Source organism: Streptomyces sp. NPDC031049, assembly GCF_055571015.1.
On record NZ_JBVIGC010000004.1, the window covers coordinates 162,006 to 362,361 of the forward strand.

The window sequence follows — 200,356 nt, forward strand, 5'->3', positions numbered from 1 at the left end:
GGTGGGGCTGTGCCCCGTGGTCGACGTCCTGGACCGGCTGCACGTCCGGCAGGGCAACGGCGACAAGCTCCCGCAGACCCCCGCCATCTCGCTGGGCTCGGTCGGCCTGTCCCCGCTGACGATGGCGAGCGCGTACGCCGCCTTCGCCTCCCGCGGTATGTACTGCACGCCGATCGCCATCGAGTCGATCACCCAGAAGGTCGGCAGCGAGCGGAAGTCGCTGGAGGTGCCCAAGTCGACCTGCTCGCGGGCCGTGTCCGAGCAGACCGCGGACAGCATCAACACGCTGCTGCGCGGTGTGGTCGACTCCGGTACGGGTCGGCAGGCCGGTCTGACCGACCGCGAGAGCGCCGGTAAGACGGGTACGACGGACGAGCGCAAGAACGCCTGGTTCGTCGGGTACACGCCGAACATGTCGGGCGCGGTCTGGGTCGGCAGCGCCACCCAGAAGGTCGAGATGAAGAACATCAGGATCGGCGGCCGGTACCACGACCTGGTCTTCGGCGGTGCGGTCCCGGGCCCGATCTGGAAGGACGCCATGACCGGCGCCCTGGCCGGCAAGGACTCCCCGTCCTTCAACCTCATCGACATCCCCGACGGGGACGGCGACGGTGACAGGGGCGACCGCGACGACGGCAGCAACGGCGACGACGGAGACAACGGCGACCGCGGGGACGGCGACGGCTTCATCGGCGGTCTGTTCGGCGGCGGCGACGGCAACGGGGGCAACGGCAACGGCGGAAACGGCAACGGCGGGCCGGGCAATGGCAACGGCGGACCGGGCAATGGCAACGGCGGCCCCGAGCCCGACCCGAGCTTCTCCGTCCCGGAGGGCTTCATCCAGGGGCAGGGGGACGGGGGTCCTGGGGGATGGCGTTGAGTTGAGTGGTTGAGCGGCTCAGCGACTGAGTGGTTGAGCGACTCAGCGACTGAGCGGTTGAGCGGCGGCTGAGGCGGGGTGAGTGCAGCGCCCGCCGCCCCGCCGCCCCGCCGCCGAAAGCAGAGGAACGGCCCCTTCACTTCGTAGGAAGTGAAGGGGCCGTTCCTCATGCGCCGGGTGTACCGGCGGCACCGGGCCCATGAGGTGCACTGGGGGCACCGGGAGCATGAGGTGCACCGGGAGCACCGGGAGCACCGGAGGCTTTGGGGGCCGACCCGGCGGTTCCCGGTGCCGGATCAGCCGGCCAGCAGCTTCTTCACCGCCGCGGCGACCCGGCCGCCCTCCGCCTGCCCGGCCACCTTCGGGTTCACGATCTTCATCACGGCGCCCATGGCCCGCGGGCCCTCGGCACCGGCCGCCCTGGCCTCCTCGACGGCCTGCGCGACGATCGCGTTCAGCTCCTCGTCGGACAGCTGCTTGGGCAGGTACGCGGCGAGCACCTCGCCCTCCGCCTTCTCCCGCTCGGCCTGCTCGGGACGACCGCCCTGTGCGAAGGCGTCGGCGGCCTCGCGGCGCTTCTTCGCCTCGCGGGTGATCACCTTCAGGACCTCGTCGTCGGAGAGCTCGCGCTTCTCCTTCCCCGAGACCTCCTCCTTGGTGATCGCTGCGAGCGTCAGCCGGAGCGTCGAGGAGCGGAGCTCGTCGCGCTCCTTGATCGCGGCGTTGAGGTCATCCTGCAGCTTCGACTTGAGCGTGGTCATGCAGTGATTGTCGCAGGTGCGCGGAGGGTACCGCCCGCCGATTTACCGGGCGGGGCGGATACCGCCGCCGCGCTCGCGCGGACGCCGCGCGAGCCGATGCCGTGGACCGGGCACTCAGTCTCTGCTCAGCGCACCCGGCACGCGCTCGGCACGACCCCAGCACGCGATCTGCGCACGCGCTCGGCGCGCGCTCCGCCCGGCACGCGCTCCACCCGGCCGGCCCTCGCCCGGCGCGCGCTCAGCATGCCGCCGATCCCCTGTCAGACGATCGTCTGACACGATGGAGATATGCGCGCGCGATACCGAGTGCCCCTGTCCATCGCGGCGGCTGGCGCCGCCGGTCTGGTCTACGCCGCGGGCTTCGAGGCCCGGTCCTTCCGCCTCCGACGGGTGACGGTCCCCGTCCTGCCGTCGGGCATGCGACCGCTGCGCGTGTTGCAGGTCTCCGACATCCACATGGTCGGCGGGCAGCGCAAGAAGCAGCGCTGGCTGCGCTCCCTGGCCGGTCTGCGCCCGGACTTCGTGATCAACACCGGCGACAACCTCTCCGACCCGGAGGGCGTCCCGGAGGTGCTGGACGCCCTGGGCCCGCTGATGGAGTTCCCCGGCGCGTACGTCTTCGGGTCGAACGACTACTACGGCCCCCGGCTGCGCAACCCCGCCCGGTACCTGATCGAGAAGGCCCAGGGCCGCCACGGCCTGAACGGCAACGCGCCCGCCGTGGGCGCGGTCCACAACCCCTGGGAGGACCTGCGCGACGGCTTCGACGCCGCGGGCTGGCTCAACCTGACCAACACGCGGGGCACCCTCAAGATCGAGGGCCTGTCGATCGAGCTGACCGGCCTGGACGACCCGCACATCAAGCGGGACCGGTACGCGGCGGTGTCCGGCGGACCGTCGTCGGCGGCCGACTTCTCGATGGGCGTGGTCCACGCGCCGTACCTGCGCGTACTCGACGCGTACACGGCGGACGCGTACCCCCTGGTCCTGGCCGGCCACACCCACGGCGGCCAGCTCTGCATCCCCTTCTACGGCGCCCTGGTCACCAACTGCGACCTGGACACGGACCGGGTCAAGGGCCTGTCGACGCACACGGCCGAGGGCCGCACGGCGTACCTCCACGTCTCGGCGGGCTGCGGAACCAACCGCTATACGCCGGTACGTTTCGCCTGCCCGCCGGAGGCGACGCTGCTGACGCTGGTGGGGCGGGAGTAGACGCGTCGGGGCGCAGGTCCCCTCGACCTCGCGCCCCGCCTCCTCGTAGGCCTCCTCCCCTTCCATCCCCCAAGCCCCAGCCGCAGCCCCAGCCGCAGCCGCATCCGCAGCCCTCAGTGCGGTGTCCCCCACACGGCCCACCCACATCGCCCCATTCGCCCCATATATCTAGCTTGAGGGCATGACCGCCCCGATACCCAGGGACATCCCGGACCTCCCCGCGGTCCCGGGTCCCCCCACGCTGCTGCCCTCCCCGGTCCCGGCCACGGCCGTGATACCGCCGGTCCGCCGTCCGGTGGCGGCCGTGTACCGCCTGCTGGTGGCCACGCTCGCCGTCGCGGGCGTGACGCTGGCCTTCCTCCTCGGCAGCCCGACCCGAGTGGCGAGCTACTTCACGATCCAGGCCGGCGTCCTGCTCGCCCTGGTCCTCCTCGCCTCGGCCCGCCGGGCCTGGAGCGCACGCCACCCCGTGCCGGGCGGACTGGCGGGAGCGGCCCTGCTGTACATGATCGTCGCGGCGCTGGTGCACCATCTGCTGCTGGCCAACCCGGCGAGCCCGTACTTCACGACCGACGGGGTGGCCGCGACCGGTGGCTGGCACTCGGTCGCCGGCCACCTCCTCCACACGGTGGTCCCGATCGCCGCCGTCCTGGACTGGCTGCTCCTGACCCCGCCGGCCCGCCTCCACCTGCGCCAGGCAGCGGCATGGCTCCTCTTCCCCCTGGCCTACCTGACCTTCTCCCTCGTCCGCGGCGAGCTGCTCCTCCCCAACAGCACGGGCCGCTACCTCTACCCCTTCCTCGACGTCGACCAGCACGGCTACCGCGGCGTCCTCGCCAACGCCCTCCTCCTGGGCCTGTCCGTCTACGCCCTGGCGGTCCTGCTGGTGGCGCTGGACCACGCCCGCCCGAACCCCCTGCGCCGCCGCTGGTAAAACCGGATTTCGTCTCCGGCCGACGGTGGGCTAAAGTAAACGACGTCGCCGCGACAGCGACGACACTCGGGGTGTGGCGCAGCTTGGCAGCGCGCTTCGTTCGGGACGAAGAGGTCGTGGGTTCAAATCCCGCCACCCCGACAGAGAAGCACCAGGTCAGGCCCGGTACTGAGAGATCAGCACCGGGCCTGATTTGCTTTGTGGCCCCGTTTTGGGAGCCGTTTGGGAGCCAACTTCCAGAAACCGGCTCCCGGTGGCTCCCAGCGAGCGGCCGTCCGCCGTCCAGCCCGCTCTTTGCCGCTCACGCTGAGACAGGGTCATCCCTACGGTTGTGCGACGCCGATCACAGGCGGTACGACGATCGCCATGCACCGATGGTCTCCGTTAAACGACCGGCAGCTCGCACTCCTCACCCGCATCGGGGACGGAGCCGACCCCGTCACGTCGGACAGCCCAGAGTTCGCCCTCACCGCCCGCGCACTCAAGGAGCGGCGCCTGATCACCATGCCCAAGCAGGATGGGAAGTGGCAGGCGGAGATCACTGACGCGGGGCGCTTCTACCTGGAACACGGCCATCACCCGGACCGGCCGGAACCGGCGCCGCGCAAGCAGCGGTCGGCGGGTTCCGAGCAACGGACACGGCCTGCCCCTCCTCCGCAGAAGCAAGACACAGCTCCGTCCACAACGAAGCCGGCGCCGCAACGCACCGCCAAGCCCCCGCAGGCGTCGCCGGCGGAAATCGGAGCCGCCTTGGTCGCGGAGGTACAGCAGGCTGGGCGGTTCCTTCGGATCCCGAACCCCAGCGACCAGGAGCGAGCCCGCTACCGCAGGGCCTTCGACGCAGCCCGGCAGTGTGCGCCCGAGGGGTACCACCTGAAGTACAGCGGCCGGGCGAAGGGGGACTTCTTCCTCGGTCTCCTCAGGGTGTCGGGTGAGGACGACACCGAGTGGAACCGGATCCGGCTGGCGCGCAGCCGGGTGATCAGCGATGTCGAGGACGTGATCGCCGCTGTCACTGCGGACCACAGCGCCTTCGAGATTTCGGAGGAGGTCCTGCCGCGAGTCCTCTCGCTTCTCCGGCTCCTCGCCGAGCAGGCACTCGCCCGCCACGGCGAGATCACGGTGTCCAAGAAGCGCAAGCAGCCCAGGCCCCTGCTCACCGTTCACGGCAGGACGTATGAGGTCGGCTTCCGCGAACGGCAGAAGCAGGTCCGGTACGTGCCCAAGCAGCCGGGCCGACGTACGTACGACTGGCAGCGGGTGACGCCGGCACACAGGTTCGAGCCATCCGGCGAGCTGGAACTGCTGATCAGTGAGCACTCGGGCTACGGCTACGGCCACAGCTATGGCTGGAAGAAGGAATGGGCCGACACTGCCAAGAAGCCGTTGGAGGAGCAGGTCGGTTCGGTGTTCCGGGCGCTGAAGGCGCGCGCGGAGGAGCAGGAGCGGGCTCGGCTGGAACGGGAGGCGGAGCAGCGGCGCCTGCGAGAGGAGCGGGAGCGGCAGGAGGCGGAGCGTCGGCGTCTGGAGGCGGAGCGGGAGGAGCGCGAGAGGCGGGAGTGGGAGTCCGCCGTCAGTGCCGCCTCGATCAAGGCGGTGCACGCCCTACGGGCGGAGCACTTCGGCGCAGCACTTGAACAGTGGAAGGTGGCTGGAGAGATCCGGGTGTTCTGCGTCGCTCTGGACGAAGCTGCCGCAACGTCGGACAACGCCGTCGAAGCCGAGAGGCTGCGAGAGTGGTCGGCTTGGGGGAAGGCGGAGGCCGACCGGCTGGACCCCACCATGAACGGCAAGGGCCTGGCCGCTATCGACTTCCACGCGGAACCGACCGGAGATCAGCTACGGCCTTTTCTCGGCGGCTGGAACCCGCACCGGCCGGAGAGGGAGCAGCCTGCGGCACGGCCCGAGCCGCCGAAGCCGACCCCGGAGCCGTGGCGCGGCTCTATCGACGCACGTCAGGATCAAGGCTGGCGATATGGACGCCAAGGTCGCGCTCAATGGTGGAGGCGATGACGCCGTGCCCACGGTCGCGTAGGGCCTTGACCGCCTTCTCCACCAGCTGGCCGAGCCGGATAACCTCTTCGCGCAGTGCGACCAGCTCGTCGTAGCGCTCAGCCTTGTCCTCGCCGCACCACACCCGGACGGTCCGCAGGACGGCCGCCTCCGCATCCAACTTGCGGTCGTCCCGACGGCGGTACGAGTACCAGGAGGGCTGTGCGCGCTCCTGCTCGATGTCCTGCTGCTTGCGGTCCACCTCCGGGAGGATCTCGTCGGCGAGGCGGCCCGCTACCTGACGGGCGACGCGTTCGGTGACCGGCCAGCCGGCCAGGCACATGCCGGCGCGGTCCTCGTGCACCATCGGGTCACTGCGGAGCGCGGTGGCGTCCATGCCGATGAGCGGCGCCGTCTCGTCGAGTCGGCTCAGTTCCAGAACTCCCGCGTCCGCCACCCCTCGGCGGAGGCGCAGCCTGTTCTTCGGCCGGTCGAAACCGAGGATCAAGCGCGCGGCCTCGAACTCCGTGCTGCCTCGTACGTGGCATGACGCCTCGGCCAGTCTGAGCTCTGCCTCGTCATCCGCGCGGAACGCGTCGACGTCTGACCACGGTGCTACGAGGCAGCCGGGGCTGACCCATTCCTGCAGGCCGGCATCATCCCCTTCCAAGAACCGGACATGGACCCAGCCAGACCTGCCACGACCGCCCACCCGCACGACCTCCACCCACCTGACAGGGCTGCCCAGCTCCTTCGGCCTCGCGCGGTATGCCCAGTGCTCGCCAGTCTCCATGTACCTATTGAGCCAGGTCCGTTGGCCCCGCTACTGGGCAATCGTCGTAACTGCTGGAAACGGCCGCGCGGAGTTGACGCGGCCTCGCGGAGGCATCACGGACATGGCTGTGCCCTCCGGGAGTGGTCGCCGAAGGGCACAGCACTTTTGCCTTGCTACGACTTGACGGGCACCCGTGACACCTCGCGTGCCCGCAGGAGATCACTCAGTACGCGCAATGGTGACGTGGCGCTCATGGCCAAACGCGCGTCGAGTGCTGCCTCCCACTGCTCGGTCAGCCCCAGCAAGAGGCGCTTGCGCATGCCTGGGGTGACGTGGGCGTAGCGCGCCGAGACCGAGCCGTCGATGTGGCCCATACGTTCGTCCATGAGCACCTTCTCGGTTCCCAGGTCCTCCATCATCGTCCGGTGGGTGTGGCGGAGGCCGTGGGGCGTGAGTCCCTTGGCTATCGGGAGCCAGCAGGCGTCGGCTCGTTCGCTGGCACCTCGCCCCCGAGCCGGGACGCCAGGCCACGGCTCGCCGAGCAGGGGCACCGGGCGTGGCTCCTGTGGTGCCTTTTTCGGGTACCAGCCGGAGACCGCCGGCGTGAACAGCCAGGTCGCGAAGCCGTTCCTGCGCCAGTGGGCGGCATGCTCTGGCACGACGCCGCCCCGGACGAACCGGAGGTCCGCGATGGCCTGCTCGACCTTCTCTCGCGTGGCCTCGGTGACGCGTTCTGGGTGGTTGAGGACGTTGGACACCGTGCCGGTCGAGACGCCGGCACGGCGGGCGACGTCGACGTGCTTCGCGCCCTGGTGGCCACCGGTACGGGCCGCGCCCTGTCCTCGGAAGACGTAGGTCTTGCCGTGGCAGGGGCATGGCTTGGGCTTCGTGCGGGCGATGTGATTGGCGACCAGCGCGGACACCCAGTCCATCGAGTCGATGGTGCGGTAGCTGTCGTCCTTGGGTGGGCAGCGCACCAGCTCGCCCGTGTCGAGTTCGTACAGCTGCCACTCGACCCGGACGGCTCCAGGGCGGACGAACGCGGTCTCCAGGCCGACGATCTCGCCCCAGCGCATGCCGGTGTACCCCTTGAGGACCACGGCGACGAACTCGTCGTCGCGGCCGGAGAGCAGGGCGGCGCGCTCGGCGGTCAGCAGGATGCCGAGCGCGTCGGTGACCACCTTCTCCGGGCCACGGTCTCTGGAGCGGCCGGCGCGTTTGCCCCGTCCGCGCCGCCGAGCGGCCGGGTTGGACGTGATCAGGCCCTCGTCGATCGCGTCCTCGAAGATCAGGTGGAGCGTCGAGCGCCAGGTCTTGACGCTGGACGCCGCGTAGAGGGCCTTCTCCTTCTTCTCCCACAGGTCGACGTCCGTGCGCAGGATGCCGCCGAGCGCCTTGTCCTCGAACTCGGGGAGGAGGTGCTCCTCGATGTGGCGCTTGTAGTTCTGCATGGTCGAGGCGGCCAGGTCCTGGGCCTCGTACCAGCGGTTCGCGTACTCGCCGAAGGTCTCCTGGCCGAGGGCCGGGTCGCGCCAGTCGCCGCGACGGTACTTGTTCTCGGCCTCGGCCGCTGCCCGTTGGGCCTCGCCCTTGGTGGCGAACCTGATCGCCTTGCCGTTCTCGTCGACGACCGTGTTGTGCTTGCCGGGCGCGACCTTGTACCGGCCGCGCCAGTAGTTTCCGCGCTTCTCCGCGAAACCCAAGTCCCGCTCTCCCCCTCTTCCTTGTCCTCGGCTACGGCAGATGCGATCGGGTCACGCGACAGTGCCGTACTGCTGCTGTCGACGCGGCGGGCGGGCCTGCAGACGGGTCGCCGGCGCAACGACAGGGCGGCGAGGTTGCCCGGAGCCGGTCTGCGCACCGGGCTCGGAGAGCGGCTCGGTCACCCGTGCGACTGCCTGCGCGGGCTGGGCCGGCCGCTGCTCGTAGAGGCGGATGATCTCGGCGAGGTGCTCGGCGGTGAAGCGGTAGGCGCGGCCGACCCGCGTGTGCGGTATTAGGCGCCGTCGCGCTCGGTCCTTGACCCACCAGGTCGAGCAACCGAGGGTGTCGGCGATCTCCTCAGGGCGGTAGAGGCGGGGCGGAGGGGCGTCGGACGGCCTGTGGGGCACGAGCGCGGGCGTGGATCGGTGCAAGGGGGCGGCTCCTGGTCGGGGTAGGGCTGCGTGGGCGGCTCAGGCCGCACCCAGCCCCTGGAGGAGGGCGGCGGGTGACACCTGCAGTGCTGCGGCGATGGCGACGAGGTCGTCGATATCGCATCGCCGCTTGGCGAGTTCGATGCGGGACAGCATCGTGTTGGACATAGGACGGCCCAAAGCGGTACACCGCGCGGCGAGTTGGCGCTGCCCAAGGCCGCGTTCCGTGCGAAGGATTTCGATGGTGCGAGCAGCCAGCATTCCTGCGGGCCCTATTTCCAGAGATCGTGCTGCCATGGCTCCAGTTGTAGCGTGCATTCGCCGGTTTGGTTAACCGGCGATCGTCGGCTATGTTGCGCCGCGCTCAATCGGTGAGCGAGGCGATCGGGGTGCTGCGCAAGGCCGGATCCCCGAACGGGCCCCGACACCAGAGAGCCTCTCTGACGTGGGGTGTTGTGTTGTAGCTTCGTCGCTCGCGGGACGTCAACGGCTTGCCGATGTGATCCTTCTGGCTCGGGATGCGGGGCAACTATTTGGTCAACCGCCGATCGTGCCCTACCTTTTTCGCACCGCCCTCGCCGACTCGATTTCCAGCGGCATTTCTGCTGTGAGAGATTGCGCCGGATAGGGCTGGACTTGCGCGACCTGGGTGTGGCTATGTTGACGACACCCCGGAAAGCGCGAGCGGCCATCAACGCTCCCGCGTCAACGGCCAGACATCCCCGCCCTTCACGCCCGACCCGCCCCGACCGACGGTGAACCGTGGGCACCCAGCCCACCGGCCACCGAGTGAGGACCGCCCCTCTTGGCACGAATCCGCACCATCAAACCGGAAGCCTTCGTCTCCGAGTCCCTGGCCGCCGTCTCCCTGACCGCCGAGCGCACCTTCTTCGGCCTGCTCACCCAGGCTGACGACCAGGGACGCCACCGCGACCACGCCGCGATCATCGCCGGGCAGCTGTGGGTCCTGCGCCCGGAACACCCGCCTGGCGCTGTCGAGCAGGACCTCGCCCAGCTCGCCGACGCCGGGCTGATATGCCGCTACAAGGGCCCGGGCGACAAGCGCTACCTGCACATCGTCACCTGGCGGCAGCATCAGAAGATCAATCGCCCCAGCGCTAGCCGCCTTCCCGCCTGCCCGCACCACGACACGCAGGCTCGCACCGCGCCCGGCGTCGAGGCGCCAACTGCGGGAGTGGGCGTCACGGAGCCCGCACCGCAGCCTCACGGAGCCCTCCGTGAGGGCTCCAGGCGAATACGCGAGCCTGCGGTGAATCCGGTCACCGATGACGAAACAGCAGGTCAGGGCGATTTCAGTGATCCCTCCGTGAGGCAGCGGGGAGGGCTCAGTGAGGGAGCGGTGACGCCTCAGCGTCCGGATCTAGGACCTAGGATCATGGATCTAGGAAATACCCCTTCGGGGGGCGCGAGCGCCCCCGCACCCCACGCCGTCTCGGCCAGCGAGCTCATCGCCGAGTACGCCGCCGCGTGCACACACCGTCCGCCCAAGGACGTCCTGGGCCATCTCGCTCGCGAGGTGCGCAAGCTGCTCGGCGAGGGCATCGCCCCCGCCCACATCCGGGCCGGCCTGGAGCGGCACCGCGCCAAGGGCCTGCATCCCAGCACTGTGCCGAGCCTCGTGCACGAGGCCATGAACGCGGCCCCCGCCGCGCCGGTTGTCCACAGGGCGTGGACAAACCCCGCCGATGTCGAAGCCGCCTACGGAGGTGACCTCTGACCGCCACCCTCACCCGCGAGCCCCACCGGGTCGGCCCGCTAGCCGACCGGCTCAACGGCATCCTTGCCGGTCGCGGCATCGACCTCGCCACCGCCGCCGTCGAGGACGGGCACGTCGAGCCCGTCACCGCGCTGGAACTCGCCGACGCCAGGATCCCCGCCCGCTACCGCCGAGCCCTGGCCGACCACCCGAAGGTCACCGCCTGGGCCGACGAGATCGCCCGCGCCGGACGCCCCGGCCCCGGCGGGCCGGGCATCGCCGAAGGCCCGTCGCTGCTGATCGCCGGCCCCACGGGCACGGGCAAGACGTACCAGGCGTACGGCGCCATCCGCAGCCTGCTCGCCCGAGGGGTCCGTCTGCGCTGGGAAGCGACCACCACCGCCGACTTCCACGCGCGCCTGCGCCCCCGCGCCGGCCACGACGCCGAACGGGAGCTGCAGCCCCTGGCGCGCTGCCCGCTGCTGTTCCTGGACGACCTCGGCGCGGCCAAGACCAGCGAATGGACCGAGGAGCTGACCTACCGGCTCATCAACCACCGGTACGAGCACATGCTCCCAACCCTCATCACCACCAACCTTCCGATGGAGCAGCTGCGCGTCACCCTCGGTGACCGCGTCGCCTCCCGCCTCGCCGAGATGACCGAGCGCGTCATCCTCGACGGCCCCGACCGACGACGCCGCACAGCGCCCGCCGCCTGACTGGCGCCTCAGCGCCCTCTCCTGGCCGGGCCCGCCGCATCACCCGCGCTCACACCAGCCCCGCCCGCGCCAGCCTCTCGCATAGGCGGTTGCTCAGCGCTCCGTCGATTCGCCCTTCGCCCTCAATCCTCGACGCCTTGGAGCCCTCTCCTGCCTCCTCACAGCCCCGTCCCCCTCGCCATACGGATCAGCGGCACGCCGCTCCTCCCTGACTGGGCCACCTCCCCGGTGATGACCGTGGCGCTCCTCATCCCGCCCGTGCTGCTCGTCCTGCTCGCCGGGTGGCTGATCCGCCAGCAGCGTCGCCTGCGGCATCACACCAACCGCTGGCGTGGAACCGCCGCGGTCCCGGTCGCGGCCGTGGCCGCCCTCAGCTGCACCGCGTACAGCGCGGACACCAGCTGGCGGTTCGCCGCCGACTACCTCGACATGGGTGGCACCGCCGAGCGCGTCGCGATGTTCGCCGCCGCCGAGCTGGCCCTGTTCGCCACCGCCCTGATGGCCCGGCAGAACCTCAACGGCCCGAAGCAGGCTCCCGGCCTGCCCGGCACCCTCACGTGGGTCATCACCGCAGTACAGGTTCTGCCCGCCTACGCCGAGTCCGGGCTGGTCGGTGGCACCGTGCGGGCCTTCGTCGGCCCGGTCATGGCCGCGATGCTGTGGCACCTGGCCATGGGCATCGAGCTGCGCCACCGCGCCCCCGACGCCGCCTCACGCGGCCTGGCCGCCGTCCTCGTCCGCCAGGCACGCGAACGCCTCCTGGCCCGGCTCGGCATCGCCGACCAGGACGCCGATGCCGCCCGGCTCATCCGCGAGCGCGCGCTGAGCGAAGCCGTCGCCCTGATCCTGCGCGCCGAGTCGATGACCGACCGACAGCGCGGAAAGCGGCGGGAGCGGCGTCTGACGGAACGCCTGCACGAGGCGCTGGAGCGGGCCGGCGTCGACGGGGATCCGCGCCAGGACGAGCTACTGCTGCGCAAGCTCGCCACCCGCAAGCAGGCTCTCGGCCTCGCCTCCATCACGCTGCCGCCGCGCTGGCAGATTCCGGCCTCGTCCCCCGCCCGTGAGTCCGGGCACAGCCGCCCGCGCTCCGGCCGCCCGGAAGCCCTGCCGCGGGCAGAGGACGCTGCCCGCCCGCACCCATCAGATCCGGGTGACGAGGAGGTGCCTCCGGCTGCCCGCCCGCAGCCTGCCCGCCCGGTGCCCGGGCTGCCCACACGGGCAGAAGCCGAAGACAGCCCGGCGCTCACGGGCACCAGCGCGGGCAGCGTGTCGGGCAAGCGTGATCGGAAGGCGGCTGCCCGGAAGAACGGCGACGCCGGCAAAGCCCGCGCCTCTGACGAGGTCATCCTCAAACACGCTCGCCGCATCTACGAGGAGACCGGCAGCGTCGGCCGCGACCGGGTCGAGGACGCCCTGCGCACCGTCGGCTACACCGTCTCCAGCGACGGCGTCGGACGAGTCGTCCGTGAGTTCAAGGCCCAGCTCAAAGCCGCAGCCGGTACTCCGTCCCGCTGATCGTCGCAGCACCAGCACTCCCAACCAGACCCCGACCCGAAGGGCCCCATGCACACCCCGCGCCACGATGACCCCACGTCCCGCGAGGATTCCCTGCCGATCACCCCCGCCCCGTCGGGAGCAAGTTGGAGGTCCGGACACTCCCCCGCGGGGGGAGCGCCCGAACCCGACCCCGCCCCGGAGGTGGCGGGGCCCGTCCAGCACCAGGGGGCGCTGGACGGGAAGGCTGCGACCGAGGGCGGACCGCAGCCAGGCAAGGCCAGCCGCAAGGGCAAGGCCAGGAAGGGAAAGTCGCGTCCGCGTGACAAGAAGCAGCGCCCCGCTCACAGCGTCCGCCTCAACGAGCTAGAACTCGCCATCATCCAGTCCGGCGCCGACCACGTCGGTATGAGCGTGGCCGGGTTCATGGCCCACTCCGCCCTGGCCACCGCCCGCGACCAGTCCCGCACCGCAGCGGCCATCGCCACCGAGCGAGACATCCTGACCGCGCTGTTCGGTGTGCGCCGTCAGCTCGGCTGGGCGGGCGGCAACGTCAACCAGATCGCCAAGGCCCTCAACTCGGGTGCCGACGTACCGCACTTCGCCGCTGCCCTCGCCGACCTGCAGCGTGCCGCACAGGCCGTCCAACGGGCAGCCGACAGGGTCGCCAACGGGCAGGAAGGCGAGGCGGCTTGATCCCCCGGATCCACCAGCAGGGCAGCAACACCCTCGGGCTCCTGCACTACCTGTACGGCAAGGGCACCCACGAGGAGCACATCGACCCGCACCTGGTCGCTTCCTTCGACGGCATGGCCCCCGACCCCGGCCGCGACCCCTCGGTCACAAAGAAAGACCTCCAGCACCTCATCGACCAGCCCCTCGCCCTCCTCGCCCCGGACCTGCATCCCGACAAGCACGTCTGGCACTGCTCGGTACGCGCCGCGCCCGACGACCCGATCCTGTCCGACGAACAGTGGGGCGACATCGCCCGCCGCATGGTCGCCGCCACCGGCATCGACCCCGGCGACGGCGCCGGCTGCCGCTGGGCCGCCGTCCGGCACGCCGACGACCACATCCACATCATCGCCGCCCTCGTCCGCGAGGACGGCCGCCGCCCCGACCACCACCGCTCCGGCAAACGCGCCCAGGCCGAGTGCCGACTGATCGAAAAGGAACTCGGCCTGCACCAGATCGCGCCCGGGGACGGCACCGCCGCCAAGCGGGCCACCAGCGCCGAGCGGCACAAGGCCGAACGGCAGGGCAGGGAGCGCCCGGCGCGCGAGGAACTGCGGGAGACCGTACGACGCGCGGTCGCCGGCGCCACCAGCGAGGAGGAGTTCTTCGACCGGCTGGCCGGAGCCGGCCTGCTGATCCGCAAGCGCATCGCGCTCTCCGGCGACCTGCTCGGCTACAAGGTCGCGCTGCCCGACGACCGAAACGGTGAGAACGAGCCGGTGTACTACGCGGGCTCCACGCTCGCACCCGATCTGTCCCTGCCCCGCATCCGCGAACGCTGGACCCTGCCCGCGGAGGCCGCAACCTCGGCGGACGGCTCACGGCCGGAGCAGCCGGTCCTGCCGGACGTGACAGGTCCCGCGTTCGCGCGGCGCCGGGCCACCGCCGCCACCTGGCAGGCGCTGCTGATCATCGATAACGGTGACGACGGCGCGGCAGCGGCGCAGATCGCCGCGGCGGGCGAGGTCCTGGACGCGCTGGCAAAGACCTCCGCCGCCCACACCCGCGCTGAGCTGCGCGAGGCGGCGTTCGTGTTCGAGCGTGCCAGCCGCTCCCACGTGAAGGCTGTACGCGGGCACGACCGCGCTCTGCACCAAGCCGCCCACGACCTCGTCCACAGCGGACCCGCTCTGGGCCGCGGGGAAGACGGCGCCACCACCGCCATGCTCATCGACATGGCCTTCTTCCTCGCCGCAGCCGCGGCGAACTGGCACTCGAAGAAGCACCACAGCCAGCAGGCCGCGGCAGCCCAGCAGGCGGCCGAACACCTCCGCGCCGCCTACCAAGCCGCCGCGGCCGAGTCCATGGCCGTCCTCCACCAGCGAGGCCAGCGCCTGGCCCCGCGTGCTCGGCAGCGGCAAGCCGACCTCCTGCATGAGGTGCTGCCGGATCTGGCCGCACGGGTCCAGGCCGAGCCCGGCTGGCCCGCCCTGGCCGCCACCCTCGACGACGCCCGGAAAGCCGGCCATGCCCCGGGCGCCCTGCTGACCGAAGCCGCCGGACGGCGCGAGCTCGACACCGCCACCTCCATCAGCGACGTCCTGGTATGGCGCCTGCGGCGCAGCGCACACCTGCCCGCCCTGCCCGAGCGCCCCCACGACACACCCGCGCGAGGCAGTCGGCGCCAAGGGTCCCCGGCGCACCGCACGCTGCCGACACAGGGCGGCCTGAACAACCCCAGCCGTCGGCGCTGACCAGCGAAAAGCCGGCGGAACATAGCCGACGATCGGCGGTTGGGCAAACCGCCGATTCTCCGGACCATTGATGCCTCCACCCACCCCCACTCCTGTGAGGAGCACCCGTATGCCCGAAACCCAAGCCCGGCCCGAGATCGTCGTCCTGCTCTGCGACGCGGACATCAAGCGCAAGCGTGAAACCAACACGTGGAAGCACCTCGACGGGCGCCCGTTCAGCAAGGAGGAACGGGCCCTGGTCCTCAGTGCCACCCGCGTCGAGTTCGAAGAGATACAGGAGCAGTTCAAGCGATACCGGGAGTACCAGCGCACGATGGACGAAGCGCCGAAGGCTCTGGAGGACTTCCTCGCCCCGTTCATGGAGCGGCTCACCAAGAAGACCCTCGGCAACGCCGTCGAGCTCATGAACGAGGACGAACGCACCGAGTTCGACAGACTGCTCGGCCTCGCATCGGAGCCGGTCCGTTCCTTCGCCCCGTACACCTTCTAACCGGGGCCCGCATGACCAGCGTGGCAGTGCCCCGCTCCCAAGATGGAGTCGGCCTCTGACACACAGAGACATGGGCATTCAGGCGGTAGCCGGTACAACGCGCCGCCGCGAATGAAGCACGAACCGCTTTCTGCAACCGCGGACCGTGACGCCACGCAGACGTTGGCCACGGCACAGCAGCACGAAGGCGGGCCTCCCCGAAGGGAGGCCCGCCTTCGATGCCTTGGATGGCCCTCAGCCGGCCGGAGCGCGCAGGAGCCGGTCGCGTGTGCTCTCTGGCAGCACCCGGCGCAGGACCGGTGCGCTGGAGCTGAGGGAGTCGGCGAACGCGGCGACGAGGTCGTGCGGCACGCTGGGGCCGAAGGACGCCGCCCACAGGTAGCCCGTGCCGAGCACCGGCTCGGCCCACGCCTGCCACCCGGCCAGGGCCGCCTCGTCCGCCTCAGCCACCAGCGCGAGTGGGTCGCCATCCTGGATGAGGGGCGGCACCTCGCCGAGACGGATGTGGGAGGCGAACGTCGGATCCACCGCGCCCGACCCGGACTGGTCGACGTCGCGCAGCCAGCCGTGTGCCGTTACCGCGTCGAGGACCAGCTCGGGGCCACCGCGCGGCAGGGCGGGCTGATCTCGGGCGTCGAGCGCTGCAAGGAAGCCGGCGAGGGTCTCTCCCGGGACCTCGGGGGTGAAGTAGGCCGACCAGTGGGCGAGCGGGCTGCTCGGGTCCGTACGAGCGGACACTTGCCAGGCGATCGGCAGATTCCCCAGGTGGAACGGTTCGTCCGGCAGGACCCACTGCGCCCACCGCAGTGAGTCGGGGCTGATGTGCAGGACGGTGCTGCGCAGGACCTGACGGTCCTCCGGCGCCTCGTCCGGCTCCTGGCGCCCGCGGACGATCGTCAGGCTCGTCCACCCCAGGCCGGCGAGGGTGTCGGCGACGGCGTCGTAGAGGCGTCCGTCGTCACCGGCCAGGTGCCGGGGCCCGACCCAATACGCGGACGGGGCGTAGGCCGGAGCGGGTGGATCGATCGGGAAATCGGGATGCAGGTGCGCCTCCAAGGAGCTGGGGGGCTGGGGCTTTATGCCGCCAGCGGTGCGTGCATTGGATGGGCGTGCCGGGCCGGCTTCGCGGCGGCCTCGGGTGACACATGGCCGGGCTACCCCGTCTCGCCCTCACCAGGTAGACGACAAGGCTTCCCCCAGGCCGCCGCATCGAGCCCCTGGCTGTCACACCGGGAGGTCTCCAGGACGCGAGCGACTGCGGCGGCGACGACGTCGGCCGGCGTCTCGGTGTCGAAGGACATCTGGTAGCCGCGCACCTTGGCCGTACCGGTGACGGCGATCTTCTACCCCTCGCCGTCGGTACCAGGACGGCCGGACGGAAACCATCCGAGATAGAAGCGACCATCCTTCGAGTTGACGTGTACGTCCGCGCGGTCGTCGACGACCAGGTGGAAGTCGTTGGCGGAGAACTGATCCATCACGAGCGTGGCCTGGCCCAGGCCGAGCAACCACTCACGCAGCCGCAGGGCCTCAACCGTGGTGGAGAATCCGGGGCCCTGGGGTACCGCAGTCACGGGCAATCATCTCTTTGACCTGGTGTTTTGCGAGAAGGTCGTCCAGGTTCACATGCCCTTGCGACGTTGGCCAGTCATTCGTGGATCTTTGCTGTCTGCCCCCGGCGAACTGACACGCAGAGCGCGAGACATCACGGTGCAACCGCGGAAAACGCGTGCGCGTGGTGGGGGCAGTGCTGATAGTTGCCGCATGGATGCGATCGAGGCCGCACGCGCCGTCGTAGACGAACAGCACCCCGACGCGCGCGCCGCGTTCCTGGGCGGCAGCGTCGTGACCGGCCGCCGAACGGCCACATCGGACCTCGACATCGTCGTCCTGCTCCACGGAACCCCAGCCCCGTACCGCGCAAGCCTCCGGTACGCCGACTGGCCGGTGGAGATGTTCGTGCACACCGAGGCGACGTGGCACGCCTACGTCGAACGGGAACTACGCAAGCGCAGATCACCGCTGCTGTGGATGTGTGCCGACGGGCTGTTGCTCTTCGACACCGACGGACTCGGAGCCCGCCTCGCCGCACAGGCCCGGAAGCTGACCGTCGCCGGACCACCCCCGGTGCCGGCGGAAGAGATCGACGACCGCCGCTACGCGATCACCGACCTCCTCGACGACCTCGCGGGAAGCGACGACCAGAACGAGCGCCTGTTCATCGCGACCGAACTGGTCCGACGCACCGGTGAGCTCGCGCTGGCCGTTGGCGGCTCGTGGAGCGGCGGTGGGAAGTGGCTGGCACGCCGCCTTGAGACGACCGTGCCAGGGCTCAGCACACGCCTCCACCACGGCCTACAGGAGGTACTGGGCGGAACAGTAGAGCCTCTCGTGGCCGTCGTGGACGAGGTGCTCGGGCAGGCCGGCGGCCGGTTGTGGGCTGGCTACAAGCGTGCCGGGGCGCCCTGAGCGGTCCTTCACCCGCACGCGGAGCACGCGCTCAAGGACTGCTGGTCTGGGAGAGGCTGTGGGCGAGCTGGCCCACGGCGTTGAGGATGCCCTGCCCGAAGCTGGTAGGTGCGATCAGCAGGCCGAACACCAGCACGATGACCACGGTGAGTGAGCTGCTCATCGAACCGGCTCCGGGCATGCGTGCGTCGGAACAAAGCACCGCAGCGCGAAGCCGGGCCTCGTAAACGGGAGGCCCGGCTTTGGCGCACGCCAAGCTGCTGCGCCACAACGTGCTCCAGGCAGCGATGGCAGCCGGCGGGCTGTGCTTGTCGGCGACGGGGGGATTGCCAAAACAGTCCCAACTCCAGGCGCTAACCTGGGCATTGCCACCTGGGCAGTCCCGATTCCCGCGGACCTTCATACAACGGAGGTGGTGGGTGGCAATGAGCGTTCCTCCCCAGCAAGGCCCGGCAGACGATCTCGTACCGTCGTGGGGGCGCAAGCTGACGGTGCCGTGTCCGGCCTGTGGTCTTCCCACGCACCGTCATCGGACTATGGACTACGACGGGGTCAACGTCTACCGGCCCCAGGCAGGGGCCGCCCCCGTCTCCGCGATTGAGGGCGAGGAGCCCGACAAGGAAGTGGCATGGATCGCCCTGATGCCGGGCGAGTACCCGGCCCGGCACTTCGCCGACCGCGAGGTCTACCATCTCGCCGGCGGGATCGCCTGGCCGGGGCCTCACCATCGTGACTATGGCACCGCCAAGGTGGCTCACGATGTCTGCTGCCCGGGCCTGCACCGTAGCCAGCCCAACAGCAGCCCGGGAGCGGTCGAGCTGTGGCGGGCAATGCGCCTTCGCCTTGCCCGAGGCACACGACCACGACGCTGACCCACAGGCCGGCTGGTCAGGGGCAGCGGCAGGACGGATGCCGATAGGTACCCGAGACGAAGGAGGGGCTCATCCATGAACCACGCTCAAGTAGCAGCGCTGGGGCGCGCCCTACGCGTCGCCGGTGAACACGAGCAGCGGCTCGCGGACGGCGAGGCTGTTCCGAATGTGGAGGAGATCCGTCAGGACCTGGAGCGCGCGCTGGCCCTGCTGGACGAGACGATCAGCAAGCCCAAACCGGTCACCCGATGCTCCGAGCATCCAACCGGGCCGGTCGACCCAGACGCCGCTGACCTGTGCCTGCTCTGCGAGACCCGCCGCCGGGCAGGTAGTCGTACACCGCCCCGGCCATGGTCGTCCGATCTGGACGACGATGCTCCCGCTGCACGGGTGCAGTCTCGGCACCGGCTGCGCGCCGAACAGCCCGAGCCGCAGAAGCGCTGGATCCCTGAGATGTGGAACGGACAAACTTGGCAGGTGTGCGGAACGCCTCGGCGCAGCGAATCGGAAGCGCAGCAGTACCTGGCCGAGCTGCGACACGGGCCGAACCCGGCACCCGCCTACCGGCTGGTGTACGCGTTCACCGACCATGACGTCGTACGCACCTGGGGCACGCCCACCGTCCGCCAGCAGGTTGATCCGTGACTAGCGCAGAGGCGGCCGGCACTGGGCAAAGCCTTGATCTTGCCCGGATCATGCTGCGCCGGGCCCGAGAAGACGCCCGGCTGCATCGCTTCGCCGGGCCATCGGCTTCCCCTGCCGTTCGTAGACAGCTGTGCGGGCGGACCCCGCCGGTGCCGCTCGGAAAGGCGCTGCTGGAGATGTTCTCCGAGCACGGGCTCTGGAGCGAGACCGAAGCGGCGCTTCTCAACTGCTGGAGTTCCGTGGCCGGACCAATCGCCGGGCACGTGGACCTGGCAGGCTTCGACCGGGAATCTGGAACCCTCACATTGTGCGGGTCCTCCACTGCCTGGATCACCCAGGTCAAGCTCCTCGCAGACGCCCTCATCCAACGGATCAACGTCGAACTCGGCTCCCAGACCGTACGCCGGATCCGTATGGTGAAAAGGGACGTGACCGGCCCTCTACCCTCCCTCGCACTGCCACCCTCTGCCGAACCGGATGGCACACACGCGCGGCGATGGCAGCCAGCACCTCCCTTGCCCGACCCGGCCATACAGGCTGCCGTGCAGCGCCAAGGGCAGTGCCTTCCGCGCGAATCCGCTCGCTGACGTGGACCGTCACGTTCTACGGCCGCCACGGCAACAGGACGTGAGCGCCTTCATCCGCACGAGGGCCGATAGAGACGATCAGCTCTTCCCGTCGGGACACCGCAGATACTCTCGCTGTGGCAATTCCCTTGGCTACGCAGGGGGAGATGGCACGAGGAGGGAGATCCCAAGGTGACGGTTGAGGACACCGATGCCGCACTGCACCACCCGCACGATCTGCACGCCGAGAAAGGCGTGCTGAAGGCGATGCTGCGGTCGAAGGACGCGATCGCCGACATCGTCGAAGTTCTCCACCCCCACGATTTCTATCGCCCTGCTCACGCCCTGCTCTACACCACGATCCTCGACCTGTACACGCGCAATCAGCCAACGGATCCCGCTGCGGTGATCGCTCACCTCAGCGAAAAGGACCAGCTGGACGAGGCTGGGGGCGCTGCTTACATCACCGCGCTGGTCGATGGTCCTTCGCCTTCGACGAAGTGGATCGCCGACGCCGAGCGTGTGGAGAACGCCGCCCTGCTGCGCCGCACCAAGGTCGCTGCCATCCACATCGAAGACATGGTTGCCGAGGCGGAGCCGGACTCCGCGGACCGGATCGCGGACGCCGCGCAGGCAGAGATCTTCGCGGCAACCACGCGGCGCCCCCTGCTGCCCCCAGCAAGTCCCCTCGGGGACGTCATGGAAGACACCCTCGACTGGATCGAGGCAGCCGGCAGCCGTGAGGCGACTCTGCCGGGCATCCCCACAGGCTTCACCGACCTGGACTCTCTAACCGGCGGACTCCACCCCGGCCAGCTCATCGTCATCGCATCCCGACCGGCCATGGGCAAGTCCACGCTCGCCCTGGACTTCCTGCGCAACGCCAGCATCAAACACGGCCTGCCCGCAGCCCTGTTCACGCTAGAAGCCGACCGCAAGGAAGTCGGCATGCGGATCCTGTCGGCCGAAGCCCGTGTCTCCCTCTTCCACATCCGCTCCGGGACGTGCACCGATGAGGACTGGACCCGGATGGCCCGCCGGATGCCCGAGGTCAGCGCCGCACCCATCTACATCCAGGACGGCTCCTACGCCAACCTGCACGACCTTCGAGCTCACTGCCGATACCTGCACAGCCGTATGGGCGTCCAGCTCATCGTGGTCGACGCCGTCCACATGCTCACCTTCGGCACAAGGCAGCTCAGCTCGCGCTACGAGGAAATCTCCGAGATCGCCCGCTGCCTGAAACTACTCGCCAAGGAACTCCGGCTGCCCATCGTCGCCATCTCCACCCTCAACCGAGGCCCGGAACAGCGCGCCGACAAGAAACCCATGATCAGTGACCTGCGAGACTCTGGGGCACTCGAAGATAACGCCGACATGGTCATCCTGCTCCATTGCGAGGATGCCTACGAGAAGGATTCACCGCGTGCAGGGGAAGCCGATTTCATCGTCGCGAAGCACCGACACGGCCCCACTGCCACCATCACGGTCGCCTTCCAGGGCCACTACTCCCGCTTCGTCGACATGGCACAGACGTAGCCGGGGACAGGCACTCACGTCAACTACGAGCAACAGATTCCGTACACCCGACGCCGTACTCAACGCCTTGACGGACCGATGCTTACATCCCAAGCGCTGACCGCCCAGGTCACCTGTCGCGGCCGTCAACGGCAATCAGTACGACCATGCCACGAATCACCCCCAGTAGCCGGAAATGTCAGTGGCAGCCCTTACGGTCCCGCGCCATGGCAAACGGAATCTGGCACACGGAATACGACATCCCGATCAACCTCACCCGCTCCGACCTCGGACTGAACGAGTACCAACATCGCCTGCCGGCGGACCTCACGGCGGACAAGGTCCTCGAAGACATCACCCGTCCTCTCCAGGAGCGAGAACGCGAACGCCTGCAATGCCTCCACCACCACGAGCGCGGAGTGTGCAGGGCGGAGCAGGAGGGCCAGTCACCATGGATGACCGTCCGGCGCTGCCGGCGGGGAGACGAACTCATCCTGGTCGCCGCCCACCTGCCGGCGCGCAGTAGGCCCACGAAGCCTGAGAGCCTGCGGCACCAAGCCCTCAAGGAACGCATCGTCCGAGCTGCCGAGCGCCGCGGCCTGACAGCCGACACCGAGACGACGGCACAGGGCAGCAAACGAAAAATCCGCAGCGACGTACGGGTGTCCGGTCCGGCTCGGACCGTCGGCTGGGAAGCCCAGTACTCGCCGATCACCGCGCCCACGGTCCGCAGGCGCTCCCAGGTTGCCGTGGAGGCAGGCGTCACCCCGCTGTGGGTCACCGACAGTGACAGGGCCGCGCTGATCAACAGGGCTCCGTGGGCGATGGTCGACGACCTGCCGTGGCAGGCGATCGCGTCACGGTCGCGGATGCTGGTCCGCGGTGGTGTCCGTCACCTGCAAGAGTGGAAGTGCGTGGCGGGTGCTGAACGCCAGTGCCCCGAGAAGACGGCAAGCATGTACGGCTGCGGCGCATTCCACACCATCTGGGAACTCCCCGCCCTTTGCTTGCCGATGAAGCGCCACACTGAGGTGGACGAACTCGTGGTGGCCAGCGCCGACGGGTCCTTCGTACCGCTCCAAGTGCCTGCATCCTCAGATCCCCGACAAGCATCTCGTATGTGGGTCCCGGCGCAGGACCGCGAGCGCTGGCTCAGCATCGTCGGCGACGAGCCTGCCCCCATCTGCGAAGAAGCACCACCCGACGAGGACCTCGCCTTCCACGAGGAGGAGTTGGACACGAAGTGCCGCTTCGGCGAGGAGAGCACCGTGCGGAACGACAGCCGCCTCGTTCGCGGTGGGGCCGACGATCGCGGCCTGAGAACCTTCGCCCAGCTGCCGCCGCGCATCCCCAGCCAGGCATCGGTGCGGTCCATCAGCGGTGCGGTGCGTAAGGAGGCAGCCGAACGGTATGGGTGCCCTGTATGGGAGATCGGCTCCTGCCCTGGGTGTGGCCAGCTGATGCGCCGCTACGGGAGCCGAGCCGCCCACGCCTGCCCGGCCTGCCGATCCCGCGTCGCCTCCCCGAAAACCTGACCATCGTGTCCTTGGCGACCGCCGCACCTAGGGCATCGGCAACGACAGTGCTACCCGAGACCACTACGACCGCGTCCCGGTGTGGACGGCCGTCTGCGTGGCAATGCTGCTGCGCCCGCCAGCGGCCAAGGTCAGCGGCTGGCGCTTGTTACTCATCGCCCAGCTGGGCGATGAGCACAACAGGCGTGGTGAACCGGTCTTCTGCCCCGGCTCCAGTCCTGGTCATCGGCCCGCACAGCCCGGCCAGGGCCCGGACCACGAGCCCCAAGCTGATGGATGACCACCCCAGGGCCGTTCGGCAGTTGGCCGGGCACAGACGAGACACCGGAAGACGATCAGGACGACGTGGGAGACCTCGTGAATGATCTCGCGACCGTGCGCGCCCAGGAGTACGCGAAGGTGTACGACGAACTCCTCCGCGCTGCTGCACGGCTCGACATGCTCCGGCGCCGAGAGGGCGGTGCCGTCGACGCCCACGCCACCTCGGCCATGCACGCGGTCCGCTTCGCCGTGACCATCTTGTGGCCTGCCGTCCCGCACACCCCACCGCCTGGCTTCCGTCATGGCAGCGAGTACCTGCTCCACCTGGCCGCGAATTGGCGCGAGGCAGCATTGGAAGTCGGCGGGTTCGCCCCGCCACGCACCGCCCTGCCGCTCGGTCTCGACCGAGATCAATCTTGCGGGTGACTGCTGCACCCGTACCAAGGCACTCGGCTTGCCACCTGCTGACGCGCGTCACTTCACGGGACGGCCCCCGATCGCGGGCTATGGGGCCGGAGGCCGTCGCACACGCGTGTCGGGGGACGTGCACGTGTCTTCCGGTGGAACGCGACCGCCGCACCGGAGGTCACCCACATCGTTGCCCGGACTCTCGTGCATCTCGGGTCAGTGCGCGCCGTTGACGCGCAGGGGAAGGTCGGGGCACTGGCGGCCGACCTGCCAGAGTTCGGCTTTGAGGTGCTGCCGGAGCTTGACCGGGGACTTGTACGCGCCGAGCAGGGCCAGGAAGTCCTTCAGTGGCCAGTCGATGAGGGCACCCTGCCGGGAGAGGTAGAAGCCGACCCTGGCGATGCCGAAGGCGTCCGCGTAGTCGAGCAGTGTGTACCCGGCGAGCTGGTAGATCTCCTCGCGGCCGATCCGGCGGGGGTAGAGGGTGGATTTGCAGTCCAGTAGCAGCCCGTCGAGAACAAAGTCACCGTCCGCTCCGCCGAGGTCTGCCGCCCCTTCAGGAACCGGAGCGCACTTGATCTTCTCGGGCGGCAGTTGCCAGAAGCGTTCGAAGACGGGCTCAGCCAGGCGCATCTGGGCTGCGGCGTCGTCCACGGCGTAAGCCGGCACACGCGCCAGCAAGCTGTCGAGGGTGACCTCGTGGCGTAGGCTGGCGAGCAGACTGGTGGCCTCGATGCCTCCTTCCCGGTAGACGCGTTCGAACTGGGCCGCGACATAGCACAGGCGGGTCAGCTCATCGTCGTCCGTGGCGTCGGGGTGACCGCGGTAGGCGGCGAGGCGTTCAAGAAGTTCTTGGCCGGCCGCGCCTAGGCTCTTGCGGGCCGCCCCGCGCGGGGCGGTGCCGCGCAGCGGCTCGTTCTCGTCCTGCACCAGCAACACCCCGTACGGCACCGCCCCACCCAGCGAGGACCCCAGGGACAGCCGCAGCCGGTAGTCGATCACATGCCCGAGGCTGGGCCAGTTCGGGGAGCGGGCGTCCAGCGGCTGCACCGCCGGGGGCAGGTCTGCGACCCGGCGCAGATAGTCGTCCCGTACGGCCTGGACGCTGGGCAGGTGACGGGCCATGAACCTGGAGACGGGCGCGCCCGGGTAGGCGAGTTGCTTGGTCAGCGGCAGCGCGATCAGGTGAGCGGTGAGCCTCCCGCTGTCGTCGGCGAGCGCGGCGAGCTGCTGCTCGTGCTCGTCCAGCCATGACAGCCCCTCCATGTCGAGAGTGTCACTGGCGCGGGTGACCGCCACATACGCCAGCCTCGCCTCGTCCAGGCGGATCGGCTGCGGCACATCGTTCTGGTCCGCCGCCGGCGGATGGAAGCCTGGCCCAATCCGCACCCGAGCCCACTCCCGGCCCTTCGCCTTGTGCACGGTGGAGACCACCACCTTGCCCTGCCCCTTGGGAGCGAGCCGGTCCACGGCCTGGATGATCGCCTCCGGTCCGTAAGTGTCCACCAGCTTCACCAGGGTGCGCAGGTCAGCCGCCGTACGGTCGTGCTCGACGTACTCCTGCACCTCCTCCCACGTCCGGAACAAGAACAGCTCCGCATGCGAGGTTCCCTTGCCCTCCTTGAGCTGCTGCGCGGCCTGCGCGATACGACGCAGGGCGTTACCCCCGCCACACAGCTCGACCGGCACCCCCAGCTGCTGATAGCCGATGATCTCCGCGACCGCGTCATTGTTACTGCGCACCAGCACCGCATCCGCCTCCGGCAGCTCCGCCACCCGGGAGGAACGCGCCTCGAACCCGGCCAGACGCAGGTCGGAACCGGCGTGCGCCAGCCACCGGTTGGCCTGCTCCGCGACCGCCGGCCCGAACCGGAACGACTTGGTCAGCCGCAGCTGCACCGCGGGGAAACCTGACATGACATCCTTGGCGAACCGCCACTCATAGATCTGCTGAGAGGGATCACCCACGCACACCCGCTGCGCCTGCTGGCCGAGGAAGATCTCCTCCAGCACCGGATTGGTGTCCTGCGCCTCGTCCAGCAGCACGAACTCCCCCGGCAGCACCGGCCGGGTCAGAGCCCACATCTTCAGGTAGTGGTCGTGCTCGAACCGCAGGCCCCCCAGGGGCGACTGGATGTCCTCCCACGCCCTCGTGGCGTACGGGTGCAGCACCGCTGCCACGTAGTCCTGCTCCTCGGGAGTCAAGCCGTTGACCGGCTCCAGATGTCTCGCCATCACCCTCTCGGCGGTGGTGTAGCAGAAGCGGCGCACCATGCCCATCACAAGCCGGGCCTGATGATTGACCTTGATCACACGCCCGTTGACGACGAGGTCGCGACGCAGGCCCAGGCGACGGGCTGTCTCCGCCGGTGGCAGGTGCGCGGACTTCTGGATGCGGTCGGCATACCTGCGCCCGACCGCCCGGTAGGCGAAGGAGTGCGCGGTACGGCACTCCACGTTCGGGCCGAACACCGTCTTCGCATGGTCAGCGATCTCCCGGTTGAAAGAGACGTACACCCCACGCCGCTTCCCCGCAGCGGACCCCATCAACACCAGGGTCGACGTCTTACCCGTACCGGCACCCGCAACGAGGGCGAGATCCCCGCCCGTGGTGAACGCATCACAGGCCGCTAACTGTTCTTCCGTCGGCTTGATAGCCACAGCATGTCCTCTCTGGGCAAAGCGGCTTCATTGACCGCCGCACAGAGCGTGATCGCCTGGCCTACTCACGGTCAACCGGCTTGGTGAATGGTTGACCCGGACCAGCGATCCAGAGGGCAGAGGCAGGAGTTCGGGGTCTCATCGAGCTGAAATCAGGTCGCCTGTTTCCTTGGCGCACCCCCACGACAGCGTGACTCCAGCGCCTCCGTGCCCGTAGTTGTGCACGACCACGGTGCCGGCCTCCCCCACCTCTTCCTCCACACGGACCGTGGCGCGGGTCGGTCGAGCGCCAACCCGGTGCTCCAGGACACGGGCCTCGGCGAGGCGGGGCTCGACCTCGGCACAGCGGGCGAGGATGCTGGCCGCCGCCTTGTCGTCGGGGGCCAGATCGCCTTCGCCGTCGATCGCTGTGCCGCCCAGGACCACGGTGTCGCCGTGGGGGTAGAAGCACAGGAGGTCCGGGGAGAGGCCGGTGTCCTCGGAGAAGAACTCGGTCAGCCCGGGGTTGGTGACGACGACGTGCTGACCGCGGATGGGCCGGAGGTCGGGGTCCGGAACCAGGTCGCGCGCCCCGATGCCCGCGCAGTTGACGATCGCCGAAGCCGGACCGGCGTCCGAGAGCGAAGTCAGCCGTCGCTGCTCGACCACACCGTCGGCATCGCGGAGTCGGCGCAGGAGGTAGTCGAGGTAGGTGGGCATGTCGATCAGTGGCACGGTGAACCGGTAGGCCGCCGTGAACCCGGCCGGGAGTTCGGCCCGCTCGCACGGTCGGAAACCAGGCAAAGTGGTGGCCCAGTCCGGCGCGGCTTCGGCCGTGCGGGATGCTTCGATGCCACTGGTGAGCCGGACGCCCGTCGCCGGATCTTGCGCCAGCTCCCGGAAGATCTCCAGGGACCGTTGTCCCCACTGGTCGACCTTGTCCTTCGGTTCGACCAGGTAAGGCCCCCACATCGCCCCGGCCGCCAGCGACGTGATCCCCGGCACCTGCTCGGCGATCACCTGCACCGAAGCCCCGGCCTCGGCGAGAACGACGGCCGTGGTGAGTCCAGCCACCCCAGCCCCGACAACGACAACGCGCTCCCCTGCGGTCATGAACCTGACCCTAACGGCCGGGTTGCGTCGATGGGGCGTGTTGGGCGAGGGCGGCCTCCAGGGCTGGCAGGAAGCCGCGCACGTGAGGGTTGCGCTGTCGGCGACGGAGGTCGGCGGCAAGTTGGTGGAGCAGTGCCACGCTGCGAGGCGAGCGGACGACATCGAGGCGGTCGGCGGCGATCTGGCCGATCTCGCAGGCTGCCTCCAGGTCTCCGTGCGCGCTGTGTCCCAGGGCCAGCCAGGCTCCCTCGAACATGGCTCGGCGCTGGCTTGGGTCGCCGCGCGGCACGTCGTACGCCCCGGACCTGAGCATCTCGGTTCCCTGGGCGAGGAAGCGACGGCTCTTCTTTCCGCTCTCCGCCTTCTGCTGTGCACGACCCATCTGGATGAGGCCGTAACCAGCCTGGCAGTCCAGGTGGTTGTCGGTGAGGAAGTACATCCAGCGGGGCTCTTCTTGGCGGCCGTCCCGGCTTGCGATCAGTTCGCGGGCAGCGCCACGAGTGTGGGCGAAGTCGTTGTCACGGTCGGCGGCGGCGTACGCGTAGGCGAGCCGGGACAGGACGGACGCCCGGACGGCCAGCGGGGCGGCGTCGCCCGCACGGCGGGCGGCCTCACCGAGGGCGATGGCGTCCGCGGGGTGTCCTCGACTCGCCGCCTGAAAGGAGAGGTCGCCCAGGATGTGGGCGCACAGGGGGAGATCATTGACCTGATGCGCGGCCCGGAGCGCCGTGACGAAGTAGCGCTGCGCCAGTCCGTGGTCGGCCGCGTCGAAGGCCATCCAGCCGGCCAGCTGGCCGATCTCCGCGAGCGCGCGGATCAGACGGCTCGCGACAGCCGGAGGGTGGCCGCCTTCGCGAATCAGCAGCCCGACAGCCCGGAACTGTGCTCCGACGTAAGGCAGATGACGCGCCCCTCCGTGCTCGTCGTCGAGCAACTGGAGCATGGGTAGGTGCTGCTCGACCTGGTCCACGAGCGGATCGGTGCCGAGCGACGACGTCATTCGAGGCGTGTACTGACCGCGTCCCGCGGTGCCGTCGAGGTACTGGGCGACGATCGCGAGGAGTCCCGCGCCCGAGATCGCGAGGAACCGGCGACGGTCGACAAGCCCTCCCATCACCCAGTCGTCCACAATCGCCTCCATGCCCTGCGCGGTCCAAGGCCGCGCGAGATCCGTGTCCGCCGGGACCAGCGCTGACGAGTCGCCCACACGGCCCTGCCACAGTTCGGCCACCGAGACATTCCTACCCAGCTCCTGGGAGAGCACGTAGGCGGCCATCATCGGCAACGGCGAACGCGGCAGGGAGCCGGCGTCCCGCCAGTGGTACGGCGCCGTCTCGGCCACCGTCCCCGCGCCGAACACTCGGTTGAGCTTGCGAGCGAGGGCCTTCGGGCTCCACCCGAGTTCGTCGAGGCACCCCGCCAGTACGACATTGGGCTCGCCTGTCTGCGGTGCCACGTGCGACCACCCTTCGCTCCAGTGGTTCGTCCATCACTTCGCGAGCCCCATGGTGATGCCCCTGGACGGACGATTCACCACCGCCGCATGGAAGTTGACCGAGTTGACCCACTGATCGGGTCGTGTCTGACCTTCCCTCTCCTGTGTTCTTGGATCCCGGCGGAGGCGCCCGTCTTCCGAGCCGACGGAGAAAGAGGTGGGCCTTGAGACAGCACACGAGCACCTCCCCAGGCCGACCGGGCGGTGTCCTGGACCGTGACGCCGGATTACCAACCTCCGCCCCCGGACGCGGGCTCGCCGCTGGCGACGGCACGACCTCCCTGATCACGGATCTGCCGTACGGACCGGAAGCGGCCGAGGTCGCCCGGGGCGCCGTGACGCTGGCGCTGCGTGGCACTGAGACGGACGTACTTGCTGACGCCCGCCTGATCGGGTCGGAGCTCGCGACGAACGCCTTCGTCTCGGGCAGTCCTCCGTTGGTTCTGTGCGTCGACCGCAGGAGTCTGGCCAGCGGCGGCCTCGAGATCGAGATCACCGTCACCGACGGCGGCTGTTCCCGCCCGGCACCCGCATCTCCTACCGCGCCCGACGAGCAGGCCGAATCAGGACGGGGACTGGTCATCGTCGATGCCTTGGCCGATGCCTGGTCGCTGACGACTGGCACCAGCGGCTCTCGTGCCTGGTGCCGACTCACCCACAGGCCGTGCTCCTCGTCCGCCGGCGCCTGATGTCCACGCCTGCAGAAATCCGTCCTCCAAGGAGGCACCACACAGTGCGCATCGACCATGCGACTTCCCCACCATCACTCATGGCTGCGCCGGAGGCCGCTCGTCAGCCCAGGGTCGTCGTCGCTCTCCACGAGGGCTTCTACGGCGCGGCGTCGGGCACAGGCTTCAGCAACCGCGCCTTCCTCACAGCACTGGCCCGGCTCCTACCGACAGGCCGCCTCTCAGTGATCACCCCGCACGTGCCCGAGACTGCGGGAGCGCACGATCAGCGGTGGGCCGGCGAGGTGCGGCAGATGCTGCGGCAGGCCGCGGCCGAGGTCATCACGATCCCGAAGGTCAACGCGCCGCCGGACTCGGTCCGCGGCTCGGTTCAGCTGTGCGACCTGGCGGGCGAGGCGGCCATACGCATCGCCGCGCGGGCGAGCCGGTGCCTCCTCGTCGGCCTCGACATCCCGTTCCTCGGGCTCGCGCCCTACACGTCGCCGACCACGGACCTGCTGCTCGTGCCCCGCTCCACCACCGCACTGACGCGGCCCAAGGACGTCTCCCGCGTCCGCTGGGAGCGGGACGCCCTGCGAGCGGCGACACTCCGAGGTGCGCGCGTCGGGGCCATCTCCTCCCACATGCGAGGCCACCTCGTCGTCAACTACGCCGTCCCTCGGTCGAGCATCGTGAGCATCCCGAACGGACTGATCCGTGAGGAGATGGTCAGGCCGGCCACGGCTCTGCCGCTGCCTTTCAAGGCCCGCGCCGGATTCCTTCTCGCCATGGGCCGCGCAGTCCCGACGAAAGGCTTCGAAGATCTCCTGGAGGCGTTGCGCCTGCTGAAGGAACGCGGTGTCCCCGTTCCTCACCTGCTGCTGGCCGCCGTGACCTCGGAGGAACACAAGCACCCCTCCTCGTACCAGCAGGACCTGGCGGCACACATCCGCGCGCACGATCTGGACGCGACTCTGATCACTCGCTTCACCCCCGCGATCCGTGCCTGGTTGCACAGCCCGGCCCTGCGCGTGGTCATCGTTCCCTCTCGCGAGGAGCCCTTCGGCCGGATACCCCTGGAGGCGTTTGCAGCCGGTGCGGGCCCGGTGGTCGCGACCACGGCCGGCGGCCTGGCTCAGACCGTCATCGACGGCGAGACCGGCTTCACGGCTGCACCGCAGGACCCCAGATCCCTGGCATCCGCCCTGCACCGGGCCCTGACCGTCCTGCCCCGAGAACGCGATCGGCTCCGGAGCGCCGGGGCGACCCTGGTGCGCTCCCGCCACGACTACGAGGCCAGCGTCGGTTCCGTCATGGACCGCATCGCCCCTTGGGCGCTGGCGCGGTCAGCCACCGTGGAGGGCCGCGCGCGATGAACCGGCCGGTGGTGCTGATCAGCCTGGAGTCCCCGCACTCCTTCTGGCGGCTGTCCTCCGAGCACGAGCGTGCGCTGTCCGCCGCCTTCACCGGCATCGCGTTCCGCAGGGCGACCGAGGAGGCCGTGCCGCACCAGCTGGCCGACGCACACGTCTACTTCGGGTGGCGATTCGCGCCCTCATGGCTGTTCGCCGCGCCACATCTGAAGTGGATCGCTTCCCCGGCCGCCGGCACCGACCATCTGCCCGTCGCCGAGGCGCACTCCGTCGGGGTGGCCCTGACCCGCTCGTACGGCTTCCACGGCAGGCCCATGGCCGAGCACGCCATGGGCCTGGTCCTGGGCTTCTCCCGCGGGCTGTTCACCAGCCAGCGCGTCCAGCGGAACCGTGCCTGGTGGAAGGACGACCTGGCCGAGGAGTTCTTCGACCTGGCGGGGGCGACGATGACCATCGTCGGCTGCGGCAGCGTCGGACGCCACCTCGCCCAGGCTGCTCGGGCCTTCGGCATGAACGTCATCGGAGTACGCCGGACACCACCTGCGGCTTCTGAAAGCGGGATCACGTGGGTGCACACGACGGCGGTGCACCAGGCGGTGTCCGTCGCCGACGTCGTGGTCAATCTGCTGCCCGCGACCCCTGACACGCACCGCTACTTCGACCACGACCTCTTCTCGGCGTGCAAGCCCCGCTCTCTCTTCCTCAACCTCGGCCGCGCGGCAACCGTCGACCAGTCGGCCCTCCTGGCCTCCCTCGACACTGGCCACCTGCGCGGCGCGGCCCTGGACGTTTTCGATCCGAAACCGCTACCCGCCCGCCATCCGCTGCGGCTCCACCCTCGGGTCGTACTCACCCCGAAAAGCTCGGTGTTCTGCCGCGCGTACATGGACGAGGCGGTGGCGTTCTTCGCCGACAACCTGCACCGCTACCTCTCGGGCCAGCCCCTCAACGGCCTGGCCGAGGCGCCCGCCACCCGCTCTCCGCTCGTAGGAGGCTGACCAATGCCCACCGCAGACCACGACGACCTGGCCGCCGCCTTCGCCGCCGCAGGCCGCAACCACCCCTACCTGGCCTTCACCCTGAACTCGCTGTGCAACCTGGACTGCGTTTTCTGCAAGCCCCGGTGCATGCCGGACTACGGGCACAAGGACCGGCCCCTGACCGCCTCCGACTACGCGGCCATCGCCACCGAGGCCGGGGCCTGGAAGATCAGGAAGGCGCACTGCTCCGGCGGTGAACCGACCCTCCGAGCCGACATCCTCGACGTCATCGCGGGCCTCGCCGACGGCCTCGGGCCCGACGCCGCGATCGGCATGACCAGCCACGGCAACCTGCGCCGGGGACTGAGCGTCGAACAGCTCCACGACGCCGGCCTGACCTACCTCAACCTCAGCCTCCACAGCCTCGACCCGGCGCGGTCCGCCACGATCATGGGCGGCGGCGACCCGCGCACCACCCGGAGCACCCTCGACACCGCCCTCTCCCTCGGCCTGCGAGTGAAGATCAACTGCGTTCTCCAGCGCACCTACCTGGACGACGCCTTCGCCGTGGCCGAACTCGCCCGCGACCTGCCCATCGCCGTCCGCCTGATCGAACTCCAGAACATCGGCCCCGCCCAGGCGCTCTTCGACACCGAGTTCACCACCGAGGCAGAGGTCCGCGACCGCCTCCACCAGTGGTTCACCAACGCCGGCGAAGTCCCCCGGGACCAGCTGGGCGTCCGCAGCCCCGGGCAGTACCTCCGCCCCGACGGCTGGGCGGGGTCGATCGGCTTCATCTCCAACTCCAGCTGCGCCACCTGCTCTGACGCCAACCGGATCAAAATCACGCCCACCGGAGTGGCGCGACCCTGCATCCTGCACAACCGCGACATCCCCCTGAAGCCCCACCTCGCCGACGGCACCCTCAGCGACGCCTTCGCCCACCTCTTCCAGGCCATGCTCAACCGCAACACCAACGACGCCTGGCAGGGCTTCCACTACGTCGACTACGACCTGCGCTGGGACCGGATGGAGCGCCCCGAAGGAACTCCGGTCCTGCCCCTGCTCCCCGTCCTCCCCACGGGAGCGGCCGGCCCCTCCTGCGCCCGCGCCTCCACCGGGGAGCGGTGATGATCGTGGTCGACGCGCCGCCTCTCTACCAGGAGCTCGGCGCTCTGTACGAAGGCGAGCTGGACGCTCACGGCGTCGGGGCCGTGATGCTCACCCATAAGTGGCAGCCGGCCGACCTGCTGGCTCCGCACTCCGACATCGACGTACGCGTCATTCTGCGCCAGGCGCCTGCGGACTGGGAAGAGTGGAACCACCGCCTAGCCGCCGCACACGCCGCCGCAGTCGACCGGGAAGTCTCCCATCGACGCCTCCTGGAGCACCCGCCCGGCTTCGCGTTCACCGTGACCGAGGCGGACGGGCGGCTCGTGTCCGCGCCCGAACTCGCGACCTGGTCACTGATCAGCGGCAGCGCGCGGGACTTCCAACACTGGAAGTCCCGGGCCCAGATGGCGCCCTGGTGCGCGGTGGACGAGCGCTTCTATCGGGTAATCCTCCAGGCCCGGATGGGCGGCCGATACCAGCTGGCTGCGGACAGCACGGACAACGTGGTCGAGGGCATCGCCGCGTACCGGCGCCACTGCGTGGCGTGGCACTACCTTGCACCGTGCTGGTTCGCTGCCGCCGCACTCGCGACCCGGACCCGCTGCCCCGGAAAGACGGCGGCCCTCACCCAGTGGCGGCCGGAGGGACTGGACGGATATGCCGAGCTGTTCCTTCGGCACTCGGAGAACCGCTCCGATGGCCGATCACGGAGTCCGCGCCACCTGCTGCGCGCGGCCCATGTAGCCCTGGAGGCGGCCATGCGCCGCGTTCCTGATGGGGACCGCCCCGACGGCCAGGGGCAGGAGCACGCTCGTACCGACTGGGTGATGACCGCGGGGATGCTCCGCGTACGCGTCGCTCGCTGGGTGTACTACCTCGATCCGCCGCCCGGCGTGGCGACCGAGTACCTGATCCGGCGGGAGGCGAAAGAACTCCGCTCCGCCGCACAAACGCTGACCGCGCTCGCGGCAGACGAGGCGACTGCCGCCCAGCGGCTGGCCGCCCGAATGGCGGCGCTGATCCCCACTGGGCCCACCACCGCCGACATCCTGCGCGCAGCGCTCGCGCGCTGGCACCAGCAGAAGACCACCGTCCAGGACTTCCTCAGCTTCACGCCCGACGACGTCCACCTCTGGCCCAAGGAGTCTCGCCAATGACCCCGCGTGCGCCGGTGCCCCGCACCCTCAAAACGGCCAAGGTCAAGATCACCACGAAGTGCAATCGGCACTGCGACTTCTGCATCTTCGCCGACGGCGCCCAGGGCGAGAACATGTCCCTGTCGCTGTTCTCCACCATCCTGACCCGGCTGGAGACCATCCCCTTCCAGCAGCTGCACATCAACGGCGGCGAACCCACCGTGCACCGGGACTTTCCGGCGCTCAGCGACGCCGCCCGCGCGCGGTTGCCGGACAAGGTCATGGTCCTGGGTACGAACGCCATCACCCTGGCCCGCAACAAGCCGATCATGGACGCGACCCTCCGCTCCTACGACCAGATCCTCATCGGCTGCGACGACGAACACGGGAATTACGACGAGGTGCACGCCGTCGTGCCCCGCCTCCGCGAAGTCGGCAAGACCGTGGTCGTCAACAGCGTCCTGGAAGGCATCAGTTCCACCCGGCTCACGCAGCTCGGGACGCTGTGCGAGAAGTACGGCGCCATCCACGTCACCAACCACGTGCACCACGTCGACGTCGGCCAGCCGGCGAACGAGCTGCGCGGCCTCTGCGACCGCTACCTCGACCAGCACCTGATGATCGAGATGGACGGGTCCTGCTACCGCTGCTTCAACGCCATGGCGAAGGACGACAGCGAGTTCAGCATCTGGGACGAGGACTTCGCGGCCAAGGTGTTCGCGCCCCGCGGGCACCACTTCCGGTTCTGCCTGCGCTGCCACGAGTACACCGACTCCGGCGCCGCACTCGTCCCCGCCCTCACCATCTGATCGGGAGGTACACCGCCATGCCCGCAGTCCTCGGACTGAACTTCCACCACGACACGGCCGCCGCGTTAGTCGTCGACGGCCGCATCTACGCGGCCGAAGAGGAGCGCTGGAGCGGCGTCAAACACAACCACCCCACCCGCAAGGCAACGCTCACCGCCCCGACCCGCGCGCTGCAATGGTGCCTGGAGGCCGCCGGCATCGAACCGGAGGATGTGGACGCCGTCTGGGCGGCCTCCATGCGTCCCAACCCCGCGGCCGGCTGGTGGCTGGCCGAGGAGCGGGAGGAACTCGCCGCCCTCCTGCCCGCCCCGCTCGGCGAACACCTCCGCCTCCTCTCCCACCACACGGCCCACGTGCTCTCCGGCTACCTGCTCTCCGGGCACGAGCACGCCGCGGGCCTCGTCATCGACGCCGGCGGCTCCTCGCTGGGATCCGACTTCGGCCCTGGCCGGGAGCGCATCACGGGGTACGACCTGTGGCCTGATCGCATCGACCGCCTCCACCAGGGCATGCCGGCCGTCGTGCCGGGCCCAGTCGGGCCTCGGCGCGTCCACTCCTCCCTCGGGCACTTCTACCGGAACCTCGCCCAGAGGGTGATCCCACCCGGCGACGAGCCTGAGGGCAGCATGATGGCGCTCGCCGCTTTCGGCGATCCCCAGCGCTACGGCGCACACGTCCGCGAACTGGTCCGGCTCGGAGACGAGGGCGAGGTCCGCATCGATCATCCGTGGGGTTCGGCGGACAGCAGCACACCGCTGCTGCTCGATGGCCGGGCCTGGACCGCCGACAACGTCGCGGAACAGCCGGAACACAAGCGTGCCGACCTGGCCGCCGCCGTCCAGGAGATCTTCGCCGAATCGGTCGTCCACATCGCCCGCCACCTGCAACGACTCACCCGGGCCTCAACGTTGGTGTTCTCCGGCGGATGCGCCCTGAACTCCCACCTCAACGGCCAGCTGGCCGCCGACAGCGGCTTCGACACCCTCTTCGTCGCACCCGCCCCGCACGACGCCGGCACAGCCGTTGGCGCCGCGCTCTACGGCTGGCACTACCAGCTCGGGCAGGAGCGCCTGACGGTGCCGACCGACGCGGCCTGGGGCCCGAACCCGGGCGCGCTGCCAACGACAACGGTGCCGCCCGGCTATCACGCCTTGCCCCACCTCGGGCTCGGACTGCCGGCCACAGTGGCGGCACTGCTCGCCGAGCACCACATCGTCGGCTGGGTGCAGGGGCAGCTTGAATTCGGGCCGCGTGCCCTCGGCCATCGCTCGATCCTCGCCCACCCCGGTCACGCCGCCACGAGGGACCGACTCAACGCGATCAAGAAGCGAGCCGCGTACCGCCCGTTCGCGCCGGCCGTCCTCGCCGAGCACGCCACGGAATGGTTCATGTCGGCGGGCGACCCGTTCATGAACCGTGTCGCCACCGTCCGACGGTGCCGAGCCGACCGCATCGCCGCCGTCACCCACCACGACGCCACCGCCCGCGTCCAGTCCGTCGCCGCCAACCACCAGGGCCTGCGCGACCTCCTTGAGCAGTTCCGCGACCTCACCAGACTGCCGCTGCTGCTGAACACATCCTTCAACCGCAAAGGCACCCCGATCCTGCGGACCGCTGAGCAAGCCGTGGCGGCGACGGTGGAGCTGCGCCTTGACGCCCTCGCCGTCGGGGACACCCTGCTGCTCGCCGACCACGTCCCCGATCCCCGTGCCGCGTCCCTTCGTACGAGGTGAGGCGGATGGATCCCGTCGATCTCGACCACGTCCTGACCGTGCTCGGTACCGCGGCGTGGAGCCTGAACGAGCAGTCCCGCGCCCGCGTGGCCGCCGGCCTCGCTCTCACGGTCTACGACGGCCACACCCGCGACCAGGGCACGCCTTACCTGGAGCACCCGCTGGCCGTCGTCAGGCTTCTGCGAACGGAGATCGGCGTCCGGCGCCCCGAGACCCTCCTCCTCGCTCTCCTCCATGACGCCTTGGAGGTGTCCCCTGAGTCGGAGGCACTGCTCATCCATCACCTCGGCGGCCCGTTCACCGCTCGCCTGCGTGCCATGACGGCCGACCACCGCCTCGAACAGCGCACGAAGTCCGTCGGCGACGAGACCCGCTGGCGCGCGAAGCAGGCCGCGCTCCCGCCCGAGGAGCTCCTCGTCCGGCTCGCCGACCGCCTGCACAACCTGCGCGACCTCGCCGCGTCCCCGAACCTCGACCGACGCCGACGGTTCCTCCAGACCCTGGGCGATTTCCACCTCCCCCTCGCCGACGCCGCCCGCGACCTCGGCCCCCATCTGGAGACCATGCACGCGCGCCTGCACGCCGAGTACGTCCACCACATACAGGAGGTACGTCCGTGAAACGGGTCGTCTACTCGATGGAGCCGGTCGGCCGGACCGGCGGCCGGGTCTACCTACGGATGCTCCACGAGGTGACGGCCGACGACGTGGAATGGCGCACGGTCCCGGACCACAAGCGGACCTACCGGGTCCGCCGCTGGCGCAAGCTCCGCCACCTCGCCCGCCTGGCACCTTCCATACGGGCGCTGCACGGCACCACCGGCACCTTCGTGTGGGACGACCTCAGCCTGCTGCTGTTCACGCCCGAGATGCGCGCCCGCACGGTGTTCCTCCTGCACCACTACGAGCCGCTCCAACAGGACTCCGCCCCTATCGAGGCCATGCTCTGGGAGCGGCTGTTCCGCGTTCTGCCGCAGTGCGCCGCCGTCGTGTGCGTCGCCCCGTACTGGGCCGACCAGCTTCGCGCCCGAGGCGTCCGCAACGTACGGGTGATCTACAACGCCTTCGACATGGCCGAAGTAGAGCAGGCACGCGGTTACGACCGGGCCGAGTGCCGCGCCGAGTTCGGCCTACAACCCGACGTGATCGGCGTCTACGCGGGCAAGGCCGTGCACTGGAAGGGGACCGAGGAGGTCTCCGCAGCACTGGCCGGCGTTCCCGGACTGCGGGTGATCACCAGCGGCAGCAACACCATCGGCCTCGACAGCGCGCACTACGACGTCGAACGCGAGCGGTACCTGCGTCTGCTGCGCGCCTGTGACGTCGGTGTCTTCCTCCCACGGATGCGAGAGGGCTGGAGCCGTTGCGCAGCCGAGGCTTTACTCCTCGGCCTGCCCTGCCTCATCCGCCCGGTGGCCGGCCTGGGCGACCTCGCCGCGCTGGCTGGCCAGCCTGCCCCGGACCTCCGCCGCCTCCCTGCACAGGTCCGGCAGCGTGCGGCGACACGGCACACCGAGGCCAAGGCGGGGTACGAGGCCCTGGCCCGGTTCGACCTGACCTACTTCGGCGACGCCTGGGGCAACCTCCTGGCGCAGGTCGCCTGAGCAGCGGCTAAGCCTGCGCGGCCAGCTTCTTGCTGGCGGCGTCCAGACGGGCCAGCACGCGGTCCCGGCCGAGCAGCTCCATGGACTCGAACAGCGGCAGTCCGATCGTCCGGCCGGTGACCGCGACCCGGATGGGCGCCTGGGCCTTGCCCAGCTTCAGCCCGTGCTTCTCGCCGACGGCGAGCAGGACGGCCTTCAGGTCGTCCGCCTTCCACTCCGCGACGCCGGCCAGCTCGGCGCGGGCGTCCGACAGGATGTCGCCAGCGCCTGCCTTCATCGCCTTGTTCCACGACGCCTCGTCCTCGACCGGCTCGTCGAGGAAGAGGAAGTCCACATAGCTGGTGATCTCGGAAAGCAACGCCAGCCGGGTCTGGGCCAGGGAAGCCGCCGCCTCGAAGACGTCCTTGTCGAACGCCTCCGGCCGCCACGGCGCGTACGGGGCGACGAGCCACGGCGCGCAGGCGGCGGCGAACTGCTCCGGCGACAGGGCGCGGATGTACTCGCCGTTGAACGCCGTCAACTTCTTCACGTCGAAGAAGGCCGGCGCGGTGTTGACGTCCTCGATCCGGAAGAGCTGCTCCAGCTCCTCGTACGGCCTGATCTCCCGGTCGTCACCCGGGCCCCAGCCGAGCAACATCAGGTAGTTCACCATCGCCTCGGGCAGGAACCCCTCGGCTAGGTAGTCCTCCAGCGCCACCTTGTCCCGGCGCTTTGACAACTTCTGCCGCTTCTCGTTCACGATCACCGGCAGGTGCGCCCACACGGGCGGCTTGGCACCGAGCGCCTCCCACAGCAGCTGCTGCTTCGGCGTGTTCGACAGGTGCTCCTCGCCGCGGATGACCTGCGTGATGCCCTCGTCCAGGTCGTCCACAACGTTGGCGATCAGAAAGACCGGGGACCCGTCACCACGGGCGATCACGAAGTCCTCGATCGCGCTGTTCGGGAACGCCGGCTCCCCACGGACCAGGTCGACCACGACGGTCTCCCCCTCGTCCGGCGTCCGGAACCGCAGCGCCCGCCCCTCCTCGAAGGCCAGCCCCCGGTCCCGGCAGAACCCGTCGTACCCGAGGTGCTCCGACCCCGTGCGCTCCTTCAGCTGCTCCCGGGCGCAGTCGCAGTAGTACGCCCGGCCGGCCGCGAAGAGCTGCTGAGCCGCTTCCCGGTGCCGCTCGGCATTGTGCGACTGGAAGTACGGCCCCTCGAAAGCCGCATCCTCGCCATGGATACCGATCGCCGCGAGCGCGCTGATGATGCCCTCGGTCCACTCCGGCTTGTTCCGGGCCGCGTCGGTGTCCTCGATCCGCAGCACGAACCTGCCGCCGGACTGTCGCGCCACCGCCCAGTTGTAGAGAGCGGACCGTGCACCACCGACATGGAACATGCCGGTCGGGGACGGGGCGAAACGAACGCGAACCGGGGCAGTAAACATGCGCTCCAGGGTACCGACGCCGGACCTGTACCCCGGACCACTCGCCCTACCCCCACACCGATGTTTTCGGCCTTACTCGCTACCGGACTGGGCCGTCGTTAGCCCAAGTGCTGCTGCTGGAGGATCACTCAGGTACGACTCCAGCGGCGGATACGGGGGCGCTTGACCGCGGATGCGCTCGTACCACGGAAGTACACCCCCGTTGCATCCCCAGCACAGCAATCCCCTGATGCATTGACCGCAGGACTCACCCTTGTCGGGGCAACACTCATGGTCGTGATCAAGATGCAGACCATCTCCGTCGCCGTGCACCACCGGGCAAATAGCGCACTTGTACCCCTGATACTCAAAAAGGAGATACACATCCAAGAACGATCGCTTGTGCTTACCGGCTCGGGTCACGATCCCCTGACACAGCTTGCAGTTACCCCGGGGCAGGCCACCTCGCCCGGCATCGGTTCCGAAGTGAGTAAGCGGAAGTTCCTGCTGACACGAAGTACACCAGTAGACGCCTCGATCTATGAGCTGTCGGCCCGCGTCGGGCGGAGTCCTAAGCACAAGGGGGGTGAGCGACTGACCGCGTCTCTTCATCAGTGCATGTGATCGACATAGCCCTTCCGCATCTTCACGCGCCCTTGCACACTCCGGACCCCGGCACTGGTATTCCCTTCGAACAGGGGGAGGAAGAACGGAGAACGGCACTCCGCGGCGCCGCTGATCACTGTGTGTCCTGCACAGGCCACCGCTGTACACGGCGTGCTCGCACCCTGTCATCGCCACGCACTTGGCCTCGGGCTTGATCACCCAGTCGTACAGGGGAGTGAGTACCGCCCCCTTCCTGAGCTGCTGATAGTGCGCAGTGCAGAGCCCCCGAGCCTGGTGCGACCTGTCGCAACCGGTGAACCCACAGGTTCCACTCATGCCCTTGTTCACCAGCGGACGCAGGTCGCGCCCTCTCCGAATCTGGTCGTAGTGCCCCTTGCAGTAGCCCTTCGCAAGGTGTGGACGCTCGCACCCCTCGAAGTTGCACCCCCTCCAAGCGTTGCGAGTTTGGAGAGGGGTCAGTTGCTTGCCCTGGCGCTTCTGGTTGTAGTGGCTCTGGCAGAGCACCCCGCGGTTTGCCTCCCGGCCGCATCCGGCAAACTCGCACTCCCTGCGCCTACTCATGCTCATGGCGGCGCATGCTATTGGGAGGGACTGACAACGCCCGGCTCAAGGGAACGGGATGCCCATGCGGCCTCCACGCCGCCACTGACAGGGACAACAGGGCTGTCCGTTCCATCCTTCGGCCGGGCGACGTCGTCCTTCTGAAGGCGTCCCGCGGAGGGCAGCTGGCAGATCGCCCAGGCACTCACGGGACAACCCATCGCAGGGCTGTGAGCTGCGTCTCGTGCTTCCCTCAAGGCCGACCCCTATGGCGGCCGACTTCGAGGCCGTCTGTCAGGCGACAGCCGCAGAGCGCGTCCGCCCCAGCCAGCACCTCCAGATACTGCTCCAGACCGTTCACCCGGTGCCGCACTCTGCACCAACGGATGACTGCCTATCCACACAACCGGGGAGTCGCCGTCACCGGCATGCTGACTGTCCCGTCAGATCTCCTTGAACGTCACCTTTATGCCGAGTTCTTCTAGGCGCTGCTGGATTTGTTCAGCCTCATCGGCCTGTATCACCAACTGGAGTGTTCCCTGCAGATAGCTGATCTGCCGTTCGTCCAGGGCCATGTAAAACGCCCGGAATAGTGCGGCGAAGCCGTCGGCGCTGTCACCGTTGGCCAGGAGGTTCTTGGTGAACGAGAAGGCGACCTGCCGGTCCTTAACCTGTTCCGTTTTCGGAGATTGGTCCGGACTCGGCCTGTCGGTCTCCCGCTGCCGGGGCACGCTTGGTGTGTCGACCCCTGAGCTGCCGGGCTTGCGCGGTGAGCCATTGTCGACGGTGTCGTCGGCGCTCACAAAGCATGAACCTTCGTGAACCGGCTGGTCGCAGTCGGCGCACGTCTTGGGTTGTGGCTTGGCGAGGCGCAGGCCCGTGCTCGCGAGGTTGACCTGCCCTGGTGCTGTGACCTCCACCTCGGTGCCCGCTCCGTCGACGATGCTCAGCAGGCCCTGGCTGACAGCATCGTAGATCGCCTGCTGAAGGTCGCGGTCACCGCCGTACAGCAGCGGCAATCGTGGGGCGCTGTAGAAGGCGGCTCGGATGTCGGAGAGGGTCTTGCCGTAGTCGTGGTCGCGAAGGTTGTGCAGGAGAGCCTTGGCGCTGAACTGGCCAGTGTCGAAAACCTTGTCCCGAGCGGCGAGGCCCTTCCAGACGAGCATGCCGTCGAGGGCGGTGATGTTGTCCTTGTCGAACGTGAGCTGGTCGAGGTACCGCTCCCCGTCCGGATCGGGCTGGGCGAGGTAGGCGACATGCTGGTACGCCCGCTTGAGTGCCCTCTCCAACTGAGTCTTGGCCTCGGCGAGCTCCTTGGCGCCGATGGTCTTGAGCTCGTCGTCGTTCTGAATCTCGGGAGCCTGTAGAGCCTTCTGCCTCGCTAGATACTCCACCGCCAGGTTGCGTGCCAGGGCTCGCTGCTGGGTGTTCACGACGGCGTATACCGCACTGCTGGCCCACTGGACGGGGAGCTGCTGGGCACCTTGCCCGAGCCCCATGGCGACGGTGAGAGCCTCAAGGGTCGGCTTCTCCATGCCGTTGCGCAGGCTGTACTGCGCGGGGTCCAGCACGATGAGCCGGGTGGTGTAGGCGGTGTCCAAGCCTGCGGTGGCAAGGACGTCGGCAGGACTGCGTTGCGGGTCCGCCGAGACGAACTGCACCTCGCGGAAGGGGCCGTTGCTGGCCAGTCGCTTCGAGATGGCGGCGATGACTTGATCACGCTCGGCGTCGGTGATGGTGCGCCGGATGTTCTTGACCAGCATGCGGTGGGTGAGCCGGGTGGAGAGGAAGTAACGGGCCGGCTTGTTGTTGCCCTGGCCGGGAGTGATGTCGAGAGCACTCATCCCTCGGTTGGGGTTGACCAGCTCATCGACGACACCGTCGGCGTCGGTGACGGTGTACGTGGTCTCCGGCACGCTGGTGGCCGCCTTGACCTCAGGAGCACTGGCTCCGCGGCCCCGCCCCGGGCGCAGGGTGCCGACAACACTCGCCAGGAAGATAAAGGTGGCCGCACGTTCAGCCGCGCGTGGATTGTTCGGGCCCCAAGTGGTGGATGGCCGTTCAAGGTCCTGGCGGCGCGCTGCGCCCGACGAGCCGTCGTGGTTGATAACTTCGATCTCGGCCAGGCTCCGGTAGTTCGCGATGGTGCGGTCGTCCTCCACCAGGCCGCTGCCCAGGAGCGCCTCCCGGACGGTGCTGTCCGACAGTGGCAGGTCTCCGGGCCCTATGAGTGCTGGCACCCACTCGCCTGCCTTGCCGCGCTGCTGCAGGGCATAGACCGTGGCGGCGAAGATGCGGATCGTGGACCGGACTCGCTGGAAACCGGCGACCTTGCTCCACTCTTCCTGCGCCAGGCTCATCAGCATGGGGTGGAACGGGTAGCAAGCTGCCATCTGCGTGGGCCAGTTGCGGCGCCACCCCGCTCCGATCGGGTCCCAGACCTGCTTGCTCCAGGTCTTGTCCGTCAGCACGTCCTCGTAGAGCGCGGCAGTCGCGGCGAGCACCTCACCGGCGGGTTCGGCGTCGAACAGCCGGCGGCGGAGGATGTCGGCGAAGTCACCCACGCCGGTCACGGTGGTCGGCAGGCCGTTGCGGTCGAGCTGACTGTTCAGGTCGTCGCGGCGGGCCTGAGCGGCTGGCGAGAGCGCAGTCTTGTCGATGTCGGAGGCGATCATCACGACCAGCATCGAGACGTGGGGGACATCGTTGACGGCATCGAGCAGTGCCCGCAGGAACGCCATGTCCTGGGCTGCCAGGTCGGTCTGGTTCGCGCCATCGAGCCCGTTGCCGATGTAGTCGAGCACCTCGTCGATGATGATCAGAACGGGTCGGTTCACCGCGCTGATGGCCTCAGCGATCTTGTGCTTGTCGCTCCAGAACCGCCGGTAGCGCTCGAAGAGCGTGTAGTCCTTGGAGAACAGACGCCACAGGAAACGCTCATAGAGGTTGACCGCAGGCCCGTCGAGCTCCTGTACCCCGGCCCCCGGGGTCATGTTGTCGCAGGGCAGCACGACGACATGCGGACGTCCGAGGTCGCCGGTAAGGGGGTGGCCGATCCTGGCCCTCGCGCGCTCGGTCACCTTCTGACCGAGCTCGGTTCGCAGTAGCGCCCCTGGGTTGGCGGACAGATGGTAGGCGCCGATGCACGCGTGCGACTTTCCGCCGCCCATGCCCTGGTCGAGTCGAGTGACTGCTCGGGCTTTCAAGTAATCGTTGCCACCACCGATGCGGACTGCAATTTCGCTGAGCAGGTCGATGAGTCGCTCGGTCGGATGCGTGATGTCACCGTAGTAGTCGGCGTCGGCATAGGGCGGCCGGTCCGCTCCCGTGGCGTGAACGGCCCGGAACAGCGACATCTGTACGTCATCGATTTGCCCGGAGGCACTGCGGATCTCTTGGCGGAGCTTGAGCGCCTTCCACCACGGCGTCACGCTGGTCGTCATGGCTGCTCTCCTGGGCTGGTGGATACGAGGTTCACGGGGATGAGGGTGGTGTTGGTCGTCATCACATGAGCCGCAATTGGACGTCGTCGGTCAGTTGGGGCTGGCCCTTTTCGTAGTCGCTCGCAGCAACGGCCTCAGCGGCACTGACCACGCCGGGCCGGTTGCGCAATACGCGGGTGAAGCGGACGGAGTCCGGGTCGTTGTCGGGAAGCCGGTCTGCGAGGAACTGGACGGCGGCCCACAGGAAGGTGTCGTCGGCCGCGTGCTCTGCGGCCGCCAGTACCTGCCCCATGGCCTGTAGGCCCTCCTCCGAGGCAGCTGCGAGCGCGAGGGCAATGTCGATCACGGTCGAATCTCCGTCGATCTTGCCCTTGTAGTCCCGGGAGGCGATGAACCGCACACCCTTGTCGGCATCAGGAACCAGGTCGCGTATCGCCGCCAGGTCGAGCGAGGAAGCCAGAGCCTGCCAGCGCAGTTCGGACTTCGCCCGGATCTGGCGGTTGTAGAGCGTGATCCACCACAACGCGAACCGCGTTCGAGCGTCAAAGGTCTCCAGCGGCTGGTGGTTGATCTCGACGGCCATGGCCTCCTGGACTGCAGCTCGCGCCAGCGGAAGAAACGTGTAGATGTCGACGGGTTCGCCCTTGGCGTCGAGGATCTCGCTGTAACGGCCGACGACCTCCATGGCGGGTCCGGCAGCGGCCATCAGCATGTCCGCCGGCGCCAAGCCCCACCGCTCCCAGTCCGGGTAGCGCCGCTTGATCTCGGCCTTGATCTCGGCCTCGACCGCGCCCTTTCGCCCGGGGGATCGTCCGGGCGCCATGGGGCGGCACGACATGGTCAGGGTGGTCTCGATGTTCGCCTTGCCCTGGTGGTTGCTCGCCTCAGTGTTCGCGGGCCAGGAGCCCGTCATCACCAGGCCAGCCTTCTCGATGGCCGTGAGCAGGCGCTGCCAGACCTCCGGGTCTCCGGAGCCGAAGACGATAGTCACCAGTCCGTCGTCGCGGACCACGCGACGCATCTCACTGAATGCCTCGGCGATCTTCGTGTCGTAATGCTCGCGAGTTCGGTGCTCGTTGGGTGCCTCCCCCCGGACCCGCTTGACGATGATCTCTTCCGACTTCTCCTGGCAGCCGTGTTCGTCGGAAGTGATGATGAGTTCGGGCCAAGTGTTGTGCAGGGCTCGCTTCAGCCATGCGTAGATCAGATCGGAGGAGTCGGCGTACGCGAGCATCTCGTCGTACGGCGGGTCGGTGACCACAGCAGTGATGCACGCGTCCCGCAGATTCATCGAGGTAGCCGACCCCCGAGTCACGCTGACCGACGTCCCCCGGATATCAGCCATCAGATTCGAAAGCGTCGACATGCTGCTCTTGCACAGAGACGCCCAAGAGCCCGGCCCAGTGCCGATTCCCACTTCGAAGAAGTCCTGAGAGAAGGTAATTGACCCTTGATTGGCGTATATGTCATGGACTCCTGCGCGACTGATGTCGATCGTGCACCCGCGGGTAGCACGTCGAAGCTTCCGCGCAACGACTGACCCCGCGTATCCGCTCAGCGCCCGTGCGTAGTCAGCGCTCACCCCCGCCTTGTACATGAGTTCGTCGGCCACCTCAGCAATGGTCTGGGTGAGCATGACGAAGGCCAGGGTCTGCCGACCACACATGAAGTCGCCGTAGGTGCGCGCCCCGTAGATGGACGGCCCGATGATGTTGTTGTTGCCCGGTGCGATCCGTTCGTCGGGTACGGCACTCAGAAAGGGGCTTGGGTCGGACAGCTCACGTAGTGCCGCCGGCGTTGCGGCGACAGCCTCGAGCTCCGCTTCGGTGGGCTCCCGATACTCCTTGCCGAAGTCGTCCGAGTGGTCGGCCACCACTAGGAGCATGTCCGTGGCACGCCTCTCGTCGGTGAGTCGGCGATGCACATCGAGCGGGTGTACATGGCTGCAGAACGGACAGATCGCCGACTTCCCCGGCAGCGTCCGACCCTCAGCCGTACGAGCGCGTGTCAGCGTTGGGGTACGCCTTGGAGGTCCCTCGTGCACCACCGGTGCGCAGGTACCAGCAGCCGGGTCGGCTTCGATGTAGAACGACTGGCCGGGATCATTGACAGGCGGGGCGCCCTTGCGGCCACGTTTTTGACTCGGCCGTCGCAGCTCGTACGAGCCGACCAGAGGGAACCGGTTGCCGCACTCCTGGCACGGTATGGCGATGGCCCACAGGTACCCCCACGGTCGCTTGCCGTTGACCTCGGGGTAGTAGTCCGCCATGGCTGCCGTCCACCGGCGTCCCACCTCATCGAGAGTGGCGCGAACGTCAACAAGCAGCCGCGGCCGGTCGTCGTAGAGAGCGTCGCTCTCCTCGGCGAATGGCAGGCTCGGCTCCTGAGACCAGTCCCGGAAGGGGAAGTCGGTGAGGAGCGAGCTGGCCAGCACCGCGACCGGGCTGTAGTCGACACCGTGGGCTTCAAGCCCAAGCCGCCCCGCCTCGAGCGGGATCATTCCGCGCCCACTGAACGGGTCCAGGACCGATGCGCCCTCAGGGTTCGCCTTGAGAATCTCGTCGTGGAGTACCTGCCAGGCGGCGTAGCGCCCAGACATGGCCGTGTGCACCAGCTCTTGAAGACGCTGTTGCTCGGCCTGATCCTCTGGCCAGGGCAGCAGCGAGCAGAGCACCGCTGCCTTGGCCTGTGCGACAGGACGCTTTGCGAACCACGGAAACAGCCCGATCTCGGTCGCACCGCTTCCCCACCCCGCTGAACTGTTCACCGAAACCTCGGCACAGGGGAACCAGCGTTCGATCATGCGGGTCATGCGTTGCTCCCGGGGGCGTTCTTGAGACTGCTGCCCGGGACGCGGAACACCGCGTTCCCGGTCATGACGTTCGCGAAGAGGGTGGCGGGGTCCTGATAGGCGCCGAAGAATCGGCCCTTGCCGTCGGCACACTGGTCGATGACGTACAGCCAGTACTCCTTGCGGTGCTGGGTAGCGATGAGGACTTCGTTGCCAGTCATCCGAATGCCGTCGCTGGCCGCGCTGCCGAGCACGCCCTTGACCTCGACATGGCGGACCTGGCTGTGGCGGCGGGCCTCCAGGTCGTAACCGCGGCCCTCGGTATGGACATCGGCCACTGTCCAGCCGTCATCCTCAAGGAGTTGCTGCACGCGTCGCATGGAGACCAGTTCGGCGTCGATCTCGGCCTGGACACTGATGTCGGCAGTGGCCAGGACCCGGATCCGACCCACCTGCTTCGGTTCGGTCAGCTGCACGTCTGCGAGCCGCTCGAGCTCTTCGAGGCGCTGAGCGGTCTGGGCCTGAAGCCGGTGCCTCAGCTCCAGCCGGGCAGCGCGATCATCGATGCGGTCGGTGAGGCTCAGTGGCAGGTTGGTCAGGTCACGGCGGGCTTGAGCGAACCAGTCGGCGCGCACCTTCCGGTGCTCTGTGACGGTCGCGGCGGCCACTCGGCGGGCAGCTGTGAGCGCGTGTCCTTCCCTGGCCGGATGCGGTGCACTGCCGTTCTGGTCGGTGGGCACGAGGTTGGCCAGGGACTCCCACCTCACCGGGCGGGCGGTGCCGCTGTCGTCAACCTTGATCAAGGTGGCCCATACGCTGGCGCGCTTGCCGTTGCTCTCGGTCATCGTGGCCTCGTACGCGTACAGGTCGTACGGGGTGAGGCTGGTGGGATCTGCCGCGGCGCCGGACTGGTAGAGGTCCTCGGCCAGAGTGTGCTCGGCTATGTCAATCAGGTCGCTGAAGCCGGGCTCACCGGGGCCGAGGGTCACGGTGTCGCCGACATCGATGCTCTCCGAGGCTTCGCGCACAACGTCCCCGCTGGTGGCGACGTGAACCTCGTTCTGTCCGCCCAACGTGGCCGGAAAGCTTGCCTTGCCGCTCCGGGAGAGCCGCCGGAAACCGGGCCCGGCCGCGGTGGGCGTGGACTTTAGTACACCGGCCGCTGCGAGCCGGTCGAGGTATGCCTCGACAATGGCCGGGTTGATGCGTGCGAATAAGTCACGCTGGAGTAGCGTCAGCGCGGCCACCGCGTCCACCTGGCTGGCGAGGCGTCGCTCGTTGTCCCGTACTTTCCGGGCCGCCCGAACGAGTTCCTGGGCCTGGACCGCCTGGACTGCGTCGATGGCCTGCTGCTTCTTCACCTCGTCGTTGCCGTAGAGGTCCGACAGCCACTTGTCGTAGTCAACGCCGGTCATTTCGGCGACCACCGACAGGCTATCGAACATCTGGCCGCGCAGTTCGTTCGCTGCCGTGACGAAGTTGTCCAGGAGGCGCAGCAAGGTCACGCCTTCTCGGGTGTCGGTGGCGACCAGGTTGTAGAGGTAGACGTCGCGCTGCTGACCCACGCGGTGGATGCGACCCATCCGCTGTTCGAGGCGGACCAAGGACCACGGGATGTCATAGTTCACGAGAACGTGCGCGGCCTGCAGGTCGATGCCCTCGTTGCCGGCATCGGTGGTGACGATGATCTGGAACTCGCCGCGCATGAATGCCTTGCGTGCCTCGTCACGTTCGGTCTTGCTCTGGCGGCCGGAGTAGAGCTGGGCGCTATATCCCTGGTCCTGGAGCTGCCGGGCGATCCACTCGGCAGAGTCGGCATACTCGGTGAAGACCACGGCCTGATCACCGCTTCCGGGGTGAATCCCGTGGGGTGCCAGGCAGTCGTCGGTGAGCCGCTTCCACTTAGACGGCTGCCAGCGGGAGTCGTTGAGCGTTGCCTCGATCTGCTGCACGAGGCTGTTGATCGCAGTTCGCTCCGCCCGCGTAGAAGCCGAGACCGTATGGATCACCTTGGCCTCGTCGACCTCGGTCTCGTCACCGTGGTCCTCACGGTCGGCGATGAGCGCCGCCTCAGCCTCGCTCATTGCCCCCATGTGCTCATGCCGCCGGCCCAGCGTCTGGGCCAGAGCGTAGAGGCTCGAGGCTGCTCGCTTGCCGTAGACCATGCGGGCAAGCGGCTGCGCCACCGGAGGGAAGAACCGGTCGACCATTTCCAGGGCGGCCTTGTAGAAGCCGTACTCGGTCTGCGACAGGGGGACGCTGTGGTTGTGCGCCGTGCGGCCCTTGAACAACCGGGTCGTGCCGTCGTAGTCGACCAAGTCCTCCTTCATCCGCCGCAAGAAGTGGATGGGGCCAGGGCGCAGGGCACTGAGCTCGACGTTAGGGTCGCTGCCCGGATCCGGGTAGATCTCCGGGTCGACCAGGTGCAGCAGGTGCCGGAAGAGCCACTCCTTGCCTCGGTGGGGCGTTGCCGTCATCAGCAACGCCCGCGGTGTGTTCTTGGCCAGCAGCCGTCCGACCTGGTGGAATCCGGCGGCAGTCGGAGTCAGCCGGTGCGCCTCGTCGAAGACGACCAAATCCCAGCCAGCTTTGTCCGGCCGGATGGCGTCCTGTACCGCGGGATTCACCGCTGCTAACTCGAGCGAAACCACCCACAGGTCGTTGGAGTTCAGGGCGTCCTCACGCACCGTGGCTGAGGTTAACTGGCGCAGACCGCCCCCCAGCAGCCGCTGGAAGTCGTCCACCCACTTCGTGGCGAGGTTTGCCGGGCACACGATGATCGCCCGCTTGATCAGGCCGAGTCTCTGCATCTCACGCAGGTACAGACCGGCCATGATCGTTTTTCCGGTACCCGGCTCGTCGGCTAGGAGGAAACGCAGCAGGGGCTGGGGAAGCATCGCTCCGTAGACGGCCGTCGTCTGGTGCGCGTACGGCTTCAGCGGTGTGGCTGCCATCGCGCTGGACTCGGCGTTGGTCGCCGCGGCGTTCATCCACCGTGTCCACATGGCCGCCAGCACACGTGCGGAGTCAGCCTTCCCGTCGCTGACGAGAGGCCGCACGGTCTCCGTGTCTCCAGCTGCCAGATTCACTTCGTGACGACGGTCTTCGTCGTCGACCAGGATGAGGTCCCATGACCCCGGTTGATCTCCGGGCAGGGCGAACCTGACCGTGGCGAACTCCGGTACGCCAGCGGCCTGGACCCTTACTCTCTGACCACGCTCAAACGTGCCTTGGGACTGCATGCTTATGCATCAGCCTCAAGACTTGCCGGAACCCAGCTGAGACTGGCCAGAAGCCAACCCACTGGACGCGGACAAGCCATGACCTGGTCCTCCCCCTCGGCCAGCCGCGGTCCCCCAACCTGCGACTTACTAACGGAGCGTCAAATTACCGTATCTAGTTGCTACTTCCAATATGACGAGCACGAAGGGGGTGCAGGAGCCGCCACCGGCTCGGGTCGAAGAACCTCGCGGGACCTGGCCAAGAAGCTCAGCGGCCCCCGCAAGGACTGGACGAGCCTCCACACCCTGCTGGGTGCCTCCCATTCGGATGGTGGACGACGCACAGCGACGTGACGACCGTTATAGGCAGCCACGCCGTTCCGGTCGGCACCCGCCTGGCCACCTTCAGCCGAGGCCCCAACACCTGGCGGGCCCTCACCGCTACGGGGGCGTCAGTGCCGGCTTCCGATGGACCAACCCGACACGCACGGGCATACCCGTGGATGTCCTCGTGGCCGAAGGCGTCCGATTCGAGGGCGAGGCCGCCGTTCGGGAAGCTCGCCTGCCGCTGAGGGCACTCCGGGGCCTACTCGACTGCTGACCGCTTCCTTCAAACATGGCCCCGGAGTGGATCTGGAGGAAAACCTGCCCCGCTGGCCAGCACTCGGATCGCTGCAGAGAGAATGGAGGCCGGTGGCGGTATTCACGGGGTGACAACGGCATGGACTCTTTCGAGTTGGGGCGATTGACGGACCATGACTTCGAGGTGGTCTGCCGTGACCTGTTCAGCGATGTCCTCGGTAATCCCGCTGGAGATCTTTCCTCGCGGCCGGGACCGTGGCATCGACCTGCGGCACACCGGTCCCTCGGGGACGACCATTGTCCAGTGCAAACACTGGCCGCACGCGACCCAGGTAACGCTGATCAGGCGCCTGATCAAGGATGAACTGCCTAAGGTCCGCGCGCTGGCACCCGACCGTTACATCGTCGCCACAACGGTCGGGTTAACCGTCGGCGGCAAAGAAGAGCTCTGCGGTGCCTTCGCCCCATACGTGCGCGACACCGGCGACCTGTACGGCGTGGATGAGATCGTCGCCGAGCTGCTGCGCCGACCGGACCTGGTCCGGCGGCACTTTCGGCTCTGGCTGAGCAGCACCGCAGTCCTCCAGACCGTGCTGAACCACGGCAAGTACCTGCGGTCGTCGTGGCTTCAGAAGCGGTTGCAGAGCATCGCCGACACCTTCGTCCCGCACGAGGGCTTCGAAAGAGCCAAGCAGCTTCTGGACACTCAGCAGGTCTGTGTCACCGCCGGCATCCCCGGGGTGGGCAAGACGACGGTGGCACTGATGCTCGTGGCCTGGCTGATGAGCAACGGCTACGAGGTGCACGAGATCTCCCAGGACGTCGAAGAAATCGGCACTGTGTGGCGCGACGGCACCCAGCAGGTGTTCCTGTATGACGACTTCCTGGGGCGTACAACTCTGGATGCGTCGTTGAATAAGAACGAGGACAATCGCCTGCTGTCGGTGATCCGGGAGATCCAGGAGACGCCCGGCAAGGCCCTGGTAATGACGACCCGCGACTACCTGCTGGAGCACGCCCGTCTCCGACACGACCGGCTCTCGGCGCCGGACGTGTCGGAGGCGGTCAGTGTGATCCGGCTGACCGACCTGGATGTACGGGTACGGGGCCAGATCCTCTACAACCACGTCCACCACTCGTCTCTGCCGCCGGACGACAAACGCCGGTTTGCCAATCCGGAAGTGTGGCGTCCGGTGGTCCGACACAAGAATTTCAACCCTCGCCTTATCGAGGAGACCCTCCGGCTGTCCGCGCGCCGGGGCCAGGACATCGCCGCGGCGATGCTCGAGAACCTGGACGACCCGCGCCGCGTATGGGAACGCATCGTTGAAAACGAGCTGACGGACGAGGCTGTCCACTTGCTGGAGGTGCTGTTCACCTTCGGGTCCGCCGGTCTAGAGGACCTGGAGGAGTCCTGGGGCTGGTACCGCAAGGAGATGGGTCGGGCGGCGGACGGCCGGACGTTTCGCAGGGCCCTGGCGCCCTTCCCATGGGAGGACACTCATGCCACCGAGAGAAAAGGAGATCCTTTCCTAGTCCAAGCTTCACGTCAGCTCCTCGACGTCCAGCACCGAGTCTCCGCGCAACTCAACTACATTTCCTGCACGAACCAGCCTTCCTCTGACCGTGACGGCAATGTTCCTTCGGTGAGCCTCGATGGCGTACGCGTACTCGTGTTCATTCAGTCGCACATGAACTGTTCCCTCACTCCCTCCAAGGCCAATCGACATCACCATGACTCCGCCAGCGTGAACGTTTGAAATGTCGCCGAAATCGCGAAATACTCCCAGAACGGGACCGTTAAGAGTAAGCTCTTCCGTTTCTTCCGGCATTTCGATTTCAAGCGACCGCAAGTTCGCTGCCACCAGGTTGGCGGACTGCCATCGCCTCCGGGCAGTTGAGAGCACTTGCTCTAGGTCGGGGATGCGCTCTAGATCACCCCGCTGGAAAGTGAGCGTGACGTCGCGATCTCCGACATCTTCATAACCGGCAGCCAACTGGAACGAGAAGTCGATAGACCGGAGTTCCAGCGAATCAATCATGCTCGCCAGGCTCTTCGCCAAAGCCGCACCTACGGTTGCCCCACGGAGACCCGAAGAAACGGGCAACCCGCTCTGAAGGTTCCCGGTCATAGTCTGCATGGAAGCAAGATCACGCATCAGCGTTCTGACCACTTGCCGAGCGTACGGGACACCTTCGGTGTCGCCAGATACCACCTTGAGCCGGTCAACGTTCAGCTGCGACATAACCATGAGCGAAATCGACTCTTCCGAGGTGAATCGCGAAAAATTAACACTATCGCTCAGATAGCGAGTTACCTGCTTCGCTCGACGACCGCCACCGGAACTATTCGGATTTCGGGCACGGATAGCAGCGTTTTCCAGCAGTCCATGGAAGCCATCTATAACAGATTTCGCCTGAATGAAGGTGACATCCGAATCTCCGTCCCCCTTGTTCAACTGAACGGAGATAAGGTCAAAACCTGGAGTTTCAATACTCTCTAGGAGGCCCCAGGGATCAAGGTCATAAATTCGCCCCAGCGCGATCAGCGTGTCCCCGAAGCGCTCTTCATAGTCTTCGTAGTCCTCGGCCAGAGGCAGCATGACTCGGTATCGATATCCGGGACTCTCATCCGACGGATAGCGCCAGATCTCCCTTACGCCCTCCCGCCGCTTCTCGAGTTCCCAACCTTGTCCGGCCATGAACCGTGCAACCGCAGGAGGGGTGACGGCCGGAACAAGGGCACGGAAGCGGTCACGCGTCGATCCGTTCACCAGTCACCTCCATCTCCGAATGTCTTCATGAGGTCCTGCAGCCTGGCAGGGCTGAGCAAGTCCATCGGCCGAAGTGTCACCGTCCCAGACTTCTGCCCCGGCGGCAGGGGCCGCCACCCACTCGGGTCGGAGAACAGAAGCGGACCGGGCGAGGTCAGCCCGTCCTCCGTCTGTTGGACATACTCCGCCGGATCGGATGCCTGGGGAAGAATCAGCACCACGAGCAAGGTCGGCGTGTGACGCTTGGGGTTGCTCAGCTTCGTGTAGGAGGCCCGGTCAAGCGAGAACGAGATCGTCCCGTTCCGCAGCAGCCGAGTAACGTTGCGGCTGGCGCTGCACTTCAGCTGTACCTTGATCGAGGGCGCGTACCACTCCTCGTACTCCTGGGACGAGGCGATGATGGTGTCGATCGCGTCATAGTCGAGCGTGGGGTTACACAGGTGGAATTTGGCGCCTGCTACGACCATTCCCAGGCGGTGCCGGCTGATCTCCTCGAGGGATGCGCTCATGGGCAACCCCGTGAGCAGGGAGTCATCCCCCGCGCTGTTGTGGATCACCTCAGGCGACACCACATGCGCCAGCGGCCTCGCGCTCCATCAAGCCGCACCGTGCCCTCCCAGCCCCCTTCGGGGTCCAACTCGCCGAACGGGCTTACAACTCACTGGGCCGAGAGCGGCTCGCCTAAGGATCGGTTCCAAGCCCAACGGCTGGACACCACACGCTACATGCCCGGCCCGGTCTTCCCATCGAGGTGATCGCAAGTGATCAAAACTGCCGCTGCCCGATCAGACGTGCGAGCGACAAGAGGATGTCCATAACCTTAAGGCCGGCGAGTCGGCGTCAGCAGCCCTCGTATGCGCCCCTGGGGTAGCGGGCCCCTCACTACCGCTCACGCCTGAAGCCGAAGGACTCGTTCACGGGGGCCTGGCACACGTCCGTGACATTTTCGGCCACTCACCGGCGACGCCCGGCTGCGCCGCGTAACCTCACAGACATGGAGGCATCAGCATCCGGTGCAGGTCAGGACGCCGATGAGGAGGCACGGCGACGGCTGGACGCCTACACCTACCTCAGCGCCCCCGAGCGGCTGGAGCACCTGGCGATCATGCGGGTCTTCTGCGGGACTCTGCTGGCGGACCTGGCCGTCCCGGACGTCCTGGCGAAGCTGCGCCAAGCCGGGGGCCCTTCCGCCGGGCTCGACGCCGGCACCCTCACCGTCCGGCTCGAACAGCTGGTGAAGTGGGGCAACCTACTGCGCAGCAGCCACACCGTGAAAGCGTCCAGCATCAGCGAGTACCAGCGGTCCCGTGCTCGCTACCAGTTGTCGAAGTTGGGCGAACGCATCCAGCGGGACGCCGACGGTGTCCTGGCCGAGGCGGACGCCGCCCGCGAGGTGAGCAACGAGCTGCTCGCCCTGGTCGAGCACGGGCTCAAGGAGCTGGCCGAGCTCGTGACCGCGCCCGGCGGCATCCAACCGCAGGACGGGCTGGAGCGGGTCAGCACGCTGTTCGTGCAGTTCACCGAGTTCGCGGATTCCATCCGGGACTTCTATGCCTACCTCGGCCAGGTCCTGGCCCGGTACGACCTGGACAGCGCCGAGTACCAGGGCTTCAAGGAGCTGCTCCTGGACTACGTCGAGGCGATCACTGAAGACGTGGCGTTCCGCGCGCCTCGGATCTCGGCAGCACTGGACACGCTGTGGCCGTACGTCCCGGGTCTGCTCGCCCGGCTGGACGCCCATGCGCAGGGCCTCACCGGGCTGTCCGCGCAGGGCGACGGCCGACTGGAGACGCGGGTGCAGCGCAGCCGTGGGCGCGAGCTCACGGACTGGGAGGGCCTGCGCGGCTGGTTCAACGACACCGACGGGCAGGGCAGCCAGGTCGATCAACTGCGGGATGCCACGCTGCGTGCGTTGCAGTCGCTGCTCGCCAACGCCAAGCGGATGCTGCGGTCGGCCACCGGGGAGATGTCCCGGCGCAAGGACCTGCTGCGGCTGGCCCGGTGGTTCGAGGAAGCGGCGCCGCAGGACGCGCACGACATCGCCGTCGCCGCCTTCGGGCTGTACGGCGCGCGTCATCTGGGCATACCCCCGGCCACCGACGAGGTGGTGCCTGCCTACACGAGCTGGTGGACCGGGCCGGTGGTCGAGGTGCCGGTGGCCCTGCGGGAAAGGGGCAGCCGCGCCCAGCGGGGCCGGACGTCCGCGGTGGAGGACCACTCCGCGCAGAAGCGGCGGCTGCGGGATGAAGCCCGTGAGCGGGCGGCCGCCAGGGCAGCGGCGGCGGACGAACTGCGTAGCGCATCAGGCCGGTTCGCCGAGGTGCGCCTCACCTCGGCTGCGCTCGGTCTGCTCCTGGAGCTGCTGGCCACCGCACTCGGGAACGTGCAGCTGAGGCGTCGCGCCGGCACGGAAGGGGCGGGCGCGACGGAATTCGACCTCGACCAGGCCCACAGCGAGGACGCCGAGCTGGGCGTTCGGCTCACCGTGCGACGCACGGCGGGCGCCCGGTGCGTCCTGCACTCGGTCGACGGCGACCTGCTGCTGGACGACCTTGAGCTGGACGTCGGCCGCACCTCCTCCGACACGGCCGACGGCGATGCGGAGGTGAGCGTGTCATGAGCCTCCCTTCGACACACGACGTGGCCCTGGCCGCCGAGCGCCGCAGCGCCGCCCGGCTGCTGCTCGCACATCCGCTGGTCACCTCGGACGGCCCGCACGCCGACCTCTTCCCGCTGATCCGTAGGCACGCCGACTGGCTGGGCAAACGGTTCCAGCAGGTGCTCGGCTACCGCCTGCTGGTCGACAGCTCCTACGCCCGGCTCTTCAAGGCGGGGCTGGGAGCAGGCGCGGGACACCGACTGGAACGCTCCACCGGCACCCCCTTCACCCCGCACACGTACGCCTGCCTCGCGCTGACCCTGTCCGTGCTGGTGACCGCACCCGAACAACTGCTGCTGTCACAGCTGGTCGCCGACATCAGGGCCGCCGCAGCCGACGCCGAGATCGAGCTGGACGAGACAGGCAGGGCGGCCGGGAAACGGACCTTGGTAGCAGCTCTGCGCCTGCTGGTCGAGTGGGGCGTCCTCATCGAGACCGAGGGCCATGTGGCCGCTCTCGCACAGGATGCGGGCGGAGAGGCTCTGATCACAGTGGACCGCGAGCTGGCCCGAGTCGTCGTAGCCGGCCCGCTCGCCCAGGCCCGTGATGGCGCCGACCTGGTCCGGCGGGCAGCGGACCCGGGGTTCGGCGGTCCTCGCACCTATGTGCGCCGGATGCTCGTCGAGACACCCGTCGTCTACCTGGACGAGCTGACCGACGCCGAACGCGACTGGTTGCGCACCCGGCAGCGCCGCGAAGCGCAGGCGTTCTCCGAACTTCTGGGCCTGGAGATGGAGATCCGCGCCGAGGGAGTGGCGCTGGTGGATCCAGAGGACGAGCTGACGGATCTGCACCTGCCCGGCACCGGGACGGTCGCGCAGGCCGCGCTCCTGCTGGTGGAACGGCTCGTGGAGCGCCTTCGGCCGCAGGAACCCGGGCACCCGGCGACCGGAGGGATGCTCGTCATCGGCGTGGCTGTTCCGGACGGCCTGGTGGACGAGTTGCTGGCCGAACTGGTCGCCGAGTACGGACAGCGCAGCAACTGGCAGCGTGACTACCTGGAAGACATCCGCGCCCTGCGGGAGGCCGTACTGGACCTGCTTGCCCGCATGCGGCTGATGGCCCGGACCGGCCATCTGCGTGCCGAGGGCTATGGCCTGCCGGAGGGGTACGCCGATGAGGCACCGGAGGGGCGCACCGTGACCGATGTCCGCGGGGTACGTCCCGGCGGTGACGGCTGGGTACTGCTGGCCGCGGCGGCGCGCTACGCCACCCACGTGACCGTGCGCCCGGCCACCGCAGCCGGCAAGGGCACGGATGTTCAAGAGGAGTTGCCGTTGTGACCACCGATGCGCGTGGCCTCGTCCCGCTGCCGCGTTCCGGCCCCACGACGACCGCCGGCACCCGCTTCCGGCTGCACCGGGCAGGCATTCAGAACGTGTGGCAGTACGACGAGCAGGAGTTCGCCTTCGGCGACGGACGGCTGCTCCTGCGCGGCAAGAACGGCGCGGGCAAGTCCAAGGCCCTGGAAATGCTGCTCCCATATCTGCTGGACGGCGACTCACGGGCGCTGGACGCGACGGGCACCGGCCGGACCACTCTCGCCTGGCTGATGCTGGACGGGTTCGAGCAGACCAACCGTCTCGGCTACCTGTGGGTGGAGTTCCGGGGCACGACCGACGGCGGCGACCATCGCCACCTCACCCTCGGCGCCGCCATCCGCGCCTCGAAGTCGACGCAGAAGGCGCTGCCGACGTTCTTCGTCACGCCGCTGCGCGTCGGTGAGGACCTGCACCTGGTCGAGAGCGGAAGGCCCCTGCCGGTCGACCGGCTCAAGGAGATCGTCGGCTCCGACAACGTCACCGACCGCGCGGTCGTCCACCGCTCGCGGGTGGCTCGGGAACTGTTCGGCATCACCGACGCGACCCGCTACCGCAACCTCACCCAGCTCCTCCACCGGCTGCGGCGGCCCACTGTCGGGGACCGCATCGAGCACGGAGGACTCGCCTCCCTGCTGAGCGAGACCCTGCCGGGGCTCGACGAGGACGTGGTCGAGAAGGTCGCGCGCAACCTCCACGACCTCGACGCCGTACGCGACGAACTCGGCCGCCTGGAGCGCACCGATACGGCGCTGCGTACCTTCCTCATCAGTTACCGCGGATACCTGTCCGGAGTCCTGCGCTCCCGCGCGCAGGCGGTGAGTGGGGAGCTGGAGGTCCTCGCGCAGCGACGCCGGGCGGCCGGAGACGCCGCACAACGGACCAGCGAGCTGAGGACGCAGGAGGAGGAGGCGGAAGCCCGGCTGGAGACCCTGCGCGACGAGGAAGAAGCCGCCCGGACCGACCTCGCCGCCCTGCACGCCGGCCACGCCTACCGCAGCCTGCGCGAACTGTCGGAACGCCGCACCACGGTCGAGGCACTGCACACCGCCGCAGTGGCCGCCTTCACCGCCCTCGGCAACGCACACAGCGCAGAGGACGGCGCGGCCGAGCGGCTGGCCGACGGTGCCGCACACCTCGGCGGCCGACTCGCCGAACTGAGCACCGAACGCAAGGAACTGCTGACGCAGGCGGAGAAGGCAGGGCTTCCCACCGGCCATCTCGGCGAGGCAGTCGCCCTGCCCCGCACGGTCTGCTCCCAGGCCGGCGAGACGGAGCTGACCGCTCCGGACGGGGAGAGGCACATCGTGCAGCACCGGTCGGTCGTCCGTGTGGACACGGCGGCGGTGCAGGACGGACTGCTGTCCTGGCAGGGGCAGCTGGAGGACGCCGAGACAGTCGTGAAGAACCGGACGCGGATGGTCCAGGAGGTGACGCACCTCACCGCGCAGGCCGAGAAGGCCCGAAGCCGGGCGGAGCAGGCCGACACCGAGCGGGAACGGCTGGAGAGCGAGGCGGAAGAGGCCGCGGGCCGTCTCGACGCCGGCCGCGAGAAGGTCGCCGAGGAGAGCGGTGCCTATGCCCGCCGGGTCGCCGAGTGGGTCACTCGCACGCGGGCCGCCCTCGGGTCCAGCTGCCCGCCGCTGGACGCCGTCCACGCAGTGGTCACCTGCGAGAGCACCGCCGATGCCCCGTTCGCGGACCGGACGCTCCCGCCCGACATCGACGGCCAGGCGTGGCAGGCCGCCCATGCCGCACTGGAGCCGTACGGCGAGGAACTCACCGGACGCCGCGATGCCCTGGCCCTCACCGTCGGCCGGCTCGACGAGGAACTCGGTCGTCTGGCGAGTCAGAAGCGTGACTGGGAGCGACGTACTGATCCCGAGCCGCCGGTCCCCCACCACCGCGTTGCCGAAAGGACACCGGGCACCGGGGCGCCGTTCTACCGGCTGGTGGACTTCGTGGACGGGCTGAGCCCCGCGTACCGGGCGGGTCTGGAAGCAGCGCTGGAAGCCGGCGGAATCCTGGACGCGTGGGTCGGCGCGGACGGCGCCCTTGTCAATTCCGGCACCCGTGACACTCTGCTGCGTCCCGGTTCCGCGGCGCCGGACGGGCCGACCCTCGCCTCGGCCCTGCGCCCGGCACCACAACCGGGGTGCGGGGTCACGTCCGAGCAGGTGGAACACCTGCTGGCCACCATCGCGCTCGCACCGGCCGAGGAAACGACCGCTCATGATGCGGTGCACTATGACGGAAGCTGGCGTCTGGGCATCCTCAGCGGCCGGCACCACAAGAGCGACGCCGAGTACGTGGGAGCCGCCGTACGCGCCGAGACCCGGCGGCGCATCCTGGCCGAGCTGGAGGAGCAGCTCACGCAGACGGAGCAGCGGCTGACCGACGCCCGTCACGAACTCACTGAGGCCGACGCCCGGCGCCGGGCTCTCAGGTTCGCGGAACAGGACTTCCCCCGGGCACGCGGTCTCGCCGACGCCTGGAGCAGAGCCGAGTCGGACGAGAGGACGCTGCGTGACCTGACCGCCAAGGCCACCAGCGCGGCGCGGCTGGCCGAGGAGGCCCGCACCCTCGCCGTAGCCGCACGCACCGAGGCGGACGCCACCGCCACCGCTTATGACCTGCGCAGCGACCCCGCCGAGCTGGAACGCGTACGCACCGCGCTGGCCGCCCTTCTCACCGGCATCGGGCATCTTCGCCGAGCGATCGGCAGCACGGGCGAGCGGCTCGGCACCCATCACACCGATGCCGAGCGATACGAACACGCCCGTGAAGAACGCCTGGCCGCGGAGGAGAACTACCGGCTCCGCCTCACCGGGCTGCGTACCGCACAACAGGACCTGCGCACCCGCGAGGAGGCCATCGGGGCGACCGAAGAAGAGATCCTCGCCCGCGAGCAGGAAACGAGACAGCGCATCGCGCACGCCGCCCAGGCCGTCCCGGCGGCACAACGTTTCCGGAACGATCTGCACGACCGGCGCGTGCGCGCGGAAGAGGAGGAGAAGCGCCTGCGCGAGGCCCTGACCGCGCAGGAGACGGCGGTCATCGCGACCGGCGGCGCCCTTCGCGGCGCACTCGGCCGGCCGGAGGTGGTGCACGGCGCCGGGCTGGACCGGTCCGCACTGCCCGAGGACGTGGCGGACGACCCCGGCTCGGACGTCCGCAGCCGTCTGCGTGCGCTACAGGCGCTGGCCGACGCGGTACAGCAGGCCCTCGGCCGCCCGAAGGCCGAGGTGTCGGACAACACCCTGCTTAACCGGCACACCGACCTGCGCGACCAGCTGGCCGGCGGTTACGACGCGCAACTGGACGAACGCGACGGCATCAAGGTATGCCGCCTGATCGACGACCACGGCTCCCACGACGTCGCGGCCGTGGGCGAGCGGATCGCCGTCCAGGCAGCGGAGGCCCGGGGACGGCTCACCGAACGCGAACGCGAGGTGTTCCAGCGGTTCCTGACCGGCGAGCTCGGCGACCATCTCTCGGCCCAGGTCATCACCGCGGCCAACCTGGTCGCGGCACTCAACGACACCCTGCGCACCGTACGCACCTCACACGGTCTCGGCGTGGAACTGCTGTGGAAGCTGGACGAGGACGTCGACGCGGACGTGCGGGCGGCCGTGGACCTGCTGCGCAGTCCGTCGAGCCTGCGCACGCGTGAGCAGACCGAGCAGCTCCGCGAGGTGCTGCAACGCCGGATCGAGGACGCCCGGCGGGCCGATCCCTCAGCCGGTTACGCCACCCACCTGCGGACCGCTCTCGACTACCGCAGCTGGTTCCGCTTCCACACCTTCGTGGTCGAGGACGCCGCTCCGGGACGGCGGCGGAAACTGACCGGCCGCACCGGGCTCAGCCAGGGCGAGCAGCGCGTGCTCTCCTACCTCGTGCTCTTCGCCGCAGCCGCCGCCCACTTCACCAGCCTCGCCGAGTCGGCACCCCACGCCCCGCGGCTGATCCTCCTGGACGACGCCTTCGCCAAGGTCGACGAACCCACCCACGGGAGGCTGGGACGCATCCTCGTCGATCTCGATCTCGACTTCGTCCTCACCAGCGAACGGCTCATGGGCAACTGGCCGGAGGTGCCGTCCCTCCACATCTACGAGTGCCTCCGCGATCCCCATGTGCGCGGGGTGGCCACCCTGCACTACACCTGGAACGGCCGGCACCGGCGTCTGGTGTCCGTATGAGCAAGCTGCCCGCGGCGACACGGGACTGGCTGGCCGGTCCCGGGCTGACCAGGTTCTGGCAAGCCGTACGCAAACGCCTGGAAAGCAACGGCGTGCAGGCCACCGGCTCCCTCCGGCTGACCTCGGTGAGCACCCAGGAACGCAACGACCTGTCGCTCCTGCTGGGCAAACCCGTCACGGGTACTGCCGTGACTGTGCGCCTCGATGCGCTCGACACGCGGCTGCGCGCCTCGGCTGCCGGACTCGGGCTCAGGAACGTCTTGGAGGCGCTCGGCCCTCCACTCACCGACCGCCGTGCCGTCCGCGCGGGTATCGCGGCACGGCGCGAGCACGTCTGGTCGTCGCTCGCCTCGGCGCTGGACGCCTCTCCGCTCGCCGGACAGAACTGGACCGGGCAGTGGTACGACCTGCTGCGCCGCACTGGCGTACCGAGAGGAGTGACACCCGAAACGGCGGTACGCACGCTTCAGCAGGCCGTGCAGGTCCTCACCGTACTGCTCGGCCCGGAACGGGGTGGCACCCGAGGCCGAGGAGAACTCGCCGCCCTGGCGACCGGGTCCGCACACGGCCTGGACGACGGCACCTGGCTCGCACGCCTCGTCCAACGCGGCATCGCCCTTGCCCACGGCACCGAGTTCCCCGGCGACGCGGCCGGCCGACGCGCACTGTGGCGTCTGGTTTCCGTCACACCGGACGAGGTCTCCAGCACAGTGCTGACGTACGGGCTGCGGCCTGTCGGCGGGGGCTGGCGAGAGCGGGCCCTGCGGGAGCGGACCGACCACCACGCCGAAGCCCACCTTACGCCGCGCGATCTGCACGGCCTGCAGCTGCAACTGTGTGCCGGAACAGTGATCCACATCTGTGAGAACCCGCGCGTGGTGGAGGCTGCGGCGGACGCTGCCTGCGTCCGACCCTTGGTGTGTACGTCCGGCAGCGCGGCCACCGTGGTCCTCACACTCCTCGACGCTCTCGCCGCCACCGGCTGCAGCTTCGCGTACCACGGCGATTTCGACTGGCCGGGCATCGCCCTCGCGAACCGGATCATCCGCCGCTACGGGGCCCGGCCATGGCGCATGGGCGCCGAGGACTACGAGCACCTGGCCGCTCGAAGCCAGGCGGAGGGGATCCCTCAGTTGCCGCTCGACGGCCAGCCCGTCAACGCGGTCTGGGACCCGGACCTCGCCCCTGCCATGACCGCTCTCGGGGTCGCGCTCCATGAGGAGGTCACGCTCGATCTCTTGGTGGACGACCTGTCGCGCCAGGCATAGAGACGACATCCCCGACCGATCCACCCGGAGGGTTCTTAGGAGTTCTGTCGCGGCAGCGTGTCCGTAACCGCCCACGCTGTCAGTCCCTTTCGGCATGATTGACGTTCACACCTGGTACACCACCGTGCCCGGATGGGTCCGACCGAAGGTGAGGGCACGGTGTTTGAGAATGGAGCCCGATGGCCGAGGCGGAACCATCTACATCACTCCCTTTCGATTTCCTGCGTACCGTCGTCGCGCAGGCATCCGGTGACTCCCCGCCCACGCGCATGGCTGTCGAGGCGATACGTACGGCCCCGGATGGCCAGGTCCGGGACAGCCTGCTCATGGCACTGCTCACGGGACCACTCGCACCATCCGCACCCGAGTGGCTGTTGACCATGGCGGTTGACAGCGATCTGAAGCGCGAACCGCGACCGTATACGACGACCGATCACATGCAGTTGACCCGTGTCGCCCTGTCCCACGCGGCCTGCTCGGACGAGCACCGGGCGCAGTACTTGCAGGAGTGCACTGATGCGCAACTCGCTGTGCTCGGCAGGAAAGCGGGGGGTGCAGCGCTCATCCGCGCCGTAGTTGCCGAGCTCCACCGCCGCTCGCCAACAGGTGTGACCATCGGCCCCGAGCTGCTGAAGGCTCCGACGCCCGCCCAGGTCGTTCTCGGTGAGAGCGACCTGCACGAGGACGTGTTCGTCGCAGCTCTCGACTGCCTACCCTGCGGGCCTGCCGCGCATGACGGCGAGGAGGACGTCGAGGTGTGGTTGGAGCGCCACCGTGCCGCATCCGACGCTTGGGACAGCTTGTGGACCGGTGTCCTCCGTGCGCAGGCTAGGCATCACCGACGCCTGCTGACCTGGTCCGCGCAGCGCCCCGCCGCCGATCGCGTGGTGCGAGAGCACCTTCTCGGCTCCTTGCCGTGGCTCGTGGAACCCGCCTTGTTGGAGGAAGTCGCCACGCGCGACCTGGACTCCTTCGCGCGCGCGGTCCTCGTGACTCGGATTTCCCGGTCCTGCCGGGACGGGCTGACACCTGTGCAGGCGCGGGAGCGCTACGCCGACGAACTGTCGGCTTCGTCGCAGGAGGAACGGGATTACGTAGAGCGATTCCTCGACGAGGAAATGCAGTCGGGGTACCTCCAGTCCATGGCCTGCCGCTCCGCTGTCGCCTGGGTGGAGCGGGCAGGCAAGCAAACCTGGCGGTTTCTCCTCAACCCCGGCGAGGCTCAGCATTTCGGCCGCCCCCGGGAATGGCTGGCGCCCCAAGACCTCCTCGCCGCCCTTGGCACCCGGTTCGCCGCCATCTCCCTCACTGCCCTGCGCCTCTGGGAACCCGACACCGATTCGCGCTACCCGACCGTGCGCGACCTCTGCTGGCTGCAGGCAATGCTCCTGCACCTCCCCGAAATCCCTGATGAGGCGCGGCAGAAAGCACGTCTCGTGGTGCAGGAGAGCAGGCGGGCCCTGTCGGCCTGGTCCCGCACGCACGGCTATTCCCCCAGCCATTCCGCATGGGAGCAGAGTCAGCGGACCAAGGAACAGATCAACACCATTATGCCGCTCGTCACCGATCCCGCCCCCGCCCTGCCTGGTCGACGCACGGCTTCCCTCGGCGCCCCGCAAGACGTCGGATTCAAGAAACTCGCAGACGCCGACGAGGACGTTCTCGTCGCCTACCTGGACCGGCACACGGGCAACGACACGCTCGTCGAGGAGGCCCTGCTTTCCTTCGCCGCCCGCTCCTATCGAAAGTCCCTCACCTTCGACGACGTACTGACTCGCCACTCCGCCCCGCAGCAGGCACTGCTTGACCTCACGCTGCACCTGCGCAGGCGCCTTGGCGGAGGACCCGACCTGCGCCGAAGCTGGGTCGAGATCATGCTGGCCCGGCCAGAGTGCCCTACGGGGCTGCTCCGGCTGCTGCCCGCCTGGTCGGCACTAAAGGCCCGCGGCCAGCGCTACGACACCACTCATCCCGCAGTCGCCGCCTACGTAACCGAGATGCTCGGAGATAGCGACGCGGCGTGGCAACAGTTCGCAGCGAGCCCCATGTCCCACGCCGGCCCGGGCGCCTGGCATCGGCTCGGCGACCTCCTGGACGCGGCAGTGGAAGGGACCGCATGGCCGACGCCTCCGCCGGTACGATGACGGCAGCCATGTCGATCAGTCTCAGCCTCGTAGAGATGAATCCCGAGCGCCCCACCAAGTGGTGGGCATCAATGGTGGGGTCCGGGTGACTAACTCCTCGGGAGCCATCTGGGAGCCAACCCGCTCCCCAACCCCCTTCGAGGCCACCCGAGACCACCCCACCCCAACGCTCTGACCAGGCCAAACAGCAATCCGGCCGGTGGCAGCCCCCACCGAACCTCGTTCGGGACGAAGAGGTCGTGGGTTCAAATCCCGCCACCCCGACAGTGCAGCAACAGGTGAGGCACCTACGGATTTCCGTAGGTGCCTCACCTGTTGTGTTGTGCGTATCCACCTGCGTCACTGTCGCCATGGCGCCCGCTTAAAGATGCCGTCCAGACCACCGCACCGGTCTGGATCACGGGCCGACGACCTCTGCCGGCACAGTGGTCCTCGCCGGTACGGTCCCGCCAGGACACTGTAAGGGGCAACGGGGGTTCGGGATGTTCGTCAGCGTTGTGCGCCACGTAGGACGGAAGCCCCTGCACCAGCACCTGGTCGCTGGCCGGCCTGGAGCTGACCGCTCCGGTGATTGGCTGGGGGGCGGTTCTGATCGCCTTGAATGTCATTGCTCAGCACAATGCGCCACAGCCGTGGTCCGGGGTGATCAGCGCAGCTGTCCCGCCGTGTTGGATCATCCCAGCCGCTGCCAGCTATCGGCGCAGCCGCGCGGAGAGCGAGGGCGCAGACCAGTGATGCCCGTTCGGTACAGCGGCGAGGGCTACTCGATGCTGTCGACGACCAGCCCGTACTTGCGCTCAAGGTCGAGATCACTTCGTCGCGTCGCACCGGCGTCGTTCGGGTCACGCTCGGGGTGGTGCAGCGTGATCGTCAAGTAGCGGCGGTTCGCGTTCGGAGGACGCGACCAGGTTCCCAGGGCGTCCCGGCGTTGCAGCACTTCTTGAACCACCTCGCCGGCGTTGCGGCTGAACCCGCCCGGGTTCAGCGCGACGCGGTGGCAGGCCAGGTCGCTGTTGTCCTGGGAGTACCCCTGCCATCTTCCGTCGTCGTAACGCTTCTCAGGTCGCAGCACGTCGAGCAGCTGGAAGGCGTCGAGCTGCTGATGAGTCTCGTAGGCCTCCCGCCCCAGCCCGTAGGCCCCCTGACGCACCGCGCTCGTGACCCTCGTGACGGACAGCGACGGGTCGGACGTGCTCATGTGGTCGTGCTTCAGGGCGTCGAGCCACATCAGCAGGGCTGCGATCTCGCTGTTCGTCAGGACATGCACCCATCCCTCGGTGAAGAACTCCCGTGGAACGCCCACGAAGGCCTCGGCGTCGGCCGGCACCGTGTAGAGCACGCCGGCCGCCGGTGTGCTCTTCCCGTTTTCGTGCAACAGGTCGAAGCCCTGCCGTCCCCGGCCAGGGCCCTTGGTAGGGCGTACGAGGTTGAGCCCTTCCAGTTTCTTGAGCCCCTGGGTTACTTGTCGCCGTTTGTTCGTGGCGACCGAAGCGCCCTGGATGCCAGGACCGCGGTATCTGGCGACGGTGGCGATCAGGCCCACCCATGACTGGTCGCTCTGTGGCGTCGGCTCCACCGGGTACGGGTTCTTCCACGCCCTGCCGGGCTTGGCGGAGCACTGGGCGGCGAACAACATCATCAGGTGCAGCTTGAGGGCGACCCCCTTGGGCGTGATCATGCGCGCCGCGAGTGGGCGCTCCTCCATCGGCAGAGGCTTCCGCTCGTCCTCCACCGGCTTGATCTTGGTGTTCCGGAGGTAAGAACGCCTCACGCGGATCTCGGCCGGCTGAAGGCCTTCCTGCCAGAGGCGGCGAGCCGCGGTCATGACGGCCGCCAGCTCACGGCCGCGCCGCAGCTCACGCAGCCGCGCCAGCCGAACCTCGACCTTCCCGTCCCTCGGTGGCAACTTCCCTCTCCTCAATGAACGCTACGGATTGATCCTCGTGTCTGCCTAGCTGCATCTGCTTCTTCAATGTCAACTTGACGCTCATGAGGATCAATCCGTCCCCAACTTTACCCGTTGCAGCGCAAGTTGGAGGCGAACCTGGAGGAGAACACAGGAGGCGAAGCCCAACCCGTCTCCTGCCGTGGATGGTTACGCCGACGCCAGGGCAGCCGGGCCTGGCAGCGAGGGGGCCCTGGTGTCGGCGGTTCTCAGAAGAGGAGCTTCTCCATTGAGCACTGTCGAACGTACCCCAGCACAGGGTCAACGGCACGACCGCCCGGTTGCGGAGGCCGCAGCAAGCGGCGGTAGCGCGCTTGCCTGGGTGCAGATCGGGTTCTCCACTCTGTGTGTCGCCGCAGGCGCGGTGATCGGCCTGACGGTCAGCGTGCCGCTCGGCATCGCGATCGCCACCGCCTCCGCTGGATGGCAGGTCACGGTGCACATCCGTAGGTGACCTCGCCGAGCCGCGGCATCACGGGGCCCGCCGGGCGCGAGGGACCGGCGGGTTCCGCCTGCCCCGGGCTCGGCGGGTGGTGGTTCCGTGAGGGGCGGGGACGGTGGGAGCGAGGGGCGAGCGGTGGGCGGCGGTCGCTCGGGGAACGTCGGCGGGTCGGGGTCGTGCGGTGGGTGGGGTTCAGTCGCCGACCGTTCCCGCGTTCACGTGGCGGCCGTGGGTGGTGTCCACCACGATGGGGATGCCGTCGGGGACGCGGCCCTCGAGGCGGGTGAGGAGGGACTTCAGCGGAGGGAGGTCTCCGGGGATCAGGACGTGGATGTGCAGCGTCCGGGATCGGGCGTCGACGCCGGTGACGGAGGCGCCCGGGGAGTCGGCGAGCCATTGCTCCTCCGCGTCCTTGGTCCGGCCGCTCCACGCGTTGAGCAGCAGCGTGGCCGCGGTGTCGGCCGTCAGCCAGGTCCTCGGTCAGTTCGTCCAGCGAGCGGCGCTGCGAGGCCGGCAGCACACGGGCCAGAACCTTGCTGGTCATGCCGTCCAACCAACAACGCTGTGCGGGGGTTGCGGTGGTAGGACACGGGCGGGGGTCCACGGGGCCCACCCCACGGGGCCCACGGGTCCCGGAGCCCGTCCCCGTCCCGTCCCCGTCCCGTCCCCGTCCTCATCCGTCCCCTTCCTCGTCCCGTCCCCGTCTACGCCGCCCCCCTCACCACGCCCCCTGGCTACCCTTCACGCGTGACCACCGAGTTGACTCTGCTGTCCCGTGTCGCCTGTCGTGGGCGGGAGATCACCGCGCCCCGGTTGCGGGGGCTGCTGGCGTTGTTGGCCGGGGATCTGCGCGGTGGGTGCAGTACCGGGCGGCTGGTGGAGGGGCTGTGGGCGGAGGAGGAGTTGCCGGAGCGGCCGGGGAAGGCCGTGCAGGTGCTCGTGTCGCGGTTGCGGGCGCAGGTGGGGGCCGGGGTGGTCGTCAGCACGCCGACCGGGTACCGGCTGGCGTTGGGTGAGGAGCAGGTCGACAGTTCCGCGCTGCTGCTGTTCGAGGCCGCGTGCCGGGAGCGGGCGCGGGCCGGGGACCACCCGGGTGCGCTGGCGCGGGCCGAGGCGGGGCTGGCGCTGTGGGACGGGAGCCTGGGGGCCGCGGCGGGAGAGGAACTGCACGATCCGGTCGTCGCGCTGCGCGCCGACCGGGTGAAGGCGTTCCGGTCGCTGGTGCGGTTGCGGGCGCTCGCGCTCGCGCGGACGGGCCGGCGGGAGGAGGCCCTGGCGCCGCTGGTGGAGCTGGCCCGGGCACTGCCGCGGGACGAGGAGGTGCTGGCGGAGCTGCTGCGCTGCGAGGCCGGCACCGCCGGGCGGGCCGCCGCGCTGATCCGGTACGACGGTTACCGCCGCCGGCTGCGGGAGGAGCTGGGGAGCGACCCGGGGCCCGGCCTGCGGTCGCTGCACCAGGAGTTGCTCGCGGCGGACGCGCCGCCGGTGCGGCACGGCGTGCCCTACGAGCCGAACCCGCTGCTGGGGCGGGACGCCGACATCGACGCCGTCGCGGGGCTGCTGCGCGACGCCCGGGTGGTGACCGTCATGGGACCCGGCGGACTGGGCAAGACCCGGCTGTCCCACGCGGTGAGCCGGGCGGCCGAACAGCCCGTGGTCCACTTCGTCACCCTGACCGGTGTCACCGCCGACGCCGACGTGGCCGGCGAGGTCGCCTCGGCCGTCGGTGCCGGGGACGGACGGCAGTTCGCCGGCGGCGCCGATCCGGTGAGCGGCGTCGTCGCCGCGCTGGGGGCGGGGCCGGCGCTGCTGGTGCTGGACAACTGCGAGCATGTGATCGCCGGCGCGGCCGATCTCGTACGGGAGCTGGTGTCGCGGTCGAAGGAGCTGCGGGTGCTGGCCACCAGCCGGGCGCCGCTGGGGCTGTCCTCGGAGTCCGTGTACGCCCTGCCCGAGCTGTCGCTTCAGACCTCGGTGGAGCTGTTCGAGCAGCGGGCGCGGGCCGCCAGACCCGGCGTGGAGCTGCCCGCCGCGCAGGTCGCCGAGATCTGCCGCCATCTGGACGGGCTGCCGCTGGCCGTGGAACTGGCCGCGGCCCGGGTGCGCGCGCTCTCCGTGGCCGACATCGCGCGCCGGTTGCAGGACCGTTTCGCGCTGCTGCGCGGTGGTGCCCGCGACGCGCCCGAACGGCACCGGACCCTCAAGGCCGTGGTCGAGTGGAGCTGGAACCTGCTGGAGAGCGACGGCAGGGCGGCGCTGCGCGCGCTGTCGGTGTTCCCCGGGGGCTTCTGCGAGGACGCGGCGGAGCGGGTGCTCGGCGGGAGCGGGGACACGCTGGGGCTGCTGGAGCAGTTGGCCGACCAGTCCCTGATCAAGGTCGGGGACGGTCCCGCCGGGGTGCGCTTCCACATGCTGGAGACGCTGCGGGAGTTCAGCGCCGCCCGCCGGGCCGAGGCCGGCGAGGACGAGGGGGTGACCGACCGGTTCCTCGCCTGGGCGCGGGACTTCGGCCGGGCCCACCACGACGTGCTGTTCCGCGGCGAACCGCTGCCCTCCTGGAACCGGGTCCGCGCCGAACAGGACAACCTCGTCCTCGCGCTGCGGTACGCCCTGGCCCGCGACGACGGGCCCACCACCGCGGCCGTCACCGCCGTGCTGGCCTGCCTGTGGGCCACCGACTCCCACTACGCCCGGCTCGCCTCGCTGGCCGCCGAGACCGGCGGGCCGCTGTCCCACTTCCGCCCCGGGCCCGAGGACGTGGAGGCCGCCCGGAGCGCGGCCACGGTGTGCGCGGCCAGCCTCTTCATGGGCCACGGCCTGCACGCCGTACGCCAGCTCGTGACGCTGCGCCGGCTGCCGCCCGCCCCGCCGGACACCGTGGTCCGGGCCGTGGCCGTCGTCCTGAGTGCCGTGCCGGAGATACGCCCGCCGCGGTTCACGCGGCTGACGGAGCTGTGCGACTCCGACGAGCCCGTGCTCGCGGGCGTCGCGTCGGGCGTCGCCAGCTACGTGTGGCACTCCCGGCACGAGACGGAACGCGCCCTGGAGTGCGCCCGCCGCATGCTCGACGCCCTGGAACCGCTGGGCAACCCGGCCATGCGGCTGCTCGCGCACGGGCGGATCAGCGATCTGTGCCTCCAGGCCGAGCGCGGCGACGAGGCCTACACGCATCTGCGCGCGTCGCTGGACGCCCTCGCCGCCGGCGGGGACTCGGCGGACCTCATCGGCGTCCGCTGGGGGCTGGTGCTCGCCTGTCTGCAACGCGGGGAGCTGGAGGAGGCCGAGTACTGGCTGGGACTGGCCGTCCTGGACCAGCAGCCCGAGGCCTACACCCCCGAGCTGCCGGCCCGCGCGGAGATCGCGCTGGCCCGGGGCCTGACCGAGATCGGGCTCGGGCTGTGGCGCCGGGCGGTGGAACGGATCCGGGCCGACAGCGCGCCGCGCGCCGGTGATCCGTTCGTGGACATGTGGGCGCTCCAGGTGCAGTCGGCCGCCCTGGCGGCGCACGCCCAGCACGGCCGGCCGGAGCCGGTCGCGGGCCTGGCCGGGCAGTTGCGGGAACGGCTGCTCGGGATGCTGTCCGCCGTACCGGGCGAGGGTTCGTCGCCGGTGGAACTGCCCGCGTACGGCACGGTCGTGCTCGCGCTGGGGCTCGCCGGTCTGGCCGCGGGCGACCGGTCGGCCGTACGGCTCGTGGCGCTGTCCTCGCGCATGCCCGTGGTACGGGAGTACCCGACCCTGTCCGCGGCGCGTTGCCGGCGGTACGCGGAGAACGCCGACCGGGCGGCGTACGCCGAGGCGCTGTCGGCGTACGCCGCCCTGGGGCGGGAGGCGCTGTGGGCCACGGCCCTGCGTGAGGTCACCGCCCTGCGGGAGGTCACCGGCGCGGCTCGCGGGTGAACCGGGCCCTGGACCAGAGGTAGCCCAGCAGGGTCAGGCCGGCGGGCCAGGCGAGGGCCAGCACGGCGTTCGCGGTGCCGATGCCGCTGCCCGTCAGCAGCCCGCGCAGGGTCTCGATAGCCGGGGAGAACGGCTGGTACTCGGCGAACCAGCGGAACCAGCCCGGCATCAGGTCCACCGGCACGAACGCGCTGCCCAGCAGGGGCAGCACCATCAGCGGCATGCCCAGGTTGCTGGCCCCCTCGGCGTTGGGGCTCACCAGGCCGATGCCGACGGCGATCCACACCAGTCCGAGGCTGAACAGCGCCAGCAGCCCGGCCGCCGCGATCCACTCCACGAGCGTCGCGTCGGGACGGAAGCCGATCGCCACGCCGATGCCGAGGACCAGCGCCAGCGCCATCAGCGTCTGGATCACGCTGCCGATCACATGGCCGATCAGCACGGAGGCCCGGGAGATCGCCATGGTGCGGAACCGGGCGATGATGCCCTCGGTCATGTCGGTGGCCACGGACACCGCCGTGCCGAGCGCGGTGCCGCCGATCGTCATGAGCAGGATGCCGGGCACGAGGTAGGCGATGTAGTCGCCGCGGTCGGCGGGGCCGCCGCTGATGCCGGCGCTCATCACGTCACCGAAGACGTAGACGAAGAGCAGCAGCAGGATGACCGGGGTGAGCAGGAGGTTCAGGGTCAGGGAGGGGTATCGGCGGGCGTGCAGGAGGTTGCGCCGCAGCATGGTGAGGTTGTCGCGGAGGGGGTGGGCCTGCCGGGTCCCGGCGGTACGGGGCCGAAGGTGGGTGGCGCTCATCGGAGGGTCTCCTTGCCGGTGGGGGCGGATGCGGGCGCGGTGCGCGGGGCGGGGATGGAGCCGGGGGCAGGGGTGGTGCCGGGGTCGGGGACAGGGCCGGGGTCGGGGGCGGGGTTGCCGGTCAGGGCGAAGAACACGTCGTCCAGGTCCGGGGTGTGCACGGACAGCTCGTCGGCCTCGATGCCGGCGGAGTCGAGCCAGTCGAGGATGGCGCGCAGCTCGCGCTGGCTTCCGTCGCTGGGGATCTGGAGGACCAGCGCCTCGTCGTCGCGGGTGGTCTCGCGCAGTGCGGTCGCCGCCCGTTCGTAGGCGACCGGGTCGGCGAAGCGCAGCCGCACATGGCCGCCGGGGACGAGCCGCTTGAGTTCCCCGGCGCTGCCCTCGGCGACGAACCGGCCGCCGTGGAGCACCGCGATGCGGTCGGCGAGCTGGTCGGCCTCCTCCAGGTACTGGGTGGTGAGGAAGACGGTGGTGCCGCCGGAGACCAGTTCGCGGATGATCTGCCACATGGTGTGGCGGGAGCGCGGGTCGAGGCCGGTGGTCGGTTCGTCGAGGAAGATGATCCGCGGGTCGCCGACCAGGGTCATGGCGATGTCGAGGCGGCGCTTCATGCCGCCGGAGTACGTGGACGCGGGCCGCTTCGCGGCGTCGACCAGGTCGAAGCGTTCCAGCAGTTCGGCGGTCACCCGCCGGCCCTCGGCACGGGTGAGGTGGTTGAGGTCGGCCATCAGGAGCATGTTCTCCTCGCCGGTGATCAGTCCGTCCACGGCGGAGAACTGGCCGGTGACCCCGATGGCGGCCCGTACCCGCTGGGCCTCGGCGGTGAGGTCGTGCCCGGCGATCCTCGCCTGCCCGGCGTCGGCGGAGATCAGGGTGGACAGGATGTTGACCACCGTGGTCTTGCCCGCGCCGTTCGGTCCGAGCAGGGAGAAGATCGTGCCGGCGGGGACGTGGAGGTCGATGCCGTCGAGGACGGTCTTGTCCCCGTAGGACTTGCGCAGCCCGGTGGCCGCGATCGCGAGTTCGTGTTCCGTCGTCGTCATGCCCCGAAGCTTGCGGCCCGGGGGGTTCAGTACGGCTTCAAGGCGGTTTCAGTCCGCCCGGCGGGGCTCCGGCCGCTGAAACCGGGGCTTCGGGCCGCGGGAGGCTCCGGACCGCCGGGAGGCTCCGGACCGCCGGGAGGCTCCGGACCGCCGGGAGGCTCCGGACCGCCGGGAGGCTCCGGACCGCCGGGAGGCTCCGGACCGCCGGGGGGGCTCCGGGCCGCGGGGCAAGGCCGGGGCTCCGGGTCGCTGGGACCGGCGGGCAAACTCGGTGGCGGTGCAGGGGGCCGGGGGCCGACCATGTGACCCATGACCGAGCGACCAGCACGATGGACCGAGGCGACCGTCTACCCCGACATGTGGACCGACCCGGACAAGGACCCCCGGAACTCCGAAGGGCCGGGTCCCGACGGTGAGCCGGCGACGTTGCAGGACTTCCTGACCGGCTACCGCATGACGCTGCGGATGAAGTGCGAGGGCCTGACCCCTGAGCAGCTGGCGCGGCGGTCCGTACCGCCGTCGACCATGTCCCTGCTCGGCCTGATACGGCATCTCGCCGAGGTGGAGCGGGACTGGCGCGGCTGGCTGGGGGACGGTGATCCGCTGCCCAAGCTGTACGGCGAACCGGACGGCGACTTCCACGGCGCGGTCGGTGAACAGGCCGTGGTCGACGCCGCGTACGCCGATCTGGAGCGGGAGCAGGCGGCCACCGACGCGGCGCTGGCCGAGTACCGGGATCTGGGTGAGCGCCTGCCGAAGGACGGAACCTCGGTGCGGGAGCTGCTGGTGCACCGGATCGAGGAGTACGCCCGTCACTGCGGGCACGCCGATCTGCTGCGGGAGTGTGTGGACGGGCGCGTCGGGCAGTGAGCGGAGCACGGGGCCGGGCGCGGGGCGGGCCGCAGGCCGAAGGCCTCCGCGACGGGTGTGTCGCGGAGGCCTTGGCTACGGCGGACGGCCAGGGTTCGGGCCCGGTCGTGATGTCCGTCGTGCGCCGTGCATCGTGCGTCGTGAAGGGACGCTGCCCGGTCGTCAGTCCGTGATCGGGACCTTGCCGTTGGGCCGGGCCTCCTCGGTCACGGACGCGGGCGACCGATCGGTGACCTTGCGCAGCAGCTCGGCGAGGTCCATGCCCGTCGTGGAGTTGAGCAGTTCCATGCCCTGGGCCACGTTGTCCGCCACCGCGCGCGGCAGACGGCCCGCGCCGTCCGTGGAGATCACCGTCATCTTGTCCACGGACGCCAGCGGTTCCGAGGCCTTGGCCACCACCTGCGGCAGCACCTCGACCAGCATCTGGAGCACCGCCGCCTCGCCGTACCGGTCGAAGGCGTCGGCCTTCTTCTCCATCGCCTCGGCCTCGGCCGCACCCTTGGCGCCGATCGCCGCGGCCTCCGCCTCGCCCTCCAGCCGTACCGCCTCGGCGATCGCCGCACGCCGGGAGCGCTCGGCCTCACCCTGCTTCAGGCCCTCGATGGCCTGCGCCTCGGCCAGCGCGCTGCGGCGCTGCTTCTCGCCCTCACCGGTGAGGCGGGAGCGCTCGGCCTCGGCCTGGGCGGCGGCGATCTCGGCCGCCCGCTCGGCCTCCGCCTGCTTCACCCGGGCCACCCGACGGGCCTCGGCCTCCTGCTCGGCCGCGTACCGCTGGGCGTCGGCCGGCTTGCGGACCTCGGTGTCCAGCTGGCGGTCCTTCAGGGCGGCCTGGCGCTCGGCGACCTTCTCCTGCTCGGCGAGGATGTCCTGCTGGCGGGCCGCCTCCGCGAGCGGTCCGGCGGCGTTGGCGCGGGCCGCGGCCTGGTCGGTCTCCGCCTTGATCTCGGCCTGCTTCAGGTAGAGGGTCCGCTGCGCGACCGCGATCTCCTCCTCGGCCTTCAGCCGGGCCTGCTCGGCGGCGCGCCGGGCCACGGCCTCGGCGATGTCGGCCTCCTGCTTGGCCCGCGCCGCCTCCGGGCGGCCCAGGTCCTCCAGGTAGGAGCCCTCGGTGGTGATGTCCTGGATCTGGAAGGCGTCCAGCACCAGGCCCTGCCCGGACAGGCTGGCCTCGGCCTCCTCGGCGACCTGCCCGGCGAAGGCCGCGCGGTCACGGATGACGTCCTCCACGGACATCCGGCCGACGATCGCGCGCAGCGCGCCGGACAGCACCTCCTGCGTGAAGCCGACGATGCCGTCCTGCTGCATCAGGAAGCGCTGGGCCGCCGCCCTGATCGCGTCCTCGGTGCCGCCGACCTTGACGATCGCGACACCCTCCAGGTTCGCCTTGACGCCGCGCAGCGTGACCGCTCCGCGCACGGCCACCGGGATGTGGCGCGAGGACAGGTCGAGGCTGAACCGCTGCTGCACGAACGGCACGACGAACACGCCGCCGCCGACCACGACCTTCTGCCCGCTGTTGTCGGTGACCACCCGGCCGGTCTCCGGGTCGGTGGACTTCTTGCCGCGCCGGCCGGTGACGATGAACGCCTCGCTCGGACCGGCCACCTTGTACCGGCTGACGACCACCAGCGCGAGCAGCACCAGGAAGACGACCACGCCGATGACGGCGATGACGACAGGACTCATGCACGTGCCCCCGAATCGGGATCAGGAAGAAGGAACAGCAGAGGGGGGACCGTCTCAGCGGTCGACCGGGCGCACCACGACCGACGTCGGCGTCGGCGCCGCCTCCACCCACACCTCGGCGCCCCGCGGCACCGGTCGCTCGCTGCGCGCCGCGCACTTCAGGGGCTGACCGGCGAGCCGGAGCAGCACCTCGCCGAAGCCGTCGGCGGGGATGGCGGTCACGACCTTGCCGGGCGTGCCCAGGAGGTCGTCCCTGGTGGGGGTGACACTGGTCTGGTCCCGCATCAGCACCCGGCTGAGGCGGTACGTCAGCCAGGCCGCCCCCACCCCGGACAGCGCGCCGGCTCCGGCCGCCCCCGCAGGCCCGGCCCAGCCGCTCCCCAGGACGATGGCTCCCCCGAATCCGGTCATCGTCAGGAAACCGGCGATGACCGGCAATGACAGCCATCCGTCGAGGACGCCGTCCAGCGCGCCGTCGAGCACGCCGTCCAGCAGTCCGTCGAAGATCAGCGACAGGGCGAGCAGCACGACCCCCGTGATGCCGAGCCCGAGAAACCAGGCCATGCGTGCTGTCCCCCTCTCGCCCGTCGCCGAGCTCCGATGTTCTGGATACTGACACCGGCGGGAGAGGAGCGTCATTGCCGTGTTCCGGCAATCTTTACGGGACTTTGATGCCGCTCCTCGACCGAACCGGTCAGCCGCCGCCCTCGTCGTACGGGTCGCGCGGCGCCGGGACGGGGCTGGCCCCGGTCACGTCCAGGAAGGGGATCGGGGCGCCGTTGACCGGGTCACGGGTCCGGTGCGGGGTGTAGGTGCCGGTGACGTCGAGCCAGGTGTCCTGGCGCAGGACCGGGGGGACACGGCCGGTCAGGCCGATCTTGACGGGCTGGGCGTCGGCCGCACAGCAGTTGAGGGTCATGCGGACCAGGTAGGGCCTGCCGGAACCGTCCACCGCGAGGAAGCCGGTCAGGGTGACGCGTCGGCCGTCGAGGCCGCGGCCGTCGTCGTACGCCGCCCGCTGCGCGTAGTCGGCAAGGGTGAGGCGGAGCGGGTCCCCGTCGGCCGGGCCCGGCCGCCCGTCCGGGTCGTGGTCCGGCAACGGCGGGAAACCGAGGGGCTTTTGCAGGGCCGAGCCGGCGTGCATCGCGCTGTACGAGCCGAGGGCCGGCGGTGCGACGAGGATCAGGGCGAGGACCGGCAGAAGCAGCAGCCAGGAGACGCCGGGTTCGTGCGGTCGCACGCACGGGGCCGGGGACCGCGGGGCCGGCCGGTGATGGTGCTTCGGGGTGCGGGGGCGGCGGGCGCGGGTCCCCCGGTGCTCGTACCAGGCCGTCGCCAGGGCCGTCGCGATCAGTACGGCACCGGCCGTCACGACCAGCGGGCGCAGCCCCGACTTCACGTACCGCAGGGACAGGTCCGTGCCGCCCGCGTGCAGCAGGGCCGCACCGAGGACGAACAGGACTGCCGCCTGTGCCTGCCGGTTCACAGCAGCACCGTCCCCGTCAGCACCGCGGCCGCGACCGCCACGGCGAACGTCGCCGGTGCGAACCGCAGCGCGAAGGACCGGCCGAAGGTGCCCGCCTGCATCGCGCACAGCTTCAGGTCCACCACCGGGCCCACCACCAGGAAGGCCAGCCGCGCCGTCAGCGAGAACTGCGTCAGCGACGCCGCCACGAACGCGTCCGCCTCCGAGCAGATCGACAACAGCACGGCCAGCACCGCCAGGGCCAGCACGGACAGCACCGGATCACCGGCCGCGGCGGCCAGCCACCGCGCGGGGACTACGGCCTTGAGGGTCGCCGCGGCCAGCGCGCCGACGACGAGGAAACCGCCCGCGTGCACCACGTCGTGCCGCACCGACCCCCAGAACGCCGCTCCCCTGCCCTGGTCGTCGTACGACGCCCGGGCCGGCGGGCGCAGCCAGTCGGTGCGGCCCGCGCGCTGCCACAGCCAGCCCATCGCGCACGCCACCAGCAGGCCCGCCAGGAACCGGGCCAGGACCATCGCGGGCTCCCCGGGGAAGGCCACGGCGGTCGCCGTCAGCACGATCGGATTGATCGCCGGGGCGGACAGCAGGAAGGCGAGCGCCGCGGCGGGCGTGACGCCCCGCCGGACCAGTGCTCCCGCCACCGGCACGGACGCGCACTCGCAGCCGGGCAGCACCGCGCCCGCCGCGCCTGCGACCGGTACCGCGAGGCCGGCCCGCCGGGGCAGCGCCCGGACGAAGAAGGACGGCGGCACGAACACCGCGATGGCCGCCGACAGCAGCACACCGAGCACCAGGAACGGCAACGCCTGGACGACGACCGCGACGAACACCGTCGTCCAGCTCTGCATCACCGGTGCCGACAGCGCCGTGCGCAGCGGTTCCTGGAGCATCACCGCCGACACCAGCAGCAGGACCACCAGCAGCGGGGAGTCCCCGCGGAGCCGGTCCCGTACGCCGCCCCCCGCGGCTTCGTCGACGGCCACCTGCGACCCGCCTCCCTGTACGCCGTGCCGTGCCGGTGGTGGGCCCCGCCGGGCGTCCGGCCGTGCCCCTAGGCGTTCGTGCCCCTAGGCGTTCGTGCCTCCATGCGTTCGTGCGTCCATACGGCTGTGGCCGCGCCGCCGTTCACCCGCCGCTGGAACCGGGCCCGCCGGTGCGGCAGTCTTGTGCCACGTGGGGAGCGTTCCGAATCAAGGACCGCCGGGTGACCGGGCCGAGCACATGGTGGTGTGCGGGGACGACGGGCTCGCACACCGGCTGGCCGCCGAACTGCGCGGTGTCTACGGCGAACAGGTCACGCTCGTCGTGCCGCCCACCGGGCGCCGGGTGCGCCAGCCGGTGGTCGGCCGGGCCCGCGCCGCCTCGGCCGCGCTGCTCGACCTGGTGAACGCGGCCGTCAACCGGTCGTCGGTCGCGCCCGAACCCGGCTCCTCGGGCCGGGAGTTGGAGGCCGCCGAGCCCACCGAGGACGTGCTCGCCGAGGCGGGCGTCGACCGGGCCGCCGCGCTGGCCCTGGTCTACGACGACGACGAGACCAACATTCGCGCCGCGCTCACGGCACGCCGGCTCAACCCCCGTCTGCGCCTGGTCCTGCGGCTGTACAACCGCCGCCTGGGCCAGCACATCGAGGAACTCCTCGACCAGGCGGCCACGTTGGCCACCGGTGAGGCGCGGACGCCCGGGTTCGACGCCTCCACCACCGTGCTCTCCGACGCCGACACGGCCGCGCCCGCGCTGGTGGCGACCGCGCTCGTCGGCACCAGCAAGGTCGTCGAGACCGACGGGCTGCTGCTGCGTGCCGTGGAGCGGCAGCCGCCGCGTCCCGGCGAGGTCGCCGATCCGGGGCTGTGCACCCTGGCGCTGCTCTCCGCGACCAGCAACGACCCGGCCGGTTCGGAGGGTTCGGAGGGCAGCGGCGAGCAGGGGCCGCAGCTGCTGCCCGACGAGGGGGCGGTGGCGCGGGCGACCGGGCGCGGCACCGTGGCTCTGGAGCAGGTGTCGTACGCCGGGCCGCCGCTGCCTCCGCGACGCGTCGGAGGTGTGCCGTTGCGGTCGCTGTTCTCTCGCCGGCTGCGGTGGTCGCTGGCGGGGTTGGTGGCGTGTGTGGCCGGGCTCGCCGTCGCGATGACGCTGGTGACCGGCGACCATCCGCTGCACGCGACGTATGTGACCTTGCTGAATCTGTTCGCCATCAACGAGCCGGCGCTCGGTGAGCCGACCGGGGAGCAGGTCCTCCAGCTGTTGTCGGGGTTGATGGGACTGCTGCTGTTGCCGGTGCTGCTGGCGGCGGCGCTGGAGGCGCTGGGTACGTTCCGCAGCGCCTCGGCGCTGCGGAAGCCGCCGCGCGGACTCAGCGGGCATGTGGTGCTGCTGGGGCTGGGCAAGATCGGCACGCGGGTGCTGACCCGGTTGCGCGAGCTGCACATCCCCGTGGTGTGCGTCGAGGCCGACCCCGACGCGCGGGGCATGGCGACGGCGCGGCGGTTACGGGTGCCGGTCGTGCTGGGCGACGCCACGGAGGAAGGGGTCCTGGAGGCGGCCAAGATCCATCGGGCGCACTCGCTGCTGGCGCTGACCAGTGTGGACACCACGAATCTGGAGGCCGTGCTGTATGCGCGGTCCGTGCGGTCGGATCTGCGGGTGGTGCTGCGGCTGTACGACGACGACTTCGCCACCGCGGTGTACCGGACGTTGCGGGCCGCGCATCCCGGTGCGTTGACGCGCAGCCGGAGTGTGAGCCATCTGGCGGCGCCGGCGTTCGCCGGGGCGATGATGGGGCGGCAGATTCTCGGGGCGATTCCGGTCGAGCGGCGGGTGCTGTTGTTCGCGGCGGTCCGGGTGGCGGGGCATCCGCAGTTGGAGGGCCGGACGGTCGGGGAGGCGTTCCGGGCGGGGGCCTGGCGGGTGTTGGCCTTGGACACGGGGGCCTCCGGCGGTGAGGCGGGGGGTGGTGAGGACGGGGGGCGTTCTGGGGTCGGCGCTGGTTCCGGGGCTCGGTCTGGGGCTGGGTCCTCTTCTGGTTCCGGTGCGGGGATGGGTTCGGGTTCGGGTTCGGGGTCCGGGTCGGGTTCGGGTTCGGGTTCGGGTGCCGGTTCGGGTTTCGATGGCGGGGCCGGGCCGTCGTTGCCCTCCGGGCTGGTGTGGGATCTGCCCGACACGTATGTCCTGAAGGCTGAGGATCGGGTGGTGTTGGCGGCTACTCGGAGGGGGTTGGCGGAGTTGCTGGGGCGGCGGGGGGTACGGCAGCGGGCGGATGTGTAGGGGCGCTGCCCCTACGACTCCGCCAGGGGGCTCCGCCCCCTGGACCCCCGGCCTATGCCCACCCACCACCCGACTCGCTCGAGCAAGAAGCGAACGCCGCCTCCCGACTCCCGTCGGCCGGAAGTCGACGGCACCCCACCCCCGCCCGGCTCGCGCGGACGGCAAGTCCATGGCACCCACCCCCGCCCGGCTCACGCGGACGGCAAGGCGACGTCACCCACGTCCGCCTGGCCTCACGCGGGCGGCAAGGCGACGCCGTACCAGGCTCGCCCGGATCGTGTGGGCGGCAAGGTGACGGTAGCCAGGGTCGCTCGGATCGGGTGGGTGGGAGGGGCGTCCGTGCTTGCTCGGCTGGGTCGGGTCGGGTCGGGTCGGGTCAGGGGAGGTGGCGGGTGGCGAAGTCGAGTTCCAGGGTTACCTGTTTGATGCGTTCGTCCACGACCAGGGAGCCGTGGCCCGCGTCGTAGCGGTAGACCTCGTGGGTCGCGCCTCTGGCCTCCAGGCGCTTGACGTAGTTCTCGATCTGGCGGATGGGGCAGCGGGGGTCGTTGACGCCCGCCGAGATGTAGACCGGGGCCTTGACCTGGTCCACGTAGGTGAGGGGGGAGGACGCCTCGAAGCGGTCGGGGACCTCTTCGGGGGTGCCGCCGAGCAGGGTGCGGTCCAGGGCCTTCAGGCCCTCCATCTCGTCGTGGTACGCCGTGACGTAGTCGGCGACCGGGACGGCCGCGATGCCCAGGGCCCACGCGTCCGGCTGGGTGCCGAGGCCGAGGAGGGTGAGGTAGCCGCCCCAGGAACCGCCGGTGAGGATCAGGCGCTCCGGGTCGGCGAGACCCGATGCGACCGCCCATTCGCGGACCGCCGCGATGTCCTCCAGCTCGATGAGGCCCACCCGGTGCTTCAGCGCGTCCGTCCAGGCGCGGCCGTACCCCGTGGAGCCGCGGTAGTTGACGCGGACGACCGCGTATCCGTGGTCGACCCAGGCGGCCGGGCCGGCGGCGAAGGCGTCGCTGTCGTGCCAGGTGGGGCCGCCGTGGATGTCGAAGACCGTGGGGAGCGGACCGCTCGCGCCCGCCGGCTTCTGGACCAGGGCGTGGATGCGGCCGCCCGGGCCCTCCACCCACACGTCCTCCACCGGGACCGAGCCGGGGGACTTCATGCCGGGCGGGTCGAGGACCACGCGGCCGGTGGTGGAACGGACCGCCGGCGGCTCGGCGGCGGAGGACCACAGGTACTCCACGCTGCCGTCGGGGCGGGGGGTGGCGCCCGAGACCGTGCCGGCCGGGGTGGGGACCTCGATCAGTTCGCGTGCCGCCAGGTCGTAGCGGAACAGCTCGCTGCGGGCCTCGAAGCTGTGCACGATCAGCAGGCCGGACCCGTCCGGGTACCACTCGGCGCTCACGTCGCCCGGCAGCTCCAGGGCGAGGTCGGTCTCCTCCCCCGTGGCCACGTCCCACACCAGCGGCTCCCAGCGGCCCCGCCGCTGGTGTCCGATGAGCAGCCGGGTGTCGCCGTCGACCGGCGCGAAGCCGAGCACCTCCAGGCCCAGCTCCTGCGTGCCGCCCCGGGTGTCGTCCAGCTCGGCGACCTTCGTGCCGTCCGGGCGCAGCACGCGCAGCGCCGAGTGCATCGCGTCCCCGTGCTCGGTGTGCTCGATGGCGAGCAGCGAGCCGTCGTGGGAGAGGTCGCCGACGCCCGCCGACTCGCGGTGCCGGTAGATCTCGACCGGGGACTCGCCCAGGCGGGCGAAGTGGATCGTCGTGCCGTCCTCGTCGGTGGAGCGGCCGACCACCGCCGTACGGCCGTCGCGGCCGAGGGCGAGACCGGCCGGGTAGGAGGGGTCGAGGCCGGGCACGGCCAGCTCGTCCTCACCGCCCGTGAAGGGCTGGCGGCGCCAGACGCCGAACTCGTCGCCGTCCTTGTCGTCGAACCACCAGATCCACTCGCCGTCCGGCGTGAGCACGCCGTCCGTCGTGCCGTTGGGCCGGTCGGTGACCTGGCGCCGTTCGCCGGTCGACCGGTCCCAGGCGTACAGCTCGTACGTCCCCGTCGCGTTCGACACGAACAGGGAGCGGTGCGGTGCGTCCTGCGCCCAGTCGGGCAGCGACACCCTCGGTGCCCGGAACCGCTTCTCCCAGTCCGGCATCTCCCCACCCCGCGGGGTGGCCCGTCCTTGCTCGTCCTGCCCCTGCTGATCCTGCTGATCCTGCTGATCCTGCGAGTCGGACCCGTTGCGCTCAGTCATGGCCCCATACTGCCCCGCCGCGCCGACATTCCGCCGCCCCCGCCCCCAGCCTGTGGAAAACTCGGCGTCCGCGCAGGTCAGCCTCACTCGTGAGGGGACAGGCGCACACTCCCGGCAGACCGGTACGACCCTGGCGCCGGGCGGTCCGTGCCGTCCGCGTACCTTTGAAGGCGTGTACCGGTTTCTGCTGACGCCCCGTTGGTGGGGGATCAACGTCTTCGTCCTGCTCTCGATCCCCTTCTGCATCTTCATGGGCTCGTGGCAGCTGGGCCGGTTCGAGGACCGGGTGGAGACCCACCGCAGCGCCGAGACGCAGGCCGAGGAGTCCCGTCACCAGGCCGCCCGCCCGCTCGCGGAGCTCCTGCCGGTGACCAAGGCGACGGTCGGCAGGCAGACCACCGCGACCGGCCGGTACGACGAGCAGCTGCTCGTCCCGGACCGGGAGCTGGACGGCCGGCAGGGGTACTACGTCCTGACGCTGCTGCGCACGGACTCCGGGCAGGCGCTGCCCGTCGTCCGGGGCTGGCTGCCCGGCGAGCCCGACCCGGCCGAGGTCCCGGCTCCGCCCTCAGGTGAGGTCACGGTCACCGGGGCGCTGCACGCCTCGGAGAGCCCGAACGCGGCGGGCACGGGCGCCGCCGGTGGTCTGCCGGCCGGACAGACGGCGGCGGTCAGCACGGCCACGCTGGTGAACCTGGTGCCGTACGACGTCTACGACGCGTGGATCACCCTCAACGAGGGCGACTCCGGGATGCGGGCCGCGCCCGTGAGCACGCCGCAGAACACCGGCCTCGACCTGAAGGCGTTCCAGAACCTCGGGTACACCGCCGAGTGGTTCGCCTTCGTCGGCTTCGTGATCTTCATGTGGTTCCGGCTGCTGCGCCGCGAGCGTGAGCTGGCCCGGGACGCCGAGCTGGGTCTGCTGCCCGAGGAGGGGCCGCGGGAGACCGGCACGGCGCAGCGGCAGGAGGAAGAAGAGGAAGAGAAGGGGCAGCAGAACCCCAGTCCCTCCGGAGTCTGAGGATCGCGGTTCCTCCGAGGTCCCCCGGCCTCTCCAGGTCCCCGGCCTCTCCGGGTCCCCGGCCTCTCCAGGTCGACAGCACCCGCCGGGTCCGAGGTCCCGGCGGGGGTGCCGAGCGGACTAGCGCGCCGCCAGCACGCCCGTCCAGTACACGGTCCCCGCGCACGCGTTGGCCACGGTGGCCGTCGCCGAGCCCGTGCCGCCTTCCGGTGTGTAGGTCACGGCCACCTTGCCGTCGGCCGGGCCGTCGGCGGTGACCAGCTGGGGTGCCGTGCCGGTCTCGTCGCCGGTGGCGGTGCCGCCGGACCCGGTCGTGTCCTGGGAGGGCGACGGGTCGGGCGAGGGCCCGCCGGTGCTGCCGCCCGTGGTGCCGCCGGGCGTACCGCCGGTGGTGGGGCAGGTCTCCGAGGGCACCCAGGCGAACTGCACCTCGTAGGCGGCGCCCGGCTCCACCAGCAGGGACGGCATCTCCAGCGAGGGGTCGGGCAGTCCGGCCGCGGGGTCCCCGGCCACATGGCGGGCGGTGCCGATCCTGGCCGGGTCCGCCGCTCCCTGCGGGGAGACGGCCACGGAGCCGGGACCGGCGACCGTACAGCCGTCGGAGGAGACGTTGGTGACCCGGAAGGAGCCGTAGACGACGCCCATGGAGTCGGGTGCGGCGCTGGAGGCGACGGCGGGGCCCAGCTGGCCCGCGGAGCACGCCGCGACGCCGGCCTCGGCGCTGGCGGAGGGGTCGGCTCCGGCGCTCGTCCCGGCACCGGGGCCGCCGGTCTTCTCGTCCTTGCCCTTGTCCTTGGGGGCGTCCTTGCCCTTGTCCTGGGCCTTGCCGGTGGAGCCGACGCTGTCGCTCTTGCCGCCGGCCGGGTCCTTGCCCTGGGTGGCTCCGCCCTGGGCCTGGGAGGCGTGTCCGGCGACGGAGGGGTTGGCGCCGGGGCCGTCGGAGTTGGAGACGTGGACGAGGGCGGGGACGGCGGTGCCGACGAAGAGGACGGCGGCGGCCACGCCGACGGCTGCCTGGCGCTTGCGTGCCCGCCGGGCGGGTACCGCCCGGCGCAGGTAGTCCAGGGTGCCGTCACGCGGCTCGACGTCCTGGACGGCGTCGCGCAGCATCCGGCGCAGGGCCAGCTCGTCCGCGCCCAGCCCGCCGAGCCCGTCGAGCCCGTCGCGGGCGGCGAACTCGTCGCTCCCGTCGCCGCGGCCGTCGGGGCCTTCGGAGCCGACGGAGCGATCGGAGCCGACAGGGCCTTCGGATCCGACAGGGTGGTCGGAGCCGACGGGGTGTTCGGAGCCGACGGGGCCCTCCGGGGCGCGGGAGCCGTCGGGCCCCTGAGCGTCGGGGCCCTGAGTGTCGGGGCCGTGGTTCACAGTTCCGTTCCCAGCGTGCGAGTCGTTCTCGGGGGCGTGGTGTCGGTCGTCGGCGGCGGCGCCGTCGCGCCGCGCCCCGTCGCTGCCGTCGCTCATGCCGGCGCCTCCATGGCGACCCTGAGCGCCGCGATGCCACGGGAACCGTACGCCTTGACCGAGCCGAGCGATATGCCGAGCGTCTCGGCCACCTGCGCCTCGGTCATGTCCGCGAAGTACCGCAGGACCAGCACCTCGCGCTGCCGGCGCTGAAGCCCCTTCATGGCCTTGATCAGGGAGTCGCGCTCCAGCTGGTCGTACGCGCCCTCCTCCGCGCTCGCCATGTCGGGCATGGGCTTGGACAGCAGCTTGAGGCCGAGGATGCGGCGGCGCAGGGCCGAACGCGACAGGTTGACGACGGTCTGGCGCAGGTACGCCAGTGTCTTCTCCGGGTCCCGGACGCGTTTGCGCGCGGAGTGGACGCGGATGAAGGCCTCCTGCACGACGTCCTCGCAGGACGCGGTGTCGTCGAGCAGGAGGGCGGCGAGACCGAGCAGCGACCGGTAGTGGGTGCGGTAGGTCTCGGTGAGGTGGTCGACGGTGGTACCCGCCGCGGCCTCTTCGGCGCCGTCACGCTGGTTCGGGATGCGGGCGGGCTGAGCTGCGGACATGGGCGCGATCACCGGCATGCCACCGGCCGTGCCGGCCTTGCGAGGACGGACGGCCCGGCGGGGCGGCCGAAGGGCGGCCGTGCCGCGGGGTGCCGCGGTGAATTCGAGTACCTCTGCCACGCCAGTTGGACACGCATGCCCCCGTGAGGGTTGTACGTGCCGGACGTCACGTTCGCTCTCGCGTCAGGCAGCACAACTGACGGTGCACCAAATGCCCTCATGCGTCCCGCTCATCCCCTAAATCCAATCGCCCGGACGTCCCCACGTCCGGGCCTTCGGCGTCCCCACGCCCGGTCTCCGGCGTCCCCAACGCCCCGGACGGGTGACGGCAAAGACGCTCGCGCCCGCCGCTTGGTTGCGGAGGGCGGAAGGGAAATCCTCTGATGCCGCAAGGGACCTGATCAAGTGGTCCGGACCTACGTTTGGATCACAGGACTCACACGGATCCTACAAAGCTCAATCAACGCGGGCACCGGAATTCACGCGGCCCGGCCTGAGCCGCGCGCGGCTCAGGCCTGCTCCGCCGCCACCAGCTCCGCGATCTGCGCGGTGTTCAGCGCGGCGCCCTTGCGGAGGTTGTCGCCGCACACGAAGAGTTCGAGCGCCGTGGGGTCGTCCAGCGCCCGGCGCACCCGGCCCACCCAGGTCGGGTCGGTGCCGACGGCGTCCGCGGGCGTCGGGAACTCTCCCGCTGCCGGGTCGTCGAAGAGGACGACACCGGGCGCCGTGGCCAGGATCTCCCGGGCCCGGTCGACGGTGACCTCGTCCTCGAAGCGGGCGTGCACGGTCAGGGAGTGCGTGGTCACCACGGGCACCCGCACGCACGTCACGGCCACCGGGAGCTGCGGCAGCCCGAGGATCTTGCGGGACTCGTCCCGCACCTTCATCTCCTCCGACGACCAGCCGTCCTCGCGCAGCGACCCGGCCCACGGTACGACGTTCAGCGCGACCGGCTCCGGGAACGGCCCGGTGTCGTCGCCGACGGCCCGCCGCAGGTCACCGGGGTTGGTGCCCAGCTCCGTACCGGCCACCAGGGACAGCTGGCGGCGCAGCGTGTCCACGCCGGCGCGCCCGGCCCCGCTCACCGCCTGGTACGAGGAGACGACCAGCTCGCGCAGGCCGAACTCGGCGTGCAGCGCACCCAGGGCGACGATCATGGACAGCGTCGTGCAGTTGGGGTTGGCGACGATCCCGCGCGGGCGCATCCGCACCGCGTGCGGGTTGACCTCGGGCACGACGAGCGGCACGTCCGGGTCCATCCGGAACGCGCCGGAGTTGTCGACCACCACCACGCCCTTGGCGGCGGCGATCGGCGCCCACCGGGCGGATACCTCGTCGGGGACGTCGAACATGGCGATGTCGACGCCGTCGAAGGCCTCCTCGGCGAGCGCGACCACCTCGACCTCCTCGCCGCGCACGGCCAGCTTGCGGCCGGCCGAGCGCGGCGAGGCGATCAGACGGATCTCGCCCCAGATGTCCGCGTGCTGGGACAGGATCTGGAGCATGACCGAGCCGACGGCTCCGGTCGCTCCCACGACCGCGAGCGTCGGCCGCCCGGTCCGTCCCGTGATCCGGGACCGTACGGTTTCGGCCATCAGCGGCCGGTGCCTCCGTAGACGACGGCCTCGTCGCTGTCGGAGTCCAGGCCGAAGGCGGTGTGCACGGCGCGCACGGCCTCGTTGACGTCGTCCTTGCGGGTGACGACCGAGATGCGGATCTCGGAGGTCGAGATCAGCTCGATGTTCACCCCTGCGTCGGACAGCGCGGTGAAGAAGTCGGCCGTGACGCCCGGGTTGGTCTTCATACCGGCGCCGACCAGGGAGATCTTGCCGATCTGGTCGTCGTAGCGCAGGGAGTCGAAGCCGATGGCGGTCTTCGCCTTCTCCAGGGCGTCGATGGCCTTGCGGCCCTCGGTCTTCGGCAGCGTGAAGGAGATGTCCGTCAGACCGGTGGAGGCGGCGGACACGTTCTGCACGACCATGTCGATGTTGATCTCGGCGTCGGCGATGGCGCGGAAGATCGCCGCCGCCTCGCCCGGCTTGTCCGGCACACCGACGACCGTGACCTTGGCCTCGGAGGTGTCGTGCGCGACACCGGAGATGAGCGCCTGCTCCACCTGCTTGTCCCCTTGGTTGATCGGCTCGCTGCTGACCCACGTGCCCTGAAGTCCGCTGAAGCTGGACCGGACGTGGATCGGGATGTTGTACCGGCGGGCGTACTCCACACAGCGGTGGAGCAGCACCTTGGAGCCGGAGGCGGCCAGTTCGAGCATGTCCTCGAACGAGATCCAGTCGATCTTCCTGGCCTTCTTCACCACACGCGGGTCGGCGGTGAACACGCCGTCGACGTCCGTGTAGATCTCGCAGACGTCCGCGTCGAGCGCGGCGGCGAGGGCGACGGCCGTGGTGTCGGAGCCGCCGCGGCCCAGCGTGGTGATGTCCTTGCTGTCCTGGCTGACGCCCTGGAAGCCGGCCACGATGGCGATGTTGCCCTCGTCCACCGAGGTGCGGATGCGCCCCGGCGTGACGTCGATGATCCGGGCTTTGTTGTGGACCGAGTCGGTGATGACACCCGCCTGGCTGCCGGTGAACGACTGGGCCTCGTGGCCCAGGTTCTTGATCGCCATGGCCAGCAGGGCCATGGAGATCCGCTCACCGGCGGTCAGCAGCATGTCGAGCTCACGTCCGGCAGGCATCGGGGAAACCTGCTCGGCGAGATCGATCAGCTCGTCCGTCGTGTCGCCCATCGCGGAAACGACGGCAACCACCTGGTTGCCCTTCTGCTTCGCTTCCACGATCCGCTTGGCGACGCGCTTGATGCCTTCGGCATCGGCTACGGAGGAGCCTCCGTACTTCTGCACGACAAGGCCCACGTGCGCTCCTCGCTCATTCCGTCTCTTTCCGCACGTACGTAGATGTACTGCGGTCGGCTCAGTCTATCGAGCGTCCGAATTTCCCCCCTGCGATATCGCATGGTGAGACCCGGCGCCCGTCCGAGCAGGCTCATGCCCAGACAGACGCGGTCCACTCGGAAAAGTGCCCTGCATCACATCTTCACAAGCAGGGGTTGCGATCAGTCCGCCAGATCCTTCAGGGGGTCGGTGTCGAGGGTGATGCCGACCGGGTCGGGGAGCTGGACGGGGGCGCCGAAGGGCAGCTTCTCCTGGTGCGGGTAGCGCCCGCCCTCCGACTGGTTGAACACGACGACCGAGCAGTCGTCCCGATCGATCAGGAGATGGACGGGGATGTTATGAGGTGAACTCCACAGCCATCAGGGCCGTGCCCGCCTCCGACCCTTCACCGTGCCCTCTGAGCCCGCCCTTGGGAACCAGCACGGCATCGGCGCGGTCTCGCCCTTTGCGGGAAGCCTCGGTCTTCAGCCCGCGCTCGGGGTGCAGCCGAAGATCTGGGCGCGCCTGCATGCAGCGTTCCATGAGCGCCATGATGAAGACGGCGATCTCGGCGTCCCGCGGGAGCAGATGTGCGAAGTCCGGGTCCGCGTGCGGGTCTTCGTCACCTGCGGGGCGCTTTCCGTACCCCGCTCTGGCCGGCGTACCGGCACTCGGCGGGAACACCCGGCCGCTGCGCTGGTACAGCGCGCCCACGCCCTCCGCGCCCTACGTCGACACGGAGGCGCTGTTCGCCGCCGTGGGCGGGCGTTAGGCGCCGGTGCGCCTCAGGTGCCCGTGGAGGCCGAGCCGATGTCGCCGCCCGCCGCGATGGAGCCCCTGCCGGACGCGCTCACCCCGCCGGACGGGGGCGCCTGCGAGGAGGACGGCGGCGCGGGGGCGGCGGCAGGCGGGGTCGTGCCGCCCGTCGACGCCGTGCCGATGTTGCCGCCCGCGGCGATCGCCCCGTCGCCGGACGCGGTGGTCCCGGACGGGGCCGGGGTGCGGGACGCCCCGCCGAACTGGGCGAACAGCGCGAGGGCGAGGCCCAGCAGCCCGGCCACCGCGCCGGTCACACTGGCTGCCTGGTCAGCCCGGCCGAGGTCGGTCGCGGCGACCACGACGAGCGTGACCGCTCCGGCTCCGCACAGGCCGGCTCCGGTCCACAGCAGGGGCTTCCTGGTCATGACGTCCCTTCTTCGGCGCCCTCACGGTTCATGAGCGCGGCCATGAGCTGTTCCATCTGATCGATGACCTCCGGCCCGAGCGGTCCACCGGAGTCGTCACCGAACTGCTCCGAGGCGCTGCGGAACCATCCGATCGCGTCGGTGACGGCGGACTCGTCCCGCGCCACCGCGGACGTGAACACCATCATCAGGTGCGCCATGACGCTGGGTGCCGCGTCCGCTCCGCTGCGGCGTTGCTGCTCGGCGTCCTCCGCGGCCTGCCGGGCATGGCGCAGCGCGTTGTCGAAGTCCTCGACCACGAGGTAGGCCTGCACCAGGTTCAACCTCGCCCAGACGGTGTCGCTGTGCTCCCGGCCGAGCGCCTCCTCGCAGTCGGCGACGTGCCGCTCCGCCTCGGGCAGCGCCTCCCGGGCCCATTCCCGCATCGCCTCGGGGTCGACCTTCTGCCTCGTCTGCTCGAGGGCCTCCCTGAGAATGTCCTCCCGTTCCTCCCCGCTCGCCCGCGCGGCCGAGTACAGCGGCTTGATGAGGTCGGTTCCGATCTTGTTCCGTGACTGCCACATCAAGCGGACGTCCAGCGTCAGCGGGTGCCGCTCGCCCAGCGCCCGGACGCAGTCGTCCAGGAGCAGCTCGATCTCCCGCGTGAGACCGTCGAGGCCCGCCAACATGCTCCTCGCCAGGAGCAGCGTCCACCGGGCCCGCAGCGTGTGGGCGTGCCCCGCCCCCAGCACCCGGTGGCGCATCTTCACGACGCGCTCGACGACCCGCTCGACGCCGTCGAGATCGCCCGCCTTCATGTGAGAGGCGGCCGACTCGAACCATGCGGTGATCGTCTCGGGGTGGCGTGGACCGAGCACCCGTTCGCAGCGGGCGATGTGCTCGCGTGCCTGTGCCTCCGGCAGCGGCTCCATGGCGATCACCCGGTTGCGGGCCACCAGGGCGAGCGGGTGCTCGGGGCCCAGGTGGCGCACGATCCCCGACTCGCTCCGTTCGACCAGCTGCCTGGCCCGGCCGCGCAGGCCCTGTCCCGCCGCGAACTCGCCCGCGCGGCCGAACACCCTCGCCAGGCTCACGGTGTCCGCCGCCGGATCGGTGTGGCCCGCCAGCGCCTCGACATGGGGCAGCAGGCGCCGCCACGCCGACCAGGTGCCGGGGTCCTCGGCATCGGCGGGCACCGCCTCCACCAGGCACTCGGCGGCGAGGTCGCGCGCCGCCTCGACGGCGTCGGCCCGGCGGTGCGGGTCGTCGGGGTCGGGGGTCCGGGAGACCGCCTGCACCAGGCGGTGCAGGGAGATCGCCGAGGTGCCGTGCAGGGTCACCATGCTGTGCGCCGCCAGCCGGCCGATGGCCCGGCGCACGGCGGGCGGAGTGCCGAGCCCGTCCAGGAGCGAGCGCGGGATGCCGTCCGGCGCGTACCAGGCGACGGTCAGCAGGATGGTCACCGCCAGCGGGTCGTCGGCCAGGCGGTCCAGTGTCACGCGCCAGACCCGGGCCACCGTCCGCTCCAGGTCGCCGCCCTCCATGGCGGCCGTGTACATGTCCGCCGGGTAGGCGGCCAGCAGCGTCAGGTAGTCGTCGGCCGTGGTGCCCGTCTCCGAGCAGTACGCCGCCGCCTGCTCCACCGCCAGCGGCAGGCAGCCGAGCTCGGCGCAGAGGCCTGACACGCGCTCCCCCGCCTCGGGGGCGATCCGGGTGAACAGGTCGACCGCCTCGTCAGGGGCGAGCACCCCCAGGGAGACCGTCTCCGCGACACCGTGCCATCCCGTCGAGCGCCGGCTGGTGATCAGGAACCGGCCCCGCGGCACCGCCGCCAGGAGCGGCTTCACATCACCCGGGTCATAGACGTTGTCGAGGACGATCAGCCAGCCCTGGTGGGAGGCCAGCCACTGGAGCGCCCAGTCCCGGAGCTGGCTCTCCTGTACGAACCCGGCCAGGCCGGGCGCCACGGCGGTGGCCAGCGCGCACAGCCCGGCGTCCACGGAAGCCCGGTTGTCGGCGTGGACCCACCACACCGGCGTGTGGGCGGCGTGCTCCGCCGCCCAGTGAGCGGCCAGCGTGGACTTGCCGACGCCGCCGAGACCGTGCAGGACGTGCGCGCCCTCCAGCCCAGCGCGCAGCAGCGCCAGTTCCCGTGCGCGGCCGACGAACAGGCCCGGCCGCTCGGGGAGGTTGGTCAGCCCGGGCGGCGCGTCGACGGACGCGGCCGGGGGGACGGCGCCGAACGCGGGAGGCAGCAGGACCGTCACGTCCCCGAAGTGCTGGGTGCCGACGCCGTTCGGTCCGGTGACCGCCGTGCCGATGTCGCGGCCGGCGGCGACCGCGCCGTCCCCCGGGGCGGCCACGCCGGGACGCCGGTCGAACACACCACTCATGCGTCACATCATGACGCCGGGGTACGACATGTGTCAGTCGGGCAGCGGGAGTTGCCACCCGAACCGGACCGCCTCACTTCACCGGCCGGAGGCCCAGCGGGCCCGCGATCTCCTCCACCATCACCCGGCCGGCCTCCGCCTCCAGGGCCTCGTCGCCGAGGTCCTGGTCGGTGTCGAGGCCGTCCAGCGCGGCCAGGGGCTGGTTCAGCCGGACGTGGGCGACGACCGACTGGAGCGCGCGCAGGGTCGCGGACGCCGTGGAGCCCCAGTTGGAGAAGTAGGAGAACTGCCACCACCACAGGGCCTCGGTGGTGCGGCCCGCCTTGTAGTGGACCATGCCGTGGCGGAGGTCGGTGATGACGTCGGTGAGGTCGTCGGAGATTCGGGCCGGCACGGGCGCCTTGCGGGGCTCGTAGGGGTCGAAGACCTCGGAGTAGACGTCGACGGGTTCGAGCAGACGGGCGAGGTTCTCGCGGAGTTCGTCCACGTCCTGCTCGGGGCCCGGGTCGGGCTCGTAGCGCTCGTCCGGGACGATGTCCTCGTGGGCGCCGAGACGGCCGCCGGCCAGCATGAGCTGGGAGACCTCCAGGAGGAGGAAGGGGATCGCCGAGTCCGGCTCGTCGCCCTTCGCGACCTCCGTGACGGCCACCAGGAAACTCTCGATCTGGTCGGCGATCTGGACGGCGAAGTCGTCCGGGTTCTGGTGGGTCGCGTGCAGCGTGGCGTCAGACATCTAGGAGTCGTCTCCCCTCGAAGGCGCGGCCGAGGGTCACCTCGTCCGCGTATTCCAGGTCACCACCCACCGGGAGGCCGCTGGCCAGGCGGGTGACCTTGAGGCCCATGGGCTTGATCATGCGGGCGAGGTACGTCGCCGTGGCCTCGCCCTCCAGATTCGGGTCCGTGGCAAGGATCAGTTCCGTGACCGTCCCGTCGGCCAACCGCGCGAGAAGTTCTCGTATACGCAGGTCGTCGGGGCCGACACCGTCGATCGGGCTGATGGCGCCGCCGAGCACGTGGTACCGGCCGCGGAACTCACGCGTGCGCTCGATGGCGACGACGTCCTTCGGTTCCTCCACGACGCAGAGGACGGCCGGGTCGCGGCGGGTGTCGCGGCAGATGCCGCACTGCTCCTCCTGCGCGACGTTGCCACAGGTCGCGCAGAAGCGGACCTTCGCCTTCACTTCCATGAGGGCGTGGGCGAGGCGCCGTACGTCGGCCGGCTCCGCCTGGAGGATGTGGAAGGCGATCCGCTGCGCGCTCTTGGGACCGACGCCGGGCAGCCGCCCCAGCTCGTCGATGAGGTCCTGGACCACGCCTTCGTACAACGGACTGCCGTCCTTCCTGGGGTTCCTTCACTCCGTACGGTAGATGCCCGGCGCCCGCCGAGAAAGGCGGGCCGGCCGACAAACGCGGGCCGGCTCAGAAAGGCAGCCCGGGGATGCCGCTGCCGCCGCCCAGGCCCTGGGCGAGCGGCCCCAGCTTCTGCTGCTGGAGGGCCTGCGCGTTCTCGTTGGCCGCCTGGACGGCGGCGACGACCAGGTCGGCGAGGGTCTCGGTGTCCTCCGGGTCCACCGCCTTGGGGTCGATCTTCAGGCCGCGCAGCTCGCCGGAGCCGGTGACGGTGGCCTTCACCAGACCGCCGCCCGCCTGCCCGTCGACCTCCGTCTGCGCCAGTTCCTCCTGGGCCTTCGCCAGGTCCTGCTGCATCTTCTGGGCCTGCTGAAGCAGCTGCTGCATGTTGGGCTGGCCACCACCGGGGATCACGTTCAGCTCCTATCGCCGTCGCGGCTTCGTCGCGCTTCGCTGCGGTTTTTCCGTTCGGCACGAGCCTACGTGGTCCGGGCGGCCCTCGCCCCAGCACTCTTTCGAGTGAGACCGGTCCGAGCCCTATACCTGATCAACGCCCCCTTCCGGGCGGAAAAGCGGCGAAACCCGGGCCTGCGCCACCCACCCGGCGGTAGGAAGGGTCCGGCGCGTCAGCCCCAGGTGTGACACGCCGTGGCACGGAATCGTCACGCACCGTGATACGTGGATCAGTTGGGGATCAGTTGGGAGTGCCGGGTGGGTCAGCCGGAGATGCAGCCCGAGGGACCGCCGCAGGACGGGCGGGGCGGCGAGGGGGCGGCCGGGGCGCGGCCGGGCGACCTGACCGGGCGGGCGTTTCCGCTCGGGGACTGGGGGCTGCCCGCTGAGCGGCTGGACGAGCTGTACCGGTGGGTGGAGCGGGGTGCGCTGGACACGGCGGCCTGGTATCTCGCCGACCGGGTGTGGAAGCGGCGCGGTGCCCGGTTGCTGCGCGGCGGGGCCGCGGCGGGGGCGGTCGCCGGTGCGGCGCTGCCGCTGCTGGACATGGCGGGGGCGGTGGACGGGGTCGCGGCCTGGGGGTATCTGGCGCTGCTGCTGGCGGTGGCGTGCGTGGCCGCGGACCGGTACTTCGGGGTGACCTCGGGATGGATGCGGGACGTGGCCACGGCGCAGGCGGTGCAGCGGCGGTTGCAGGCGTTGCAGTTCGACTGGGCGTCGGAGAGCGTGCGGGAGGTGCTGGGTCCGGCGGAGGGGACGGCCGGGGAGGCGGCGGAGCGGTGTCTGCTGGTGCTGCGGCGGTTCTCGGAGGACGTGACGGAGCTGGTGCGCGCCGAGACGGCGGACTGGATGGTCGAGTTCCGGACCGGGCCGGCGCCCATGGTGATCCAGTCGGCGGGTGCCGGCGGGGGCCGGGCCGCGGAGGGCTCGGTGGTGCAGGGGCGGTTCGGGGCGCAGCCCGGGGTGGGGGGTGCGCGGCCGAACATGCCCCGGCAGCGACCGCCGGAGCCGAGGTGACGGGCCGGGGAGCCGAGGTGACAGGCCGCGCAGCCGAGCTGACGGCCGCGGGCCGAGTGAGTGCCGGGGAGCCCAGGTGACGGACCGGGGCCTCGGTTCGTTCGCAGGCCGGTTCCCCGGCCCGCGGCGCGGCGGCCGGTGTCTCACTCGCGGGTGTAGGTCAGGGTCTTCCCGTCGCTGTGTACGCGCCGCAGGCTGCCGTCGGGCAGCAGGGTGACGGTGGAGGGGTCGCCCGGCGTGCAGGAGGAGCGCGGCTGACCGACCGTCACCCGGGACGGGCCGACGCGCAGCGGGCCGTCGTCGCCGGGGTCGGCGGACAGGTCGGCCTCGAACACGCAGTGGTAACTGCCGCTGCCGGCCGGTCCGTCGGCGACGAGGGAGAGGACGGTGTCGCCGACCTCGCCCTGCTGGATGGTCAGCCGCCGCGGGTGCACGCCGGAGGCGTTGTCGATGGTCGTGGTCCAGGTGCCCAGGTATCCCGACGGGATGGTGCCGTCCTCGGCCTGCGGAGTGGTCGGCTGGGCGGCCGAGGTCGTCGGGGCCGGGGCGGTGCCGTCGGCTCCGGGGCCGTTCGGCGGGGCCTGGCCGGTGGTGACGGTGGCCGTCGGGGCCGGCGAGGGGCCGTCGCCCGCCTGGTTGTCGCCGGCGCCGCTCATCAGGGCGTAGACCGAGCCGCCGGCGGCGAGCGCGACGACGAGGGCGACCACCAGCAGCAGCGCGGTGGAGCGGCCCCGGCCGGACGGCTCCGGCGGCGGGCCGTAGGGCGGGGTGTGACCGGCGGGCGGGCCGTAGGGCGGGGTCGCGCCGAGGGCGCCGTACGGGCCGTGGGGCGGGGCGCCCGCGGCGCCCGGGTGCTGCGGGTAGCCGTAGGCGGAGGGCGGGTGCGGGTGGCCGTACGCCGGTGCCGGGTGGCCGGCGGCCGGGGGCGAGGGCGGGTTCTGGCCGGCGACCAGGGTCGGCAGGTGGTTCAGCGGCGCGCCCTCGCCGGGGCGGCCCGGCGGGGGCGGGCCGCCGGGGCCCGCCGGGTCCCCGGGCGCGCCGGAGGGGGCCGGTGCCCCGGCGCGGTCGCCGTTCCCGTTCGGGCCGGGGTCGGCGGCGCGGGCGTGCTCGGGCGGGGCGGCGTCGGAGGCGGAGGCGGGGGAGGGGGCGGAGGCCCCCGAGGCGGCGGGGACGGACGCGGCGGGGGCGGCTGCCGCGGCGGCGGGACCGGAAGCGGCGGGGCCGGAGGCGGCCGGTGTGCCGGGCGACGCGGCGGCGGGGCCCGAGCCGGGCCCCTGAGCCGGGGCCTCCGGAGCCTCCGGTGCCTCCGGGTCCTCGGAGTCCAGCAGCCGTACCGCGTGCCGGCCGAGCTGGGCCACCAGCGCGCTCGGCAGCCACGGGTCACGGGAGCGGCCGTCGGCGACGGTGTCCTCGGCGCCGGTGCGCCGCAGGATCGCGTCGAGCGCGGGGCGGGCGGCGGGGTCCTTCTTCAGGCAGTCCCGGACGAGGTCGGCTATGCCCTCGGGCACCCCCTCCAGATCGGGCTCCTCCTGGGCGATCCGGAACATCAGGGCGTGCACCCCGCTGTTGGCGGTGCCGAAGGGGAGGTTGCCGGTGGCGGCGTAGGCGAGGACGGAACCGAGGCAGAAGACGTCGCAGGCCGGCGTGATGCGGTCGCCGCGCACCTGCTCGGGCGCCATGAAGCCGGGCGAGCCGACGAGCGCGCCGGTCCGGGTGAGCCCGCCGTCGGTCATCGTCTGAAGGGCCCGCGCGATGCCGAAGTCGATGACGCGCGGCCCGTCGATGGTGACCAGCACGTTGGACGGCTTGAGGTCGCGGTGGACCATCCCGGCGGCGTGGATGTCCTTCAGCGCGTACGCCAGCCCGGCGGCCAGGGTCCGGACCGAGCGCTCGGGCAGCGCGCCGTGGTCGTGGCCGACGACCTGCTGGAGGCTGGGCCCGGCGACATAGCCGGTGGCGAGCCACGGCACGGCGGCCTCGGTGTCCGCGTCCAGCACGGGGGCGGTCCAGTCGCCGCCGACCCGCCGCGCGGCCTGCACCTCCTGCCGGAAGCGCTCCCGGAACTCGTCCTGCGCGGCCAGCTCCTCGCGCACCAGCTTGACGGCGACGGTGCGCCCGCGGTCGGAGCGGGCCAGATACACCTGGCCCATGCCGCCGGCGCCGAGCCGCGCCAGCAGCCGGTAGGCACCGATTCTCTGCGGATCCCCCGCCCCGAGCTTCTGCATCGTTGCGCCGCCTCCCCCCGAGCGTGTGCGACAGATCATCGAGTCTAACGACCGGTCCGTGAGGTCCGGGAGACGTTCCGGGCCGCCCTCGCCCAGTCGTTACGGCTCGGTGACGATGCGCTCGACCGCGGCCCTCACCAGCTCGTCCCGCTCCGCCTCGGAGAAGAGGTCCGGCAGGGTGAGCTGCTCGACGATCAGCCAGTTCAAGGTCAGGATCAGCAGCTTGACGGCCATCGCGTCGCCGGGCAGGCCGGAGGCCTCGTGGTAGGCGACGTTGGCGTCGACGTCGGCGCGGACGCGCTCGGTGAGGAGCGTGCGCAGGGCGGGGCGCCGGGTGGCCTCCAGACGCAGTTCGAGGAAGGCCAGGTAGCCGGTGCGGAAGGCGGCGATGCGGCCGACGAGTTCGCGCATCAGCTCGACGTAGGCCTCCCGGTCGCGGCCGGCCGCGCGCTGGCGGGCGAGGGTGGCCTCGTCCGGCTGCAACCGCTCGTAGACCCGGGCGCCGGCCTGGGTGAGCAGGTCGTCGCGGTTGGCGAAGTAGTTGGACGCCGTGCCGGTGGGGACGCCGGCCGCCGCGTCCACCGCCCGGAAGGTCAGGCCGCGGGCGCCCTGGCCGGCCAGCACCTCGATCGCCGCGTCGACGAGCGCCGCGCGCCGCTGGTCGTTCCGCCTCACCATTGACACCACTCCATGTGTAGTACTACGGTCGAACCACTTCAAGCAGAGTACTACGCACTGGGGGTCCCGTTATGCGAAAGCTCGTCTACTACGTCGCCGTCACGCTCGACGGGCGCATCGCCGGGCCGGACGGCGAGTACGACTTCTTCCCGCAGGGCGACGAGCGGCAGGCCGCCGCCTACTCGTCCTGGATGAACGCTCTGCACCCGGAGACCCTCCCGACCGCCCACCGCGCGGCCCTGGGCCTCGCGGACGCGCCCCACCGGCGCTTCGACACCGTCGTCATGGGCCTGGGCGCCTACCGCCCGGCCTACGACATCGGGATCACCAGCCCGTACGGGCACCTGCGCCAGTACGTGGTCTCCAGCACCCTGAAACCGGACGTCGACCCGGCCGTCACCGTCGTTCCGGGCGACCCGGTGGGCCTCGTCCGCGCGCTCAAGGCCGAGGAGGGCGGCGGCCTGGACGTCTGGCTCTGCGGCGGCGGCAGGCTCGCGGGCGCCGTGCTGCCCGAGATCGACGAACTGCTGATCAAGAACTACCCCGTGGTGGCGGGCGCCGGCATCCCCGCCTTCGACGGCGCCTTCGACCCGACCGCGTTCGACGTCGCCGAGCGCACCGCCTTCCCCAACGGCGTCACGTTCACCCGCCTCACGCGCCGCTAGGGCCGGCCGGCGGCGGGCGGGCCGATCCGGGCCAGCACCTCCGACAGGCGCTCCAGGGCCCGTACCGCCTCCGCCAGCTCCGCCTGCGAGCCGTACTCCTCGGCCAGGCGGTCGGCGAAGGCCGCGTGGCCCGGGTCGATCCGGGCCACGGCCGCCCGGCCCTCCTCGGTCGGCGCCAGCAGCTTGGCGCGGCGGTGCGCCGGGTTGGGGCGGTACTCGGCGAGACCCCGGTCCACCAGCAGGTCGGCGATGCGCTGCACGCTCTGCCGGGTGATGCCCATGGCGCGGGCGACGCCGGCCACGGGCAGCGGCTCGCCCAGCACCGCGCCGAGCACCTGCCACCAGGCGGCGGTGAGCCCGGCGGGCCGGGCCAGCTCCTCGGCGACCGCGAGGAACTGGCCGTTGAGCCGGAAGACGCCGAGCGCGCTCCGGCTGAGCAGCTCCTGGCGCTCCCGGCTCACGCCGCCCCCGCCCGCTGGAGCACCTCGTAGGCCGCCGCGTCGGAGTCGTGGAACAGCCGGTACCAGGCGTCGAGGACCTCCCCCTCGTACACCCCGAGCAGCCTGAGGATCTCGCGGGCGAAGGCGACGGGCTCGGTGGGGCCGGCCGTGATCAGACCGCCGTCGGTGACCGCGTCGGCCTCCCGGTAGTGGCCGCCGCCCGCGTAACCGGTCGCCGCGAGGTAGAAGGAGACGGCGCTGGTGTGGGCGCGGTCGTCGAGCAGGCCCTCCCTGGCCAGCCCGGCCGTGGCACCGCAGATCGCGGCGACGGGCACACCGGCGTCCAGGAAGGCGCGGGCCGTGCGGGCGAAGGGGGCGAGGTCGTCCGAGGTGTCCCAGAGGTCGGCGCCCGGGAGGATCAGCAGGGAGCTGTCCTGGGGCCGCAGGCCGGCCAGGGCCAGGTCGGGCTGGACGCGCAGGCCGCCGATGCTCGTGACGGGCGCGGTGTCCGGGCCGACGGTGCGGACCGGGAACCCGGCGCGGGCGAGGTGCGCGGTGGCGTGCCCGGTCTCCCAGTCGGCCATCGTGTCGTAGACGGCGAGGTGGACGGGCTTGCGGTCGTGGGCGTGGGTGCCGGTGGTGCCGTTCATGGTTCCTCCTCGGACCCGGACGCGAACCCCGGAGGGCTGATGACAGCAGACTGTCACTTCGACAACTTACTGTCAATCAGGGTCAGTCAGTCGTGGAGAGGGCCGTCGACACCCTGTCGCGGAAAGCGCCTGTCCACAGACAGGACGCCGATACCGCTTCCGCATCGCGGACATCTACGCTCGGCCGCATGACCCCTCAGCTCCCCCAGCCCGACCCCCGGACCGGCGCCGCCGTCAAGGCCGCCGACCGCGCGCACGTCTTCCACTCCTGGTCCGCACAGGCGCTCATCGACCCGCTCGCCGTCGCCGGCGCCGAGGGGTCGTACTTCTGGGACTACGACGGCAACCGGTACCTCGACTTCACCAGCGGCCTCGTCTACACCAACATCGGCTACCAGCACCCCAAGGTCGTCGCCGCCGTCCAGGAGCAGGCGGCGCGGATGACGACCTTCGCGCCCGCCTTCGCCGTCGAGGCCCGCTCGGAGGCCGCCCGGCTGATCGCCGAGCGCACCCCCGGCGACCTCGACAAGATCTTCTTCACCAACGGCGGCGCGGACGCCGTGGAGCACGCCGTCCGCATGGCCCGGCTGCACACCGGACGCCCGAAGGTGCTGTCGGCGTACCGCTCGTACCACGGCGGCACCCAGCAGGCGATCAACGTCACCGGCGATCCCCGCCGGTGGGCCTCCGACACCGGCACGGCCGGGGTCGTGCACTTCTGGGCGCCCTTCCTCTACCGCTCCCGCTTCTACGCCGAGACCGAGGAGCAGGAGTGCGCGCGGGCGCTGGAGCACCTGGAGACCACGATCGCCTTCGAGGGGCCCGGCACCATCGCCGCGATCGTCCTGGAGACCATCCCCGGCACGGCGGGGATCATGGTGCCGCCGCCCGGCTATCTGGCCGGGGTGCGCGAACTGTGCGACGAGCACGGGATCGTCTTCGTGCTGGACGAGGTCATGGCCGGGTTCGGCCGGACCGGTGAGTGGTTCGCGGCCGACCTGTTCGGCGTCGTGCCGGACCTGATGACCTTCGCCAAGGGGGTGAACTCCGGCTATGTGCCGCTGGGCGGTGTCGCGATCTCCCAGAAGATCGCCGAGACGTTCGCCGAGCGGCCCTACCCCGGCGGCCTGACCTACTCCGGGCACCCGCTGGCCTGCGCCGCCGCCGTGGCCACGATCGAGGCCATGGCCGAGGAGGGCGTGGTGGACAACGCCGCCCGGCTGGGCCGGGACGTCGTCGGACCCGCGCTGCGCGAGCTGGCCGAGCGGCACCCGAGCGTCGGCGAGGTGCGCGGCACCGGCATGTTCTGGGCGCTGGAGCTGGTGCGCGACCGCGAGACGCGCGAGCCGCTGGTGCCGTACAACGCGACCGGCGGGGCCAACGCCCCGATGGCCGCGTTCACCGCCGCCGCGAAGGCCCACGGCCTGTGGCCGTTCGTGAACATGAACCGCACCCATGTCGTGCCGCCCTGCAACGTCAGCGAGGCGGAGCTGAAGGAGGGGCTGGCGGCACTCGACGCGGCGCTGTCCACGGCCGACGCGTACACGGAGTGACGGCGGAGGCGGGGAGTTTGCGGATCGTTATGCCGCACACGTTCCTCGGAACGTGAGGGCGCTTATAGCCTGTCCCGGCCGTAAAAACCAATTCCGCTTTCAACTAGCAGTGATCATTCACCCAGGACGCCCCCTGGGCAGCGGCTCCACCTCTGCACGCAAGGGACATCTGCCACATGAACGCACTGCCACTCCTCGTGATCGGGCTCGCGATATTCGCGGCCGGCTATCTCCTGTACGCCAAATTCCTCGGCCGACGGGTCTACCGGCTGGACCCGGCGTTCCGGACCCCGGCCCACGAACTCCAGGACGGCGTGGACTACGTCCCCACCAACAAGTTCGTGCTCTGGGGCCACCACTTCACCTCGGTGGCCGGCGCCGCGCCCATCGTCGGTCCCGCGGTCGCCGTCATCTGGGGCTGGCTGCCCGCCTTCCTGTGGGTCACGCTCGGCACCGTCTTCTTCGCGGGCATGCACGACCTGGGCGCCCTGTGGGCCTCCGCGCGCAACAAGGGCCGCTCCATGGGCGCGCTGTCGAGCCGCTACATCGGCGCCCGGGGCTCGAACCTCTTCCTGGTCGTGATCTTCCTGCTGCTGCTGATGGTGATCGCGGCGTTCGCCGTGGTCATCAAGAACCTGCTGATCAGCACCCCCTCGGCGGTGATCCCCGCCTGGGGCGCGGTCCTGGTGGCGCTGCTGGTGGGCCAGGCCGTCTACCGCTGGAAGATGAGCCTCGGCCTGGTCACCGTGGTGGGTGTCGCGGCGCTCTACGGCCTGATCCTGCTCGGCGACGCGGTCCCCGTAGAGCTGCCCGACCCCTTCCTGGGCATGTCCCCGGCGACCTTCTGGATCATCGCCCTCTTCGTCTACGCGGGCATCGCGTCCCTGCTGCCGGTGTGGGTGCTGCTCCAGCCGCGTGACTACATCAACGGCGTCCAGCTCTTCGTCGGCCTCGGCATCCTGTTCGTGTCGGTGCTGGTCAGCGCCCCGGCGGTGGTGGCTCCGGCCTTCAACGACGCCGTCCCCGCAGGCACCCCCGACCTGCTGCCGCTGCTCTTCGTCACGATCGCCTGCGGCGCGATCTCCGGCTTCCACGGCATGGTCTCCTCCGGCACCAGCTCCAAGCAGCTGGACAAGGAGACCGACGCCCGCTTCGTCGGCTACTTCGGCGCGGTCGGCGAGGGCATGCTCGCGCTCGGCGCGATCATCGCGGCCACCGCCGGTTACCGCACCCTGGCCGACTGGGAGGCCGTCTACACCGCCTTCAACCAGGGAGGCGTCGCGGCGTTCGTCGAGGGCGGCGGCGCGATCGTCCACGACGGCCTCGGCCTGCCGTCCTCGCTCAGCTCCACCGTCCTGGCCACCATGGCCATCCTGTTCGCCGCCACGACCATGGACACCGGCGTGCGGCTGCTGCGCTTCGTCGTCCAGGAGGCCGGCGACGTCGTGCGGGTGAGGATCAGCAACGGCGTCGGCACCCTCATCGTGCTCGCCGTCGGCCTGGGGCTCACCTTCAGCCAGGGCGCCGGCGGCGAGGGCGGCCTGCGCATCTGGCCGCTCTTCGGCACCAGCAACCAGCTGCTGGCCTCCCTGACCCTGTCCATCGTGGCGGTCATGCTGATCCGCAAGCGGCGCAACCCGCTGCCCGCGCTGGCGCCGCTGGCGGTCGTGTTCGTCATGGCGTTCTGGGCGGCGCTCGTGCAGGTCGGCGACTTCTACGACGCCGAGGACTGGCTCCTGCTGACCATCGACGTGATCATCATCATCGCCGCGCTGTGGGTCGCCTTCGAGGCCGTGATCGCGATGCGGCGAGCGGCGAAGGAACCGCCGGAGGCGGCCGACGCCGACCTGGCGCCCCTGTCCGACCAGTCGGAGCCCGCCAGGTGACACCCCGCTGGGCCTCGTTCCGGGCCGGGCTCGAGGAGTTCTACGCCGGTCCCTACCGGCGTACCCTCGCCCGCGCCCGGCGCGAGGAGGACGACCTGTTCACGCTGGTCGTGCTGGCCGAGGCACTCGGTGTGCCCGACCCGGCGGCGTACTACACCATGGAACTCATGCCCGCTCTCTACGAGGACTTCCACGCATGGCACCGCCGGATGGGCATGGACCGCTCACCCCTGGAGCACATCGGGTGCTGCTAGACCTCCTCGCCCCGCGCACGGTGCTCTTCGTCGGCGGCAAGGGCGGCGTCGGCAAGACCTCCCTCGCCGCCGCGATCGCCCTGGGCCGGGCCCGGTCGGGCGCCCGCGTCCTGCTGGTGTCCACCGATCCGGCCCACAACCTCGGCCACCTCTGGGACCGCCCGGTGGGCGACACACCCGTACGGCTCACCGGCACCGACGGCGGGGGACACGTCGACGGGCTGGAGATCGACCCGGAGCGCACGGCCGAACGGCATCTTCAGGCGGTCGCCGCCACCATGCGGCGGCTGCTCCCCGAGCGCATGCACGCCGCCGCGACCCGTCATCTGCGGCTGGCCCGCCAGGCCCCCGGCACCCACGAGTCGGCGGTGCTGGAGCGCATCGCCGAGGCGGCGGACCTCGCCGACGAGGCCTACGACCTGGTCGTCTTCGACACCGCGCCCTCCGGGCACACGCTGCGCCTGCTCGCGCTGCCCGAACAGCTCACCGCCTGGACCGAGACCCTGCTGGCCAACCGCGACCGCTCGGAGCGGTTCGGCGCGGCGCTGCGCGGACTCGGCGGCGGCCGGGAGGCCGACCGGGACGCCGAGCTGCGCCGGATCCTGCTGCACCGACGCGACCGCTTCACCCGGCTGCGGCAGACGGTGACCGATCCCGCGCGCACCGGGTTCGTCCTGGTACTGACCGCCGAGCCGCTGCCGGTCGCCGAGACCCTGGAGGTCCACGACGCGCTCACCGGCCTCGGGGTGGGGGTGACCGCCATGGTCGCCAACCGCCGGTCCCCGGCCGACGCCGGGGACCTGCTGGCCCGGCGCCGGCGGCAGGAGGACGAGCACCTCGACCGGCTGCGGCAACGGGTCCCCGGCGTCCCGCTGTACGAGGTGCCGCTGCTGCCGGGCGACCTGGTCGGCGCGCGGGCCCTCGCCGCGCTGGCGGACCGGCTCGGGCCCACGGCCCGGACCTGACCGGCCGGACGGACGCCGCTGGGGCCGGGACCACGTAAGGTGACGTGCTCGAAGACCCGCACGGGTACACCGCATGGGTACACCGCACGGGTACACGGCACGAGTACACCGCACGAGTACGCCAGCGCGCGCGACGAGGGGAGACGCCCCACCATGCCCGGCCCCACCGGCACCGGTGCCGTCAGGCGGAGCACCCTGCGGCAGCAGATCGCCGAAGCGCTCCGCGACGAGGTGCTGGCCGGGCGGTTGCAGCCGGGCCAGGAGTTCACGGTCAAGGAGATCGCCGAACAGTACGGCGTGTCCGCGACGCCGGTACGCGAGGCCATGGTCGACCTGTCCGCGCAGGGGCTGCTCGACGCCGACCAGCACCGCGGGTTCCGGGTGCACGAGTACTCCGTCGACGACTTCCGCGGCATGGTCCAGGCCCGCGGGCTCGTCACCGACGGGATGTTCCGGGCCCTCGCCGCCGGCCACGCCTGGGCGGACGACCCCCGGACCGGTGCCGCCCTGGCGGGAGTCCGGCGGCGCGGCGAGGAGGCGCAGCGCGCCGCCACGGCCGGCGACCTCACCGTCCTCATCGGCTACGACCTGCGCTTCTGGCGTGAGCTGGCCACGCTGTTCGGCAATCCCTACCTCTGCGACTTCCTGCACCGGCTGCGGGTGCAGAGCTGGGTCTGCACCGTCCAGCACCTGCGCCGGCTCAGCGATCTGCGGGGCGTGCTGTGGTCGGGCCACACCGAGCTGGTCGACGCCCTGGCACGGCGGGACGCCGAGGGTGCCCGGAGGATCGTGCAGGCGTACAACGCCCACTCCCTGGCCCTGATCGAACGGCTCGCGGCCGACGGGTGAGCCGGCGGGCGAGCCGACGCGTGAGCCGGCGGGCCGGCGCCCGGGGTTTCGACGGGCCGTCCGGGGGTGGGGTCAGGTCGCCGAGCCTGGGTATGGGACCTGCACACGCCGCACCGACTACCCTGCCCTGACCACCGTGTTGTGTGAGGAGTCCTCCTTTGGCCTGTGACCTGTGGCTGGTACCGCTCGTCGACGTGTTGTGCCACACGCCGGAGAACCCGTTCGCCGAGGAACTCGCGCAATTCGACAAGGTGCTCGCCGAGGCCGGGCTGCCGCCGGTGCCGGTGTACCAGTACATGCCGGGACTGTCCGGCGAGGTCGCCCCGGTGGCCGGATTCGACTACGACGCGCTGCACTTCCTGCGTCGCGCCTACCTGCTCCAGGTGTGCGGCCTGGCCGTGACACCGGTGGACGAACTGGGCGGCGACTACGAGCAGTTGCTCGAGATGTTCGAGACGACGGCCCAGCAGTCACACCTGGTCTGGCACTACGACCACGCCGGCAGCTACGTCCCCGTCGACTTCGCGCACCCCCTCTCCAACGACGAACTCCTCGCCGGCGGCGGGCCGTTGGGATCGTCGCACGCGCTGCTGCGGGAGCTGGAGTTCATCGCGCCCGCCATCGGCATCGACCCGGCCAACCCCCCGGCCGCGCCGCGGCCCCCGGCGGCCCCGACCGAGCTGGAGGAGCCCGCGGTGGCGGCGCCCCACGATCCCAGCCCCTTCGCCCGGGAACGCCACGTCTGGCTGGGGCTGCACGCGGCCGCGACGCGGAGCCTGGCGCAGGGGTCGATGATCGTCTTCAGCTGACCAGCTGGGAGAGGCCCCGCTCCAGATCCTCGGCGTTCATGATCGGGCAGACCTCGACCTCGGCGTTCATCTCCATGAAGAACGTCTCCCCGGCGGGCGGCAGCTCGGAGCTGTCCTTCATGTCGAAGACCAGCAGGGCCGTCCGCCGGCCGCCGATGGCACCGAAGTAGGCGGCCTCCGGCTGGAGCCGGCCGACGACCTCCTTGATCATCCCCGGCATCTTCCCGCTGCGGATGGCCTCGTTGCCCTTCTCCGTGTCCAGGGTCGCCTTGAGCAGTACGCGCATGGCAGTCACCTTCTTCCGACGTCATCAGGCTATGCCCGACGGGCGAAGGTCGTTACTCGGGCGGGTCGGCGGGCGAGCGGGTCGGCGGGCGAGCGCGGGGCAGCGGTCGGCGGTCAGCGGTCAGCGGATCAGCGTGATTCCCGGCGGCCACAGCACCGCCTCGGCCAGCAGCAGGGACGGGCCCAGGTGCACCGGGCACACCTGGAGGGGCGGCCTTCGGTAGCGGGCGACCTCGAAGCGGACGGGGTCGCCGCAGTCGCCGGCGGTACCCTCGGGGCCGTAGGGGCCGTGGCAGGAAGCGGCATGGTCACGCTCGTCCATGGCCTCATCCCACACCGCGGGGCCGGGCGGCGCCCGGTGGAGGGGCCCGAACGGCAACACGCCCCCGCCGCCCCTACCCTCCCCACTCTCGGCTTCGCTCGAGCGGGGGGACCCCCATCGTCCCCTGGGGGCTGCCGCCCCCAGACCCCCGCTTCGGCCTGAACGGCCTCGTCCTCAATCGCCGGACGGGCTGGTATGTCAGCCCCTCCGGGGGTGCCCCCTCTGGGGGAGTTTCAGGAGCGGGGGTCCGGGGGCGGAGCCCCCCCGGGGATGGGACGGGTAGGGGCGGCGGGGGCGAGGCTCTGGGCTTACAAGGCGTCCTGGACGCCGATGCACTTGCGGTTCCGGGGGAGCCAGTCGACGGCGGGGCTCAGCGCCGCCAGGATGCCACCGACCTCCTCACGGGGCCCGGAGTAGACGAACTCCACCGCCGGGGAACGCCCGTACGTGCGCAGGACACTCACCCCGTCCCGCTTCAGCCGCTCCTCGTTCAGCACCCAGTCGACCCCGTCGACCGTCACGCACAGATTGACGTTCGGCGGCAGCTCCTCGGCACCGCAGCGCAGGACCGCCCGCTGCCCGCCCCAGGAGGCGACCCCGTCCCCCAGCGCCCAGTCGCGCGAGGCGCCGGGCACGTCGTCCGGGAGACGGGAGATCACCTTCTCGCACTTCGGGTCGTCCGCGTGGGGAGCGGCGGCGACCCGGTGGCCGTCCACGAACAGGAACCCTCCTGCCAGGACGGCCACCACCAGAGCCAGCGCCCCCCACACCCACCACCGGGCGGGTTTCGCGATCCGCATCCGCATCGGCATCCGCGTCGGCATCGGCATGTCCGGCACGGCCTACAGGAACGAGTTGATCTGGATCGTCTCGTCCCGGCCCGGACCCACGCCGATCGCGGAGATCGGGGCGCCGGACATCTCCTCCAGGGCCTTGACGTACGCCTGCGCGTTCTTCGGCAGGTCGGAGAAGGACTTCGCCTTGCTGATGTCCTCCGACCAGCCCGGCAGCATCTCGTAGACCGGCTTGGCGTGGTGGAAGTCCGTCTGCGAGTACGGCAGCTCCTCCACGCGCTTGCCGTCGATCTCGTAGGCGACGCAGACCGGGATCTGCTCCCAGCCGGTGAGGACGTCGAGCTTGGTCAGGAAGAAGTCCGTCAGACCGTTCACCCGGGTCGCGTAGCGGGCGATCACCGCGTCGAACCAGCCGCAGCGGCGGTCGCGGCCGGTCGTCACGCCCCGCTCGCCGCCGATCCGGCGCAGCGCCTCGCCGTCCTCGTCGAACAGCTCGGTCGGGAACGGGCCGGCACCGACCCGGGTCGTGTACGCCTTGAGGATGCCGATGACGCGGCTGATCCGGGTCGGGCCGACGCCCGCGCCGGTGCAGGCGCCGCCCGCGGTCGGGTTGGAGGAGGTCACGAAGGGGTACGTGCCGTGGTCGATGTCCAGCAGCGTGCCCTGGCCGCCCTCGAAGAGGACGACCTTGTCGTCGTCCAGGGCCTGGTTCAGCACCAGCACCGTGTCGGCGACGTACGGCTCGATCTTCTCGGCGTAGCCCAGCAGCTCCTCGACCACCTGGCTCACGGCGATCGCGCGCCGGTTGTAGAGCTTGGTGAGCACCTGGTTCTTGATGTCGAGCGCCGCCTCGACCTTCTGGGTCAGGATCGACTCGTCGTACAGGTCCTGGACCCGGATGCCGACGCGGTTGATCTTGTCGGCGTAGGTCGGGCCGATGCCGCGCCCGGTGGTGCCGATCTTGCGCTTGCCGAGAAAGCGTTCCGTCACCTTGTCGACGGTGACGTTGTACGGCGTGATGATGTGAGCGTTGCCGCTGATCAGGAGCTTGGACGTGTCGACGCCGCGCTCGTTCAGCCCGCTCAGCTCGGAGAGCAGGACCGACGGGTCGACGACGACGCCGTTGCCGATGACCGGCGTGCAGCCGGGGGACAGGATTCCGGAAGGGAGCAGGTGGAGGGCGTACTTCTGGTCGCCCACGACCACCGTGTGGCCGGCGTTGTTGCCGCCCTGGTAACGCACCACGTAGTCGACGGATCCGCCGAGCAGGTCCGTCGCCTTTCCCTTGCCTTCGTCACCCCACTGAGCACCGAGCAGCACAAGTGCGGGCACGCGCGTACACCCCTTCCGGGCGGGGCATGTCCATGGTCGAGGGCGCACGCGGAGGTTTTCAGCCGTGTGCACCGCGACCGTCGTTGGCCGCCAACCGTCGGACCGGATGCCCCGGAATAGACGAAGCCCCTGGCGCAATAGCGCAAGGGGCTCTTGCACAAAGATGCTACCCGAGGAAGCGAGGCATGACCGAGGTGGCGACTTCCGCGAGGTCCGATCAGCTGCTGGTGGTCATCGACCCGGTCGCCCGTCGGGCGGACGGCGAGTCCGTCCGGATCGCGAAAGACGTGCTCAGCGCGGGTGCGGCGAGTACGAAACTGTGTCTGCCGGACGGCCCGGAGGAGTTCGCCCGGGCCCTGGTGCGGCGGGGCTCGCGGCGGCCGGTGGTGATCGGCGACGACCGGGCGCTGCTGCGGGCCGTGTCCCTGCTGCACCGGCGGCGCGAGCTGGCGGGGTGCGCGCTGTCGGTGGTGCCGGTGGGACCGGTGCTGGGCCTGTCCCGGTCGCTGGGGCTGCCCACGGACGCGGTGGCGGCGGCACGGACGGTGCTGGACGGGGCGGAGCGGCGGCTGGACCTGCTCGTCGACGACAGCGACGGGGTGGTGGTGGGGGCGGTGGGGATCCCGCCGGTGGGGACGCCCGCGGCTGCGGCCGGGCCGGCGGGCGGTCCCGGGGGCCCTGCGGGGGACGGGCGGTGGGGCGGCTCGGGCTGCGGCGCGGGCGGCGGCGCGGGCGGCGGCGCGGAGGGGGGTGCCGGGGGCGGTACGGGGGGTGGCGCCGCGGCCGGGGCAGGCTGGCTGCGGACGTGCCAGTCGCTGGTGCGGACCCTGGCGGCCACCCGTCCGGCGCGGGGCGCGTCCGGTTTCGGGGGCGGTCCGGCGCGGCTGCGGGTGGAGGTCGACGGGGCCACGCTGGTCGACCTCGACCAGCCCGTCGAGGGCGTGTCGGTGGCGCCGGGCGCCGCCGGGGTGGCCGAGGTGGAGGTGCGGCCCTCGTCGGTGGGTGCGGAGGCGACCCCGCTGACGGCCACGGGCCGGACGGTGACCGTGTCCGGCGCCCACTTCCGCTACCGGGCCGACGCGGTGGAGTCGGGACCGGTACGGACCCGGACGTGGGTGGTGCGGGAGGGGGCCTGGGGGCTGACGGTGCCGCGGGAGCCGTGAGCACGTCCCCGGGCGGCCTGGCCCTGAGCCGGCCGGCCCGGCGTCGACGACCCGGTGTCGGCCCGCGTCGGGCGGCCCGGCGTCGGACGGCCCGGCATCGGACGGCCCGGCGTCGGACGGGTCAGGGCCGGTCCCGGCCGAAGGTCCGGGCGTGGTGGGCGCGCCAGCGTTCCATCATGCCGGCGAGTTCCCGTTCGAGGAACTCGAAGAAGGCGAGGGTCTCGGCGAGGCGACCGCCCGCCGGAGTGTCCTCGCCGAGGCTGCGGACGCCGTCGCGCAGCGCGTCCTCCCAGCGCTTGATCACCACCTCGCGGTTGGTGAGGGCCTCGTACCACTGGTCGGCGTGCACCCGGTACCGCTCGCGGCGGGAGCCGGGCTCCCGTTCGCGGGAGACCATGTGGACGTGGGACAGGTAGCGCACCGCGCCCGACACCGCGGCCGGGGAGATCTTCAGCCGCTCACCCAGTTCCGCCGAGGTCAGGGCACCGGAGTCGGAGGACAGCAGCGCGGCGAAGACCCGGGCCGGCATCCGGGGCAGCCCCGCCTCCACCAGCTGGGCGGCGAAGTGCTCCACGAACCGGGAGACGGCCTCCGGGTCCCGCTCCGGCGCCTTGGGTTCCGTCATCCCCGGATCATCTCCCCTGCTCGTCGACCGTTCCCGAGTCTACCCGGGCATTTATACGCTTCCTTAACTTCACAAATTTGTGAAGCGAGCGTACGTTCTGAACCATGACGAAGGCCATCACCGTCTCCGGACTCCACAAGTCCTTCGGACGGACACACGCGCTGGACGGGCTGGACCTGGACGTCGAGTCCGGTGAGGTCCACGGCTTCCTCGGGCCCAACGGCGCCGGGAAGTCGACCACCATCCGCATCCTGCTCGGCCTGCTGCGCGCCGACTCGGGCGCCGCCCAGGTGCTGGGCCGGGACCCCTGGACGGACGCTGTCGACCTGCACCGCCGCCTCGCCTACGTCCCCGGCGACGTCGAGCTGTGGCCGAACCTCACCGGCGGTGAGGCCATCGACCTGCTCGCCCGGCTGCGCGGCGGCCTGAACAAGCAGCGACGGTCCGAGCTGATCGAACGGTTCGGACTCGACCCGACGAAGAAGGGCCGTGCCTACTCCAAGGGCAACCGGCAGAAGGTCGCCATCGTCGCCGCGCTCGCCTCCGACGCCGAACTGCTGCTCCTCGACGAGCCCACCGCGGGCCTGGACCCGCTCATGGAGGTCGTCTTCCAGGACGTCATCACCGAGGCGAAGGCCGCCGGCCGGACCGTCCTGCTCTCCAGCCACATCCTGGCCCAGGTGGAGAAGCTCGCCGACCGGGTGAGCATCATCCGGCTCGGCCGGATCGTCCAGTCCGGCACGCTCGGCGAACTGCGGCACCTGACCCGCACCACCATCGAGGCGGAGACCGAGCGCCCCGCCACCGGCCTGGACGCCCTGCCCGGCGTCCACGACCTGCGGGCCACCGACGGACGGGTCCGCTTCGCCGTGGACGGCGCCGAGGTCGACGGCGCGGTCCGCAAGCTCACCGAGTTCGGCATCCGCAGCCTCGTCAGCCACCCGCCGACGCTGGAGGAGCTGATGCTCCGCCACTACGACGACGCCCTGCCCGCCGCCGACCGCGACGGCACGGCCGGGACACGGGGAGCCGTGCGATGACCAGCACGACGACCGCGGGCACCCGGGCCCCGGCGCGCGAGACCACCGGGTCGGCCGCCCTGGCCGGCACCGGCACCCTGATCCGCTTCGCCCTGCGCCGCGACCGGATCCGGCTCACGGTGTGGATCCTGGCCCTGCTGCTGGGCACCCTGTCCACGGCCAACAGCTACCGGGAGCTGTACGGCGACCCCGAGGACCGGGCCAACGCCGTCGAGACCATGGGCAGCCCGGCGGGCCTGGCCATGTCGGGCCCCCGCCACTACCTCGACGACTACGGCTTCGGCGCCATGCTCGGCCACCAGATGCTCGGCTTCATGGCCGTGCTCGTCGGCCTGATGAGCGTCCTGATCGTCACCCGGCACACCCGCGCCGAGGAGGAGACCGGCCGCGCCGAGCTGGTGCGCTCCACGGTCGTGGGGCGGCACGCGCACCTCGCCGCCGCCCTGTCGGTCGCCGCCCTGGCCAACCTGGTCCTCGCCGTGCTGCTGGGCCTCGGCCTGAGCGGCATGGGCCTCGAAGGCGTCGGCACGGCCGGCTCGCTGCTGTACGGCGCCTGCCACGCCGCCGCCGGTCTCGTCTTCGCCGCCGTCGCCGCCGTCACCGTCCAGCTCACCGCGCACACGCGCGGCGCCTCCGGGACCGCCCTCGCCGTCATCGGCGTCGCCTACGTCCTGCGCGCCGCCGGGGACAGCGGCGAGAGCGCCGCCCTGTCCTGGCTCTCCCCCATCGGCTGGGTGCAGCGCACCTACGTCTACGTCGACGACGCCTGGTGGCCGCTGCTGCTGTGCCTCGTCCTCGCCGTGGCCTGCGCGGCGGCCGGGTTCGTGCTCTCCACCCGGCGGGACGTGGGCGCGGGCCTGCGCCCGGAGAAGCTCGGCAGCCCGCACGCCTCCGAGGCGCTCGGCACCCCGCTCGGCTTCGCGCTGCGGCTGCACCGCGGGATGCTCGCCGGCTTCGCCGCGGGCCTGTTCCTGATGGGCGCGATGTACGGGTCGATCCTCGGCCAGGCCGAGGACATGCTCAAGGACATCGACCAGCTCCAGGAGGCCCTGGAGCGCCTGGGCGGCTCCAGCATGGCCGAGTCCTTCGCCTCCATGGTGATGGTGGTCATCACGGTCGTCGCCGCGGTGTACGTGGTGATGGCGGCGCTGCGACCGCGCGCCGAGGAGACCGCCGGGCGCGCCGAACCACTGCTCGCCACCGGACTGTCCCGCGACCGCTGGGCCGGCAGCCACCTGGCGGTGGCCATGGGCTGCGGCACGCTCGTCCTGGTGCTGGCCGGCCTCGGCTTCGGCATCGCGGGCGCCGCCTCGACCGGAGACGGCGGGCTGGTGGCCCGGCTGGTGGGGGCGGCCGTCGCCTACGCACCGGCGCTGTGGGTCACGGTCGGGGTGGCGGCGGTGCTGTTCGGCTGGTTCCCGCGGGCGAGCGCGGCGGCCTGGATCGTGCCGGTGTACGCCTTCGTCGTCGGCTACCTCGGCCAGATCCTCCAGTTCCCCGGCTGGATGAACAACCTCTCCCCGTTCGGCCACGTGCCCCGGCTCCCGGCCGCGGACATGAACTGGACCCCGCTGCTGGTGCTGACGCTGATCGCGGCCGGGCTGGTGTGGCTGGGACTGGCGGGGTTCCGGCGCCGGGACCTGGAGACGAAGTAGCGCCCGCCCCGCACCGGGACGGCCGGCCCCGTCAGACCTCCACGGGCAGCCCCTTCAGTCCCCGGATGACGAAGTTGGGCTTGCGCTCCGGCTCCGCGGCGAGCCGGAGCGCGGGCGCCCGCCGCAGCAGGGCGGTCATGGACGCGGCCAGCTCGATACGGGCCAGGGGCGCGCCGATGCAGTAGTGGATGCCGGCGCTGAAGGAGATGTGCGGATTGTCGGCGCGGGCCAGGTCGAGCCGCTCCGGGTCGGCGAAGACGGCCGGGTCGTGGTTGGCGGAGCCGAACAGCATCGCCACCTCCGCGCCCCTCGGGATCGTCGTCCCGTCGATCTCGATGTCGTCCAGCACCCACCGTTCGAAGAGCTGGAGCGGGGTGTCGTACCGCATCAGCTCCTCCACCGCGGAGGGGACCAGACAGTGGTCGGCGCGCAGGGCGGCCAGCTGGTCCGGGTTGCGGAACAGCGCCCACCAGCCGTTGACCGTCGCGTTCACCGTGGCCTCGTGACCGGCGTTGAGCAGCAGGACGCAGGTCGAGATCATCTCCTGCTCGGTGAGGCGGTCGCCCTCGTCGTGGGCGGCGATCAGGCCGGAGACCAGGTCGTCGCCGGGGTCCTTGCGGCGTTCGGCGATCAGCCCGCGCAGGTACTCGGAGAACTCGAGCGACGCCCGCACCGCCTTCGCGGCCGTGGTCTCGGACGGGTTCAGCTCGTACATCCCGCAGATGTCGGCCGACCAGGGCCGCAGCGGGGCCCGGTCGGACTCCGGGATGCCCAGCATCTCGGCGATCACCGCGACCGGGAGTGGTTCGGCGACGTCGGTCAGCAGGTCGCCGCCGCCCTCCGCGACCAGCCGGTCCACCAGGTCGTCGGCCAGCCCCCGCACATACGGCTTGAGCCGCTCCACGGTGCGCGGTGTGAACGCCTTCGACACCAGGCGCCGGATCCGGGTGTGGTCCGGCGGCTCCAGGTCGAGCATGCCGTGGTCGTTGAGCGTGTGGAACGGCTCGTGCTCCGGCGGGGGCGGCGTCCGGCCGAACTCCTCGTGCGAGAAGCGGTGCTGATAGGTGCGGCCCAGCCGGCGGTCCCGCAGCAGCGCCGACACGTCCGCGTGGTGCGGCACCAGCCACTGGTCGCTCGCCTCGAAGTAGTGCACCCGCCCCCGGGCGCGCAGCTCGGCGTAGGCCGGGTACGGGTCGGCGACGAAGGCGGGGTCCCAGGGGTCGAAGGCTGCCATGGACGGACGCTAGCGCGACGTCGCCGGGCCGGACCAGTGGTCGTGGACGAGGGCTTCCACGAATGCGGCGTCACCAGGCGGGCCTAGTAGCCACTCGTTCCGCACTTCACGTCCACCGGGCGACGGCGAGGACGAGCGACGCGGCCGCCAGGGCGAGGTAGCCGCCAGGGCCCGCGATGTTGTGGTGGACGCGCGCACGGACGTGTACGGCGATCGCCCCGACGAAGAACACCACGAGTCCCGCCGCGGCGGCGACGCCGATGACCGTGGCGCCCATGAGCCCGAGCAGGAGACCGGCGGCTCCCGCGGCCTTGAGCGCGCCGAGCCACGGGAGCCAGCTCTGCGGGACACCGACCTCGCCCGAGTTGGCGACGACGAACTCGGCCCGCATGAAGTCCGCGACGGCGATCGCGGCGTTGGCCAGGATGGTGATGACGGTGATGACCATGTAAGCGGTGGACATGGGCCTCGCCTTTCAGCCGGGCGCGTCGTGAGGTCGGCGAGCCCCGCGTGCTCACCGCGACCAGCCTCTCCAAGCCCCGGAACCACGTCCAATACCTGCGTCTATAACCTGGCGGCATGGACGTGGACACCCGGCTGCTGCGCTGCTTCGTCGCCGTGGCGGAGGAAGGGACTCTCACCCGGGCCGCCGAGCGGCTGTTCGTGTCCCAGCCGGCGCTGACCAAGCAGATCAGGCAACTGGAGGACCGGTTGGGGATGCGGCTGTTCACCCGGTCCCGCACCGGCATGGCCCTCACCGCACCGGGCCGGGCGCTGCGAGAGCGGGTGCCCGCCCTGCTGGCCGAGTGGGACCAGGTGCTGCGGGAGACCAGGAGCGCGGCCGACCGGGCGGCCCGCGTGCTGCGGGTCGGCTTTCTGGGCAGTGCCGCCAATGAGGCGACTCCGCGCATCATCGCGGAGTTCGCCCGACGCCGGCCGGGCTGGCGGGTGGACATGCGGCAGGCCGCCTGGTCGCAGCCGGGCGCCGGACTGGCCGACGGGGACGTCGACGTCGCCCTGCTGCGGCTGCCCTTCCCGGGTCAGGACGCCGTGCGGACGGCGGTGCTGTTCACCGAACCCCGCTGGGTCGCCCTCGCCTCCGGTCATCCCTTCGCCGCGCGCGAAGTGATCCCCTTCCGTGATCTGTGGGACGAGCCCTTCGTGGCCGCCCCGCCCGAAACCGGCTGGTGGCGCGAGTACTGGCTGGCCGCCGACGGACGCGACGGCCGTCCGGTCCGCATCGGCGCCGTCGCCGACCAGCCGGACGACTGGCTCAGCGCAATCGCCAACGGTTACGGCGTGGCCCTGGCCCCCGCGTCCGCCGCCCGCTTCTACGCCCGCCCCGGCATCACCTACCGCCCCGTCAGCGGTGTCAGCCCCAGTCAGGTCGGCGTCGCCTGGCGGCACTCCGGCGACACCGATCCCGTCGTTCAGGACTTCGTCCGCTGCTGCCTGGACACCGGACCCACCCCGGCCTGAGGAGACGGCGGGCGGTCAGCGCGGGGTCACCAGGCGGGCCTCGTAGGCGAAGACCGCCGCCTGGGTGCGGTCTCTCAGGCCCAGCTTCACCAGGACCCGGCTCACATGGGTCTTGATGGTCGACTCGGCCACCACCAGGCGCTCGGCGATCTCCGCGTTCGACAGGCCCTGCGCGATCAGCACCAACACCTCCGTCTCCCGCTCCGTCAGATCGCCGTACGCCGCGTGCGCCGAGGGCATCAGCCGAGGCGGTTCGGACATCTTGGAGAACTCGGTGATCAGCCGCCGGGTGACGGACGGGGCCAGCAAGGCCTCTCCGGAGGCCACCACCCGGACGCCGTCGGCGAGCTGGCGGGCGGAGGCGTCCTTGAGGAGGAAGCCCGACGCGCCCGCGCGCAGCGCCTGGTACACGTACTCGTCGAGGTCGAAGGTGGTGAGCACCAGCACCTTCGCCGCGCCGTCCAGCGCGACGATCTCCCGGGTCGCCTCGATGCCGTTCAGCTCCGGCATGCGGATGTCCATCAGGACCACGTCCGGGGCCAGCTCGCGGACCTTCGTCACCGCCTCCCGGCCGTTGACCGCCTCGCCGACGACCTCGATGTCCGGCATCGCGTTCAGCAGGACCGAGAAACCCTCGCGCACCATCATCTGGTCGTCGGCGACCAGCACCCGGATGGTCATGCCTCACCTTCGCCGGGAGCCGCCGTGACCGGCAGGAACACCGCCACCTCGTAGCCTCCCTCGTCCGTCGGGCCGGTCGTCATCTCGCCGTTCAGCATCGTCACCCGCTCCCGCATGCCCGTGATGCCGTGCCCGGCGCCCGGGGAGGGCTTGACCAGGGACGGCTCGGGCATCGGGCCGTTGACGACGCGCAGGCCCAGGCCGCCGAGGACGTAGGAGATCTCGACGCGGGCGCTCGCGCCGGGGGCGTGCCGCAGGGTGTTGCTCAGCGCCTCCTGCACGATCCGGTACGCCGACAGCTCCACGCCCGGCGGCAGCTCGCGCACCGCGCCGGTCACCGCCTTCTCCACGGTCAGGCCCGCGCCGCGCACGTTGGCCAGCAGGGCGTCCAGGTCCGCGAGGGTGGGCTGGGGGGCGTCCGGGGCCTCGTAGTCCTCGGCGCGGACCACGCCGAGGACACGGCGCAGCTCGGTCAGGGCCGCCACCGCGTTCTCCCGGATGGTGACGAAGGCCCGCTCCAGCTCCTCCGGCGGGTTCTCCACCCGGTACGGCGCGGCCTCGGCCTGGATGGCGACCACCGACATGTGGTGCGCGACCACGTCGTGCAGTTCACGGGCGATGGTCGTGCGCTCCTCCAGCAGCGTGCGCCGGGACCGCTCGTGCTCGGTGACCGTCTGCTGCGCGGTGACCTCCTGCCGGGCGTCGCGCCGGATGTGCCAGACGGCGATCACGAGCAGGGCGAGAGCGGAGAGGACCAGCATCGGCGCGGAGTTCGTGTAGTACTGCCCGCTGCTGGTCTCCGCAAGGAAGCCGTAGAACGCGGTCAGGGCCCACATCCACGCCGCGGTGCGGGGCCGGGTGCGTATCGCCACGATCACCAGCACCGACAGGTGGCAGATGAACGCGCCGGGCGGCCACGGCCAGTCGCCCCCGCCCCAACTGCTGTCGAGCATGGCCATCACGGGCGTCGCCGCCATGGACATCCAGAACGCACCCACCGGCCGGACCAGCGTGGCCAGCACCGGCACCGCGCACACCAGCCCGGCCAGCAGGGCCAGCGGCCCGTCGATGAAACCGGTCGCACCGGTACCGCCCCACAGTGCCAGCAGCGCCAGTACGGCCACCGTCGCGTGCGGGACACGGCCCGCGTACGCCCGCGACCGGCCGCGCAGCCGGCGGGTCAGCGGGCCGTCGGTCGCCATCGGCGGCAGCGGGCGGTAGGCGAAGGCGTCGTGGAACAGGTCCTGGCGCAGTCCCTGAAGGGCGTCCAGGGCCAGCCGGTACTCGGGGCTGCGCGGAGCGCCCCCGTCGCCCGGGGGCGTGGTCCGCGTCTGGGTCGTCTCGGTCACGTTCGCCACCGTAGGCCGAGGCGGGGCCCGCGGTCGTCACCAGTGAGAGGGGTCATGGCCCGTCCGTCTCAAGTACTACGCGGGGTAGGTCCCCGCTCGACACACGGTGCCCGCGACGCCGGCCGGGGGCGGGCGGCCGGTGCGGGGTCGCCGCTCAGTAGCCGGACGGCCGCACCAGGCCCGTCTCGTAGGCGAACACCGCCGCCTGTGTCCGGTCCCGCAGGCCGAGCTTCACCAGGATGCGGCCCACATGGGTCTTCACCGTCTGCTCGGCGACGACGAGCCGCTCGGCGATCTCCGCGTTCGACAGGCCCTGCGCGATCAGGGCGAGCACCTCCGTCTCCCGCTCCGTCAGGGCGCCGACGCGCTCCTTCAGCGGGGCGCGCGGTCTGTCGTGCAGCCGGGAGAACTCGGTGATCAGCCGCCGGGTCACGCCGGGCGCGAGCAGCGCGTCCCCGGCCGCGACCACCCGGACGGCCTCGGCGAGCTGCTCGGCGGACGCGTCCTTGAGCAGAAACCCGGAGGCACCCGCGCACAGCGCCTCGTACACGTACTCGTCGAGGTCGAAGGTGGTGAGCACCAGCACTCTGACGTCGGGGTGGGCGCCGACGATGCGGCGCGTGGCCTCGATGCCGCCCAGCTCCGGCATGCGGATGTCCATGAGGACCACGTCGGGGACGAGTTCCGCGACCTTGGCGACGGCGTCCAGGCCGTCCACCGCCTGACCGATCACCTCGATGCCGGGCTGGGTGTCGAGCAGCACGGTGAATCCCTGCCGGACCATCTGCTGGTCGTCGGCGATCACCACGCGGATCGCGCCGGAACTGCCGCTCGTCATGGTCTGCCGTCCTCAGGGTAGTAGCGGACACTCGGGTCGTCGGGGGGTGGCTGGTCGGTGCCGTCGGCCGGCAGGAACGCGGACACCTGGTAGCCGCCGTCCGGCAGGGGGTGCGCCGTCAGGGTGCCGCCGAGCATCGCGACCCGCTCCCGCATGCCGAGCAGCCCGTGCCCGGCCCCCTGGGACGGTGCAGCCGACCGCACCGGCGGGGAGTTGACGACCTCGACCCGCACGCCGGTCGGCAGGTGGGTGAGGTGGACCCAGGCGCGGGCGCCGGGCGCGTGCCGCAGCACATTGCTCAGCGCCTCCTGCACGATCCGGTACGCCGACAGCTCCACGCCCGGCGGCAGCGGCCGTCGGGTGCCGCTGATCTCGGTGGTCACCGTCAGGCCCGCCGCCCGGGTGTTCTCCACCAGGGCGTCCAGCCGGTCGAGGGTGGGCTGCGGGGAGTGCGGGGCGGGGTCCGAGCCGGGCCTGCCGGGTCCGTCGAGCGGCTCGCCGGTCTCCGGGTGCTCGGAGCGCAGCACGCCCAGCACCCGGCGCAGTTCCGTCAGCGCCTCCAGCGCGTTCTGCCGGATGCCCGCCAGGTTCTCCTTCAGCTCCTCGGGCGGGTCCTGCACGAGGTGCGGGGCGACCTGGGCCTGGATGGAGATGACGGACATGTGGTGGGCGACCACGTCGTGCAGCTCGCGGGCGATGCGGCTGCGTTCCTCCAGCAGGGTGCGCCGGGCGCGCTCCTCGGCGGTGAGCGAGGTCTGCTGCACCAGCTCGGCCCGGGCCTCGCGGCGTCCGCGCAGGGCGGTGCCGAGCAGCACGACCACGGCGAACAGGGCGACGGCCAGCTGCCCGGTGGGCTGGTAGTCCAGCCCACCCAACAGGCCCTGGACGACATAGGTGACCAGGGCGCTCAGGGCGAGGGCCTCCACCGCCACCCGGGTGCGGACCCGCAGGGCGAGCAACAGCAGGACGAACAGGTGGGCGATCAGGCCGGCCGAGGTCCACGGCCAGGTGAACTCGTCCGAGCCCGGTTCCATCAGGGAGCGCACCGCCATGGCTCCGACCACGGTGGCCGCCAGCGCCACCCACCAGGCCAGGACCGGCCGCCACAGCGCCAGCACCATCGCGCCGGCCTGTCCGAGGCCGATCAGAAAGGCGAACCCGGGCTCCAGCCCGCCGTGGTCGGCGAGCTGGGCGGCGTCGCCCAGCAGCACCCCGAGGGCCGCCAGGCACACGATCCCGTGCGGCAGCCAGCGCAGCCATGTGGACGGCGGCAGCGGGTCCACCCGTGCGGTCCACAGGTCGTCGCGCAGCACGCGCAGCCGGCGCGCGGCCCCGCTCCCCCTCGTCATCACGCCCCCACCCTAGGCTCCGACGTGCGGGTCGTACCGGTGCGATACGACCGCACCACCCGGGGCCGGCGCCGGCCGCCGCCCCGTTCGGCGCTGTGGAAGGCCGCCCAGCACCCGGCCAGGGCCACGGCGAACACCGGCAGCCAGGCCAGCCGGGCCGCGACCCAGCCCAGACCGTCGGGCAGCGTGTGCAGGCCGGGCAGGCGGCCGGCGAGCAGACCGGTGGCCGTGGTCGCCATCAGGGCCGTCTGATGCCAGAGGAAGATCGTCATCGCGGAGAGGTTGGCGAGCGCCACCCCCGCCCAGGCCATCGGTCTGCGCATGGCGCGGCGCAGCGGTCCGCGCAGCAGCAGGGCGAGACCGCACTGGGCCAGGCCGAAGGTGACGGCGGCGAGCGTGGGCGGATCGAGGTTGGAGACCGGGGCGCCGGGGACGCCGACCATCGACGCCGGATAGCCGGCCCAGGCGACCAGCGCCGCGGTGCCCGCGGTGCCGCCGAGGAGCAGGACCCACCCGGCGCGGCGGCCCTCCAGCTCGCCCCGGGTCCAGGCGGCGCCCAGGGTGTAGGGCACCAGCCAGCCCGCCGCCACGTTGACCCAGCCGAGCCAGGACGGTCCGCCGAGTCCGAAACGCACCAGGTCGACATGGAGGACGACGACCAGCGGCCAGAGCGGATGCAGCCGGGTCAGCAGCGGAGTCGCCGCCGTCAGCGCGGCGAACACCAGCAAGAACCACAGCGGGGACAGCGCCAGTCGGACCAGGGTGCGCACGGTGGTGAACTCGGCGTCCGTCAGCAGCAGGGCCGCCGCCGCCACCGTCCACAGGGCGAGGACGGCGGCGACCGGGCGGAAGAGCCGCGACAGCCGGGCGCCCAGCCAATCGCCGTACGACAGGCCGCGGGAGCGGGCCGCGGCATACCCGCGGGTGGCGACGTGGCCGCCGACCAGGAAGAACACGGCGAGGGTCTGGAAGGCCCAGGAGACGGGCGCCAGCCAGGGCAGATGCTGCAAGGGGCTGGCCGCGTACAGGGTGCCGCCGTCGGCGACCAGGGCCGTGACCAGCCAGTGGCCGAGGACGACTCCGAGGATGGCGGCGGCGCGCAGCGCGTCGACGGAGCGGTCCCGGTCCGCGGGAGTGGCCGCGTCGATGCGGGCGGCGGCGCGCACGGCGGCCGATGCCGGGCCGACCGGTCCGCCCTGCCGGGTGCGGTCGTGCGGGACGCGGCGGCGCGGGCCGCTGCGCGCGGTACGGTCCGCGCTGCGGCGCGGGGTGCCGACGTCAGGCACGGGTCACCTCCTTCGTGTGTCCCAGGACGATCCGCGCGAGGTTCGCCAGGGACGGGGAGCCGGGGTCGAAGTAGTCGCTGTGGCCGCCGTCACCGGCGTCGAAGACACGGGCGCCGAAGGACGGGGAGACCGGGTCGGTGCCGAAGCCGACGGTGGTGCCGAACAGGCCGGCGCTGAGGTGGGGCACGTGCTCCACCCAGTCGTCGGTGCCGCGGGCCGCCCAGACGCGGGCGTCCGTGTCCAGCTCGGCCGCCGTGTCCACGCCCGTGCCGGGACTGCCGACCAGGGCGAGGTCGGTGACCCGGGGGCCGGGGGCGCGCAGGCCGGGGGCGGCCCGGGCGCAGACCACGGAGCCGTAGGAGTGGCAGACCAGGGTGAGACGCGCGTCCGGACCGGTGACGGGGCGCAGGGAACGGACCAGCGCGCGCAGGCGTGGGGCGGCCCGGTCGGCGCGGTCGGCGGTGAGGACGGTGGTGCTCACCGTGCCGGGCGTCTCGTAGCCCAGCCAGGCCACGACCGCCGTGTGCGGGCCCTGCGGGGCCTGCGCGGCGAGCCGCCGGTGCAGGGCGAGGGCGGCGGCGCGGAACCGGTCGTAGGTCTCCAGGCGGGTGTCGGAACCGGGCACCAGGACGGCGACGCGGTCGGCGCCGGCCAGGTCGCCGAAGACCTCCGTGGCCCGGCCGGCCCCGCGGCCGTCGAAGGCGAGCAGATGCCGGGCGGGGTCGGCCAGCTTCCGGTCGGCGACGGCGCGGCGGCGGTCGCCGTGGGCGGCGGCCATGCGGGACGCCTCGGCGGCGTTGGCCCGGTTCGCCGCGTACGTCGCCTCCAGCGTCGCCGCCGTCACCGGGGCCGGTGCGGCGGGCGGCGGAGCGGGGATGCCGGGGCGCGCGGCGGCCGAGAGGGGCAGCGCCAGCGCGCACACGACGAGGGCGGCGAGCAAGGTGCGCAGCCACCGGGCGACGCCGGGTCCTCGGCCGGCATCCGGCCGCCTGCCGACGCCGCGCCACCGTCCGGCGCGGGGTCCTCGACCGGCGTCGGGCCCTCGGCCGGCGCGGGGCCGTCGGGCGGTGCCGTGCCGCCGGTGTCCCGTCGCCCCCCGTGCCATGACCGCTCCCCTCTCGCTGCGCCCGCCCATCAGGCGCCCGTGGAGAGGAAGTTACGGAGCGTCACCCGTAGACCGCGTCACACCGAGGAGCTCATCTGCCAGGTAGCTCTCAGGTATGACGGGTACGACAGCCAGGCATGGCAGGTACCGACAGCGAGGAACGGTGGAGAGGGGAGCCCCTCACCACGCCAACTGCGCGATCTCCTCCGCGACCACCGCGCAGGCGTCCGCCGCCGGGTCGATCAGCGGGAAGTGACCGACGTCCTCCAGCAGCGTCACGCCCACCACCTCACCGGCCCGGGCCGCCGCGTCCGCGTACGACTCGGCCACCGCCTGCGGCACGTCGGCGTCGGTGCGTCCCTGGACCAGCGTGGTCGCGATGCCGGTCGGGAGCAGCAGCGCCGGGTCCGCGTACGGCCGGCGTCCCGCGAACGCCTCGGTTCCGCCCAGCAGTTGGCGCGCCGCGCCGCCGCACACGGACAGCTTGTCGGCGACGGCGAGGTCGGCGATCGGCGCGAGGGCGACCACACCGCGCAACGGGGCGGGACGCTCGACGCGCCAGGGTGCGTCGGCGGGCAGCACGTGCCGGGCCGCCGCCCACAGCGCCAGGTGGCCGCCGGCCGAGTGTCCGGTGAGCACCATGCGGCGCGGATCGGCCTGTGGCAGGTGCTCCCGCAGGAGCGCGGGCAGCGCGTCGATCGCGGCGGCCACGTCGTCGAAGGTCTCGGGCCAGCGCCCGGCCACCGGATCGCCCCCGCGGTCGCCGTCACGGACCCCGTCGCTCCCGGCGTCGCCGCCGGCAGGCCCCCGCCGGTACTCCACGCTCGCCACCGCGAAGCCGCGGCGGGCCAGGAATCCGGCGAACGGGCTCATGTGCCGCCGGTCGTACGGCGCGCGCCAGGCACCGCCGTGCAGTACGACCACCACGGGCGCGGGACCGCCCGGCCCGGCCACGGCACGCGGGACGTAGAAGTCGATCACCTGGTCGGGATGGTCGCCGTAGGCCGAGGTGAGGTCGGGATCGACCGCGGGGCGGGAGAAGAGCGACGCCTCCTCCGCGGCGTTCCGCGCGGCGGCGTGCCCCGTCTCTGCGGCAGCGTCCGGCATGCTCCAACCTCTCAGCGTCACAACCGTGTCGGGAACGTGATGGGGGCCGGGGGAACGACAATCGGCCGATGGCGGGACGCTATCAGGCCGGTGACGTGCGGGTACATGGGAATGTCACGCTGGGTGAGCCGGCGGGGGACGCCGCCCGGAGCCGCCCGGACGGACCCGCTGCCCCGGCACCGGCCCACACCCCGGGTACCGACACCGGGACCGGCCCACGCCCCCGGATGCCGGCACCGGCACCGGCACCCCCCCCCGGCTCTCAGCCCTCGGCCCTCAGCCCCGGCCGCCCCCATCCCCGGCCCGACCGCCCCCGCTACTCCAGAACCTCCCCCAGCACCCGTGCCGCCCGCTCCACGTCCGCGAAGCCGACGTACAGCGGGGTGAAGCCGAAGCGCAGGACGTCCGGGTGGCGGAAGTCGCCGACCACCCCGCGTCCGATCAGCCGCTTCATCACGTCCCCGGCACCCTGGCACCGCAGCGCGACCTGGCTGCCGCGCTCGTCGTGCGCCGTCGGCGTCACGCACTCCACCCGCCCCTCGGGCACGTACCGCGCCACGCACCGCAGGAAGAAGTCGGTCAGCGCGAGCGACTTGGCCCGCACCGCCTCGACCGACACCCCCTCCCACACCTCCAGGGCCGCCTCCAGGGCGAGCATGGAGAGGATGTCCGGCGTGCCGACGCGCCCCCGCAGGGCACCGGCCGCCGGCGCGTACGCGGACGCCATCCCGAACGGCTCGGCGTGCGAGTTCCAGCCGGGCAGCGGCGAGTCGAAGCGGTCCTGGAGTTCCCGGCGCACGTACAGGTAGGCGGGCGAACCGGGCCCGCCGTTGAGGTACTTGTACGTACAGCCCACCGCCAGGTCCACGCCGTGCTCGTCCAGGCCGACCGGCAGGGCGCCCGCGCTGTGGCACAGGTCCCATACGGCGTACGCCCCCGCCGCGTGCACGGCGGCGGTGAGGCCGGGCAGGTCGTGCAGCCGGCCGGTGCGGTAGTCGACGTGGTTGAGCAGGACGGCGGCGGTGCGCTCCCCGAGCGCCGCCGGCACCTCGGCCGGTGTCACGGGGCGCAGCGCGCACCCCGTCATCCGGGCGGCCGACTCGGCGATGTAACCGTCCGTGGGGAAGGTGGTCGCGTCGACCAGGATCTCGTCCCGAGCCCCCGCCCGGGCGGCGTCGCCGGTCCCGGCCCCGCTCTCCTCCCCCGTCCCGTCCCCGTCCTCCCGCGCCATCCGCACGGCGGCCACGAGCGCCTTGAAGACGTTGACGCTGGTGGAGTCGCCCACGACGATCTGCCCGGGGGCCGCCCCGACCAGCGGGGCGATCCGGTCGCCGATCCGCTCGGGCGCGGTCCACCAACCGCTCTCCTCCCAGGAGCGGATGCGCAGCTCGCCCCACTGCCGCCGCACGACGTCCTCGACGGCGCCGGGCACGGCGGCGGGCAGCGCGCCCAGCGAGTTGCCGTCCAGGTAGACGACGTCGTCCAGGACGAACCGGTCGCGCAGCCCGCGCAGCGCGTCGGCGGCGTCCAGCTCCTCTGCCGCACTGATGAGTTCAGACATGGGACCGCGCCGTCCACAGCTCGGGGAAGACGTTCTTGCGGGCCCGCTTCTCCAGCCAGGCCACCCCGGCGGAGCCACCGGTGCCGGTCTTGGCGCCCATCGCGCGCCGGGTGGCGACCAGGTGGTCGTTGCGCCAGCGCCACACCAGTTCGGCGACATCGGTCAGCGCCTCGCCGAGCCGGGCCAGCTCGCCGTTCTGGTCACCGGCGTACACGGCCGTCCAGGCCGCCTCGACCTCCGGCGACGCCTGGTACGGCTGGGACACCTCGCGGTTCAGGACGGCGTCCGGGACGTCGTACCCGCGCCGCGCCAGCAGCCGGACCACCTCGTCGTACAGGCTCGGCTCGTGCAGCGCCTTCTCCAGCTCCGCGTGGACGCGCGGCGAGCCGCGGTGCGGTACGAGCATGGAGGCGGACTTCTCGCCGAGCAGGAACTCCATGCGGCGGTACATGGCCGACTGGAAGCCGGAGCCCTCGCCGAGGGCACCGCGGTAGGAGTTGAACTGGGCCGGGGTGAGCTGCCCCAGCGGGGTCCAGGAGGCGTTCAGCGCCTCCAGCTCGCGCACCGAGCGCTTCAGCGCGTCGGTCGCCGTCCGCAGGTCGTCGCCGCGCAGCGCCCGCGCGGCCGTCTCCCATTCGTGGACGATGACGGTGAACCACAGCTCCATCACCTGGGTCGTGACCAGGAAGACCATCTCTCCGGGATCGTCGGAGAGGGTGTGCTGGAGATGGGTGAGCACGTCCGCCTTGACATAGTCCTCGTACGGCGTGCTGCCCTCGAAGTCGAGATTCGGGGCGTCGTGGGACATCGCTGTCTCCTGATGGCACTCCGGGTAGCGGTCCGCCCTGCCGTTACCGGCACGGGGCCCCGGTCCCCACCTGGCATCCTCCGCAATGGTCCCAGGAAACCGCAAGGCCCGCCCGTCCACGGGCGGGCCCGTCGGGCACCGGCTAGCCGAGGACGTCGGCCGCCGTCGGCGAGGAGTCGCGCAGGAACTGGGTGCAGCGCTCGTACTCCTCCTTCTCGCCGATCGCCTGCGCGGCGCGGGCGAGGGCGTGCAGGGCGCGCAGGAAGCCGCGGTTCGGCTCGTGCTCCCAGGGCACCGGGCCGTGGCCCTTCCAGCCGCTGCGGCGCAGGGCGTCCAGACCGCGGTGGTAGCCCGTGCGGGCGTAGGCGTACGACTCCACGACGCTGCCCCGCTCGAAGGCCTCGTCGGCCAGCTGTGCCCAGGCCAGCGAGGAGGTGGGGTGCTGGGCGGCGACGTCGGCGGGCGAGGTGCCGCCCGCGAGCAGCTCGCGCGGCCCGGGGTCGTCGGGGAGGTGGGTCGGGGGCGGTCCCCCGAGGAGGTTCTCGTGAATGGCCATGGGACCAGTCTGCGGCATCCGATGAGGGCATATGCCGAAGGCCCGGCATCCCAGGGATGCCGGGCCTCGCCGGACCATGGGCCGGCCTCGCCAGACCTTGCCGGACGTCGCCGGGGATCGGTCCCCGGCACGGCCGCCGCGCCGGTTACTTGATGCGCGTGCCCGTGGAGCGCAGGTGGCCGCAGGCCTCGACCACGCGGGCCGCCATGGACGCCTCGGCCAGCTTGCCCCAGGTGCGCGGGTCGTAGGTCTTCTTGTTGCCGACCTCGCCGTCGACCTTCAGGACGCCGTCGTAGTTGCGGAACATGTGGTCGGCGACCGGCCGCGTGAAGGCGTACTGGGTGTCCGTGTCGATGTTCATCTTGATCACGCCGTTCTCCAGCGCGGTCCGGATCTCCTCCTCGGTGGAGCCGGAGCCGCCGTGGAAGACGAAGTCGAACGGCTTGCTGCCGGCCGGCTGACCGTACTTCTCGGCGACGCCCTCGTTCAGCTCCTTCAGCAGCTCGGGGCGCAGCACCACGTTGCCCGGCTTGTACACGCCGTGGACGTTGCCGAAGGAGGCGGCGAGCAGGTAGCGGCCCTTCTCGCCCAGGCCGAGGGCCTCGGCGGTGCGGACCGCGTCGTCCACGGTGGTGTAGAGGGAGTCGTTGATCTCGTGGGAGACGCCGTCCTCCTCACCGCCGGTCGGGGTGATCTCGACCTCGAGGATGATCTTGGCGGCCTTGGCGCGCTCCAGCAGCTCCTGCGCGATGGACAGGTTGTCGGCCAGGGTCTCCGCCGAGCCGTCCCACATGTGGGACTGGAACAGCGGGTTGCGGCCGGCCTTGACGCGCTCCTCGGAGACCGCCAGCAGCGGGCGGACGTACCCGTCGAGCTTGTCCTTCGGGCAGTGGTCCGTGTGCAGCGCGATGTTCACGTCGTACTTCTCGGCGACGATGTGCGCGAACTCGGCCAGGGCGACGGCACCCGTCACCATGTCCTTGCTGTGCTGGCCGCCCAGGAACTCGGCGCCACCGGTGGAGATCTGAACGATGCCGTCGCTCTCCGCCTCCGCGAAGCCGCGCAGCGCCGCGTGCAGGGTCTGGGAGGAGGTCACGTTGATGGCCGGGTAGGCGAACTTGCCTGCCTTCGCCCGGTCCAGCATCTCGTTGTAGACCTCGGGAGTTGCGATGGGCATTGTCCGCTCCTTGTATGTGCGGGTGGGCTGTGTCGTACGTGCTTACGGCCCTGACCTAGACCATGGGGCACCTTGGGGGCGACGTCATCGTCGGCCCCATCTTTCCAGACGAAGCGGAATCGGCCGAGTGGACCTCGGGCCGGTATCCCGGGCGGGGCTCAGTCGAGGCCCAGCTCGTCCTTGGAGTAGGCGTACAGGTACGGCACCCCGGCGCCCTCCTGGATCTTCTCGGCGGCGCCGGTCGCCCGGTCGACGATCGTCGTGACGGCGACCACCTCGGCACCGGCCTCGCGCACGGCCTCGACGGCGGTGAGCGGGGAGCCGCCGGTGGTGGAGGTGTCCTCGACCACCAGGACCCGGCGGCCCTTGATGTCCGGGCCCTCGACGCGGCGCTGGAGGCCGTGCGCCTTGGCGGCCTTGCGGACGACGAAGGCGTCCAGCCTCCGGCCCCGCGCGGCGGCGGCGTGCAGCATGCTCGCGGCGACCGGGTCGGCGCCCATGGTCAGCCCGCCCACCGCGTCGAAGTCAAGGTCGGCGGTCAGGTCCAGCAGCACCTGCCCGACGAGCGGCGCGGCCTCGCCGTCCAGGGTGATGCGGCGCAGGTCGACGTAGTAGTCGGCCTCCAGACCCGAGGAGAGGGTCACCTTGCCGTGCACCACGGCCTTGTCCTTGATCTGCTGCAGCAGCGCGCCGCGTACCTCACTCATGGTGGCCAGCTTAAAGCCGCCGCCAGCTCCAGGTCGTGGTGGCCTCCAGCGGCTCCAGCGGCGTGACCAGGCGCGGGAGGGTGTTCAGGCCGTTGGGCGGGCCGGTCTGCGGCTCCACGCACACGGCGGCGTCCTGCTCGTCGTAGACCACCACCCACTCCTCGGGGCTGGTCACCTTCAGCTCCAGCAGTCCGGGCCAGGTGAGGGTGACGTCGACGCCGCCGGGCATGCCGAAGCAGTCGTCCCAGGGGCCGGGCTTCGGGTCGGTGCGGTTGCCGGTGGGCAGGTGGTCGTCGCCGCGCTCCTCCTGCCAGGCGGCGTCGAAGGCGAGGGCGACGTCCGTGCCGTCGACGGTGCGGTTGAACCACGGGTGCCAGCCGATCTGCGCCGGGAACGACGACTCGTACGTCTCGACGGACATCGCCAGCGTGAGGGCGTCCTCGGTGAGCTCGACGCGCTGGGTGACCCGGCCGGGGTAGGGCCAGGGCTCGGTCAGGTCGTACGTGAGGACGGCCTCGTCCCGCGTACTGCGGGCGGTGCGCCAGGCGGCGTCGCGGGCGGTGCCGTGGATGGCGTGGGGCGGGCTGTTGACCGGCATCTGGTGGACGGTCGCGCCGTCACGGAAGCGGCCCTCGCGGATCCGGCCGCACCAGGGGACCATCGGGAAGCAGCCGTACCGGTCGCCCTGACGGAGCAGCTCCACGCCGCCGACCCGGAGTCCGGCGATCCGTCCGCCGTTGCCCGGGTGGACGGTCGCCTCCGCGTCGCCCGCGGCCAGTGTGATCTCTTCGTTACTCACGGGACGACCCTACTGGGGCGATCAAGAGGGCGCCCACGCCGAACGGCTCCGGCCACCGCACCGGCGCCTGCCCCAGCCACTGACCCGGCGCCTGCTCCGGCCGCGGTCACCTGCGGCGGCGCAGTGCGCGGCCGACGACGACCGCCGACGCCACGACCAGTGCCGCGGCGGGGGCCACCCAGCGCAGGGAGGTGCCGGGGCCGGCCGACTGGGGCGCGGGGACGGGGGCGTACCGGCCCCGCGGCGGGGCGTGGTCCACCTCCTCGGCGCTGCGCCCGATCATCGTCCGCCGCGCGTGTGCCGCCTCGGCGGGCGGCTCGTCGGACTCCGCGTCGGCGGTGGGGTCGAGGGAGGACGGGGGGATCTCGGCGTCGAAGACGGAGGGCGCGGGGGGCTCCGCCGGGGTGGCGGGGTCGGCCGCGTCGGTGTCGGCCGCGTCGGCGGGGCGGGCGGAGTCGGCCGCCGCGTCGGGGGAGTCGGAGGCGGCGGCGTCGGAGGCGGTGGAGTCGGAGGCTGCCGCGTCGGAGGCAGCGGGTCCCGTCGGCTCGGTGGGAGCGGCCGGCTCGGTGGGAGCGGCCGGCTCGGTGGGAGCGGCCGGCTCGGTGGGAGCGGCCGGCTCGGTGGGAGCGGCCGGCTCGGACGGCGGTGCCGGTGGTACCGGGGCGTCGTCCGCGTCCGGGGCCGCGTCGAGGTCGCCGGTGGCGGCGGGCTCGAAGTCCTCCGTGGCCAGGGACTCGACGGAACCCGGCGCCGCCTGGGGCACGGCCGCCGCCAGGTTCTCCGCGAAGCGGGTGAGCAGCCGGTGCACGGCCGAGGCGACCGCGTCCTGCGGCAGCTCGGCGACCCGGCCGTCCGCCGTGGCCGTCCCGGCGAACGCCACCGTGGCGCCGCCCTCGGCGTCCCGCAGGCGCACCGTCAGCGAGAACGCGGCCTTGCCGCTGCCGCGCGCCTCGGTTCCCTCGCCCTCGGCCGCGCAGCCGCCGTCCCCCTGCGCGGACAGCCGCACCGCGCCGCGGTAGGTGATGGAGTGGCCGGCGACGCGCACCTTCAGCCGGCCCGCGACGGGTTCGGCGCCCGCGTCCTGCTGGAGCCCGGGCACCGCGCCGGCGACCCGCGCGGGGTCGGCCAGCACCTCCCTGAGCCGCTCGGCCGGTACCGGAACGAACACCTCATGCTCCATGTCGACGCAGCCTACCCACGAGCCGCCGCGTCCACCCCCCGTCGGCACCAAGTCGTGGGGCCGCGCCCCGGGCGTCAGGGCCTCAGCGCGCCGCGCCCGCGCCGGAGGGGGCCGGGCCGCCGCCCGGCCGTACCAGGCCCGTCTCGTACGCCAGCACCACCGCCTGGGCGCGGCTGGCCAGGCCCAGCTTGGCCATCGTGCGGTTGAGGTGGGTCTTGACCGTGGCCTCGCTGATGAAGAGGCGCTCGGCGGCCTCGGCGTTGGTCAGGCCGCGGGCGACCAGCTCCAGGACCTCGACCTCCCGGCCGGTCAGCGCCGTCAGTTCCGGCGCCGGTTCCGAGCCGCGCGCCGCGCTGTCGGCCACCTGTGTGAACGCCTCCACCAGACGCCGGGTGACCGCGGGGGCGAACAGCGCGTCGCCACCGTGCACGGCGGTGATCGCGGCCAGCAGCCGTTCGGGGCCGGCGTCCTTCAGCAGGAAGCCGGAGGCGCCGGCGCGCAGGGCACCGTAGACGTACTCGTCCAGGTCGAAGGTGGTCAGGACGAGCACCCGGGGCGCCGGGTCCACCGCCTCGGCGAGGATGCGCGACGTGGCCTCGATGCCGGTCATGCCGGGCATGCGGATGTCCATCAGGACCACGTCGGGCCGGGTCCGGGCGGCCAGCTCCACCGCCTGGGCACCGTCGGCGGCCTCCCCGGCCACCTCCATGCCGGGGGCGGCGCGCAGCAGCATGGCCAGGCCGCTGCGGACGAGGAACTGGTCGTCGACGACGAGCACCCTGACCGGGCCGGGCCCGGAGTCGGTACGGCGGTCGGTGTGCTGGTCGGTCATTCGGTGACGGCGTCTTTCCGGTGTGCGGCCGGTGCCGGCGTCGGCAAGGTCAGGTGCACGCCGAAACCCCCTTCGCTGCGCGGGCCGACGGCGATCGTCCCGCCGTAGAGCTTGGCGCGCTCCCGCATGCCGATCAAGCCGTGGCCGCCCCGTCCGGCCAAGCTGTCCGGTTCCCGCCCCCTGCCTTGCAGTCCCTCCAGCCCACTTCCGTGCAGTCCTCTTCCTCCGGCTCCCCTTCCTTCCGCTCCTCTTCCCCCCGCCCCTCGTGCTCCGGCTTCCGCCCCTTCTCCTTCCGGCGCCCGTCCCGCCCCGTCGTCGGTCACCGACACCGTCACCTGGCCCGCCCGGTAGGCGAGTTCCACGGTGGCGCGGGCGCCGGGCGCGTGTTTGAGGACGTTGGTCAGCGCCTCCTGGACGATCCGGTACACGCACAACTGCACACCGGGCGGCAGCGGGCGGGGCTCGCCGGTGACACCCAGTTCCACGGCCACGCCGCCCGCGCGCACGCGGGCGGCCATCTCCTGAAGCTGGTCGAGGCCGGGCGCGGGGCCGCTCTCGGCGCCCTGCACACCGTCCGCGCGCAGCAGCCCCAGCATCCGGCGCAGTTCGGCGAGGGCCTCGCCGCTGGCGCCCTCGATGGTGTCGAGGGACTCGCGGGCGGTGCGGGCGTCGGAGGTGAAGACGAACCGGGCCAGGCCGGCCTGGACGTTGATGACGGCGATGTGGTGGGCGACCACGTCGTGGAGTTCGCGCGCGATGCGCACCCGCTCCTCGGCGACCTCGCGCCGGGCCCGTTCGGCGTGTTCGGCGCGGAGCCGCCGGGTCAGCTCCGCGGTCCTGCGGGCGACGTACCCGAACCGCCACAGCACCAGCGGAAACCCCACGGCCTGGCCGGCCACGGACGCCATGACGGCGGAGTCCGTGACCAGTCCGGCGCAGACCCACACCCCGGCCAGCAGGGCGGCGCAGGCCGCGGCGGTCCTGGTGGGGCGCAGGGAGGCGACCGTGTAGACGGCGAGCATCGGGCCGAAGGAACCCACCACCGGCCACTCGCCCAGGGCGATGTACACGGTCCAGCAGGCGTGCACGGCGAGGCAGACGGCGACCGGGGCCCGGGTGCGCAGCACGAGGGGCAGGTTGACGGCGGCGACGAGGGACCAGGCGAGCGGGTCGAGCGCGGGCCACCCCTGGGCGGCGGCCTCGGTGCCGAGCAGGGCGGCCACGGTCGTCAGCGCCACGGCGATCAGGCCGTCGGCCGCCAGCGGGTGCAGACGCATTGCCGCAGGGTACGGCCGGGGGCGGGCGGACGCGTCCCCTCGGTGCCGTACCGCGGAAGTCGTAGGCGGCACCCGGCGTCTACCGCGCAGGTTGGGGGCGGGTCCACCCGGAGCGGGATTCGGACACCGGCGGTACGGCCGTATGTTCTCGGTGCGAACGGTCCACCCGGGGGTCGCGGCGGTCCGTCCCTGTTTCCGGGGGAGGGCGGACCGCCGCGCGGCTCGTCCGGCGACGACGACCGTGGCAGCGGCGGCGACCGTGGCAGCGGCGGCGACCGCGCCGCCGGGCGGCCCGGTCAGTAGCGGGGATGGGTGAGCGTCGACGGCGGCAGGCCGGGAACGCGGGTGCGGGCCGCCGCGCGGGCGTCGGCGGCGAGCGCCGCCGGGGTGAGCGTGCGCGGCCGGGCGCCGTCCGGATCGAGGCGCAGTTCGGGGCTGGTACGGGCGCCGGCCAGCAGGAATCCCCAGTCGGCGGGGGTGCGGCCGGTCTCCGCCGGACGTCCGGCGTCCCGGCCGGTCACGCGGTAGGGCACCGTACGGAACCCGGCGGCGCGCAGGGTCGAGTCCACCGTCCAGAACACCTCGGGCCGCGCGACCGGACCGGCGTGCACCACCAGCCGCCCGCCGGGCGCCAGCACCCGCCGGGCCAGGCCGTAGAACTCCTGCGAGTACAGCTTCGCCCCGGCCGTGACGGCGGGGTCGGGCAGGTCCGAGACCACCACGTCGTACGTGGCCGGGGGCGCCCCGCGCAGCCGGTGGAAGGCGTCGCCCGTCAGCACCCGCACCCGGCGGTCGTCGAAGGCGTGTCCGTTGAGCGCGGACAGGGCCGGGTCGGTGCGGCCCAGCCGGGCGAGGCCGGCGTCGTACACGACGACGTCCACCCGGCGGACGTCCGGATGGCGCAGCACCTGGCGGAGGGCGAGGCCGTCGCCGCCGCCGAGGATCAGCACGCGCGTGTGGCGCCCGGCGAGGGCGGGGTGGACGAGCGCCTCGTGGTAGCGGCTCGGCTCCCCGCCGGCCCGCCGCAGGCCGTTCAGATACAGCCCCGGGGGCCGGTCGCCGGTGCCGCCGGTGAGGACCACGTCCTGCACGCCGGTCTGGAGGGCGACGCGCACGTCGGGGCCGTAGACGGCCTGCCGGGCGGCGCGTTCGAAGTCGTCGACCAGGGCGGTGGCGGCGACGAGGAGCGCGAGGACGGCGGCGTTGGCGGCCAGCAGCAGCCGGCGGTCGCCGCGGGTCAGGTCCCGCCGGAACAGGCCGAGGACCAGGCCGGCGCCGACGCAGGCGTTGACGATGCCGATGAGCAGGGCGCCGGTCAGCTGGCCGAGGACGGGCAGCAGGAGGAAGGGGAAGGCCAGGCCGCCGATGAGGGCGCCGACGTAGTCCGCGGCGAACAGGTCGGCGACGGCGCCGCCCGCGTCCTGGCGGCGGATGCGCTGGATCAGCTCCATCAGCAGGGGGACCTCGGCGCCGATCAGCAGGCCGATGGCGAGCGAGAAGGCGACCAGCAGGAACCGCGGGCCGTACGCCCACGGTCCGCCCCAGGCGCCGGTCCAGGCGAAGAGGGCGTACAGCACCATGGCACTGCAACCGCCGACGAGGGCGAGGACGGCCTCGATGGCGCCGAACGCGACCGCGGCCCTGCGGCGCAGCCGCTTGGCGGCGAGCGAGCCGATGCCCATCGCGAACACCATGACGGACAGCACGACGGAGGCCTGGGTGACCGAGTCGCCCATCAGGTGCGAGGCGAGGGCGACCAGGACGAGTTCGTACACGAGTCCGCAGGCCGCACAGACGAAGACGCCCGCGAGCACCAGGAACCGCCCGGTGCCCGGCCGGACGGGCAGCCACGCGGTGGCGGGCCCGGGGGCGTCGCCGCCGGCCGGTCCGGCGGGGTCGGCGCACGCGTCCCCGCCGCCGGACACGGCCGGACCGCCAGGGGTGGCCCAGGGTGGCGCAGTGCCGCGTGGGGCGGGGGCGTGCTGCTCGATCACGGTGTGACGTTACGTCACTGATTCGGTGCGCTTCGTCACCCACACGTGTGGAGCTGTCGCTCATCTGCGCACCGCGGGTTTAACCCGTTCACACCCCGGACGGGCTGAGCTGCGACGCCGTGGCCGGCACCGGTGTGCGCACGCCGACGCGCGTCCGGGTGGCCACCAGGTGCCCGTCCTGCGGGTAGGCGTGCCAGGTCCGCCAGTGCACCTGCCCCTCGTGGCGCTGGGCGAGCAGGGCGGTGAACGCGTGCGGGCTGCCGGGGAAGACGCCGGCCAGGCCGTGCGGATGGTCGGAGACCAGGGCGAGCAGTTCCTGGGCGCGGCCCGCGAAGGAGCCGGGCGACAGCAGCTCCACGCGGGCCGCGAACTCGTACTCCCAGTCGCCGACCCGTTTGGCGACGCCCAGCGGCAGGGGGGTGCTGCTGCCCGGGATGCACGCCACCGTCTCCGAGCACACACCCCGCTCCTCCTCCAGGAGCACCTGGTGGGAGGCGCCGAGGAGTCTCAACTGCATCTTCGCGTCGCCCAGTTCCAGGTCGAGGGTGGCCAGCGCGGGCAGCGGTTCGCGCCCCAGGGCCCAGGCGAGGTCGGCGGCGCGCGTGTCGGTATAGGCGGTGTTCAGGGTCGTGAGCATGGATCGGCTCCGCAAGGACACAAAAGGGAAGGGGCGGGTCCAGTGCACGCCGGTCACGCCGGGCGTGCGGCCCGGTCAGCCCTGTCGGCCGGTGGGGTCCGAGGGGGGTCCGAGGGGCTGTGTCGGTGAGGGAGAGCGAATCATGAACTGTGGCGCCGCCACAGCGTTTTTACCCAACTTCGTGGTGTTTCCATCCCTCAGAGGGCCCCACAGCGCAACTGTTCAACCTCGGCGCACGCCCCCGCCGTTGCGCGCACGCCGGTGCGCGCCAACACCCGCCCGAGCCGTGCGCACGCGCGGCGCCGGACGCGGGCCGCGCCCCGGACACGCGGGACGGGGTCCGCTCCCAGGCGCGGACCCCGTGGTGGGGATGCGGTTCCCCGCTTTCGAAGCTCAGCTGCCCCGTGTCAGCTGCCTCCGCCGCATCCGCCGCCTCCCCCGCAGGAGGACCCTCCCCCGCAGGACGACCCGCCCCCGCAGCCGTTCCCCCCGTGGGACGAACCGCCCCCGTCCGCCCACCAGCTGGAACGCCGGGTGCGGCGCGGCGCCGTCGTCGCGCCGTGCGGCAGGACCCGCCGCCGGGTGGCCAGGACCGCCACCACGACCACCAGCGCGATCATTGCCAGGACGATGCCGAACACCATGGCGCCATCCCCCTTTCGATGCCCGAAGCCTCGAAGCAACCCCCCGTGGGCGCCTCGCTCGCGTGTGACCGCGTGTGTGACTGCGAGTGTCACTACGTGTGTCACCGCGTTGTGTGACCGGGACATGCCCGGGCCCGCCCCGCGCCAAAGCAGAGTTGAGGAACTTCAGAGGGTTCTCGGACGACGACGGCCCCTGACCTGCACAGAAGGGCAGATCAGGGGCCGTGCGGGCTTCACTGGGCCGTCTGGGGGCCGTGATCTTCGTGAGAGCGACGCTGAAACAGGCTGTCGATGGCACGCCGGGCCCGCTCGCGGCTGTCGGGCATCAGGTGGGCGTACACCCGCAAGGTCATACCCGGATCGGCATGCCCCATGTACTCACTGACCGCCTTGATGTTCTCGCTGGCGTCCAGCAGTGCGGAGGCGTAGAAGTGCCGGAGGGCATGCATCCCGTGTTCGCGCGCCGACACGTACTTGCCGTCATCGTCGGCTTCCGGGATGAGCCCGGCAGCCGCAAGAGCGGGCTTCCACTCCTTGCCGTTGAAGTTGCTCCGCCACACCATGCCGCCTTGCTCAGCCGTGAAGATCAGCCGGGCAGACACCTTCGGCCCCTCCGGCACGTTCCAGGGCAACGTGATCTCCGCAGGCTTGAAGGCATCCATGTGGGCTCGCAGCGCTTCCGCCACAGAGTCGGGCAGCGGCACGTCCCGCTTCTTGCCGCCCTTAGGCAGCGCGAAGACCGGGTGCCCTTCCACGTGCTTGATCTGCCGGACCACGTGAAGCGTGCGCCCGACGACGTCGATGGCGTCCTCGGCCAGGCCGAAGACCTCGCCTTGACGCAGGCCGCACCCGGCGCCGACATCGACCATGGCCCGGTAGCGCTCCAGCAGGGCCGCTCGAACGGCGAACACTTGGGCAGGCTCCCACGGGACCACCGGGTGCGCGTCGGGCTTGGGCCGCCGTACGGTCCGCGCACTGCACGGGTTGCGGGACAGGAGCGTGTCGTCAACAGCGGCCGACAGGACCGACTGGACATCCGCGAAGATGTTCCGGGTGTAGGAAGCACTCACGCCGGGCTTCGCCTCCAGTGCGGCCAGCAGCTCCCTGATGTGCTCAGGCCGGAAGGTCCCGACCGGACGGGAGCCAAGCACCGGATAGACGTGGAGCCGCAGGCGCCGGCCGAGTTCCTTCCGGGTCATCGGACTGGAGGTCTTGGTGTCCAGCCACTTCTCTGCGTACTGCCGGAAGGTGATCCGCACGGACTTGGGGTCGGTGTACTGACCACGCGTCATGTCGGTCTCAATCGCGCTCAGCCACTTCTCGGCGAGCCGCTTCTTGCCGTCGGGGAAGCTCTTGGACTTCTCAGTCCCGTCGGGGCCGACGTAGCGGGCGCGGTAGCGCATGCCCTTGCCGTGGCGGTCGGTCCTGACGCGGATGGTCTTGCCGCCGGGGGCCGTCTCGGTCCTGTACCAGCGGTCCTGAATATGTCCGGCCATTAGGCGGCCCCTTCCATGAGGGACTCGACCCAGGCGCGTACGTCTTCGGGGTCGAAGCGGAGGTGCCGGCCGACGCGGAAGCCACGGGGGCCGGTGCCCTTGCGGCGCCACTGGTAGACGGTGTCGACGCTGGGCAGGCGGAGCAGCACCACGAGGTCTTCCGGGGTGAGGTACTGCTGTGGCAGGCAGCTCATGCGCACACCTCCCAGTCGTCCATGTCGGCCAGTGCTTCACGTGCTGTCTCTCGGTTCAGTCGGATCTCCTTCGCGATCGTGGCGGCGAGCCAGGATTCGCCGGGGCTGTGGCCCTGTCCGGCGTAGGTCCAGTGGGCGAGAACGAGCGTGGAGCCCTCGATGTCGTCGAGGTCTTCGGAGAGCCCGCGTTCGCGGCGTTCCTGCCGGGCGCGGTAGTCGGCGCGGGTCTGGCGCAGGGCGCCGAGGGTGGTGGAGTACCGGCGGGACTTGGTGGAGAAGTGCCCGCGGAAGCCGAGCATGTGAGCCCACCGGGCCAGCAGCCGGTCGGGGTAGGCGCCATCGAGCGCCCAGCAGGCTTCGATCAGCCGCCGCGTGTGGGCGGGCAGGTCGAGGCGGTCGAGTTCGGCCAGCTCCCCGATGCGGCGGTCGACGGTGCCGGTGGTCTCGGCGGCCTTGGTGGCGTACTTGGCGACGTAGGAGGCGACGGCCTGTTCGGTCAGCTCCTCGTGGCCCAGAGCGCCGATGGGCTGCACGTCGACCTGCGTTCCCCAGCGCAGAGTGCGGGCGGGGAAGTCACCGGCGGCCGGGACGGGGACGGCGACGCGGGCGGCGGCGGCCCGGATCGCAGCGTCCAGCAGGGCGAGGGTGGCCCACGCCGGCGGGGCGGTGTCCGGGCCGCCGGGGCCGTCGAGGCGGACCACAGCGTGGAAGTGGACAGCCCCGCGTTTCTGGAACTCAGCGACCTTGCCGAAGGAGACCCGGCATTCCTCGCGCAGGGCGGCTTGGGTGATGCCCGCACGGGTGGCGATCTCGCGGCGCAGGTAGATGGTGAAGCGGCGCCACAGGTCGCCTGCGTGGTTGTTGAACAGCACTGCCCCGGCGTAGTCGTAGCTCTCCGGGTCCAGGGCCGTGCCCAGGGCGGGGTCCGTCTCGGCGTGCTGAATACCGCAGCGGCAGCGCCCGGAGGTGGGCCGGTTGTGGACCGGGCCGAAGGACGGGGCGGTGAGGGTGGCGAAGACGCGGGGGTGATCCCGCACAGTGGCGGGCACGTCCTTGCTTTCGTCGCCGGTGATCCCGGCGCGGATCAGGTGGTAGGTGTCCCCGGCGTAGGTCCAGGCGCAGGCAGGGCAGCGGGAGGCACGGCGGTTGCCGCAGGCCACCCGGAGGCGTCCGCCCGGCTCCTGCTCGGTGGAGTAGGAGTACAGGACGTCACCGGTCTTGGCGTCGCGGGTGACCGTGGTCCCTTGCAGGTGGATCGGATGGGAGCAGCCGCCGGTGCGGCGGATCTGCTCGCGCCAGCGGTCGAAACCCGGAGCGTTGGCCACGCGGAGAAGGTCGGCGAGGGTGAGGGGGTCGGTGCCCACAGCCGCCGCCACGTCAGCGACAGCGGCCGGGGAAACGGGCAGGTACGTCACGCGGCCACCGCCCGCAGGTGAGGGGTGGCGGGTCGGGTCGGGGTGGCCGTGGCGTAGAGGTGATCGAGGGTGGCCAGGTAGCCGCCGACCATCGGAGCCGGACCCAGGCGGCGCAGGTGCAGGACCGGGGCCAGAGCCGGGGTGAGCCCATCGATCGGCGTGGTGACCAGCAGGTCGTCATCCGCGCGCATCACATCCGCCCGCAGACCCGCATGGGTGGACAGCCGCAGGCCGGGCACGTCCAGCAGCGAGGGGAACACATCCCCCAGGCCGGTGACCGGACCGGCCGGGTCCTGCGGGGTGACGATGCGGACCCGGACGCCGGCCGCTGCCTTGTCGGCCAGCAGCGCAGGCAAGTCCCACACCGCGTCGGCCAGGAACAGCAGGTTGGACACCGCCAGGTCGATGACCGTCGTCGCGTTGGCCAGGGTCGAGCGCCACAGGCCGTAGGGGACGGTGGAGCGCATCGGGTAGCAGGCGACGACCTCGTCTTGAGCGGTCGGCGTGGAGCGGTGGCGCTGTCCGAGCTTGGGCCACAGGTGGTAGGCATCCGCACCGAGGAGCTTGGCGGCGGCTTCGGCGTTACGGGCGTGCGGGGTCCGGTCCGAGTTCAGCCAGCGGTCCACCGACTTGGGGTCCACTCCGAGGTGACCGGCCAGGCCCTCGATCGTGACGTTCGCAGCGACCATCGCGGCACGCAGCCGCTCATTCCCGGAGATCGTGGTGGCGGTCATCGGGCCACCGCCAGAGAGACGCGGACCACGGAGTGGATCGAGCACGGCCGGTACAGCGGGCTGTCGTCTTCGAACTCCTCCGGGGCCAGCGGCACGACGCCGGTGTGCCCTCCGTTGACCGGCCACCGCGCCATCCAGCAGGCACACCGGATGCCGGACTCGTCCGAGCACTCCCAGCGGGCACCGAAGGACGGAACGCAGATGCACGGCACCACCGCACCCGGAACACCCGACAGCTCCCCGCTGTCCACGCTTGCCAGCGAGCCGAAGCAGTCTCGGCACGAATCCGCAGCATCAGCCAGGGAGGCGACGTGCGAAACCTCCAGAAGTCCAGCCATGATGGAAGCTCCCTTCGAGGGACGAAGGAGGGCGGCGGTCTGCTTGGCGGTAGGTGCGTCGCCCTCCGGGGCATTCGCGGCTCAGCCGCGTGACTTACTCTGCTATAGAGCAGACTAGATCACAAGAGGTAGTGCGACATAGGGTGTGCTATGTCGCCAATCTCTGTACGCTCGGCACATGACGGTTAGAGCCCACGACCCCAGGCCGAAGAAGGTGCAGATCGCGGACACCCTGCGCCAAGAGATCGCCGAGCTACCGGCGGGGCACCGGCTTGCATCGCTGCGCGAGGTGGCCGACCGGTTCAAGGTCACCACGGTGACGGCAGGCAGCGCGCTCAAGCTGCTCTCAGATGAGGGTGTGATCGTCTCGGTGCCGAACCGCGGGTACTTCGTGCAGTCCCCGCAGGGCGCAGGCGAGGCCGGGCGGGATGCCGGCGGGCCGGTTAACCGAGATGAGATCAACGCCATCCACTCCGAGATTCAGCAACTTGCCGCCCGGGTGGCCGAGTTGGAGAAGCGTGCTCAGTTCCCGAGCAGTGCCTGACTGGTGATCCACCATGCGCGGCAAGCGACGGAGGCACTAGGGACACGTCCGGTGTCACTGGGGGACATCCGTGGTGCCAACCCCCTGTCACCCGCCGTGTCACCAACTGTCTGAGTGCCAGACTCGAAGGCAGGCATCCGATAGGAGGCAGCAGATGAGTGACCAACGGCCCGCGTGGGCGCGACGGCTTGCCTCGGAGCGGGAAGCTCGGCAGTGGTCGCAGGCCGAGGTTGTCGCCGCGCTCCGGGCGCACGCCCCGAAGCCTTTGCCTGAGGGCTCCAGCATGGTGCGGCAGTGGAAGCGGTGGGAGTCCGGCGAAGTCATGCCGAGCGACTTCTACCAGCCGATCATCGCGGCAACCTTCGGGACAGTCACTCACGCGATCTTCCCAGTAGCCGGGAAGCGGGACGGGAACGCGGAGATCGCAGCCGTCAGCGGCATGGAGACGCTGGACATCATCAGCAGGTTGCAGGCGTCCGACGTGGACAACGCCACGCTGGAAGCCCTCCGGATCACTACCGACCGTCTGTGCTCGGAGTACCCGTTCCTGCCTAGCGGGCAGCTTGCCGCCGAAGGTCGGCAGTGGCTCAAGCGAGTAGCCGGGCTCCAGTCCCAGCGGCTCACGCTCGCGCAGCACCGCGAGGTACTCACGCTGTCCGGTTGGCTTGCCCTCCTGATCGGGTGCGTCGAGTACGACATGGGTGACCGGGCCGCAGCCGAGAGCACCCGTAAGGCCGCCCTGTCTTTAGCCCACGAATCCGGTAACGCGGAGATCGCCGGTTGGGCTCACGAGATGCGGGCATGGTTCGCGCTGACCACGGGTGACTACCGCGGAATCCTCGCGGCGGCCCAAGCTGGGGCGGAGACGGCTCCAAGCCACGGTGTAGCCGTCCAGCTCGCCGGCCAGGAGGCGAAGGCTTGGGCGCGACTGGGCGACCGTCGGCAGACGGAAGTCGCATTGGATCGAGGGCGAAAGCTCCTCGAAGGGATGCCGTACCCCGAGAACCTCGATCACCACTTCGTCGTGGACCCGGCAAAGTTCGACTTCTACGCGATGGATTGCTACCGGCTGTTGGGAGAGGACCGGTTCGCAGAGAACCTTGCCAACGAGGTGATCCGGTCGGGTACCGACTTCGACGGGTCCGAGCGATCACCGATGCGTATGGCGGAGGCGCGGATCACGCTGGGCGTGGTCGCCGCGCGGCAGGGCGATTTGGACCAGGCCGTGAACTACGGCGAGTGGGCTTTGAAGGGCGACCGGCAGTCTCTGCCGTCTTTGCTCATGGTCAGCCGCGAGCTTGCGGCCATCGTCAACCGAGACTTCGCCAACGAGCCGACGGGCCGGGAGTACCTCGATCACCTCACGGCACTGAGCCGCTCATAGCTGAGGTGTTACAGGTTTCTCTACCTCATCAAGGCCCCCGCGCACGGCGCGGGAGCGCGCCGCCTCTGCGGCGCGGCCTGCCTCCTGTCTTCGCCCCGGCTGGCCGCGCCCGGCGGCGCGCAGGCGACTGCGGGGGCGTGGGATGGGGGAACCCCTCTGTGGCTGGGGCGGTCGGCTCCACGGCTTTAGGCAGCCACTTTGGGGCGAGCCTCGAAGATCATGGCCCCAACGTCGTGCTTTAACGGGCAGGTCCACAGACTGCCCGACTCGCCATCAGCTTACGGGGCCATGATCACTCGCCCCAAAGCAGCTCCAGCCCAAAGCCGCTCCGCCGACCTGGAGCACCGGTACGGTGGTTATGTGCCCGAGGCCGAAGAAGAGCGCGTGTTTGTGGCGATCATTTGTACGGATCGCCACCAGCACCGCCGGATCCGGCTAACGACCGCTCGACTGCACAGCAGTGACCGAGGTATGGGCCTCGCGTTTCAGCACTTTGCGCCGCCCATGCGAGAAGCCGAGCCCAGGTCGATGGTGAGCCGAGGCTCGTACACGTTCCTATGTCCGAAGTGCGGGCGCAGCCCACAGGTCAAGGCGGACAAGTGGTGGTCTCTGCTCGAAGCGGCAGCCGAGGCAGGGCAAGAGGAGCTTGACATCTCTCTGCTACCATGAGTGGGCTGCGGCCTGTCGCGGCCCCTGTGCGAGGACGGGGTTACCTTCCTGCCGATCAATGATCGGCCGACGTCGCTTAAGCCCGCTCATCCGGTGGGTAGCTTCAAGCTGCCTACGGAGAGTTATGCAGGGCTTCATCTACGACCTGATCATCGGTGCGACGAGTTCGCTCGTGGTCACGTCTATCACCTACGCGGCACGTCGAGCTGTGGCCGTTTGGCGCATCAACCGTGACCAGCGGAACGAGGGGGGCGCAACAGACTCCACCTCCTGACGCGAATGCGGCACCCCCGCTCGGGCCGTCTCTGGGCCGTGCGGGGGTGCCCAACGACGACAGACGACGACAGTCGGTGACGGCTCCTCCCCTGCTCAGAGGCGGTGTTTCAGGCATCGGCGCAGGTGGTCATCAACGAAGCAGAGTTGAGGAACTCCAGAGCTTCCGCGCAGGATGAGCCGCATGACCTCCACCTCGCGCCCCTTCCTCAACCGCCGGCTCGCCGAGTTCGGGACGACGATCTTCGCCGAGATGTCCGCCCTGGCGGTGCGGACCGGGGCGATCAACCTGGGCCAGGGCTTCCCGGACACGGACGGCCCCGAGGAGATCAGGGAGGCCGCCGTACGGGCGCTGCGCGACGGGCGCGGCAACCAGTACCCGCCGGGCCCCGGCATCCCCGAGCTGCGGGCGGCGGTCGCCGGGCACCAGCGCCGCCACCATGGCCTGACCTACGACCCCGACACCGAGGTCCTGGTCACCGCGGGCGCCACCGAGGCCATCGCGGCGGCGCTGCTGGCCCTGCTGGAACCGGGCGACGAGGTGATCGCGTTCGAGCCGTACTACGACTCGTACGCGGCGTGCATCGCGATGGCGGGCGGCACCCGGGTGCCGGTCACGCTGCGCCCGCCCGCCGAGGGCCACGGGCCCTTCCGCCTGGACCTGGACGAGCTGCGGGACGCGGTCACCGACCGCACCCGCCTGCTGCTGATCAACACCCCGCACAACCCCACCGGGACCGTGCTGACCCGCCAGGAGCTGGCGGCGATCGCCGAGCTGGCCGTCGAGCGGGACCTGCTGGTGGTGACGGACGAGGTGTACGAGCACCTGGTCTTCGACGACGCCGAGCACGTTCCGCTGGCGTCGTTCCCGGGGATGCGGGAGCGGACGGTCACCATCTCCTCGGCCGGCAAGACGTTCTCGTTCACCGGCTGGAAGGTCGGCTGGATCACGGCGTCCCCGGCGCTGGTCACGGCGGTCCGATCGGCCAAGCAGTACCTGACGTACGTCTCCGCGGGTCCCTTCCAGTACGCCGTCGCCGAGGCGCTGGCGCTGCCCGACTCCTACTTCACCGGGCTGCGGGACGATCTGCGGGCCAAGCGGGACCTGCTCGCGGCGGGCCTGACGGAGGCCGGCTTCGGCGTCCACCGCCCCGCCGGCACGTACTTCATCACCACCGACATCCGCCCCCTCGGGCAGAGCGACGGCTTCGCCTTCTGCCGCGCCCTGCCGGAACGCGCCGGCGTGGTCGCCATCCCCAACGCGGTCTTCTACGACCACCGGGAGGCCGGCGCCCCCTTCGTCCGCTTCGCGTTCTGCAAGCGCACCGCCGTCCTGGAGGAGGCCGCGGCCCGGCTCAAGGGGCTCACCGGCTGAGCCGGGGCCGGGTCCGGGCGGGTACGGCGAGAGCCCGGTCCCGGCACGGCACCGAGGGGGCCGCGCCCGGCCGGGCTCTTCTCGCGGACGGCGCTCACCCGGTGGCGGGCGCCGTGGCGGGACGGCGTCCTACTCGTCGCCGTCCTGGGGCTTGTCCGCGTCGTTGATCTCCTTCTCCAGTCCGAGCTGCTCCACCAGCCACCGGTCGAACTCGATGGCGGCGCGGACCCAGCTGACCGTCGAGGACACGAAGTGCTCGAGGCTGACGCCCATGCCGATCAGCATCTGGGCCTCGCCGATCAGGCGGACCGTGCCGTCGTCGTGGGTGTGCGTGTAGAGCTTGGGCCACAGCGTGCGGCGGTTCCAGTCGTCGATGGACTCCAGCAGCTGGGGCTTGTCGTCGATCTGGTGGGGCCGGTCGTAGAACGTCCGGACCGAGAAGACCTGCTGGTCGCCCTCGCCACGGAACATGAAGTACGTACGGAACTGCTCCCACGGCGCCGCGAGGTCACCCTCGTCGTCGACGACGTACTTGAGCTCCATCTGCTCGAGGAGCTGCTTCACGAGGTCCTGATCCGGGACGACGGGGCCCGCCGGTCCTTGGGGCTGCGGCTCGGGCTGCTGGCCCCCGAAGTTCGGAATCGAGGACGGGTCGATGCTCACCGTGTTTTTCCCTTCGTACGGATCCCGCCATCCTCCCCCATCCGGGGAGGGGGGTGGCAAGCCTGCCGGAGCGCTGTCAGCCGTGAGCTGACATGATCCGGCCGGTCGGGTGGACGCCCTCGTCGCCTTCGCGGGCATCGTCCTGTCCGACTCCGACTACCCACCGGGCGGCGGACCGGAACCGGCTCCGTACGTCCGCGCGGCCCGCCCCGGCGGGACGGGCCGCGCGGGCGGGCTCAGAGGGTCTTGCCGGTCGCCGGCCCGACGATCAGCTCGTCGCCGAAGCGGTCGACCCGGACCGTGTCGCCGTCCTTGACCTCGCCGGACAGGATCTCCCTGGCGAGGCGGTCGCCGATGGCGGTCTGGACGAGGCGGCGCAGCGGGCGGGCACCGTAGGCCGGGTCGTTGCCCTCGTCGGCCAGCCAGGCCAGCGCCTCGTCGGTGACCTCCAGGCTCAGGCGGCGCTCGGACAGCCGGCGGGCCAGGCGGTCGATCTGGAGCCGGGCGATCCGGCTCAGCTCGTCCTTGGTCAGCGCCGAGAAGACCACCAGGTCGTCCAGCCGGTTGAGGAACTCCGGCTTGAACGAGGCCCTCACCACCTCCAGCACCTGCTCCTTCTTCTCCTGCTCGCTGGTGACCGGGTCGACCAGGTACTGGCTGCCCAGGTTGGAGGTGAGCACCAGGATGGTGTTGCGGAAGTCGACCGTCCGCCCCTGTCCGTCGGTGAGCCGCCCGTCGTCGAGCACCTGGAGCAGGATGTCGAAGACCTCGGGGTGGGCCTTCTCCACCTCGTCCAGGAGGACGACGGAGTACGGGCGGCGGCGCACGGCCTCGGTCAGCTGGCCGCCCTCCTCGTAGCCGACGTAGCCGGGGGGCGCGCCGACCAGGCGGGCCACGCTGTGCTTCTCGCTGTACTCCGACATGTCGATGCGGACCATCGCCCGCTCGTCGTCGAAGAGGAAGTCGGCCAGCGCCTTGGCCAGCTCGGTCTTGCCGACGCCGGTGGGCCCGAGGAAGAGGAAGGAGCCGGTGGGCCGGTCGGGGTCGGCGACCCCGGCACGGCTGCGGCGCACGGCGTCGGACACGGCCCGCACGGCCTCGGTCTGCCCGATCAGCCGCCTGCCCAGCTCGTCCTCCATGCGCAGCAGCTTCTGCGTCTCGCCCTCCAGCAGGCGCCCGGCCGGGATGCCGGTCCAGGAGGCGACGACGTCCGCGATGTCGTCGGAGCCGACCTCCTCCTTGACCATGGTGTCCCTCGCCACCTCCTCCTCGGCCTCGGAGGCGGCCTCCAGGTCCCGCTCCACGGCCGGGATCTCGCCGTACAGCAGCTTGGAGGCGGTGTCGAAGTCGCCGTCGCGCTGGGCGCGCTCGGCCTGCCCGCGCAGTTCGTCCAGCTTCTCCTTCAGCTCGCCGACCCGGTTGAGGGACTGCTTCTCCTTCTCCCAGCGGGCGGTCAGGCCGCGCAGCTCCTCCTCCTTGTCGGCGAGGTCGCGGCGCAGCTTGTCCAGGCGCTCCTTGGAGGCCTGGTCGGTCTCCTTGCTCAGCGCCAGCTCCTCCATCCTGAGCCGGTCGACGGCGCGCTGGAGCTCGTCGATCTCCACGGGGGAGGAGTCGATCTCCATGCGCAGCCGGGAGGCGGCCTCGTCGACCAGGTCGATCGCCTTGTCGGGCAGGAAGCGGGAGGTGATGTACCGGTCGGAGAGGGTGGCGGCGGCCACCAGCGCGCTGTCGGCGATCTGCACCTTGTGGTGGGCCTCGTAGCGGCCCTTGAGCCCGCGCAGGATCGCGATGGAGTCCTCGACGGACGGCTCGGCGACCAGCACCTGCTGGAAGCGCCGCTCCAGGGCCGGGTCCTTCTCGATCCGCTCCCGGTACTCGTCCAGGGTGGTCGCGCCGACCATGCGCAGCTCGCCCCGGGCGAGCATCGGCTTGAGCATGTTCCCGGCGTCCATGGCCGAGTCGCCGCCGGCGCCCGCGCCGACGACCGTGTGCAGCTCGTCGATGAAGGTGATGATCTGGCCGTCGGAGTCCTTGATCTCGGCGAGGACGGTCTTCAGCCGCTCCTCGAACTCGCCGCGGTACTTGGCGCCGGCCACCATGGCGCCGAGGTCGAGCGCGACCAGCCGCTTGTCCCGCAGGGACTCGGGCACGTCCCCCTTGACGATCCGCTGGGCGAGCCCCTCGACGACGGCGGTCTTGCCGACGCCGGGCTCGCCGATGAGGACGGGGTTGTTCTTGGTCCGGCGGCTGAGCACCTGCACGACCCGCCGGATCTCCTGGTCACGCCCGATGACGGGGTCCAGCTTGCCCTCGCGGGCGGCGGCGGTGAAGTCGATGCCGAACTTCTCCAGGGCCTTGTACTGGCCCTCGGGATCGGCGGTGGTCACCCGGCGGGCGCCGCGGGCCTTCCGGAACGCCTCCTGGAGCTTGCCGGCGCTCGCGCCCTGCTGCTGGAGCACCTCGCCGGCCGCTCCGCCCTTGGCGGCGATGCCGATGAGCAGGTGCTCGGTGGAGAGGTACTCGTCGCCCAGCTCCTTGGCGCGGGCCTGCGCGTCGGCGACGACGGCGAGCAGCTCGCGGTTGGGCTGCGGGGGCGCGACGGTGGACCCGGTCACGCTGGGCAGCCCGGCGAGGATGCGCTCGGCGCCGGAGCGCACGGCGGCGAGGTCGGCCTCGACGGCGACCAGGAGGTCGGTGATGTTCTCGTTGTCCTGTCCCTGGAGCAGAGCCAGGAGCAGGTGGGCGGGGGTGAGGTCGGGGTGCCCCTCGGTCACGGCCCGGTTACTGGCCGCGTTGAGCGCGTCCCGGCTCCGGTTGGTCAGCTCGGCGTCCACGTTCGGCTTCTCCTCCTAGCGTCCAGTGCCTGACTCGCCTGACTCATAGAACGTACACAAAGTTGAGTCTATTCCACTCAAGGGCGAAACGCGCGCCCGGAGGGGGTGCACTGACAGGAGGGCCACCGGAGGGCCGGTTTCGGCCAGGACGGCAACCGGTGGATGCCCGGAAATCTCCCCACAAAACTGCAGCGGGGGGGGGGGGGGTGGGGGGGGGGGGGGGGGGGGGGGGGGGGGGGGGGGGGGGGGGGGGGTGGTGGGGGGGGGGGGGGGTGGGGGGTGAGGNNNNACGTACCCCCCCCCCCCCCCCCCCCCCCCCCCCCCCCCCCCCCCCCCCCCCCCCCCTCCCTCCCCCCCCCCCCCCCCCCCCCCCCCCCCCCCCCCCCCCCCCCCCCCCCCCCCCCCCCCCCCCCCCCCCCCCCCCCCCCCCCCCCCCCCGCTGCGGGGGGAAGCACCTGAGCGATCTGTTACGACGGGGGAATCGCGTCAGGCACTGCGGGGGGTGGCTGAGATGGTCCTCGGGGCGGGTGCGTCCGGCTGCGCGAGCCGGTGGTCCCGCTGGTCCAGGTTCACAAAGATCATTCCGTACCGGATGGCACACCGCACGGGCTGCGGGGCACCCCGGGGCCGGCGCAGGCACCGGTACGCCCGTACGTCTCCGTCCTCGTCCCGCGTGACGACGACCGGCTCACCGAACACGGTCACCATCAGCGAGTCACCGCTGTGGGGGATGGCGGTGACCAGGTCGATGAAGTGCCAGCCGGAGCGGTAGGCGGTGGCCATTTCACGACGGAAGGAGCGGTCGTCAGGTGGAGTCGTCATATCAAGACCAACGGCTGTCTGTAGTGCCGACCTCAGCGTCCTCGCCGGCCGGTTCGGCGGATGCCACCGTCACTGACCACCTGCTGTCCGCTCGGACGTCACCCTTCGCACCGGAGAGGCCATCCAGGGCTCCGAAGGCCACAACGGCGGAGAAGGCGGCGACAAGCACCGAGCGAAGCATTCTCTTAGACATAGTCGGCTTCGTCCTCACTTGAAGGTCCCCTCGTTCCCCCGTCGGATAAGACGATGGCTCATTCAGGCACGTCATGGCCACACAATCGGTGCATCATGTTCCTGCATGTTCAGGACCCTGGGGGGTGGAGGTTTGACAACAAATCGGGCTAATGACGCACATCCCCACGCCCTGACCGAACTGTGCGAGGCCGGGGGACGTCTCTACGCGAATGCTCTGCGTGCCGGCCGTATCGCCCGAGTGGACGTGCAGTCCGCCCCGTGCCTGATGGAGTTCGCCCTCCTTCATCCAGACCCGGACGACCCGAACTGGCTACGCCCTGTGCCGCCCTCGGTTGCTTTGGCCCAGCGCCTGCTCCCGATCGAGCGCGAGATCTCCGCACGCCGTCGCACCTCCATAGAACTGTCCGACGCGTTCGAACCGTTCATGGCACTCAGCGCTCAGGGCACCACTCCGACCCACTCGATCACCGTGCTGGAAGGGCTCGACCGGATCAACGCGGCACTCGACCTGGCCACCGACCAGTGCCAGAACGAGATGCTCACCGTGCAGCCGAGTGCTCGCCACCCGGAACGCAGGGCAATCGAAGGCTTGGAGCGCGACCAGACTCTGGTCGAGAGGGGTGTCCGGATCCGTACGCTCTATCAGCACACGGCCCGATACAGCCCTGAACGGCTGGCCTACGTGGACCGCTTCGCCAACGGAAAGGCGGAGTACCGCACGATCGACGAACTGGTCGAGCGGCTCATCATCTGCGACGAAACAGTGGCCTTCATACCGATCCGGGAGGACCGTCAGGTCGCCCTGGAGATCAGGCACGCCGGCCTTGTCAGGTATCTGATCAAAGTCTTTGAGTTCATGTGGGGCCGCGCCGTCCCGTTGAGCGCCGGCACTCCCTATGAAACCGCCCCCGACGGCATCACCGACATCCAGCACTCCATCGCCAAACTCCTCGTGGAAGGCCATGTCGACGAGGCCATCGCCCGCCGGCTCGGTATGAACGTCCGCACCTGCCGCGCTCACATAGCCAAGCTCGCCCAGGCGCTCGGCAGCGGCAGCCGGGCCCAGCTCGGCTACCTCATCGCCCAGTCGGGAATTCTCGAGCACGTGACCAAGCACCGGGAGAGCCAGCCGTGACGGCCGAAGCGCACGGTCACAGAGTCGGCGAACTGTGCCCGCCAGGTCTGGAGGTGTACAGCCGCGCGCTGCGCGAGGGCCATGTGGACACCGCGACGGCCGTAGCCGCACCGTGCCTGGTCGACGCCGGCCTCCTGTACCCGGCCGTCGACGACCCGGACCGGCTCGCACCCGTCGCCCCGGCCATTGCCCTGCACCGGCTGCTGCGTTCCTCCGAGGACCGCATCGCCGACGAACGCAGAAGAGCGGAGCGGCTGGCCGAGACCTTCGAACCACTGATGCGGATGAGCGGACAGTGCGACGACACCACCGCCGCACGCATCACGATGCACAGCAAGAAGGAGCGCATCAGTCAGGTCCTCGACGAGGTCATGGCCGAAGCCAAGGAACTCCTGACCATACAACCGCACAACAGCTACGCACCGGCCCGCGCGAAGTTCCACGAGGCCGCCATGAAGCGCGACCAGGCCGTGCTCGACCGCGGGGGACGCATCCGCGCCCTCTACCACCACACCGTGCGCCACGCGCCGCAGGTGGCCGCGCGCTATGAGCAACTGCGGGGCGACGTCGAGGCCCGTACCCTGGACGAAGTCACGGAGCGCCTCATCATCATCGACCGCGGCACGGCCTTCATCCCCGCCAACGCCGACCGGTCCCTCGCCCTGGAAATCCGGCACCCTGCCCTTGTCTCCTACTTCGTCACAATCTTCGACCGCCTGTGGCACTTGGCCACCCCCATGCACCCGCACCCCGTCCGGCAGCCCACCCTCAACGGCATCACCCCCCGCCAGCGCGCCATCGCCGCGCTGCTGATCGAGGGGCACACCGACGCCGTCATCGCCGACCGTCTCGGCATGAACGTCCGTACCGCGCGGGTGCACATCGCCAAGCTCGCCGCGACCCTCGGCAGTGAGAGCCGGGCTCAGCTCGGGTACCTCATCGGGCGGTCGGGGATCCTTGACCGGGAACCCTGACGGAGGCGGACGTCTGGGTGGGGCCGTCCAGGCCGGCCTGGGCGATGCGGACGCCGAGCTGGGTGCGGCTGGTGGCGCCCAGCGTCTCCGACAGGCGGGCGATGTGCGCCCGGGCCGTACGGACGCTGATGCCCAGGCGTTCGGCGATCACCGCGTCCTGGTGCCCCTCCGCCAGCAGCGCCGCGATGGAGCGCTCGCGGTGGGAGATGCCCTCGATGCCGGTGTCGGGCAGCGGCGCGGTCAGCGGGATGGCGAGGCGCCACAGGCGCTCGAAGACGGTGACCAGGTACTCGATCAGCGCGGGGTGGCGCAGTTCCAGCGCCATCGTGCGGTCGGAGTTGGCCGGGATGAAGGCGACGGTGCGGTCGAAGAGGATGAGCCGGTCGATCACCTCGTCCAGCGTGCGCGCCTCCACCGCGTCGCCCATCAGCTCCAGGTAGTTGAGCAGCCCCTGCCCGTGCCGCGCCACGTGCGTGTACAGGTCCCGCATCCGCACCCCGCGCCCGCGCAGCGCCAGCGCCCGGTGCAGCCCCTCCGACAGCTCGTGTTCCCGGCGGATGCCGCCGGGCTGCACGGTGAGCACCTCCGTGGTGCACGCCTGCGTCGCCTCGTCCATCGCGGCCTGGATCCGGGCCAGTCCGTCCAGGACGCGGATCGCCGCACCGCCCTCGGCCGCGACCGGCGCCGGCCGCACCTGGCGGCCCAGTCCCGCGTACCACTCGAAGGCGGCAACCGCCGAACCCACCCGCCGCTGGCTGGCGCTGACCTCGTCGTACACCCCGCGCAGCAGCCGGGTCATCACCTCCTGCGGGGAGGTGGGCACCAGCCAGTCCATGTCGTCGGGGTCGGGATGCAGCAGCGCCAGCTCCAGCAGGCACGGCACGGACTCGGCGTCCCGGCGCGGCACCCGGCCGCGCCGCACGGCCCGGGAGTACACGCGGTCCCCGGCCTCGCACAGTCGGTCAGCGCCGTGCGGATGCTCCTCCGCCCCGGACCCGGCCATCGCCCATCTCACCCCCGGTTTCCGCCTCGTTCCGCAGCGCAACTATGCGCGGCCGGAACCGGGTCCGCAACACGGCTCCCTGGGCGGCGGCGGCAGCGGCGACGCCAAGTCCGGGGCCGGGCGGGGCGTTTCAGCCCTTGAGGCCGATCTCCTCGCACGCCGCCGCGTACGGGGCCGTACAGATGTCGGAGACCTTGTGGATGCCGTCGGCGACGACGGTCTCCTCGATGTTCTCCTGGGTCAGGGCGACGACGGGGACCAGCTGCGCGGGGATGCCCTTGTGGGTGGGGCTGTCGACCTTGTCGCGGGCGAGCGCGTCGAACTGGATGTCCTTGCCCTGGACCCGGGCCACGGCCAGCTCCGCGGCGTTCTCCGCCTCCTCCGGGTAGGACTTGTACACGCTCATGTGCTGCTCGCCGCTGACGATCCGCTGCACGCCCGCCAGTTCCGCGTCCTGCCCGGTGATCGGCGGCAGATCGGTGACGCCCGCCGCCTCCAGGGCCTCGATGACACCGCCGGCCATGCCGTCGTTGGCCGCGTACACGGCGGCGATGTTGTCCTTGCCGATCGACGCGATCGCCCGGGCCATGTTCTCCTGGGCGTTCTCCGGCTTCCAGCCCTTGGTGTCGTAGGACGCGGCGATCGTCACCTTGCCCTGGAGCTGCGACAGCGCGCCCGCCTTGAACTGCTTGGCGTTGGGGTCGGTGGGCGAGCCGTTCATCATCACGATCTTGTCGGAGCTGTCCAGCTCCTCGCCGAGCGCCTCCAGCAGGGAGCGGCCCTGGACCTCGCCGACCAGCTCGTTGTCGAAGGAGATGTAGGCGTCGATCGGTCCCTCGGCCAGCCGGTCGTAGGCGATGACCGGGATGCCCGCGTCCTTGGCCTTCTGCACGCTGTCCGCGATGGCGTGCGAGTCGACCGCGTCCAGCACGATCACGTCGACCTGGTCGTCGATCATCTGCTGCATCTGGTCGGACTGCCGCTGGGCGCTCGCCTCGGCGTTGGCGTACTCGACCTTGCCCTGTTCGTCGGTGAGTTCGGCGACCTTCTCCTTGAAGATGGGGTAGTCGAACTGCTCGTAGCGCGTGTTGGCCGTCTCCGGAAGGAGCAGCCCCACGGTGATGTCGTTGCCCTTCGTCGGGCTCGCGTCGTCGCTGCTGCCCGTCGCGTTGAGCGCGCCGCAGCCGGCGAGCATGGCGGACATGGTGGCGGCGGCCACGGACGTGGCGATACGACGACGCATACGGGGGCTCACTTCAGGTGCGTTTTCGGGACGTGGGCACAGCTGTGCGACCCATGTGACTGAAAAGCCAACGCTTCCGGCACCATCGGCGTCAAGAGGATCCACTTAACGAGATGGGAACGGTACCCTCCGCTGAACTCGCGGCGAATCCGCGCCCGACCCGCGGGGGTCTCCCGGTCGTACGTCCACAGGTCGTTCACACATGCGCGGGCCCGGCCGCGAGGGCCGCGGCGATCTCCTCGAGGTCGTCGACGGCGGCGTGGACGCCCTCGGTGAGGAGGGTGGCGGTGGGGTTGAGGACCAGTTCACCGACGCCCGCGGCCCGGTAGTCGGCCAGCGCGGCGGCGATCTCCTCGGCGGTGCCGGTCACCACCACCTGGGCGCGCAGGAGTTCGGCGGCCGGATCGGGGCCGTCGACGTCCACGCCGGCGCGTCGGAGCATGTCCGCGTAGTGGGGGGCGCGCAGATGGGTGCCGGCGGCGGCCTCGGCCAGGCGGCGCGGGTCGCGGCCGGGACGGCGGACGGCCACGTGGACGGCGGTCGCGACGCGCGGGCGGCCGGCGCGGCCCGCCTCGGCTGCACCGGCGGCCAGTTGGGGCACGAGGGTGTCACGGAGGTAGGACGGCGGCGTCATCCAGGTGATCGCGACGTCCGCGGTCGCGCCCGCCGTGCGGGCCATGCCGGGCCGCAGCACCCCGGCACCGACCTCGACCGGCGCGTGCGGGCCCACCGGCGGCAGACCGGCGTGCAGGCGGTGGTACGGGCCGTCGTGCGCCACCCCCTCGCCGTCCAGCAGGGCGCGCACGGACGTCAGGTAGTCGCCCACCGCGGTGCGCGGGCTGCGGTACGGCTCGGGGGCGAGTCCGTGGGCGAACTCCGGGGTGCCGATGCCGTATCCGGCCACCACGGGGCGGCCGGTGAGCAGCGCGAGGGAACGGGCCTGGAGCGCCGCCTCGTACGGGTGCCGCAGCGGGAGCAGGGTGACCGCCGTGCCCACGGGGACGGTGTGGCCCATGCCCGCCAGGTGGGCCAGCACCTGGTGCGGTTCCGCCCGGAAGGACTGGCAGAGCCAGAGCCGCCGGGCGCCGGTGCGGGCCACCAGCTCGGCGAACGGGGCGACGAGAGCGGGGTGGTCGGGCTGGAGCGGGTAGAGGACCGCCGGTGCGTCGGTCTGCCGGTCCGGTGTGGTCATCGTGCCTGTCCTGGGTGTGGGTGCGGGTGCGGGTGCGGGCCCGGTGCCGGTGTGGGCCGCGGGTCTGGGGTCTGTACGCGGGGTGTGGGGTGCCGGTGGCTGCGGGGCGACGTGCGGGTGGGGGCGGCCGTCGCGGGACGGGGCCGTCGGTCCGGGCCCGGCGTCCGGTGACGGCCGGGAGGCCGGTGGCGAGCCCGAAGACCGGTGGCGGACCGGAGGCCGGTGGCGGACCGGGCGTCACGGGTGCGCGGGGGCGGGGGCGGGCTGGTGGTCGAGGGTGGCCACCAGGGTGCGGGACGGGTCCAGGTACTCGGCGGCGGCCCTGGCGATGAGCCGGTCCGGGACCCGGGCCATGGCGTCCGGGTAGTGCGTGAGCCAGTCCAGCGGCAGGCCGCTCGCCGCGAAGCCCGCCAGCGCGCTCGCCTGCTCGGCGCGGGTGGCGAGGGCGAAGCGGGTGAACCCGGCGGCGTAGCGGCGGGCGCGGCGCGCCTCCTCGGGGGTGGGCCCGTCGGCCGCGAGCTCCGCGAGGCAGGCGGTGACCTCCTCCGCCAGCCGGTCACCGGTGCCGGGCGCGCCCGCGCAGTCGATCTCCAGCCAGCAGCCCGCGCGGTTCTGCCGGATCCGGGCGTCGACGGCGTACGCCAGCCCGTGGCGCTCCCGCAGCCGCCGGGTCAGCCGGGACGCGGCGTGGCCGCCCAGAACGACCTGTGCCAGGTGCAGCGCGGTGTGCGCCGGGTCGGGGGCCGGGACGGCGGGGCCGGCGGTCAGCAGCAGCGCCTGGCCGGCGGCGGGGTCGCGCAGGGACAGCCGCCCGGGGGTGGGGGTGCGGCGGGGGAAGGGGGGCAGCAGGAGGCCGGAGGGCCCGCCGGTCCAGTCCGCCAGCTCCTCGCCCAGCCGGGCCGCCACCCGGTCCGGGTCCTCGCCGGTCAGCACCAGAAGGACGGCTCCGCGCGGGACGACCGCCCGGCGGTGGAAGGCGAGCAGGTCCCCGGCCGTGGGGACGGTGCCGGTGGCGTCGCCGGTGGCGGCGTCGGTCAGCGGGTGGGGGCCGCCGAAGGCGTGGTGGAGCTGGGCGCGGCGGAGGCGGGCCCGGGGCCCGGGCACGGCGCGCCGCGGCGGGTGACCGCCGGGTCCCTGGGCCGCCCGACGGCCGTACGCCCGGGGGGCCCGGGCCGGACCGTCGTACGCCGGACGCAGGAGCAGGCCGGCGAGGAGTGCCAGGGCGTGCGGGAGCCCGTCCGCCAGCACGCTCACCGAGAGCACCAGGTGCTCGGCGGTCACCACCGTGCTGAACTCGGCCCCGAGGCCGGCCGCCCGGTCGGCGACGGCCCGGCGGTCCAGGGTCTGCGTGGCGGTGCCGAGCCCGGCGGCGAGCAGCTCCTGTACGGCGGCCTGCGCGGGCTCGGTGCGCGCGTAGGGCAGGACCAGGCGCAGCTCGGCCAGCGGGGCGCCCGGCGCGGGGACGACGACGGTGTCCAGGCCGTTGGGCAGGACCGCGCGGAGGGCGGCACTCGGTGCCGCGGGGCTCGGGGACGACAGGACCTTCATGAGGCGGCTCCCTGAAGGGTGCGGACGGTCCGGTCCGCGGTGAGCAGGGCACGGGCGGCGGCCGACACGTCGGCGGCGGTGACGGCGGACAGTTCCCCGGGAATGCCGTCGGGTCCGGCGCCGGGCCGTCCCGGAAAGAGCAGTTCGGCGCGGCCGTGGGTGACCGCGCGGGCGGCGAGCGAGTCGGCCTGGCGGTGGCAGCCCGCGCGCAGGACGGCCACCGCGCGCTTCAGGTCGTCCGGTGCGGGCGGGGCGGCGGCCAGTGCGCCGAGCGCGTCCAGCCACCGGGCGACGGCCTCCTCGGTGCCACAGCCCGGCTCCCTGCCGAGCAGGACGAGCGCGAGGTCGGGGGCGGCGGAGGCGAGCCACTGGCCCTGGTAGCCGCAGTGCACGGTGGCGGCGTCCAGCCCGTCGGCACGGGCCAGGAGCCCGGGGAGCGTGGTCCGGCGCAGGATCTCGCAGAGGACGACCTGCGCGAGGTAGGGGCGCAGGCCGTGCCGGGGATCGGCGAGGGCGAGGCCGATCGCCACGCCATCCCGGTGGTACGGGACCGGATCGGCCGGATCGCCGACGGTCCCGTTCGCGACAGCCGTGGCGCCCTCCGGCCGTACGTCTCTAAGGGGCCGCGCGTGGCTCGGGGGCTGGACGTGACTCGGGGGATGCGCGTCACCAGGGGCCTGCGCGGGGGCCGCTGACTGGGCATGACTCGGGAACTGCGCGGGTCCCGCCGGCTGCGAGGGCCCCGCCGGCTGTGCGGTCCAGCCCGCGAACTCCCGCTCGGCCAGCTCCGCGACCCGCCCCACCGTCACGTCCCCGACCACGGACAGCACCGCACGACCGGGCCGGTAGTGCCGCCGGAAGAACGCCGCCGCCTCCCCCGCCGTGGCCTCCGCCAGCTCGGCGGCCGTGCCGTAGGCGTCGCGCGCCCCCGGGTGGAGCCCGGCGAGCACGGTGTCCCAGAGCCGGTTGCCGGCGTCCGCCGCGCGGATCTCCTCGGCGATGACCGCGGCCTCGGAGCGCACGGCCGCGGGCGCCGGCCGGAAGCGGAGCAGCCGCCGGGCCTCCCACGCCAGTACGTCGGGCAGGGCGTCGGCGGGGACGACGGTGTGGAAGACGGTGTGGTCGCGGTGGGTCTCGGCGTTGCACATGCCGCCCGCCTCCTCGACCAGGGCGACATGGCCCGCGTCGCCCTCGTCGCCGCGTGGGAACATCAGGTGCTCCACGAGGTGCGCCATGCCGTGCCGGCCGGGCGGGTCGTCGTCACCGCCCGCGGCCACGGTCAGCGCGACGGCCGCCAGTCCGCGGCCGGGCAGTTCCTCGACGACCAGGGGGACGCTCACGACAGCGGCCGGTACACGGAGACGCACATCTTGCGGCTGTCGCCCCCGTCGAAGGGCTGCTCGCGCCAGCCGGACCAGCGGTCGGACAGCTCCAGGCGGGCGATGCCGGCGAGCAGGTCCAGCTCGCTCGGCCACAGGTACCGCATCACCGTGGTCGCGGACTTCGGCGGCTCGCCGTCGAGGAACAGGGTGTTGTGGACCATCATGTTCTGCGAGGCGGGCAGCACCCCGATGGACTCGATCATGGCTCCGCGCCCCGGGATCGGATAGGTGCTGATCTCGTTCTTCTTCTGGACGTGGTAGTCGCTGGGGTCGAACGTCTCGATGACGACGACGCCGTCGGGCGCCGTGTGCCGGGCCACCGCGTGCATCAGGGCGATCTGCTCGTCCGGGGTGACCGCGCAGCACAGGGAGTTGAAGGGCGCGAGGACGACGTCGAAGGTCCGGCCGAGGTCGAGGCCGGCGAAGTCCGCGTGCACGGGCGTGATCCGGCCCTCGGGGTCCTTCTCGGCGAGGCGGGCGAGCATGCCCGCGGAGGAGTCGACGCCGTGCACCGCGAAGCCCTTGTCGGCGAGCGGCAGTGCCACCCGGCCGGTGCCCACGCCCAGTTCGAGGACGCTCGCGCCGGACGCGGTGAGGGTGAGCAGGAAGTCGGCGATGTCCTCCAGGTCCGGGGTGCCGGGGTAGATCTCGTCGTACACCTCGGCGAGGGCGTCGCTGTAGGCGGTGGTCAGCGCGGTGCCGAGGCCTCCGGCGGTCTCCGCGGCCGTTTCCGCGGCCGACCCGGCGGCCGTCTCGGCGACGGGGGCGGAGGCAGGGGCGGTGGTGGTCGTCATCGTCCGTCTCCCGGGCGGGTGTCGAGGTTGTCGTGGGGGTGCAGCGGGTCGATGCCGGCCTCGTGGAAGGCCCGTACGACGTGCTCCTCGCGCGTGAGCACGCCGGGCGCGCCGGCGGCGTCAGCGCTACCGGTCTCGCCGGCCAGGGCGGCGGCGATCAGCCCGGAGGCGAGGGCGAACGCGCGGTGCTGGCCGAAGCTCATGCCGTTCTGGCCGGGGCGCGGGTCCTCGGGGTCCCAGGCGGCGGCGACGCCCGGCGCGAGTTCCTCGGTGAACACCGAGGTGTCGGCGCCGGTCAGCGTGCCCGCGTGGGGGGCGACGGCCGCGACGACCGCGCGCTGGCCGGGCCGGTGGTCGCCGTGCAGATAGACGACGACGGCGTCCCGGCGCGGGAAGTCCTGGGGGTCGGAGAGCACCTTGGCGTGGTAGCGGGCCCCGGCCGCCTCCAGCGCGTCGAGCGCCGCGCCCCACAGCACGACCGCCGCGTCCGCGTCCCGCGCGTGCAGGAACAGACGGCGTACGGCGCCGGCGGGACGGGGCAGCGGGCGCGAGCCCATGACGTAGAAGAAGCCGGGCGACAGCGCGGGCCGGGCGGCCTCCAGGGCGAGTTCGACGTGCGCGCCGGGCTCGGGCGGGGCGGCCGGGCTCAGCAGCCGGTCGGCGGGGACCCGCGCGGTGACCTCCGGGAGCCGTACGACGAGCAGGTCGCCGTCCGGCCGCCGGTCCACCTCGACCAGCCGGCCGCGGGTGGGCGTGGTGGCGTGCGGTACGGCGGCCGAGAGCCGGCGCTCCAGGGCGGGGTCGCGCAGCGTGCGGCGCGGGGGCGGGCCCTCGGGCAGGTCGCCGCCGCGGTGGCGGCCGGCGTGCAGTTCCTCGTACAGCGCGTTGGTGAGCCGGCCGCGCAGGTCGCGCGGGCTGTCGGCGGTGACCTGCCGCCCGGCGACGGTGGCCTCGCGGGCGCCCGGGGCGACGGAGACCGCACCGAGCGCGGCGGCCAGCCGGGGGGCGAGGCCCCGGTGCCGGGCGACGGGGGAGACGTCCCGCACCGGGGAGTCCAGCAGGGGGAGGGTCATCGGTGGCTGCTCCCGTTCGAGGGGTCTGAGGTGTCCGGGGTTGCGGCGGAGTCCCAGGTGACGGCGGTGGTCGTTGTGCCGCCGACGGTGATCGCTGTGCCGGTGACGGAGCCGGCGGTGACGGAGCCGGCGGCGGTGGCGGAAGGGCCGGGGCCCTCCCCGTCCGGCAGGCGCAGCCCCAGCGTCCCCGCGGCGCCCTCCGGGTCGAGCAGCACCGTGCGGCCGATGCCGGCGGCCGCACGGGCGACGGGGTTGAGGGTCGCGTGCGACTCGGCGGTGGCGATCAGGCGGTCGTACATGTGCCACCCGGCGTACGCGGCGGCCCGCTCGGGCAGACCGGCGTCGACCGCGCGGCCGAGCGGCCGGCACTCCAGGTAGCCCTGCCAGAACGCGGCGATCCGGGGCAGATACCGGCGCAGGCTCGCCGAACCACGCGCCACGATCTCCTCGTGCGTCAGCCCGAACCCGGCGCTCTCCTCCGCCCGGCCGGGTACCGCCTCCGTCGGCGCGAAGACGGAGTAGGTGGCGTGGAACAGCCACTCCCCGGCGAAGGCGCCCACGTCCCGCGCGGGGTCGGCGAGCCGGAACTCCTCCCAGTCGACCAGGTGGAGCGCGCCCCGGCCCTCCTCGGCCCGGATGAACTGGTCGAAGCGCAGGTCGCAGTGGGCCGGGGTGCGCGGCACGGTCCCCTCCAGGTCCCGCAGCCGGTGCAGTGCCGCCACCACCTCGGTGTCGTCCTGGACGAGCTGCCAGGCGGCGATCTGCGCCATGCTGCGCTCCTGGACGGCGCTCCACGGCAGGGCCTTCAGCCACGTCAGCGGCGGCAGCGGCGCCTGCGAGGTGTCCAGGCCGTCGGTGGGCGGCAGCGCGTGCAGGGTGCCGACGGCCCGCCCGGCCTCGCGGCACAGTTCCTCGTCGAACTCCCCGTCCAGGGCCAGTTCGGCCCCGGAGCGGGCGCCGGGCACCAGCCGGTGGACGGTCACCCCTGCCGCCGGGTCGGCGCCGAGCAGCTCGGGCGAGCGCAGCGCCGAGCCGGGCGGCAGCTGGAGGGCGAGGCCCTCGAAGCTCAGGGAGCGTTCCAGCTCGGGGCAGCCGGCGCCGTCGGGCAGCGGCGCGACCGTCTTGACGAACACCTGCTCGCCGGTCGTGGTCGGCCCCGCCCAGTTGTCGTTGCGCCCGCCGAACGCGGTGACTGACTCCGCATCGAGCCCGCCGAGCCCGAGCCGGTGCAGCAGCGCGCCGACGGCGGGGACGGTGTCCAGCTCGGTGGGCCGGTAGCGCTGCCGGGTGCGCGGGCGTTGGGTCGTGGTGGTGGTCATGGTGTGGTGGCTCCCCCGGGGACCGCGCGGCGGCCCTCCTCGTCGATCAGGTCAGCGATGAAGGCGGTGTAGTCGGTGAGTTCGTCGCTCCAGTCGCAGTAGGCGGCGAAGTCCCGCATGTGGGCGGCGATCCGGACGACGGCGGCCCGGCCGGCCAGCGCCCGGTCCGCGCCGGGCCCGTACGCGTCGAGCAGCACCCGCGGCAGCTCCGGCCCGCCGAACGCCTCCGACCCCGGTACGGCCCACCGCAGTTCGGCGAGGTCGCCGAGGAGCCAGCCCAGGTCCAGTTCGGGCCGGGCGGCCCCGAGGTCCTCCCCGGTCAGCAGCGCCACCGGACCCCGGTGCAGGGGCGGGATCAGCGCGCCGAGGGAGGCGAAGCCGTGCACGAGCACGACGCGGCCGGGACCGGCGCCCCCCGGCTCGGGGCCGCCGGCCTCGGAGGCGCCGGCCTCGGAGGCGCCGGCCTCGGACCCGTCGGAAGCGAGCCCGCCGGAAGCGAGCCGGCCGGAATCGGTGCCGCCGGGTTCGGCGAGCTGGGCGCACCAGGAGCGGAGCCGTTCGAAGCGGGCGGGGCCCCAGACGCGTACCGCGTGCTCGTGCAGCCGCCCCAGGGCAGGGCCCGTCGTGTCCCGGCCGGCCAGGAACGCCCGCAGCCGTGCCAGCGCCGGCGGGACGTCCGCCGTCTCCGGCACGGCGACGGCGTGCAGGTCCCGCAGCGCGAGCCCCGCGGCGGCCAGGGTGTGCGCCACCAGCCGCCGTACCGCCGGACGGGGGTCCCGCAACCAGGCGGCGGCCGAGTACGGGCCGTCCGCGAGGTGCTCCAGCCCCCCGGCGGACGGACGCGGAACGGCCAGCCGGGCGCCCGAGGTGTGCCGGGGGACGTACGGCACGAGCGGCGCGGCCGGCGCCCGCGACGGGGACGGAGCCGCGGACGGCCCCGGACCCTGCCACCACGCGTAGCGCCCGTCCGGGGTCCGCCGGACCCGCGTGACCTGAAGCCCGGTGGCGAACTCCGCGACCACCGCCGGCTCCTCGGCCACCGCCGGCTCCGCGGCCACCGCCGGCTCCGCGGCTGCCGTCGGCCCCTCGGCCACCGACGCTCCCCCGGCCCTTCCCGCCGCCGATCCCACCGCGGTCCGCGCCGTCGCTCCCGGCGCGCTTCCCCCCGTCATTCCTCCTCCGCCTCCGCCCGCCGCTCCCGCGCGTACGCCCCCACGCACAGGCCCATCAGCTCCGACAGCGGCGCGGCGCCGCCGTCCTCGGTCTCCCCGGTGCTCGCGCTGACCGCGGGCACGGTCGGCGCGACGACGACGCCGGGGCGGGCCCGCAGGGTGTCGAGGTGCCCCCGGACGACCGGGCTGAGCTGGGCGCCGGGCGGCAGCGAGGGGGCCACGCCGACCAGCGCCGAGGTGGACTGAAGGGCGCACAGCAGCGGCGTGTCGGTGAGCCCGAGCGCGTACCGGCTCAGGAAGTGCATCGTGGCCGGGTGGACGAGGACCAGGTCGGGCCAGCGAGCCAGTTCCACGTGCGGGGCGGTGCCGGGGCCGGCCTCGTTCCAGTCGTCGGTGACGACGTCGTTCCCGCTGAGCGCGGCCGTCGCCTCGGCGGAGACGAAGCGGCGCGCGGAACGGGTCAGCACGACCCGTTTCTCCATTTCCGGAAACGTGTTGCCCAGCCAGTTGGTCCAGAAGGGCAGAAAAGCCACGCTGAGCGCTCCGGTGCCGACGAGCAGAACCCGCCGGAATCCGGGGTCCGCGACACCGGTGGGGTCCGGGACCTCCATGACCGTCCTCCTGGAAAACGCGTGGTGGTTTGCCCGGGGAGGGGCCGGTGGCCGGCACCGGCCCCTCCCCGCGGGTCACTGATCGGTGTGTCCGGTCAGCACTTCTTCTCGATGGTCTTGGCGGTCAGCGAGCCGAGGGCCGCGGCGCACTGCTGCGAGGAGCGGGCCGTGATGATGGTCGCGCGGATCGCCCACGGGATGGTCGGGCTGAACGCGGGCGCGGCGTCCTTGCCGTCGTACAGGCCCAGCTCCTCGGCGGAGGTGTAGGCGGTGTAGCCCTCGAACAGGTCCTTCTCGTTCTGGGTGGACTGCATGGTTCTCTCCCTTGTGACAGTGGATCGCGGCTGCCGAGCGGATGCGCTTGTCAGCCGCCGTCCGCCGCCGTTCGCTGCGGACGAGAGAAATATGGCCCACCGAAAAAGCCGCCCGCCATTGTCAGTTACGGCATGACCCGAAGCGGCAATACCGGGACCGGCATGACCGAAACGGCAATACCCCGTCCGGCAATACCGGGACCGGCATCGCCCACCCGGAATTGCCCCACCCGGAATTGCCGCACCCGGCAATGCCCCACCCGGCATAGCCGCAACCGCCAATACCGGCGCCCCCGTTCGCCCGCGTAAAAAGAACAGGGTGAACATTCCTGACTCATCAACCACCCAGGCCCCGCGGCCCGCGCCCCGGCCGCCGCTGCGGGCCCTGCTCGCCCACGCGCGCCCGCACCGGCGCGTCCTGATGCTGGTCCTGGCGCTGACCCTCGCGGGCAGCGCGGCGGGGCTGGCCCAGCCGATGGTCGTCGAGTCGGCGCTCACGGCGCTCATGACCGGCACGGGGCTGCGCGACGAGATCCTGCTGATGCTGGCCCTGCTGGCCGGCTCGATCGTGCTCACCTGGAGCCAGGCCCTGGTCAGCGAGCGCACCGCGGAGAAGGTCGTGCTGCACGTCCGGCGCGGGCTGATCCACCGTCTGATCCGGCTGCGTACCAAGGAGTTGGACAAGACCGAACCCGGCGGTCTGACCACCCGCGTGACCTCGGACAGCACGCTCGTGCAGCACGCGGCGACCAGCGGTGTCATCCAGCTGCTGGACGGAGGCATCCACCTGCTGGCCACCATCGTCCTGATGGGCGTGACCAGTCTGCCGCTGCTCGGCATCACCTCCGGCGTCCTGCTGGTGGTCGGTGTCGCCATGGGCGTGGTGATGCCGCGGATCCGCAAGGTCACCACCCGCGCGCAGACATCGGTCGGCGAGATCGGTGCCGCCCTGGACCGCGCGCTCGGCGCCGCCCGGACCGTGAAGGCCAACGGCGGCGAGGCGACGGAGACCGCGCGCGCCGTCGCGGCGGCCGAGGACGCCTACCGCGCGGGCCTGGCCGGCGCCCGCTACCACGCCGCGATCGCGGTGCTCTCGGCGCTGGTCGTGCAGGCCTCGTTCCTGGCGGTCATCGGCTTCGGCGGCGCCCTGGTCGCCACCGGCACCCTCGACCTGGCGGCGCTGATCGCCTTCCTGCTCTACCTGTTCAACCTCGGTGGCCCGGTGCTGTCCCTGGTCGGCGGCACCACCTCGCTCCAGCAGGGCCTGGGCGCGCTCACCCGGATCGAGGAGGTCGAGCGCATGGAGATCGAGACGGACGTGGACATCACCCCCGCCCGCCCCGCCGGCCCGCCGCCCCGGGTCACCCTGGAGCACGTCACCTTCGCCTACGCGGGCCGCGCCACCACCCTGGACGACGTCAGCCTCACCGCCCCGGCCGGCGCCGTCACCGCGCTCGTCGGCCCCTCCGGCAGCGGCAAGACGACCGTGTTCTCGCTGCTCCAGCGGTTCTACGACGTCGACGCCGGCCGCGTGCTGCTCGACGGCACCGACATCACCACGCTGAGCCGCGCCGAGGTGCGCCGCCGGATCGCGTACGTGGAGCAGGACACCCCGATGCTGGCCGGGACCCTGCGGGAGAACCTCCTGTACGCCGCCCCAGACGCCACCGACGAGGAGGTCGAGCGGGTGCTGCGGGACACCCTGCTCGACTCGTTGGCCGCCCGGCTCCCCGAGGGCCTGGACACCCACGTCGGCGCCCGCGGCCTGGCCCTGTCCGGCGGTGAGCGCCAGCGTCTGGCCATCGCCCGCGCGCTGCTGCGCCGCCCCCAGGTGCTGCTGCTCGACGAGGCGACGGCCCACCTGGACGGGCTGAGCGAGACCGCGCTGCGGCACACCGTGGAACGGGCGGCGGAGCACTGCACGGTCATCCTGATCGCCCACCGCCTGTCCACGGTGACCTCGGCCGACCACATGGTGCTGCTCGCCGGCGGCCGGGTGCGCGACCATGGACGGCACGGGGAACTCCTGGGCAGGGACGAGCTGTACCGGGACCTGGCGGCCACCCAGCTGACCGCCACGGGAGCGTGAGCGCCCAAGTGAGCGCCCCCCTCACCTGACGTACTGACCACCCGTCAGACCGCACAGCAAAGGAAGACCGCATGCCGAAGGACCCGGCGACCGCGACCTCACTCGACAAGCAGGACCAGCAGGACCGCCAGGACCAGCCGGACGACCAGCACGCCCACGACACCCACGACGACCGCGACGGCCACGGCGACAAGGCCCGCGACGACTGGGACGAGGACGCCGAGGAGCAGCCCGTCCGCGAGACCGTCACCGAGGACGACCGGTTCGGCACGATATCCGTCCACCTGGACACCGAGCTGGGCGAGGTCGTCGTCGAGGGCGACGCGGTGCCCCGCATCGACCTGTACCGCGAGGAAGACACGGAGGCCGACGACCACACGCCGATCGGCACCCGGGACGGGGACCTGCTCACGCTGCTCGTCGACGGCGAGCGGGCCGGACTCGTCCTGGCCAAGGGCCGGCTGACCCGGCGCTCCTTCGCCGTCGACGTCCGGTACGGGGAGCGCACCTGGCGCCTGGTGCCCGACTCGATCCCGGGCAGCCGCCTGCTGCGGGACGGTGAGCACGTCGGGGACTTCTCCTCCGACGGTGACGGGCACGTGCTGGCGGAGTGGCGCGAGGGCGTGGAGTACGAGGCGCTGGACGTGTCCCTGGGCCACGCGCTCGCCGCCGCGTTCGGCACCGGCGCCCAGCCGATGTGGATGCTCGCCGTCGAGGCCGTCGGCGACATGCTCCCCGGCTGACCCGGACCCGCCCGGCACGGCAGGCCCGCCCGCCCCGGACAGGAAGGAGCCCCTCCGGTGCCGTACCGGAGGGGCTCTGGCGTGTTGGCCGGGTCGTCAGCCGCACGCCCCCCGGATGTCGTCCGCGTACAGGTGCGAGACGATCGCCGCCTCGAACCGCGAGGTGAGGTCGAGCTTGCGCACGATGCTCGCCGTGTGGGCCCGCACGGTGCGCTCCGCGATGCCGAGGCGGCGCGCGAGCCGGCGGTTCTGCTCCCCCGTGGCGAGCAGCAGCAGGACCTCCCGCTCGCGGTCGGTGAGCGCGGAGAAGTCGGGCGCGTGCTCCTGTACGACAACAGCCATGTGTGTCCCCCTGGTTGTACGGACGTGTCCCGTTGCGTCGGCTCGTGACCGGCGTTCACGTCGGCCGGTGTCCGACCGCTTCCCAGCCTGCCAAGAGCCGGGCCGCCGGACAGGACGCGCGGGCAGCAGCTTGCTGCACCGGGGGCGGCACCATCCTGCCGGACGACGACCGCGGGGCCTTGACCAACGCATTACCCTGTGTCGTGATCTTTTCGGTGGATTCCGCTTCGTCGCGGCCCGACCAGCCGTCTCCGGCGACGTGTCCACCGGCCCGCGCAGTACGGGAGGACCACGGGGGAAGGATGAAGAACGATGGCAGCATGGGCCTGCTGGGGCTCACCGCGATGGAGGAGCGCGTCTACCGCCACTTCCTGAGGAATCCGGGCACGTCGGCGGAGGACATCCAGCTGCTGCTGCACGCACCGCAGGAGGAGGTCCGCGCGGCACTGGGCCGCCTGACCGGCCTCGGTCTGCTGCGGCCCGGCGAGCAGGAGGGCACCCTGACGGCCGCGGACCCCGAGATCGCGGTCGGCCTGCTCACCGACCGCAGACTCAGCGAGCTGCACCACGAGTTGCAGCAGGTGACCAGACCCCGCCACCTGGTCGAGGAACTCCGCGCCGAACAGGGCGCCCGCACCTCGGCGGGCGGCGGCGTCGAGCGGATGACCAACCTGGCGCAGATCCGGGAGCGGATCGACGACCTCGCCTTCTTCGCCCGCGAGGAGATCCTCTCGGTCGAGCCCTACCAGGCGCTCACCCCGGAGAACATCGAGCACGCGCGTCCCTTGGACAGCCGCTGTCTGCGCCGCGGGGTGCGCATCCGCAGCGTCGTCCTCGAGGCGGCGCTGGGCGACGCGGCGACCGCGGCCTACCTGCGCGCGCTGAGCGCCCAGGGCGCCAGGATCAGGGTCGCCCCGGACATCACCGAGCGCGTCCTCGTCTACGACCGGCACACGGCCCTGGTGCCGGCCGACCCCGAGGACACCTCGCGCGGCGCCCTGGTCGCCCGGGAACCGGGGCTGGTGGCCAGCATCCTGGCCCTGTTCGAGAAGATCTGGGACCGGGCCACCGACCTGGACCGGCTGCTCGGCGACCCGGACGCGGACGCTGTCTCCCTCTCCCCCATGGAGCTGGAGGTCCTGAAGTCCATGTGCCGCGTCACCAAGGACGAGATCGGCGCCCGCGAACTGGGCGTCTCGCTGCGCACCTACCGCCGGCACGTCGCCGACGTCCTGCGCACCCTGAACGCCAGCAACCGCCCGCACGCGGCCCTGCTGGCCCGGGAGCGGGGCTGGATCTGACCGTCAGCCGGCGGCGTCGACGCCCGCGGTGCCGGCGGCGTCGGTGGTCCAGGAGTGCAGTGCCGGATCGCCGAGGGCCTCGGCCAGCCAGGTCCGGGCCGCCGAGGGCGGCGAACCGGCCGGGGGCCGGATCCGCAACTGGATCCGGCCCCCGTCCTCGTCGAGTCGCCAGGAGTGCTCCCACCCCTCGGGCAGCTTGCCGAGGATTCTGACCACGGCGGTCGCGGCGGGCGCGGTGCCCCGCGGTCTGCGCACCAGCACCAGGTCCTGGAACTCCGTGTCCTTCATCCCGTCCGTCTCACTGCCACCCGTTGACCGACACCCGGACCGACGGCCCGCCCTTGCCGGTGACCGTCGCGCCCACCGTCGTACTCACCGGCAGGGCGACCAGCAGGCCCAGCGCGAGGGCCGGGAACCCCTTCCTGACGATGGTGCAACGGCGCGCCTTCTGCGTTTCCCCCGTGTTCTCCATGCCTCCGACTCTGCCAGTGCCGGGGCACCGGCTGAAGACCGGACGCTGTCAGGATCCTGCACCGGTCACGGCACTTGCTGTCAGCGGGCCGGCACGGCATGCGCGAGGGCCCGGAGATCCCTACGGATCTCCGGGCCCTCGCGCCGCGCCGAGGCGGTGTCAGTCCGACTGCTGCCGCTTCGGACGCCACACCACCAGCGCGCTGGTCTGCTGCACCTCCTGGTAGGGCACCAGGTCACGGCGGTACGAGGCGTGCACCGCCGCCTCCCGCTGGCGCATCGCCGTGGCCGCGCCGTCGAGCGCGTCCTGGAGCTCGGCGACCCGGGCCTGGAGGGCGGCGACCTGGTTCTCCAGTTCGATGATGCGCTTGATGCCGGCCAGGTTGATGCCCTCGTCCTGCGACAACTGCTGCACCTGCCGGAGCAGTTCGATGTCGCGGGCCGAGTAGCGGCGGCCCCGGCCGGCGGTGCGGTCCGGCGACACCAGGCCCAGGCGGTCGTACTGGCGCAGGGTCTGCGGGTGCAGGCCGGAGAGCTGGGCCGCCACCGAGATGACGTAGACCGGGGTGTCCTCGGTCAGTTCATACGGATTGCGTCGACGGCCGTCCATCTCGAATCAAGCTCCCTTCGCGGCCTGGAACAGCTCCGCCCGCGGGTCCTCGCCCGCGGTCGCCTCGCGATACGCCTCGAGCGCGTCACGAGCCTTCCCCGTCAGGTCCTTCGGAACACTCACCTCGACGGTGACCAGCAGATCGCCGCGGGTGCCGTCCTTGCGGACCGCGCCCTTGCCGCGGGCCCGCATGGTCCGCCCGTTGGGCGTGCCCGCCGGCAGCTTCAGCGTGACCGGCGGCCCGCCCAGGGTCGGGACCCGCACCTCCCCGCCGAGCGCCGCCTCGGCGAAGGTGACCGGGACGGTGACGGTGAGGTTGTCGCCCTTGCGGCCGAAGACGCGGTGCTCCTTGACGTGGACCACCACGTACAGGTCGCCCGCCGGGCCGCCCCGCTCGCCGGGCGCGCCCTTGCCCCGCAGCCGGATCCGCTGTCCGTCCGACACCCCGGCCGGGATGCGGACCTGCATCGTCCGCGAGGACTTGGCGCGTCCGGAGCCCTTGCAGACGTCGCAGGGGCTCTCGGCCATCAGGCCGCGGCCCTTGCAGTCCGGGCACGGGTCGGTCAGCGAGAAGCCGCCGCCGGAGCCCCGCGCCACCTGGCCGGTGCCGACGCAGGTCGGGCACACGCGCGGCGTGCCGTTCTTGTCGCCGGTGCCCGAACAGGCCTTGCAGGGCTGCTGGGAGGACATCCTGAGCGGCACCGTGGCGCCCTCGATGGCCTCCGTGAAGCTCAGGGTGACCTCGGACTCGATGTCCTGGCCGCGCCGCGGCTGGGTGCGGGTGCCCGCACCGGCACCGCCGCGGTTGAACAGACCCCCGAAGACGTCACCGAGTCCGCCGCCGAAGCCGCCGGCCCCCTGGCCGCCGCCCTGGGCGCCGCCTCCGAAGAGGTCGCTCAGGTCGAAGTTGAAGGAGCCGCCGCCCGCCCCGGGGCCGGGGCGGAAGCCGCCGTTGCCGAAGAGGGCGCGGGCGTCGTCGTACTCCTTGCGCTTCTTGGGGTCGCCGAGGATGTCGTTCGCCTCGGAGATCTCCTTGAAGCGCTCCTCGGCCTTGGCGTTGCCCTTGTTGGCGTCCGGGTGGTACTCGCGGGCGAGCTTCCGGTACGCCTTCTTGATCTCGGCCTCGGTGGCGTCCTTGGGGACGCCGAGGACCTTGTAGTAGTCCTTCTCGATGAAGTCCTTGGTGCTCATCCCCGACGTCCCTCCTCTCGCATCGATGCAGGTCCCATCGATTCAAGCTCAGCCCTCGTCCGGGCCACCGCTCTCCTTGTTCTCCGCGGACTCCGCCTTGCCCTCGGCACTCTCCTCGGCCGGCTTGACCGTCTGCGCACCCGGCTGCGGCTCGGCCACGGCCACCCGCGCGGGGCGGATGGTGCGCTCGCCGATCCGGTACCCGGGCTGCAGAATCGCCACGCACGTCGTCTCGGTGACGTCCGGGGCGTAGGAGTGCATCAGGGCCTCGTGGATCGTCGGGTCGAAGGGCTCGCCCTCCTTGCCGAACTGCTGGAGGCCCAGCTTGGCCGCGACCGTCTCCAGCGACTCGGCGACGGACTTGAACCCGCCGACCAGCTCGCCGTGCTCCCGTGCGCGGCCGATGTCGTCGAGCACCGGGAGCAGCTCGGTCAGGAGGTTCGCGATGGCGATCTCCTTGACGGCGGCCCGGTCCCGCTCGACCCGGCGGCGGTAGTTCTGGTACTCGGCCTGGAGCCGCTGGAGGTCCGCCGTGCGCTCGTTCAGCGCGGTACGCACCTGGTCCAGCTGGGCCACCAGACCCGCGTCCTGGCTCGCGTCCCCGGCCGGGGCCGCCCCCGCCTCCGAGGAGGGGGCGGCGGCCTTCGGCTCGGCGTCGTCGGTGTTCTCGGCGCCGGAGGGGACGTCGGGCTTCTCGTCAAAACCCGGGGTCTCCTCCGTCACGCGGCACCGTCCTTGCGCTCGTCGTCGACGATCTCGGCGTCCACCACGTCGTCGTCGGCCTGCTTGGCGCCACCGGCCGCGGCGCCCTCGGGCCCGCCGGCGGCCTGCGCGCCCTGGGCGTCGGCGTACATCGCCTGGCCCAGCTTCTGCGAGACGGCGGCGACCTTCTCGGTGGCGGTGCGGATCTCGGCCGTGTCCTCGCCCTTGAGCTTCTCCTTCAGCTCGTTGACGGCTTCCTCGACCTCGGTCTTGATCTCGCCCGGGACCTTGTCCTCGTTGTCCTTGAGGAACTTCTCGGTCTGGTAGACGAGCTGCTCGCCCTGGTTGCGGGTCTCGGCGGCCTCGCGGCGCTTGTGGTCCTCCTCCGCGTAGCGCTCGGCCTCCTCGCGCATGCGGTCGACCTCGTCCTTCGGCAGCGAGGAGCCGCCGGTGACGGTCATCTTCTGCTCCTTGCCGGTGCCGAGGTCCTTCGCCGTGACGTGCATGATGCCGTTGGCGTCGATGTCGAAGGAGACCTCGATCTGCGGGACGCCGCGCGGCGCCGGGGGCAGACCGGTCAGCTCGAACATGCCGAGCTTCTTGTTGTACGCCGCGATCTCGCGCTCGCCCTGGTAGACCTGGATCTGCACCGACGGCTGGTTGTCCTCGGCCGTGGTGAAGATCTCCGAGCGCTTGGTCGGGATCGTGGTGTTGCGCTCGATCAGCTTGGTCATGATGCCGCCCTTGGTCTCGATGCCGAGGGACAGCGGGGTGACGTCGAGCAGCAGGACGTCCTTGACCTCGCCCTTGAGGACACCGGCCTGGAGCGAGGCGCCGACGGCGACGACCTCGTCCGGGTTGACGCCCTTGTTGGCCTCCTTGCCGCCGGTCAGCTCCTTGACCAGCTCGGCGACGGCCGGCATACGGGTCGAGCCGCCGACGAGGACGACGTGGTCGATCTCGCTCAGCTGGATGCCGGCGTCCTTGATCACGTTGTGGAACGGGATCTTGCAGCGCTCGAGCAGGTCGCTGGTGAGCTGCTGGAACTGGGCGCGGGTGAGCTTCTCGTCCAGGTGCAGCGGGCCCTCGGCGGACGCCGTGATGTAGGGCAGGTTGATCGAGGTCTCGGTGGAGGAGGACAGCTCGATCTTGGCCTTCTCGGCGGCCTCACGGAGGCGCTGGAGCGCCATCTTGTCCTTGGACAGGTCCACGCCGTGGCCGGACTGGAACTGCTTGACCAGGTAGTCGACGACGCGCTGGTCCCAGTCGTCGCCACCGAGGTGGTTGTCACCGTTGGTGGCCTTCACCTCGACCACGCCGTCGCCGATCTCCAGCAGCGAGACGTCGAACGTACCGCCACCGAGGTCGAAGACCAGGATGGTCTGGTCCTCCTTCTCCAGGCCGTACGCCAGCGCCGCCGCGGTCGGCTCGTTGACGATGCGCAGCACGTTCAGGCCCGCGATCTCGCCGGCCTCCTTGGTGGCCTGGCGCTCGGCGTCGTTGAAGTACGCCGGGACGGTGATGACCGCGTCGGTGACCTTCTCGCCCAGGTAGGACTCGGCGTCCCGCTTCAGCTTCTGGAGGATGAACGCCGAGATCTGCTGCGGGTTGAAGTCCTTGCCGTCGAGGTTGATCTTCCAGTCGGTGCCCATGTGGCGCTTGACCGACCGGATGGTGCGGTCCACGTTGGTGACCGCCTGGCGCTTGGCCACCTCGCCCACGAGGACTTCGCCGTTCTTGGCGAAGGCGACGACGGACGGCGTGGTCCTGGCGCCCTCGGCGTTGGTGATGACGGTGGGCTCGCCGCCCTCCAGAACGCTGACGACGGAGTTAGTCGTGCCCAGGTCGATGCCGACCGCACGTGCCATGGTTGATTCCTCCAGCTGACTTGAGTGGAACAGGCTCAAGTGTGCACGACGGCCTGGGCTGGGTCAACAGAGCTGAGTCGAGCTGACTCAACTCTTATCCGTTCCTTACACGCAACGACGCTCTGACCTGCGGCAATACGGAAACGCAGACCCGGCGAACGGGAAAATCCGCCTCACGACAGAGTGACGCACGGGCGCCCGCGGCAGCGCGAGCACGACGGCGCGGCGGCGGTGGTGGCGACGGTGGCGGTGTTCCCGTAGCGCGGCGACCTAAAATAGGGCGAACATCACGATTCCCCATGAACGGCAGGCTCCGGCCGCACGGCAGACCCGGGCCCCGACACCGCTGCGCTCAGGGTTGCCTCAGCGACGCAGATCACCGCGGCCCTGGCTACAGTGCGGCAGAAGATGCGGGTAGTCTCGAACGGACTGCATAAGTTACCGCTTAGTAATCAGATCTCGCAGGCCCGAGGAGCCCCCATGCAACTCGCCGCGATCATCGTGTCGCTGGTGCTGACCGTGGTCGGCGTGGCGCTGCTCGCGCGCGCCATCGGTCAGTTCGTCCGGTACTTCAAACTGGGCCAGCCCGTACCCGCCGGCACCCGTACCGACAACCCCTACCAGCGCAGCGTGACCCTGGTACGGGAGTTCCTCGGCCACACCCGCATGAACCGCTGGGGCATCGTCGGCATCGCCCACTGGTTCGTGGCGATCGGCTTCCTGACCCTGCCGCCGACCATCGTCACGGCGTACGGCCAGCTGTTCCAGGCCGACTGGGTGCTGCCGGTGCTGGGCGGCTTCCTGCCGTACGAGCTGTACATCGAGTTCATCAGCGCGATGACGACCCTCGGCATCCTGGTGCTGATCGTCATCCGGCTGCTGAGCCTGCCGACGCGGCCGGGCCGCAAGTCCCGGTTCACCGGCTCCAAGATGGGCCAGGCGTACTTCGTCGAGTACGTCATCCTCACCATCGGCCTGGCCATCTACGTGCTGCGCGGCCTGGAGGGCGCCCTGCACCACGTGGAGGGCTACGAGGCCGCGTACTTCGCCTCGTACCCGCTGGTGCTGGCCTTCGAGGGCCTGAGCGTGGCGACGCTCCAGAACCTCGTCTACTTCTTCGCGATGATCAAGCTGGGCACGACCATGATCTGGATGATCACGGTCAGCCTGAACACCAACATGGGTGTGGCCTGGCACCGCTTCCTCGCGTTCCCGAACATCTGGTTCAAGCGCAAGGCCGACGGCGAGACCGCCCTCGGCGCCCTGCTGCCGATGACGTCCGGCGGCAAGCCGATCGACTTCACCGACCCCGGCGAGGACGACGTCTTCGGCGTCTCCCAGGTCGAGCAGTTCTCCTGGAAGGGCCTGCTGGACTTCTCCACCTGCACCGAGTGCGGCCGCTGCCAGTCGCAGTGCCCCGCCTGGAACACCGGCAAGCCGCTCTCCCCCAAGCTGCTGATCATGTCGCTGCGCGACCACGCGCACGCCAAGGCGCCCTACCTGCTCGCGGGCGGCGGCAAGACCATGGAGGGCGAGGAGAAGGCCTCCGAGGAGCAGCTGGCGGGCGTCCCCGCGGCGGCACTGGCGGAGGCCGAGCGCCCGCTGATCGGCACCGCCGAGGACAACGGCGTCATCGACCCGGACGTCCTGTGGTCCTGCACCACCTGCGGCGCCTGCGTCGAGCAGTGCCCGGTCGACATCGAGCACGTCGACCACATCGTCGACATGCGCCGCTACCAGGTCATGATCGAGTCCGCGTTCCCGTCCGAGGCGGGCACGATGCTCAAGAACCTGGAGAAGAAGGGCAACCCCTGGGGCCTGGCCAAGAAGCAGCGCCTGGAGTGGACCAAGGAGGTCGACTTCGAGGTCCCGGTCGTCGGCAAGGACATCGAGGACCTCACCGAGGTCGAGTACCTCTACTGGGTCGGCTGCGCCGGCGCCCTGGAGGACCGCGCCAAGAAGACCACCAAGGCCTTCGCGGAGCTGCTCCACATGGCGGGCGTGAAGTTCGCGATCATGGGCGGCGACGAGAAGTGCACCGGTGACTCCGCCCGCCGCCTGGGCAACGAGCCGCTCTTCCAGGAACTGGGCATGGAGAACGTCATGTCCCTCAACGCCGCCTTCGGCGAGGAGATGGACGACGACGGCAAGGTCACCGACGAGTCGCGCAAGCCGAAGTCGGCGAAGAAGATCGTCGCCACCTGCCCGCACTGCCTCAACACCCTCGGCAACGAGTACCCGCAGCTCGGCGGCGACTACGAGGTCATCCACCACACGCAGCTGCTCCAGCACCTCGTCGACGAGGGCAAGCTCACCCCGGTCACCCCGGTCGAGGGCATCATCACCTACCACGACCCGTGCTACCTGGGCCGCCACAACAAGATCTACACGCCCCCGCGCGAGATCATCGGCAAGGTCCCCGGCATCCGCAACGAGGAGATGCACCGCCACAAGGAGCGCGGCTTCTGCTGCGGCGCCGGCGGCGCCCGGATGTGGATGGAGGAGCGCATCGGCAAGCGCATCAACAACGAGCGCGTCGACGAGGCCCTCTCCCTGAACCCGGACATCGTCTCCACCGCCTGCCCGTTCTGCCTCGTCATGCTGACCGACTCGGTCAACGGCAAGAAGAACGACGGGAAGGCCAAGGAGTCCATCCAGGTGGTGGACGTCGCCCAGCTGCTGCTGGAGTCGGTCAAGACGCCGGTGGACCCGGAGGGTTCGGCGGAGTCGGAGACCGCGCCGGAGCCCGAACCGGTGAAGTGACCCCGGCGCCCCGCCCGGCGCCCCGCCGACGCCCCCGTGCCCGCAGCCGGACACGGGGGCGTCGGCGTGTGCCGGGGCCCGCCGGCCCCTCGGCGGGCCCCTTAAGGGAAGCCCCGGTCAACCCCCGTAGGGGATGTCACAGGTCGGCCGCAATGGCGGTGCGGAAAGGCCGGGCCGGGCACGTCACTCTCGGGGACCAGGTACGTTCGAAGGCGTGGCTGGATTCAGGATCGGACGCGGCCGGGACAACGGCGCTCCTCAGACGCGACCGCAACACCCCCCGCACGGACAGCAGACGCCGCAGGGACCGCCGTACGGCCATCCCCCGGCGCCGCAGCCGTACCCGCCGCAGCAGCCCTACACGGGCGGCGCGGGCGGCGGGCCGTGGCCGCACGCGGGGCACGGCGGCGGCCACGGCGAGCCGGAGTACTTCGGTGACGGCGGCTACGGCCAGGGCGGCCCGCACGGCGGCCCCCAGGCCCCGCACGATCCCTACGCGGCCAACAACCCGGGTCACACCCAGGCCTTCGCGATCGGCGAGGACCCGTACAGCCAGGGCGAGACCTACCGCGCCGGTTCGGCCCCGCCGCCCGGCCCCATCGGTCCGCGCCTGCACTGGAAGGAACTGCTCAGGGGCATCGTCCTCGCCCCCGGCCGCACCTTCCTCCAGATGCGCGACTACGCCGTGTGGGGCCCGGCCCTCGTCGTGACCTTCCTCTACGGCCTGCTGGCCGTCTTCGGCTTCGACGGCGCCCGCGAGGAGGCGATCAACGCCACCCTGTCGAACGCCGTCCCGATCGTGCTGATGACGGCCGTCGCCATGGTGCTCAGCGCCTTCGTCCTCGGCGTCGTCACCCACACGCTGGCCCGCCAGCTCGGCGGCGACGGGGCCTGGCAGCCGACGGTCGGCCTCTCCATGCTGATCATGTCCGTCTCGGACGCGCCCCGCCTGCTCTTCGCCCTGTTCCTCGGCGGCGACGCACCGTTCGTCCAGGTCCTGGGCTGGGCCACGTGGGTGGCGGGCGGCGCGCTGCTGACGCTCATGGTCGGCCGCTCCCACGACCTGCCCTGGCCGAAGGCACTGGGGGCGTCGGCGATCCAGCTCATCGCCCTGCTGTCGATCGTGAAGCTCGGCACCGTCTGAGCCCCGGTCCCCCGTGAGCCGGGGGGCGCGTCCGACGCCGGAGCCCGCGTGGGGCCCGCCGGGATCTCCCGGCGGGCCCCACGCGCGTGCACGCCCCCAGCCGCCCGGGGGCGGCCGTCGGGGGACGGCCGTCCGGGGATCAGCCCTGGTCCGACCCCTCGATGTCCTTCAGCGCCCGCGAGTTGTGCAGCGAGGCACCGAACTGCGGGTAGTTGACCGGGTCCATGCCGGCCTCCTTGCCCCGCAGCCGGACCACTCCGGGCGCGGTGGTGGAGAGCTGCTTGCCGTCCGACGGCAGGACGGTCACCGAACCGTCGCCGTTGTCGTCCCACAGGGACCCGACGGCCACCTCGGCCTTCCCGTCGCCGTCGAGGTCGCCCGCCGTCAGGTTGGCGCCCCACTGCTGACCCCAGTGCCAGGTGCCCGGCACACCGGCGCTCGCCTGGTGGAAGTACTGCACGCGCTCGTCGGTGTCGACGCCGTCCGCGGAGCCGTAGAGCACGGTCACCGCGCCCTTGTTGTACTGCTGCCCACCGTCGGCGTCGCGGAAGTCCTCCTGCTCCACCCCGACCGACAGGTCCATCCGGCCGTCGCCGTCGATGTCGCCGAGGGCGACCGCCGAGCCGAACTTGTCCCAGTTCTCCGAGCCGCCGGGGACGTTCCCGGACTCCTGCGTGATGGTCTGCGTACGGGACGACGGGCCCGCGGCGGAACCGTAGTGGACGATCACCTTGCCGCCGATCGGGCCGTCCGGCGTGGTGCGGCCCCAGTAGACACCGGTGACGATGTCGCCGTAGCCGTCGCCGTCGATGTCCCCGACGGCGCCGCTCACCCCGCCGGGCAGCCGCTTGCTGCCGACCGCGGTCAGGCCGTCCGGGGAGCCCGGCAGGTAGTAGTTGGTGTTGTGGTACACGCCGGCGGCGTCGGCCTTGTCGCTCAGGCCGTCGACCACCAGGTCGGTGTGGCCGTCCCGGTCGACGTCGCCCGCGGTGAGGTTGAGGATGCCGGCGTCCAGGGCACCGCGCAGCGGCATCGGCCGCGAGGCGACCTCGCCCGCGGTGCCGTCCCTGCCGATACCGCCCTGGAAGACGAGCAGCGTGCTCGACGACGAGCCGACGACCAGGTCGTCCTTGCCGTCGCCGTCGAAGTCGCCCGCGGCGAGCGCGGCCCCGAAGTGGTCGTGCCGGCTCGGCGCCGGGTCCGCGACCACCGTGCCGGACCTCAGCCCCTGCGGGGAGCCCCACAGGATCTGCACCTCGCCGTTGTTCGCGTCCCCCGGCACGTCCTCGCGCGGGGCGGAGACGGCCAGGTCCGCATAGCCGTCCGAGTCGAAGTCGCCGGCGGCGGTGGAGGCGCCGAACAGGTCGTACGGCTCCGCCTCGCCCGGCACGTCCGGCGAGTCCTGGTCGAGGTAGGCGGACCGCTCGGGCGACACCCCGCCCCCGGTGCCGTAGTAGACGACGATCCCGCCGGCCCCGAAGTCGCCGTCGCCGCCCTTGCCGAACACGCTGCCGCCCACCCTGGCACCCGGGCCGCCGACGGCGAGGTCCCGTATCCCGTCGCCGTCGAAGTCCCCCGGCAGACCGGACCCGGCCGCGACCGCGGTTCCGGGGGCCACGGAGAGCAGCCCTCCGGCCATCACGGCCGCGACGGTGGTGGCCAACGCGGCACGGCGATATCTGTATCCCACGGGACAGTCTCCTGAACACTCCGGTGACAACTGACACGACGGCGCCCCGACGCCTGGCACCGGCATTCCCGGACTCCGGTACTCCGGTACTCCGGTACTCCGGTACTCCGGTACTCCGGCACCTGACACCGCCGCCTGGGAGACCCGCGGGACGCAATCTTGGTTGTGCTCACCGGACGTACGAGAAATCTTCATCCGCCGTACAACTGTTCTTCCCGCTCGTGGGTCTACGTGCCGAGTCAACAGACTCCTCCGAAGCAGCGGGCCCCGGCCCCGTGGTCACCACGCCAGTGGTCACCACCCACCAGGGCCCCTCTTGTCACTTGGGGAAGCATCCATGCGTATGCGTGCCAGCCTGGCCGCCGCGACCCTGTCCGGCGCCCTGGCCCTCACGGCTCTCGTCGCCCCGGCCGCACAGGCCGACGACACCCCGGCCGTGCCCGATGTCACGCCGTTCATGACCGACGGCGAAGTGTCGACGCGGGACGTCGACGACATCCAGATCACCAAGGTCACCGTCAACGCCAACAAGGACGTCGTGGTCGGCGGGACGTACAAGAAGACCTTCAACGTCTACGTGACGGCGACCAACCCCGAAGGCGTCGAGGGCGTCCAGGCCTTCCTGTGGCACGGCAGCGACCTGGAGACCGACGTCGACGGCGCCATCGTCCCGGACACCGACGACATCTCCACCGACTGCGAGCACTGGAGCGCCACCAAGTCCACCTGCAAGGTGGTCCTGACGGCCGACCCGAACACCAACATCTACGACAGCGGTCTGGCCGGCCGGTGGAACGTGTACGCCGCCGCGGTGGGCACGGACTACGACCTCGTCGAGAACTACACGTACAAGAACCACTGGGTGAAGCGCGCCGCCCAGATCAAGTCCCTCAACGCCACCCCCGAGCCGGTGAGCAAGGGCAAGACCATCACGGTCACGGGCAACCTGAGCCGCATCAGCTGGACGTACCTGAAGTACTACGGCTACGGCAGCCAGCAGGTCCAGCTCCAGTTCAAGAAGGCCGGCAGCAGCACCTACACCACCGTCAAGACGGTCAGCAGCTCCTCCTCGGGCGCCGTGAAGGCCACGGTGACCGCCTCCGCCGACGGCACCTGGCGGTTCTACTACCCGGGCAACAGCACCACGTCCTCGGCGACCTCGGGCGGCGACTACGTCGACGTGCGCTGACATGCGCTGACGTGCGCTGACGTGCGCCGACGCTCGTTCGCCGGTACGGGACAGCCCCGCGGTCGATGCGCCGACCGCGGGGCTGTCCCCGTGCGCTGGTGTCCCCGTGCGCTGTGTCCCCGTACTCCCGCGGGCCGGGCCGCTAGGCGTCGAGCACCTGCCCGCTGCGCCGGACGACCGGCGGCTGGACGGACCACGGGAAGTTGATCCAGTCCTCGGTGCGCTTCCACACGTACTCGCACTTCACGAGGGAGTGGGACTTCTCATAGATCACGGCGCTGCGGACCTCGGCCACGGTGTCCAGGCAGAAGTCCCGCACCAGCTTGAGCGTCTTGCCGGTGTCGGCGACGTCGTCGGCGATGAGGACCTTCTTGTCGGAGAAGTCGATGGCGTTCGGTACGGGGGCCAGCATGACCGGCATCTCCATCGTGGTGCCGACGCCCGTGTAGAACTCCACGTTGACCAGGTGGATGTTCTTGCAGTCGAGCGCGTACGCCAGCCCGCCGGCCACGAAGACGCCGCCGCGGGCGATGGAGAGCACTATGTCGGGCCGGTAGCCGTCGTCGGCGACCGCCTGCGCGAGATCGCGTACGGCGACGCCGAACTGCTCGTAGCTGAGATTCTCCCGTACGTCACTCATACCTGGATTACCTGCGTCCTGGCTCATACCCGGCTCATACCTGGGTCCGATGGAAGTTGATGTAGGACCGGGAGGCGGTCGGCCCCCGCTGGCCCTGGTACCGCGACCCGTACCGCTCGCTCCCGTACGGGTACTCGGCCGGGGAGCTGAGCCGGAACATGCACAGCTGCCCGATCTTCATACCGGGCCACAGCTTGATGGGCAGCGTCGCCAGATTGCTCAGCTCCAGCGTCACGTGCCCGGAGAAACCGGGGTCGATGAACCCGGCGGTGGAGTGGGTGACGAGCCCGAGCCGCCCGAGCGAGCTCTTCCCCTCCAGCCGCGAGGCGAGATCGTCGGGCAGCGTGATCACTTCGTACGTGCTGGCCAGCACGAACTCGCCGGGGTGCAGGATGAAGGGCTCATCCCCCTCGGGCTCGACGAGCCGGGTCAGGTCGGTCTGCTCGACGGACGGGTCGATGTGCGGGTACCGGTGATTCTCGAACACCCGGAAGTAGCGGTCGAGGCGCACGTCGACGCTCGACGGCTGGACCATGGAGTCGTCGTAGGGATCGATCCGTACCCGCCCGGCATCGATCTCGGCCCGGATGTCCTTGTCTGAGAGAAGCACGCCCCGAGGATACGCAAGGCGCGCGGAGCGCCCACAATCGGACGGCTTCGCGCGCCTGACCAGGTATCCGGCGGGGCGGGCCCTAGTGCTTGCCCGCTCCGACGGGGACGACGCTGCGCAGCCGCGCGCACCGCGGACAGCGCATGAGCCGTCCGGGGCCGAGTCGCTCGGCCTGCTGCATCGGGAACGACGAGGTGCTGAACACGTGCCCATCGGCACAGCGGACGACGGTGCGCTCCATCAAGTCCTTCAAGTCCCTTCCCCAAGAGCCGCGTCTGGCTTGCTGCCCTGACGACAAAAGCCACAGTACGGGATCAAAGGAACGACTCTCCAGGCGGCACTCCGCCCGCCCTCCAGGCGGCGCCCCACACCCGCGAGGCCGTTCCCGGGTGCCCCACCGTACGCCCCAACTCCGGCCCGCCGCAGCCGCATCACACCGCTGAAACACAGCGAGACCCCACGGCGCGGGCACCGGGGGCCAGTGATGAGGTAGAGTGTCGAAGCGTCCGGACACCGGCTCCGAGTCGGCGTCTTACGCGGGTGTAGTTTAATGGTAGAACATCAGCTTCCCAAGCTGAGAGCGCGAGTTCGATTCTCGTCACCCGCTCCACTCTGAACCCCCAGGTCATCAGCCTGGGGGTCTCTTGTTCTCTAGTGCAATCGCAGGGTGGCGTGCCTCCGCGTGCTCTAAGTGCAGGTGGGTGGTAACGGCGCGACTGAATGACCGGAGAGGTCCTGGACGCGCTGGCCAACTCGACATGGGCTTCTTCGTCGTGACCGCCGCGGCGAAGTGGCACGCCAGGAAGCATCACAGCCAGCAGGCCGCCGCGGCCCGGCAAACCGCCGAGCACCTCCGCGCCGCCTATCAGGCCGCCGCAGTCCAGCCCATGACCGTACTCAGCCAGCGAGGCCGGCGACTGGCTCCACGTGTTCGGCAACAGCAGGCGAACCTTCTCCACCAAGTGCTGCCGGAGCTGGCCGACCAGATCCAAGCCGAGGCCCGGGTGGCCGGCCTTGGCCGTCACACTCGACGACGCCCGGAGGGCCGGCCATGACCCGGCCACGCTGCTGACCGAAGCCACGGCACGGCGCGAACTACGCTCCGCCGGATCCATGAGCGACGTCCTCGTCTGGCGCCTGCGCCGCAGCGCTCACCTGCCCGCACTACCCGACGACCGCAATGCCACGGCCCTCCGAGTCAACCGGCACACCTCGCGTTCGGCGCCCACCACGCAGTCGGCGCCCGGCCCGACAGGGAATGCTCCCCGCCGTGGGCGCTGACGACCGCGGTCCTGATCACCCGTACCGGGCCACGGTGTACGCGGTGGGCTCGTTCAAGGTGCCTGCTCCGATCCCGTCGGTGATCTGTATGACGTCGAAGCCGGCGAGGGTCACGTACAGCTCCAGTTCACGCGGCCCGAGAACACGCCGACGGATCACGTCCCGTGTTTCCTCACCTGAGTCGAACACCCTGTGCCGCCGCATGGTGTTCATCCGGGCCCGCAGGTCCCACTCGTAGCTGATGGTCACATGGGCCGTGCCCGATCCGGTCTCGACCTCTGCTTCCTGCGGCTCATCACGCTCGACCGGGGCTACGGAGCAGCAGAGTACGAGGAGCGTCCCAGGACGGGCGTGCGCTGCGAAGGTCCGGAAGACCGCCTGGATGTCCTGGTTGTCGTACACGTAGGAGAGGGAGTTTCCCAGGCAGATGGACGCTCCGCTGGACCAGCGCGGGACATCCGCCCCCACTGCTCCTCTCCCCGGACGGCACCGCGTGCTACCTGGAAGCCGGCCAGGGACTGCTCCTCGGCACCGGACCCGTCGGCGGCGCGGGCCGACCGGACGCCACACATCCCCTGGAGCCAGGCTCCACCCTGCTGCTCTACACCGACGGGCTCGTCGAGACCCCGGGCAGCGACCTCGACACGGGCCTGGACCGGCTGCGCCGGCACGCCCTCGCGCTGGCCCACGAACCGCTGGACACCCTGTGCGGCGACGTGCTCGCCCACCTGCCGCCCGGCAGCACCGACGACGTGGCCCTGCTCGCCCTGCGCCTGCCCCCGCCATGAGACGGCGGTGGTGTCGCCCGGGCCGTGCCGCAGAGACGCCCGCCACTGCCGCGGCACGGTTGACCGACCGTCACACCCCTTTTGCTCACCGATGACTACGCTGACGAGACCGAGGGGCATCAGCACGCCGGTGGCGGACCGGTTCCCCCTGGTATCCGCCGGCGTTCATCGAACGGGAGGGGCTCCCGCGGAGTACAGTGACCGGCAACCTTTCCTGTCGCACAGCGAGGTCGTCATGACGTCCCAGGAAGCACCCCCGGCCGGGTACGCCGACGTACAGGTCGTCGCCGCGTCACCCGAGGTCGCCCGTCGGGTGGCGGAGGTCCTCCGCCACAGCTTCGCCGCGACGGAGCAGCGCAGCTTCCCCGCGGGCGGCGACGGCGGCACCCGACTCGAACTCACGGTGGACACGACCCGTGTGGAGGAACCGGCCCGGTCGTGGCTGGAGGCCAGCCGCTGAGGCCGGCGCCTCTTGTCAGGGAGCATCGAGGAGTAGCCTGAGGGCATCGAGGGCTCTCGCGGGTCTGCGCAGCCGCCGGTCCCGTCCTCGGTGCAACACCGCGGGGCGCTCCGTCCGTAGATCGGGGAGGCCCGCAGTCAGGCTTGTCGTCATGACCTTGAACACGACCCGGCTCCGCCCGCACGCGGCGCCCTTCCGGCCTCGTGCCGCGCGTCTCGTCCTCGGATCCGCCAGCCGTTTCGGCCGGCCGGACGGCGTCTGGTGGCCACGGACCCGCGACCTGGCGCGCGAACTCGGTGAACTGGCCGACGTGATCGATCCGCTGTGGGGGCGGCTCACCCACGTCGCCGTCAATCCCCGTCACTGGCGGCTCACCCCGCACGGTGTGGTCGTCGTCAACGATCACGAGGTGACGGTCGACCGTTTCGCCGAGTCCCTCGACCCGCACCGGATCCTGCTGCAGTCCTACACCGCGGGCCAGTGGGATCTCCTCGTGGTGCCGCCCCTGACCAGCACGTCGTCAGCCACCCGGCTCATGGCCGCGGCGGCGTAGGGCAGCGTGCATGTGGAGCGGCGTGAAGGGTGCACGCCCCGCCCAGCCGGCTCGGTCCGGTGGCGATCAGGCGGGGCGTCCCCGGCCGGCACGTTCGGCGCCGGTGTCGATGAGGATCTGTTCCGCCCGCGTCTGACTGCCGGGGCGAACGGCCGCGGCCATGGCGGCACGCGCCGCGTCGGGCGTGGCGTGCGGTGGGACGACGAGGAGCGAGAAGAGGTCGTTGCCACCCCGGGTGATCAGGACGGTGTCGTCACCGGCCGGGAAGGAGTCGATGTGGACGACACGGCCGTCGACCGTCATCCGCGTCGGCAGATCCTCCCAGGCGTCGCTGTCCAGGCCGACACGGGTGATGTCCCCGAGGTACTCGGACAGCGCGGAGACCAGGCCGGGGAGTTCACCGCCGAGATCGCGGGAACGGGGCCACCACGCCCCGTCGAGCACGCCCTGCCGGTCATGGGTCGTCTCGAGCCGCACCACGGCGGTTCCCGGTCGTGGAAGAGTCCGGTGGACGGCGTCGGGCAGGGGCCTGGTCACCCGCGGAGAATCGGGGTCGGACATCGCACTCGCCTGCCTACCGGGGACGGCACAGGAGAAAGTCTCCTCGCTTCACGGTACTCCTCCAGGTTCCGGGAGGGGAGCCGCGTCCGGATGTGCGCAGGGCATGTGCTCGGGCTCGGAGGCCTGCCGCGATAACGTGGGGGAATCTGCCGTTCAACAGGCATGAGCAGGCACAAAACGGCGTTGCTTCATGGTCACGTGGCGATACCCGGAGGTTCCTCCTTGTGCGCTGCCCCGCGAACGCGGTCCGTCTTCCTCGGGCTGCTGCCCTGGTCCGAACGCGTACAGGTGGCCCGGGCGCTGCGGACGGAGACGGTCGGCGGCCTGGTGCTTCTGGGCGCCGCGGTGGTGGCGCTGGTGTGGGCGAACACCCCGTGGAACGGAAGCTACGAGTCGCTGCGTGACCTCCACTTCGGCGTACCCGCGCTGGGGCTGGACCTCTCGGTGCAGCACTGGACCGCCGACGGCCTGCTCACCGTCTTCTTCCTGGTCGCCGGTATCGAACTCAAGCGCGAACTCGTGGCCGGCGGGCTGAGCACCCCGGCCATGGCGGTCCTTCCGGTCGTCGCCGCGGTCTGCGGCATGGTGGTACCTGCGGCGATCTACCTGACCGCGGTCACGGCAGGCGGCGGGCGGGCGGGCGGGAGGCTGGGCGGTGCCGATGGCCACCGACATCGCCTTCGCCCTGGCGGTGCTCGCCGTACTCAGTACCCACCTGCCCACCGCTCTGCGGGCCTTCCTGCTGACCCTCGCGGTCGTCGACGACCTGGGCGCGATCCTCGTCGTTGCGGTGTTCTTCTCCAGTGGTCTGCAGCCGGCCGCGCTCGGGGGAGCCTTCGCCGGACTGGTGGTGTTCTGCCTGTTGCAGCGGTTCCGGGTGCGTGGCTGGTGGTGGTACGTGCCACTGGGCGTGGCCATCTGGGCGCTGACCTACAACGGCGGGGTGCATGCCACCGTGTCCGGGGTGGCCATGGGCCTGGCCCTGCGCTGCGTCCGCGACCGGGGAGCGGGGGAGGACTTCTCGCCCGGGGAACGCACCGAGTACCTCTTGCGACCGGTGTCCGCCGGCTTCGCCGTGCCGCTGTTCGCCCTGTTCGCCGCCGGAGTGAGCATCTCGCTCCCCGCGCTGGGCGAGACGTTCACCCGGCCGGAGCCGCTGGGCGTGCTGCTGGGACTGGTCGTCGGCAAGTCGGTGGGGATCTTCACCGGAACCTACCTCGCCGCCCGGTTCACGCGCGCCCGGCTCAACCCTGACCTGACCTGGGCCGACGTCTTCGCCCTCGCGGTGCTGTCCGGTATCGGCTTCACGGTCGCTCTCCTGATCACCGAGGTGTCCTTTCCCGACCCGGCAGCCGCCGGGCAGATCAAGGCCGCGGTCCTGCTGGCCTCGGTGCTCGCCGCGGGCCTGGCGTCGCTGCTGGTCAAACGTCGTGACCGCATCTACCGCAAGCTCTGGGAGGCGGAGAACCGCGACGAGGACGCCGACGGCAGCCCCCACGCCCACCAACAGCACACGGACAGACCCGCGCCCGGGTCGCCCGGCGTGGACGGCACGGTGACCTTCATCGCCGTCTCCCGTCGCCGGGCACCCAGGCTCACGGTCAGATCACGCGGAAGAGGTCGGCCGCGGCGTGGACGTCGGTGAGGTCCTCGACGGAGCGGAGGTTGTCGCACAGGGCGTCCAGGACCGAATCCGCCGCGGCGGCGCGCGGGGCGCCGACGGCCACGCCGAAGACCCGGAAGCCCAGCCGGTGCTTGCGCTCGTTCCAGCCCCGCATCCAATCCGCGGTGACGCCGCAGTCGTCGTCGGTGATCAGCACGATGTCGCCGCGCGTGCGGGCGGCGTCGTCGAACTCCTCCTCCAGCAGTTCGCCGGCCGCCGTCAGCGGCGTCTGGTAGCTGGTCCCGCCGCCGAGGAAGGTCTCCGCGAAGTCGACGACCTGGTCGAGACCCCCGTCCCCGGCCCAGGTGAGGGATCGGTCGGTGCCCCAGGGAACGGGGCGGTCGGTGCCTCGGGGGGTGCCTGGTGGGCGGTCGGCCGGGAAGCGGAAGACCTGGAGCTTGCCGGGGGCCGAGAAGAGGATGCCGACGAAGTCGCGGCCGGCGTGGCGGGCCTGGTCCAGCAGCGCCAGGGCGCAGGCCTTGGCCCACGCCTCCCGGGTTACTCCGCCGGGCCCCGCCTCGTACATGGAGTGCGAGGTGTCCACGCACGCGATGACCGCGCCCCGGCCCGTGGCCTGCTCGCCCTGGGTGTCGTAGAGCATCAGCTCCCCGGCGGCGTAGCGCGCGGCGAACACCGCGCGCAGCTCGGGCAGGCCCAGGCCCGCCAGCTCGGAGGGGATGACGCGGGAGAGGTCGTTGCCGAGCGTGACGCCGACCAGCTCACCCGTGGTGTTCTCCACCTTGCGGGCCCGCTCGCCCTCGGCCATCTGCCGGAAGCGCCCGATCAGCTCGGCCCACTGTGCGAGGCGGCCGGTGCGCAGCCGCTCGGCGAGCCGGGCACGCCGGTCGAACGGCATCCGCTCCAGCTCGCCGGCGCCGACGCCCCACGCCCGCATCAGCGCGGCCTCCTTCCGTACCGTCTCGGCGGCCTCGGCCACGCCGTGCCGTGCGGCGGCGCCGATGCCGGGGACCGCCGCCCCGAGGGTCCGCGCCGCGGCCCGGGCGGCCTGGTCGGCCCGCCGTGCCGTGGCCTCGGCGGTCTCGGCCGCCCGTCGTACGGCCTCGGCGGCCGGGTCCGGCACGGTGTCCGCTCCGTCCGACCCGTCCGCGTCCGCTGCCTGGGCCGCCTCCGCCGCCTGCCGGAGCGCCTCGCCCACGGCGGTCGCCGCGTCTTCCGCGTCCCGCCGGGCCCGCTCCGCCTGCTCGGCGCTCTCCCGTGCCTCGCGTGCCTCGCGGGCTTCCCGGGCGTGGGCCAGCATCCGGCGCAGTGCGGTGGCCTGGGCGAGCACGGCCATGGCGGCGGCGTAGGGGTCGCCCGTGGTCTCCCGGCGCAGTGCGGCGAACTCCGGGGACTCCACCAGTGCGGTGATGATCTGGTGGTTGACCAGCCGGGAGGGGGCCATCTCCGCGGGCTCGCGGAGACGGGGGCGGGCCCGGTAGGCGGCCAGGAACGCGTCGGTCAGCAGGTCGGTGGTTCCGTCGTCACGCTGGTCCAGCTCCTCGGCGAGGTCGCGCAGTGCCGCCGACTGCTCGTAGGTGTCGCGCCAGGCGATCAGGTCGGACCGGTCCGCGACGACGACCGCGGTGTGCCGCTCGGGGGCGGCGGACAGACCCAACCACTTCCCGGCCCGTGCCGCCAGCTCGCCGAGCGCGGCCGGGGGGCGGTCGCTGCGGGTTCGACCGCTGCCGGTTCGGTCATCACTATCCGTCCGGTCACCACCCGTCCGGTCACCACCGGTCCTGTCCCCGTGTGGGCCGTTCCCGTCGAGGCCGGTCCCGTCCCTGCCGTTCATGAGTCCGTCCCGCCCGTGCTCACAGCTCGGCCTGCACCATGCTCGCGTCCATCCCGAGGGCCTCGGTGAGGATGCGGGCCCGGACGGCGCGCCGGCGGCCGGTGACGCGGTCGATGGCGGCGGTGGAGCGGCCGGCGCCCACCGCCTCCTCGCGCAGCTTCTCCAGCCGCTTCCCCGCCATGGCGAGCTTGTTGTGGGCCTTCTTGATGACCCACTCGCTCAGCGCCTCGCGGGACTGTCCGGCCATGGCGTCGAGCTGGGCCTCCAGCTCGTCCAGGGCGTCGGCCAGGTCGAGCACCTCCTTGGCGTCGGGGTTGACCAGGTGCAGCACCTCCCGCTCGACGGTCGGGCGTTCGGCCGGCGAGTTCCACAGGACGTGGGTCAGCAGCGACAGGTCGGTCTCGGCGACCGCCGGGCGGCCGTCGAGGTAGGCGGATGCCTGGAGCAGGCCCACCGCCTGCCGCCAGCGGCGGTCGGAGGCGACGAGTTCCTTGCGGCGCAGGGCGGCCCGCAGCGTGCACACCGCGTCCACGATCGTGTCGGGGACGTCCACGGCCGGGACGGCCTCGGTCACCGCGTGCCGCAGCGCGGCCAGCTCGACGGTGGTCCGGGTCGGTGCCGCGGGCCGGCTGACGGCGGAGCGGACCAGCGCGGCGAAGTTCGAGGGGTCGGCCAGGTACCCGACCTCGATCCGCACCAGCAGGCGGTCGTAGATCGCGGCGGCGTCCGCTTCGCTCGGCAGTTCGTTGCTCGCCGTGATGGCCCCGATCAGGGGGCAGTGGATCGGTTCGCCGCCGTTCTCGGGGTGGTAGATCCGCTCGTTGAGGTAGCCCAGCGTCTCGTTCAGCGCCGCCGTGGAGCACTTGAAGATCTCGTCGATGAAGGCGACGTGGGCGGTCGTGGCGCGGCCGTCGTAGATCTGGCGGTACTCGCCGCGAGCCAGCGCGGCGACGTCGATGGGGCCGAACATCCTGGTCGGCGCGGTGAACTTGGACAGGAGGATCTCCCAGTACGCCGCCCCCTCGATGCGGCCCGTGAGTTCCCGGGCCATCTCGGACTTCGCCGTTCCGGGCGGGCCGAGCAGCAACGAGTGCTGTCCGGCCAGCAGCGTCACCATCAGCGTCCGCACCACGTCGGCCCGCTCGTAGAAGCGGTCCGACAGCTCGCCGCAGATCGTCCGCAGCCGCTCGGCGGTCTCCGGCGCTTCCTGTCCCCCCACGTTCCCCACGTTCGACTCCCTCGGTCGCGATGCCCCGCCGAGCCTACGAGAGCGCCGTGACGCCGCCGTCTCGTCGCCCGGGGGCTCGAGGTCAGACCGGTTCCGGTTCCGGTTCCGATTTCGATTCGGGTTCGGGCTCCGGTCGCCGCGGTGCCGGGATCTTCGGTTCCCACCGGGTGGTGGTGCGTACGTAGCCGAGGATCACCGAGGCCGTCGCCAGGACGAGCAGGGGGCCGTACAGCAGGGGGTGGTCGGCCATCTCCGGTGCCAGGAAGCGGTAGGACAGCAGGAGGGCGGTGAAGACCGCCGTGCCGTGGGCGACCAGCCGGAGTCCCGACCGGTCCCAGCCGCGGTCGTAGGCGCGCAGGGCCGCCTCGATGGTGAGCACGAACACCACGCCGGCCAGGAGGTCGGCGCCGTAGTGGTAGCCGAAGCCGAGGGTGGCCGCGAGGGTGGCGACCAGCCAGAAGGTGCCGGCGATCCGCAGGACGCGCGGGCCCTGGCGGGAGTGGATGTAGATGGCGGTGGCCCAGGCGGTGTGCAGGCTGGGCATGCAGTTGCGCGGGGTGAGCCCGTCGAACGGCATGGGCTGCGGGGCGTCGGCCGGCGGGGGCGTCCGCGGCCACAGATCGGCCACCGCCCACTGCGCGCTGGAGGGGATCTCCGGCGCCCAGAGGCTGATCGGCGCCCAGTGGTCGGTGCCGGTGCCGTAGGCGAAGAGCGGTCCGACCACCGGGTAGATCATGTAGAAGGCCGGCCCGAGGAGGCCGATCAGCAGGAAGCTGCGGACGAGGTGGTGGCGCGGGAAGCGGCGCTCGGCCGCCACGTGCCGCAGTTGGTACAGGGCGACGACGACGGCGGCCACCGGCAGCTGACCGTAGATGGTGTCGAGGAAGTTGAAGCCGACGGCGCCGGTGGCCTCGACCACGCGGCCCACCAGCCACGACGGGTTGCCCAGTGCGTGGTCGGCGGCCGCCACGTACTGGTCGAGCACCATCGGGCGGGTCTTGGAGGTGATGAGCAGCCAGGTGTCGCCGGTCTTGCGGCCCGCCATCAGCAGCAGGCCCAGTCCCGCGCCCTTGAGCAGCAGGACGCGCTCCGGGCCGGTGCGGCGCGTGACGGCGACGGCCGCGACGCCCACGATGACCCACAGCGCACCGTTGCCGAAGGGGTGGCCGCCGGACGGCTCGACGTCGAGCGCCCACCGGGCCAGGAGGAACCCGAGGTCGATGCCGATCGCCGTGGCCGTCGCGATGAGGCGCTGCCGCCAGGTGAGGACCACCATCGTCAACGCCATGGCGGCGTAGAGCAGACCGCCCGACTTGGGGGCGAACACCAGCTCCCGGGCCTGGTTGGTGAGCGGCCCGGGCGTGCCGTAGCGGCGCGCGGCCAGTTCCAGGGCGACGAGGAACCCGAGGGTGACGACGCCCGCCGCGGTCCAGAGGGCCGCCCGTGGGCGGGGCCGTACGGAGGACGCCGTTCTTCCGCCGGGTCTCGGGGCGTCCTGCGGTGATATGTGTCCGTGTCTCAATTTCGGCTGCTTGCTAGGTGTGGTCATGTCAGGGCACGTTGCGATCGTCACCTTCCGTTAGAAAGCGCTTCCCTTTCACGCAGTGAGCCCGTGAGAACAAGACGGCAGGAAGGGGGTCCGGGTTGCGCGGCGCACCCCGGTCGGCGGCGCCCCTCCCGTTTGACCCGCTATGGGCAATTCGTGAATGTGTTCGAATGCGAGCGGTCGTCTGTGCTAGCTTGCGCGGCCCTTGGAGATCATCCGGAGGTGTCGCATGGCCGTACGCCGCAGAACGAACCGCACACGACTGCTCGTCCGAGGCACGCTCGCCACGACCTTGGCCCTGTCGGCCACCGGTGGCGCCCTGCCCTTCGCCCTCACCGGTGCCCACGCCGCGACGGCGGCGCCCCCGACGCTGACGATCGACGCGCCGGACCGCTACCTGCCCCGCTTCTACAACCTGGAGTCGGCGGGCTCCGCCGGCCATCTCCACCGGAGCGAGCTGGACGGCAGCGACGCCTTCACGGGGTACCGCTGGAGCCCCGTGACCGGCGATCCCCGGGCCGTCGGAAAGGACCCGGCCGACGCCTCCGAGCGCATCGGGGGCCACGCCTCCGACGTGGTCGGCGTCTACACCCCGGCCGACCGGTCGGTGGAGCTGAGGGACATGAAGGCCGGTACGTCGGACCGGTTCACGCTCCCCGACGGGCACACGTACCACGGCACCTACGGCGACACCGTCGTGACCGCGACCTGGACGGCCGGCGGCGCGGTCGACGCGCTGCACCTGCTGCGGCTGCGCGACGGACAGCTCACCGACACCCCGGTGACCGGCGAGAACGGCGTGCGCGCCACGTCGGCCAAGGTGCTCGGGGCCGGTGCCGGACAGCTCGCCGTCTTCGTCTCCGGCGACTCCACCGGCCAGATCGGACTGGTCGACCTGGCGAGCGGGCGGATCACCGGCGTGCTCAGGGGCTCGTGGGGCAGCGGCTCCACGCAGGTGGTGTTCTCCGAGACGTACGCCGGGTGGTTCGATCCGGCGTACGGCGACCAGAGGGTGCACCTGCTGCGCCGGGACGCCCCGGGCGGTGCGGAGACCACCGTCGACGTGGCGTCGACGTACGAACAGCGGTCGTACGTCGCGCTGGTCGGCGACTGGGTCGTCTCCCTGCGGCAGCCCGAGTCGTACCGCAACGGCGACGCCCCCAAGGACCGCGGTGAACCCCTGCTGGCCACGCCGGTCGGCGGCGGTGAGACCCGCACGCTGCTGCCGCACGCCCGGCTCGGCGGCACCTACGGGCTGAACCCGACGCCCGACGGCGGCGTCCTGGTCGCCGGCGGCAGCTCGGCGGGCGACTGGGCCGTGCGCAAGGTGAGCGCGCGCGCCGACGGCGGACTGGACGTCGGCGCGGTGCGGACCGTGGCGCCCAAGCCGGGCACGTACGGCGCGGTGACGCTGGCGGCCGGCGACCTGGCCGTGCAGGAGACCGACACCAACTACCTGCCCTCGCTGTACAAGCGCCACCTCGAGCTGGACGGCACTCCGTCGGCCGGCCCCCGCAGCCTGGTGGCCGAGCCGCCGCTGAGCACCGACGGCACCGGCGGCGCCGCGGGCACCGGCGCCTTCGCGCTCGGCGACGGGTCCTTCGCCTACCCGAAGGGCTCCGGCGTCGAGGTCCGGTCCCGCCCCGACGACGGCACCGTCATCACCGCCCCGGGCGGCGGGCAGATCGTGGACGCCTCCGGACGGTACGTCGTCTTCGGCCGGGGCCACGTGTCCGGTTTCGGGCAGTACCAGCAGTACGTCATCGACCGCGAGAAGCCCGGCGACGACAAGGTCCTGCTGACCCGCCCGGCCTCGGCCGCCGCCGTGTGGGGTACGACGTTCTGGACGCCCGGCGACACCAAGGGCACCGTCCGGGCCACCGACCTGAAGTCGGGTGCGACCGAGTCCTTCTCGCTCGGCACGCAGTGCACACCGACCGATCTCCAGGCCGTGGGCCGCTGGGTGTACTGGACGTGCGACGCCTCCGGCGACCCCACCGGCTCCGGCGTCTGGGACCGCACCACGGAACGCATGATCGACGTCCCGAAGGGCGGTGAACTCGGCGACGGCTACGTCGTCCTGCACGACGAGACCGCCGGCCGGCTCCAGCTCGTCGACTTCCACACCGGCGACGCCGCGACCAGCCGCACCCTGGCCGACCTCCCCGGGCACCTGGCCCACGGCTACTACGCCGTCGACCGCTTCGGCGGCGGGGTGGCCTACGTCCCCGGACGCGGCGAGCCCGGCGCCATGCGTGCCGTCGGCTCCGGCGTTCCCACCTCACCGCTCGCCGCGATCGAGGCCCACCCCGAGACGTCCGTCGACCTGTCCTCGGCCACGGACGCCCGGTGGGACGGCTCCTGGCAGCTGTCCAAGCCGGCGGCCCCCGGGGCCCGGGTGGTGGTCAAGGACGCGGCCGGCACGGTCGTGCGCACCCTGGACGCCGTACAGCGCGGCGCGGCGCTCACGGTGACCTGGGACGGCCGGCGCTCGGACGGCCACCGCGCGCACAACGGTCCCTACACCTGGGAGCTGACGGCCGCTCCGCGGGACGGGCAGGGAGCGGAGCTCAGGCTCGACGGCACGATCACGGTGACCGGTGCGGGATCGGGCTCCGGGTCGGGGTCATCGGGCGCGGCTTCGTCGGGCGCGGCTTCGGGAGCGGCTTCGGGTTCGGGATCGACGGGTTCGGGTTCGGGTGAAGGCTCCCGTGCGGGTGCCGCGGCGGGTGGCCTCGCCGCTCGCGTCGAGCGGGAGGAGACCGCCTGACGGTCCGCACGCCACGGTCCTGACGCCACGGTCCGTACGCTCCGGCCGGCCGCCCCGCGGCCGTGTCATCAGCGGTCAGCTGCCGACCGATCGCGTGGCGGGTTCCCACACGAACCCGTCCGGATCGGTGAACGGGCGGTCGGCGCCGGAGAGTACGAGGCGGTGGGAGCCGGTCCCCTCCGGGGAGACGCCGGCGACCTTGGCCAGGGCGCGGCGCTTGTACAGCGACAGCTTGACGGTGCCCGGCCCGGTGGCGAACTCGACGTACTTCCCGCCGAAGCTCTTGCCCACGGTGAGGCCCTGCTCGACGTAGAACCGCTTGCTGGCCTTGACGTCCTCCACGCCCAGCAGGAGCACCAGTTCGTCGACGTCCCGGGTGGCCGGGCCGGTGTCCTTCTTCGCCGACGTGGCGAGCTGCCAGACCGTGCCGTCCGGGGCCTGGACGACGCCGCCGTAGCCCCACAGCGACTTCGCCGCGGGCTTGAGCACGGTGGCGCCCGCGTCGACGGCGGCCTGGAACAGCGCGTCGACGTTGCCCGGCTGGGACACCACCAGCGACAGGGTGAAGCCGCGGAAGCCGGAGGCGGGCGCGTCGGTGCCGCGCAGGCGGACCTGCGCCGGGTCCAGCGCGAAGGCGGTGGAGTAGAAGCGGGCGGCGGCCTCGGGGTCGGCCACCTCCAGGGTCACGGAGTCGATGGAGTCCATGTGCTCGACGGTACGGGCGGGCGGGCCGCCGGCGCTTCTCGAGAACTGATCGGTGCCGGCGCCGGTGGGAGAGAGGTCGGTGGGAGAGAGGTCGGTGGACGGGAGATCGGTGGACGGGCGACCGGCGCGGGCGGGGTATCGGCGCGCCCGTGGTGTTCCCCACTCTGGGCCGAAAGGGCGAGTCCGGGGCGGGCTCGGCGACCACCGCGGGCCCGCGAAAATCTGTCTCGGCGAGCGCACATCTTCGCTCGCCCCGGCGTTAGTGTTGTCGCACAAGGCAGATGGTGCCGGCTTCCGCGAAGCACGGGTGCCGCGTACGCCGGGCCCCACGCCGCGTCCCCGACCCCGAAGGTGCCATGCCCGCTGAGAACACCTCCGTCGCCGGCAATCTGGACGACGACGACTACCCCGCCTACACCATGGGGCGGGCCGCCGACCTCCTCGGCACCACCCCCGCCTTCCTGCGGTCCGTGGGCGAGACCGAACTGATCAGCCCCCTGCGTTCGGAAGGCGGTCACCGCAGGTACTCCCGGCGGCAGCTGCGCATCGCCGCCCGCGCCCGCGAGCTCGTCGACCAGGGCACCCCCGTCGAGGCCGCGTGCCGCATCGTCTCGCTCGAGGACCAGCTCGAAGACGCCCGCCGGCTGATCGCAGAGCTGCGCCGGAGACTGGGCGAGTGCGGCTCGGATATCTAGTCCGGCGGCGACAGAAATATCTGGCTCGGCCATGTGAGTATTCCCGGGGAGCGAAAAAATCGCGGCCCCTCGCGCTCCGCGCTGTGCTAGCGTTACAGCAGTTGCAGTTCTGGTTACCAAAGACTTGATTCTTAGCAGAGCTTTCCGGATCTTTCCGGAGGGGTGATCACAGCGGCGACTCGGACCCGTAAAGTGCGGAGTCCGGCACTGCCCCCAAGGGAGATTCAATATGGCATCTGGCACCGTGAAGTGGTTCAACGCGGAAAAGGGCTTCGGCTTCATCGAGCAGGACGGCGGCGGCGCTGACGTGTTCGCCCACTACTCGAACATCGCCACCTCCGGCTTCCGCGAGCTTCAGGAAGGCCAGAAGGTTACCTTCGACGTCACGCAGGGCCAGAAGGGCCCGCAGGCCGAGAACATCGTTCCCGCCTGACGCCGGCGCGATCCGCTCGACAAAGGCCCGCACTCTCTGGGGTGCGGGCCTTTGGCATTCTCTCCGGTCGCATTGTCCGCGGGCCCATCGTCTGCGGGTGCACCGTCAGCGGGCGCGTCGTCTGCGGGTGCGCTCTCCGCAGTCGCACTCCGGGCGCACTCTCCGCGGCCGTACTCCGCGGACGCATTCTTTCCGGCCGATCATTTCCGGCCGTAGACCGCTCGCGACCGTATTCCCTCCGGCCGCATTCCCCGGCCGTACTCTCTCCGGCTCATTCTTGCGAATCCTCGCGCGGCTTTCCGCCGCCCGGACGGAATTCCTCGATACGCCGCATCGAGGAAGGTTCCCACCATGAACCGCACCCGCCGCACCGGCGGCCGCTCCGCCCGCTTCCGTACCGACCGACAGGCCACCCGCGCGGCGGGCGGCACGCGCGGTGCCCGGGTCCGCCCCCAGGAGTTCACCCTGCCGGCGACCCTCACCGAGCCACTTCCGGCGGCCGGGACGTTCGCCGAACTGGACATGCCCGAACGGCTGCTGGCCGCGCTCGGCGCCGAGGGTGTGACCGTGCCCTTCCCCATCCAGGCGGCGACCCTGCCGAACGCGCTGGCCGGGCGGGACGTGCTCGGCCGCGGGCGCACCGGCTCGGGCAAGACGCTCGCCTTCGGGCTGCCCCTGCTGGCCCGGCTGCACGGGCAGCGGGCCCAGTCCCGGCAGCCGCTCGCCCTGGTCCTCGTCCCCACCCGGGAACTCGCCCAGCAGGTCACCGACGCGCTGACCCCCTACGCGCGCGCCCTGCGGCTGCGGCTCGCCACCGTGGTGGGCGGCATGGCCATCGGCCGTCAGGCGAGGGCGCTGCGCGACGGCGCCGAGGTCGTCGTGGCGACTCCCGGACGCCTGAAGGACCTCCTCGAACGCGGCGACTGCCGGCTCGACCAGGTCGCCGTCACCGTCCTGGACGAAGCCGACCAGATGGCCGACATGGGCTTCATGCCGCAGGTCACCGAACTGCTGGACCAGGTCGGGCCCGGCGGCCAGCGCATGCTGTTCTCGGCCACGCTGGACCGCAACATCGACCTGCTGGTACGCCGCTACCTCCACGACCCCGTGGTGCACTCGGTCGACCCGTCCGCGGGCGCGGTCAGCACCATGGAACACCACCTGCTGCACGTGCACGACAGCGACAAGCACGCCGCCGCGACCGAGATCGCCGCCCGCGACGGGCGCGTGATCATGTTCCTGGACACCAAGCACGCGGTCGACCGGCTGGCCGAGCACCTGCGGTCCGTCGGTGTGCGGGCCTCGGCCCTGCACGGCGGCAAGTCGCAGCCGCAGCGCAACCGCACGCTCGCCGGGTTCAAGGACGGCCACGTCACCGTCCTGGTCGCCACCAACGTCGCCGCCCGCGGCATCCACGTCGAGGGCCTCGACCTCGTCGTGAACGTCGACCCTCCGGCGGACCACAAGGACTACCTGCACCGGGGCGGCCGTACCGCCCGGGCCGGCGAGTCCGGGACCGTCGTCACCCTCGTGCTGCCGCACCAGCGCCGGGCGGTGGACCGTCTGATGGCCGACGCCGGCATCACGCCCCGCACCGCCCGGGTCCGCCCGGGCGAGGCCGAACTGCACCGCATCACCGGCGCCCGGACCCCCTCCGGCGTGCCCGTCACCGTCACCGTGCCGGTCGCCGAGCGACAGGACCGCGCGGCGTCCGCGGGCCGGGGCCGCAGGGGGCGGGGCATCCGCGGCGGGAGCCGGCGCACCGCCCCGGCGAAGCGTCCGAGCCCCTGACACTCCCCGGTCCCCGAGGGGCGACCGCACGGCCGTCGCCGTGCCCCCGGCGCCCTCGCGCTCACTCGCCGACCGGGCCGGCCCCTGACCGGTCCGGTCGACGCCCCTTCCGGCGTTCCATCCCCGACCCTGTGGAGGCATTCATGCGCTGTGTCATCGCCAATTTCCCGTTCGACCTGACCAAGAGCGAGGTCGAGGAGTCGATGAAGGGCGTCACGCCCGAGGCCGTCACCGGCCTGTCCGTGAGCATCGGCCGCCGCGTCTACCCCGTGATGCAGGTCGGGCAGGTGATCACCGGTCAGGACCGCCGCGACTTCACCTCCGGCGAGATGCGCAGGGCCCTGACCCGGCTCGGCTTCTCCTGCCACGCCGCGCCCGCGGCCGGCCCGGTCGGGGACACGGCGGCCGGCGAGGGCGTGCCCCGCTGGTGACGCCCCGGTCACGGCCCGAGCGCCGAGGCCCCCGGTCGGGCTAGGCTGCCGAGGCATGAAGCATCCCGACGACCTGCTCGTCACGATCGCCGCGATGGTGGAGTCGCAGCACAGCAGCCGGATGTCACTGACCGTGGTGATTCCGGGAGCCGTGATCACGGGGCGGCTGGCCCCGGAAGCCCTGTGGAAGGAGCGCGTGGCCGAAGTCCTGCGCGACTCCGCGCACCTGAAGGAGTTCGCCCAGGCGTTCGCCACGCCACCACCCGCGGACGACGGCGACCGGCCCGCCCCCCGTGACGAGCCCACCCATCTCCACTTCCACGTCGCCCGCATCCTCCAGGGCAGCTTCGGCATCCCCGACACGGGCGGCATGTACCGCGTCGCCCTGAAGGACGTCAGCGCCTGGACCATCGGGGACATCGGCTACTCGGACCAGTGAGCGGACGGCGCCGCGCCCGTCACGGTGCCGACAGGACCAGGCGGCGGGCGAAGGTGCGGTGGCCGAGGCGTTCGAAGGCCGCGGCCATGGGGCGGTTGGGCAGGTCGGTGCCGGCGCGGACCACGTCGGCACCGGCCTCCTCGGCCAGGAGGCGCGTGGTCTCGGCGAGGAGGTCGTCGACGTAGCCGTTGCCGCGGTGCTCCGGGAGCACGCCGAGGTAGCCGACGACGTGGGAGTCGGTGTTGCGGGAGGGGGCGGCGAACCCGACGGGATCGCCTCCGGTGGTCTCGGCGACGCGCCACCAGGAGCGTCCGCCCCGCATGGCGTCGCGGTAGAAGGCGACGTCGGCGCGGGCCTGGGCCTCGGCGCCCATCGTCTCCGCCTCGGCGCGGGAGCCGGCGTCGAGGGTGCCCGCCGGCACCCGGCGGAAGAGGCCGACGAAGACCTCGTCGTCCGGCTCGGGACGGAACCGGAGCCGGTCGGACGCGGCGGGCGGCAGCCGGTCGGACGCGGCGGGCGGGCTCGGCGTACTCGTTCGGCATCCACCCGACTCCGGGGCTGTGGCATGCATCACATGACGCAGGCGAGGAACTCAGGCGGGGTGTGTCCCCCTTCCCCCCACAGGAGGCGATCATGTCGGACACCCTCAGCCGTCCCAACGCGGATGAGGCCCGGTCCGGTGCCGGGCAGACGACGTCGCAGGGCCGCACCGGCCCGGGAACCCCGGCCGAGACGCGCGGGCGGACCACCATCGCGGACAGCGTGGTGGAGAAGATCGCGGGGATGGCCGCTCGCGAGGTGCAGGGCGTCCACCGTCTCGGCGGCGGGGTGGCCCGGACCGTCGGCGCCGTCCGTGACCGGGTCCCCGGTGGCCGTCCCAGCGTGACCCGGGGCGTCAAGGTCGAGGTGGGGGAACGGCAGGCCGCCGTCGACCTCGACCTGGTCGTCGAGTACGGCCTGTCCGTCGTGGACGTCGCCGCCGAGGTCCGCACCAACGTGATCACGGCCCTGGAGCGCATGACCGGGCTGGAGGTCGTCGAGGTGAACGTCGCCGTCCGCGACGTCCACCTGCCCGACGAGCAGGACGAGGACGAGGAGGAGTCACGGGGACGCGTGCGGTGACCCGCGTCCGGCCCGGGGCGCCGCGTCCGGCCCGGGAGCGGAGAGCTGTGCCATGAGCGGCGTCGACGTGAGCGTCGAGCGGGTCGTCCCGCTGCCGCCAGGACCCGTGGCCGCGTACGCCATGGACTGGCGGCACGACGCCGAGTGGACGCAGGGCATCCGGACGGCCCGGCTCACCCGGGAGGCCGCCGGGGGCGGCTTCGGCGTCGGCGCCGAGGTGACGCGTACGGCGTACTTCCCGGGGCGGCGCATCGACTACGTGCTGCGGGTCGCCGCCTGGGAACCGTCCCGGCTGCTGGGCATGGTCTCCGTGGCCGGCCCCCTGCCGATGCACGTCACCTACACCTTCGAACCGCACCCGGACGGCACCCTGGCGCGCATCCGGGTGCGGGGCGGCCAGGGCGGCTTCTACCGCCTGGCCGCCCCGCTGCTCGCCCGCCGGGTCCGCGCCGCACTCACCGAGGACCTGCGCGCCCTCCGGGCGAGGCTGGTGGGCGGGGGCCGACGGGGAGCCGGGGGCGTGGTCAGCCCTTGGTCGCCACGTAGTACACGTTGATCGGGTCGCCCTCGATCGTCTCGGTGCCGACCTGGGTGAACCCGGCCTCGCGGAGCATCCGCACCGCCGTCTCCTGCCCCCACACCGTGCCCAGGCCGGCGCCGCCGGTGCTGAGCGAGGTGGTCATGCAGTAGAAGACCGAGAAGCCGTACAGGGCGGGCCCGAAGGGGTGCCCGAGGTTTTGCTCCAGTCGGCTGGACGCGGCGATGTCGCACATGAGGAACGTGCCGCCGGGCCGCAGGGCGCGGTGGATCGCCGCGAGGGTCTCGGCCGGGCGGGCCAGGTCGTGGATGACGTCGAAGGCGGTGACGAGGTCGTACTCGCCGGTGATCCCGGTGGAGTCCGCCACCGTGTACCGGACGTTGTCCAGGCCCGCCCGGGCCGCCTCGGCGCGGGCCGCCTCGATGCCCTCCGCCGACTGGTCCAGGCCGTGGAACCGGCTCGCCGGGAAGGCCTTGGCCAGGACCAGCGGGGCGTGGCCCTGACCGGTGCCGACGTCGAGGGCGTCGATGCCCCGGCGCAGCCGCTCGGGCAGCCCCGGCACGAGCGGCACGATCACGTCGACCAGAGCGGCGTCGTACACCCGGGCGGTCTCCTCCGCCTGGAGCGCCTGGAAGCGCGGGTAGGCCGAGTACGGCACCCCGCCGCCCTCCCGGAAGCAGCGCACGACCTGCTGCTCGACCTCTCCCATGAGCGAGATGTACGGCATCATGCCGGCGAGGTTGTCCGGTCCGGCGGCGGTGGTCAGCGAGGCCGCGTGCTCCGGGGGCAGGCTGTACGCGGCGTGCTCCGGGTCGTACTCGACGAAGCCGCCGACGACCATGCCGCCCAGCCATTCGCGCACATAGCGTTCGTCGAGGCCGGCGGCCTCGGCGATCTCGGCACTGGTCGACGGCGGCAGCCCCGCCATCGTGTCGAACAGGCCGCACTGGTGGCCGACGCTGGTGAGCAGCGCCAGCACGCCCTTGTTGAGCACGTCCGCGACCTCGGCGGCGAACGCCTCCTGCCGGGCGGGATCGGGTGGCGCCTGCTGCGCTTGGAGACTCGACATGGCCGTTCCTCCCGGGTGGCGTGCGGGCGGGTACCGGCGGCGCCCTGAATTACCCTGGTTGCCACATTAGTCCGGGTGTTGGGGGGGGGGGGGGGGGGGGGGGGGGGGGGGGGGGGGGGGGGGGGGGGGGGGGGGGGGGGGGGGGGGGGGGGGGGTGGGGGGGGGGGGGGGCGGGGGGGGGGGGGGGGGGGGGGGGTGGTGGGGTGTTGTT

General features: G+C 71.5%; 171 protein-coding genes, 2 tRNA genes and 5 pseudogenes (1 of these 178 running past the window's edge). 75 read left to right on the forward strand and 103 right to left on the reverse strand.

The features are described from left to right. On the forward strand, positions 1–880 hold the end of the coding sequence (locus tag ACZ45Q_RS08495) for a transglycosylase domain-containing protein (protein ID WP_468256830.1). The gene continues 1,469 nt to the left of window position 1, outside the view; only the last 880 of its 2,349 coding nucleotides appear in the window; its start codon lies beyond the left edge, outside the window; it ends in the stop codon at positions 878–880. A gap of 296 nt (positions 881–1,176) precedes the next feature. On the opposite strand, the gene ACZ45Q_RS08500 is transcribed toward ACZ45Q_RS08495, so the two are convergent. Beyond that, entirely contained in the window at positions 1,177–1,641 is a 465-nt protein-coding gene (locus ACZ45Q_RS08500) for a GatB/YqeY domain-containing protein (protein ID WP_468256832.1), read from the reverse strand. Between the two features lie 288 nt (positions 1,642–1,929). On the opposite strand from ACZ45Q_RS08500, the gene ACZ45Q_RS08505 reads away from it, so the two are divergent. The 4 genes and pseudogenes from ACZ45Q_RS08505 to ACZ45Q_RS08520 all read left to right on the forward strand — a co-directional run bounded on the left by ACZ45Q_RS08505 (position 1,930) and on the right by ACZ45Q_RS08520 (position 5,803). Beyond that, positions 1,930–2,856 carry a metallophosphoesterase gene (locus tag ACZ45Q_RS08505; protein WP_468256834.1) on the forward strand — a complete coding sequence of 309 codons (927 nt, stop codon included), beginning with the start codon at positions 1,930–1,932 and terminating at the stop codon, positions 2,854–2,856. Positions 2,857–3,037: 181 nt separating this feature from the next. After that, positions 3,038–3,824 (forward strand): annotated as a pseudogene (locus tag ACZ45Q_RS08510) (Pr6Pr family membrane protein). Between the two features lie 33 nt (positions 3,825–3,857). Further along, a tRNA-Pro gene (locus ACZ45Q_RS08515) sits at positions 3,858–3,931 on the forward strand. 225 nt (positions 3,932–4,156) lie between these two features. Beyond that, positions 4,157–5,803, forward strand: coding sequence for a PE-PGRS family protein (locus ACZ45Q_RS08520; protein ID WP_468256836.1), 1,647 nt, complete (start codon positions 4,157–4,159; stop codon positions 5,801–5,803). Here ACZ45Q_RS08520 and ACZ45Q_RS08525 read toward each other — a convergent pair. The 4 genes from ACZ45Q_RS08525 to ACZ45Q_RS08540 form a co-directional block, all read right to left on the reverse strand. Then, positions 5,733–6,575 (reverse strand): PE-PGRS family protein, encoded by an 843-nt coding sequence (locus ACZ45Q_RS08525; RefSeq protein WP_468256839.1) that lies wholly within the window; start codon positions 6,573–6,575, stop codon positions 5,733–5,735. The genes ACZ45Q_RS08520 and ACZ45Q_RS08525 overlap by 71 nt on opposite strands. A gap of 155 nt (positions 6,576–6,730) precedes the next feature. Next, positions 6,731–8,260, reverse strand: a complete 1,530-nt coding sequence (locus tag ACZ45Q_RS08530; protein WP_468256842.1) for a LacI family DNA-binding transcriptional regulator — start codon at positions 8,258–8,260, stop codon at positions 6,731–6,733. Positions 8,261–8,311: 51 nt separating this feature from the next. Next, positions 8,312–8,668 carry a helix-turn-helix domain-containing protein gene (locus ACZ45Q_RS08535; protein WP_468256845.1) on the reverse strand — a complete coding sequence of 119 codons (357 nt, stop codon included), beginning with the start codon at positions 8,666–8,668 and terminating at the stop codon, positions 8,312–8,314. A 63-nt stretch (positions 8,669–8,731) separates the two neighbouring features. After that, complete coding sequence (locus ACZ45Q_RS08540; protein ID WP_468256847.1) at positions 8,732–8,989, reverse strand: helix-turn-helix domain-containing protein; 258 nt, start codon at positions 8,987–8,989, stop codon at positions 8,732–8,734. A 508-nt stretch (positions 8,990–9,497) separates the two neighbouring features. Here ACZ45Q_RS08540 and ACZ45Q_RS08545 point away from each other — a divergent pair. The 6 genes from ACZ45Q_RS08545 to ACZ45Q_RS08570 all read left to right on the forward strand — a co-directional run bounded on the left by ACZ45Q_RS08545 (position 9,498) and on the right by ACZ45Q_RS08570 (position 15,544). Next, positions 9,498–10,430 (forward strand): hypothetical protein, encoded by a 933-nt coding sequence (locus tag ACZ45Q_RS08545; RefSeq protein ID WP_468256849.1) that lies wholly within the window; start codon positions 9,498–9,500, stop codon positions 10,428–10,430. Next, on the forward strand, positions 10,427–11,128 hold the full coding sequence (locus tag ACZ45Q_RS08550) for an ATP-binding protein (RefSeq protein ID WP_468257526.1): 702 nt from the start codon (positions 10,427–10,429) through the stop codon (positions 11,126–11,128). The genes ACZ45Q_RS08545 and ACZ45Q_RS08550 overlap by 4 nt, the downstream gene beginning before the upstream one ends. Before the next feature lie 231 nt (positions 11,129–11,359). Further along, complete coding sequence (locus ACZ45Q_RS08555; protein ID WP_468256851.1) at positions 11,360–12,646, forward strand: hypothetical protein; 1,287 nt, start codon at positions 11,360–11,362, stop codon at positions 12,644–12,646. Between the two features lie 183 nt (positions 12,647–12,829). Next, positions 12,830–13,321: a plasmid mobilization protein gene (locus ACZ45Q_RS08560; protein WP_468256853.1), complete on the forward strand. Its 492-nt coding sequence runs from the start codon at positions 12,830–12,832 to the stop codon at positions 13,319–13,321. Continuing rightward, a complete protein-coding gene (locus tag ACZ45Q_RS08565; RefSeq protein WP_468256855.1) occupies positions 13,318–15,054 on the forward strand; it encodes a relaxase/mobilization nuclease domain-containing protein in 1,737 nt (578 codons plus the stop codon). The genes ACZ45Q_RS08560 and ACZ45Q_RS08565 overlap by 4 nt, the downstream gene beginning before the upstream one ends. A 109-nt stretch (positions 15,055–15,163) precedes the next feature. Continuing rightward, the gene (locus tag ACZ45Q_RS08570) at positions 15,164–15,544 is read left to right on the forward strand and encodes a hypothetical protein (protein ID WP_468256857.1); all 381 of its coding nucleotides are present in this window, start codon (positions 15,164–15,166) and stop codon (positions 15,542–15,544) included. A gap of 234 nt (positions 15,545–15,778) precedes the next feature. Here the strand turns inward: ACZ45Q_RS08570 and ACZ45Q_RS08575 are convergent, their stop codons facing one another. Both ACZ45Q_RS08575 and ACZ45Q_RS08580 read right to left on the reverse strand, forming a co-directional pair. Further along, on the reverse strand, positions 15,779–16,600 hold the full coding sequence (locus tag ACZ45Q_RS08575; protein ID WP_468256859.1) for an SPDY domain-containing protein: 822 nt from the start codon (positions 16,598–16,600) through the stop codon (positions 15,779–15,781). A gap of 98 nt (positions 16,601–16,698) precedes the next feature. Beyond that, positions 16,699–17,118, reverse strand: a pseudogene (locus ACZ45Q_RS08580) (SPDY domain-containing protein). Positions 17,119–17,308: 190 nt separating this feature from the next. Between ACZ45Q_RS08580 and ACZ45Q_RS08585 the strand changes: the two are divergent. Further along, a complete protein-coding gene (locus ACZ45Q_RS08585; RefSeq protein WP_468256861.1) occupies positions 17,309–18,013 on the forward strand; it encodes a nucleotidyltransferase domain-containing protein in 705 nt (234 codons plus the stop codon). A gap of 31 nt (positions 18,014–18,044) precedes the next feature. Here ACZ45Q_RS08585 and ACZ45Q_RS08590 read toward each other — a convergent pair whose 3' ends face one another. Further along, entirely contained in the window at positions 18,045–18,176 is a 132-nt protein-coding gene (locus ACZ45Q_RS08590) for a hypothetical protein (protein WP_468256863.1), read from the reverse strand. A gap of 373 nt (positions 18,177–18,549) precedes the next feature. Here ACZ45Q_RS08590 and ACZ45Q_RS08595 point away from each other — a divergent pair, with 373 nt between their 5' ends. The 6 genes from ACZ45Q_RS08595 to ACZ45Q_RS08620 all read left to right on the forward strand — a co-directional run bounded on the left by ACZ45Q_RS08595 (position 18,550) and on the right by ACZ45Q_RS08620 (position 23,836). Beyond that, positions 18,550–18,885, forward strand: a complete 336-nt coding sequence (locus ACZ45Q_RS08595; RefSeq protein WP_468256865.1) for a DUF6083 domain-containing protein — start codon at positions 18,550–18,552, stop codon at positions 18,883–18,885. A gap of 75 nt (positions 18,886–18,960) precedes the next feature. Beyond that, a complete protein-coding gene (locus tag ACZ45Q_RS08600) occupies positions 18,961–19,530 on the forward strand; it encodes a hypothetical protein (RefSeq protein WP_468256868.1) in 570 nt (189 codons plus the stop codon). 50 nt (positions 19,531–19,580) lie between these two features. Next, on the forward strand, positions 19,581–20,117 hold the full coding sequence (locus ACZ45Q_RS08605) for a DciA family protein (protein ID WP_468257528.1): 537 nt from the start codon (positions 19,581–19,583) through the stop codon (positions 20,115–20,117). Positions 20,118–20,288: 171 nt separating this feature from the next. Next, positions 20,289–21,635, forward strand: coding sequence for a replicative DNA helicase (dnaB, locus tag ACZ45Q_RS08610; RefSeq protein ID WP_468256871.1), 1,347 nt, complete (start codon positions 20,289–20,291; stop codon positions 21,633–21,635). Positions 21,636–21,841: 206 nt separating this feature from the next. Continuing rightward, positions 21,842–23,149, forward strand: coding sequence for a competence protein CoiA family protein (locus ACZ45Q_RS08615; RefSeq protein ID WP_468256874.1), 1,308 nt, complete (start codon positions 21,842–21,844; stop codon positions 23,147–23,149). A 357-nt stretch (positions 23,150–23,506) separates the two neighbouring features. After that, complete coding sequence (locus ACZ45Q_RS08620; RefSeq protein WP_468256877.1) at positions 23,507–23,836, forward strand: hypothetical protein; 330 nt, start codon at positions 23,507–23,509, stop codon at positions 23,834–23,836. Between the two features lie 198 nt (positions 23,837–24,034). Here ACZ45Q_RS08620 and ACZ45Q_RS08625 read toward each other — a convergent pair whose 3' ends face one another. The 3 genes from ACZ45Q_RS08625 to ACZ45Q_RS08635 all read right to left on the reverse strand — a co-directional run bounded on the left by ACZ45Q_RS08625 (position 24,035) and on the right by ACZ45Q_RS08635 (position 29,027). Further along, positions 24,035–26,479: a UvrD-helicase domain-containing protein gene (locus ACZ45Q_RS08625; RefSeq protein WP_468256880.1), complete on the reverse strand. Its 2,445-nt coding sequence runs from the start codon at positions 26,477–26,479 to the stop codon at positions 24,035–24,037. 138 nt (positions 26,480–26,617) lie between these two features. Next, positions 26,618–27,571 carry an FAD-dependent oxidoreductase gene (locus tag ACZ45Q_RS08630; RefSeq protein ID WP_468256883.1) on the reverse strand — a complete coding sequence of 318 codons (954 nt, stop codon included), beginning with the start codon at positions 27,569–27,571 and terminating at the stop codon, positions 26,618–26,620. Between the two features lie 10 nt (positions 27,572–27,581). Further along, complete coding sequence (locus tag ACZ45Q_RS08635) at positions 27,582–29,027, reverse strand: carph-isopro domain-containing protein (RefSeq protein ID WP_468256886.1); 1,446 nt, start codon at positions 29,025–29,027, stop codon at positions 27,582–27,584. 374 nt (positions 29,028–29,401) lie between these two features. Between ACZ45Q_RS08635 and ACZ45Q_RS08640 the strand changes: the two genes are divergently transcribed. The 9 genes from ACZ45Q_RS08640 to ACZ45Q_RS08680 are packed head-to-tail and all read left to right on the forward strand — an operon-like array spanning position 29,402 to position 38,481. Beyond that, positions 29,402–29,755, forward strand: coding sequence for an ATP-binding protein (locus ACZ45Q_RS08640; protein WP_468256889.1), 354 nt, complete (start codon positions 29,402–29,404; stop codon positions 29,753–29,755). 44 nt (positions 29,756–29,799) lie between these two features. Next, a complete protein-coding gene (locus tag ACZ45Q_RS08645; protein ID WP_468257531.1) occupies positions 29,800–31,110 on the forward strand; it encodes a glycosyltransferase family 4 protein in 1,311 nt (436 codons plus the stop codon). After that, complete coding sequence (locus ACZ45Q_RS08650) at positions 31,107–32,105, forward strand: D-2-hydroxyacid dehydrogenase (protein WP_468256891.1); 999 nt, start codon at positions 31,107–31,109, stop codon at positions 32,103–32,105. The genes ACZ45Q_RS08645 and ACZ45Q_RS08650 overlap by 4 nt, the downstream gene beginning before the upstream one ends. Positions 32,106–32,108: 3 nt before the next feature. Continuing rightward, positions 32,109–33,218: a radical SAM protein gene (locus ACZ45Q_RS08655; RefSeq protein ID WP_468256895.1), complete on the forward strand. Its 1,110-nt coding sequence runs from the start codon at positions 32,109–32,111 to the stop codon at positions 33,216–33,218. Then, the gene (locus ACZ45Q_RS08660; RefSeq protein WP_468256897.1) at positions 33,218–34,357 is read left to right on the forward strand and encodes a hypothetical protein; all 1,140 of its coding nucleotides are present in this window, start codon (positions 33,218–33,220) and stop codon (positions 34,355–34,357) included. The genes ACZ45Q_RS08655 and ACZ45Q_RS08660 overlap by 1 nt, the downstream gene beginning before the upstream one ends. Continuing rightward, positions 34,354–35,145, forward strand: coding sequence for a radical SAM protein (locus ACZ45Q_RS08665; protein ID WP_468256900.1), 792 nt, complete (start codon positions 34,354–34,356; stop codon positions 35,143–35,145). Before ACZ45Q_RS08660 ends, ACZ45Q_RS08665 begins: the two co-directional genes overlap by 4 nt. Positions 35,146–35,162: 17 nt before the next feature. Beyond that, positions 35,163–36,878: a carbamoyltransferase C-terminal domain-containing protein gene (locus ACZ45Q_RS08670; RefSeq protein WP_468256902.1), complete on the forward strand. Its 1,716-nt coding sequence runs from the start codon at positions 35,163–35,165 to the stop codon at positions 36,876–36,878. A 5-nt stretch (positions 36,879–36,883) separates the two neighbouring features. Next, positions 36,884–37,498 carry an HD domain-containing protein gene (locus ACZ45Q_RS08675; RefSeq protein ID WP_468256904.1) on the forward strand — a complete coding sequence of 205 codons (615 nt, stop codon included), beginning with the start codon at positions 36,884–36,886 and terminating at the stop codon, positions 37,496–37,498. After that, complete coding sequence (locus ACZ45Q_RS08680) at positions 37,495–38,481, forward strand: glycosyltransferase (protein ID WP_468256906.1); 987 nt, start codon at positions 37,495–37,497, stop codon at positions 38,479–38,481. The genes ACZ45Q_RS08675 and ACZ45Q_RS08680 overlap by 4 nt, the downstream gene beginning before the upstream one ends. Before the next feature lie 7 nt (positions 38,482–38,488). Here ACZ45Q_RS08680 and gltX read toward each other — a convergent pair whose 3' ends face one another. The 5 genes from gltX to ACZ45Q_RS08705 all read right to left on the reverse strand — a co-directional run bounded on the left by gltX (position 38,489) and on the right by ACZ45Q_RS08705 (position 50,280). Then, complete coding sequence (gene gltX, locus ACZ45Q_RS08685; RefSeq protein WP_468257534.1) at positions 38,489–39,862, reverse strand: glutamate--tRNA ligase; 1,374 nt, start codon at positions 39,860–39,862, stop codon at positions 38,489–38,491. 120 nt (positions 39,863–39,982) lie between these two features. Beyond that, positions 39,983–40,312 (reverse strand): endonuclease domain-containing protein, encoded by a 330-nt coding sequence (locus ACZ45Q_RS08690; protein ID WP_461698685.1) that lies wholly within the window; start codon positions 40,310–40,312, stop codon positions 39,983–39,985. Between the two features lie 1,187 nt (positions 40,313–41,499). Beyond that, positions 41,500–44,499, reverse strand: coding sequence for a DUF499 domain-containing protein (locus tag ACZ45Q_RS08695; RefSeq protein WP_468256909.1), 3,000 nt, complete (start codon positions 44,497–44,499; stop codon positions 41,500–41,502). A gap of 61 nt (positions 44,500–44,560) precedes the next feature. Next, the gene (locus tag ACZ45Q_RS08700; RefSeq protein WP_468256912.1) at positions 44,561–47,311 is read right to left on the reverse strand and encodes a DUF1156 domain-containing protein; all 2,751 of its coding nucleotides are present in this window, start codon (positions 47,309–47,311) and stop codon (positions 44,561–44,563) included. Next, entirely contained in the window at positions 47,308–50,280 is a 2,973-nt protein-coding gene (locus ACZ45Q_RS08705; RefSeq protein ID WP_468256915.1) for a helicase-related protein, read from the reverse strand. The genes ACZ45Q_RS08700 and ACZ45Q_RS08705 overlap by 4 nt, the downstream gene beginning before the upstream one ends. A gap of 1,007 nt (positions 50,281–51,287) precedes the next feature. Between ACZ45Q_RS08705 and ACZ45Q_RS08710 the strand changes: the two genes are divergently transcribed. Then, a complete protein-coding gene (locus ACZ45Q_RS08710) occupies positions 51,288–52,853 on the forward strand; it encodes an nSTAND3 domain-containing NTPase (protein ID WP_468256918.1) in 1,566 nt (521 codons plus the stop codon). 1,010 nt (positions 52,854–53,863) lie between these two features. Here ACZ45Q_RS08710 and ACZ45Q_RS08715 read toward each other — a convergent pair. Then, complete coding sequence (locus ACZ45Q_RS08715; protein WP_468256921.1) at positions 53,864–54,376, reverse strand: DUF4365 domain-containing protein; 513 nt, start codon at positions 54,374–54,376, stop codon at positions 53,864–53,866. Positions 54,377–54,861: 485 nt separating this feature from the next. Between ACZ45Q_RS08715 and ACZ45Q_RS08720 the strand changes: the two genes are divergently transcribed. From ACZ45Q_RS08720 to ACZ45Q_RS08740, 5 genes are all read left to right on the forward strand, one after another. Then, on the forward strand, positions 54,862–56,487 hold the full coding sequence (locus tag ACZ45Q_RS08720; RefSeq protein ID WP_468256924.1) for a TIGR02677 family protein: 1,626 nt from the start codon (positions 54,862–54,864) through the stop codon (positions 56,485–56,487). Then, positions 56,484–57,809: a TIGR02678 family protein gene (locus tag ACZ45Q_RS08725; RefSeq protein ID WP_468256927.1), complete on the forward strand. Its 1,326-nt coding sequence runs from the start codon at positions 56,484–56,486 to the stop codon at positions 57,807–57,809. Before ACZ45Q_RS08720 ends, ACZ45Q_RS08725 begins: the two co-directional genes overlap by 4 nt. After that, positions 57,806–62,044, forward strand: coding sequence for a TIGR02680 family protein (locus tag ACZ45Q_RS08730; RefSeq protein WP_468256929.1), 4,239 nt, complete (start codon positions 57,806–57,808; stop codon positions 62,042–62,044). Before ACZ45Q_RS08725 ends, ACZ45Q_RS08730 begins: the two co-directional genes overlap by 4 nt. Further along, positions 62,041–63,312: a TIGR02679 family protein gene (locus ACZ45Q_RS08735; RefSeq protein ID WP_468256931.1), complete on the forward strand. Its 1,272-nt coding sequence runs from the start codon at positions 62,041–62,043 to the stop codon at positions 63,310–63,312. Before ACZ45Q_RS08730 ends, ACZ45Q_RS08735 begins: the two co-directional genes overlap by 4 nt. A gap of 179 nt (positions 63,313–63,491) precedes the next feature. Then, entirely contained in the window at positions 63,492–65,456 is a 1,965-nt protein-coding gene (locus tag ACZ45Q_RS08740; protein WP_468256933.1) for a hypothetical protein, read from the forward strand. A 760-nt stretch (positions 65,457–66,216) separates the two neighbouring features. On the opposite strand, the gene ACZ45Q_RS08745 is transcribed toward ACZ45Q_RS08740, so the two are convergent. Continuing rightward, positions 66,217–67,362, reverse strand: coding sequence for a hypothetical protein (locus ACZ45Q_RS08745; protein ID WP_468256936.1), 1,146 nt, complete (start codon positions 67,360–67,362; stop codon positions 66,217–66,219). Between the two features lie 268 nt (positions 67,363–67,630). Here ACZ45Q_RS08745 and ACZ45Q_RS08750 point away from each other — a divergent pair, with 268 nt between their 5' ends. Both ACZ45Q_RS08750 and ACZ45Q_RS08755 read left to right on the forward strand, forming a co-directional pair. Continuing rightward, positions 67,631–67,855 (forward strand): hypothetical protein, encoded by a 225-nt coding sequence (locus ACZ45Q_RS08750; RefSeq protein ID WP_468256938.1) that lies wholly within the window; start codon positions 67,631–67,633, stop codon positions 67,853–67,855. 735 nt (positions 67,856–68,590) lie between these two features. Next, positions 68,591–71,743: an ATP-binding protein gene (locus tag ACZ45Q_RS08755; RefSeq protein ID WP_468256941.1), complete on the forward strand. Its 3,153-nt coding sequence runs from the start codon at positions 68,591–68,593 to the stop codon at positions 71,741–71,743. Here ACZ45Q_RS08755 and ACZ45Q_RS08760 read toward each other — a convergent pair. Both ACZ45Q_RS08760 and ACZ45Q_RS08765 read right to left on the reverse strand, forming a co-directional pair. After that, positions 71,721–72,548 carry an ABC transporter permease gene (locus ACZ45Q_RS08760; protein ID WP_468256944.1) on the reverse strand — a complete coding sequence of 276 codons (828 nt, stop codon included), beginning with the start codon at positions 72,546–72,548 and terminating at the stop codon, positions 71,721–71,723. The two genes, ACZ45Q_RS08755 and ACZ45Q_RS08760, sit on opposite strands and share 23 nt — an antisense overlap. Beyond that, a complete protein-coding gene (locus tag ACZ45Q_RS08765; protein WP_468256946.1) occupies positions 72,545–73,591 on the reverse strand; it encodes an ATP-binding cassette domain-containing protein in 1,047 nt (348 codons plus the stop codon). The genes ACZ45Q_RS08760 and ACZ45Q_RS08765 overlap by 4 nt, the downstream gene beginning before the upstream one ends. A gap of 309 nt (positions 73,592–73,900) precedes the next feature. Between ACZ45Q_RS08765 and ACZ45Q_RS08770 the strand changes: the two genes are divergently transcribed. Continuing rightward, the gene (locus tag ACZ45Q_RS08770) at positions 73,901–74,461 is read left to right on the forward strand and encodes a DinB family protein (protein WP_468256949.1); all 561 of its coding nucleotides are present in this window, start codon (positions 73,901–73,903) and stop codon (positions 74,459–74,461) included. A 162-nt stretch (positions 74,462–74,623) separates the two neighbouring features. On the opposite strand, the gene ACZ45Q_RS08775 is transcribed toward ACZ45Q_RS08770, so the two are convergent. The 4 genes from ACZ45Q_RS08775 to ACZ45Q_RS08790 all read right to left on the reverse strand — a co-directional run bounded on the left by ACZ45Q_RS08775 (position 74,624) and on the right by ACZ45Q_RS08790 (position 78,619). Continuing rightward, positions 74,624–76,147 (reverse strand): SPFH domain-containing protein, encoded by a 1,524-nt coding sequence (locus ACZ45Q_RS08775; RefSeq protein ID WP_468256952.1) that lies wholly within the window; start codon positions 76,145–76,147, stop codon positions 74,624–74,626. Positions 76,148–76,201: 54 nt separating this feature from the next. Then, positions 76,202–76,711 (reverse strand): hypothetical protein, encoded by a 510-nt coding sequence (locus tag ACZ45Q_RS08780; RefSeq protein WP_468256955.1) that lies wholly within the window; start codon positions 76,709–76,711, stop codon positions 76,202–76,204. Positions 76,712–76,841: 130 nt separating this feature from the next. Continuing rightward, complete coding sequence (locus tag ACZ45Q_RS08785; protein ID WP_468256958.1) at positions 76,842–77,633, reverse strand: TIGR03943 family putative permease subunit; 792 nt, start codon at positions 77,631–77,633, stop codon at positions 76,842–76,844. Then, complete coding sequence (locus ACZ45Q_RS08790) at positions 77,630–78,619, reverse strand: permease (protein WP_468256961.1); 990 nt, start codon at positions 78,617–78,619, stop codon at positions 77,630–77,632. The genes ACZ45Q_RS08785 and ACZ45Q_RS08790 overlap by 4 nt, the downstream gene beginning before the upstream one ends. A 238-nt stretch (positions 78,620–78,857) precedes the next feature. On the opposite strand from ACZ45Q_RS08790, the gene ACZ45Q_RS08795 reads away from it, so the two are divergent. After that, positions 78,858–80,897, forward strand: a complete 2,040-nt coding sequence (locus ACZ45Q_RS08795) for an NAD-binding protein (protein ID WP_468257537.1) — start codon at positions 78,858–78,860, stop codon at positions 80,895–80,897. Between the two features lie 376 nt (positions 80,898–81,273). On the opposite strand, the gene ACZ45Q_RS08800 is transcribed toward ACZ45Q_RS08795, so the two are convergent. After that, complete coding sequence (locus tag ACZ45Q_RS08800; protein ID WP_468256963.1) at positions 81,274–83,142, reverse strand: S9 family peptidase; 1,869 nt, start codon at positions 83,140–83,142, stop codon at positions 81,274–81,276. A gap of 172 nt (positions 83,143–83,314) precedes the next feature. On the opposite strand from ACZ45Q_RS08800, the gene ACZ45Q_RS08805 reads away from it, so the two are divergent. Next, entirely contained in the window at positions 83,315–84,163 is an 849-nt protein-coding gene (locus tag ACZ45Q_RS08805; RefSeq protein WP_468256965.1) for an SURF1 family protein, read from the forward strand. 120 nt (positions 84,164–84,283) lie between these two features. Here the strand turns inward: ACZ45Q_RS08805 and ACZ45Q_RS08810 are convergent, their stop codons facing one another. The 11 genes from ACZ45Q_RS08810 to ACZ45Q_RS08860 all read right to left on the reverse strand — a co-directional run bounded on the left by ACZ45Q_RS08810 (position 84,284) and on the right by ACZ45Q_RS08860 (position 94,385). Continuing rightward, a complete protein-coding gene (locus tag ACZ45Q_RS08810; RefSeq protein ID WP_468256968.1) occupies positions 84,284–85,624 on the reverse strand; it encodes a hypothetical protein in 1,341 nt (446 codons plus the stop codon). After that, positions 85,621–86,193: a SigE family RNA polymerase sigma factor gene (locus ACZ45Q_RS08815; protein WP_468257540.1), complete on the reverse strand. Its 573-nt coding sequence runs from the start codon at positions 86,191–86,193 to the stop codon at positions 85,621–85,623. Before ACZ45Q_RS08815 ends, ACZ45Q_RS08810 begins: the two co-directional genes overlap by 4 nt. Positions 86,194–86,684: 491 nt before the next feature. Then, positions 86,685–87,770, reverse strand: coding sequence for an aspartate-semialdehyde dehydrogenase (locus tag ACZ45Q_RS08820; protein ID WP_468256971.1), 1,086 nt, complete (start codon positions 87,768–87,770; stop codon positions 86,685–86,687). Then, positions 87,770–89,047 (reverse strand): aspartate kinase, encoded by a 1,278-nt coding sequence (locus ACZ45Q_RS08825; protein ID WP_468256974.1) that lies wholly within the window; start codon positions 89,045–89,047, stop codon positions 87,770–87,772. The genes ACZ45Q_RS08820 and ACZ45Q_RS08825 overlap by 1 nt, the downstream gene beginning before the upstream one ends. A gap of 200 nt (positions 89,048–89,247) precedes the next feature. Further along, complete coding sequence (locus tag ACZ45Q_RS08830; RefSeq protein WP_468256977.1) at positions 89,248–89,376, reverse strand: hypothetical protein; 129 nt, start codon at positions 89,374–89,376, stop codon at positions 89,248–89,250. A 46-nt stretch (positions 89,377–89,422) separates the two neighbouring features. Further along, positions 89,423–89,779 (reverse strand): hypothetical protein, encoded by a 357-nt coding sequence (locus ACZ45Q_RS08835; RefSeq protein WP_468256980.1) that lies wholly within the window; start codon positions 89,777–89,779, stop codon positions 89,423–89,425. A 71-nt stretch (positions 89,780–89,850) separates the two neighbouring features. Further along, the gene (locus ACZ45Q_RS08840; RefSeq protein ID WP_468256983.1) at positions 89,851–90,249 is read right to left on the reverse strand and encodes a hypothetical protein; all 399 of its coding nucleotides are present in this window, start codon (positions 90,247–90,249) and stop codon (positions 89,851–89,853) included. Further along, positions 90,246–92,621: an NB-ARC domain-containing protein gene (locus tag ACZ45Q_RS08845; protein WP_468256985.1), complete on the reverse strand. Its 2,376-nt coding sequence runs from the start codon at positions 92,619–92,621 to the stop codon at positions 90,246–90,248. Before ACZ45Q_RS08845 ends, ACZ45Q_RS08840 begins: the two co-directional genes overlap by 4 nt. A gap of 73 nt (positions 92,622–92,694) precedes the next feature. Beyond that, on the reverse strand, positions 92,695–93,354 hold the full coding sequence (locus ACZ45Q_RS08850) for a DUF5063 domain-containing protein (protein ID WP_468256987.1): 660 nt from the start codon (positions 93,352–93,354) through the stop codon (positions 92,695–92,697). Beyond that, entirely contained in the window at positions 93,347–93,946 is a 600-nt protein-coding gene (gene recR / locus ACZ45Q_RS08855) for a recombination mediator RecR (RefSeq protein ID WP_468256990.1), read from the reverse strand. The genes ACZ45Q_RS08850 and recR overlap by 8 nt, the downstream gene beginning before the upstream one ends. Before the next feature lie 94 nt (positions 93,947–94,040). Further along, positions 94,041–94,385, reverse strand: coding sequence for a YbaB/EbfC family nucleoid-associated protein (locus tag ACZ45Q_RS08860; RefSeq protein ID WP_468256993.1), 345 nt, complete (start codon positions 94,383–94,385; stop codon positions 94,041–94,043). A gap of 297 nt (positions 94,386–94,682) precedes the next feature. On the opposite strand from ACZ45Q_RS08860, the gene ACZ45Q_RS08865 reads away from it, so the two are divergent. After that, the gene (locus ACZ45Q_RS08865) at positions 94,683–95,441 is read left to right on the forward strand and encodes an SLATT domain-containing protein (protein ID WP_468256996.1); all 759 of its coding nucleotides are present in this window, start codon (positions 94,683–94,685) and stop codon (positions 95,439–95,441) included. Positions 95,442–95,584: 143 nt separating this feature from the next. Here ACZ45Q_RS08865 and ACZ45Q_RS08870 read toward each other — a convergent pair whose 3' ends face one another. Together ACZ45Q_RS08870 and ACZ45Q_RS08875 are read right to left on the reverse strand one after the other, a co-directional pair. Continuing rightward, positions 95,585–97,666, reverse strand: coding sequence for a serine/threonine-protein kinase (locus ACZ45Q_RS08870; protein ID WP_468256998.1), 2,082 nt, complete (start codon positions 97,664–97,666; stop codon positions 95,585–95,587). 99 nt (positions 97,667–97,765) lie between these two features. Continuing rightward, on the reverse strand, positions 97,766–98,344 hold the full coding sequence (locus ACZ45Q_RS08875; RefSeq protein ID WP_468257001.1) for a TetR/AcrR family transcriptional regulator: 579 nt from the start codon (positions 98,342–98,344) through the stop codon (positions 97,766–97,768). Positions 98,345–98,415: 71 nt separating this feature from the next. Between ACZ45Q_RS08875 and ACZ45Q_RS08880 the strand changes: the two genes are divergently transcribed. Then, positions 98,416–99,009, forward strand: coding sequence for a dihydrofolate reductase family protein (locus ACZ45Q_RS08880; protein ID WP_468257004.1), 594 nt, complete (start codon positions 98,416–98,418; stop codon positions 99,007–99,009). On the opposite strand, the gene ACZ45Q_RS08885 is transcribed toward ACZ45Q_RS08880, so the two are convergent. Together ACZ45Q_RS08885 and ACZ45Q_RS08890 are read right to left on the reverse strand one after the other, a co-directional pair. Next, a complete protein-coding gene (locus tag ACZ45Q_RS08885) occupies positions 99,006–99,470 on the reverse strand; it encodes a MarR family winged helix-turn-helix transcriptional regulator (protein WP_468257006.1) in 465 nt (154 codons plus the stop codon). The genes ACZ45Q_RS08880 and ACZ45Q_RS08885 overlap by 4 nt on opposite strands. Beyond that, complete coding sequence (locus ACZ45Q_RS08890) at positions 99,467–100,099, reverse strand: type 1 glutamine amidotransferase family protein (RefSeq protein WP_468257009.1); 633 nt, start codon at positions 100,097–100,099, stop codon at positions 99,467–99,469. Before ACZ45Q_RS08890 ends, ACZ45Q_RS08885 begins: the two co-directional genes overlap by 4 nt. A 188-nt stretch (positions 100,100–100,287) precedes the next feature. Between ACZ45Q_RS08890 and ACZ45Q_RS08895 the strand changes: the two genes are divergently transcribed. From ACZ45Q_RS08895 to ACZ45Q_RS08920, 6 genes are all read left to right on the forward strand, one after another. Next, positions 100,288–101,652 carry an aminotransferase class III-fold pyridoxal phosphate-dependent enzyme gene (locus ACZ45Q_RS08895; RefSeq protein ID WP_468257012.1) on the forward strand — a complete coding sequence of 455 codons (1,365 nt, stop codon included), beginning with the start codon at positions 100,288–100,290 and terminating at the stop codon, positions 101,650–101,652. Between the two features lie 176 nt (positions 101,653–101,828). Next, complete coding sequence (locus tag ACZ45Q_RS08900) at positions 101,829–103,538, forward strand: carbon starvation CstA family protein (protein WP_468257014.1); 1,710 nt, start codon at positions 101,829–101,831, stop codon at positions 103,536–103,538. Continuing rightward, complete coding sequence (locus ACZ45Q_RS08905; protein WP_468257016.1) at positions 103,535–103,792, forward strand: cory-CC-star protein; 258 nt, start codon at positions 103,535–103,537, stop codon at positions 103,790–103,792. Before ACZ45Q_RS08900 ends, ACZ45Q_RS08905 begins: the two co-directional genes overlap by 4 nt. Further along, positions 103,783–104,757, forward strand: coding sequence for an ArsA family ATPase (locus ACZ45Q_RS08910; protein ID WP_468257018.1), 975 nt, complete (start codon positions 103,783–103,785; stop codon positions 104,755–104,757). The genes ACZ45Q_RS08905 and ACZ45Q_RS08910 overlap by 10 nt, the downstream gene beginning before the upstream one ends. A gap of 153 nt (positions 104,758–104,910) precedes the next feature. Next, a complete protein-coding gene (locus tag ACZ45Q_RS08915) occupies positions 104,911–105,606 on the forward strand; it encodes a GntR family transcriptional regulator (protein WP_468257021.1) in 696 nt (231 codons plus the stop codon). Between the two features lie 158 nt (positions 105,607–105,764). After that, positions 105,765–106,415 (forward strand): hypothetical protein, encoded by a 651-nt coding sequence (locus ACZ45Q_RS08920; protein ID WP_468257023.1) that lies wholly within the window; start codon positions 105,765–105,767, stop codon positions 106,413–106,415. Here ACZ45Q_RS08920 and ACZ45Q_RS08925 read toward each other — a convergent pair. The 4 genes from ACZ45Q_RS08925 to ACZ45Q_RS08940 all read right to left on the reverse strand — a co-directional run bounded on the left by ACZ45Q_RS08925 (position 106,408) and on the right by ACZ45Q_RS08940 (position 109,148). After that, positions 106,408–106,701 carry a hypothetical protein gene (locus ACZ45Q_RS08925; protein ID WP_468257026.1) on the reverse strand — a complete coding sequence of 98 codons (294 nt, stop codon included), beginning with the start codon at positions 106,699–106,701 and terminating at the stop codon, positions 106,408–106,410. The genes ACZ45Q_RS08920 and ACZ45Q_RS08925 overlap by 8 nt on opposite strands. A gap of 120 nt (positions 106,702–106,821) precedes the next feature. Then, the gene (locus ACZ45Q_RS08930) at positions 106,822–107,022 is read right to left on the reverse strand and encodes a hypothetical protein (protein ID WP_468257029.1); all 201 of its coding nucleotides are present in this window, start codon (positions 107,020–107,022) and stop codon (positions 106,822–106,824) included. Positions 107,023–107,330: 308 nt separating this feature from the next. Beyond that, positions 107,331–107,852: a DUF3515 family protein gene (locus ACZ45Q_RS08935; protein ID WP_468257032.1), complete on the reverse strand. Its 522-nt coding sequence runs from the start codon at positions 107,850–107,852 to the stop codon at positions 107,331–107,333. Between the two features lie 12 nt (positions 107,853–107,864). Beyond that, entirely contained in the window at positions 107,865–109,148 is a 1,284-nt protein-coding gene (locus ACZ45Q_RS08940; RefSeq protein ID WP_468257035.1) for an adenylosuccinate synthase, read from the reverse strand. A gap of 185 nt (positions 109,149–109,333) precedes the next feature. Here ACZ45Q_RS08940 and ACZ45Q_RS08945 point away from each other — a divergent pair, with 185 nt between their 5' ends. Next, entirely contained in the window at positions 109,334–110,311 is a 978-nt protein-coding gene (locus tag ACZ45Q_RS08945; RefSeq protein ID WP_468257038.1) for a diacylglycerol kinase family protein, read from the forward strand. Between the two features lie 121 nt (positions 110,312–110,432). Here ACZ45Q_RS08945 and ACZ45Q_RS08950 read toward each other — a convergent pair whose 3' ends face one another. Continuing rightward, positions 110,433–110,936 (reverse strand): GbsR/MarR family transcriptional regulator, encoded by a 504-nt coding sequence (locus ACZ45Q_RS08950; RefSeq protein ID WP_468257041.1) that lies wholly within the window; start codon positions 110,934–110,936, stop codon positions 110,433–110,435. A 104-nt stretch (positions 110,937–111,040) separates the two neighbouring features. Here ACZ45Q_RS08950 and ACZ45Q_RS08955 point away from each other — a divergent pair, with 104 nt between their 5' ends. Further along, on the forward strand, positions 111,041–111,976 hold the full coding sequence (locus ACZ45Q_RS08955; protein ID WP_468257044.1) for an ABC transporter ATP-binding protein: 936 nt from the start codon (positions 111,041–111,043) through the stop codon (positions 111,974–111,976). After that, the gene (locus ACZ45Q_RS08960) at positions 111,973–113,631 is read left to right on the forward strand and encodes an ABC transporter permease (protein ID WP_468257047.1); all 1,659 of its coding nucleotides are present in this window, start codon (positions 111,973–111,975) and stop codon (positions 113,629–113,631) included. The genes ACZ45Q_RS08955 and ACZ45Q_RS08960 overlap by 4 nt, the downstream gene beginning before the upstream one ends. A 31-nt stretch (positions 113,632–113,662) precedes the next feature. Here ACZ45Q_RS08960 and ACZ45Q_RS08965 read toward each other — a convergent pair whose 3' ends face one another. Continuing rightward, positions 113,663–114,865, reverse strand: a complete 1,203-nt coding sequence (locus tag ACZ45Q_RS08965; RefSeq protein WP_468257050.1) for a cytochrome P450 — start codon at positions 114,863–114,865, stop codon at positions 113,663–113,665. Positions 114,866–114,971: 106 nt separating this feature from the next. Next, positions 114,972–115,328, reverse strand: a complete 357-nt coding sequence (locus tag ACZ45Q_RS08970; protein WP_468257053.1) for a DoxX family protein — start codon at positions 115,326–115,328, stop codon at positions 114,972–114,974. A 116-nt stretch (positions 115,329–115,444) separates the two neighbouring features. Here ACZ45Q_RS08970 and ACZ45Q_RS08975 point away from each other — a divergent pair, with 116 nt between their 5' ends. Further along, a complete protein-coding gene (locus tag ACZ45Q_RS08975) occupies positions 115,445–116,344 on the forward strand; it encodes a LysR family transcriptional regulator (protein ID WP_468257055.1) in 900 nt (299 codons plus the stop codon). A gap of 15 nt (positions 116,345–116,359) precedes the next feature. Here ACZ45Q_RS08975 and ACZ45Q_RS08980 read toward each other — a convergent pair whose 3' ends face one another. From ACZ45Q_RS08980 to ACZ45Q_RS09090, 23 genes are all read right to left on the reverse strand, one after another. Further along, positions 116,360–117,025 (reverse strand): response regulator, encoded by a 666-nt coding sequence (locus ACZ45Q_RS08980; RefSeq protein ID WP_468257058.1) that lies wholly within the window; start codon positions 117,023–117,025, stop codon positions 116,360–116,362. Next, positions 117,022–118,374: a sensor histidine kinase gene (locus ACZ45Q_RS08985; protein ID WP_468257061.1), complete on the reverse strand. Its 1,353-nt coding sequence runs from the start codon at positions 118,372–118,374 to the stop codon at positions 117,022–117,024. Before ACZ45Q_RS08985 ends, ACZ45Q_RS08980 begins: the two co-directional genes overlap by 4 nt. A gap of 154 nt (positions 118,375–118,528) precedes the next feature. Beyond that, positions 118,529–119,212 (reverse strand): response regulator, encoded by a 684-nt coding sequence (locus ACZ45Q_RS08990; protein WP_468257063.1) that lies wholly within the window; start codon positions 119,210–119,212, stop codon positions 118,529–118,531. After that, the gene (locus tag ACZ45Q_RS08995) at positions 119,209–120,561 is read right to left on the reverse strand and encodes a sensor histidine kinase (RefSeq protein ID WP_468257543.1); all 1,353 of its coding nucleotides are present in this window, start codon (positions 120,559–120,561) and stop codon (positions 119,209–119,211) included. The genes ACZ45Q_RS08990 and ACZ45Q_RS08995 overlap by 4 nt, the downstream gene beginning before the upstream one ends. Continuing rightward, the gene (locus ACZ45Q_RS09000) at positions 120,561–121,727 is read right to left on the reverse strand and encodes an acyltransferase family protein (protein WP_468257546.1); all 1,167 of its coding nucleotides are present in this window, start codon (positions 121,725–121,727) and stop codon (positions 120,561–120,563) included. The genes ACZ45Q_RS08995 and ACZ45Q_RS09000 overlap by 1 nt, the downstream gene beginning before the upstream one ends. Before the next feature lie 112 nt (positions 121,728–121,839). Next, positions 121,840–122,787 (reverse strand): alpha/beta hydrolase, encoded by a 948-nt coding sequence (locus tag ACZ45Q_RS09005; protein WP_468257066.1) that lies wholly within the window; start codon positions 122,785–122,787, stop codon positions 121,840–121,842. Positions 122,788–123,132: 345 nt separating this feature from the next. Further along, complete coding sequence (locus tag ACZ45Q_RS09010; RefSeq protein ID WP_468257069.1) at positions 123,133–124,059, reverse strand: alpha/beta hydrolase; 927 nt, start codon at positions 124,057–124,059, stop codon at positions 123,133–123,135. A 316-nt stretch (positions 124,060–124,375) separates the two neighbouring features. Then, positions 124,376–125,620 (reverse strand): kynureninase, encoded by a 1,245-nt coding sequence (kynU, locus tag ACZ45Q_RS09015; protein ID WP_468257072.1) that lies wholly within the window; start codon positions 125,618–125,620, stop codon positions 124,376–124,378. Next, complete coding sequence (locus tag ACZ45Q_RS09020; protein WP_468257075.1) at positions 125,613–126,428, reverse strand: tryptophan 2,3-dioxygenase; 816 nt, start codon at positions 126,426–126,428, stop codon at positions 125,613–125,615. Before ACZ45Q_RS09020 ends, kynU begins: the two co-directional genes overlap by 8 nt. 142 nt (positions 126,429–126,570) lie before the next feature. Further along, a complete protein-coding gene (locus ACZ45Q_RS09025; RefSeq protein WP_468257078.1) occupies positions 126,571–126,984 on the reverse strand; it encodes a DUF3151 domain-containing protein in 414 nt (137 codons plus the stop codon). 145 nt (positions 126,985–127,129) lie between these two features. Then, positions 127,130–128,161 (reverse strand): class II fructose-bisphosphate aldolase, encoded by a 1,032-nt coding sequence (fbaA, locus tag ACZ45Q_RS09030; protein WP_468257081.1) that lies wholly within the window; start codon positions 128,159–128,161, stop codon positions 127,130–127,132. Between the two features lie 158 nt (positions 128,162–128,319). Next, positions 128,320–128,868 carry an orotate phosphoribosyltransferase gene (gene pyrE, locus ACZ45Q_RS09035; protein WP_468257084.1) on the reverse strand — a complete coding sequence of 183 codons (549 nt, stop codon included), beginning with the start codon at positions 128,866–128,868 and terminating at the stop codon, positions 128,320–128,322. A gap of 10 nt (positions 128,869–128,878) precedes the next feature. Further along, the gene (locus ACZ45Q_RS09040) at positions 128,879–129,667 is read right to left on the reverse strand and encodes an aldose epimerase family protein (RefSeq protein WP_468257087.1); all 789 of its coding nucleotides are present in this window, start codon (positions 129,665–129,667) and stop codon (positions 128,879–128,881) included. A 106-nt stretch (positions 129,668–129,773) separates the two neighbouring features. Further along, entirely contained in the window at positions 129,774–130,847 is a 1,074-nt protein-coding gene (locus tag ACZ45Q_RS09045; protein ID WP_468257090.1) for an SRPBCC domain-containing protein, read from the reverse strand. An 82-nt stretch (positions 130,848–130,929) separates the two neighbouring features. Further along, positions 130,930–131,679 (reverse strand): response regulator, encoded by a 750-nt coding sequence (locus tag ACZ45Q_RS09050; RefSeq protein WP_468257093.1) that lies wholly within the window; start codon positions 131,677–131,679, stop codon positions 130,930–130,932. Beyond that, positions 131,676–132,956: a sensor histidine kinase gene (locus ACZ45Q_RS09055; RefSeq protein ID WP_468257096.1), complete on the reverse strand. Its 1,281-nt coding sequence runs from the start codon at positions 132,954–132,956 to the stop codon at positions 131,676–131,678. The genes ACZ45Q_RS09050 and ACZ45Q_RS09055 overlap by 4 nt, the downstream gene beginning before the upstream one ends. Positions 132,957–133,252: 296 nt before the next feature. After that, positions 133,253–134,950 (reverse strand): polyamine aminopropyltransferase, encoded by a 1,698-nt coding sequence (locus ACZ45Q_RS09060; RefSeq protein ID WP_468257100.1) that lies wholly within the window; start codon positions 134,948–134,950, stop codon positions 133,253–133,255. 88 nt (positions 134,951–135,038) lie between these two features. After that, positions 135,039–135,587, reverse strand: a complete 549-nt coding sequence (locus ACZ45Q_RS09065; RefSeq protein ID WP_468257103.1) for a DUF2617 family protein — start codon at positions 135,585–135,587, stop codon at positions 135,039–135,041. A gap of 877 nt (positions 135,588–136,464) precedes the next feature. Next, a complete protein-coding gene (locus ACZ45Q_RS09070; RefSeq protein WP_468257105.1) occupies positions 136,465–137,727 on the reverse strand; it encodes a tyrosine-type recombinase/integrase in 1,263 nt (420 codons plus the stop codon). Continuing rightward, positions 137,727–137,921 carry a helix-turn-helix transcriptional regulator gene (locus tag ACZ45Q_RS09075; protein ID WP_468257108.1) on the reverse strand — a complete coding sequence of 65 codons (195 nt, stop codon included), beginning with the start codon at positions 137,919–137,921 and terminating at the stop codon, positions 137,727–137,729. The genes ACZ45Q_RS09070 and ACZ45Q_RS09075 overlap by 1 nt, the downstream gene beginning before the upstream one ends. Continuing rightward, positions 137,918–139,336, reverse strand: coding sequence for a replication initiator protein RepSA (gene repSA / locus ACZ45Q_RS09080; RefSeq protein ID WP_468257111.1), 1,419 nt, complete (start codon positions 139,334–139,336; stop codon positions 137,918–137,920). Before repSA ends, ACZ45Q_RS09075 begins: the two co-directional genes overlap by 4 nt. Then, positions 139,333–140,070, reverse strand: coding sequence for a helix-turn-helix domain-containing protein (locus ACZ45Q_RS09085; RefSeq protein ID WP_468257114.1), 738 nt, complete (start codon positions 140,068–140,070; stop codon positions 139,333–139,335). Before ACZ45Q_RS09085 ends, repSA begins: the two co-directional genes overlap by 4 nt. Beyond that, entirely contained in the window at positions 140,067–140,321 is a 255-nt protein-coding gene (locus tag ACZ45Q_RS09090) for a hypothetical protein (protein ID WP_468257117.1), read from the reverse strand. Before ACZ45Q_RS09090 ends, ACZ45Q_RS09085 begins: the two co-directional genes overlap by 4 nt. A 265-nt stretch (positions 140,322–140,586) precedes the next feature. Here ACZ45Q_RS09090 and ACZ45Q_RS09095 point away from each other — a divergent pair, with 265 nt between their 5' ends. From ACZ45Q_RS09095 to ACZ45Q_RS09105, 3 genes are all read left to right on the forward strand, one after another. Beyond that, positions 140,587–140,952: a GntR family transcriptional regulator gene (locus tag ACZ45Q_RS09095; RefSeq protein WP_468257119.1), complete on the forward strand. Its 366-nt coding sequence runs from the start codon at positions 140,587–140,589 to the stop codon at positions 140,950–140,952. A gap of 154 nt (positions 140,953–141,106) precedes the next feature. After that, entirely contained in the window at positions 141,107–142,336 is a 1,230-nt protein-coding gene (locus ACZ45Q_RS09100) for a helix-turn-helix domain-containing protein (protein WP_468257122.1), read from the forward strand. A gap of 1,117 nt (positions 142,337–143,453) precedes the next feature. Further along, on the forward strand, positions 143,454–144,653 hold the full coding sequence (locus ACZ45Q_RS09105) for a pyridoxal phosphate-dependent aminotransferase (RefSeq protein WP_468257125.1): 1,200 nt from the start codon (positions 143,454–143,456) through the stop codon (positions 144,651–144,653). Positions 144,654–144,782: 129 nt separating this feature from the next. Here ACZ45Q_RS09105 and ACZ45Q_RS09110 read toward each other — a convergent pair whose 3' ends face one another. The 3 genes from ACZ45Q_RS09110 to ACZ45Q_RS09120 all read right to left on the reverse strand — a co-directional run bounded on the left by ACZ45Q_RS09110 (position 144,783) and on the right by ACZ45Q_RS09120 (position 148,972). Then, positions 144,783–145,316, reverse strand: coding sequence for a YbjN domain-containing protein (locus tag ACZ45Q_RS09110; protein ID WP_468257128.1), 534 nt, complete (start codon positions 145,314–145,316; stop codon positions 144,783–144,785). A 236-nt stretch (positions 145,317–145,552) separates the two neighbouring features. Further along, positions 145,553–148,150: an ATP-dependent chaperone ClpB gene (gene clpB / locus ACZ45Q_RS09115; RefSeq protein WP_468257131.1), complete on the reverse strand. Its 2,598-nt coding sequence runs from the start codon at positions 148,148–148,150 to the stop codon at positions 145,553–145,555. 486 nt (positions 148,151–148,636) lie between these two features. Then, complete coding sequence (locus tag ACZ45Q_RS09120; protein WP_468257133.1) at positions 148,637–148,972, reverse strand: hypothetical protein; 336 nt, start codon at positions 148,970–148,972, stop codon at positions 148,637–148,639. Positions 148,973–149,270: 298 nt separating this feature from the next. Here ACZ45Q_RS09120 and ACZ45Q_RS09125 point away from each other — a divergent pair, with 298 nt between their 5' ends. Continuing rightward, positions 149,271–150,302, forward strand: a complete 1,032-nt coding sequence (locus tag ACZ45Q_RS09125; RefSeq protein ID WP_468257136.1) for a helix-turn-helix transcriptional regulator — start codon at positions 149,271–149,273, stop codon at positions 150,300–150,302. Then, positions 150,299–151,276: a helix-turn-helix transcriptional regulator gene (locus tag ACZ45Q_RS09130; RefSeq protein WP_468257139.1), complete on the forward strand. Its 978-nt coding sequence runs from the start codon at positions 150,299–150,301 to the stop codon at positions 151,274–151,276. Before ACZ45Q_RS09125 ends, ACZ45Q_RS09130 begins: the two co-directional genes overlap by 4 nt. Here the strand turns inward: ACZ45Q_RS09130 and ACZ45Q_RS09135 are convergent. The 11 genes from ACZ45Q_RS09135 to lxmA all read right to left on the reverse strand — a co-directional run bounded on the left by ACZ45Q_RS09135 (position 151,239) and on the right by lxmA (position 162,927). Further along, the gene (locus ACZ45Q_RS09135; RefSeq protein WP_468257141.1) at positions 151,239–152,279 is read right to left on the reverse strand and encodes a helix-turn-helix transcriptional regulator; all 1,041 of its coding nucleotides are present in this window, start codon (positions 152,277–152,279) and stop codon (positions 151,239–151,241) included. The two genes, ACZ45Q_RS09130 and ACZ45Q_RS09135, sit on opposite strands and share 38 nt — an antisense overlap. Before the next feature lie 130 nt (positions 152,280–152,409). Continuing rightward, positions 152,410–153,522 carry a sugar ABC transporter substrate-binding protein gene (locus ACZ45Q_RS09140; protein ID WP_468257144.1) on the reverse strand — a complete coding sequence of 371 codons (1,113 nt, stop codon included), beginning with the start codon at positions 153,520–153,522 and terminating at the stop codon, positions 152,410–152,412. Positions 153,523–153,718: 196 nt separating this feature from the next. After that, the gene (lxmJ, locus tag ACZ45Q_RS09145) at positions 153,719–154,714 is read right to left on the reverse strand and encodes a F420-dependent peptide dehydroalanine reductase LxmJ (protein ID WP_468257146.1); all 996 of its coding nucleotides are present in this window, start codon (positions 154,712–154,714) and stop codon (positions 153,719–153,721) included. Between the two features lie 237 nt (positions 154,715–154,951). Next, positions 154,952–156,262 (reverse strand): M16 family metallopeptidase, encoded by a 1,311-nt coding sequence (locus tag ACZ45Q_RS09150; RefSeq protein WP_468257149.1) that lies wholly within the window; start codon positions 156,260–156,262, stop codon positions 154,952–154,954. Beyond that, entirely contained in the window at positions 156,259–157,602 is a 1,344-nt protein-coding gene (locus tag ACZ45Q_RS09155) for a M16 family metallopeptidase (protein WP_468257152.1), read from the reverse strand. The genes ACZ45Q_RS09150 and ACZ45Q_RS09155 overlap by 4 nt, the downstream gene beginning before the upstream one ends. Then, entirely contained in the window at positions 157,599–158,438 is an 840-nt protein-coding gene (locus ACZ45Q_RS09160) for a class I SAM-dependent methyltransferase (RefSeq protein WP_468257154.1), read from the reverse strand. Before ACZ45Q_RS09160 ends, ACZ45Q_RS09155 begins: the two co-directional genes overlap by 4 nt. Beyond that, entirely contained in the window at positions 158,435–159,511 is a 1,077-nt protein-coding gene (locus ACZ45Q_RS09165) for a T3SS effector HopA1 family protein (RefSeq protein ID WP_468257157.1), read from the reverse strand. Before ACZ45Q_RS09165 ends, ACZ45Q_RS09160 begins: the two co-directional genes overlap by 4 nt. Next, positions 159,508–160,830, reverse strand: a complete 1,323-nt coding sequence (gene lxmK, locus ACZ45Q_RS09170) for a class V lanthionine synthetase subunit LxmK (protein ID WP_468257160.1) — start codon at positions 160,828–160,830, stop codon at positions 159,508–159,510. Before lxmK ends, ACZ45Q_RS09165 begins: the two co-directional genes overlap by 4 nt. Next, positions 160,827–161,924, reverse strand: coding sequence for a serine/threonine-protein kinase (locus ACZ45Q_RS09175; protein ID WP_468257163.1), 1,098 nt, complete (start codon positions 161,922–161,924; stop codon positions 160,827–160,829). Before ACZ45Q_RS09175 ends, lxmK begins: the two co-directional genes overlap by 4 nt. A gap of 74 nt (positions 161,925–161,998) precedes the next feature. Then, positions 161,999–162,613, reverse strand: coding sequence for a peptide terminal cysteine decarboxylase LxmD (lxmD, locus tag ACZ45Q_RS09180; RefSeq protein WP_468257165.1), 615 nt, complete (start codon positions 162,611–162,613; stop codon positions 161,999–162,001). Positions 162,614–162,708: 95 nt separating this feature from the next. Continuing rightward, a complete protein-coding gene (gene lxmA, locus ACZ45Q_RS09185; RefSeq protein ID WP_141310909.1) occupies positions 162,709–162,927 on the reverse strand; it encodes a lexapeptide family class V lantibiotic in 219 nt (72 codons plus the stop codon). 319 nt (positions 162,928–163,246) lie between these two features. Here lxmA and ACZ45Q_RS09190 point away from each other — a divergent pair, with 319 nt between their 5' ends. Then, positions 163,247–165,016 (forward strand): ABC transporter ATP-binding protein, encoded by a 1,770-nt coding sequence (locus ACZ45Q_RS09190; RefSeq protein WP_468257169.1) that lies wholly within the window; start codon positions 163,247–163,249, stop codon positions 165,014–165,016. Between the two features lie 71 nt (positions 165,017–165,087). After that, positions 165,088–165,759 (forward strand): hypothetical protein, encoded by a 672-nt coding sequence (locus ACZ45Q_RS09195; RefSeq protein WP_468257172.1) that lies wholly within the window; start codon positions 165,088–165,090, stop codon positions 165,757–165,759. Between the two features lie 96 nt (positions 165,760–165,855). On the opposite strand, the gene ACZ45Q_RS09200 is transcribed toward ACZ45Q_RS09195, so the two are convergent. Then, entirely contained in the window at positions 165,856–166,101 is a 246-nt protein-coding gene (locus tag ACZ45Q_RS09200; RefSeq protein ID WP_468257174.1) for a helix-turn-helix domain-containing protein, read from the reverse strand. A gap of 302 nt (positions 166,102–166,403) precedes the next feature. On the opposite strand from ACZ45Q_RS09200, the gene ACZ45Q_RS09205 reads away from it, so the two are divergent. Beyond that, entirely contained in the window at positions 166,404–167,402 is a 999-nt protein-coding gene (locus tag ACZ45Q_RS09205; protein ID WP_468257177.1) for a helix-turn-helix transcriptional regulator, read from the forward strand. Between the two features lie 3 nt (positions 167,403–167,405). Here ACZ45Q_RS09205 and ACZ45Q_RS09210 read toward each other — a convergent pair whose 3' ends face one another. The 6 genes from ACZ45Q_RS09210 to dnaK all read right to left on the reverse strand — a co-directional run bounded on the left by ACZ45Q_RS09210 (position 167,406) and on the right by dnaK (position 172,244). Further along, positions 167,406–167,690, reverse strand: coding sequence for a hypothetical protein (locus tag ACZ45Q_RS09210; protein ID WP_468257180.1), 285 nt, complete (start codon positions 167,688–167,690; stop codon positions 167,406–167,408). Positions 167,691–167,700: 10 nt separating this feature from the next. Then, positions 167,701–167,874 carry a hypothetical protein gene (locus tag ACZ45Q_RS09215; protein WP_468257182.1) on the reverse strand — a complete coding sequence of 58 codons (174 nt, stop codon included), beginning with the start codon at positions 167,872–167,874 and terminating at the stop codon, positions 167,701–167,703. Positions 167,875–168,033: 159 nt separating this feature from the next. Next, positions 168,034–168,483, reverse strand: a complete 450-nt coding sequence (locus tag ACZ45Q_RS09220; protein WP_468257185.1) for a heat shock protein transcriptional repressor HspR — start codon at positions 168,481–168,483, stop codon at positions 168,034–168,036. Between the two features lie 6 nt (positions 168,484–168,489). Further along, positions 168,490–169,674, reverse strand: coding sequence for a molecular chaperone DnaJ (dnaJ, locus tag ACZ45Q_RS09225; RefSeq protein WP_468257188.1), 1,185 nt, complete (start codon positions 169,672–169,674; stop codon positions 168,490–168,492). Positions 169,675–169,722: 48 nt separating this feature from the next. Further along, positions 169,723–170,397 (reverse strand): nucleotide exchange factor GrpE, encoded by a 675-nt coding sequence (grpE, locus tag ACZ45Q_RS09230; protein WP_468257191.1) that lies wholly within the window; start codon positions 170,395–170,397, stop codon positions 169,723–169,725. Beyond that, on the reverse strand, positions 170,394–172,244 hold the full coding sequence (gene dnaK / locus ACZ45Q_RS09235) for a molecular chaperone DnaK (protein ID WP_468257194.1): 1,851 nt from the start codon (positions 172,242–172,244) through the stop codon (positions 170,394–170,396). Before dnaK ends, grpE begins: the two co-directional genes overlap by 4 nt. Before the next feature lie 480 nt (positions 172,245–172,724). Between dnaK and ACZ45Q_RS09240 the strand changes: the two genes are divergently transcribed. Beyond that, positions 172,725–175,007, forward strand: coding sequence for a (Fe-S)-binding protein (locus tag ACZ45Q_RS09240; protein ID WP_468257197.1), 2,283 nt, complete (start codon positions 172,725–172,727; stop codon positions 175,005–175,007). 133 nt (positions 175,008–175,140) lie between these two features. Then, entirely contained in the window at positions 175,141–176,151 is a 1,011-nt protein-coding gene (locus ACZ45Q_RS09245) for a Yip1 family protein (RefSeq protein WP_468257200.1), read from the forward strand. Positions 176,152–176,290: 139 nt separating this feature from the next. Here ACZ45Q_RS09245 and ACZ45Q_RS09250 read toward each other — a convergent pair whose 3' ends face one another. Then, the gene (locus tag ACZ45Q_RS09250; protein ID WP_468257202.1) at positions 176,291–177,841 is read right to left on the reverse strand and encodes an FG-GAP repeat protein; all 1,551 of its coding nucleotides are present in this window, start codon (positions 177,839–177,841) and stop codon (positions 176,291–176,293) included. A 337-nt stretch (positions 177,842–178,178) separates the two neighbouring features. On the opposite strand from ACZ45Q_RS09250, the gene ACZ45Q_RS09255 reads away from it, so the two are divergent. Further along, on the forward strand, positions 178,179–179,030 hold the full coding sequence (locus ACZ45Q_RS09255; protein ID WP_468257205.1) for a calcium-binding protein: 852 nt from the start codon (positions 178,179–178,181) through the stop codon (positions 179,028–179,030). A gap of 142 nt (positions 179,031–179,172) precedes the next feature. Here ACZ45Q_RS09255 and ACZ45Q_RS09260 read toward each other — a convergent pair whose 3' ends face one another. The 3 genes from ACZ45Q_RS09260 to ACZ45Q_RS09270 form a co-directional block, all read right to left on the reverse strand. Continuing rightward, positions 179,173–179,670, reverse strand: coding sequence for a phosphoribosyltransferase (locus tag ACZ45Q_RS09260; protein ID WP_468257208.1), 498 nt, complete (start codon positions 179,668–179,670; stop codon positions 179,173–179,175). A gap of 34 nt (positions 179,671–179,704) precedes the next feature. Next, a complete protein-coding gene (gene dcd, locus ACZ45Q_RS09265) occupies positions 179,705–180,280 on the reverse strand; it encodes a dCTP deaminase (RefSeq protein ID WP_468257211.1) in 576 nt (191 codons plus the stop codon). 82 nt (positions 180,281–180,362) lie between these two features. After that, positions 180,363–180,533, reverse strand: coding sequence for a hypothetical protein (locus ACZ45Q_RS09270; RefSeq protein ID WP_468257566.1), 171 nt, complete (start codon positions 180,531–180,533; stop codon positions 180,363–180,365). 283 nt (positions 180,534–180,816) lie between these two features. Here ACZ45Q_RS09270 and ACZ45Q_RS09275 point away from each other — a divergent pair. Then, positions 180,817–180,890 (forward strand) — tRNA-Gly (locus ACZ45Q_RS09275). A 121-nt stretch (positions 180,891–181,011) separates the two neighbouring features. Next, positions 181,012–181,561: pseudogene (locus ACZ45Q_RS09280) on the forward strand (mobilization protein); the annotation flags it as partial. 15 nt (positions 181,562–181,576) lie between these two features. Here the strand turns inward: ACZ45Q_RS09280 and ACZ45Q_RS09285 are convergent. Continuing rightward, positions 181,577–182,029: a hypothetical protein gene (locus tag ACZ45Q_RS09285; RefSeq protein WP_468257213.1), complete on the reverse strand. Its 453-nt coding sequence runs from the start codon at positions 182,027–182,029 to the stop codon at positions 181,577–181,579. On the opposite strand from ACZ45Q_RS09285, the pseudogene ACZ45Q_RS09290 reads away from it, so the two are divergent. The 3 genes and pseudogenes from ACZ45Q_RS09290 to ACZ45Q_RS09300 form a co-directional block, all read left to right on the forward strand. Continuing rightward, positions 181,984–182,349 (forward strand): annotated as a pseudogene (locus ACZ45Q_RS09290) (PP2C family protein-serine/threonine phosphatase); the annotation flags it as partial. The gene ACZ45Q_RS09285 and the pseudogene ACZ45Q_RS09290 overlap by 46 nt on opposite strands. A gap of 235 nt (positions 182,350–182,584) precedes the next feature. Further along, positions 182,585–182,809 (forward strand): hypothetical protein, encoded by a 225-nt coding sequence (locus ACZ45Q_RS09295; protein WP_468257216.1) that lies wholly within the window; start codon positions 182,585–182,587, stop codon positions 182,807–182,809. Positions 182,810–182,960: 151 nt separating this feature from the next. Next, positions 182,961–183,362: a DUF5994 family protein gene (locus ACZ45Q_RS09300; protein ID WP_468257219.1), complete on the forward strand. Its 402-nt coding sequence runs from the start codon at positions 182,961–182,963 to the stop codon at positions 183,360–183,362. 66 nt (positions 183,363–183,428) lie between these two features. On the opposite strand, the gene ACZ45Q_RS09305 is transcribed toward ACZ45Q_RS09300, so the two are convergent. Then, positions 183,429–183,923 carry a DUF5994 family protein gene (locus ACZ45Q_RS09305; protein WP_468257222.1) on the reverse strand — a complete coding sequence of 165 codons (495 nt, stop codon included), beginning with the start codon at positions 183,921–183,923 and terminating at the stop codon, positions 183,429–183,431. 222 nt (positions 183,924–184,145) lie between these two features. Here ACZ45Q_RS09305 and nhaA point away from each other — a divergent pair. After that, positions 184,146–185,568, forward strand: a pseudogene (gene nhaA / locus ACZ45Q_RS09310) (Na+/H+ antiporter NhaA). Here the strand turns inward: nhaA and ACZ45Q_RS09315 are convergent. The 3 genes from ACZ45Q_RS09315 to ACZ45Q_RS09325 all read right to left on the reverse strand — a co-directional run bounded on the left by ACZ45Q_RS09315 (position 185,525) and on the right by ACZ45Q_RS09325 (position 190,155). After that, entirely contained in the window at positions 185,525–187,201 is a 1,677-nt protein-coding gene (locus ACZ45Q_RS09315) for a vWA domain-containing protein (protein ID WP_468257225.1), read from the reverse strand. The pseudogene nhaA and the gene ACZ45Q_RS09315 sit on opposite strands and share 44 nt — an antisense overlap. A gap of 196 nt (positions 187,202–187,397) precedes the next feature. Further along, on the reverse strand, positions 187,398–188,606 hold the full coding sequence (locus tag ACZ45Q_RS09320) for an AAA family ATPase (protein WP_468257228.1): 1,209 nt from the start codon (positions 188,604–188,606) through the stop codon (positions 187,398–187,400). 82 nt (positions 188,607–188,688) lie between these two features. Continuing rightward, positions 188,689–190,155, reverse strand: coding sequence for a phosphatase PAP2 family protein (locus ACZ45Q_RS09325; protein ID WP_468257231.1), 1,467 nt, complete (start codon positions 190,153–190,155; stop codon positions 188,689–188,691). A gap of 226 nt (positions 190,156–190,381) precedes the next feature. Between ACZ45Q_RS09325 and ACZ45Q_RS09330 the strand changes: the two genes are divergently transcribed. After that, positions 190,382–192,922, forward strand: coding sequence for a FlgD immunoglobulin-like domain containing protein (locus tag ACZ45Q_RS09330; RefSeq protein WP_468257234.1), 2,541 nt, complete (start codon positions 190,382–190,384; stop codon positions 192,920–192,922). A gap of 75 nt (positions 192,923–192,997) precedes the next feature. On the opposite strand, the gene ACZ45Q_RS09335 is transcribed toward ACZ45Q_RS09330, so the two are convergent. Next, positions 192,998–193,627, reverse strand: coding sequence for a glyoxalase (locus tag ACZ45Q_RS09335; RefSeq protein WP_468257237.1), 630 nt, complete (start codon positions 193,625–193,627; stop codon positions 192,998–193,000). A gap of 356 nt (positions 193,628–193,983) precedes the next feature. Between ACZ45Q_RS09335 and ACZ45Q_RS09340 the strand changes: the two genes are divergently transcribed. The 5 genes from ACZ45Q_RS09340 (at position 193,984) to ACZ45Q_RS09360 (ending at position 197,416) form a co-directional block, all read left to right on the forward strand. Next, complete coding sequence (locus ACZ45Q_RS09340; protein ID WP_468257240.1) at positions 193,984–194,322, forward strand: MerR family transcriptional regulator; 339 nt, start codon at positions 193,984–193,986, stop codon at positions 194,320–194,322. Between the two features lie 229 nt (positions 194,323–194,551). Continuing rightward, on the forward strand, positions 194,552–194,755 hold the full coding sequence (locus ACZ45Q_RS09345; protein WP_007383480.1) for a cold-shock protein: 204 nt from the start codon (positions 194,552–194,554) through the stop codon (positions 194,753–194,755). 351 nt (positions 194,756–195,106) lie between these two features. Further along, the gene (locus ACZ45Q_RS09350; RefSeq protein ID WP_468257243.1) at positions 195,107–196,546 is read left to right on the forward strand and encodes a DEAD/DEAH box helicase; all 1,440 of its coding nucleotides are present in this window, start codon (positions 195,107–195,109) and stop codon (positions 196,544–196,546) included. A 143-nt stretch (positions 196,547–196,689) separates the two neighbouring features. Then, positions 196,690–196,977, forward strand: coding sequence for an SCO5918 family protein (locus ACZ45Q_RS09355; RefSeq protein ID WP_468257246.1), 288 nt, complete (start codon positions 196,690–196,692; stop codon positions 196,975–196,977). Positions 196,978–197,032: 55 nt separating this feature from the next. Then, a complete protein-coding gene (locus tag ACZ45Q_RS09360; RefSeq protein WP_468257249.1) occupies positions 197,033–197,416 on the forward strand; it encodes a hypothetical protein in 384 nt (127 codons plus the stop codon). A gap of 19 nt (positions 197,417–197,435) precedes the next feature. Here the strand turns inward: ACZ45Q_RS09360 and ACZ45Q_RS09365 are convergent, their stop codons facing one another. Further along, entirely contained in the window at positions 197,436–197,987 is a 552-nt protein-coding gene (locus ACZ45Q_RS09365; RefSeq protein WP_468257252.1) for a GNAT family N-acetyltransferase, read from the reverse strand. Positions 197,988–198,049: 62 nt separating this feature from the next. Here ACZ45Q_RS09365 and ACZ45Q_RS09370 point away from each other — a divergent pair, with 62 nt between their 5' ends. Beyond that, entirely contained in the window at positions 198,050–198,538 is a 489-nt protein-coding gene (locus tag ACZ45Q_RS09370; RefSeq protein WP_468257255.1) for an Asp23/Gls24 family envelope stress response protein, read from the forward strand. Positions 198,539–198,590: 52 nt separating this feature from the next. Further along, complete coding sequence (locus tag ACZ45Q_RS09375; protein ID WP_468257258.1) at positions 198,591–199,094, forward strand: SRPBCC family protein; 504 nt, start codon at positions 198,591–198,593, stop codon at positions 199,092–199,094. On the opposite strand, the gene ACZ45Q_RS09380 is transcribed toward ACZ45Q_RS09375, so the two are convergent. Next, positions 199,063–200,145, reverse strand: coding sequence for a class I SAM-dependent methyltransferase (locus ACZ45Q_RS09380; protein WP_468257261.1), 1,083 nt, complete (start codon positions 200,143–200,145; stop codon positions 199,063–199,065). The genes ACZ45Q_RS09375 and ACZ45Q_RS09380 overlap by 32 nt on opposite strands. Positions 200,146–200,356 lie beyond the last annotated feature (211 nt).

Bases quoted from the DNA above. Each gene is read 5' to 3' on its own strand.
- ACZ45Q_RS09010 (WP_468257069.1), bottom strand. From the start codon at position 124,059: ATGCCGGACGCTGCCGCAGAGACGGGGCACGCCGCCGCGCGGAACGCC.
- ACZ45Q_RS09295 (WP_468257216.1), top strand. From the start codon at position 182,585: ATGACGTCCCAGGAAGCACCCCCGGCCGGGTACGCCGACGTACAGGTC.
- ACZ45Q_RS08605 (WP_468257528.1), top strand. From the start codon at position 19,581: ATGCTGCGCCGGGCCCGAGAAGACGCCCGGCTGCATCGCTTCGCCGGG.
- ACZ45Q_RS09335 (WP_468257237.1), bottom strand. From the start codon at position 193,627: ATGGACTCCATCGACTCCGTGACCCTGGAGGTGGCCGACCCCGAGGCC.
- ACZ45Q_RS09055 (WP_468257096.1), bottom strand. From the start codon at position 132,956: ATGCGTCTGCACCCGCTGGCGGCCGACGGCCTGATCGCCGTGGCGCTG.
- ACZ45Q_RS09070 (WP_468257105.1), bottom strand. From the start codon at position 137,727: ATGGCCGGACATATTCAGGACCGCTGGTACAGGACCGAGACGGCCCCC.
- ACZ45Q_RS09095 (WP_468257119.1), top strand. From the start codon at position 140,587: ATGACGGTTAGAGCCCACGACCCCAGGCCGAAGAAGGTGCAGATCGCG.
- ACZ45Q_RS09345 (WP_007383480.1), top strand. From the start codon at position 194,552: ATGGCATCTGGCACCGTGAAGTGGTTCAACGCGGAAAAGGGCTTCGGC.
- ACZ45Q_RS08735 (WP_468256931.1), top strand. From the start codon at position 62,041: ATGAGCAAGCTGCCCGCGGCGACACGGGACTGGCTGGCCGGTCCCGGG.
- ACZ45Q_RS08930 (WP_468257029.1), bottom strand. From the start codon at position 107,022: ATGGACGAGCGTGACCATGCCGCTTCCTGCCACGGCCCCTACGGCCCC.
- ACZ45Q_RS09245 (WP_468257200.1), top strand. From the start codon at position 175,141: ATGTCACAGGTCGGCCGCAATGGCGGTGCGGAAAGGCCGGGCCGGGCA.
- pyrE (WP_468257084.1), bottom strand. From the start codon at position 128,868: ATGAGTGAGGTACGCGGCGCGCTGCTGCAGCAGATCAAGGACAAGGCC.
- ACZ45Q_RS08965 (WP_468257050.1), bottom strand. From the start codon at position 114,865: ATGGCAGCCTTCGACCCCTGGGACCCCGCCTTCGTCGCCGACCCGTAC.
- ACZ45Q_RS09350 (WP_468257243.1), top strand. From the start codon at position 195,107: ATGAACCGCACCCGCCGCACCGGCGGCCGCTCCGCCCGCTTCCGTACC.
- ACZ45Q_RS08800 (WP_468256963.1), bottom strand. From the start codon at position 83,142: ATGACTGAGCGCAACGGGTCCGACTCGCAGGATCAGCAGGATCAGCAG.
- ACZ45Q_RS08630 (WP_468256883.1), bottom strand. From the start codon at position 27,571: ATGACCGCAGGGGAGCGCGTTGTCGTTGTCGGGGCTGGGGTGGCTGGA.
- ACZ45Q_RS08955 (WP_468257044.1), top strand. From the start codon at position 111,041: ATGACGAAGGCCATCACCGTCTCCGGACTCCACAAGTCCTTCGGACGG.
- ACZ45Q_RS08585 (WP_468256861.1), top strand. From the start codon at position 17,309: ATGGATGCGATCGAGGCCGCACGCGCCGTCGTAGACGAACAGCACCCC.
- ACZ45Q_RS09085 (WP_468257114.1), bottom strand. From the start codon at position 140,070: ATGACCGCCACCACGATCTCCGGGAATGAGCGGCTGCGTGCCGCGATG.
- ACZ45Q_RS08720 (WP_468256924.1), top strand. From the start codon at position 54,862: ATGGAGGCATCAGCATCCGGTGCAGGTCAGGACGCCGATGAGGAGGCA.
- ACZ45Q_RS08995 (WP_468257543.1), bottom strand. From the start codon at position 120,561: ATGACGAGGGGGAGCGGGGCCGCGCGCCGGCTGCGCGTGCTGCGCGAC.
- ACZ45Q_RS09330 (WP_468257234.1), top strand. From the start codon at position 190,382: ATGGCCGTACGCCGCAGAACGAACCGCACACGACTGCTCGTCCGAGGC.
- ACZ45Q_RS09325 (WP_468257231.1), bottom strand. From the start codon at position 190,155: ATGACCACACCTAGCAAGCAGCCGAAATTGAGACACGGACACATATCA.
- ACZ45Q_RS08660 (WP_468256897.1), top strand. From the start codon at position 33,218: ATGATCGTGGTCGACGCGCCGCCTCTCTACCAGGAGCTCGGCGCTCTG.
- ACZ45Q_RS08725 (WP_468256927.1), top strand. From the start codon at position 56,484: ATGAGCCTCCCTTCGACACACGACGTGGCCCTGGCCGCCGAGCGCCGC.
- ACZ45Q_RS09150 (WP_468257149.1), bottom strand. From the start codon at position 156,262: ATGAAGGTCCTGTCGTCCCCGAGCCCCGCGGCACCGAGTGCCGCCCTC.
- ACZ45Q_RS08970 (WP_468257053.1), bottom strand. From the start codon at position 115,328: ATGTCCACCGCTTACATGGTCATCACCGTCATCACCATCCTGGCCAAC.
- ACZ45Q_RS08765 (WP_468256946.1), bottom strand. From the start codon at position 73,591: ATGACGACGACGGAACACGAACTCGCGATCGCGGCCACCGGGCTGCGC.
- ACZ45Q_RS09205 (WP_468257177.1), top strand. From the start codon at position 166,404: ATGAAGAACGATGGCAGCATGGGCCTGCTGGGGCTCACCGCGATGGAG.
- ACZ45Q_RS08525 (WP_468256839.1), bottom strand. From the start codon at position 6,575: ATGGAGACTGGCGAGCACTGGGCATACCGCGCGAGGCCGAAGGAGCTG.
- ACZ45Q_RS08795 (WP_468257537.1), top strand. From the start codon at position 78,858: ATGGTGGTGTGCGGGGACGACGGGCTCGCACACCGGCTGGCCGCCGAA.
- ACZ45Q_RS08775 (WP_468256952.1), bottom strand. From the start codon at position 76,147: ATGAGTCCTGTCGTCATCGCCGTCATCGGCGTGGTCGTCTTCCTGGTG.
- ACZ45Q_RS08700 (WP_468256912.1), bottom strand. From the start codon at position 47,311: ATGACCCGCATGATCGAACGCTGGTTCCCCTGTGCCGAGGTTTCGGTG.
- ACZ45Q_RS08840 (WP_468256983.1), bottom strand. From the start codon at position 90,249: ATGACCAGGAAGCCCCTGCTGTGGACCGGAGCCGGCCTGTGCGGAGCC.
- ACZ45Q_RS09220 (WP_468257185.1), bottom strand. From the start codon at position 168,483: ATGGACGGCCGTCGACGCAATCCGTATGAACTGACCGAGGACACCCCG.
- ACZ45Q_RS08990 (WP_468257063.1), bottom strand. From the start codon at position 119,212: ATGACGAGCGGCAGTTCCGGCGCGATCCGCGTGGTGATCGCCGACGAC.
- ACZ45Q_RS09135 (WP_468257141.1), bottom strand. From the start codon at position 152,279: ATGGCCGGGTCCGGGGCGGAGGAGCATCCGCACGGCGCTGACCGACTG.
- ACZ45Q_RS08935 (WP_468257032.1), bottom strand. From the start codon at position 107,852: ATGCCGATGCCGACGCGGATGCCGATGCGGATGCGGATCGCGAAACCC.
- ACZ45Q_RS09260 (WP_468257208.1), bottom strand. From the start codon at position 179,670: ATGAGTGACGTACGGGAGAATCTCAGCTACGAGCAGTTCGGCGTCGCC.
- ACZ45Q_RS08505 (WP_468256834.1), top strand. From the start codon at position 1,930: ATGCGCGCGCGATACCGAGTGCCCCTGTCCATCGCGGCGGCTGGCGCC.
- ACZ45Q_RS08980 (WP_468257058.1), bottom strand. From the start codon at position 117,025: ATGACCATCCGGGTGCTGGTCGCCGACGACCAGATGATGGTGCGCGAG.
- ACZ45Q_RS09370 (WP_468257255.1), top strand. From the start codon at position 198,050: ATGTCGGACACCCTCAGCCGTCCCAACGCGGATGAGGCCCGGTCCGGT.
- ACZ45Q_RS08915 (WP_468257021.1), top strand. From the start codon at position 104,911: ATGCCCGGCCCCACCGGCACCGGTGCCGTCAGGCGGAGCACCCTGCGG.
- ACZ45Q_RS08850 (WP_468256987.1), bottom strand. From the start codon at position 93,354: ATGTCTGACGCCACGCTGCACGCGACCCACCAGAACCCGGACGACTTC.
- ACZ45Q_RS09140 (WP_468257144.1), bottom strand. From the start codon at position 153,522: ATGCGTCGTCGTATCGCCACGTCCGTGGCCGCCGCCACCATGTCCGCC.
- ACZ45Q_RS08695 (WP_468256909.1), bottom strand. From the start codon at position 44,499: ATGACGACCAGCGTGACGCCGTGGTGGAAGGCGCTCAAGCTCCGCCAA.
- ACZ45Q_RS08895 (WP_468257012.1), top strand. From the start codon at position 100,288: ATGACCCCTCAGCTCCCCCAGCCCGACCCCCGGACCGGCGCCGCCGTC.
- ACZ45Q_RS08845 (WP_468256985.1), bottom strand. From the start codon at position 92,621: ATGAGTGGTGTGTTCGACCGGCGTCCCGGCGTGGCCGCCCCGGGGGAC.
- ACZ45Q_RS08615 (WP_468256874.1), top strand. From the start codon at position 21,842: ATGGCAAACGGAATCTGGCACACGGAATACGACATCCCGATCAACCTC.
- ACZ45Q_RS08655 (WP_468256895.1), top strand. From the start codon at position 32,109: ATGCCCACCGCAGACCACGACGACCTGGCCGCCGCCTTCGCCGCCGCA.
- ACZ45Q_RS08595 (WP_468256865.1), top strand. From the start codon at position 18,550: ATGGACTACGACGGGGTCAACGTCTACCGGCCCCAGGCAGGGGCCGCC.
- ACZ45Q_RS08780 (WP_468256955.1), bottom strand. From the start codon at position 76,711: ATGGCCTGGTTTCTCGGGCTCGGCATCACGGGGGTCGTGCTGCTCGCC.
- ACZ45Q_RS08670 (WP_468256902.1), top strand. From the start codon at position 35,163: ATGCCCGCAGTCCTCGGACTGAACTTCCACCACGACACGGCCGCCGCG.
- ACZ45Q_RS08520 (WP_468256836.1), top strand. From the start codon at position 4,157: ATGCACCGATGGTCTCCGTTAAACGACCGGCAGCTCGCACTCCTCACC.
- ACZ45Q_RS09240 (WP_468257197.1), top strand. From the start codon at position 172,725: ATGCAACTCGCCGCGATCATCGTGTCGCTGGTGCTGACCGTGGTCGGC.
- ACZ45Q_RS09165 (WP_468257157.1), bottom strand. From the start codon at position 159,511: ATGACCCTCCCCCTGCTGGACTCCCCGGTGCGGGACGTCTCCCCCGTC.
- ACZ45Q_RS09300 (WP_468257219.1), top strand. From the start codon at position 182,961: ATGACCTTGAACACGACCCGGCTCCGCCCGCACGCGGCGCCCTTCCGG.
- ACZ45Q_RS08810 (WP_468256968.1), bottom strand. From the start codon at position 85,624: ATGAGCGACGGCAGCGACGGGGCGCGGCGCGACGGCGCCGCCGCCGAC.
- ACZ45Q_RS08975 (WP_468257055.1), top strand. From the start codon at position 115,445: ATGGACGTGGACACCCGGCTGCTGCGCTGCTTCGTCGCCGTGGCGGAG.
- ACZ45Q_RS09305 (WP_468257222.1), bottom strand. From the start codon at position 183,923: ATGTCCGACCCCGATTCTCCGCGGGTGACCAGGCCCCTGCCCGACGCC.
- ACZ45Q_RS09120 (WP_468257133.1), bottom strand. From the start codon at position 148,972: ATGACGACTCCACCTGACGACCGCTCCTTCCGTCGTGAAATGGCCACC.
- ACZ45Q_RS08665 (WP_468256900.1), top strand. From the start codon at position 34,354: ATGACCCCGCGTGCGCCGGTGCCCCGCACCCTCAAAACGGCCAAGGTC.
- ACZ45Q_RS08880 (WP_468257004.1), top strand. From the start codon at position 98,416: ATGCGAAAGCTCGTCTACTACGTCGCCGTCACGCTCGACGGGCGCATC.
- ACZ45Q_RS09340 (WP_468257240.1), top strand. From the start codon at position 193,984: ATGCCCGCTGAGAACACCTCCGTCGCCGGCAATCTGGACGACGACGAC.
- ACZ45Q_RS09210 (WP_468257180.1), bottom strand. From the start codon at position 167,690: ATGAAGGACACGGAGTTCCAGGACCTGGTGCTGGTGCGCAGACCGCGG.
- ACZ45Q_RS09255 (WP_468257205.1), top strand. From the start codon at position 178,179: ATGCGTATGCGTGCCAGCCTGGCCGCCGCGACCCTGTCCGGCGCCCTG.
- ACZ45Q_RS09045 (WP_468257090.1), bottom strand. From the start codon at position 130,847: ATGGAGCATGAGGTGTTCGTTCCGGTACCGGCCGAGCGGCTCAGGGAG.
- ACZ45Q_RS08960 (WP_468257047.1), top strand. From the start codon at position 111,973: ATGACCAGCACGACGACCGCGGGCACCCGGGCCCCGGCGCGCGAGACC.
- ACZ45Q_RS08540 (WP_468256847.1), bottom strand. From the start codon at position 8,989: ATGGCAGCACGATCTCTGGAAATAGGGCCCGCAGGAATGCTGGCTGCT.
- ACZ45Q_RS08925 (WP_468257026.1), bottom strand. From the start codon at position 106,701: ATGCGCGTACTGCTCAAGGCGACCCTGGACACGGAGAAGGGCAACGAG.
- ACZ45Q_RS08900 (WP_468257014.1), top strand. From the start codon at position 101,829: ATGAACGCACTGCCACTCCTCGTGATCGGGCTCGCGATATTCGCGGCC.
- gltX (WP_468257534.1), bottom strand. From the start codon at position 39,862: ATGTTCCATGTCGGTGGTGCACGGTCCGCTCTCTACAACTGGGCGGTG.
- ACZ45Q_RS08870 (WP_468256998.1), bottom strand. From the start codon at position 97,666: ATGCAGAAGCTCGGGGCGGGGGATCCGCAGAGAATCGGTGCCTACCGG.
- ACZ45Q_RS08650 (WP_468256891.1), top strand. From the start codon at position 31,107: ATGAACCGGCCGGTGGTGCTGATCAGCCTGGAGTCCCCGCACTCCTTC.
- fbaA (WP_468257081.1), bottom strand. From the start codon at position 128,161: ATGCCCATCGCAACTCCCGAGGTCTACAACGAGATGCTGGACCGGGCG.
- ACZ45Q_RS09365 (WP_468257252.1), bottom strand. From the start codon at position 197,987: ATGCATGCCACAGCCCCGGAGTCGGGTGGATGCCGAACGAGTACGCCG.
- ACZ45Q_RS08820 (WP_468256971.1), bottom strand. From the start codon at position 87,770: ATGGCCGAAACCGTACGGTCCCGGATCACGGGACGGACCGGGCGGCCG.
- ACZ45Q_RS08675 (WP_468256904.1), top strand. From the start codon at position 36,884: ATGGATCCCGTCGATCTCGACCACGTCCTGACCGTGCTCGGTACCGCG.
- ACZ45Q_RS09215 (WP_468257182.1), bottom strand. From the start codon at position 167,874: ATGGAGAACACGGGGGAAACGCAGAAGGCGCGCCGTTGCACCATCGTC.
- ACZ45Q_RS09075 (WP_468257108.1), bottom strand. From the start codon at position 137,921: ATGAGCTGCCTGCCACAGCAGTACCTCACCCCGGAAGACCTCGTGGTG.
- ACZ45Q_RS09380 (WP_468257261.1), bottom strand. From the start codon at position 200,145: ATGTCGAGTCTCCAAGCGCAGCAGGCGCCACCCGATCCCGCCCGGCAG.
- ACZ45Q_RS09050 (WP_468257093.1), bottom strand. From the start codon at position 131,679: ATGACCGACCAGCACACCGACCGCCGTACCGACTCCGGGCCCGGCCCG.
- ACZ45Q_RS09375 (WP_468257258.1), top strand. From the start codon at position 198,591: ATGAGCGGCGTCGACGTGAGCGTCGAGCGGGTCGTCCCGCTGCCGCCA.
- ACZ45Q_RS09100 (WP_468257122.1), top strand. From the start codon at position 141,107: ATGAGTGACCAACGGCCCGCGTGGGCGCGACGGCTTGCCTCGGAGCGG.
- ACZ45Q_RS09360 (WP_468257249.1), top strand. From the start codon at position 197,033: ATGAAGCATCCCGACGACCTGCTCGTCACGATCGCCGCGATGGTGGAG.
- dnaK (WP_468257194.1), bottom strand. From the start codon at position 172,244: ATGGCACGTGCGGTCGGCATCGACCTGGGCACGACTAACTCCGTCGTC.
- ACZ45Q_RS09025 (WP_468257078.1), bottom strand. From the start codon at position 126,984: ATGGCCATTCACGAGAACCTCCTCGGGGGACCGCCCCCGACCCACCTC.
- ACZ45Q_RS09200 (WP_468257174.1), bottom strand. From the start codon at position 166,101: ATGGCTGTTGTCGTACAGGAGCACGCGCCCGACTTCTCCGCGCTCACC.
- ACZ45Q_RS08570 (WP_468256857.1), top strand. From the start codon at position 15,164: ATGCCCGAAACCCAAGCCCGGCCCGAGATCGTCGTCCTGCTCTGCGAC.
- ACZ45Q_RS09065 (WP_468257103.1), bottom strand. From the start codon at position 135,587: ATGCTCACGACCCTGAACACCGCCTATACCGACACGCGCGCCGCCGAC.
- ACZ45Q_RS09160 (WP_468257154.1), bottom strand. From the start codon at position 158,438: ATGACGACCACCACCGCCCCTGCCTCCGCCCCCGTCGCCGAGACGGCC.
- ACZ45Q_RS08770 (WP_468256949.1), top strand. From the start codon at position 73,901: ATGACCGAGCGACCAGCACGATGGACCGAGGCGACCGTCTACCCCGAC.
- dnaJ (WP_468257188.1), bottom strand. From the start codon at position 169,674: ATGAGCACCAAGGACTTCATCGAGAAGGACTACTACAAGGTCCTCGGC.
- ACZ45Q_RS08945 (WP_468257038.1), top strand. From the start codon at position 109,334: ATGACCGAGGTGGCGACTTCCGCGAGGTCCGATCAGCTGCTGGTGGTC.
- lxmD (WP_468257165.1), bottom strand. From the start codon at position 162,613: ATGGAGGTCCCGGACCCCACCGGTGTCGCGGACCCCGGATTCCGGCGG.
- ACZ45Q_RS08715 (WP_468256921.1), bottom strand. From the start codon at position 54,376: ATGAGCGCATCCCTCGAGGAGATCAGCCGGCACCGCCTGGGAATGGTC.
- lxmJ (WP_468257146.1), bottom strand. From the start codon at position 154,714: ATGACCACACCGGACCGGCAGACCGACGCACCGGCGGTCCTCTACCCG.
- ACZ45Q_RS08555 (WP_468256851.1), top strand. From the start codon at position 11,360: ATGACCGTGGCGCTCCTCATCCCGCCCGTGCTGCTCGTCCTGCTCGCC.
- ACZ45Q_RS08705 (WP_468256915.1), bottom strand. From the start codon at position 50,280: ATGAACGCCGCGGCGACCAACGCCGAGTCCAGCGCGATGGCAGCCACA.
- ACZ45Q_RS08600 (WP_468256868.1), top strand. From the start codon at position 18,961: ATGAACCACGCTCAAGTAGCAGCGCTGGGGCGCGCCCTACGCGTCGCC.
- ACZ45Q_RS08815 (WP_468257540.1), bottom strand. From the start codon at position 86,193: ATGCCGGTGATCGCGCCCATGTCCGCAGCTCAGCCCGCCCGCATCCCG.
- ACZ45Q_RS09355 (WP_468257246.1), top strand. From the start codon at position 196,690: ATGCGCTGTGTCATCGCCAATTTCCCGTTCGACCTGACCAAGAGCGAG.
- ACZ45Q_RS08950 (WP_468257041.1), bottom strand. From the start codon at position 110,936: ATGACGGAACCCAAGGCGCCGGAGCGGGACCCGGAGGCCGTCTCCCGG.
- ACZ45Q_RS08890 (WP_468257009.1), bottom strand. From the start codon at position 100,099: ATGAACGGCACCACCGGCACCCACGCCCACGACCGCAAGCCCGTCCAC.
- ACZ45Q_RS08875 (WP_468257001.1), bottom strand. From the start codon at position 98,344: ATGGTGAGGCGGAACGACCAGCGGCGCGCGGCGCTCGTCGACGCGGCG.
- ACZ45Q_RS09105 (WP_468257125.1), top strand. From the start codon at position 143,454: ATGAGCCGCATGACCTCCACCTCGCGCCCCTTCCTCAACCGCCGGCTC.
- kynU (WP_468257072.1), bottom strand. From the start codon at position 125,620: ATGTCTGAACTCATCAGTGCGGCAGAGGAGCTGGACGCCGCCGACGCG.
- ACZ45Q_RS08500 (WP_468256832.1), bottom strand. From the start codon at position 1,641: ATGACCACGCTCAAGTCGAAGCTGCAGGATGACCTCAACGCCGCGATC.
- ACZ45Q_RS09125 (WP_468257136.1), top strand. From the start codon at position 149,271: ATGTTCAGGACCCTGGGGGGTGGAGGTTTGACAACAAATCGGGCTAAT.
- ACZ45Q_RS09020 (WP_468257075.1), bottom strand. From the start codon at position 126,428: ATGTCCCACGACGCCCCGAATCTCGACTTCGAGGGCAGCACGCCGTAC.
- ACZ45Q_RS08590 (WP_468256863.1), bottom strand. From the start codon at position 18,176: ATGAGCAGCTCACTCACCGTGGTCATCGTGCTGGTGTTCGGCCTGCTG.
- lxmA (WP_141310909.1), bottom strand. From the start codon at position 162,927: ATGCAGTCCACCCAGAACGAGAAGGACCTGTTCGAGGGCTACACCGCC.
- lxmK (WP_468257160.1), bottom strand. From the start codon at position 160,830: ATGACCACCACCACGACCCAACGCCCGCGCACCCGGCAGCGCTACCGG.
- ACZ45Q_RS09195 (WP_468257172.1), top strand. From the start codon at position 165,088: ATGCCGAAGGACCCGGCGACCGCGACCTCACTCGACAAGCAGGACCAG.
- ACZ45Q_RS08740 (WP_468256933.1), top strand. From the start codon at position 63,492: ATGGCCGAGGCGGAACCATCTACATCACTCCCTTTCGATTTCCTGCGT.
- ACZ45Q_RS08760 (WP_468256944.1), bottom strand. From the start codon at position 72,548: ATGAGCGCCACCCACCTTCGGCCCCGTACCGCCGGGACCCGGCAGGCC.